Origin of the sequence: Paenibacillus agricola, from assembly GCF_011440305.1 — a bacterium.
Lineage (GTDB): Bacteria > Bacillota > Bacilli > Paenibacillales > NBRC-103111 > Paenibacillus_S > Paenibacillus_S agricola.
The window spans coordinates 169,714-400,399 of record NZ_JAAOIW010000005.1; the positions used below are offsets into that span (position 1 = coordinate 169,714).

211 protein-coding genes, 1 tRNA gene, 4 pseudogenes and 1 riboswitch (2 of these 217 running past the window's edge) are annotated in these 230,686 nt (G+C 46.1%); of the genes and pseudogenes, 65 read left to right on the forward strand and 151 right to left on the reverse strand.

Going from position 1 to position 230,686, the window contains the following annotated elements:
* From pepF to G9U52_RS15760, 3 genes are all read left to right on the forward strand, one after another.
* Nucleotides 1-1,090 carry the 3' portion of an oligoendopeptidase F gene (gene pepF / locus G9U52_RS15750; RefSeq protein ID WP_166151168.1) on the forward strand. 698 nt of this gene lie to the left of the window's left edge, so only the last 1,090 of its 1,788 coding nucleotides appear in the window; the start codon falls outside the window, past its left edge; it ends in the stop codon at nt 1,088-1,090.
* Between the two features lie 182 nt (nt 1,091-1,272).
* Nucleotides 1,273-1,614 carry a LapA family protein gene (locus tag G9U52_RS15755; RefSeq protein WP_166151170.1) on the forward strand — a complete coding sequence of 114 codons (342 nt, stop codon included), beginning with the start codon at nt 1,273-1,275 and terminating at the stop codon, nt 1,612-1,614.
* Nucleotides 1,615-1,801: 187 nt separating this feature from the next.
* The gene (locus G9U52_RS15760; RefSeq protein WP_166151172.1) at nt 1,802-4,342 is read left to right on the forward strand and encodes a beta-propeller domain-containing protein; all 2,541 of its coding nucleotides are present in this window, start codon (nt 1,802-1,804) and stop codon (nt 4,340-4,342) included.
* Nucleotides 4,343-4,649: 307 nt separating this feature from the next.
* On the opposite strand, the gene G9U52_RS15765 is transcribed toward G9U52_RS15760, so the two are convergent.
* Nucleotides 4,650-5,504, reverse strand: coding sequence for a DUF92 domain-containing protein (locus G9U52_RS15765; protein ID WP_166151174.1), 855 nt, complete (start codon nt 5,502-5,504; stop codon nt 4,650-4,652).
* A 119-nt stretch (nt 5,505-5,623) separates the two neighbouring features.
* On the opposite strand from G9U52_RS15765, the gene G9U52_RS15770 reads away from it, so the two are divergent.
* The gene (locus tag G9U52_RS15770) at nt 5,624-6,820 is read left to right on the forward strand and encodes an HD domain-containing phosphohydrolase (RefSeq protein WP_166151176.1); all 1,197 of its coding nucleotides are present in this window, start codon (nt 5,624-5,626) and stop codon (nt 6,818-6,820) included.
* Nucleotides 6,821-6,864: 44 nt separating this feature from the next.
* Here G9U52_RS15770 and G9U52_RS15775 read toward each other — a convergent pair whose 3' ends face one another.
* Nucleotides 6,865-7,491, reverse strand: coding sequence for a fumarylacetoacetate hydrolase family protein (locus tag G9U52_RS15775; RefSeq protein ID WP_166151178.1), 627 nt, complete (start codon nt 7,489-7,491; stop codon nt 6,865-6,867).
* 232 nt (nt 7,492-7,723) lie between these two features.
* On the opposite strand from G9U52_RS15775, the gene G9U52_RS15780 reads away from it, so the two are divergent.
* The gene (locus tag G9U52_RS15780) at nt 7,724-7,918 is read left to right on the forward strand and encodes a hypothetical protein (RefSeq protein ID WP_207953012.1); all 195 of its coding nucleotides are present in this window, start codon (nt 7,724-7,726) and stop codon (nt 7,916-7,918) included.
* A gap of 11 nt (nt 7,919-7,929) precedes the next feature.
* On the opposite strand, the gene G9U52_RS15785 is transcribed toward G9U52_RS15780, so the two are convergent.
* Nucleotides 7,930-8,079: an aspartyl-phosphate phosphatase Spo0E family protein gene (locus tag G9U52_RS15785; RefSeq protein ID WP_207953013.1), complete on the reverse strand. Its 150-nt coding sequence runs from the start codon at nt 8,077-8,079 to the stop codon at nt 7,930-7,932.
* 290 nt (nt 8,080-8,369) lie between these two features.
* Here G9U52_RS15785 and G9U52_RS15790 point away from each other — a divergent pair, with 290 nt between their 5' ends.
* Nucleotides 8,370-9,269, forward strand: a complete 900-nt coding sequence (locus G9U52_RS15790) for a peptidylprolyl isomerase (RefSeq protein WP_166151181.1) — start codon at nt 8,370-8,372, stop codon at nt 9,267-9,269.
* Between the two features lie 217 nt (nt 9,270-9,486).
* Complete coding sequence (locus G9U52_RS15795; protein WP_166151183.1) at nt 9,487-10,410, forward strand: AEC family transporter; 924 nt, start codon at nt 9,487-9,489, stop codon at nt 10,408-10,410.
* A 12-nt stretch (nt 10,411-10,422) separates the two neighbouring features.
* Here the strand turns inward: G9U52_RS15795 and G9U52_RS15800 are convergent, their stop codons facing one another.
* Nucleotides 10,423-11,307 (reverse strand): AraC family transcriptional regulator, encoded by an 885-nt coding sequence (locus G9U52_RS15800; protein WP_166151185.1) that lies wholly within the window; start codon nt 11,305-11,307, stop codon nt 10,423-10,425.
* A 231-nt stretch (nt 11,308-11,538) separates the two neighbouring features.
* Between G9U52_RS15800 and G9U52_RS15805 the strand changes: the two genes are divergently transcribed.
* Nucleotides 11,539-13,743, forward strand: a complete 2,205-nt coding sequence (locus tag G9U52_RS15805; protein WP_166151188.1) for a family 78 glycoside hydrolase catalytic domain — start codon at nt 11,539-11,541, stop codon at nt 13,741-13,743.
* A 158-nt stretch (nt 13,744-13,901) separates the two neighbouring features.
* Nucleotides 13,902-14,903 carry an LLM class flavin-dependent oxidoreductase gene (locus G9U52_RS15810; protein WP_166151190.1) on the forward strand — a complete coding sequence of 334 codons (1,002 nt, stop codon included), beginning with the start codon at nt 13,902-13,904 and terminating at the stop codon, nt 14,901-14,903.
* Nucleotides 14,904-15,042: 139 nt separating this feature from the next.
* On the opposite strand, the gene G9U52_RS15815 is transcribed toward G9U52_RS15810, so the two are convergent.
* A complete protein-coding gene (locus tag G9U52_RS15815) occupies nt 15,043-16,464 on the reverse strand; it encodes a CapA family protein (protein WP_243767365.1) in 1,422 nt (473 codons plus the stop codon).
* 483 nt (nt 16,465-16,947) lie between these two features.
* Between G9U52_RS15815 and G9U52_RS15820 the strand changes: the two genes are divergently transcribed.
* Together G9U52_RS15820 and G9U52_RS15825 are read left to right on the forward strand one after the other, a co-directional pair.
* Nucleotides 16,948-17,703: a metallophosphoesterase family protein gene (locus G9U52_RS15820; RefSeq protein WP_166151193.1), complete on the forward strand. Its 756-nt coding sequence runs from the start codon at nt 16,948-16,950 to the stop codon at nt 17,701-17,703.
* Nucleotides 17,704-17,738: 35 nt separating this feature from the next.
* On the forward strand, nt 17,739-18,962 hold the full coding sequence (locus G9U52_RS15825) for an MFS transporter (protein WP_166151195.1): 1,224 nt from the start codon (nt 17,739-17,741) through the stop codon (nt 18,960-18,962).
* A gap of 39 nt (nt 18,963-19,001) precedes the next feature.
* Here G9U52_RS15825 and G9U52_RS15830 read toward each other — a convergent pair whose 3' ends face one another.
* Nucleotides 19,002-19,637 carry an O-methyltransferase gene (locus G9U52_RS15830; protein ID WP_166151198.1) on the reverse strand — a complete coding sequence of 212 codons (636 nt, stop codon included), beginning with the start codon at nt 19,635-19,637 and terminating at the stop codon, nt 19,002-19,004.
* A 117-nt stretch (nt 19,638-19,754) separates the two neighbouring features.
* On the opposite strand from G9U52_RS15830, the gene G9U52_RS15835 reads away from it, so the two are divergent.
* Together G9U52_RS15835 and G9U52_RS15840 are read left to right on the forward strand one after the other, a co-directional pair.
* Nucleotides 19,755-20,933, forward strand: coding sequence for a THUMP domain-containing class I SAM-dependent RNA methyltransferase (locus G9U52_RS15835; protein WP_166151200.1), 1,179 nt, complete (start codon nt 19,755-19,757; stop codon nt 20,931-20,933).
* A 24-nt stretch (nt 20,934-20,957) separates the two neighbouring features.
* A complete protein-coding gene (locus G9U52_RS15840) occupies nt 20,958-22,304 on the forward strand; it encodes a TrkH family potassium uptake protein (protein WP_446430481.1) in 1,347 nt (448 codons plus the stop codon).
* Between the two features lie 173 nt (nt 22,305-22,477).
* Here G9U52_RS15840 and G9U52_RS15845 read toward each other — a convergent pair whose 3' ends face one another.
* From G9U52_RS15845 to G9U52_RS15935, 19 genes are all read right to left on the reverse strand, one after another.
* Nucleotides 22,478-23,392, reverse strand: coding sequence for an exopolyphosphatase (locus G9U52_RS15845; protein ID WP_166151236.1), 915 nt, complete (start codon nt 23,390-23,392; stop codon nt 22,478-22,480).
* Nucleotides 23,393-23,479: 87 nt separating this feature from the next.
* Nucleotides 23,480-23,776: a hypothetical protein gene (locus G9U52_RS15850; RefSeq protein WP_166151238.1), complete on the reverse strand. Its 297-nt coding sequence runs from the start codon at nt 23,774-23,776 to the stop codon at nt 23,480-23,482.
* A gap of 163 nt (nt 23,777-23,939) precedes the next feature.
* Nucleotides 23,940-24,036, reverse strand: a riboswitch (cyclic di-GMP riboswitch).
* Nucleotides 24,037-24,202: 166 nt separating this feature from the next.
* Nucleotides 24,203-24,424 carry a YuzB family protein gene (locus G9U52_RS15855; protein WP_166151240.1) on the reverse strand — a complete coding sequence of 74 codons (222 nt, stop codon included), beginning with the start codon at nt 24,422-24,424 and terminating at the stop codon, nt 24,203-24,205.
* Nucleotides 24,425-24,459: 35 nt separating this feature from the next.
* Nucleotides 24,460-24,762, reverse strand: a complete 303-nt coding sequence (locus tag G9U52_RS15860) for an iron-sulfur cluster assembly accessory protein (RefSeq protein ID WP_166151242.1) — start codon at nt 24,760-24,762, stop codon at nt 24,460-24,462.
* A 114-nt stretch (nt 24,763-24,876) separates the two neighbouring features.
* The gene (locus tag G9U52_RS15865) at nt 24,877-25,443 is read right to left on the reverse strand and encodes a PilZ domain-containing protein (protein WP_166151244.1); all 567 of its coding nucleotides are present in this window, start codon (nt 25,441-25,443) and stop codon (nt 24,877-24,879) included.
* Between the two features lie 76 nt (nt 25,444-25,519).
* Complete coding sequence (locus G9U52_RS15870; RefSeq protein ID WP_166151246.1) at nt 25,520-27,421, reverse strand: heparinase II/III domain-containing protein; 1,902 nt, start codon at nt 27,419-27,421, stop codon at nt 25,520-25,522.
* Between the two features lie 132 nt (nt 27,422-27,553).
* Complete coding sequence (locus G9U52_RS15875) at nt 27,554-27,835, reverse strand: alpha/beta-type small acid-soluble spore protein (RefSeq protein WP_166151247.1); 282 nt, start codon at nt 27,833-27,835, stop codon at nt 27,554-27,556.
* 169 nt (nt 27,836-28,004) lie between these two features.
* The gene (locus G9U52_RS15880; RefSeq protein ID WP_166151249.1) at nt 28,005-28,700 is read right to left on the reverse strand and encodes a PIG-L deacetylase family protein; all 696 of its coding nucleotides are present in this window, start codon (nt 28,698-28,700) and stop codon (nt 28,005-28,007) included.
* Nucleotides 28,700-29,842 (reverse strand): MFS transporter, encoded by a 1,143-nt coding sequence (locus tag G9U52_RS15885; RefSeq protein ID WP_166151251.1) that lies wholly within the window; start codon nt 29,840-29,842, stop codon nt 28,700-28,702. Before G9U52_RS15885 ends, G9U52_RS15880 begins: the two co-directional genes overlap by 1 nt.
* Before the next feature lie 130 nt (nt 29,843-29,972).
* Nucleotides 29,973-31,088, reverse strand: a complete 1,116-nt coding sequence (locus tag G9U52_RS15890) for a response regulator (RefSeq protein ID WP_166151253.1) — start codon at nt 31,086-31,088, stop codon at nt 29,973-29,975.
* Nucleotides 31,088-32,818, reverse strand: a complete 1,731-nt coding sequence (locus G9U52_RS15895) for a sensor histidine kinase (protein ID WP_166151255.1) — start codon at nt 32,816-32,818, stop codon at nt 31,088-31,090. Before G9U52_RS15895 ends, G9U52_RS15890 begins: the two co-directional genes overlap by 1 nt.
* A 212-nt stretch (nt 32,819-33,030) precedes the next feature.
* Nucleotides 33,031-35,559, reverse strand: coding sequence for a beta-mannosidase (locus tag G9U52_RS15900; protein WP_166151257.1), 2,529 nt, complete (start codon nt 35,557-35,559; stop codon nt 33,031-33,033).
* A 97-nt stretch (nt 35,560-35,656) separates the two neighbouring features.
* A complete protein-coding gene (locus G9U52_RS15905; protein WP_166151259.1) occupies nt 35,657-37,219 on the reverse strand; it encodes a helix-turn-helix domain-containing protein in 1,563 nt (520 codons plus the stop codon).
* Nucleotides 37,197-38,978 (reverse strand): cache domain-containing sensor histidine kinase, encoded by a 1,782-nt coding sequence (locus G9U52_RS15910; protein ID WP_166151261.1) that lies wholly within the window; start codon nt 38,976-38,978, stop codon nt 37,197-37,199. Before G9U52_RS15910 ends, G9U52_RS15905 begins: the two co-directional genes overlap by 23 nt.
* Nucleotides 38,979-39,017: 39 nt before the next feature.
* Complete coding sequence (locus tag G9U52_RS15915; RefSeq protein WP_166151262.1) at nt 39,018-39,896, reverse strand: carbohydrate ABC transporter permease; 879 nt, start codon at nt 39,894-39,896, stop codon at nt 39,018-39,020.
* 17 nt (nt 39,897-39,913) lie between these two features.
* Nucleotides 39,914-40,789: a carbohydrate ABC transporter permease gene (locus G9U52_RS15920; RefSeq protein ID WP_166151263.1), complete on the reverse strand. Its 876-nt coding sequence runs from the start codon at nt 40,787-40,789 to the stop codon at nt 39,914-39,916.
* Nucleotides 40,790-40,887: 98 nt separating this feature from the next.
* Nucleotides 40,888-42,216 carry an extracellular solute-binding protein gene (locus G9U52_RS15925; RefSeq protein WP_166151264.1) on the reverse strand — a complete coding sequence of 443 codons (1,329 nt, stop codon included), beginning with the start codon at nt 42,214-42,216 and terminating at the stop codon, nt 40,888-40,890.
* Nucleotides 42,217-42,440: 224 nt separating this feature from the next.
* Nucleotides 42,441-43,613, reverse strand: coding sequence for an SGNH/GDSL hydrolase family protein (locus G9U52_RS15930; protein ID WP_166151265.1), 1,173 nt, complete (start codon nt 43,611-43,613; stop codon nt 42,441-42,443).
* Nucleotides 43,614-43,621: 8 nt separating this feature from the next.
* Nucleotides 43,622-44,671, reverse strand: coding sequence for an alpha/beta hydrolase (locus G9U52_RS15935; protein ID WP_166151266.1), 1,050 nt, complete (start codon nt 44,669-44,671; stop codon nt 43,622-43,624).
* A 555-nt stretch (nt 44,672-45,226) separates the two neighbouring features.
* Between G9U52_RS15935 and cysK the strand changes: the two genes are divergently transcribed.
* Both cysK and G9U52_RS15945 read left to right on the forward strand, forming a co-directional pair.
* Nucleotides 45,227-46,156 carry a cysteine synthase A gene (gene cysK / locus G9U52_RS15940; RefSeq protein WP_166151267.1) on the forward strand — a complete coding sequence of 310 codons (930 nt, stop codon included), beginning with the start codon at nt 45,227-45,229 and terminating at the stop codon, nt 46,154-46,156.
* 85 nt (nt 46,157-46,241) lie between these two features.
* Nucleotides 46,242-46,790 carry a GNAT family N-acetyltransferase gene (locus tag G9U52_RS15945; RefSeq protein ID WP_166151268.1) on the forward strand — a complete coding sequence of 183 codons (549 nt, stop codon included), beginning with the start codon at nt 46,242-46,244 and terminating at the stop codon, nt 46,788-46,790.
* Here G9U52_RS15945 and G9U52_RS15950 read toward each other — a convergent pair.
* The 7 genes from G9U52_RS15950 to G9U52_RS15980 form a co-directional block, all read right to left on the reverse strand.
* On the reverse strand, nt 46,778-48,520 hold the full coding sequence (locus G9U52_RS15950) for a response regulator (protein ID WP_207953014.1): 1,743 nt from the start codon (nt 48,518-48,520) through the stop codon (nt 46,778-46,780). The genes G9U52_RS15945 and G9U52_RS15950 overlap by 13 nt on opposite strands.
* The gene (locus G9U52_RS15955; protein WP_166151270.1) at nt 48,517-49,845 is read right to left on the reverse strand and encodes an ABC transporter substrate-binding protein; all 1,329 of its coding nucleotides are present in this window, start codon (nt 49,843-49,845) and stop codon (nt 48,517-48,519) included. The genes G9U52_RS15950 and G9U52_RS15955 overlap by 4 nt, the downstream gene beginning before the upstream one ends.
* A complete protein-coding gene (locus G9U52_RS15960) occupies nt 49,842-51,620 on the reverse strand; it encodes a cache domain-containing sensor histidine kinase (protein ID WP_166151272.1) in 1,779 nt (592 codons plus the stop codon). The genes G9U52_RS15955 and G9U52_RS15960 overlap by 4 nt, the downstream gene beginning before the upstream one ends.
* Before the next feature lie 85 nt (nt 51,621-51,705).
* Nucleotides 51,706-52,548, reverse strand: a complete 843-nt coding sequence (locus G9U52_RS15965; protein WP_166151274.1) for a carbohydrate ABC transporter permease — start codon at nt 52,546-52,548, stop codon at nt 51,706-51,708.
* Complete coding sequence (locus G9U52_RS15970) at nt 52,548-53,486, reverse strand: carbohydrate ABC transporter permease (protein WP_166151276.1); 939 nt, start codon at nt 53,484-53,486, stop codon at nt 52,548-52,550. The genes G9U52_RS15965 and G9U52_RS15970 overlap by 1 nt, the downstream gene beginning before the upstream one ends.
* A gap of 85 nt (nt 53,487-53,571) precedes the next feature.
* Complete coding sequence (locus G9U52_RS15975) at nt 53,572-54,897, reverse strand: ABC transporter substrate-binding protein (protein WP_166151278.1); 1,326 nt, start codon at nt 54,895-54,897, stop codon at nt 53,572-53,574.
* Between the two features lie 184 nt (nt 54,898-55,081).
* The gene (locus G9U52_RS15980) at nt 55,082-55,597 is read right to left on the reverse strand and encodes a DinB family protein (RefSeq protein WP_166151280.1); all 516 of its coding nucleotides are present in this window, start codon (nt 55,595-55,597) and stop codon (nt 55,082-55,084) included.
* A 159-nt stretch (nt 55,598-55,756) separates the two neighbouring features.
* On the opposite strand from G9U52_RS15980, the gene G9U52_RS15985 reads away from it, so the two are divergent.
* Nucleotides 55,757-56,257 carry a GNAT family N-acetyltransferase gene (locus G9U52_RS15985; RefSeq protein WP_166151282.1) on the forward strand — a complete coding sequence of 167 codons (501 nt, stop codon included), beginning with the start codon at nt 55,757-55,759 and terminating at the stop codon, nt 56,255-56,257.
* 4 nt (nt 56,258-56,261) lie between these two features.
* Here G9U52_RS15985 and G9U52_RS15990 read toward each other — a convergent pair whose 3' ends face one another.
* The 4 genes from G9U52_RS15990 to G9U52_RS16005 all read right to left on the reverse strand — a co-directional run bounded on the left by G9U52_RS15990 (nt 56,262) and on the right by G9U52_RS16005 (nt 59,583).
* Nucleotides 56,262-57,224, reverse strand: a complete 963-nt coding sequence (locus tag G9U52_RS15990) for a helix-turn-helix transcriptional regulator (protein WP_166151284.1) — start codon at nt 57,222-57,224, stop codon at nt 56,262-56,264.
* Nucleotides 57,225-57,448: 224 nt separating this feature from the next.
* A complete protein-coding gene (locus G9U52_RS15995; protein ID WP_166151286.1) occupies nt 57,449-58,459 on the reverse strand; it encodes an LLM class flavin-dependent oxidoreductase in 1,011 nt (336 codons plus the stop codon).
* A 74-nt stretch (nt 58,460-58,533) separates the two neighbouring features.
* Nucleotides 58,534-59,115 (reverse strand): thioredoxin family protein, encoded by a 582-nt coding sequence (locus tag G9U52_RS16000; protein WP_166151288.1) that lies wholly within the window; start codon nt 59,113-59,115, stop codon nt 58,534-58,536.
* A gap of 45 nt (nt 59,116-59,160) precedes the next feature.
* A complete protein-coding gene (locus G9U52_RS16005) occupies nt 59,161-59,583 on the reverse strand; it encodes a VOC family protein (protein WP_166151290.1) in 423 nt (140 codons plus the stop codon).
* A 179-nt stretch (nt 59,584-59,762) separates the two neighbouring features.
* On the opposite strand from G9U52_RS16005, the gene G9U52_RS16010 reads away from it, so the two are divergent.
* Nucleotides 59,763-60,182: a glyoxalase superfamily protein gene (locus G9U52_RS16010; RefSeq protein ID WP_166151292.1), complete on the forward strand. Its 420-nt coding sequence runs from the start codon at nt 59,763-59,765 to the stop codon at nt 60,180-60,182.
* Here G9U52_RS16010 and G9U52_RS16015 read toward each other — a convergent pair.
* Complete coding sequence (locus G9U52_RS16015) at nt 60,179-61,051, reverse strand: NAD-dependent epimerase/dehydratase family protein (RefSeq protein ID WP_166151294.1); 873 nt, start codon at nt 61,049-61,051, stop codon at nt 60,179-60,181. The genes G9U52_RS16010 and G9U52_RS16015 overlap by 4 nt on opposite strands.
* Nucleotides 61,052-61,223: 172 nt before the next feature.
* On the opposite strand from G9U52_RS16015, the gene G9U52_RS16020 reads away from it, so the two are divergent.
* Together G9U52_RS16020 and ytvI are read left to right on the forward strand one after the other, a co-directional pair.
* A complete protein-coding gene (locus tag G9U52_RS16020; RefSeq protein WP_166151296.1) occupies nt 61,224-61,592 on the forward strand; it encodes a winged helix-turn-helix transcriptional regulator in 369 nt (122 codons plus the stop codon).
* A gap of 26 nt (nt 61,593-61,618) precedes the next feature.
* Nucleotides 61,619-62,698: a sporulation integral membrane protein YtvI gene (gene ytvI, locus G9U52_RS16025; protein WP_166151299.1), complete on the forward strand. Its 1,080-nt coding sequence runs from the start codon at nt 61,619-61,621 to the stop codon at nt 62,696-62,698.
* 98 nt (nt 62,699-62,796) lie between these two features.
* Here ytvI and G9U52_RS16030 read toward each other — a convergent pair whose 3' ends face one another.
* From G9U52_RS16030 to G9U52_RS16060, 7 genes are all read right to left on the reverse strand, one after another.
* Nucleotides 62,797-63,642 (reverse strand): MBL fold metallo-hydrolase, encoded by an 846-nt coding sequence (locus G9U52_RS16030; protein ID WP_166151301.1) that lies wholly within the window; start codon nt 63,640-63,642, stop codon nt 62,797-62,799.
* Between the two features lie 80 nt (nt 63,643-63,722).
* The gene (locus G9U52_RS16035) at nt 63,723-63,956 is read right to left on the reverse strand and encodes a hypothetical protein (RefSeq protein WP_166151303.1); all 234 of its coding nucleotides are present in this window, start codon (nt 63,954-63,956) and stop codon (nt 63,723-63,725) included.
* Between the two features lie 107 nt (nt 63,957-64,063).
* Complete coding sequence (locus tag G9U52_RS16040) at nt 64,064-64,945, reverse strand: M14 family metallopeptidase (RefSeq protein ID WP_243767366.1); 882 nt, start codon at nt 64,943-64,945, stop codon at nt 64,064-64,066.
* A gap of 93 nt (nt 64,946-65,038) precedes the next feature.
* Nucleotides 65,039-65,860, reverse strand: coding sequence for a glutamate racemase (racE, locus tag G9U52_RS16045; protein ID WP_166151307.1), 822 nt, complete (start codon nt 65,858-65,860; stop codon nt 65,039-65,041).
* A gap of 114 nt (nt 65,861-65,974) precedes the next feature.
* Nucleotides 65,975-67,096 carry a polysaccharide deacetylase family protein gene (locus G9U52_RS16050; protein WP_243767367.1) on the reverse strand — a complete coding sequence of 374 codons (1,122 nt, stop codon included), beginning with the start codon at nt 67,094-67,096 and terminating at the stop codon, nt 65,975-65,977.
* Between the two features lie 168 nt (nt 67,097-67,264).
* Nucleotides 67,265-68,563, reverse strand: coding sequence for an alpha-glucosidase/alpha-galactosidase (locus tag G9U52_RS16055; RefSeq protein WP_166151309.1), 1,299 nt, complete (start codon nt 68,561-68,563; stop codon nt 67,265-67,267).
* Between the two features lie 129 nt (nt 68,564-68,692).
* The gene (locus tag G9U52_RS16060) at nt 68,693-69,124 is read right to left on the reverse strand and encodes a disulfide oxidoreductase (RefSeq protein WP_166151311.1); all 432 of its coding nucleotides are present in this window, start codon (nt 69,122-69,124) and stop codon (nt 68,693-68,695) included.
* 113 nt (nt 69,125-69,237) lie between these two features.
* Between G9U52_RS16060 and G9U52_RS16065 the strand changes: the two genes are divergently transcribed.
* From G9U52_RS16065 to G9U52_RS16105, 9 genes are all read left to right on the forward strand, one after another.
* Nucleotides 69,238-70,092 carry an AraC family transcriptional regulator gene (locus G9U52_RS16065; protein ID WP_243767368.1) on the forward strand — a complete coding sequence of 285 codons (855 nt, stop codon included), beginning with the start codon at nt 69,238-69,240 and terminating at the stop codon, nt 70,090-70,092.
* Between the two features lie 157 nt (nt 70,093-70,249).
* Nucleotides 70,250-70,909, forward strand: a complete 660-nt coding sequence (locus tag G9U52_RS16070; RefSeq protein WP_166151834.1) for a helix-turn-helix domain-containing protein — start codon at nt 70,250-70,252, stop codon at nt 70,907-70,909.
* Nucleotides 70,906-71,490 (forward strand): CPBP family intramembrane glutamic endopeptidase, encoded by a 585-nt coding sequence (locus G9U52_RS41385; protein ID WP_166151315.1) that lies wholly within the window; start codon nt 70,906-70,908, stop codon nt 71,488-71,490. The genes G9U52_RS16070 and G9U52_RS41385 overlap by 4 nt, the downstream gene beginning before the upstream one ends.
* Before the next feature lie 182 nt (nt 71,491-71,672).
* A complete protein-coding gene (locus G9U52_RS16080; protein WP_166151317.1) occupies nt 71,673-72,365 on the forward strand; it encodes a hypothetical protein in 693 nt (230 codons plus the stop codon).
* Complete coding sequence (locus G9U52_RS16085; protein WP_166151319.1) at nt 72,362-72,919, forward strand: accessory gene regulator B family protein; 558 nt, start codon at nt 72,362-72,364, stop codon at nt 72,917-72,919. Before G9U52_RS16080 ends, G9U52_RS16085 begins: the two co-directional genes overlap by 4 nt.
* On the forward strand, nt 72,916-73,038 hold the full coding sequence (locus G9U52_RS16090) for a cyclic lactone autoinducer peptide (protein ID WP_166151321.1): 123 nt from the start codon (nt 72,916-72,918) through the stop codon (nt 73,036-73,038). Before G9U52_RS16085 ends, G9U52_RS16090 begins: the two co-directional genes overlap by 4 nt.
* 78 nt (nt 73,039-73,116) lie before the next feature.
* Complete coding sequence (locus G9U52_RS16095; RefSeq protein ID WP_166151323.1) at nt 73,117-74,925, forward strand: EAL domain-containing protein; 1,809 nt, start codon at nt 73,117-73,119, stop codon at nt 74,923-74,925.
* A 95-nt stretch (nt 74,926-75,020) separates the two neighbouring features.
* On the forward strand, nt 75,021-76,163 hold the full coding sequence (locus tag G9U52_RS16100) for a phosphodiester glycosidase family protein (protein ID WP_166151325.1): 1,143 nt from the start codon (nt 75,021-75,023) through the stop codon (nt 76,161-76,163).
* A gap of 56 nt (nt 76,164-76,219) precedes the next feature.
* Nucleotides 76,220-76,861 (forward strand): bifunctional 4-hydroxy-2-oxoglutarate aldolase/2-dehydro-3-deoxy-phosphogluconate aldolase, encoded by a 642-nt coding sequence (locus tag G9U52_RS16105; RefSeq protein WP_166151328.1) that lies wholly within the window; start codon nt 76,220-76,222, stop codon nt 76,859-76,861.
* Nucleotides 76,862-76,951: 90 nt separating this feature from the next.
* Here G9U52_RS16105 and G9U52_RS16110 read toward each other — a convergent pair whose 3' ends face one another.
* The 3 genes from G9U52_RS16110 to thiD all read right to left on the reverse strand — a co-directional run bounded on the left by G9U52_RS16110 (nt 76,952) and on the right by thiD (nt 79,105).
* Nucleotides 76,952-77,581, reverse strand: a complete 630-nt coding sequence (locus G9U52_RS16110) for a helix-turn-helix transcriptional regulator (RefSeq protein ID WP_166151330.1) — start codon at nt 77,579-77,581, stop codon at nt 76,952-76,954.
* A gap of 127 nt (nt 77,582-77,708) precedes the next feature.
* The gene (locus G9U52_RS16115) at nt 77,709-78,146 is read right to left on the reverse strand and encodes a DUF86 domain-containing protein (RefSeq protein WP_166151333.1); all 438 of its coding nucleotides are present in this window, start codon (nt 78,144-78,146) and stop codon (nt 77,709-77,711) included.
* Between the two features lie 110 nt (nt 78,147-78,256).
* Nucleotides 78,257-79,105: a bifunctional hydroxymethylpyrimidine kinase/phosphomethylpyrimidine kinase gene (gene thiD, locus G9U52_RS16120; protein ID WP_311764876.1), complete on the reverse strand. Its 849-nt coding sequence runs from the start codon at nt 79,103-79,105 to the stop codon at nt 78,257-78,259.
* 174 nt (nt 79,106-79,279) lie between these two features.
* Between thiD and G9U52_RS16125 the strand changes: the two genes are divergently transcribed.
* The 3 genes from G9U52_RS16125 (at nt 79,280) to G9U52_RS16135 (ending at nt 81,438) form a co-directional block, all read left to right on the forward strand.
* Complete coding sequence (locus tag G9U52_RS16125) at nt 79,280-79,939, forward strand: thiamine phosphate synthase (RefSeq protein WP_243767369.1); 660 nt, start codon at nt 79,280-79,282, stop codon at nt 79,937-79,939.
* Nucleotides 79,936-81,048: a glycine oxidase ThiO gene (gene thiO, locus G9U52_RS16130; protein WP_166151337.1), complete on the forward strand. Its 1,113-nt coding sequence runs from the start codon at nt 79,936-79,938 to the stop codon at nt 81,046-81,048. The genes G9U52_RS16125 and thiO overlap by 4 nt, the downstream gene beginning before the upstream one ends.
* 120 nt (nt 81,049-81,168) lie before the next feature.
* Entirely contained in the window at nt 81,169-81,438 is a 270-nt protein-coding gene (locus G9U52_RS16135) for a hypothetical protein (protein ID WP_243767370.1), read from the forward strand.
* A gap of 166 nt (nt 81,439-81,604) precedes the next feature.
* Here the strand turns inward: G9U52_RS16135 and G9U52_RS16140 are convergent, their stop codons facing one another.
* Nucleotides 81,605-81,886 carry a hypothetical protein gene (locus tag G9U52_RS16140; RefSeq protein ID WP_166151339.1) on the reverse strand — a complete coding sequence of 94 codons (282 nt, stop codon included), beginning with the start codon at nt 81,884-81,886 and terminating at the stop codon, nt 81,605-81,607.
* Between the two features lie 200 nt (nt 81,887-82,086).
* On the opposite strand from G9U52_RS16140, the gene brfA reads away from it, so the two are divergent.
* The 3 genes from brfA to G9U52_RS41695 all read left to right on the forward strand — a co-directional run bounded on the left by brfA (nt 82,087) and on the right by G9U52_RS41695 (nt 86,030).
* A complete protein-coding gene (gene brfA / locus G9U52_RS16145) occupies nt 82,087-82,308 on the forward strand; it encodes a ribosome rescue factor BrfA (RefSeq protein WP_166150829.1) in 222 nt (73 codons plus the stop codon).
* A gap of 132 nt (nt 82,309-82,440) precedes the next feature.
* Nucleotides 82,441-85,227 carry a CHASE3 domain-containing protein gene (locus G9U52_RS16150; RefSeq protein ID WP_166151341.1) on the forward strand — a complete coding sequence of 929 codons (2,787 nt, stop codon included), beginning with the start codon at nt 82,441-82,443 and terminating at the stop codon, nt 85,225-85,227.
* A gap of 587 nt (nt 85,228-85,814) precedes the next feature.
* Nucleotides 85,815-86,030, forward strand: a complete 216-nt coding sequence (locus G9U52_RS41695; protein WP_166151343.1) for a GrpB family protein — start codon at nt 85,815-85,817, stop codon at nt 86,028-86,030.
* Here the strand turns inward: G9U52_RS41695 and G9U52_RS16160 are convergent.
* From G9U52_RS16160 to G9U52_RS16190, 7 genes are all read right to left on the reverse strand, one after another.
* Nucleotides 85,990-87,117 (reverse strand): NADH-dependent flavin oxidoreductase, encoded by a 1,128-nt coding sequence (locus tag G9U52_RS16160; protein WP_166151346.1) that lies wholly within the window; start codon nt 87,115-87,117, stop codon nt 85,990-85,992. The two genes, G9U52_RS41695 and G9U52_RS16160, sit on opposite strands and share 41 nt — an antisense overlap.
* A 79-nt stretch (nt 87,118-87,196) precedes the next feature.
* Nucleotides 87,197-87,760 (reverse strand): TetR/AcrR family transcriptional regulator, encoded by a 564-nt coding sequence (locus G9U52_RS16165; RefSeq protein ID WP_166151348.1) that lies wholly within the window; start codon nt 87,758-87,760, stop codon nt 87,197-87,199.
* 468 nt (nt 87,761-88,228) lie between these two features.
* Entirely contained in the window at nt 88,229-89,008 is a 780-nt protein-coding gene (locus G9U52_RS16170) for a sugar phosphate isomerase/epimerase family protein (RefSeq protein WP_166151350.1), read from the reverse strand.
* A 145-nt stretch (nt 89,009-89,153) separates the two neighbouring features.
* Nucleotides 89,154-90,203 (reverse strand): cation diffusion facilitator family transporter, encoded by a 1,050-nt coding sequence (locus G9U52_RS16175; protein WP_166151352.1) that lies wholly within the window; start codon nt 90,201-90,203, stop codon nt 89,154-89,156.
* 180 nt (nt 90,204-90,383) lie between these two features.
* Complete coding sequence (gene fdhD / locus G9U52_RS16180) at nt 90,384-91,235, reverse strand: formate dehydrogenase accessory sulfurtransferase FdhD (RefSeq protein ID WP_166151354.1); 852 nt, start codon at nt 91,233-91,235, stop codon at nt 90,384-90,386.
* 8 nt (nt 91,236-91,243) lie between these two features.
* Nucleotides 91,244-93,595, reverse strand: a complete 2,352-nt coding sequence (locus G9U52_RS16185; RefSeq protein WP_166151356.1) for an FdhF/YdeP family oxidoreductase — start codon at nt 93,593-93,595, stop codon at nt 91,244-91,246.
* 206 nt (nt 93,596-93,801) lie between these two features.
* Nucleotides 93,802-94,158 (reverse strand): Na-translocating system protein MpsC family protein, encoded by a 357-nt coding sequence (locus G9U52_RS16190; RefSeq protein WP_166151359.1) that lies wholly within the window; start codon nt 94,156-94,158, stop codon nt 93,802-93,804.
* Nucleotides 94,159-94,370: 212 nt separating this feature from the next.
* Between G9U52_RS16190 and G9U52_RS16195 the strand changes: the two genes are divergently transcribed.
* Nucleotides 94,371-95,390, forward strand: a complete 1,020-nt coding sequence (locus tag G9U52_RS16195) for a LacI family DNA-binding transcriptional regulator (protein ID WP_166151361.1) — start codon at nt 94,371-94,373, stop codon at nt 95,388-95,390.
* Nucleotides 95,391-95,432: 42 nt separating this feature from the next.
* Here the strand turns inward: G9U52_RS16195 and G9U52_RS16200 are convergent, their stop codons facing one another.
* From G9U52_RS16200 to G9U52_RS16210, 3 genes are all read right to left on the reverse strand, one after another.
* Nucleotides 95,433-96,380, reverse strand: coding sequence for a dihydrodipicolinate synthase family protein (locus G9U52_RS16200; protein WP_166151363.1), 948 nt, complete (start codon nt 96,378-96,380; stop codon nt 95,433-95,435).
* 254 nt (nt 96,381-96,634) lie between these two features.
* Entirely contained in the window at nt 96,635-97,624 is a 990-nt protein-coding gene (locus G9U52_RS16205; RefSeq protein WP_243767372.1) for an aldo/keto reductase, read from the reverse strand.
* Between the two features lie 34 nt (nt 97,625-97,658).
* Nucleotides 97,659-98,405 carry a TetR/AcrR family transcriptional regulator gene (locus tag G9U52_RS16210; RefSeq protein ID WP_166151365.1) on the reverse strand — a complete coding sequence of 249 codons (747 nt, stop codon included), beginning with the start codon at nt 98,403-98,405 and terminating at the stop codon, nt 97,659-97,661.
* Nucleotides 98,406-98,587: 182 nt separating this feature from the next.
* On the opposite strand from G9U52_RS16210, the gene G9U52_RS39275 reads away from it, so the two are divergent.
* From G9U52_RS39275 to G9U52_RS16225, 3 genes are all read left to right on the forward strand, one after another.
* Nucleotides 98,588-99,466 carry a LysM peptidoglycan-binding domain-containing protein gene (locus G9U52_RS39275; RefSeq protein WP_207953016.1) on the forward strand — a complete coding sequence of 293 codons (879 nt, stop codon included), beginning with the start codon at nt 98,588-98,590 and terminating at the stop codon, nt 99,464-99,466.
* Between the two features lie 61 nt (nt 99,467-99,527).
* Nucleotides 99,528-99,719 (forward strand): hypothetical protein, encoded by a 192-nt coding sequence (locus G9U52_RS16220; protein ID WP_166150831.1) that lies wholly within the window; start codon nt 99,528-99,530, stop codon nt 99,717-99,719.
* Between the two features lie 169 nt (nt 99,720-99,888).
* Nucleotides 99,889-101,589, forward strand: a complete 1,701-nt coding sequence (locus G9U52_RS16225; RefSeq protein WP_166151842.1) for an alpha-keto acid decarboxylase family protein — start codon at nt 99,889-99,891, stop codon at nt 101,587-101,589.
* 173 nt (nt 101,590-101,762) lie between these two features.
* Here G9U52_RS16225 and G9U52_RS16230 read toward each other — a convergent pair.
* Nucleotides 101,763-101,835, reverse strand: a tRNA-Ala gene (locus tag G9U52_RS16230).
* Nucleotides 101,836-101,971: 136 nt separating this feature from the next.
* Nucleotides 101,972-102,454, reverse strand: a complete 483-nt coding sequence (gene nrdR, locus G9U52_RS16235; RefSeq protein WP_166151367.1) for a transcriptional regulator NrdR — start codon at nt 102,452-102,454, stop codon at nt 101,972-101,974.
* Between the two features lie 124 nt (nt 102,455-102,578).
* On the opposite strand from nrdR, the gene G9U52_RS16240 reads away from it, so the two are divergent.
* Complete coding sequence (locus G9U52_RS16240) at nt 102,579-102,803, forward strand: alpha/beta-type small acid-soluble spore protein (protein ID WP_076229044.1); 225 nt, start codon at nt 102,579-102,581, stop codon at nt 102,801-102,803.
* Nucleotides 102,804-102,841: 38 nt separating this feature from the next.
* Here G9U52_RS16240 and G9U52_RS16245 read toward each other — a convergent pair whose 3' ends face one another.
* From G9U52_RS16245 to polA, 5 genes are all read right to left on the reverse strand, one after another.
* Nucleotides 102,842-103,459, reverse strand: a complete 618-nt coding sequence (locus G9U52_RS16245) for a lytic transglycosylase domain-containing protein (protein WP_166151369.1) — start codon at nt 103,457-103,459, stop codon at nt 102,842-102,844.
* Nucleotides 103,456-104,052: a dephospho-CoA kinase gene (gene coaE, locus G9U52_RS16250; protein ID WP_166151371.1), complete on the reverse strand. Its 597-nt coding sequence runs from the start codon at nt 104,050-104,052 to the stop codon at nt 103,456-103,458. The genes G9U52_RS16245 and coaE overlap by 4 nt, the downstream gene beginning before the upstream one ends.
* A gap of 80 nt (nt 104,053-104,132) precedes the next feature.
* Nucleotides 104,133-104,828, reverse strand: coding sequence for a sporulation membrane protein YtaF (gene ytaF, locus G9U52_RS16255; RefSeq protein WP_166151373.1), 696 nt, complete (start codon nt 104,826-104,828; stop codon nt 104,133-104,135).
* 72 nt (nt 104,829-104,900) lie between these two features.
* Nucleotides 104,901-105,749 carry a DNA-formamidopyrimidine glycosylase gene (gene mutM, locus G9U52_RS16260; protein WP_166151375.1) on the reverse strand — a complete coding sequence of 283 codons (849 nt, stop codon included), beginning with the start codon at nt 105,747-105,749 and terminating at the stop codon, nt 104,901-104,903.
* A gap of 18 nt (nt 105,750-105,767) precedes the next feature.
* A complete protein-coding gene (gene polA, locus G9U52_RS16265) occupies nt 105,768-108,434 on the reverse strand; it encodes a DNA polymerase I (protein ID WP_166151377.1) in 2,667 nt (888 codons plus the stop codon).
* A gap of 160 nt (nt 108,435-108,594) precedes the next feature.
* Here polA and G9U52_RS16270 point away from each other — a divergent pair, with 160 nt between their 5' ends.
* Nucleotides 108,595-109,350, forward strand: a complete 756-nt coding sequence (locus tag G9U52_RS16270; RefSeq protein ID WP_166151379.1) for an HAD family hydrolase — start codon at nt 108,595-108,597, stop codon at nt 109,348-109,350.
* A 7-nt stretch (nt 109,351-109,357) separates the two neighbouring features.
* On the opposite strand, the gene G9U52_RS16275 is transcribed toward G9U52_RS16270, so the two are convergent.
* The 6 genes from G9U52_RS16275 to G9U52_RS16300 form a co-directional block, all read right to left on the reverse strand.
* Entirely contained in the window at nt 109,358-111,145 is a 1,788-nt protein-coding gene (locus tag G9U52_RS16275) for a bifunctional diguanylate cyclase/phosphodiesterase (protein ID WP_166151381.1), read from the reverse strand.
* On the reverse strand, nt 111,145-111,804 hold the full coding sequence (gene phoU, locus G9U52_RS16280) for a phosphate signaling complex protein PhoU (RefSeq protein ID WP_166151383.1): 660 nt from the start codon (nt 111,802-111,804) through the stop codon (nt 111,145-111,147). The genes G9U52_RS16275 and phoU overlap by 1 nt, the downstream gene beginning before the upstream one ends.
* A gap of 12 nt (nt 111,805-111,816) precedes the next feature.
* Nucleotides 111,817-112,569 carry a phosphate ABC transporter ATP-binding protein PstB gene (pstB, locus tag G9U52_RS16285; RefSeq protein ID WP_166151385.1) on the reverse strand — a complete coding sequence of 251 codons (753 nt, stop codon included), beginning with the start codon at nt 112,567-112,569 and terminating at the stop codon, nt 111,817-111,819.
* 24 nt (nt 112,570-112,593) lie between these two features.
* Nucleotides 112,594-113,463, reverse strand: coding sequence for a phosphate ABC transporter permease PstA (gene pstA, locus G9U52_RS16290; protein ID WP_166151386.1), 870 nt, complete (start codon nt 113,461-113,463; stop codon nt 112,594-112,596).
* Entirely contained in the window at nt 113,463-114,377 is a 915-nt protein-coding gene (gene pstC, locus G9U52_RS16295) for a phosphate ABC transporter permease subunit PstC (RefSeq protein WP_166151387.1), read from the reverse strand. The genes pstA and pstC overlap by 1 nt, the downstream gene beginning before the upstream one ends.
* Nucleotides 114,378-114,504: 127 nt before the next feature.
* A complete protein-coding gene (locus tag G9U52_RS16300) occupies nt 114,505-115,515 on the reverse strand; it encodes a PstS family phosphate ABC transporter substrate-binding protein (RefSeq protein WP_166151388.1) in 1,011 nt (336 codons plus the stop codon).
* A 450-nt stretch (nt 115,516-115,965) separates the two neighbouring features.
* On the opposite strand from G9U52_RS16300, the gene G9U52_RS16305 reads away from it, so the two are divergent.
* Entirely contained in the window at nt 115,966-117,978 is a 2,013-nt protein-coding gene (locus G9U52_RS16305) for a methyl-accepting chemotaxis protein (protein WP_166151389.1), read from the forward strand.
* Nucleotides 117,979-118,052: 74 nt separating this feature from the next.
* Here the strand turns inward: G9U52_RS16305 and G9U52_RS16310 are convergent, their stop codons facing one another.
* Together G9U52_RS16310 and G9U52_RS16315 are read right to left on the reverse strand one after the other, a co-directional pair.
* Nucleotides 118,053-119,339 carry a voltage-gated chloride channel family protein gene (locus tag G9U52_RS16310; protein ID WP_166151390.1) on the reverse strand — a complete coding sequence of 429 codons (1,287 nt, stop codon included), beginning with the start codon at nt 119,337-119,339 and terminating at the stop codon, nt 118,053-118,055.
* 74 nt (nt 119,340-119,413) lie between these two features.
* Nucleotides 119,414-120,616: an MFS transporter gene (locus G9U52_RS16315; protein ID WP_166151391.1), complete on the reverse strand. Its 1,203-nt coding sequence runs from the start codon at nt 120,614-120,616 to the stop codon at nt 119,414-119,416.
* Nucleotides 120,617-120,909: 293 nt separating this feature from the next.
* On the opposite strand from G9U52_RS16315, the gene G9U52_RS16320 reads away from it, so the two are divergent.
* Nucleotides 120,910-121,128 carry a hypothetical protein gene (locus G9U52_RS16320; RefSeq protein WP_166151392.1) on the forward strand — a complete coding sequence of 73 codons (219 nt, stop codon included), beginning with the start codon at nt 120,910-120,912 and terminating at the stop codon, nt 121,126-121,128.
* Here the strand turns inward: G9U52_RS16320 and G9U52_RS16325 are convergent.
* The 11 genes from G9U52_RS16325 to G9U52_RS16375 all read right to left on the reverse strand — a co-directional run bounded on the left by G9U52_RS16325 (nt 121,125) and on the right by G9U52_RS16375 (nt 136,433).
* Nucleotides 121,125-121,682 carry an SLOG family protein gene (locus G9U52_RS16325; protein WP_166151393.1) on the reverse strand — a complete coding sequence of 186 codons (558 nt, stop codon included), beginning with the start codon at nt 121,680-121,682 and terminating at the stop codon, nt 121,125-121,127. The two genes, G9U52_RS16320 and G9U52_RS16325, sit on opposite strands and share 4 nt — an antisense overlap.
* A 262-nt stretch (nt 121,683-121,944) precedes the next feature.
* Nucleotides 121,945-122,883 (reverse strand): U32 family peptidase, encoded by a 939-nt coding sequence (locus G9U52_RS16330; protein WP_166151394.1) that lies wholly within the window; start codon nt 122,881-122,883, stop codon nt 121,945-121,947.
* Nucleotides 122,884-122,924: 41 nt separating this feature from the next.
* A complete protein-coding gene (locus G9U52_RS16335; RefSeq protein WP_166151395.1) occupies nt 122,925-125,084 on the reverse strand; it encodes a dihydroxy-acid dehydratase domain-containing protein in 2,160 nt (719 codons plus the stop codon).
* Nucleotides 125,084-125,788 (reverse strand): FadR/GntR family transcriptional regulator, encoded by a 705-nt coding sequence (locus tag G9U52_RS16340; protein ID WP_166151396.1) that lies wholly within the window; start codon nt 125,786-125,788, stop codon nt 125,084-125,086. Before G9U52_RS16340 ends, G9U52_RS16335 begins: the two co-directional genes overlap by 1 nt.
* A 420-nt stretch (nt 125,789-126,208) precedes the next feature.
* Nucleotides 126,209-127,651, reverse strand: a complete 1,443-nt coding sequence (locus G9U52_RS16345; RefSeq protein WP_243767373.1) for an FAD-dependent oxidoreductase — start codon at nt 127,649-127,651, stop codon at nt 126,209-126,211.
* Nucleotides 127,652-127,821: 170 nt separating this feature from the next.
* Nucleotides 127,822-129,375 carry an extracellular solute-binding protein gene (locus tag G9U52_RS16350; RefSeq protein ID WP_243767374.1) on the reverse strand — a complete coding sequence of 518 codons (1,554 nt, stop codon included), beginning with the start codon at nt 129,373-129,375 and terminating at the stop codon, nt 127,822-127,824.
* Nucleotides 129,376-129,521: 146 nt separating this feature from the next.
* Complete coding sequence (locus tag G9U52_RS16355) at nt 129,522-130,397, reverse strand: carbohydrate ABC transporter permease (RefSeq protein WP_166151398.1); 876 nt, start codon at nt 130,395-130,397, stop codon at nt 129,522-129,524.
* Between the two features lie 11 nt (nt 130,398-130,408).
* A complete protein-coding gene (locus tag G9U52_RS16360) occupies nt 130,409-131,365 on the reverse strand; it encodes an ABC transporter permease (RefSeq protein ID WP_166151848.1) in 957 nt (318 codons plus the stop codon).
* Nucleotides 131,366-131,461: 96 nt separating this feature from the next.
* Nucleotides 131,462-133,294 carry a sensor histidine kinase gene (locus G9U52_RS16365; RefSeq protein ID WP_166151400.1) on the reverse strand — a complete coding sequence of 611 codons (1,833 nt, stop codon included), beginning with the start codon at nt 133,292-133,294 and terminating at the stop codon, nt 131,462-131,464.
* A 16-nt stretch (nt 133,295-133,310) separates the two neighbouring features.
* On the reverse strand, nt 133,311-134,930 hold the full coding sequence (locus G9U52_RS16370; protein WP_166151402.1) for a response regulator: 1,620 nt from the start codon (nt 134,928-134,930) through the stop codon (nt 133,311-133,313).
* A 243-nt stretch (nt 134,931-135,173) separates the two neighbouring features.
* Nucleotides 135,174-136,433, reverse strand: coding sequence for an FAD-dependent oxidoreductase (locus G9U52_RS16375; RefSeq protein WP_166151404.1), 1,260 nt, complete (start codon nt 136,431-136,433; stop codon nt 135,174-135,176).
* Nucleotides 136,434-136,607: 174 nt separating this feature from the next.
* Between G9U52_RS16375 and G9U52_RS16380 the strand changes: the two genes are divergently transcribed.
* Nucleotides 136,608-137,660 carry a LacI family DNA-binding transcriptional regulator gene (locus G9U52_RS16380; RefSeq protein WP_166151406.1) on the forward strand — a complete coding sequence of 351 codons (1,053 nt, stop codon included), beginning with the start codon at nt 136,608-136,610 and terminating at the stop codon, nt 137,658-137,660.
* Nucleotides 137,661-137,863: 203 nt separating this feature from the next.
* On the opposite strand, the gene G9U52_RS16385 is transcribed toward G9U52_RS16380, so the two are convergent.
* The 3 genes from G9U52_RS16385 to G9U52_RS16395 all read right to left on the reverse strand — a co-directional run bounded on the left by G9U52_RS16385 (nt 137,864) and on the right by G9U52_RS16395 (nt 140,900).
* On the reverse strand, nt 137,864-138,661 hold the full coding sequence (locus tag G9U52_RS16385; protein ID WP_166151408.1) for a polysaccharide deacetylase family protein: 798 nt from the start codon (nt 138,659-138,661) through the stop codon (nt 137,864-137,866).
* A gap of 211 nt (nt 138,662-138,872) precedes the next feature.
* Nucleotides 138,873-139,820, reverse strand: a complete 948-nt coding sequence (trxB, locus tag G9U52_RS16390) for a thioredoxin-disulfide reductase (protein WP_166151410.1) — start codon at nt 139,818-139,820, stop codon at nt 138,873-138,875.
* Nucleotides 139,821-140,105: 285 nt separating this feature from the next.
* A complete protein-coding gene (locus G9U52_RS16395) occupies nt 140,106-140,900 on the reverse strand; it encodes a helix-turn-helix domain-containing protein (RefSeq protein WP_166151412.1) in 795 nt (264 codons plus the stop codon).
* 320 nt (nt 140,901-141,220) lie between these two features.
* Between G9U52_RS16395 and G9U52_RS16400 the strand changes: the two genes are divergently transcribed.
* Complete coding sequence (locus G9U52_RS16400; protein ID WP_166151414.1) at nt 141,221-142,285, forward strand: Gfo/Idh/MocA family protein; 1,065 nt, start codon at nt 141,221-141,223, stop codon at nt 142,283-142,285.
* Between the two features lie 161 nt (nt 142,286-142,446).
* Here G9U52_RS16400 and G9U52_RS16405 read toward each other — a convergent pair whose 3' ends face one another.
* The gene (locus G9U52_RS16405) at nt 142,447-143,187 is read right to left on the reverse strand and encodes an SDR family NAD(P)-dependent oxidoreductase (RefSeq protein ID WP_243767375.1); all 741 of its coding nucleotides are present in this window, start codon (nt 143,185-143,187) and stop codon (nt 142,447-142,449) included.
* A gap of 465 nt (nt 143,188-143,652) precedes the next feature.
* Here G9U52_RS16405 and greA point away from each other — a divergent pair, with 465 nt between their 5' ends.
* On the forward strand, nt 143,653-144,129 hold the full coding sequence (gene greA, locus G9U52_RS16410) for a transcription elongation factor GreA (protein WP_166151416.1): 477 nt from the start codon (nt 143,653-143,655) through the stop codon (nt 144,127-144,129).
* Between the two features lie 42 nt (nt 144,130-144,171).
* On the opposite strand, the gene G9U52_RS16415 is transcribed toward greA, so the two are convergent.
* From G9U52_RS16415 to G9U52_RS16435, 6 genes are all read right to left on the reverse strand, one after another.
* Nucleotides 144,172-145,215, reverse strand: coding sequence for a metallophosphoesterase family protein (locus G9U52_RS16415; RefSeq protein ID WP_166151418.1), 1,044 nt, complete (start codon nt 145,213-145,215; stop codon nt 144,172-144,174).
* Nucleotides 145,216-145,303: 88 nt separating this feature from the next.
* Entirely contained in the window at nt 145,304-145,450 is a 147-nt protein-coding gene (locus tag G9U52_RS16420) for a hypothetical protein (protein WP_166151420.1), read from the reverse strand.
* Nucleotides 145,451-145,504: 54 nt separating this feature from the next.
* Nucleotides 145,505-145,939: a nucleoside hydrolase gene (locus tag G9U52_RS40035; RefSeq protein ID WP_243767376.1), complete on the reverse strand. Its 435-nt coding sequence runs from the start codon at nt 145,937-145,939 to the stop codon at nt 145,505-145,507.
* On the reverse strand, nt 145,890-146,471 hold the full coding sequence (locus tag G9U52_RS40040) for a nucleoside hydrolase (RefSeq protein ID WP_243767377.1): 582 nt from the start codon (nt 146,469-146,471) through the stop codon (nt 145,890-145,892). The genes G9U52_RS40035 and G9U52_RS40040 overlap by 50 nt, the downstream gene beginning before the upstream one ends.
* A 19-nt stretch (nt 146,472-146,490) precedes the next feature.
* Nucleotides 146,491-147,885, reverse strand: coding sequence for a sulfatase family protein (locus tag G9U52_RS16430; RefSeq protein ID WP_166151422.1), 1,395 nt, complete (start codon nt 147,883-147,885; stop codon nt 146,491-146,493).
* Nucleotides 147,886-148,392 (reverse strand): type 2 periplasmic-binding domain-containing protein, encoded by a 507-nt coding sequence (locus G9U52_RS16435; protein ID WP_166151424.1) that lies wholly within the window; start codon nt 148,390-148,392, stop codon nt 147,886-147,888.
* A gap of 72 nt (nt 148,393-148,464) precedes the next feature.
* Here G9U52_RS16435 and G9U52_RS40915 point away from each other — a divergent pair, with 72 nt between their 5' ends.
* Nucleotides 148,465-148,587 carry a hypothetical protein gene (locus tag G9U52_RS40915; RefSeq protein WP_279538652.1) on the forward strand — a complete coding sequence of 41 codons (123 nt, stop codon included), beginning with the start codon at nt 148,465-148,467 and terminating at the stop codon, nt 148,585-148,587.
* Nucleotides 148,588-148,646: 59 nt separating this feature from the next.
* Here G9U52_RS40915 and G9U52_RS16445 read toward each other — a convergent pair whose 3' ends face one another.
* The 4 genes from G9U52_RS16445 to G9U52_RS16460 form a co-directional block, all read right to left on the reverse strand.
* Complete coding sequence (locus G9U52_RS16445; protein WP_166151428.1) at nt 148,647-149,897, reverse strand: Gfo/Idh/MocA family oxidoreductase; 1,251 nt, start codon at nt 149,895-149,897, stop codon at nt 148,647-148,649.
* A 199-nt stretch (nt 149,898-150,096) separates the two neighbouring features.
* Nucleotides 150,097-151,017 (reverse strand): NAD-dependent epimerase/dehydratase family protein, encoded by a 921-nt coding sequence (locus G9U52_RS16450; RefSeq protein WP_166151429.1) that lies wholly within the window; start codon nt 151,015-151,017, stop codon nt 150,097-150,099.
* Between the two features lie 254 nt (nt 151,018-151,271).
* Nucleotides 151,272-152,393, reverse strand: a complete 1,122-nt coding sequence (locus tag G9U52_RS16455; protein ID WP_207953017.1) for an ROK family protein — start codon at nt 152,391-152,393, stop codon at nt 151,272-151,274.
* 266 nt (nt 152,394-152,659) lie between these two features.
* Complete coding sequence (locus G9U52_RS16460) at nt 152,660-152,989, reverse strand: DUF3892 domain-containing protein (RefSeq protein ID WP_166151431.1); 330 nt, start codon at nt 152,987-152,989, stop codon at nt 152,660-152,662.
* Nucleotides 152,990-153,135: 146 nt separating this feature from the next.
* On the opposite strand from G9U52_RS16460, the gene G9U52_RS16465 reads away from it, so the two are divergent.
* Together G9U52_RS16465 and G9U52_RS16470 are read left to right on the forward strand one after the other, a co-directional pair.
* The gene (locus G9U52_RS16465) at nt 153,136-153,564 is read left to right on the forward strand and encodes a VOC family protein (protein ID WP_166151432.1); all 429 of its coding nucleotides are present in this window, start codon (nt 153,136-153,138) and stop codon (nt 153,562-153,564) included.
* A 167-nt stretch (nt 153,565-153,731) separates the two neighbouring features.
* The gene (locus G9U52_RS16470) at nt 153,732-155,114 is read left to right on the forward strand and encodes a Glu/Leu/Phe/Val family dehydrogenase (protein WP_166151433.1); all 1,383 of its coding nucleotides are present in this window, start codon (nt 153,732-153,734) and stop codon (nt 155,112-155,114) included.
* A 20-nt stretch (nt 155,115-155,134) separates the two neighbouring features.
* On the opposite strand, the gene G9U52_RS16475 is transcribed toward G9U52_RS16470, so the two are convergent.
* Together G9U52_RS16475 and G9U52_RS16480 are read right to left on the reverse strand one after the other, a co-directional pair.
* Nucleotides 155,135-155,905: a thioredoxin-like domain-containing protein gene (locus tag G9U52_RS16475; RefSeq protein ID WP_166151434.1), complete on the reverse strand. Its 771-nt coding sequence runs from the start codon at nt 155,903-155,905 to the stop codon at nt 155,135-155,137.
* A 290-nt stretch (nt 155,906-156,195) separates the two neighbouring features.
* Nucleotides 156,196-157,188, reverse strand: coding sequence for a glycoside hydrolase family 130 protein (locus G9U52_RS16480; RefSeq protein ID WP_166151435.1), 993 nt, complete (start codon nt 157,186-157,188; stop codon nt 156,196-156,198).
* Nucleotides 157,189-157,304: 116 nt separating this feature from the next.
* On the opposite strand from G9U52_RS16480, the gene G9U52_RS16485 reads away from it, so the two are divergent.
* The 6 genes from G9U52_RS16485 to G9U52_RS16510 all read left to right on the forward strand — a co-directional run bounded on the left by G9U52_RS16485 (nt 157,305) and on the right by G9U52_RS16510 (nt 163,461).
* Nucleotides 157,305-158,180, forward strand: a complete 876-nt coding sequence (locus tag G9U52_RS16485; protein WP_166151437.1) for an AraC family transcriptional regulator — start codon at nt 157,305-157,307, stop codon at nt 158,178-158,180.
* Nucleotides 158,181-158,330: 150 nt separating this feature from the next.
* Nucleotides 158,331-158,987 (forward strand): helix-turn-helix transcriptional regulator, encoded by a 657-nt coding sequence (locus G9U52_RS16490; RefSeq protein WP_166151439.1) that lies wholly within the window; start codon nt 158,331-158,333, stop codon nt 158,985-158,987.
* A 1-nt stretch (nt 158,988) separates the two neighbouring features.
* A complete protein-coding gene (locus G9U52_RS16495; RefSeq protein ID WP_166151441.1) occupies nt 158,989-160,122 on the forward strand; it encodes an alanine racemase in 1,134 nt (377 codons plus the stop codon).
* 31 nt (nt 160,123-160,153) lie between these two features.
* Entirely contained in the window at nt 160,154-161,758 is a 1,605-nt protein-coding gene (locus tag G9U52_RS16500; protein ID WP_166151443.1) for an N-acyl-D-amino-acid deacylase family protein, read from the forward strand.
* 31 nt (nt 161,759-161,789) lie between these two features.
* A complete protein-coding gene (locus G9U52_RS16505; RefSeq protein ID WP_166151445.1) occupies nt 161,790-162,254 on the forward strand; it encodes a RidA family protein in 465 nt (154 codons plus the stop codon).
* Nucleotides 162,255-162,315: 61 nt separating this feature from the next.
* The gene (locus G9U52_RS16510) at nt 162,316-163,461 is read left to right on the forward strand and encodes a GNAT family N-acetyltransferase (RefSeq protein WP_166151447.1); all 1,146 of its coding nucleotides are present in this window, start codon (nt 162,316-162,318) and stop codon (nt 163,459-163,461) included.
* A 206-nt stretch (nt 163,462-163,667) separates the two neighbouring features.
* Here the strand turns inward: G9U52_RS16510 and G9U52_RS16515 are convergent, their stop codons facing one another.
* The 10 genes from G9U52_RS16515 to G9U52_RS16560 form a co-directional block, all read right to left on the reverse strand.
* On the reverse strand, nt 163,668-164,504 hold the full coding sequence (locus tag G9U52_RS16515) for a sugar phosphate isomerase/epimerase family protein (RefSeq protein ID WP_166151449.1): 837 nt from the start codon (nt 164,502-164,504) through the stop codon (nt 163,668-163,670).
* A gap of 36 nt (nt 164,505-164,540) precedes the next feature.
* Complete coding sequence (locus G9U52_RS16520) at nt 164,541-165,608, reverse strand: Gfo/Idh/MocA family protein (RefSeq protein ID WP_166151451.1); 1,068 nt, start codon at nt 165,606-165,608, stop codon at nt 164,541-164,543.
* A gap of 48 nt (nt 165,609-165,656) precedes the next feature.
* Nucleotides 165,657-167,279, reverse strand: coding sequence for a response regulator transcription factor (locus G9U52_RS16525; RefSeq protein ID WP_166151453.1), 1,623 nt, complete (start codon nt 167,277-167,279; stop codon nt 165,657-165,659).
* Nucleotides 167,276-169,066 (reverse strand): sensor histidine kinase, encoded by a 1,791-nt coding sequence (locus G9U52_RS16530; RefSeq protein ID WP_166151455.1) that lies wholly within the window; start codon nt 169,064-169,066, stop codon nt 167,276-167,278. The genes G9U52_RS16525 and G9U52_RS16530 overlap by 4 nt, the downstream gene beginning before the upstream one ends.
* An 82-nt stretch (nt 169,067-169,148) precedes the next feature.
* Complete coding sequence (locus G9U52_RS16535) at nt 169,149-169,976, reverse strand: carbohydrate ABC transporter permease (protein WP_166151457.1); 828 nt, start codon at nt 169,974-169,976, stop codon at nt 169,149-169,151.
* Nucleotides 169,977-170,009: 33 nt separating this feature from the next.
* The gene (locus tag G9U52_RS16540; RefSeq protein ID WP_166151459.1) at nt 170,010-170,882 is read right to left on the reverse strand and encodes a carbohydrate ABC transporter permease; all 873 of its coding nucleotides are present in this window, start codon (nt 170,880-170,882) and stop codon (nt 170,010-170,012) included.
* 24 nt (nt 170,883-170,906) lie between these two features.
* Nucleotides 170,907-171,776 carry a sugar phosphate isomerase/epimerase family protein gene (locus G9U52_RS16545; protein WP_166151461.1) on the reverse strand — a complete coding sequence of 290 codons (870 nt, stop codon included), beginning with the start codon at nt 171,774-171,776 and terminating at the stop codon, nt 170,907-170,909.
* A gap of 52 nt (nt 171,777-171,828) precedes the next feature.
* On the reverse strand, nt 171,829-173,145 hold the full coding sequence (locus tag G9U52_RS16550) for an ABC transporter substrate-binding protein (RefSeq protein ID WP_166151463.1): 1,317 nt from the start codon (nt 173,143-173,145) through the stop codon (nt 171,829-171,831).
* Between the two features lie 196 nt (nt 173,146-173,341).
* Entirely contained in the window at nt 173,342-174,952 is a 1,611-nt protein-coding gene (locus tag G9U52_RS16555; protein ID WP_166151465.1) for a gamma-glutamyltransferase family protein, read from the reverse strand.
* A 197-nt stretch (nt 174,953-175,149) separates the two neighbouring features.
* Nucleotides 175,150-175,869, reverse strand: coding sequence for a GDSL-type esterase/lipase family protein (locus G9U52_RS16560; RefSeq protein ID WP_166151467.1), 720 nt, complete (start codon nt 175,867-175,869; stop codon nt 175,150-175,152).
* Nucleotides 175,870-175,988: 119 nt separating this feature from the next.
* Here G9U52_RS16560 and G9U52_RS16565 point away from each other — a divergent pair, with 119 nt between their 5' ends.
* Both G9U52_RS16565 and G9U52_RS41390 read left to right on the forward strand, forming a co-directional pair.
* Nucleotides 175,989-176,621 (forward strand): DUF2238 domain-containing protein, encoded by a 633-nt coding sequence (locus G9U52_RS16565; protein ID WP_166151469.1) that lies wholly within the window; start codon nt 175,989-175,991, stop codon nt 176,619-176,621.
* Nucleotides 176,618-176,845 carry a hypothetical protein gene (locus G9U52_RS41390; RefSeq protein WP_207953019.1) on the forward strand — a complete coding sequence of 76 codons (228 nt, stop codon included), beginning with the start codon at nt 176,618-176,620 and terminating at the stop codon, nt 176,843-176,845. Before G9U52_RS16565 ends, G9U52_RS41390 begins: the two co-directional genes overlap by 4 nt.
* A gap of 156 nt (nt 176,846-177,001) precedes the next feature.
* Here the strand turns inward: G9U52_RS41390 and G9U52_RS16570 are convergent, their stop codons facing one another.
* The 8 genes and pseudogenes from G9U52_RS16570 to G9U52_RS16605 all read right to left on the reverse strand — a co-directional run bounded on the left by G9U52_RS16570 (nt 177,002) and on the right by G9U52_RS16605 (nt 185,267).
* Complete coding sequence (locus tag G9U52_RS16570) at nt 177,002-177,382, reverse strand: methyl-accepting chemotaxis protein (RefSeq protein WP_166151471.1); 381 nt, start codon at nt 177,380-177,382, stop codon at nt 177,002-177,004.
* A 100-nt stretch (nt 177,383-177,482) separates the two neighbouring features.
* A complete protein-coding gene (locus G9U52_RS16575; RefSeq protein WP_166151473.1) occupies nt 177,483-178,265 on the reverse strand; it encodes a class I SAM-dependent methyltransferase in 783 nt (260 codons plus the stop codon).
* Nucleotides 178,266-178,500: 235 nt separating this feature from the next.
* Nucleotides 178,501-180,026 (reverse strand): annotated as a pseudogene (locus tag G9U52_RS16580) (MFS transporter).
* A 319-nt stretch (nt 180,027-180,345) separates the two neighbouring features.
* Nucleotides 180,346-181,107, reverse strand: a complete 762-nt coding sequence (locus tag G9U52_RS16585; protein ID WP_166151475.1) for an SDR family oxidoreductase — start codon at nt 181,105-181,107, stop codon at nt 180,346-180,348.
* A gap of 18 nt (nt 181,108-181,125) precedes the next feature.
* A complete protein-coding gene (locus G9U52_RS16590; protein ID WP_243767379.1) occupies nt 181,126-182,145 on the reverse strand; it encodes a zinc-dependent alcohol dehydrogenase in 1,020 nt (339 codons plus the stop codon).
* A 72-nt stretch (nt 182,146-182,217) separates the two neighbouring features.
* Nucleotides 182,218-182,892, reverse strand: coding sequence for a GntR family transcriptional regulator (locus G9U52_RS16595; RefSeq protein ID WP_166151477.1), 675 nt, complete (start codon nt 182,890-182,892; stop codon nt 182,218-182,220).
* 117 nt (nt 182,893-183,009) lie between these two features.
* Entirely contained in the window at nt 183,010-183,993 is a 984-nt protein-coding gene (locus G9U52_RS16600; protein ID WP_166151479.1) for an aldo/keto reductase, read from the reverse strand.
* Nucleotides 183,994-184,175: 182 nt separating this feature from the next.
* Nucleotides 184,176-185,267: an FUSC family protein gene (locus G9U52_RS16605; protein ID WP_166151481.1), complete on the reverse strand. Its 1,092-nt coding sequence runs from the start codon at nt 185,265-185,267 to the stop codon at nt 184,176-184,178.
* Between the two features lie 571 nt (nt 185,268-185,838).
* Here G9U52_RS16605 and G9U52_RS16610 point away from each other — a divergent pair.
* On the forward strand, nt 185,839-186,156 hold the full coding sequence (locus G9U52_RS16610) for an ArsR/SmtB family transcription factor (RefSeq protein WP_512699208.1): 318 nt from the start codon (nt 185,839-185,841) through the stop codon (nt 186,154-186,156).
* A gap of 30 nt (nt 186,157-186,186) precedes the next feature.
* Nucleotides 186,187-186,528, forward strand: a complete 342-nt coding sequence (locus tag G9U52_RS16615; RefSeq protein ID WP_166151485.1) for an SRPBCC family protein — start codon at nt 186,187-186,189, stop codon at nt 186,526-186,528.
* A gap of 172 nt (nt 186,529-186,700) precedes the next feature.
* Here G9U52_RS16615 and G9U52_RS16620 read toward each other — a convergent pair whose 3' ends face one another.
* Both G9U52_RS16620 and G9U52_RS16625 read right to left on the reverse strand, forming a co-directional pair.
* Nucleotides 186,701-187,237 carry an AAA family ATPase gene (locus G9U52_RS16620; protein ID WP_375790255.1) on the reverse strand — a complete coding sequence of 179 codons (537 nt, stop codon included), beginning with the start codon at nt 187,235-187,237 and terminating at the stop codon, nt 186,701-186,703.
* Nucleotides 187,238-187,523: 286 nt separating this feature from the next.
* Nucleotides 187,524-187,994, reverse strand: coding sequence for a GNAT family N-acetyltransferase (locus G9U52_RS16625; RefSeq protein WP_166151487.1), 471 nt, complete (start codon nt 187,992-187,994; stop codon nt 187,524-187,526).
* 291 nt (nt 187,995-188,285) lie between these two features.
* Between G9U52_RS16625 and G9U52_RS16630 the strand changes: the two are divergent.
* Both G9U52_RS16630 and G9U52_RS16635 read left to right on the forward strand, forming a co-directional pair.
* Nucleotides 188,286-188,746, forward strand: a pseudogene (locus tag G9U52_RS16630) (IS110 family transposase); the annotation flags it as partial.
* A 341-nt stretch (nt 188,747-189,087) separates the two neighbouring features.
* Nucleotides 189,088-189,306, forward strand: a complete 219-nt coding sequence (locus G9U52_RS16635; protein WP_166151489.1) for a hypothetical protein — start codon at nt 189,088-189,090, stop codon at nt 189,304-189,306.
* A 121-nt stretch (nt 189,307-189,427) separates the two neighbouring features.
* Here the strand turns inward: G9U52_RS16635 and G9U52_RS16640 are convergent, their stop codons facing one another.
* From G9U52_RS16640 to G9U52_RS16650, 3 genes are all read right to left on the reverse strand, one after another.
* A complete protein-coding gene (locus tag G9U52_RS16640) occupies nt 189,428-190,195 on the reverse strand; it encodes a nucleotidyltransferase domain-containing protein (protein ID WP_166151491.1) in 768 nt (255 codons plus the stop codon).
* A gap of 243 nt (nt 190,196-190,438) precedes the next feature.
* Nucleotides 190,439-190,822, reverse strand: coding sequence for a hypothetical protein (locus G9U52_RS16645; RefSeq protein WP_166151493.1), 384 nt, complete (start codon nt 190,820-190,822; stop codon nt 190,439-190,441).
* A gap of 420 nt (nt 190,823-191,242) precedes the next feature.
* Nucleotides 191,243-191,497 carry a hypothetical protein gene (locus G9U52_RS16650; RefSeq protein ID WP_166151495.1) on the reverse strand — a complete coding sequence of 85 codons (255 nt, stop codon included), beginning with the start codon at nt 191,495-191,497 and terminating at the stop codon, nt 191,243-191,245.
* A 119-nt stretch (nt 191,498-191,616) separates the two neighbouring features.
* On the opposite strand from G9U52_RS16650, the pseudogene G9U52_RS42090 reads away from it, so the two are divergent.
* A pseudogene (locus G9U52_RS42090) lies at nt 191,617-192,453 on the forward strand (IS110 family transposase); the annotation flags it as partial.
* Here the strand turns inward: G9U52_RS42090 and G9U52_RS16660 are convergent.
* The 21 genes and pseudogenes from G9U52_RS16660 to G9U52_RS16760 form a co-directional block, all read right to left on the reverse strand.
* The gene (locus G9U52_RS16660; RefSeq protein WP_166151497.1) at nt 192,450-192,938 is read right to left on the reverse strand and encodes an anthrone oxygenase family protein; all 489 of its coding nucleotides are present in this window, start codon (nt 192,936-192,938) and stop codon (nt 192,450-192,452) included. The pseudogene G9U52_RS42090 and the gene G9U52_RS16660 overlap by 4 nt on opposite strands.
* Entirely contained in the window at nt 192,935-193,798 is an 864-nt protein-coding gene (locus G9U52_RS16665) for a Rossmann-fold NAD(P)-binding domain-containing protein (protein WP_166151499.1), read from the reverse strand. Before G9U52_RS16665 ends, G9U52_RS16660 begins: the two co-directional genes overlap by 4 nt.
* A 95-nt stretch (nt 193,799-193,893) precedes the next feature.
* Nucleotides 193,894-194,322: a MarR family winged helix-turn-helix transcriptional regulator gene (locus tag G9U52_RS16670; RefSeq protein WP_166151501.1), complete on the reverse strand. Its 429-nt coding sequence runs from the start codon at nt 194,320-194,322 to the stop codon at nt 193,894-193,896.
* A 407-nt stretch (nt 194,323-194,729) separates the two neighbouring features.
* A complete protein-coding gene (locus tag G9U52_RS16675) occupies nt 194,730-195,728 on the reverse strand; it encodes a type I glyceraldehyde-3-phosphate dehydrogenase (RefSeq protein WP_166151503.1) in 999 nt (332 codons plus the stop codon).
* A 188-nt stretch (nt 195,729-195,916) separates the two neighbouring features.
* Nucleotides 195,917-196,123: pseudogene (locus G9U52_RS16680) on the reverse strand (transposase zinc-binding domain-containing protein); the annotation flags it as partial.
* 109 nt (nt 196,124-196,232) lie between these two features.
* Nucleotides 196,233-197,639, reverse strand: coding sequence for a DHA2 family efflux MFS transporter permease subunit (locus tag G9U52_RS16685; protein WP_166151857.1), 1,407 nt, complete (start codon nt 197,637-197,639; stop codon nt 196,233-196,235).
* A gap of 445 nt (nt 197,640-198,084) precedes the next feature.
* A complete protein-coding gene (locus G9U52_RS16690) occupies nt 198,085-198,765 on the reverse strand; it encodes a protein kinase family protein (protein WP_166151505.1) in 681 nt (226 codons plus the stop codon).
* Between the two features lie 854 nt (nt 198,766-199,619).
* Entirely contained in the window at nt 199,620-200,798 is a 1,179-nt protein-coding gene (locus tag G9U52_RS16695) for an MFS transporter (protein WP_166151507.1), read from the reverse strand.
* 449 nt (nt 200,799-201,247) lie between these two features.
* Nucleotides 201,248-203,548 carry a carbohydrate-binding family 6 protein gene (locus G9U52_RS16700; RefSeq protein WP_166151509.1) on the reverse strand — a complete coding sequence of 767 codons (2,301 nt, stop codon included), beginning with the start codon at nt 203,546-203,548 and terminating at the stop codon, nt 201,248-201,250.
* 194 nt (nt 203,549-203,742) lie between these two features.
* Nucleotides 203,743-205,845 (reverse strand): beta-galactosidase, encoded by a 2,103-nt coding sequence (locus G9U52_RS16705; RefSeq protein WP_166151511.1) that lies wholly within the window; start codon nt 205,843-205,845, stop codon nt 203,743-203,745.
* A 33-nt stretch (nt 205,846-205,878) separates the two neighbouring features.
* Complete coding sequence (locus tag G9U52_RS16710; RefSeq protein ID WP_166151513.1) at nt 205,879-207,396, reverse strand: extracellular solute-binding protein; 1,518 nt, start codon at nt 207,394-207,396, stop codon at nt 205,879-205,881.
* A gap of 64 nt (nt 207,397-207,460) precedes the next feature.
* Complete coding sequence (locus G9U52_RS16715) at nt 207,461-208,345, reverse strand: carbohydrate ABC transporter permease (protein WP_166151515.1); 885 nt, start codon at nt 208,343-208,345, stop codon at nt 207,461-207,463.
* Nucleotides 208,346-208,364: 19 nt separating this feature from the next.
* On the reverse strand, nt 208,365-209,255 hold the full coding sequence (locus G9U52_RS16720; protein ID WP_243767401.1) for an ABC transporter permease: 891 nt from the start codon (nt 209,253-209,255) through the stop codon (nt 208,365-208,367).
* 306 nt (nt 209,256-209,561) lie between these two features.
* Nucleotides 209,562-211,910, reverse strand: coding sequence for a helix-turn-helix domain-containing protein (locus G9U52_RS16725; protein WP_166151519.1), 2,349 nt, complete (start codon nt 211,908-211,910; stop codon nt 209,562-209,564).
* A gap of 560 nt (nt 211,911-212,470) precedes the next feature.
* Nucleotides 212,471-213,265 carry an SDR family NAD(P)-dependent oxidoreductase gene (locus G9U52_RS16730; RefSeq protein ID WP_166151521.1) on the reverse strand — a complete coding sequence of 265 codons (795 nt, stop codon included), beginning with the start codon at nt 213,263-213,265 and terminating at the stop codon, nt 212,471-212,473.
* 165 nt (nt 213,266-213,430) lie between these two features.
* Nucleotides 213,431-214,438, reverse strand: coding sequence for a helix-turn-helix transcriptional regulator (locus tag G9U52_RS16735; RefSeq protein ID WP_166151523.1), 1,008 nt, complete (start codon nt 214,436-214,438; stop codon nt 213,431-213,433).
* A 222-nt stretch (nt 214,439-214,660) separates the two neighbouring features.
* Nucleotides 214,661-215,620, reverse strand: coding sequence for an ABC transporter ATP-binding protein (locus G9U52_RS16740; protein ID WP_166151525.1), 960 nt, complete (start codon nt 215,618-215,620; stop codon nt 214,661-214,663).
* Nucleotides 215,617-216,642: an ABC transporter ATP-binding protein gene (locus G9U52_RS16745; RefSeq protein WP_166151527.1), complete on the reverse strand. Its 1,026-nt coding sequence runs from the start codon at nt 216,640-216,642 to the stop codon at nt 215,617-215,619. Before G9U52_RS16745 ends, G9U52_RS16740 begins: the two co-directional genes overlap by 4 nt.
* A 33-nt stretch (nt 216,643-216,675) precedes the next feature.
* A complete protein-coding gene (locus tag G9U52_RS16750) occupies nt 216,676-217,590 on the reverse strand; it encodes an ABC transporter permease (RefSeq protein ID WP_166151529.1) in 915 nt (304 codons plus the stop codon).
* Nucleotides 217,590-218,525, reverse strand: a complete 936-nt coding sequence (locus G9U52_RS16755) for an ABC transporter permease (protein WP_166151531.1) — start codon at nt 218,523-218,525, stop codon at nt 217,590-217,592. Before G9U52_RS16755 ends, G9U52_RS16750 begins: the two co-directional genes overlap by 1 nt.
* A gap of 121 nt (nt 218,526-218,646) precedes the next feature.
* Nucleotides 218,647-220,302 carry a peptide ABC transporter substrate-binding protein gene (locus tag G9U52_RS16760; protein ID WP_166151533.1) on the reverse strand — a complete coding sequence of 552 codons (1,656 nt, stop codon included), beginning with the start codon at nt 220,300-220,302 and terminating at the stop codon, nt 218,647-218,649.
* 334 nt (nt 220,303-220,636) lie between these two features.
* On the opposite strand from G9U52_RS16760, the gene G9U52_RS16765 reads away from it, so the two are divergent.
* Genes G9U52_RS16765 through G9U52_RS16780 form a run of 4 tightly spaced genes read left to right on the forward strand, consistent with a single transcriptional unit; the run spans nt 220,637 to nt 224,552 of the window.
* Nucleotides 220,637-222,052, forward strand: a complete 1,416-nt coding sequence (locus tag G9U52_RS16765; protein WP_166151535.1) for a spore germination protein — start codon at nt 220,637-220,639, stop codon at nt 222,050-222,052.
* Between the two features lie 7 nt (nt 222,053-222,059).
* Nucleotides 222,060-223,241 carry a Ger(x)C family spore germination protein gene (locus G9U52_RS16770; RefSeq protein WP_166151537.1) on the forward strand — a complete coding sequence of 394 codons (1,182 nt, stop codon included), beginning with the start codon at nt 222,060-222,062 and terminating at the stop codon, nt 223,239-223,241.
* Nucleotides 223,242-223,254: 13 nt separating this feature from the next.
* Nucleotides 223,255-224,340, forward strand: a complete 1,086-nt coding sequence (locus G9U52_RS16775) for a GerAB/ArcD/ProY family transporter (RefSeq protein WP_166151539.1) — start codon at nt 223,255-223,257, stop codon at nt 224,338-224,340.
* Complete coding sequence (locus G9U52_RS16780) at nt 224,340-224,552, forward strand: hypothetical protein (RefSeq protein WP_166151541.1); 213 nt, start codon at nt 224,340-224,342, stop codon at nt 224,550-224,552. The genes G9U52_RS16775 and G9U52_RS16780 overlap by 1 nt, the downstream gene beginning before the upstream one ends.
* Nucleotides 224,553-224,704: 152 nt before the next feature.
* On the opposite strand, the gene G9U52_RS16785 is transcribed toward G9U52_RS16780, so the two are convergent.
* From G9U52_RS16785 to G9U52_RS16815, 7 genes are all read right to left on the reverse strand, one after another.
* On the reverse strand, nt 224,705-225,583 hold the full coding sequence (locus G9U52_RS16785) for an SHOCT domain-containing protein (protein WP_166151543.1): 879 nt from the start codon (nt 225,581-225,583) through the stop codon (nt 224,705-224,707).
* Nucleotides 225,584-226,058: 475 nt separating this feature from the next.
* Complete coding sequence (locus G9U52_RS16790; protein WP_166151545.1) at nt 226,059-226,559, reverse strand: VOC family protein; 501 nt, start codon at nt 226,557-226,559, stop codon at nt 226,059-226,061.
* A 53-nt stretch (nt 226,560-226,612) separates the two neighbouring features.
* Nucleotides 226,613-227,023 carry a VOC family protein gene (locus G9U52_RS16795; protein ID WP_166151547.1) on the reverse strand — a complete coding sequence of 137 codons (411 nt, stop codon included), beginning with the start codon at nt 227,021-227,023 and terminating at the stop codon, nt 226,613-226,615.
* Between the two features lie 95 nt (nt 227,024-227,118).
* Nucleotides 227,119-227,958, reverse strand: a complete 840-nt coding sequence (locus tag G9U52_RS16800; RefSeq protein ID WP_166151549.1) for a carbohydrate ABC transporter permease — start codon at nt 227,956-227,958, stop codon at nt 227,119-227,121.
* A gap of 2 nt (nt 227,959-227,960) precedes the next feature.
* Entirely contained in the window at nt 227,961-228,845 is an 885-nt protein-coding gene (locus tag G9U52_RS16805; RefSeq protein ID WP_166151551.1) for a carbohydrate ABC transporter permease, read from the reverse strand.
* A 73-nt stretch (nt 228,846-228,918) separates the two neighbouring features.
* Nucleotides 228,919-230,187 carry an ABC transporter substrate-binding protein gene (locus tag G9U52_RS16810; protein WP_166151553.1) on the reverse strand — a complete coding sequence of 423 codons (1,269 nt, stop codon included), beginning with the start codon at nt 230,185-230,187 and terminating at the stop codon, nt 228,919-228,921.
* Between the two features lie 148 nt (nt 230,188-230,335).
* On the reverse strand, nt 230,336-230,686 hold the final stretch of the coding sequence (locus tag G9U52_RS16815; RefSeq protein WP_166151555.1) for an SDR family oxidoreductase. It continues 351 nt past the right edge of the window; only the last 351 of its 702 coding nucleotides appear in the window; its start codon lies off the right edge, out of view — the gene reads right to left on this strand; it ends in the stop codon at nt 230,336-230,338.

Below are 230,686 nucleotides of genomic sequence, written 5' to 3' on the forward strand. Positions count from 1 at the left end.
GGCGAATATTTCCAAGGATATTTTTTATTCCAAGGTTCGCAAATATCCGTCAGCCCTAGAAGCTTCTTTATACGGCGATAATATTGATAAAGAGGTTTACACCAACCTCATCGATACGATTCATGAGTCCTTGCCCTTGATGCACCGTTATATGGAGCTTCGCAGAAAGCTGCTTAAGGTCGATGAGCTTCATATGTATGACCTGTTCGCCCCGCTTGTGGATGAATACAAGATGGAAATCACTTACGAACAAGCCCAAAAGATGGTTTCTGAAAGCTTAAAGCCGCTTGGCGAGGATTATTTGAATATTTTGCAAAAGGGTTTTAACGACCATTGGATCGATATTTATGAAAACGAAGGCAAGCGCAGTGGAGCCTACAGCTGGGGAGCTTATGGCACGCATCCGTATGTGCTGCTGAACCATAAAGATAATTTGAATAGCATGTTCACGCTCACTCATGAGATGGGCCATGCGATTCACTCCTATTTATCGGATGAAAATCAAGAGTATCGTTTTGCCCAATATACGATTTTCTTGGCTGAAGTGGCTTCTACTTTGAATGAAGCGCTGCTTATGAACTATATGCTAAAAAAAGCAACCGACCCTAAGGAAAAAATGTACCTGTTGACCTACTACATGGATCAATTCAGGACTACCGTGTTCCGCCAAACCATGTTCGCCGAATTCGAGAAAATTACACATGAAAAGGCAGAGCAAGGCGAAGCGCTTACGCCTCAGGAGCTTAGCAAAATCTATTACGACCTCAACCTGCAATATTACGGCAAGGATATGGTTGTGGACCAGGATATTGAAGTAGAATGGGCACGTATTCCCCATTTCTATAACAGCTTTTATGTATACAAATATGCGACCGGGTTCTCCGCGGCAACCAGCTTTGCCAAGCAAATTCTCGATGAAGGCCAGCCTGCTGTGGATCGTTATCTGGGCTTCCTGAAAAGTGGCGGCAGTGATTACTCCATTAATATCCTGCAGCGCGCTGGTGTGGATATGTCTACACCTGAGCCGATTAAACAGGCAATGGACGTATTTAAAGGCTTATTAGAGCAAATGGAGCAGTTAACAAAGTAAAAAGAATGTAAGCATTCAAGCAAGCATAGATTGAAGAAAGCGACAAGCTTTGGCAATAGGCTGCAAACATCTTCCCATGTTCGCAGCCTTGTTGCTTATATGGACGAAGCCAGTTGCTCCGCAAACTTTAAAGCAGATGCTTTCGAAGACAGTTTGCTCCGCAAACTTTAAGGGGGATAGCAATGAAGACGCAATGGATTTTTATTAGCACTTTATTTTTCGGCTTGCTTACCGCTATTTTTGCTGCTATCAATGTCGAGCCTGTACAGGTTCATCTGCTTTTTGTTGATATGCAGTTGCCTTTGATCGTTATTATTTTGAGCTCTACTTTGCTTGGAGGCTTAATTATTGGCTCCATTGGCATGAGCAAGCAATACAAATTAAAGAAAACGATTAAGCAGCTTGAAAAACAGCTGAATGAAGCCCAAATGTCGCATGCCATGCCGCAAACGATGGTGCCGGCTGCTACGGCCTCTCCAGACTTCCCAGCTTCAGACCCTCCTTCTACCTCGAATTTGTCATAGGTGCTTTTGTGCAGAAGGCAATTGAATATTAGGGCTTCACTTAAAAGGATTGATTACGGCCGTTCCTATGCAAAGGACGGTTTTTTGTTGTGTAATTTATTTCTGCAATCTGGAACATATTGGCTATCTCCTTCGTTAGAAGATTGAGCAAGCCATTGAACGAAATTGATTGGGGGAGGAATTCAAGATGAAAAAAGCTTTGACTTTGGTATGTTTATTGGCATTTACTGTTTTTTCGTTTGGTGCTTCCGCACCATCCGCCGCGACGGAGACCGGCTCCGATATCGGACTCAGTGTAAATGGACAAACCGTTACCTTCAGCTCCATGCCTTTATTGATCGATAACACGCTGATGGTTCCTTTACGCGATTTATCGGAATCTTTGGGCGTAGCCGTTGATTGGGATGGCACTGCCCAATCCACCAAGGCCTCTAAAGGCGATCGCAAAATTACGTTAACGATCGATAGTGTTCAAGCCTCACGGGGAGATGCAGCAGTCAAGCTGGAAGCAGCCCCGCGTTTGCAAGACAGCAAGTTATTCGTGCCTCTTCGGTTTTTTAGCGAGTCCTTTGATTTCAATGTCTATTGGGACGGCATGAATAAGTCGGTTGCCATCGTGGATGCTGACAAAAGCTTGCCTACCGTAGGCTCGTTGCAGAACCTGCAAGAGCTGTTCAAGGAATACGCAACGACGGGTGGTGGTGGCGGTGGCTCCGTAGTTGATGATAGCACAGTAAAACTCAAGAGCGGCATTACCGTAACTGACCAATCCGCGATGAAAGAAAGTGCATCCGCAAGCGCACCTTCAGCAGCGGCAGCTCCGGCTAGCACAGCAGCATCCAGCCCAACAGCTGCAAGCCCTGGATACTCGGGCACCAACGTGCAGGTTGAAGGTGTCGATGAGGCTGACATCATTAAAACAGATGGCGGTTATATTTATCAGGTGAACCGCAACCGGATCATTATTGCCGCAGCATATCCTGCTGACCAATTGAAGGTAACTCAAACTTTAACCTTCGAAGACACCAATTTTCGGGCCAAAGAGCTTTATATCGACGATAACCATATGGTTGTAATAGGAACCACATCCTATAGAAATTCGGATAAGGTTGTTCCGATGGATAAACAGGTTGCTCCTAGCCCGCAGCCTTCATCGGCTACAGCTTCACCGGCAATGTCTCCTTCTGTGATGCCCATACCGCCTGAAAGTACAAGAATCGCTGTTATGCCAATCGTGGTTTCCAAGCAAACGACCAAAGCGATCGTTTATGAGCTTGGCGATCGCACGCAAGTAAAAAAGCTGCGCGAAGTCGAGCTTGATGGCAATTATGTCTCCTCCCGCAAGGTTGGGGCCTCCCTTTACCTAGTGTCCAATAAAGGATTTAATGTGTATCCGATGCTGCGTGGCGACGTGACACAGGCAGATAAAGAAGCTGCGATGATAGGCGCTATGCCATCCTATAAAGACTCAGCAGCGGGCGACGCCTTCACCAGTATCGGCTTTGAGGATATCCGCTACTTCCCGAATTCGGTGCAGCCGAATTATTTGATAATCGCCGGCTTCAACATTAATCAGCCGGAGCAAAAGGTTCATGTATCCAGCTATCTCGGCTCCGGCCAACAAGTGTATGCCTCGCAAGGTCATTTGTATGTTACTACCAATGAATATTCACCGATTGTCAACCAGCCTACTGAGGAGCCAGCAGGAGCGAACCTGAAGATGCGGATCATGACAATTTCAGGTGAAACGAACAGTGTTATTTATAAATTCGCGATGGACCAAGGAACCATTCGTTATACGGGGCGCGGTAAAGTGCCTGGTCGAACCATCAACCAGTTCGCAATGGATGAGCATAATGGCAACTTCCGCATAGCCACTACAACTGGCTTCGTAGGTGGAAGCGATGATTTCACCTCAAAAAACCATATGTATGTGTTAAACGAAGCGATGAGTGTTGTTGGCCAAATTGACGATATCGCCCCAGGTGAGCAGATTTATTCGGTTCGTTATGCTGGCAACCGCGCTTATATGGTTACCTTCAAAACCGTCGATCCGCTGTTTGTTATCGACCTGCAGGAGCCACAGGCTCCAAAAATTTTGGGCAAGCTGAAAATCCCTGGCTACAGCAACTACTTGCACCCTTATGATGAAAACCATTTGATTGGCTTCGGTAAAGATGCAGTCGAGGTGTCAAGCGGTAGCAGCGCTAATGGTGTCCAACAAACCAGCGCTTATTACCAGGGCATGAAGATGGCCATGTTCGATGTTAGCGATGTTACGAACCCGAAGGAGCTATTCGCTGAAAGCATTGGCGACCGTGGAACCGATTCTGAGCTGCTGCGTAACCATAAAGCGCTGCTCTTCTCTAAAGAAAAAAATATGCTCGCATTCCCTGTTACTTTAATGGAAACGAAAACCTCCCAAAGCTCCAATTCAAGTTCAAGCACTAAAGCTCCAGCAAACAGTGTGACCAGCTACGGTACTTTCACTTTCCAAGGCGCCTTTGTCTACAATGTCGATTTAGTTAATGGGTTTAAGCTTAAAGGCAAGATCACCCATTTATCGGAAACGGATTACTTGAAATCCGGACAGGTGGCTTACAATGGAAATAGCTTTGTAAAGCGTATTCTCTACATCGGGAATACCCTTTACACGGCTTCCGAGCAAGTATTAAAGGCAACAGATATCACGTCGATGAACGATTTAAAATCGATCACTTTACCTTAAGACGATTTTCCCATTATAAAAAGAAACCCCGCTTCCTCCCTCCTGCATCACATGCAGCTGGTGTGGAATACGGGTTTCTTTTTTTTGACACAAATAGCCCAGTTTCTCAATTCCTGCTTATTGTACAATAACAATAGTATAAAAAAGGAGGGTATTTCTGTGGTTACTGGGATTTTGGTTGGAGCTTTTATTATTATTGCCGGCATGCTGGGCTTATTAATTTGGGTACTAAGTAAAGCCTATTCACATAAACACGAGTAACACCAGATGATACGCTTTTGACTACACGCGGATTGACCACTTGCTTTTATATAAATAACTGGATGAAGGCTAAGCTTACGCCCCCGCCCACCAAGGAGCTTAATAAATTGACAGCATCGTTCGTCATGAATGATGCTCCACGAATACGAACCGCTTGCTGGTCCTGGCAATGGCGGTTTTTCTCGATTTCCTTGCCGCATACCGGACAGCGATACATCACCTGCCATACCGCTCCCAGCCAAGAATCGGACAAAGAGCCTGCCATACCGGCAAAAGCACCCATCAGCAGCATGCCTGCAAACCCCATTACAGCGGTTACCGTAACCGAACCAGCATATACCACTGATCCACCTTCCGGCGCTCCCCAGTACGTAAAGAGCCATCCTGCACCCCCTATAGCCATGCCGCCACATAAAGATGCCGTAAGGCCCATGCGCGTTATACCTCCAGAGGTACCAGCAGGCACCCTGCGTCCACTTACGATGGAGCGTGGCTCAGCCCTGCTTAAGCCACCAATTTCCGTTGCCCACGTATCTGCATTTACCGCAGCCATAATACCTATATAGGCAACCCACCAAAGGGGATCCGGCCATAGGCTATTTCCTATACACAGCAATACACCTATTCCCCCGTTAGCTGCTACCTGTCCGGCATCTCTCCGGCCTGATTTGGCATAGCTGCTCTCCACATCCGCTTTGCGCTTATGCTTCCATTTGGTTAAGAGTGAGGATGAAATAAAAAATAACAGTAACGTTCCATACCACGGCAAGCCGCCGAGCGCATACAATACGCTTCCGACAATAATGGCTGCGATTGCTCCTGAGTTAGATAGCGACCTTTTGCGCCATGCCGCTGCTGCAATGATTGCGCTACATACCAAACCGATGATCCAACTAGCCATTATTAAGCTCCTTCTCGCGATTTCGACCTATTTCTACAATAACTTATTTACAGAACTATATCATTATAATATGATTTTAATAGTTGGAAACATGTAATTCCCCCAAAGGAGGAAATCCCGTGCAGGAAGCTCATCAGTTTGGGACACCCAAGCTCAAGAAGGATCTCGAACCGGAACAATTGCTTCGGGTCATCTTTGAGTATGCAGCAAAAATCGCTAATGAGCGAAGATTAGACCATTTGATTATGCTAATGGCCGATATGGGACGGGAAATGATCGTTTCGGATCGCTGCACAGTTTGGCTGCTGGATAAACAACGAAATGAGTTGTATTCTACCGTAGCACATGGCGTTCCTCCACTCAGACTGCCCAGTGATGCTGGATTGGTTGGCTATTCCATTACCAACGGAATTCCGATTTTTATAGATGATGCCTACGAAAATATTGAGCTCAAGGATGTATTGGAAAGCGGCGCCATTGCGATGGATCTCAAAACGGGCTACCGTACCAAAGCGCTGATGGTCATCCCCTTCCGAAATAATGAAGGAGAAATTATGGGGGCGTATCAAGCTGTCAATAAGCTGACGGAACAGGAGCAATTTTCGCAAAAGGATTTGGAGCATCTGACATTGGCTGCATCTTATGCGGGTAAGTCGCTGGAATCTGCGCTTTTGTCCAACGAAATTGAAGAAACGCAGAAGGAAATTATTTTTACAATGGGTGAGATCGGTGAAAGCCGCTCCAAGGAAACCGGCAATCATGTGAAACGGGTAGCCGAATATTCCTATTTGATTGCGATTGGATTAGGCATGGAGCAAGAAGAAGCCGATCTGCTGAAAATCGCCTCGCCGATGCATGATATTGGCAAGGTAGCTATCCCCGACTCCGTATTGAAGAAGCCAGGCAAATTAACCGACGAAGAATTCGATATTATGAAATCACATACGGATATTGGCTACGGACTATTGAAAAATTCAACCCGGCGCATCTTGAAAACAGCGGCTATTGTCGCGCACCAGCACCATGAAAAATGGAACGGGCATGGCTATCCCCAGAAGCTAAAGGGCGACGACATCCATATATATGGACGCATCACGGCAATAGCAGATGTGTTCGATGCTTTAGGCAGTGAGAGGGTATACAAGCAGGCCTGGGAATTGGACCGTATTCTTAACCTGTTCAAGGAGGAACGTGGCGAGCATTTTGACCCGCAGGTTGTGGATGCTTTTATGAAGCAATTACCGACGATCTTGAAGATTCGTGAGCAATACTCGGATGTGGCACTAGCTGAAAAGGACAAAGGAGGAACCGCCTAGCGGTCCTCCTTTTTATTTGGTGCATATTAGGCTTAAGGGATGAATTAAGATAAAGCGGTTGTAAACTCTCCGACGGTTTCTGTTCCCCATATTAACTCAAACTTATCTCCGGCATGAACGGCTCCCACCCCTGCAGGTGTGCCTGTATAAATAATATCACCTTTGCCTAATCCATAATGCTTGCCGATATAATCTACAATGACCTGCAGGTCAAAAATCATGTCGTTAATGTTGCCGCGCTGCGCTTCCTTGCCATTAATATTGAGGGCAAATTCCGTATTGCGGATCGCTTCGTAGCCATTAAACGGACGAAATACCGTCAACGCCGCAGAATTCAAAAAGCCTTTGGCAGGCAGCCAGGGCTGGCCTTTTTTCTTAATGACCGACTGCACGTCGCGTAAAGTAAAATCAATCCCAAGCGACATCGTATCGATCAAATGGTCAACCTTCATGCCCGGCTTGTAATTGCTCCCCACATGTAGCACAAGCTCTGCCTCGAAATGCACTTCTCCACGATCTCCCGGAAGTTCTATCGTTTGCCCATGGATTGGAACGAGAGCGTGAGTCGGTTTAATGAAGATCATCGGTTCTTCGGGGATATCATTTCCTAGCTCAGCGGCATGCAGGCCATAATTGCGCCCAACACAATAAATGTTATGAATCAATTCCATATTAACACGTCCTTTGCTGACTTTTCGACATATGCTCACGTCTCACATTATAAGATACCGCGCGACAATACTCAAATAATTCCTTGTATATAGGATAGAATGCAACGCTAGGAGGAAATAAATGGGTAATGGCGAAGTTATTATTACATACATAAGATAATACATAAGCTGCGAATCATTTCACCATTTCTACAGTCTTAATTATTGGAGAACAAGGAAGGCGGAGTAACCTATGATTATTGATCGTTATCCATTGTTGAACGAAGCAAACCGCACAATGTGTGTATTTGAGAAAGACGGAAAATTTTACGGTCATATTCTTAAAGATGCTACGGAGAAAGTGCCTGCCAAGATCGTCTTTGAAACTGTAAAATTCGACTCGCTGGAAGCGTTTAAATTAGAGTACCCGCCCGCATTAAGCCCTTAAGAAATTATAATCTAATAGTGGGATCGCTTTTTTAACCTCTGATAAAAAACGATATACCTGTCCAATTTTTGACTGAGTGTCACTACTTTTTCATTGGTCAATTGCCCTTGATCTAGTGCTTCTTGAACCATTTGATTACGCAATGTTTCAATTTTATCCATTAGAATTAGTTCCATTCAAAAATTATCTCCATTCCTATGCTCAATAAGCCGACAAAAAGCATTATAATACAGAAATTTTGCAAATGTTGTAATAACCTGTCGACAGCTTTGTGTCAAGAATTTGAACAACATTATAGCTTCCAGCACCATATTTGCAAAAGGTCGGTTTTTTTTCATCCAAATTAAGTATTCATTTAATTTTCAGGTTCTATTCATCTGAATTTCAATTTTCGCGTCCATAATGGGTTCCAGAACGTCAAATCTTACAGGACACGAAGGGAGAAATAATAATGAATACACAGGTTACAAATCGTAAGTGGATAGTGGTATCTGCTTTCTTGATGATATGCCTTATCGCTTATATCATATGGTTTCCACCAGGTCAGAAAAACGGCGAAACGGTCGCAAAGGTCAATGGTGTCAGTCTGAGCACCAATCAGCTTTATGATGTTATGCTTGCCAGCAGCGGGGAGCAGATGCTTGATACGATGATTACTGACGAGCTAATCAAACAGGAAAGTGAAAAGACAGGGATTCAAATTACAGAAACTGATATTAATGATCAAATTGCAATAATCAAAAGCTCATTTCCTTCAGAAGAGGAATTTCAACAAGCGCTCTCCCAATATGGGATGACTTTGGATAATTTGAAGAATAGCATCAAAAGCGACGTTTTGCTAAACAAAATTATGAAGCCTCAAATCACGATTTCCGATGATGATATTAAAACATATTATGATGGCAACCTTGAAGCCCTGAAGATTCCGGAACAGGTAAAAGCCTCCCGAATATCGGTCGCTACCAAGGAAGAAGCAGATGCAATCGTGGCGGATCTGAAAAATGGTGCCGATTTTGCAGCCATAGCACAAGCGAAATCATTGGATACTGAAAGCAAGGACAAGGGAGGCGATCTGGGTTATGTGATGCGCGGTAGTATGGAACCAGTTTTTGAAGATGCTGTATTTGCCTTAAAGGCTGGTCAAATAAGCGATGCGGTACAGACCGACAGTGGGTATGACATTATAACCGTAGCAGATCATAAAGATGCCTATACGCCATCGTTAGAGGAGAAAAAAGAAGAGATTACTAAAAAGCTGTCAGATGAAAAAGCAGTAGAGCTATCAGCAACATGGCTGGAGCAAAAGAAATCGGAAGCAACCGTGGAGAAATTCCTGAACATTAATGCATGATGTTAATTTAACCAGTATCCTTAGTCCTTTATCAACAGGGCTAAGGATATTTTTATTGATCACAAAACTGTCCGTTACTTCGACCAAACCAGTCCTTTACCAGCAAAGCTTTGTTGATACAATATACCTATTACATATATAGGAATTATATCTTAGACAGCCCCAAGCTCGAAGCGTACACTAAAAGCACATTATCAAGCTGAAGGGATTCCTGCATATGCTGCAATCGTTTATTTCAACTATATATCAAGTATTCCTTCCGATCTCGTTGCCCGTAATCGGCGGGATGCTGCTGAGGCGGTATCGCGGGATTGATACGAAGCCGATATCTACGCTTTCGCTTTATGTGCTCAGCCCTGCTCTGATCTTCGATACCTTGACCAAAGCGCAGCTGTCCTTTGACGATGTTTATAAAACGTTCGCGTTTAGCCTGATCAATCTGCTGCTGTTGTGGGGGGCGGCAAGTGTGCTGGGCCGGACGCTGAAGCTTCAATCTGCCGAGCGGGCAGGCCTGACGATGGTGGCCACGTTCACGAACAGCGTAAACTACGGGCTGCCGCTGGTCTTGCTTGCTTTTGGACAGCTTGGGCTAGAGAAAGCCTCTGTCTATGTAATCGGGCAAATGTTTATTGTAAACACGGTTGGTGTGTATTTTGCGGCTAGATCCCATTTTTCCGTGAAGCAGGCGATCAGATCGATCCTAACCCTTCCATCTATATATGCAGCGGCATTGGCTATTCTTGCTCGAGTGCTGCAGATTACGGTTCCAAGCGGTTTAAACAAAGGTATTGCTATGATGGCAAGCGCTTACGCTCCAGTCGTTTTAGTCGTCTTGGGTGCCCAAATGATGAACGCCCAGTCAGCAAAATGGAAGCCTGGACTACAAAAAGCACTCTGGACAGGCATCTCGATCCGGCTGCTGCTTGCCCCCCTGCTGGCCTTACTTATCTTAAACGTGTTGCAGATTGATGGGATTTTATTCTCGGTGCTGCTCATCCTCGCTTCCATGCCTGCCGCGGTCAATGCCGTTATGCTGGCAGAGCAATTCGACGCATCCCCCCAATTCGTCGCCCGCTGCATCCTTTGGACAACGCTTGCCTCTTTTCTCATCCTGCCTGTGATTATCGCTTTTATTCAGTAAAAAAGGGGGCAACTACGGGCTGCTGCGATATTTTTTGCGAAACTCTCTGGGGGGCATCCCGATAAACTGCTTAAACAGTTTATTGTAATAGCTGAGGTCACCCACACCTACAAGCTCCGCGACGCGTATGATTTGCTCATCGGTTTCCCGCAACCATTTTAATGAAGCATGAATACGAACCTCATTGCGGTATTCCGTAAAGGTTTTGCCGATCGTTTGCTTAAATTTGCTCGTAAAGCTGGTTTTACTCATCCCGCACATCTGGCACACATCCTCCAAGTGAAACGGCTCCGCATAATGAAACGCCAAAAATTCACATAGCTCCCGAATCGAGGCGTCATCAGGGCGAAACTGGAGCTGCACCAAACGTTCATCGTAACAGCGGCTCAACCACACCAGCAATTCAATCAGCAGCGCTTTTATCGAAATCCGGTAACCAAGCGCCTTGCGGTCAAATTCCTCGATAATCCGCTCCAAACGTAGCTGCACTTCCTTTGCTTCCAGAAATGATAATTTGAGATGGGATTCAAAATCCGTTTTTTGCCTGAGAAAAGGCTCCACATAAAAAAAATTCACAAAAGATGACACTTTTGATAACGCTTGCAGCTCCGCATCCAAAAAGGAAGGAACAAAAAGGATATTATAAACCTTTAACGGAGCGCTGCCGATCACCCGATAATCATGCTCCACACCTGGCGGAATAACGAAAATATCCCCTTTTGAAACAGGAAAGGAATGTCCTTTATAAAGATGCTCGCCACGGCCGTCAGCTACATAAACAAGCTCTATAAAATCATGCGTATGAGGGGTCAGCGGCCTCTCAGGCAATGTTGGATAAGGGAAAGCCGCGAAAGGAAACGCCTCGCTCTCCAAGTATTTTTCCTTTGGGTACAGCATTATGTAGGATACGCTCCCCTCTAATCTACTGATCCTTATTTTAGATGAGCGGCTCCTTCATCACAAGACTTACTTTTACCTCAATTCTAGCCTGAACGCTACAGCGGCGGAATATTGTCCAAGTATTTCGGTTATTATGCCAAGTAATATCCCCTCCCATTTCTTAAGATGAAGTAGAATGAGGCCAAACGAAGAATCTCAATATTTTGAAAATAGTAAAGGAGCACGAATATGGAAAAGCAATGGGTAGCCAACTGGATTATGGATGACGCGTTTAAAGGCCTGGAGCCGATCAATTTGTTCCATAAGGAAATGGAGCCTAAACAATTCGAGCACAAGGAAGATCTGAAAAACTTACATATGCTGGCCAGAAAATCTTTTGTGCTCAGCGGTGGCATCACGGATGCCTTTTTGGATATTTCAGCAGACGATTACTATAAAGTTTACATTAATGGCAAGTTCGTAGGACAAGGACCCGCCCAAGGCAATTACTTTCATTATTTTTATAACCGGTTTGAAATTTCAGCATTTTTGCAAGCGGGCGAGAACACTATCGCTGTTCATGTTTATTACCAGGGCTTAATTTGCCGGGCCTACAATAGCGCAGATTACCGTCAGGGCTTAATAGCTGAGATTAGCGTGGATGGACAAGTGGTGGAAAAAACCGACCAGCATTGGAAGGTAATGCGTAACGGCGCCTATAGCAGTGCCGGAATTATTGGCTATGATACGCAATACCTCGAAAATATCGATAATCGCCTCCAACCAAAAGGCTGGAAGCTTATTGGCTATAATGACCACGCATGGACTCCTGCAACGGTTCATACGACAGATGACCACGAGCTTTTGCTGCAGCCAACTCCACCGCTTCAGGTGTACACGATTCAACCGAAAATGATCCAAACGCTTGCGGACGGCGGATACTTGCTTGATTTTGGCGGGGAATTGACCGGACAGTTCCAAATGAGGGCTCAAGGCAAGCCGGGACAGGTGATCGAAATTCGTTGCGGCGAAGAGCTGCAGGATGACGGGCGGGTTCGTTATGAAATGAGGTGCAATTGCACCTACCAGGAAAAATGGACCTTGAGCGGTGCTGAGGATGAGCTTGAGTTTTATGATTATAAGGCTTTTCGTTATGTGGAGGTGATTCCGGAGCCTAGCATAGAGCTGGGGCTGGAGTTGACGCTGGAGCTGGATACAAGCAGCTTTGCGGCCATTGTAAGGCATTATCCATTAGACCCGGCTATCAGCCAATTCAATTCCTCCGATTCGATGCTGAATTCGATTTGGGAGATTTGCAAAAATGGGGTGCAGTTTGGCTCCCAGGAAAACTATGTGGACTGCCCCTCCAGGGAAAAAGGGCAATACTTAGGTGATAATACGATCATTACACATGCCCATGCTTATGCATCTGGGGACTTACGATTGTTCCGCAAGTCACTGGTAGATTTTGCTTTGCTGTCCTCGCGGGTATGCTCCGGCATTATGGCAGTTGCTCCAGGACACTTTATGCAGGAAATCGCTGATTTTTCCTTCCAATGGCCGATACAGCTGCTGGAATATTACAAACAAAGCGGGGATGAAGCATTTCTACGTGAGATGGCTCCAGTTGCTGAACAGATGCTACAGCATTTTGTGCAGTACCAACGCGAAGATGGCCTGCTTGCCCATGTAGCCGGTAAATGGAATCTCGTTGACTGGCCTGAGGGCATGCGGGATGGCTATGATTTCCCACTAACCAGACCCGTAGGTGAAGGCTGTCATAATGTGGTGAACGCTTTTTATTATGGTGCACGGATAGCCGTCGCCGAGATCCGCGAAATTCTTAAGCTTGAAGGCGAAAGCAGGGCTTCGCTGGACAGCTTGAAAAGCTCGTTCCGCCAAGTTTTCCTGGATGAACAAACGAAGCTATTTGTTGATGCCGAAGGCTCAGAGCATTCCTCGCTGCATGGCAATGCGCTAGCATTATTGTTTGGCTTAGTTGAGCGGGCGGAGCGCGATTATGTCGTTGATTTTTTGCGGCAAAAACGTTTAAGCTGCGGGGTATATATGTCTTATTTTCTTTTAAAAGGCTTGGCCGCCGCTGGCGAGCATACCCTTGTTTACGACCTGATCCGCTCAGAGGATCTGCATTCTTGGGGCAATATGGTTAAAGAAGGAGCGACAACCTGCTTTGAAGCGTGGTCGAAGAAGTTGAAATGGAATACCAGCCTATGCCATCCGTGGGCAAGTGCACCGATCCCGCTAATGATCGAGGAGATTATCGGGCTAAAGCCCGCTGTGCCGGGCTGGAAGCAGGTATCCTTTCATCCGCGGCTGCCGGATTCCTTGGATTGGCTGGAGCTTTGCTTCGAGGTGCCTACCGGAACGATTCGGTTCGAATACCGGGACGGGCAAACGACGCTGATGTTACCGGAAGGGGTAACGCTTGTTTGACGAGCATGAGCCGCGAGGTGCGGTGTAAGTGTGAGTATGCGGTGTGCGTCACAGTGTAAGGTATGACGCTTGATGCCGGTCGCACCCCCCGTTGCGCAGCATGTGTGCTTTGACCTTAACGATGAAGTTTGTTACAGTCGTTGTAAGAGGTGATCGTTATGCTAAAGCTTGGAATATTGGATCAATCCCACATCAGTGAAGGACGGACAGCGGCAGATGCTTTACGAGAAACGACCCAGATGGCGCAAGAGGCTGATAAGCTCGGATACTCGCGATATTGGGTATCCGAGCACCATGCCTCCAAAGCGCTTGCACATTCCAGCCCGGAGGTGCTGATCGCCCATCTTGCCGCTTCAACCAAGCGGATAAGATTAGGCTCGGGTGGCATCATGCTGCCCCATTACAGCGCATATAAAGTAGCGGAAAACTTCCGTCTGCTTGAAGCGCTCCATCCGGGACGGATTGACCTTGGGTTGGGCCGTGCCCCTGGTGGCATGCCGCTTGCAACCCGAGCCCTGCAGGAGAACAAGTTTGTTGATATTAACCAATATCCTCAGCAAGTGAGGGATATCACAGCTTATTTGTACGAAACGATGCCTGACGAGCATCCTTTCGCTTATTTAAAGGCGTCGCCCTCGATCTCAACGGCACCGGAGCTGTGGCTTCTAGGCTCTAGCGATGAAAGCGCAAAAATTGCCGCCAAGCATGGAGCTGCTTTTGCGTTTGCACAGTTTTTTGGGGTACCCGGCGGCGAAGACGCGATCCGTTATTATCGGGAGCACTTCCAGCCCTCGATCTTAAATGAGCAGCCGCAAGCAATTGCGGCAGTGCTTGCGATTTGTGCTGACACCGAGGAAGAGGCCAATATACTGGCTACCAGCACGGACTTGTTTTTTCTGCGGCTGGAGCTTGGGCTCCAGCTGGATTCATTTCCATCGGTTGAAACCGCGATGGACTATCCTTATACGGAAGCTGACCTGCTGCGAATCCGCGGACGCCGCCAGCGCCGAATTGTCGGGTCTCCCGACCAGGTGAAGGAGAAGCTGCTTGAAATTAGCGAGCTATACCAAACCGATGAATTGCTCGTGGTCACCCCTACTCATAACTTCGATGCGCGTATTCATTCGTACAGGCTTATTGCGAAGGCCTTCGGTTTGTAAAACTAATTTACTACTAATAAGAAGATAAGGGAAACAGCTGAGTAGGATGCGGATTTAGTTGACAAAAATAGAGGAAAAGGCGATTTAACTCGCCTCTTCCTCTATTTTGATTTTCTGAATAGTCCAGCTTTTGTTACTCTTATTGCTGTTGCTGTTTTTGCTGCTGCGTTGATGGTTTTGGCTGTGTCGTTGTCGATTCAGGCTTCTCCTTTGAGGTTGAAGGCTTAACAGGCTGGGTTGCAGCTCCATCCCCTGCTTTTTTCTCCGCTGGCTTATTCGTGGTGGCTGCGGGCGCTTTGACCGCGGGCACCTCGGATACAGGCTGCTTAGCTGGAGCCGAAAGCACCTTGCCATCCTTATCAACGAGTGCATTAAAGGATATCCTTGTCATTCTGTCCATCAGCTTCGTGCCCTCCGCTTCCGGCATGCGAACTGGCTGGGCACCTTTGGTTAGCACAGGCAGCATCTGCAAGTCACACTTACGCTCCTTCGTGCATACGGCATCTAGCACCATCGTCTCCCAGGTAGCCGGCTCTGCATTTGTAGTAAATATGAAATTTCCCAGGCTGTAGGCAATCCACTTGCCTTTGTACTGCTCAAAGCCCTGTAATACATGTGGATGGCTGGCAACAACCAGATCGGCACCTTGGTCAATATATTTATGGGCAAGGTCCGTCTGCTCCTTAGCGGGTACATCCTGCCTTTCAATACCCCAGTGGGCGATGACTACAACCAGATCAGCTTCTTCGCGTGCTTTGGTGATTGCTTCCAAAGGCAGCTTCGTTGTATAGGTTTCAGCTACACCCGGCTTTTGCTTGCCAGCAAACCAGCTAGTATCGGGTACATTTCGGCTGAAGCCAAGAAATGCGACCTTGATCCCATTTTTCTCCATAATGACAGGCTTGTAGGCCTCATCGATGTTGTTGCCGGTTCCTACCCTTTTAATATCCACTTTATCTATTGCTTCCATCGTATCTCGCAATGCTTCAACTCCAAAATCCAAAATATGGTTATTGGCCGTGTTCACGAGATCTATACCTGCATCCTTGAGAGCCGGCAGCGCTGCCGCTGATGAACGATATACGTACTCTTTAGTTTGCGCAGCTCCCCTCGTTGAGATCGGTGTTTCTAGATTGGCGACTGTAATATCGGCTTTATCCAAATACTCCTTCATATACCGGTATGGATAATCCCAGCCATTTTTTTTCAAAAGCTCTTCGACATTGCCGGCAAACATCACATCTCCGACAAAAGTAAGCTTGATGTTCGGAATCACACTGCCATTGTTGGCGGCAGCACTTCCGTTTAGCGATACGGCATTCCCATTTCCAGCCACTTGACTACTGCCTGCTGGGCTATTCGTGCCCACAGCACTCGACCCATCACCTGTAGCTGCTCCTGCATCGGCTCCTGAGGCATTAACTCCTACTGCTCCGTTAGCTCCTGAAGTAGCTCCGGGCTTGTCTATACTCCCTTTAGCCGTATTTCCGGCTACTCCCTCCTGAGCGATAACAGCTGCTGGCGGAATAGTGGAGGCTTTCTCCTCGTCTTTTCCAAACAACCAAAATAATAAATAACTAAATGAAGCTATCGTAAGAAAACCTAATATGCCGAGTGTGATCCATGTATTTCGTCTAATTTTATTAACGTCACGATGTTTGATAGCTCGAGATTCTATAATGACCTTCTCCTTTATGTAGTTGGTTCGGTGCTCTTACAATTACAAATACCCTGCTAGTATACCAAATTTATGAGCTAGAAGCATGAATCAAAACTCACAAAAAAACTCATACAAATAACAGTTGCCAAAGTTAACCAACATTTGCTATTATATCGTTTCTCTCATTTCAACGCTACATCTCACCCTCAAACAGTAACTCAATAGTTAATTTGTTATTCTAATCGGTTCGACTCGGTTCAACTTTTATCAGAGACGCTTCACACTTGTGTGTCTCTTTTCATTTAAAAGGCTTATAATGGAAGTCGTAAAGCTATAAGCTTACATGTCCAGCTTTGCTAGGCAAACTAGAAGGAGTGATCCTACTTGGCAAAAATAGCCGTTATCTCCGATATCCACGGAAACCTCACAGCCTTAGAGGCTGTTAAAAAAGATATCCGCAAACGGCGAATCACTAGAATAATTAGCTTGGGTGATATCATCGGGAGAGGTCCACAGCCTGCGGAGTGTGTAGATCTTATACGTGAAATCTGCGAGGTCTCACTGCTGGGTAATTGGGAACATAAAATCAATCTGCCTGCTGACAATGAGGCGGTTCGGTGGCAGCAAGAACGCCTAGGTGCTGAAAGGCTGCAATACTTGGAGGAGCTGCCCTTTTCTTTCGATCTGCAAATGAGCGGCAAATGGCTCCGTTTCCTACACGCGTCTCCTCAAAGCGTATACCATCGCGTTAACCGCAGTGCTTCCAAGAAAGAAAAGCGGCAAATGTTCGAGCATACAGAAAAAACCTGGCTATCGCTTAAACCTTATGCAGACAAAAATATAGATGCAGTGGGCTATGGTGATATTCATGTCCCCTATGTACAAATGCTCAAAAACAAGGACAAGCAAGGGCTATTGCTTTTTAATACAGGAAGTGTTGGTGCGCCTTATGATGGCATTGCGCAAGCAAGCTATGTGATTCTTGAAGGAAAGCCTGATAGCAGCTTGCCGAGTGCATTCTCAGTTGCTATGGTTCGGGTACCCTACGATGTAGAAAAATTAATTCAGATTGCCGAGCAGATGAACCTGCCCAATCTTGAACGTTTTTGTTTAGAGATGCGCAGTGGATTGGAACAATAAGCTCTATAAATGTGATAGAAAAGAGGAGAACGGTTGTGGCTCGTTGGAAAATCAATTTGATCGTCCTAAGTATTGGGCAATTTCTGGTTATGAGCGCAATGACGATGGTCATGCCCTTTTTGCCTTTATACATTCAGGAATTAGGTGTGACCGACCCCCATCAAGTCGCTTTATGGGCCGGCTTTATATTTGCTGGTAATTTTGTTACGGCGTTTTTTTTCCAGCCGCTGTGGGGGAGGCTCTCCGACAGGTATGGCCGCAAGGTCATGCTGCTGCGTTCAGCCTTTGGTATGGCGGTCATTATGACGCTTATGGGCTTCGCCCAAAGTCCCTTACAATTGCTGTTACTCCGTATATTAAACGGAGTCATCTCCGGCTTTGCGCCTGCTGCTGTTGCCTTGGTTTCCACCAATACACCACCTGAGAAAAAAGGCTTTGCCATGGGCATCCTGCAATCCGGTGGGATCGCAGGCTCTATCCTCGGACCGTTTATTGGCGGGCTAATGGCCGAATGGCTGGGCTTCCGCTCGATTTTTTATGTGACGGGAACACTCCTGTTCCTCGCTTCTATGGTTGCCTTATTTCTCGTACATGAGAAATTTGACCTTGCTGCGGCTAAAGCAAAGACGAATATTACGATCGTCCAAGGCTTTCGCGTATTGATGAAGGTAAAGGAGCTGCCCGCCTTATACGGTGTAACCTTTGTCATGCAATTTTCCATGCTGGCGGCGATGCCCTTAATCCCGCTCTTTGTCCAGGATCTGCATGGCAAAGGTGAGATGCTTGCTTTTTATGCCGGGCTTGTCGGCTCGGTAACCGGGTTATCGAATCTGTTTGCTTCCCCTTTGCTGGGCAGGCTAAGCGACCGGATCGGACCGGTTAGAATCCTCGCCGTGTGCTTGATCGGCGCGGGTTTATGCTATATTCCGCAAGCGCTGGTGACGAATATATGGCAGCTATTGGCTGTACGCTTTATGCTGGGCCTGTTTATGGGCGGCATGCTTCCATCTGTGCAAACCTTGATCAGCAACTTCACGCCAAAAGGCATGGAAAGCCGTGCCTACGGGTTTAATTCAAGCGCTCTGAGCCTCGGCAATATGATGGGACCGATTACGGGCGGGGCTTTATCCGGGGTGATTGGCATACGCGGTATTTTCATTATGTCCTGTATGATGCTGTTGGCCAACGCGTTATGGGTTCGCAAAACATTAATAAATAAGGCGCCCAGCCCCGAACCCGAAGCCGAACGCCGAACCTGAGCCCAAGCCGAAATCAAGCCCAAACCTAACGTAAAAATCCTAACGGACTCTCGCAATCGCCAGGCCGTCATAAGCCGGCAATATCACGCCCTCCAGACGCGGATCGCTTGCCATACTGGCATTAAACTGGCGCATCTTGGTTACAGCGTTGCCTTGCTGCTTCTCATCCATCGCACGGCCATGCATCAGCGCATTGTCGCCTAGGATGATCGCTCCCGGATTAGCGAGCCGGATCGCGAACTCCAAATAATTCGGATAATTCCCTTTATCCGCATCAATGAAGAAGGCATCGAATTTCTGTCCTTCGTCCTCCAGCTGCTGTAAATGAGGCAGCGCTTCTCCGATTCGGTATTCGACCTTATCCCCTAAGCCTGCATTGATCAAATGCTGGTGGGCTACATCGGCGTATTCCTGCTTGAGCTCAAGCGATATAAGCTTGCCTCCGTCCCCCAAGCCGCGAGTCAAGCAAATGCCGCTATAGCCGCCCAGCGCCCCTATTTCCAATATCCGCTTAGCTCCGGTCATTTTAACAAGAAGCGTCAACAGCTTCCCATAGCCGGGCGCGATGGAAATCTCGGGCATATTGCGGCTGCGAATGCCTGCTTTGACCTGCTCCAATTGCTCATCACGTGTTAATAAAGACTCTACATACTGCTCAGCCGAGGGCTGTGTCATATTCTCATTCCTCCATAACATTGTATAAACGAGCCATTTCACCTATAATATCAGAAAGTATACGTTTTATATGTATTGTATGGCTTTTCCAATAATACTTCAACTGGAGTGTGCAAGATGTCAGAAATACAATTAATAGCAACCTGCCCGATGGGCTTAGAGGCTATTTTAGCTCGCGAAATACGGGATTTGGGATACGAAAAAGCAACTGTAGAAAACGGCAGAGTTACTTTTGTAGGCGATGAGCTCGCCATATGCCGCGCCAACCTATGGCTAAGAACCGCTGACCGGGTGCTGATCAAGATGGGGCAATTCGAGGCGAAGACGTTTGATGAGTTATTTGAAGGCACCAAAGCCTTGCCATGGTCGGACTGGATACCCGAGGATGCCGAATTCCCTGCTGAGGGGCGCTCCTACAAGTCTCAGCTTACAAGCGTGCCTGCCTGCCAAGGCATCGTGAAAAAAGCGGTTGTCGAAAGCCTGAAGCAAAGCTACCATCGCGAATGGTTTGATGAAACAGGCCCACGCTATGTGATGGAGGTTTCCCTTCTTAACGACATCGCAACGCTGACGATTGACACCACAGGCGCAAGCCTGCATAAACGCGGCTACCGCAAGATGCTGGGCGTCGATGCGCCGCTGAAGGAAACGATGGCCGCGGCCATCGTCCTGCTCAGCCGCTGGCGGGTCGACCGCCCGCTGTACGACCCGTTCTGCGGGTCGGGGACGATCCCGATCGAGGCTGCGATGATCGGGTGGAACATCGCGCCCGGCCAGCGGCGTTCCTTCGCCGCCGAGGCGTGGCCGAGCGTGCCCGCGTCCCTCTGGGACGAGGCACGGGACGAAGCTTATGATCTCGTGCGGGACGATGTGCCGCTTGAGATCATCGGTTCCGACATCGATAGCGGAGTCATCGATGTCGCACTGGCCGCCGCCAAGGCGGCAGGGCTCGCGCGTGAGCTGCGCTTTCAGGTGCTGCCTGTGGCGAGGGCACAGCCGAAGGGTGACTACGGCTGCGTCATTACCAACCCGCCCTATGGCGAGCGTTTGGGCGACAAAAACGAGGTCGATAAGGTATTGCGCGACCTCGGCATCATGACCTTGCACCTGCCGACATGGTCCAGCTTTATTCTGAATCCGAATAAGCAGGTCGAGCATTACATGGGCAGGCCAGCCGATAAGAAACGCAAGCTGTACAATGGCCGAATCGAATGCAACCTGTTCCAATACTTTGCACCAGGCGGCCTTTACGGCCCAAGACGGGAAAACAAAGGACAAGATAGCCCTGATGCTTAACATCAGGGATTTTTTCGTGAGGTGATTGTGTTGAACTTCCCATGGAAGCCCATTAGGCTAAATCCGCAGCAAACGCTCGCTTTGGGCTTTGCTGTGATCATTTTTCTTGGCTCCTTCCTGCTTTGGCTGCCTATTTCTTCAGTGGAAGGACGAACCCTAAGCTATATCGATGCTTTATTTACAGCAACCTCTGCAACCTGTGTGACCGGGCTTATTGTTGTTGATACAGGCACCCACTTTACGTATTTTGGGCAAATCGTGCTGTTGTTCATGATGCAGCTGGGCGGTCTCGGATTTATGACAATGACCACCTGGTTTGCCATTGTAGTCAGGAAACGGATTTCCCTGCGCGAGAAGCTTGTTCTTAAGGAATCGTTAAACCAAACCAACATTGAAGGCATCGTACGTTTGATCAAAAATGTCATTATATACTCTTTAATTGTTGAAAGCATAGCCGCTGTATGCTTTACGATCCGATGGTCCTTTGAAATGCCCTTTGGCAAAGCCGTTTATTTCGGCGTGTTTCATGCTGTTTCCTTGTTTAATAATGCGGGTTTTGAGCTATTCGGCGGCTTTCGCAATATGACCCTTTATGTCGATGATATTTTTATCAATGTGGTTTCGATGGTGCTGGTTATTCTTGGAGGCTTGGGCTTTATCGTGCTCTCTGAATTAATCGATTATTCGAAAACACGCCGTCTATCGCTGCATAGCAAAATTGTTTTGTCCCTGACAGCTTTTTTAACCGTCCTGGGTGCCGTTGTTATTTTTATATTTGAGTATACCAATATGCATACATTTGGCGCTTTAAGCTTGCCGGATAAAATACTGGCAGCCTTTTTCCAATCGGTCAGCTTGCGCTCGTCGGGCACCAATACCGTCGATATTGCTGGGCTGCGGCAAGCGACACAGTTTTTCATGATCGTGCTTATGTTTATTGGCGCGGCTCCCGGGTCTACAGGCGGGGGAATCAAAATTACGACCTTTGCCATTCTGATTGGTGCTGTGCTAGCAATGCTGCGCAGAAAAGAGGATGTCGTGTTATTTCGCTTTCGTCTCGGTCAAGAGTACACACATCGGGCGATCACCGTTACCTTAATGTCCTTGCTGCTGATTTTTATCGTGACGATGCTGTTATTGGCCACGCAAGAGCATTCCTTTTTAATGATTTTATTCGAGGCTGCCTCCGCCTTTGGAACGGTTGGGCTCAGTATGGGGCTTACCCTGCAGCTGACCATTACTGGCAAAATCGTAATTATCCTGATGATGTTTATCGGGAGGCTGGGACCTGTTACAATGGCCTATGCCCTGCAGCCTAAAAATAAAAAGGAGCTCTTTCATTACCCAGAAGGCAAAATGATTATTGGCTGAAGAGAGGATCGAGATTGTGTGTTGGCAAGGATCTGTTAAGGGGTTCCAGCCGTGGTTAGTCAAAGAACCTCCTTATCCACGATTGAAGTGGGTGGGGAGGTTCTTTTTTACAGCGCATTCCGTTCAAAGTAGGAGGACTAACGTTCATCGCCTCATTGCGCCATGGGCTTCCATTACCCGTTTTGCTTCATCGTTTCCACAAGCTCATGCAATACTTTGCCTGCATCATCATAAGGCACTTGGCAGGTTCCAGCCGCTTTATGTCCGCCGCCGCCATTTTGTAGCATTAACGCGCCTACATTGGTTTGTGAGGTGCGGTTAATAATGCTGTGTCCGCATGCGAATACACAGTTTTGCTTGTTTCGTCCGTCAACGATCCAGATGGAGATGTTTTGCTCTGGATATAACGCGTACACCATAAAACGATTGCCTGGGTAAATGGTTTCGACATTGCGCAGATCCGTGACAATCACATTGCCATCTGCATATGTATGTTGTTTAAGCATCGCTTTATAGTCAGCATCCAGCTCGAAATAACGTTTTGTCCGTTCCACAACATCCGGCAGCACCATAATTTCATCTACTGTCATTGTTGCACAATGGTCGACCAAATCCTCCATTAGCTGATAATTACTGATGGAATAATCGCGGTAACGCCCTAGTCCGGTACGGGCATCCATAATAAAGGATAATAAGTCCCAGCCTTTAGGATTTAAAATATCATCTGCGGAAAATTGGGCAGCGTCAGCTTTATCTACGCCTTCCATAATGTTATCGATATCTCCAAACCTTTCCTTGCCTCCGTAATAATCATAGACTACACGGGCAGCGCTCGGGGCAATTCGTGTTTCGCCTTTAAATTCAATATTGGGACCTGTACGCTCAAGCTCACTGGAATGGTGGTCAAACCATAAGCCGCAGCCGGGTACATAAGGAACATTTGCCAAAATATCATTTCCGCCCACTTCAATTAATCCATCTTGCATATCCTTCGGATGTACAAATTTCATTTCATCAATCATGCCAAGTTTTTTAAATAACATCGCACATACCAAACCGTCAAAATCCGAGCGTGTAATTAAGCGCATTGCTGATCCCCCTAAATAGTTCTGTTGAACTATACATGTTCTATTTCATATTATAAACAATCATAGGATCACAGACAATAGCGCATTTTAAGCAAAACGCCTCTCGCTCGTACGGCAGCTCAAATAATGGTATAGGCTTACGAATAGTTCGTTATCCGGTTCACAACGAATTGACAATTTCACTTCACCACGCCAGTAAAACGTAATCAAGATCCCGCTTTTCCCCATGACCATCTCTACATCCCAGCATGGAGTTTTCAGTTCAAATACTTCGCGGTTAATAAACATTTTGGGTCCATCACTTGATAAATAAATGCCGATCATATCTGTACCTACCTTGGAGTAAAATCCTTTTTTCATCATCATATTCCGATCTTCCTTCATTCCCCACTCCACCCCTTAAGTCTACTCACGTCTATTTGATAAATAAATCTATTAGAAAAGCATCGGGCCGAAGATTGCTCGACAAAAATACTTTCGTGTTTATAACAAAAATAGACCCCTGATCATCCGGCCAGGAGTCGCAGTTTATGCGCATCACAGTACCTTCGGCAACTGGCTGGCGGAGTACATCATACAAGCATGCACCGGAGGCCCCTATAGCTTTGCGTCACAAGCTTTCGCTTGCTTTGCTATTATCGAGACATGAGCAACAAAAATTCGACAACTTCAGCATATAAGATAGAAGCATCTTAATAAATGAATCTAAAGACTCAATTAGTCAAAGAATACGGGTATAAAGAACTATTTTGTAAAAATTTATCAAAAAATAGAGCATTTTGCTTTTAGCAAAATGCTCTATTTAGGTCTTTATTTCACATATTTTTTTGCTTTTTCTATAGCTTCGTCCTCAGTAGCCCCTGTCACATAACGTCCATTAATATAAATGAAGGCAAACCGTGAGCAAGGTCCACAATAAGACTTACAAGCTACCTTAATGTCAGCCTCGGGCGCTAGCTTCTGAAGCTTAGAAACGGCTGTTTTCATTTTCATGTGCTTGCATTTATCACAGACGCGAATATCATTCGCCATAACTTCCCTACCCTCTCGTTTCCCAGCAGCGACAGTTAATGGTCGCCGTGGTTGCCTTTGCCTGGGTTCGTTACCGCAAACCCTTCCTCAGGTGTATAAAAATAATCGATACGAATGCCATCCAGTAAAGGCTCGTCCTTTTTCAAGATGACATCGATTCCTTTATCAGTGCTTACGACTATATCATCGTCAGTCGGCTTATCCATCCCCATACCGTAATGGGCATGGTCACCATGGCTATGTGTAATATAAATGCGAACCTTCAACTCTTTATCTTCTTCCTTCTCTAGCTCTGCCAGTAGTACTTTGGCTGCATTACGCGAAATCTTGCAATTCATTGATCTGCCAACTCCCTAATATGCTTTTCTCCCTATTGTAAAGAAACGTTCACGGGAAATCAACCCATAAAGAAGCAGCGACCTATAATTACCCTTTCATCTAGTTACCTCTGGCTACATTCGCCTTGAAAATATGAACTCATAGAGCATACGCACATTCGTAGTACTCATAAATTGGATGCTCGCTCCATAACGGACCGACTCGCTTTGCCCTGCATGATTATTCACAATGATGTCGCATAAAATAGGCAACTGCTCCGATTGCAGGATGAGTCTAGAGGCCCACTCTAGTTTGATTTCATCGCCGCTCTCCACCGAAAAGCTAAAGCCTCTATGGCTCACATCGTGAACCCTAACATGAATAATCCTCTCTAAAAGCCCTGTAGATTCTAAGGTTTCCTGGATGACAACAGCAGGGAAATCGACCTTGAGCCTCGGAAAATTTCTGCGATCATTGAAATAATCAACCGGCAGCAAAGGGATAAACAAACCAATTTCACCTGGCTTTACAACAATGACCTTCGCTTCAATCTGTTTGCCTTTATACAAAGCAAGTATATATTCCGTAGTTTTAACCTGGTGCTCCTCTTCAATCTGGACAAGCATAAGCTCATCTTTAAATTCAATAACTTTGCCCTTTAAGTCATGGTTCTGGTTAATTAATGTAATATTTTCTAACATGCAATCGCCCTCTACCTTCCGCAAAAATTGCTTTTTCTATAACTTATTCGATACCAGAATCCAAAAACCCCCCTGATCAGACAAAGTTTACAGCAATTTTTACGGAAGTGCGCATTCTTATTTGCGGGTTTCGAGCGGAAAGCTGGATAGCGTACAAAGAGCTGCGCTGCGGATCTCCTGCAACAAAATCCTCTTTATGAAGAGTACAGCTTAATTGTTCATCGTCGTAGTACAGCTCAGCACGCTCTGCAGCTGGACTTTGTAATCTAATAACTCCCGGCGAAATTAACGTGGGCTGCAGAAAAGAAACAAAGCGCTCTGTAACCGAAGTAGGCTGCTCCTTAAATACATATTCATCTTCAAGCACCAGAGAGCCTTTAGCTTTATCAAACCGGAACAAGCGTTGCAATTTCAGCAAATTAGCAGAATCATACGCTTGCGATAAATCCAGCACCATCTCGTCTTGCTCTTCGGAAAGCCATGCAGCGCAATGTGTTGCCCTAAAATGTTCACCTGCCTGCTGCAGCTTGCCTTCAATAATAGGCACCGAATGCCCTAACGAGCTATTGCTCAGGATATCATAACGCTGGTCGCCAAAATATTGCTTGGTATATACCCCTGCGCCTGGATCTACAAATAAAGGCTGGGCTCCGGCATGCACAATAAAGCTGCCCAAATCATTATGGTTATGCGGCTCGTTATTTGTTCCTCCTTTTGCTGAAAAGGCAATCCGTTTGGGTCCCTCCGAGGTATGAACCGTAGTCCGGCTAACGATAATCTCGGCTTCATTTAAGTAATACGAATGGTCCTGCAGCGCCTCGCCTTGTAAGGAAGGGTCGCTCCAAACCAGATTTCGGATCACATGCATCCACCGAAAACAACTGTCGCCAAGAATGTCGCCAAGAAATTGTGCATCCGGGATTTCCATTTCATCAAAGTACTTTTTCAAGCGGTGCGTTAAGCCCGCCATATAGTTGGAGGTTAATGGACAATCCGAATAGCTGATTACAAAGTTTTCGTTCAAGTAGCTTTTTTGCTGAAACAGCGCAATTTGCTTTACATGGTCCTGGCGCATCAAATCGACTTGCCCGGCAGTCCGTTCCTTTAAGAGCTCGGCAAAAGCGGTATAAAAACCAAAACCATAATTCCAATAAATAACGCCTTCCAAGCATGCACCGTCACCCGGAAATCCGTCTAGAAAGGAATCCATACTCTCCATCGCACGGTGAAGCAGTGGAGCGAGCATTTGGTCATCCTGTATGCAGTACATCGCAGCCGCTCCAATGGAACCCGCGCAGACTGCTGCCCAATTCATCTCGCTCGTTTCCCACTCGGAGGCAGGGGAAAGGGACGCATAGCTATCTAGCACCCGTTCCTTCACTTCCTTAATAGCCCTGTGAACGACCAGCTTGGACAAGCGCGCTTTTAACAAATAAGTAATTTCACTTAAATAAAATGCCGTTTCCGCCGAAAATAAATCCAACTCAGCGCGGTGCTCTGCATAACGTGCCGGAATCATTGGGGAAGAGCCGATCGTGTCCCCTTTGGCTCGTTCGCGATTTAATTCATCAATAACACTAAGGCTGTTACCATGCAAGTGGGCAGGCAAGCACCATGTATACTCCTCACAAATCGCCCAAATGATATCCTCAAGCGCCTCGATATACTTGGGGTTCTCATCGACCATCGCAAGCACAGCAAATACATCAAGGCGGCGCCTATGTTCAAAATAACCCTCTTGATAACGACTGCGTTCCCCTGAAGTATCAAATTGCTTATATAAGCTATAAGGAAGCACTTGAATCGGTTCTTGCAGCAATTGCTCACCCAAAGCCCGAAATTCCGATAGCTGGTCCGCATAATAAGTAGAGCTGGCAATTTGCTGCCATTTCTCATTGCTGCAAGCATCCGCAAAGAGGCTACCTTGTCCTTCCTTCGTACCATATTGCAAGGCTCGCAGCAGCTCTTTCATTTTCATTAAGCAACGCCTCTTTCTTATTCTCTGAATGCTCCGAAATTACAGACTTCTATGCGTATCATTATGCAAAAAATACATCGAGCCGTCAATTCAAAAAAAGGAAGCAGCCTCTGCTGCCTCCCCTTAAAAAATCTATTGCTTCTCAATCAGCTTCTGCTGCGCCATCCGTACCATTTCGCGTACCATCGTTCCGCCAATCTGCCCACCAATTTTACCCGCTTGCTCCGTTGACAAATGTCCGTTGCGTCCAGTTGTCAGCGGTATTCCCAAAGATTGGGCTACCTCATACTTAACATTTTCCGGCTCGTTCATATTAACAGTGTAGCCCTTTCGCCGCATAACCTCACCCTTGAATTGCTCTATGCCTTGTGCAGCTTGCGGTACGATCAGATTTCTTCCTCTTCGCCTAGCCATACTAACAGCTCCTTCTATATTGGTATTATCTATAGAATGGGCTAAGCAAGCTTTTCCTATGCCGTGCATTTTAAAACTAACCAACCAAGATGGCAAAAAGTCCGATAACGTAGGTTATCAGACATGAACAGAGCTTTCTTTTATCCAGCAATCCTATACGGGGTGGTAGTTACATTTTAATGAAGCATTTATAAGCAGCTTGTTCTTGATCCCATTCATGCGCCAGTACAAAGGACTCGTATCTTCTATCCTCAGGGAAAACTACCAAGTCGCCAAAATACCGATGAATAGCCAATATTTGTGATTGATGTGCGCGAAGCGCTGCTGCTTTCATTGCCCATTGTGGCTCTGTATCCAAGATAAAAGAAGGCTGTTGCCCTTCATTAAGTAAAGCAGCCGTCATAAAATAATACAGCTTACGCACAGTAGGACACTTTCCGCTTAATACGGCGGCGGTGGCCATTCGTGAAATTGCGATATGGTCGGGGTGGAAATTGCCTCCATCCTCCGGGAAGGTGAAAATAGCCTCCAGCTGATGCTTGTTAATAAACTCAATAATGGCATCAACAAAACCAACCGGCTCCACCTCCTGCAGCTTACCATCCGGATAGCCGAGGTGCTCAACAGCAGCTAAACCAAGGATAGCAGCCGCCTGCTCCATCTCCTTAACCCTCACAGCCGCTAGCTGCTCGTTCGTCAGATGGCTAACATCGCCATTTTTTTTGCCGGCATCCCCTTTAGTCGCAAGCAGCAACACAGGTGCCTCTCCTTGATCGGCTAATTGTCGGATCAAGCAGGCGCTAAGAAATGTTTCATCATCCGGATGTGCATAAATAAAACCTGCTTTTTGTATGGCTATATCCATTAAGAGTTCTCCTTTTCTTTTTCCTTCGACCTTGTAAGAATCGCACCCCCGATTAAAAAAGCACCACTCACATAAAAAACTGACAAGATTCCCGCCCATGAGCCGACCAATCCAAAAAATAAAGGGGCTACCGTTTGTGATAATCGGTTGGATGCCAGACGTAGACCCAAAACCTCTCCAGTCCTTGATTTGGGCGATGCGTTATAGGTCGTTGTCATCGATAGCGGCTGCCCGCAGCCTAATCCAAAACCCATGCATGCACTTAATAACGTGTACACATAGATATTACCGGCTATGGGGATGAACAAGAACGACAAACCAGCAGTTATGATCGATACCATTAAAATGCGGTCACGGCCAAGAGAGACCGTCAGCCTTCCCAGAAAAAACCTTACCGCCATCATCGCCAAGCCTTGTATGGCAATAATCCAGCCAATGCTGGACGCGGAAATACCGGCTTGCGAAGCGAATAAGGGGAAGTAGGCGACAAAAATATCTCGCGAATACAGCACTAATGCGCTAGTAGCAAGCGCCCTTCGCAGATCGGGGATTTTCAAAAGGCTAAGGGAGCTGGAGCCTTCTTCCTTGATGTTTTTTTCCTTTTTCTGCTTAATAATTGGAATCAGAATAGCTACAACCGCGGGTAACAGCCCGACAAAAGATGCCGCAAAAAACGCATGCGAATAAGAGAAATGATCCGCCAAATAACCGCCGGCAATTGGACCAATAAAGCTGCCAGAAGCCACAACCATACTGAACATACTAAAAAAATGGTCGCGGGTTTCGCGGGTCGCCGAGTTGCCCAATACATTCTGTAATGAAATTTGCACAAGCACATGTGAAATACCGATTAATGCCTGCGAAATATAGAGGGATAGCAAAGACGGAAACAGGAACGGGATGATCGATCCCAGCATCGTTCCAAATGTGCCCAGCAGCACGGGAAGCCTGTCTCCCATCCGATCTGCAAATCGCCCTGCATGGATCGCCAGCATCAAGGGAACGATCGCATAGGTTGCGGTAAGCATCCCAATATCGAATGTATTGGCGCCTAGGCCAGTGGCATATAACGTGGTGATAGGCCTTGTCATATTGACCATCGTGTGAAATCCAAAGGCTATCAGGATGACTATTTTCAGCATAATTTTTCCCCACTTCCTCCAAAGCTTATTCTAACCGAAGTCATATTTTCCAGCAAAACATTTTTGTCTCTACATGGTCTGTTTTAGTGATAAGCGACAAAAAACACCCCCTCAATATATGAGAAGGTGATCACTGATATTGTTCATATAGCTGCTGAATAATCGGCGAAGGCTGCAAGCCGAGTTCTTGTAGCAGCAATTGTGTATAGTGCTCATAATAGTTATGGAGGGACTGTCGATCTCCCATGGCTCCGAGTATATTCAGCAGCAGCAGATTTGACTCTTCTTCAAATTCATTACGGGATACAATTCTTCTCGCAATTTGTGCTGCTTCTCTAAATCGCTTACGAGCTAGAAACCAGCTCGCCAGACGCTTGGCAAAGGAATCGTATATGATCGCTAACCGCTCACGTTCCACAATTACCCACACATAAGTTTTATCTTCGAACAGCTGGCCGGTAAACCTTTTCTCCAACGCAATAGCCGCCGCCTCATTTACTGCGTTAATTTCGGATAATTCCTCCACAGCCCGCTCAAATTGAATAAAATCGGCATTTATCTGATCCAAATCAACACGGTATTGTTCTTGCCCTGAAATAACCGTATCCTCGAATCCATGTAGTGACAACACTTTCCTAAGCTGATAGACCGCCGTATTGAGATACACTTCCGCATTCTTAAGAGACATCTCCGGGAAAATGTCCTCCAAAATTCGGGTTTTGGCTACACTTCGACTTCGATTAACGAGCAAATATGCAAAGAGCTCCATACTTTTTTTGGAAATCCATTTTATGACACCCGTTTGCTCGCTGCTCGCCTCGAAGCAACCCAGTCCCCGAACCGTCAGTCGATTAGGTGTGAGGGCACCTGCATCACCAGAAGAAGCGCTATTTCTGCTAACCGCTCGATTGATAGTCTGGGCCAGGCGCTTTCTGGAAATCGGCTTAACCATGTAGTCGAGTGGATATACGTCGTAAGCTTGAATCGCGAATTCTGCATGGGAGGTTGTAAACACGATGTCAAGTCCAGCACGAATCGAACGCAAGCTGCGAGCCAGCTCTAAACCATCGTCCTCAGCGATCTGGATGTCCAGGAAGGCGAGGTCCACGTCCCTGACCCGAACGAAGTCTAGCGCCTCTGCCGCATTCTGGAAGCTTCCAACAAGCTCCACGCCTTCTATCCTGGACAGCAGCCGCTTCATAGCCAATAGCATGGCTGGCTCATCATCAACTAGGAGAACTTTCATCACTCTGTTCCGCCTCTCATGGTGAAGTGAAATACGCTTCCTTGCCCTGCTTTACTTTCCCCCCATAAACTTCCGCCGCTTAGTTGTACGAACTGCCGGCTTACGAGCAGCCCGAGTCCAGCCCCCTTCTCTCCCAAGGTGCCTGCCATTGAGTTGAGCTGCTTCTCTTCAAATAGCTGACGAACCTGCTCCTCTTCCATACCCACTCCGTTATCACGGATGGAAACGACCACCATGTCCCCCGATAACTGGGCATGTATATGGACGGAACCCCCCAGTCCAGTAAATTTGATGGCGTTGGTTAACAAATTACGAATAATTAATCCAAGCGCTTCCCGGTCAGCATACACACGAGTGCCTAAGGCAATCGTATTATTCACGCTTATATGTTTGGCCTCACTTTTAATATGCAGCAAATGACAACAATCCTCAACAACCTCAGACAGCTCCAGTGACTGTGGACGAAGCACCATGTCTTCCCGCTGGCTGCGAAACCACTCTAACAAATTAGTAGCCATTCCGAGTGTATTACGAATCTGGCCACCTAACATCTCAATGACTTCCAGATGGTCCTTACTGAAACTGTCTCTATCTTCTTCCAGCAACTCAATTAGTTGAAACTGCAACGCCAGTGGACTACGAATATCATGCGACACGATTGTAAACAGTTGATCCTTCAACTGGCCCAGGTGGGCAATCTGCTCCAGATGCCGTTGCTTCTCCGTAATATCAAAAATAAGAGAAATGCTGCCCTGTCCCTGCTTACCCAGTATATGTAACGGATATACGTTCACATTGTAGACTTTTCTTTCTCCATCCAGCCAAGCGTCAATCTCCACACGTCCCTGTTCCATTGACTTGCATAACTTATGCCACTCCGGCCAAGATGCCAATAATTCGGTTATACTCCGACCATAAATAGATGGATATCCTATCTCTGAAAACCACTGGGAGGCTTGTTTATTGCTGTCGATAATCTTTCCTGAAGCATTCGCTATCACAATACTTTCCTGAAGTGTATCGAGCACAATATTCCTAGCAATCGGAATCGTAGCGAAAAACTTAATCCGCAGTATAATCACAAGCATTAACATACCTGTAAACCCACAGTAAACCGACAACGGAAGCAACCAGGTCGACCATTCGGGTTTCACAGATTTCATTATCTCAAAAACAAGCGGCAATGAGGACAGACCCAGAACCCACATTCCCGGCTTACGAAAATCGGTACGGATATTGCGTACATACTGAAATAGAAAATAGATACATACAGCCAGACTACTATAACAAATGACAATGAACGTGGTGGAATAGACGGTTCTCGTCGTTACTAAATGGCCGTTATAGAGCTCGATCGTGCGATAGGTCAAATGAAGTTCAGGATCGAACCACATAAGCAGCGACCAGAGCGCGATCACCACGAACAACATGATCTTCCATCGCGCCCTTACTATCTTGCCACTACCGATCAATTCATGTACGGACAAAATGAAGAAAGGCACTATAAAATTAAGCGCCGTATACTGAACATTGCGAAAAATCAGCTTCTCCATTAATAAATAGCTGCTTTTCTCCAGAATGACCGCGCTTGAGTAAATAATCCTGCACACGATCACGCCGATAAAATAACTTACTCCACGTTCTTTTCTAAACCTGTATATAAAGAAAAATATGATGCCCGTCATGATCAGTGAAGCAATCATAAAGACAAGTTCTACGGTGGAATTCATCAGGCAGACCCTTTATGTTTGACATAAAAATAATTGAGCTCTTCGTATCTCTCAATATAGTATACGAAACCATAGATTGCAAGATATGTCATTTCAGATTTCGACAATAAAACCTAAAAAAAACTGGCCCGTGATGTCATTGAGAATGACGTTCAGGCCAGCCGGAATCTATGCTTTATAGCGTTGTTTGGGAGTGTTTTTTCACATAATGATTACTCAGCCGTGTCCGGAAACACATCATTTAATGCTGACACCCTCAACTCGGCTAACGCTACCTTCTTGCCCAGCGGGTCGCTGATCCGCACCGTCGCTTGCTCACCCGGCAGCAAATCGAAGAAGTTGTCGCTAAAGCGGATATTGCCTTGCGGCAGATCCAGCTTCACCATCCGCGCCAGCGAGCCCTGCGCCGTAATCGTGACGGACTGCTCATCGGCGTCCACCTCGACCTGCAAGGCTGTTGCAGGCATGCGTAGGTCCTTTTGGTCGCGTAGGTAGTAGAGGTTGTCCGGGGCTTCCCAGCCTACGGCTGTAAGCCTGACAACGACCTCTTCCGCCGCTCTGCCCTGTAGCACCTCGGCCTCGGTCAAGCTACCTAGCTTAATAGCACCATTGCTCGGCACTTCCGCAGCCAATAATGTTGTATATATTTCATTGCCGGTGAAATCATAGACGGTAAGCTTCACTTCGCCTCTGTACGATTCCACACGGTCATTAACGACCCATACATCCAGCGATTGCCCCGGCTCATGATCGATAGAGAGCAGCAGCGGATGGTAAAATTTCTTCGCGTAATAGAACGATGCCTTCGGCAGCAGCTCGTAATCGATCAGCGACCAGCTTGTCCCTGGCCAGCTATCATTATGCTGCCATACCAATGAGCCGCTAATCCGCTGCTTATTGCGGCGGTAATGCTCGATGCCGTATTTGAGGCCTTCGGCTTGCGTCAGCATCGAGAAGTTCATGTATTCCTCGATATTTTGCGGAATGCCGGTATAGCCCTCCATCAAGAGGATGCCCTTCTGGTGGTTCGTGTCCTTGTTTCGGTAAGCCATTTCGACGCTGCCCCAATAAAATTGCCCAGCCGGAATATTTTTCTCTAGCGTGTAACGGTTCGCGGAAGCATGCATGCCGAATTCACTGCTGAACAGGGTGAAGTCTTTTTTATAATTTTTGAACGTTACGCCTTCAATACTGTAATCGAGCAGCGGAACATCGCCGAATTTACGCGGATAAACGGAGCCATGCCACACCTGCCAGTTATGACGGTCCCCCACATCAGGATCATTGGCATCGTTGCCGCCATAAGGTGATGAAGGCCAGTAGGCGCGGCTTGTATCGAACTGCTCCAGCACCTCAGGAATCAGCTCGTGGTAAATCTTTTCTCCATAGAAAGGACTTGTAATATCGCCGGCAGCCGACTTCATATCATAGAGCCAATCGATTTCATTATTGCCGCACCATAGCGCCAGGGAAGCATAATTACGCAATCTTTTGACTGCATAAACGACTTCGTCGCGCACATTATTCATAAAGTTCCGGTTAAATTCAGGGAACAACGCATTGGCAAAAGCAAAATCCTGCCATACCAGCACACCGCGGCGGTCGCATTCCTCATAAAATACATCCTTCTCATAAATCCCGCCCGCCCAAACACGCAGCATATTCATATTGGAATCGACAGAAAGGGCAATCAGGTCGCGGTATCGCTGGTCCGGAATCGCACCGATAAAGTTATCGGCAGGAATCCAGTTCGAGCCTTTGGCAAACAGCTTCACGCCATTAATCACAAAAGCAAACGAATGCTGATCTTGCGCATCCTTTAGTTGCAGTTCAATCGTCCGGATTCCAAACGGCTTGCGATAAGTATCGACCTGCTCGTCATTGGCTATCAGCGTAACCTCAATCTCATACAAATAAGGCTCGCCCAAATCATGAGTCCACCATAGCTGTGGCGAAAGTACCACCATTTCAACCGAGCCTGTCAGGTTGTCGATTGGCAGCTGCTCGGATTCAATGATTAGCCCGTCCTTGGAGAGCAGCTTCACTTCGCATACCAGATCCTGATCCTTGGCAAAGGAGGTGACTTGCAGATCAATGTTGATGACAGCTTCGGATTCATCCACCGATACCGTGTGGGCGAAAACCGATTCCAGCTTGGCCATCCGGTGGCTTTCCAGCCTGACTTTGCCCCAAATACCGACGGTCACCATCCGCGGACCCCAATCCCAGCCAAAATTCATTGCCGCTTTACGCAGCCATGGACGCTCCTTCGTATAAGAGGACCATTGAAACTGCTCCTTGTCACGGTTGTGCAAATATAAAGGGTCGAATTTCACGGCGATGCTGTTTTTACCATTATTCACAATTTTCGTCACATCGAACGTGTGAGCCATCAGCATATTGTCGGTCGTCCCGATTTCCAGCCCATTTACATAAATCGTCGCAAAGGTGTCCAAGCCTTCGAACACCAGCTCATGCTTATGCCCGCTGCCTTCTTGCTTCACAAAATCGAATTGTGTCCGGTACCACCATTCTTTTTGCTCAATCCAGAGGCTTTTCGCGTCATTATGTCCGAAATACGGATTCTCTATAATATTTCTTTCGATAAGTGCCGAATGCACATCTCCGGGCACCTGCGCTGTAATCCAAAAACGATCATCCAGGTAAGCCGAAGCCACCTCCATTGGGCGCTTTTGCCCCACATCAAAATGCTGAATTCTCCAAACGCCTGTCAACTCCATGTATGTCCCTCTTCTCTCATCATTCATCCAACTTCTCTCATTATTCATCCAACACAGCTTGTGTATCTATTCGGGTTAGCTGACGATGGTCTGTTCGTTAGGATGATCCTGCCGCTTCGCGGAATTCACTTGGTGTTTTTCCCGTATACTTTTTAAAAATTTGGCTGAAATATTTGACATCCTCATAACCAACCGCATAAGCGACCTCGCTGATTTTTGCCGGTGAGATCGTCAATATTTCCATTGCTCGTTGAATTTTTTGCTTAGTGACGTAATCGCCAAAGGTGACGCCCACTTCTTTTTTGAAAACCTCGCTTAAATGGTTCGGATGCAAATGCACATGCTTGGCCACCTGCTGAAGCCCTACATCGCTGCCCAAATGCTCCTCAATATAAGCCATCGCCTTTTGCGCATGCGTCGCCTGTCCCTCGCCCAACCGGTTATGATACAGCTTCATCACCGCATATAAATGCTGAAACAACGTATCCTTAGGCGTGACGGTGAGCTTGAGCTGCACATGCGCAGGGCGGTCGTCCACCACACTTTCGCGTCCAGTAGCTGCCACTACCCGCTCCAGCCAGCGATGTGCCGAAATAGCGACGGAATGGAGCAAAGCCTCCAGCGATTCGATGGTCACCTCGGGATCCTCCATCTGCACCTGGATAAACCGCTGCACCCAGCTTTTGAGCGCTACCGTATCATCCTCCAGCAAAATCGAGGAAAGCTCGATTTCTTCATCATGCGTACTGAACGTTTTACCGCCCTTTCTTTTCCCAATATCCTCATATTTCCATATACTCTCGTTGATAAGCAATTTATAACCAAATGCTTCGCTCGCTGCTGCATAGGATTCATGGAGTTGATCAGGCTGCTGCACGGCCGTACCAAAGGCGGCAAAAAGCTTGCACTTTAGCAAGCGCTCCACCTTCTGGAAAATAAACCGCAAATGCGACATCCCGTTCTCGCTGCTGCTACCCAGCCGAATGGCTGCGACAATCCGCTTCTTTTCCAACAGGGATTCACAGTTCATCAAATCCTGCAGCATATTGTCCACGGCAAAAAGCAGCAAAGAAGATGAGGAGGGTGACTCCTCCCAGCCTTCCGCTGACACAATAAATATTTGCAAATCACCGCCTGCTGCTTCGTGCTCCCCGAATAATGCCGGGAAATAGGTGGCAAGCAGAGGCATATCGAATTTCTCGGCCTCACCGTCCGTAATTAGCCGCTCGAACATCCGGTTGCGTGCCTCTTTATATTTAAAATGATCCTGGCTATGCGCCGCCCATTTCTCTTCAATTCGTTGCCTGGCCTTCAGCACGGTTTTGATGATTTCCTCCGGCCTGCTTGTTTTCAACAAATAATCACTGACGCCTTGGCGAATGGCCTGCTGGGTGTACATAAAATCATCATAGCCCGAGAGCACAATAACCTCAAGATCTGGCAGAATACGAATTGCTTCCTCAGCCAGCTGTAGCCCGGTCTTCCCTGTCATCCGAATATCAGTCAATAGTATGTTAGGGCGCTCCAGCGGGATTCGCCCAATTGCTTCCTCTGCCGACGCGGCAGGCTCCAGCAGCTCCATGCCCAGCTCATCCCACTTGATAACCTTCGCTAATCCTGTTCTAATAATAACCTCGTCATCCACGATCATGATTCTCATGTTGGCCCTCCAAAATAGGAATGGAGAATGAGACTCGGGTACCGGCATTAGGCCTGCTTTCGATGATTAAGCCGGCATCATTGCCATAATGAAGCTGCAGCCGTTCATTTACATTTCTCAAGCCGTAATTAGCGTCGGTTGTATACTGCTCACCGCCTTGTGGGTTCAAGTTTCTTCGGATTGCCTGTAATTGCTCATTTGTCATCCCTACTCCATCATCCAGTACGAGAAAGCTTATTCGGCTTGCTTTTTGCTCTACGTACACCGTTATCATCCCCTTTCCCTCTTTTTTCTGGATCCCGTGAATCATTGCATTCTCTACCAGCGGCTGAAGCAACAGTTTGAGCATGTACTTGTCCTGCAGGTCGGGGTCCACAACCATATCCAAATCAAATTTATCTGGGTAGCGAATCGATTGCACTTGTGTGTAATTTTTGATATGAGCCAATTCCTGATGGACAGGGCAAAATTCATTTCCCTTGTTTAGGCTAAATCGCAAAAAATCACTTAAGGAGCCCACCATATCGGCAATTCGCTTTTCATCATTCATTAAAGCAATCCAGTGAATCGAAGATAACGTATTATATAGAAAATGCGGATTAATTTGGGCTTGAAGTGCCCTCATATCCGCTTCCTTCTTATGCGCTTCGTTACGAATCACTTGCACCTTAAGTTTCTCAATGTGATTGCCCAGCATATTATAGCTCTCCCCCAGCTTGCCGATCTCATCGGATGAAGCTACGGAATACAACGGCAGCGGCTCTTCTGGATTCACTTTTGTTAATAATCTTGTCAACACGCGTAATGGGTTGGTAACCCGCTGGATCAGGAATAAGATCAAGCCTACTGTAGCAATGATGGAAACAGCAACCGCCACACCTGTTAGCAACAATATATAGCGGTTCTGCGCACTATACAAGTCAAAGGGAATAACACCTACAAGCTTCCATTTTACAATAGGCTCACGAAAATAGAGAATCGTTTTTTTTGTTGCCCCTTCACCATGGTTCATAACGCCGAATAAATCCGGCTTCATCGCAGCCAGCATACCCGGAAGCAGCGAATCGAAGGGCTGGGAGAGCCAGCCTTTATTCGTCGCCGAGAGCACGATGCCTTGCTCGTTAAGCAGCGCGACCTCGCCTTGCCCCTCACCCAACTTGGGCTCCGACCAATATTTCGAAATCGCCTTTTCATCAATCGAAATCGTCAGCCAGCCCAAATTACGATAGTTATCCACGCTGCGTAGAGGGCGAATAAACGAGATTACATTTTGCTTCCCTGCATAATTTTCCACCGTATATAAGGTAGTCCACAATTTCCCTGACACTTCACGAATATTAATCATCTTGTCCAGATCGGACTGGTACAGATTCGTTGTCGATAAAGGAGGATTCGAGTTGGCCGGAACAATCGTAATATTGGAAATATATTCCTTTGATGCAATTAGGTTGGTCATAAAGCTGAGAATGCGTGTCTGGTTGCCCACATCCTCTTCAAGTGCATTCACATATTGCTGGATATTGCTCTGCCCGATCATAAAGATGGACATATTCTCAACATCCTTAATAATAAAACGAAGATTTGCGTCCATCTGGCGCAGGGTGTCGATGCCCGCTTGCTCCGTCTTTTCCTCGGTGATCTTGGAGGAGATAACGAAAGCAAACCCGCCAAGAAACAATAGCGGGATTAACGAAATAACCAGCATCATAAGTGTCAGCTTGCGCCGTAAAGATTGTCCCATCCATCGCCAAACTGACATCGAATATAGCCCCCTGCAACCTACATGATTCTTTTTTTCTTAACCTTTTACCGCCCCTGCCGTCATGCCTTTCATCACCTGCTCCTGGAACAGCAGATACACAAGAATGGTCGGGATTACCGCGATCGTCATCGCCGCCAAGGTCAGGCTGTAATCTGTTTGAAAGCCATCTGCGAATGTCGCAATGCTCAGCGGGAGCGTTTTTAAAGTCGATTTACTAATAAACACAAGCGCGAAGGAAAAGTCATTCCAAAAATGCAAGAAGCTTAAAATCGTCACTGTGGAAAGCGCAGGCGTCGAGATCGGCAGCATAATTCGCAAAAACACGCCCCATAAGCCCGTTCCATCGATAAACGCCGCTTCTTCAATTTCTTTAGGAACAGAAGATAAGTAGGCGACAAGCACGAAGATTGCAGTAGGCAAGGCAAAGGCTGTATAAGGCAATATTAACGCCCAGTACGTATTTAACAGCGACAGCTGCTTCATTAGAATAAACAAGGGTACTAAGGTGCTATGAATCGGGATCAGCATTCCAACAACGAAAAACCCAAGAATCCAGCCTTTAAATCTGAACTGCAGCCTTGCTAATATAAAAGATGCTAACGCAGATACGAATAAAGTAATAATTAAGGAAGCCATCGAAACGATGACGGAATTGACGAAAGCCGTGCCCATTTTCGAGGTTTGCCAAGCTTTGACGAAATTATCGAACTGCCAAGTCAAGGGTAGACCAAAGGGCCGATTAAGAAATTCAGCATTGGTTTTAAAGGCGCTGATGAACAGCCAGAACAAAGGGTATAACGTTAAAATACCATAAACGGCCATGAGAGTCCAAAATATCGCGCTTCTTAATTTTTTGGCGGAGAAACGTGCTTTACGTGATGAGGCTTGTGAATATGGCGCTACTGTGTTGTCCATGTTAAACACTCCTTTCCTTAAGCTTTAGATTTTCTGCTGGTCAACCATTGGCTAGTCCCAATAAAGATCAAGCTTAGCAGGATGATCGAGGTTGAAATAGCGCTCCCGTATCCATACCGATAGGAGGAGAAGGTCGAGTTATACATATAAGTGGCGAGAAGCTCTGTCGCATGGGCAGGACCACCTTTGGTCATAACGTAAACCAAGTCGAAGGATTTTAAGCTGCCTGAAATACATAAAACAATCGCTACCTGGATCGTTGTCCAAATCATCGGAAGCGTGACCGATATGATTTTGCGGGCACCTGACGCGCCATCAATTTGAGCGGCATCATGGATTTCACCGGGAATATTTTGCAAGGCCGAGATGAAAATAATTAAATACAAACCAACAAAGCTCCAGGTAAGCGGTGGAATGAGCGAGTAGATGGCGATATTGCTATCGGACAACCATTGCAGCTTCCAGCTTGCAAGCCCGAGGTAGTCAAGCAGAAAGTTAAGGATACCGATTTGCGGGTGATAAATGTATTGCCAGATCATCCCGATCACGACCGAGGACATGACCATTGGCATAAAAACCGCGGAACGCAAAAAACGCTGCAGCGCATTATTTTTGAACAGCACAATGGCTAGAATCAAAGCAAGCGGCAGTTGCCCAAACACAGAAGCGAGCACGAAAATCACATTATTTTTTAAAGCACGCCAAAATATCGTATCATGGATGACCTCAACATAGTTTTTCAGACCGATGTATTTGGCTTCGCCAATCCCTTTCCAATCAAAAAATCCGTAATAAGCCGACCAAATCACGGGCACAAAAACGAACAAGGTGTAAATCAATATCGATGGGAGCAGGCCCATTACGATAAACCGCTTTGCATTCAGCGTATTCATCTCATTCACTTCCTTTCCAAATAATTAGCCCTCCGCGTGGGAGGGCTGGTAACTAAAACGTTGTAGGTTGTTGTTATGCATGATTGATTGCTGATTGCTTATTTGCCGAGAGCGCCAGCTTGTGCATCTTGCACTTTTTTGGCAACAGATTCTGGGCTACCACCCATTAGCAAATCTTGTAGACCATTATTAATCACTTCAACTGCCGCCGAGCTCAATTTGGAATCATAAACGGGGCTAATTTTAACATTTTTCATCAGCTCATTCAGCTCCACGAACAAAGGATTTGCTTTGCTTTTATCTACATCGATTTTGTAGCTAACTAGCGTACTGCTGTCGAGCGTTGCTTTCTGTCCCTCAGGACCTGACAAAGCATAGAACAACTCCATAGCCGCAGCTTTATTGGCACCCGTTAGCTTTTTGCTTACGCCAAGGCCTGTACCTACTACACCCGCAGTGGACTGGGCTTCACCTTTACCACCATCAATTGCTGGCAATATAGCGATATGTGTAGTATCCAAAACCTCTTTAGGTGCATTGTTGACCAGATTGGCTGCTGCCCATCCGCCATCCATGAACATTGCGGCTTTGCCTTGGAAATACAGTTGCATCATTTGGTTCTCATCAATGCCGTTAAAGCCATCCTGGAACGCTTTGGATTTGCCCAAATCCTGAAGCACCGTTAGTGCTTTAATAAATTCAGGATCTGTAAATTTCGCGCCATTTTGGGCGGAAGCCTTCAAGAACCAGTCCGTCCCTGTCACACGGTCTGCGATCGTACTGAAAATGGTAGATTGCGCAACCCAGTTCGCTTTATTGCCTAATGCCATAGGAATGACATTGTTTTTGTTAAAGGTATCAATCGCTGCTTTCAGCTCGTCCCAGGTTTTGGGTGCCTTCACATTATATTTATCAAAAATCGCTTGGTTGTAATAAATAAATGAGCTTGGCGCCAAATTCATCGGTACGGAGTAAATGTTTCCATCAACTGTATAGCCATCCAATGCGTTAGGAATAAAGTTGTTCTTCCATTCCGGCTTGCTGTCCAAAAACTCGTTAACCGGCTGAAGCAGCTTGCCACTCACGAATTCCTTAGTCATCGCATCCGGCCACATAACGAACAGATCCGGCATTTCATCTGCAGCAGCTACAGTCCGTAAACGGGTTTTCAAGCCGTCTGTTGGCAGTCCTTCTGCTTCCAGCTCAATTTCGGGATGCTGGGCTTTAAAATCTTCAATAATTTTGCGCATTGCGATCCCTTTAGCATCCTGGCCTGTCCAGTTATGCCAAATCGTAACCTTTGCTTTATCTGTACTTGCCCCACCAGCCGCAGCGCCGTTACTGTCTGTTGCTTGTCCTCCGGCACAGCCTGCAAGCAGGGACGTGGAAACTAATGTAGTTAGTGCTAATTTGGAAACCTTTTTCATGATTTTTACTCTCCCCTTTCATTTCTATTGTTTATTCTACAAGTATCTTAACCACTCTGTAAGGGGAATATGATCAGCAGCAGGGTAGAATAAGATCAGATTCAGGTGCCTAGCGGTGCGGAGCCAAATAGAGACTAGGGTACTGGCTTTCAGCAGTTCCTGACAAAAAAAATCTTCACTCCCTCCAATAAGGTGGGATTAAAGATTCACTTTTCCTTAACATTTTACGGAACAATCGCTTTAAACCATTTTCCCAACAGCTGGCAAATATCGCTCAGCTTATTCTCCTTTTTCATTTCGGGTTCGCTTAATGCCGAATTCCTGTTTTGCCCCTGTAAATAGGGCTGAAGGATTGGAGCCAACCGGTTCGCAACGTTTAGGTGACCCCTATCCGAGGGATGCACACCATCCAAATAGTCTGGTGATGGAAAGGCGCGCAGCCAGCCTGTTGTGTCGATATAATGAAGCTTGGCATCCCCGGCCACAATCCGGCTGTTGACAGCGGCTAATGTAGGCTCAGCTTGGTAGCCCCCAAAAGTACGGAGCACAAAAATTGAAGCTAAAGGATACTTTTCGCGAATTTCGGCTAAAAAATCCGTGTATGTGCTTTGAAAATCTGCATTGGACACATGAAAGGTGGAGTCGTTGGTTCCAAGATTAATAACGACAGCAGAAGGCTGCCGCTTCTCCAATTTGTTGAAATTCCACTCTGGCGAATCAGAATAAGCTACCGTTTTCAATTTGAAAAATTGCTTACTCATCCCGATCAAGTTCGTGCTATAACAGGCAATTTGATCCACCAAACAAATACCTGTATAAGCGATTTGAGTATGCTCGGCATTTAATTGCTCGGCTGTCAGCCAAGCATAGGAAGACAGGGCAACATCTGTTGTTTCATAGCCTACCGTGATGGAGTCTCCTATAAACTCAATCAATGGATCATGGATGGTAGGAGCCTGGGTTGCCGCCCCGCTATCCAAGATAAGACCTTTAAGTGGGATCACATCCCCTATATCTCTAGAGGCAACTGTTAAAGTGTGGCTGCCTGAAGTAAGAGGTAATGGTGTCAGATTGACCACCCCACTTGCTTTGGGGTACAGGTTGTAGCTACCATTGTCAATTTTCACATAGATGTTAACAGGAGCGGCTAATTGGAGTTGGGCGGTGGTTCCGGTAAATCCCACTTTGAAATAAGCACCAGGCCAATAGCTATTGAAAACGGGTTTTGTTTTTTCCCATCTTCCAAAATATTGGATATGGGGATCGGTAGGTGAGACTACCGTAGCTTCCGTGGCTTTCGTAGCATAAGTGTAAGGTGCAAAAGACCCTAGAAGAGCAAATAAAATCCCCAACATTCCAATCCCTAGTACAAGCTTCCTGATCCTCGAAAACCACATCGCTTTGATCAACCTCCTAGCAGCTTACTTGCACGACTTCCCTCAACTTGAGCCTCATTTGCTTCAACTCGATTCACATCTATATGATATCCCTGCTTTTTATCTAAGCCAGTCTCATCAAGCTGCACTTGACCTATCTGTCTGTCCAGCCATTGCACCATATCGCTCGTTACCTGCTCACGATTGGTTTCATTCAGCATCTCATGCCTTCCACCTGGGTAGAGCTTAAAATCAACATGCTCCAGACCTAGCCTGTTATACATGCCCAATAGCTGGCGAACGCCCTTACCCATTTGTCCGACGGGATCACGGTCTCCTCCAAATATAAGGACTGGCTGCTTTTTCGAGATTTGGTCCATATGCTGTGGGCGATGAATATCGAGAAGGCCACGGAAAAAATCCCTAAAAAATCCTGCCGTAAAGATGCCGCCACAATACGGATCCGCTATGTAGAGATCCACCTCCGCCTCATCGCGGCTGATCCAGTCACTGACCGTTCGCGTAGGCTTAAAAGCTTTATTATAGCTGCCAAAAGTCAGCAGCATAAGCAGCGGGCTCCGGTGATCAATGCCTCTCCATGATACCAACATGCTGGCAATCAGAATTCCCACCCGCAGCATAGGTGATTGCTTTCCATTGGTTCCAGAAAGGATAACCCCTTCCACCTTACTGCTATACTTGTACATATATTGCTGCGTTAGGAAGGAACCCATACTATGCCCCAATAAATAAATGGGTATGCCCGGATGGCTCGCTGCTATCTGGTCAGTTAATTGAGCCATTGTATCGGTCATTTTATTGAAGGCATCTGAGCCTGTTTTCCCGACCTGCTCAGGAGCTCCAGCCGTCAAGCCATGACCCCTGTGGTCATTGGCATAGACTTCATAGCCAGCTCTTATCAACACCTTGGCCAACCGTTCATAACGGCCCGCGTGCTCCCCCATCCCATGGGCAATTTGGATAATCGCCCGGGGCTTCTGCTGCTGCATTGAGCGCCAATGATACACGAATATATCCAACTGATCGGCATCTAAAAAAGTGAATGTTTCTGTATCCATAAGCTGCCCTCCTAAGAGTTTTCGTAGAAAACTTACTTCGTAAGCTTCCCAGAATGATCCACATTAACCCCATAAACAACATTACAATGTCCAAAATCTATCCTTTCCATTCCAGACGGCTTGACTCTTGCGACGACCACTTCCAGCTTTGTTTAGTTTACAATAAAAAAGCCCTTAATCCCATCTCTGGAAAAAGGCTTTGTTGGTTAGCAGTTGGCATAAAAGCTCTCAGTTATATAGCTCCCTCACCAGAAGTATCAAGCATATCCATACAGGTATGCTCAGTAAAACCCCCATAAAAATCCCCTTAAATGATCTTACTGCATCATCCATAGAGCCACCTCCGCTGGTTACAAAGCCATACCCTCACAGTACCATCTATCTAATTAAAATGTGCTCGATTCCTGTAGGATAAATATCGTTTTTATTGTCGAACCTTTAAAGTGATCTTCTATCAAAATTACTGATTTGTCATAAAGCGGCGATCATGATACCGTTAATAACATATTATATGCATAGGAAAATAAGGATTTAAACAATTGGAGGCTTGGATCCATGACTCATATCGCAAAAAGCTTAACCGATCTTATTGGCAATACGCCGCTGCTCGAGCTTGTCAATTACAATACACATAATCAACTCGAAGCCAGCATTATCGCTAAGCTGGAATACCTTAACCCTGCAGGCAGCGTTAAGGATCGAATCGGGCATGCGATGATCAAAGCTGCCGAGGAGCAAGGGCTGCTTGGTCCGGACTCGGTTATCATTGAGGCAACCAGCGGCAATGCCGGAATTGCCTTGGCTTTTGTTGCCGCTGCCAAGGGCTATAGGCTCATTATTGCGTTGCCGGAGACATTCAGCTTGGAGCGCAGAAATCTGCTGCAAGCGCTTGGTGCCGAATTAGTGCTGACTCCGGGCTCGGAGGGGATGCCGGGCGCAATGAGAAAAGCCGTGGAGCTTGCGGCAGAGATTCCCGGCTCCTTCATGCCACAACAATTCGATAATCCAGCCAATCCGGAGATTCATCGGCAAACGACAGCAGCAGAGATATGGCGGGATACCGATGGTGCAGTCGATATTTTCGTCTGCGGTGTAGGGACGGGAGGAACGGTTACTGGCGTTGGCGAGGTTCTCAAGCAAAGAAAACCATCGGTTCAAATCGTGGCCGTGGAGCCATTTGACTCCCCTGTCCTCTCGGGAGGCAACCGCGGTGTGCATAAGCTGCAAGGGCTTGGAGCCGGCTTTGTACCCTCCATTTATAATCAAGCGATAGTCGACGAAATTTATCAAGTGAAAAGCGAAGAGGCATTTGAAGCCGCAAGATTAGTCGCCCGGACGGAAGGCTTGGTCGTAGGCATTTCTTCTGGAGCCGCCCTGTTCGCTGCAACCCAGCTCGCCAAACGTATTGAGAATAAAGGCAAAAGCATCATCGTTTTGCTCCCAGATTCTGGAGAGCGCTATTTATCCACGAATCTTTTTGGGTAAAAGATATCGGAGCCTTAAGACGGCTCCTCGCAAGCTTTTGCAATATCTGATAGGATGAATAAAAAATCATGCTGGAGGCATAAGGATGGAATTTTATACAACCGACAAATGGGACGAGGATATTTGGACACAAGCCGGTTCCATATACAGGCAAGCCTTTGAGGCAAGCGCCAGCAAAACCGAAGCGATCATTCGCCGGGTCATTCAAAGAAAGCTCGGCCACCTCCATTTTGCCAAGGAAGGTTCAGATATGACCGCCATGGCATTGACAGGAAAGCTTGAGGGTATCGATGCATTGGTCATTGATTACATAGCCGTGCGCGAGGATCGGCGCAGCCAAGGCACTGGGCAATTATTTTTGGACTATATCCTAAGCTGGGCGAGGAATAGCGAGCACTGTGACGGAGTCGTTGTTGAAATTGAATATGAGGATAGCCCGTTTTATCAGAAAAGGGTTCACTTTTGGCAGCAATCCGACTTTTTACTTACGAGCTACGTCCACACCTATAAATGGGTGCCGGAAAAATACCAAGCCATGTATTTGATTATCGAGCAAAGCGCCCAAATCCCCACAGAGGGGGAGTTGTTGTTTGAGCATATCACCGAATTTCACGAAAAGGCTTACAGGCGCTGATCGGCACCATTGTGGTTTTTAGAGCGGTAATCAGAGGGTGTCATTCCCAGCAGCTTACGAAAAACTTGGGTAAAATATTTGGCATCCTGATAGCCGACCAAGGGGGCGACTTGGTACACCTTAACATCGGTGTTGCGCAGAATGGAGCATGCCCGCTCCATTCTCAGCTTCGTTACGTACTCCAGGAAAGTCACACCACTCTCCTTCTTGAAGAGTACGCAAAAATGGCTGCAGCTAAGGCCCGTAAATTCAGATACCTCATCAATGCTTAAATCATGATGAAAACGGCTTGCAATATAATCGATCGCTTTGTGGATCGACCTGAGCTCATCCTCTCGGGCGGTAACACGTGTAGAGCGTGCTGTGTGCTCAAATAAGGTATCCCTCATCAGCCATTCCAGCTCTTCGAGTGTGCCGCAGAGAGGAATATGCGAAATGAGCTCTTTCAATTCAGCTAAGGGCTCCGCGCTAATGTCGTTTAACCGCCGGGAAATGCCTACAGCCAGCTCAATCATCATTGCAGCCGCATCCTCTTGCTGCTTCCCCTTGCTTCGCAGCTCGTTAATCAGCTCTTCGAGCAATTGTGCAGTTTGGCTGCGGTCAAAGCCGGCCAGCGCCTCTGTCAAGCGCTGCTCCCAATGCAGCAGCGAGCCTGCTGGTTGTGGCACCGCTGGCCGCGCTCCGGCTTGTGCCATATTTCCAGCAGCGGTATCTTCGTGAGCCCATGAAGATACCGCTGTTGCACCGGCCTCATCCGTATATACCCGTTCACGCCCTCCTGCGAACCGGGCCTGTAATGCTTGCTGTGCGCTGCGATAACAAGCAAACAGTGCATCCAAGCCGGCATGCTGCTGGCTAATGCCGACAGAGCAGGACAGCTTGGTGCAGGACTTTACCAGTGAAATAATTTCGTAGGCTGTGTGTTCGGCCTGCTGTACGCTTGCATGCAGCAGCAGCACCCACTCCCCGCTTCGGAATGGGAATACCGTTACCGCCCCGTGTTGCTCACCATATTCATTCAAGACATTTCCCACTGCAAAAAACCACAGCTTACGGTCCTCCCGACTCCAGCGATTGACCTCCAAGGTATCATCAAAGCCAACCACAAGCATCACATAGGGATGCTCTAAATCCCAGCCCTGCAGCCAATAAGTCGGATTGTACGGCTTATCGTTACCTTCGAGCATGCTGCTGATCATCCGTTCACGGAGCAGGCTCGACAAGGCTTGGGCCGAGCGCGTCAGGTAATCCTGCTGCAATTGCCGCACCGCCTCTTGATCCAGCTTCTTGCGGGCTTCATGCATCACCGCCTCCAGCTCTTCGTGGTCAACTGGCTTAAGCAGATAGTCTGATGCACCATAACGGAGCGCCTCTCTGGCGTATTCGAATTCACCATATCCGCTTAGCAGCACAAAAATCAAGGAAGGCTCTTGGTACAAAGCCTCCTTCATCATGGAAATACCATCCATCACAGGCATTCGAATATCACTAATGACGATGTCGGGTTTCAGGTCCTGGATAAGCTGTAAACCATTTTTCCCATTTGCAGCTTCTCCAACAATAACCATTTGCAGCTCCTCCCATGGCAGAGCTACCTTTAAGCTGCGCAATATAATGGGCTCATCATCCACAAGGACAACTCGATAAATTCTTGACAAAGCGACACCCCCATAGTCAAGCTCTGAATATTGTATGGCACCGCTTATATAGGTTCCGATGTACTTTTTCATTTCCCTACAAGCAGGTAGTACCGCTGAAGCTCTAGCTCCAGCCTTTGCAGGGCTTCCCCAGCCGTCAGGCTGCCAGCTATCAATTGCTCAGCAACCTGAAAGAAGGGCTCCTGTAAGGCAGGGGGAAGCGCATTATCATAAGGGACGAAGACAGCAGGAGAAGCCTCCAGCAAATCAACGATCTGCTTAAACACTGGACCGGTACGTTCATAATCAATAGCAATTTTCATAGCTGGCAGCCTGTAGCTTTCGTAAACGATCCGTCGCTGCACATCTGGGGAATAAATCGCGCCCAGCAGCTCTAATGCAGCTTTGCGGCGCTCCCCCTCCAGATTAGCCGACAGACCAAGCCCGAAGGTATAGCCACTGGCTAAACCCTGCGAGCCTTCCTTAGGCTCTGACAGAACCGGAAAATTAAAAACACCTACATTTTCCGCGAAGCCGGGCTTGGCCTGCTCGCCCTGGAAAATATTCAGCTCCCAGCTGCCGTTTAAGAACATACCGGCTTTTCCATCCAGAAATAGCTGCTCCGCGTATGCGATACTCCTAGTTTCCGAAAAACTGGGGAATGGCTTCAGGCTGCTGAACTCTAGAAACCGTTGGGTTGCTTGCTCATATTCAGCCTGCATAAAGCTTCCATTCCCTTTGACAATGCGTTCAATAGGCGCAGAGCCCGCAAACCGCTGTAGAAAGTAATGGTAATGCATCGCTCCCGGCCAACGCTCTTGGTTACCCAGTGCAAAAGGAACAAGATCCGCAGCCTTTAGCTTTACAATAACCTGGACGAGCTGCTCCCAATTCGTGGGTACAGATAGTCCCAGATCTGCGAACAGCTGCTTATTGTAATAGACCGGCTCGGCAAAGCCTTCAATCGGCAGCCCATAGATTCCGTTGCCAAATTTCCATAAGCTTAGATCGTAAAAGCTATTGGACATTCCATGCTCCCGCAAGAAATCGGTTACATCCAGAAGCCGTTCTGCCCGCACGTAGGGCTCGATCTCAGCACCGCTGAACAGGACGAATATATCGGGTGGATTGCCTGTAACCATCTCACTTTTCAGCCTATGCTCGCGGTGTACGGTCTGGTCAAGCCCTTCAAAATCAACGCGGATATTCGGATGCTCCAGCTCAAATTGTTTAATTACCTCAGTTACAATTTTCAGCATATTGGCGTTATGTGCTTGTGTCCAAACATGACGAAAGCTGAGCTTAATCTTTTCAGCCGCTGGAGACGGTGCTTCTTGAGTACAACTGCTTATAGTAAGCATGCATATGAATAAGACTGCACATCCACCAAGCCTCCATAGGGCTGTAAGCCTGCTCATAAACCCACTCTCCCTTGGCTAGCTTGCCCGTCATCAAGAATACGTGGCATCCGAATCCTTACAATGGTTCCTTCCCCGTTCGTTCCACAAACCATAATACCGTAGCTGGCACCAAATCGAATCCTTAACCGGTCATGGACATTTTTCATCCCTACACCTCGATGCTTGGCCTTGTCCATATGGGGCTGCCTGCCAGCGAACAGCTCCTCCAGCCTTTGGGGCTCGATGCCAAGCCCGTTATCTGCTACCTCAACAACAAGGTCATTGCCGACCTCCATAACACGAATACGAATAATCCCTTTATCCTGTAGAGGCTCGATGCCATGGTACAAAGCATTTTCGACAATTGGCTGTACAATCAGCTTCAAAGTTAAGTGCCGCTTCCAAACCTCAGGAAGCTCCATCTCATAAGCAAGCTTGTCACCAAATCGGCAGGTTTGGATAAATAAATAATGCTTAACATGCTCAAGCTCTGTTGCAATCGGAACCAATTCCTGTGTTTCGCTAATGCTGATACGCAGCAGCTTGCCAAGAGAAATGACAAGCCTGCTGATTTCCTTATTTCCTTGAAGCACAGCCATAGAATTAATCGTTTCCAACGAATTATAAATAAAGTGCGGATTAATTTGCGCCACCAACGCCTGCATCTCCGCTTCTTTCTTGCGCTGCTGCTCTTCCTCGACCCGCCTAATCAGTTCCTGAATTTGCCTGCTCATTTTGTTAAAGCCACGAACCAGTAAGCCCGATTCATCCCGGTATACCTCCCTGCCCAGATAAATCTCGGTAAATTTGCCGGCTTCAGCCAATCGCAGCGCTTTCACGACTGAAATTATCGAATGGACCAGCTTGCGAATAAATAGCGCATCAAATAGCAGGACACTAAGCAAGGCGAAGACCAATAAGCCAAGCGCCAGATTACGTATTCCTACCGTTTCTGCATACATGACATGAAGGGGTGTCAGCGCTACCAAATACCAGCCGTTGGTTTGCGAAGGATAATAGGTAATAAAGGTTTGCTCGCCTTCATATTTGTCAATATAAGTGCGACGCTCCTCCTTTTGGTCTAAAAAAGGAAAGGCAATAGGTTCGCCCAGATGCTTACCTGATTTGCTGAATAGCACCATACCCTGGCGGTTGACGACCATCATCTCGCCCTCTTTAATAGTACCCGCCTCCCAGAATACATGGTCGACTGCATCCGTCTTCACCGTCAGCACCAAGGTGCCGATATTCTCCAGTGAATTATAGTCCTTGATCATACGCACATGGGTAAGCTGTTGATTGGAGGCTGCTTCGTTCTCGAAAGGCCCCAGCCACAAAGGGCGCCCCTTTAATGCCGTCATTCGCGGGTACCAGGGCTGCTCCTTTAGCTTTTCATAAGTTGGGGCAGGCTGTACGGTTGAGCTATGGATCAGCTCGGACTGGTTATATAAGGTTAATGATGTTATTTTCGGATGGGATAATAGCAGATTATTAAGCTCCGTTAACAGCTGGCGGTTCGCAGCCCCTTCGCCTTCACGAAAATCCACTGGGCTCTTCCGCTTTAAAAATTGCTGGATAACCGGCTGGATGATGCTCAAATCGGATATAACATTCATTTCATTCAAGGCATATTGAATTCTACGATCTGTTTCCAGCAGGCTATTGGCATAAAAATTTTCGGTTTGCTTTTCAATAGCCCCGGAAAACAGTCTGTAAGTCATACTACCCATCAAAATAATCGGAATACAAACAAGCAAAATCACGCCTAGCATGATTTTATGGCGCAGCGACATCAGTCAGCCTCCAGAGTTATAACATACACTACTTACACATTCTCACTTAAGAGGGGATTATCCTGCTGCGCTGCGCAAGAAACGATTAGCTTTTTACAGCCCCTGAGGTCAAACCGGTTATAAACCAGCGGCTAAAAAGCGAAAAAACGATTAATAAAGGCAAGGTAGCAAAAAATGTAGCGGACATGATCATCCCATAATCAATCGAATCGTTGCGGCTAAAAAGCTGCTGTAGCGCAATTTGAATGGTGAAATTCTCATTATTCTTCAATACAACCAACGGCCAGAAAAAATCATTCCACGTATTCAAAAAGGTGAAAATGCCGAGCGTTGCCAGTGCGGGTACAATGATCGGCAGCACAATCCGCGCATACGTATTGAAATAGCTGCTGCCATCTATGCGGCTTGCTTCCAGCAGCTCTTGATGAATACTGGCCGTAATGTATTGGCGCATCCAGAATATCCCGAATGCTGACACCATGCCTGGGACAATAATCGCTTTATAGGAATCAATCCAGGAAAGCTTCGCCATTAAAATGTAGTTCGGCAGCACGCTTAGCTGCTGGGGCACAAGCAAGGTACCCAGCACCAAAAGAAACAATAGCTTCTTCCCGGGAAATTCAAATTTAGCAAACGCAAAGCCGGCTAAAGAGCAGAAGAACAGCACGGATACCGTCGTCAAGCCGGAGACGATAAAGGAGTTCCATAAGGCTCGAAAAAATATAATTTTCTCTAGTGCATGCGAGAAATTGACGATGAGTTCCGTACCCGGCATGATAGCTGGAGGTATTTGATAAACAGCGTCCCTAGTTCGAGTGGCAATGACGAGCATCCAATAAAATGGGTAAGCTGAAGCAAACGCTCCCGCAGCTAACAAGAAATAAATACAAATACGGGAAAATCCCCCCTGCTTTTCTCCTACCGGCATTACGCTTCCCCTCCCATCCGTTTAGATAGCCATGTATTAATCATCGAGAAGATGATCGTAAACAAGAATAGAATAACAGCACTAGCTGCCGCAGTACCGAAGAATGAGTTACGGAAAGCTTCCGTGTACAAATAAATAACCATCGTAATTCCCTCAGAGCGGGTTGAGCCTGAGCCACCCTGACTTAAGAAAACAAAAGGCTCGGTAAACAATTGAATACTGCCAATGGTCGAGATTAGCACCGCAAACAGAATAAATGGCTTTAACAGCGGTATCGTAATAAACGTAAAAAGCTGGCGGCGATTAGCCCCGTCGATACGTGCCGCTTCGTATAAATCTCCTGGAATGCTTTGCAGTCCCGCCAGAAAAATAATCGCATTGTACCCAGTCCAACGCCAGATGACCATCGTCGCGACCGCTATTTTTAATGGCCAATTTTGTACGTTCCATGCGTACGGTCCCAGATCAAGCAAGGAGATCAAGTAGTTGGCCATGCCTTTATTGGCAAAGGCCGCACTGAAAATCATCGTAACCGCTACAATCGAGGTGATATTAGGCAAGAAATAAATCGCCCTTAGCAGCTTTGTACCCCGGATGAACGCTGAATTCAGTCCTACAGCGAGGATAAGCGCCACAATTAATTGCGGGATTGTCCCCATGCCGCCCATTATAAAAGTGTTGCTGACCGATGTCCAAAATGTGGGATCTGTCAGCACGAGCTCAAAATTTTTCAGCCCGACGAACTTCATATCGCCCATACCATTCCACTTGTACATGGATAAATAGAAGGTGAAAAATATCGGGTAAACGCCAAACACTGCAAATAATAAGAAAAACGGCGCTATAAATAAATAAGCTGCCAAGCGGCTTCTTCGCCGCTCGGTGAGCCAAGGACGCACGGTTGGTGCGTCCTTAAAAGCAACAGCATTGCTGTTCATGGTCTCAACTCCTTAGAGTTTCCGCAGGAAACTTTCTTCGTAAGCATCTTCTTGAGTTTCCGTAGGAAACTTTCTTCGTAAGCATCTAGCTGCGTTTGTTCAGTTCTTTTATCTTCTTTATTGCTCCATCCCATTCGGCTTGCGGATCGGTGCCTTTTTGCTGCACATTCATAAGAGCTTCCTTCATAATGCTATCTGTTGCATCATGCAATTTACCATAACGAATCGGCTTCACACTCTTGGCTGCTTTGGCAAACTCCACTGAGGTAGCTTGGTTGTTAAAATAAGGATCCTTTAGATCTTTAAATCTGGCATCGTCGTAAACCGCAGGAATGGATGGCATTAATCCATTAGAGATATATGATTTTAATTGACCTTCCTTGCTGTCCATCCAGGCTATAAACTCATAGGCTTCTTTGGTATTCTTTGATTCCTTCGGAATGCTCAGGAATGACCCTCCCCAGTTGCCGGCACCTTCGGGCATTTGCGTAATCATCCATTTGCCTGACGCATCCTTCGCATTCCCTTTGATTGTGCCGTTCATCCATGCCGGAGCCAGCATGACAGCAAACCCGCCGTCATTGGTTTCTTTAGACCATTCGGGAGTCCACAACACGTTCTTGCCCACCCAGCCTTCTTTGATGCCTTTGACCGTAAAATCGTAAGCCTTTTTAATTTGCGGGTTTGTATCACCAATGAACTCCTCATTCTTGTTATAGAAGATCTCATTGCCTTGGTCACGTAAGCCGTTAAATAAAAGCCCAGGCATATCTACAAAGGTTTTACCTGTTTTTTGTTTGAATTTGGCAGCCGTTTCGGCGAATTTATCCCATGTAGCAATTTCCTTGTAGAACTCATCTGGCTTGCTGGCGATTCCCGCTTGCTCCAGCAAATCGGTACGATAATAAACAACAGTCGGACCGATATCTGTTGGAAGACCTAGCTGGAACTTGCCATCCGCAGAAGAACCCTGCTGCCATTTCCAGTCCACATAATTGGTTTTAATCGTTCCTGCACCCAGATCATTCAAATTATTGAATTTATCCTTAGCTTCCATAAATTTCTCCAAGAAGGCAATTTCAAGCATAAAAATATCCGGGGCTCCCTTGTTAGCGGATAACGCGGTCAGCATGTTGTTGTGATGTGCTGTTTGATCAGCCGTGTTCTGAATTTTGATCGTGACATTTGGCTTGATGGTTTTGTACTCCTCAGCAAGCTTCTCATAACCATTGGTTCCAAGTGACCAGAAGATAAGCTCAACCGGCTTGTCTGTTTTAGCCTCGGTTTTTGTTTCACCCGCCGTTGCCTTTGCAGGCTCTGTAGCAGGCGAGGCAGTACTGCTGCAAGCCGCCATAGAAGCAGCAAGCAATAGAGCAGTTCCTGCGGTAGACCATTTTTTAATAGCATTCATTTTGAATAATCCCCTTTCAATCCTATAATCTTCTTCACCTCTTCATCGTAAGGGTTACGCGCTTTTTTGCCGAGGTGGTAATCCTTCGATCTTAGGTTGAAATAAGCATGAACTCCACAGCACGAAAAAAAAGCCCTTATATGAATACAAGGACTTCAACTTTATTATCTTTTCACTTGTTTGCTCAAGCTTCTGCACGCTGTGCAAATAAATAAAATATATAATCCGTTGGCACGCCAGCATGACCAAGCTGCCTTAGCATCGCCGTAATATTCCCACGATGGTACGTTCCATGGTTAACCACATGCTGTACCAATTGTGAAAGCTTAGTTTCCAGCTTGCCATACTGTGGATGCTCACAAACCATAAGCTTGTCCATATCCTCCTGCTGACCAAAAAAAGCGTGGTACTGCTCCGTTAATTCCAGGTACATTACTTCCATATCCGTGAGGCTTCTGTCTTTGGTTAGTTGTTGGAGTGGTCCCAGAATAGCTACGACCTCGTCAAACTTTTTATTTTGCATAACGCTCAGCCAGGTGACGTCCATTAAATAAATATGCGCCAATACGGTAGAAATGGAGGGAAAAATGCTCTCCACTTTTGCCGTATATACATCTGCTGGCAAAGCCTTCAAATGTTCAATAAAAGCGCTATTAGCCCAAACGTGATAGTGGTACAATTGCAATGCATGATGCTTCATAGAAATCCACCCTTTCAATTTTTTGTTATTGGATATAAAGCATTGTAAAATTGTTTGATATGAGGAGTATACCTCCTGTTGACTGACAATAATGGTCAGTGAAGGAAGAGTGGTGCAGATAACATCCATAAAAGTAAACAGGAACGAGGCGGAGAACCTATGGAAGGCTTGGCATTTATCCAAATAACTGAGGATCGGCTCCAAGAAATATTGGACGTTTATAATTATTTTGTTCTTAACACCACGGTTTCTTTCGATTTAGAACCGATAACCTTGGAGCAGCTAAAAACCTCGGTCATGAACAAAAACCCCCGATTTCAATCGTTCGCTATCTTAGAAGCCGATGAATTGAAGGGGTATGTGCTGGTCACACAGCATAAAGCCAAACCAGCCTATGACGTAACTGGTGAGATTACGATCTACTTGAATCCGGCCTATGTAAACCAAGGGATTGGCAGTAAAGCTCTTCACTTTATTGAGGACATCGCCCGCAAGGCTGGATTTCATAGCTTGGTTGCGACGATTTGTACGGAGAATGAGCGAAGTATTTATTTATTCAAAAAGCATGGCTATTCCCAATGCGCTTATTTAAAGGAAGTCGGATATAAGTTTAATAGATGGCTGGACATCGTTGTTCTTCAAAAAATATTGGCAAACTGATGGGCTAGCTTTGATAATAGTCCAGCAAATCAGCAGCGATCTTGGCCAATCTTTCTTTGAGCTGCGGCGGCTCCAACACTTTAATGGATTTGCCATAGGTAAGGAGAAAGTGGGCGGCATGGGTTTGCACAGCTTGCTCGGTCAGCTTAAAATGCACTTGGCAATCGGAGCGTTCCACCAGCATTTGGCCCAGCAGCCAATGGGTACATAAATCGTTGATTGCCTGCGGCTTACCTTCGATTCGTACGGATACCAGCTTTTCTTGGAGGTTAGGATCTGGCAATAGCGTTCTAAGAAAAAAACGGCTTGCCGAAAACTGTGGCGGCCTTTGAAAAACATCCGCCGTGCGTGACAAGGAGCCAATGCGATCCACCCGAAAGCTGCGAATTTCCGCGCGCAAATAACAATAGCCTACAACGTACCATTTGCCCAGCCAATTGACGAGCCCATAGGGATCTAGCTCACGGGCTTTAAAGCTGGTATCGTTGCCTGTTCGGTACTCCATCCTGAGACGGTATCCATGGGCAACCGATACCTCCAGCTCTTGAAGGAGCGGCTGCAACGCCGGATCAACGATCGAGCCAATGACATCAAATCCAACCTCATGGCGCTCAATTGCGCTTAATTGGGCTGCGTTCGTAAATAATTTCAGCTTGTCAATGGCTCGATTCAAATCATCCCCAAACGGATACCCTGCCTGCTGCGCAAACATCGCTGCTTGGATCAGGGCCTTTTGTTCGTGGGAATCGAATAGGAGTGGAGCTTCGGTAAACGCATGAAGCAAGCTATAGCCTCCATTATGCCCCGAATCCGCAATAATTGGCACACCACTTGCACACAACGCATCTATATACCGGTATACAGATCGGATATGAATCTCGAGCGTCTCGGCTAGCTGTTTGGCCGTTATCCGTTGCCCTGTTTTCAGCAGCCATAATATAGCGAGCATATGGTCGGATTTGGACATGTCCGGGATCTTCCTTTCCAAGCTATTATTGATGGGCTAAGATGATGAGGAGCCGCAAAGCTTTGCTAAAATGGAAGCCTATTGCCAAGAAAAAGGACAGACGCGCGGCTTTAATACATCGGGAAATCTATCTGAACGATCCACGCAAAACGGAATTAGCGAAGCTAAAAACGGTTTTAAGATTCCTGTGAAAAGCCTTTAGCCATGGTCTCAGGAATGAGAACTCACAAGCAAGCCCCAGCTACCCATTCGTAACCACGAAGCCGTTTCTCATAATCCGGTACAGGGGAAACGAGCAGAAACTCGTCCACACCATACAGCTCCCGAAGCTGCTCCAGCTTTCTTCGGATTTGATCGGGTGTGCCAACAAGCATTCTCCGGCTTGGCGTTGGGGGCTCGAGCTCTGCCTGAGCTTTCGACGCTGCATCTGGCGAGCCCACACCTGCCAGAGCTGCATTTGCTGTAGTGCCGCCCGGCTTGTCCGCTTCGGGCTGGAACCATCCAGCCGTCTGCGATGCCAGCCGCTTCGCCTCAGCCTCCGACTCCGCGCACACGATGCTTACAGCCACAATCGCCTGTGGCTCTGGCATGAGCCGTGACGGGCGAAATTGCTGGCGATACGCGCTCAGCATCTCTGCTCCATCGTTGTCGCTCATAAACTGACCAAACACATAACCCGTCCCAAATTCCGCGGCGTAGGATGCACTCTTTTGGTTCGTGCCTAGCATCCACACAGCCAGCGGCTGCGGGGGAACCGGCCTGGCTACCACAGGCTCGCCATCTTGCCGATACTCGCCTGCCAACAATTCCATTAATGCCTTCAGCGCATCAGGTAAATGCCGCAGGCTCTCCAGGAAATTGCCACTCAAAGCGATCGTGGCATGAGCAGAGCCTCCTGGCGCCCTGCCAATTCCTAGGTCAATCCGCCCCGGATAAAGGCTCGCCAAGAGATGAAAGGATTCTGCCACCTTGAGTGGCTTATAATGCGGCAGCAAGAGGGCACCGGAGCCAAGCCGAATCTGGCTCGTCTGGGCGCCGATATGGGCGAGCAGCACTTCAGGTGAAGTGCAAGCCAAGCCTAACATATCGTGGTGCTCAGCTACCCAATAGCGGTGGTAGCCCAGCTCCTCTGCCCTGCGGGCCAGCCGAAGTGCCTGCTGGAGTGCATAATGGGCATCCGCATCACCAAATACAGGAGCCAGATCCAAGACGCTTAGCTTCAAGTTCCGCTTCATATGAACCCTCCTTTTTCAGCTAATTTTAACAAAAGAGCCCCCCGATTGGGAAGCCCTATACGCTTAAGCTATGGTTAAACCAAATCGCAAGCCTCCGCAGGCATCCAATGGGCGTCTTCGCCATCCCATTTCACATTGCAGCCAATCGGATTCGTGAGTGAAACGGCTAAAGGCTGGCCGGCCAAATGCTGCTCTAGCGCATCTGCTAAATTGTTCACGGTAATTTTCCTGGCATCCCGCGGATTATCGACACCACGCCCCGTGTAAATGAGCTTGCGGCTTTCATCGAACACATAAAAATGCGGAGTCCTAAGCGCACCATAAGCACGGGCAACATCCTGCGTATCGTCCACCAAGTAAACCCATGGGAACTGCTGCTTGCCCATCTCTTCGACCATGTGCTCGTAGGAATCGTCCGGATGCGTGTTTACGCTGTTGGAATTGATACCGACAAAACGCACACCTTTTTCCTTATAACGTGTTGCCGTTTCTCTAGTAACTTCATTGGAGCCGAGGACAAATGGGCAATGATTGCAGGTAAAAAATACAACGAGCACCTTAGCTTCTTCAAAATCGTTTAACGAATACTTCTTCCCATCGGTTGCCTTAAGTGTAAAATCCGGTGCTTGGCTGCCTAATGACAAAGTAAAGGACATGAATAATCCGCCTCTTTTCGTTACTATTTTTGTAGATGAAAGAGCTTAAAGCTGATCGTTACCAAAGCCTTGGAAAAACTCAATAATTTCCCCATCCGGTCCTTTGACAAAAGCAATTTTCGCCGGGTAGGAAGGGTCCCTGCCGAGTGTAGCATCCTTCGGGTTAATCGTCACTGTAGCTCCCGCGGCTACTGCAGATTCAACTGCTGTAACCACATTGTTCGTACGGAACGCTACATGGAAGAAAGCGCCTTCATGCTTATGCTCGATGGAGCCGCCAGCAAAGATTTCCATGTAATTGCCATCTCCGGAGTCTAACAAAACTATACGCTTATCGCCTTCACCCCAGGACGTTTTTACCGTAAAGCCAAGACCTTCCGTATAAAATTTAACACTAGCATCAAAGTCATACACACGAAGCGCAAGATGATGAAAGCCACCGCCACCGAGTTTTTCATTGGTACCCATACCATTTTGCCTCCTTCTCGCTAGTAAATACTCATAACCATTCCTACATAAGTATATCAGATGAAGCGGTATTAGGAAATTTTATGCAGGTCTGTTTCTGTTCCGCAACAAGCAATCGCCATCCCATTAGTAGTATACTATAGACAAGAAAAAAATAACCAATAATGGGAGGGATTTCTATGTCTATACCCGAGACAACAGTTAACCTACAAGCCATTACTCCAATTTTGCGTATTTTCGATGTGAAGAAAGCCACTGAATTTTATGTAGATTTCCTTGAATTCCACTTGGATTGGGAGCATAAATTTGCTGCAGATATGCCGCTTTATATGCAGATTTCTTGTGATGCTTGCGTGATTCATCTGTCTGAGCATCACGGTGATTGCTCTCCCGGAGCAGCTCTAAGAATTAAAACCGAGCATATTAAAGCGCTCCATACCCGGCTGATAGGCAAAGCCTATACATTTGCGAAGCCCGGGCTGGAGGCCACTCCATGGAACACCTTGGAGCTGCAGGTCACGGATCCATTTGGCAACCGCATTATTTATTTCGAGCCATTGACCGAGGAAGCCTCCTCAGGCGTAATCGCTGCAGGTTAAGGCTGGTCCATAAAATAAATCTGTTGCTGCCAACCAAGCACCTCTTTGATGCGAGCATTGGATAGCAGGCTTGTCCGGTCGTCCAATGCTGAGCGAATATCGGTGACCCCAGATAAGTGGGCTTCTATAAGCTCGCTAGTACTGCGGTCTGAAGAAGTATCGTCAGCTGCCAATATGAGTGCTTGGGCACCTAAGCCATCCTTTTCAATAGCTAGACGGCAGGCAACTGCAACATCACGGGCATCGATGTAGGACCATAGGATACGCTTGCGGCCTGCGGTATCAGCAAACTGGGCACGGATCGCTGCATAGCTCTCCGGCACGAGAATATTGCCCAAGCGGAAGGATATCACTTGCATGCCTGTGCGCCGGTTGAAGGCTTCAGCCGTCACTTCATTCACGACCTTGGACAAGCCGTAGCTGTCCTCAGGCAATTGTGGATGGGCTTCATCTACCGGCAAATATTGCGGGGCAAAATAGTCATTGGCAAATACCATGCCATAAGACGATTCGCTAGAAGCGAGCACAACCTTCTGGATACCGAGGTTCGCTGCCGCTTCCAATATATTATACGTATTCATTACATTATTGCGGAAGCACACATCGTTGGGATGGGTATAAGCCTGCGGAATCGCGGCAAAGTGCACAATCCCGACGGCTTCCTGCCGATTTCGCCCACTAAAAGGCGCTAGCGCATTATGAACCTGCCCCAAATCGTTCAAATCCACAATAATCGTGCGGCATAAGGGCTCTTCAGGCAGCTTCCAATCCAGATTGATTACCTCATAATCCTGTTCTACAAAATGCTTGACCAGCCACACACCGGCCTTGCCACTGCCTCCGGTTATAATAATTCGTTTTTTACTCACCTGTCGCACTCCTTCCAAGTTTTCCAACTGCGGCCCCAGCTTGAAAGCCGCTATTGCTATTTTATCCTTAGTTCTTTACTATGGATAGTAGTGAATTTTTGTTCATATTATTACAGAAAATATACTTAATAACCTTAAGGTTACTAAGTAATATTCAGGAAGGATGATCCTCATGTCTCTATTAGACAATGAAACTAGCAAAAATACGACTCCCACTAGCAATTATATCCCTAAACAGCCCATTTATATCGAATGCTCGATTGAACGAACATTAGATGCTATAGGCGGCAAATGGTCGTTTCTTGTGCTTCGTGAATTGTTCGGCGGAACCAAACGCTTTGGTGTCCTCCAGAAGAAAATTAATGGAGTCAGCCCTAAATCATTGACCGAAACCTTAAGGCATCTTGAGGAGCAAGGGGTCTTGGAGCGAACAGCTTATGCCACCGTACCTGTCACCGTAGAATATACACTAACTCCCAAAGGCCATGACCTCCACCAAATATTAAAAGAAATGAAGCTTTGGTCTGCCAAGTGGTCTTAATATTCTCGTTATGATGAGGTGCTCGCATGCTTGCTTATTACAGGAAATATTGGAAAACAGTATTTGACATCGCTTTACTGGCATTAACGGTATACTTATTTATGTTATTGTTCAGCTATCTGTACCAGATTGCAACCCCGATCTTCCTAGCCTTTATTATCTACTTAATTATTGAGCCTTTGGCTCGCTTTTTACATAGGCGTGGTTTAAGCAAAAGCATTGCTTCAGCCATTTCAACGGGCATATTCGTGCTCGTCATTCTCGGAGCTTTAGTTGGAATTGGTGTCATCTTCACCAGCCAAATTTGGAGCCTTAAGGCCAACCTGCCGCAGTATTCGGCAATTCTGCAGGAGCAGCTTTTATTAAAAACAGATTTTCTGCGCCATAGGCTGGATGCATTACCCGATGATGTGATCCAGAAAATGAGCGAATATTCCACAGAAATTACTGAGAGAGCCTCCCTGCTTGCCGGGCAATTTCTGAATTGGACCTTCACGATGCTGACCAGCTTCTCGACATTTGTCGTGAACTTCGTCATTGCGATTATTCTCGCTTACTTTTTAAGCATCGAGATTGAATCTTGGAAAAGAATGGCTCGGGAGAAAACGCCCAAAACGTTCAAGTCTGCCTTCACCTTTCTGAGAGAAAATGTATTACTTGGCATCGTTGGCTACTTAAAGGCGCAATCGAAGCTAATCACCTTAACGTTTATCGTGATTTTCATTGCCTTGCTCGTATTAAGGGTAGATAATGCGTTCTCCATAGCGCTGCTTTCCGCCATATTCGACGTGCTTCCCTTGCTGGGTGTTTCCACTTTATTTATTCCCTGGATTATTTATTTATTTATCGTCGGCAAAACGACTTTGGCCATTTGGCTTTGTGTACTACTTGCCGTTGTTATTATGGTTCGGCAAATTATGGAGCCAAAAATTACCGGAGATTCCCTCGGTGTCTCTGCCTTTACGATGCTATCCTTCATGATGATTTCCTTATCCCTATTCGGCGTGGCCGGCTTAATTTTATCACCGATCCTCATTATTACGATTAAAGCCTTGTATGAGCAAGGCCACCTGCAGCGCTGGATTCGCTGGCCGGAAGGCGAGTAAGGCTCCCTACTAGGACAAAATTAAAGAGGCTATTCCCTCAGTCATTTGACTTAAGGGACAGCCTCTTATTTGATTCTTGATGAGCCTGCAGACAGCACCTATTGCTCACGTTCCGTCAAATAGAGAAATCGTTCTCCAGGCACGAGCACTTTGAATTTCATGGACGGGTAATACCTGCCCAAATAATCGACGAAATAGGCCGGGTTTTCAGTGTTGCCTTTAAACATATCATAATGCATCGGGATGACCATTTCCGCCCCAATCTCGGCCGCCATATCTGCCGCTTCACGGAATGTCATATTACCGTATATTTGCTTACGCAGCCGCCGCCAATCATGGCCGTTAATCGGCATGCAGGCAAGCTCAATGTGATGTGGTTTAAGCGCATCCTCCAGCTCTTGGTCAGCCAGTGCATCCCCTGCATGATAGAAAATCAGCCCATCCAGGTTAAATACATAGCCTAGGAAAAAATGGTTCCCATCCGCATCTGTTATGTACTTTTCATGCTTGCAGGCAACCGGTGTAAAGCTGATTCCTTGTGTAAGCTCACAGCTTACGCCTGCCTTGGCGGCAATAATCCGCTCCTCGCCGATGCCTGCGTCCAGCATCAACTGGACATGGGGAGCCGGACAAACAAATAAGGCCTGCGGCGAATGAATCGACAGATCTTTTAATGTAAACGGATCCAAATGGTCGGAGTGGTGGTGGGTAATGACCACATAATCGGCATTATAAATTTCCTCCGGCTTAATTGGCGGTTCGAAGGAGCGGCTCGGTGATGCCGACAGGTAGGGGTCAAAATAAATAAGCTTGCCCTGCTTTTTCACGACCAGGCTTTCCTGCCCTAATTGCCAAATGGCAACACCATCCTTAGGTACCTCCGTAGTATCCATCTGCTTCAGCAATTGCTTGCCTGTTTTGCCAATTACGATTTTATCATTCATATCCTTCATCCCCCTTTTAAAGCTTGATTTTGTCGTGTGAGCCCGTTTGTGAACCCGTATATAAGCCAGATATGACTCTATTAGATATGATACTTTTTTTCAACACGGTTGGTAAAGAAATTCATCAGTAATAAAGAGATCGCTATGTCATCCACTGGCATAAAAGGAAGCAGGTCCGGAGCTACCCAGTAAACAAGTGCTGGTATAACAAATAGCAGCTTTTCCCTAAGCGGTACCTTCCCTGAAAATAGTAGCGGAATAATTTTTTTGAATACATGTCCCCAATTTCGAAAAGAAAGCAGTCGTCTCCACATGCTGTCGTCCCCCTTTGTATAACTAGGCTGCCAGCTCTTCATCCGTCGCTAGCCTTACTCACCTTTATAGTGCACTATACGCAGGAATGGAATGTACGTTGCAGGAATTAAGTTCGGAGGGCCTCCACCATAATAGCGGCTGCTTTGGGATAAATCTGATCAAATTCCAAATATGGAAGCGGATTGCTGCCTGAGCCTAATTCCACAGTAAATCCGGGCCTGCGAAACTCTTGGATGAACCAGTCCTTGTAGCCCGCATCGCTGCCTGTCAGCTTAATCGCCCGATACCCGCTAACCTCTGCCAGACGCTCGGCAATGCGCTCCGATATAGCTGGCTCTAGGCCATTGTAATTCCAATAAATTTCTTCCCCTTGCGTATGGAAGGCGATAACCAAGGAGAAGTCGCGCTCCCGCGTAAATTTCACCATCGCTATAGCCTCCTGCTCCGTCTCAGGTGCTATGCCTGTGTAATCCCTGGGGCCAGGATTCGTTACTTGCCGACGGTCTCTTTCCATTTCCCAGTTTGCTGGAAATTGATCGTTCAGGTCTACGCCGCGTATATTGGCTTTCCAGCCTGAAAAATCCGCCGACCCACCATTCCATTGCATGAGCCTTCCCTCCATCCCCTTCGGAGGTTTGTCCAGAATAAGCTCCACACCGTCCGGATTGACCATCGGTACGACCCATAATGAGCTTTGATAATAAAGCTCCCTTGCATCTACTCCATACAATAGCTTTCCATGGCTGTAAGCGTCTGCATATTCCTTGATGAATTGAATAAGCATCGGTGTTGTGATCCACTCATTGGCATGGAAGGCTCCATTAAAATGGATTTCTTTAGCCCCCCTGCCTATCCGCAAATAAGGAATTTCCCTGCCGCATACCGTGTTGCCTATGGAACCCGTGTCGATATACGGGTACAACTTGCATAACTGCTGGATATCGACCATTAACCCTGTGTAATTGAGGCCCCCACCAAATACATTCATCCCATGATCCTCCTTCATTAAAAACGAATGATAGAAAAGAACGCTAAAACAATAGAAACGATTCGAAAGCCTAAGGCTCCCGAACCGTTTTGTCTAAAGGATGGATGACGTACGCCATACGATAGGCTTGACGTCAATAGGCTCATTTAGCCAGTTCTGCGCTATTTTCTTAAACATCACTGGATCTCCACTGCAAAAAAATTGATGCACTGGCAGCTCAATTGCGAGTTTATAGGGGGCAGCCAGCATGTTATGGTGTGACAAAATGGCGCTAATTTCTCTTGCTGTTTCATCAGCGGAATTAATTAAAGCTACATGGGGACCCATCACTTTGGATATCGGCTTTGCTAGAAATGGATAATGGGTACAACCAAGTATTAAGCAATCCATAGGCACGGACTTAAGTGCTTGCAACGAATGTTCTACGATTCTTGAGGTTTGCTCCGTATCAAATAAGCCTTGTTCTACTAACGGCACTAACAACGGGCAAGCTTGGCTAACCACCTGAACATGGGGTGATATTCGAGAAAGCGCCAGCTCGTAGGCTTTGCTTTTGATCGTGCCTTCGGTTCCTATGACTCCGATCCTTCCACTTTGGGTCAACTTCATCGCCGCACGAGCCCCCGAATGAATAACGCCCACCACAGGGATTGATAGGCGTCCACGTATTTCATCAAGGGCAACAGCCGTAGCTGTATTGCAAGCGATAACGATCATCTTGGGGTTATATTGCATCAAATAATCAACGATCTGATGGGTAAATTGAATCACCTCAGAGGAAGACCGGGTGCCGTAGGGCGCTCGGGCCGTATCGCCAAAATAACAGATTTGCTCCTGAGGGAGCTGTCGCATGACTTCGCGGGCTACAGTAAGCCCGCCTACCCCGGAATCCAATATGGCTATCGCTTGCTGCACAAAGTTTCGCTTCCTTTTGTATATGAATAGACACGACATACTCATCTATAAAGTATGTCGCACAAATAGAAAACGTACCGAGTGTTGCCAACTTCCGCGAATAGCTTAGGATTTTCACCTGCCTGGAGGCTGGATATCCGTCAACAAGGCAAGCTCATACCCTGCGTCGCGGATGCCTTTAATAATGCGGTCCAGCGCTTCAATATTTTCGGGCGACCCCTGATGGATCAAAACAATATTACCATCATGCAGATTACCCATAATATCATTATAGGGATCCTCCGCGCCATTTGCGCGCGGCACCCAATCCTTCATTGCCGTTGACCAGAATACGGAGGAATATCCCATATCCGAGACTAGGTTTAATAAATGCATATTATAACGCCCGTAAGGAAACCGGAAGTAGGGCTGAATCTCCTTGCCTGTTACTTCCCGGTATAGCGACTCATAATCTTGAATTTCCTTGATGACCTGTTCATCGGTTTGCAGGTTCATATCAGTGTGTGTCATCGTATGATTGGCAACCAAATGCCCATCGGCAACCAAGGTACGCACAAAATCAGGGTTCTTTTTCACATTATAGCCAGCAATAAAAAAGTTGGCCTTAGCGTTATTATCCTTTAACGATTTGACCAGAAGCTCCGTATCACCCATCGGGCCTCCCGTATCAATCGTCAAGTATACCTTTTTGCCGGTACCGACCCATAAGGCCTTCATATTATCCGTGTACTGTCTCGTTTCATTGGGGAAATTCGGTACATATCCCTTCGGCTGCTTCATATAGTACCAGGAATAAGCTTTGAATTCATCGGTAATAGGGAGGCGCGGACCACCGCCTGATGGTTTATACGTTGCCGATGAGGCGGTAGCCTTAGCTGCTGGGCCTCCATAGCCAGCTTCGCCTGGGCTGCCTGCGGCAGGGGCGCTTGGCTTCGGCTCAGCCGTAGGCTCAACCGGCAGTTCTTCAGCGGTGCCCGAGACCGAAGCCGGGGTCTCCTGCGGCGATATCGCTGGCGTTTGCTCCGCAGGTGCAGGTTCTGGCGCTGGTGGAACCGGAGCTGGTGACAGCTTTGTTTCCTTTGAAACCTCAGCTTCGGAGCTTTTGGGCTTCATGGTTTCAGCTTGGATCTGGCTGGCTTCATTGGAGCCCGCCGTATTGGAGCATGCAGCTAATATGGCTGTACAGAGGACTAGCATCAGCGTAACGGTGCCCGATGTGCTTCTAAGGTTCATCATGATGGTTAGCTCCATTTCATAGGTTTATGTCTTCTCCCATCATAACATTCATAAGTAAGGGCATAAAGCAGTTTATTACAAGCAAAAAAGCCCCAACCGGCACAACCCGGAAGGAGCTTTTATATAGTTTCAACACAGGCTTAACTAATCTTGGATCAACAATGATGTTTATACAAATTTCGGTATCCAGTCTCCGTGTGCTTCGATCATATCATCGCACATGGCAACGATATCATCAATTGACAGCTCAGCTGAAGTATGAGGGTCAAGCATAGCCGCGTGATAGATATGCTCTTTCTTGCCTGTGATCGCTGCTTCCAAAGTCAACAATTGCGTGTTGATATTGGTGCGGTTTAATGCAGCTAATTGAGGAGGCAAATCGCCTACATAGGTAGGTGTAACGCCATTGGCATCAACCAAGCAAGGCACTTCTACGCAGGCTTCTTTAGGAAGGTTCGTAATCAGCCCAGTGTTCATCACATTGCCGCCGATTTTGAACGGTATATTCGTTTCCATCGCTTCTAGCATGAAAGAAGCATATTCTTTGGAGCGGGTATGCTCCAAATTCTTGTTGTTTACGAGCTCCTCGCGCATCGTTTTCCATTTCTCGATTTGGCGCACGCAGCGGCGTGGGTACTCGTCGAGTGGAATATTGAAGCGTTCGATCAGCTCTGGGTAATTTTTCTTAATAAAGTACGGGTGGTACTCCGCATTGTGCTCGGAGGATTCCGTAACGTAATAGCCGAATCGGAACATCAATTCAAATCGAATCATATCGCCATGTTGTTCCTTCTGCTTTTCACGGGCACGACGTTTAATTTCCGGATACAGATCGACGCCATCCTTCGTTGCTTCAAGTAACCAGCCCATATGGTTAATACCGGCGATTTTAGTCCGAACGCCTTCAGTTTCCATATCCAATGCTTCGAACAGCTTCGGCATGCAGGCTTGCACGCTGTGGCATAATCCGACTGTTTTCACGCCGCCGTAGGTGTTCATTCCATTCGTCAATACCGCCATTGGATTCGTATAATTTAAGAACCATGCATCCGGGCATACCTCGTGGATATCTTTGGCAAAGTCAAGCATTACCGGCAAGGTGCGCAGGTTGCGGAAAATGCCCCCTATTCCCAAGGTATCGGCAATCGTTTGGCGCAAGCCGTATTTTTTAGGGATTTCAAAGTCGGTAATGGTACAAGGATCATAGCCACCAACCTGTATGGCATTGACCACATATTTCGCTCCACGTAATGCTTCCTTGCGATCCGAATACGCTTTCACAACGCATGTGCTGCCAATCGATTGCTTCAGGTTGTTCAGCATGTTTTCGGAATCCTTCAAGCGCTGCATATCAATATCGAACAATGCCAGCTCAAAACCTTGTAATGCAGGTGTCATCATGCAGTCGCCCAAAACGTTTTTGGCGAATACGGCACTGCCTGCTCCTAGAAAAGTAATTTTAGACATTTGGTGATAGCCTCCCAGTTCTATGGATATGGATAAGTTCAAACCTCAATTAGAACTATACGCCAAGAATCTGGGAATGCATATGGAGACAAACCATTTTTATATGGTTAAATGTAGTACGTTTGTTTTTTATCCTTTGCGAACAGCAGCCCACAAGGCAAGCTGGATTACGGTTATTAAAGTAAAGGCAATTAAAGCGAGAAACGGAATCGTGATGAAGCCCATCCAATTAATATAATCCACATCACAAGGTACAGGCCCGCATGCTGTAGCCGCCTCCTTGAACCAGGAAGTCTTTTGCATCAAGTAGTGATAGAGTGAAATCCCCATTCCCCAGACACTTAAGGGAAGTACATAGATAACCTGCATCGTATCCTTGCGTACAGCTGCAATGCCTAGTATAATCACCAGTGGGTACATTAAAATCCTTTGGTACCAACAAAGCTTGCAGGGCAAATAGTGCATAATCTCCGAAAAAAACAAGCTTCCAACCATAGCCACAACCGCTACAATCCAAGACATATGTAGTCCATTTTCTTTTATAAATCGTTTCCAGCCCATCTATCAGCGCTCCTTATGATTATTCCTGCCAGCATATCCCCAACTATTGCATAGGTTCATTATGCTGTATCTGCTTGCCTTTATCAATATGATTCGAGGTGTTCGATTTGACCTTGTTCCACCACAACGTCGCTTTCAATCCACATCCGGGCAAAGGTGAATTGTCGGTATTATTTTCTGGCAAAGCCCAAACCAAGCCACTGCATAAGGTGGGCCCCCAAGTGCTGGATTACTACCTTGTCCATTATATCGTCTCCGGACGCGGAACCTTTCGCTGTATGGGTCAGGACTACCAATTAAAGCAAGGAAACAGCTTTTTTATATTCCCAGGCGATCTGGTTAGCTATGCTTCAGATAGTGAGCAGCCTTGGTGCTATAGATGGATCGGCTTCAAAGGCAACCGTGCAGATGAGTACCTGCATAAGCTAGGCATCACCCAGCACCATCCTGTGAATGTGACTAAGCAGCATCGAAAGATGAATGCTTTATTTCACCAGCTTGAGCATAAGTTGCATGATCGCCAGCCGCATAGTGATATGCAATCCGAAGGTTACCTGCGGCTGATTTTGGCCGAATATGCGCAGGATCTCCATGAAACCTCAGTCCCGGCCAAAGAAGTGCCGGCCATTCAGCAGCAAATTGAGCTAGCCATCCGTTGGTTGACCCTTCAGCATAACCAGCCTATTTCCATTGAGCAAATGGCACAAAGCTTAGGCTACCATCGTACCCATTTATCCAAAATGTTCAAGCAGCATACCGGGATGTCTCCAATGAATTTTTTACTCAAAATTCGGATGGAACGGGCAAGGCTGCTGCTGCAGGAATCACTAACCGTCGATCAAGTAGCCTCTTCTGTGGGGTTTGCCGATGCGCTTTACTTCTCCAAACAATTTAAAAAGTGGTTTGGGCGCTCGCCATCTGAATATCGGCAAGACCAAACCACTAACCCTTATGACTGCAGCGAGTAATCAACAAGCCGACAATAACTGTTTTCATTCTTTAAAGCTTTCCATAAATAAGAGCATATATTCAAGTGTGCCTTGCCCACTAACGACTCAACAATATTTAAAGAAGGGTATTTCATTTATAGGGGGCGTCCTTTACAATAATAAAGAGGTGATAACAATGGGACAAGCTATCCCTGAATTCGGTAAATTTCTGGAGAGCCTGCGCGGCTCTATGTCTTTACGTGAGGCAGCCAAAAAAAGCGGGCTTTCACACGCTTATATACGTGATCTAGAATTAGAAAAAAACCGTTCCACCAACGAAAAGATTACACCTTCGCCCGACACGCTGCAGAAGCTATCCAATGCCTACGGTTATCTGTATAGAGATATGATGATTAAAGCGGGGCATTTGGTGGAGCAAGATTTCTCGTCACCCACCACTGCATTCGATATCGATATTGATTTAACTCAAATCTATTATATAGAAATAGGTATGAAGGAAATCATGTATGGCGACCAGAAATCCAAATTAACGAAAAATGTGGATTCTTTAAAGGATTTCATTCAATTTTTGGACACATTAGAAGATCATGGATTCAAAAAAGTCGACTCCGAAATGTATGTGAACTTCCACCACATCCGTAAGTATGATGAACGTAGCGGGCGATTGTATTTTGACACTGCTGGCACTGGGGTTTCCGTAGCCCTGTCCGCTCTTCGACAGCGTAAACACCATAACCTGATTTTGCGGAAAATAGCCAACAACATTCAGTCCAGCCTTGAATATTCCTATGGTGCTTTACCTAACAGCGCGGTTCCAGGATTTGAGTTAATGTGAGGAAGGAATATATCGGCATTCTCGTTATTTTTTTTCTTTTCGCAGGTCCCGGTCCCTCTGTTTTTTTTCTCAATAAATTTACGGTTACCATTCTTCCCCTCGCTTGCTTCATAGCCATCTTCTATTTATTAAGAAAAGAAATCTTTAATGCCGATTACAATATGATGATTAAGAACACCAATTATAAGCTTGTATTCAACTCCTTGAAATACTGCATATTTGCCCATGCCATTGTTGCCTTGATTTTCAAGCCCGCCACCCTGCTTGCAGATGACCTCTTAACGATGTATCTGATTATGCCGATCAACATCGTTTTGTTTGGCCCTATAATTGAGGAAATCGTTTATCGTAAAATTATTTTTGGTTCGTTAAACCATAAATTTACCTTTCCTATCGCAGCAATAGCTTCCTCTGCAATGTTTGGTATTGCTCATATGAGCTTGAAGCTTTTTTTGGCTTATTTTGTGGTAGGATATATATTGTGTCATTTGTACAAAAAAACCAATACACTTTATGCCCCTATTATCGTGCATACATTACTAAATCTTATTCCTATCCTATTTAAAACTTTAAAAGGATAGGTTTTCCTGTTACGCATAAATGTAAGCGCTCTATTCGACAAAATTCTACTTGTACAATCCTAGGATGTAATATAGAATTAAAATATTATTTAGTAAATATAAATTTTTGCTCTCCCACTTTTAAGTCTAAATACCTATTCTAAATTATACATATTAGGATTAATGTGGAAGGAGAACTGCCCGTGGAGATATCGCTAATTGTCAAATTTATCTTTTCAACTTTAGAGCTCTGTGCAGCTACGGTGCTTGCCCTTTCCTTATTTCGCTTTCCATTGCGTTATAATATTGGAAAAATCATATTAATCTCCGTAACAATGGCATCCTTGGCCTTTTATTTAAGAGAATTCGCCATGCTCAAAAATTATGCCGTATTAAGCATGCTCTCCTCGGAAATGATTTTGATTACTTTGTTGTTTAGCCTACCTATCTATTATTCCTTATTAATAAGTATAGTAGGATTTATGTTAGGTGGAATTATTGAATATGGGGTTATGACCTTGGCGACACTACTGAAGCTAACTAGTGTAGAGATTGCTAGAACTAACTTTATTCATTCTAGCAGCATCTTTATTATTACAGCTTTAGTTATTGTTCTTATAACGGTTTATATCAGATATCGTAAGTTCGGCTTTATGTTTATGATTAACAAGCTTACGATCAGCCAAGCCATTAAAAGATACAATTTCGCCCTTTCCGCCGTCATTGTTGTATTTCTATTAATTATCCAGCTTACTTCCTTGTCCTATAATAATTTATCGATTCATGCTTTTATTCTAATTGGTTTATCGATTGTTTTTATCATTGGTATCTCAATAGCCTATAAGCACAACAAACAATTAATTAAAGAAAAATACGAAAGGTTACAAAACAGATGAATTTTATCGATAAATCAGCAACCTATGTAGCTAACTCGATAAGAACCAACCATCCACAAGCCGCATCTCAAACCGTCTTATTTTACGCTCTTAGTTTGATAATCAACTCCACACTTACGGTTATTACTGTAGTTATAATCGCAAGTTTAACAGGCTATTTGTATGAAGCGGTGGCGGTCATCTTTTTTTATACGCTGCTTCGGTATGTCAGCGGTGGTTCTCATTTGGCGTCATCGCTTGCTTGTTGTATTACTTCATCCGTGATCTTTCTTTTGGCAGCGCATGTAAACTACAATTTCTTTTATACCGGTTTGCTTTTGAATACGGCAGCGATAGCGATATTATTGAAAACGGCCCCTCAAGGCATTGAAAATATAAGCAGGATCGACAAAAAATATTACCCTTTGCTGAAAATATTTTCTGTAATCATTGTTGCATCCAATTACTTCTTCCAGCTTGATTTTCTTTCAACCGCGTTTTTCATACAAGCTTTGCACACCACAAAGCTTTTTGGAAATATCATCCATCAAATTGAAAGGAGGTTTTCATCATGAAAAAATGGATCGCTATTATCGCTAACTCCGCATTGGTCGCTATTGCTGCTGCTTTGGTTACTACAAATTCTTTTTGGGATAACCGCCCTGAAACACCTCTAGAACTTTTGAAAAAATAATAGTAGCACACAAAGTAGGGGTTGCGCTTCGACGCGCGGCCCCTTTTGCCAATCCTTCTTTTATGGAGCTGAGTCTTTATGCAGAAAATTCCCGTTACGCGAGATGGCAAGCGAGGGTCAGAAATATTAATTATTGATTCTAGCGAAGTCGTCAAAATTGATAAGGTTCGTGAACGAGAAATTTTAATCCATACCAAAGAGCATCAATATTTCCTTGACTTCTCTTTTGATAGTTTGGAAGAATGGCTGTTTGAGGATGGTTTTCGACTACTCGATAACACTAATATTGTGAATATGAATCATGTGTCCGAATATGACAATATAAAAGGCATCGTTTATTTAAATAAACGAGACCACAATAGGCCTACAACGGCGTCCACTGCCCGCATTCATAAGGAGCATGTCGAAAATGTAATGCAACTAATCAATACCTCTGACCCAGCTTCTTCTGAGCATAACCCGCAGAAGCATGACCAGATCTTTGAAAAGATTATTAGTGAAACACATGACGGACAATTACTTCGGTCCTACGCAACGATCCGCGCGGTTAATGAGCGTAAGCGAGCCGAGGAAAAAATCGTCCATATGGCTTATCACGATGCTTTAACGAATCTACCCAATCGCCTGCATTTCGACCAGCGCCTCAAAAGCAGCTTTAATGAAGCGGTTAGAACCAACGGGAAGATGGCTATCATTTTTTTTGATCTAGATCGATTTAAAGTCATTAACGATACCTTAGGCCATTATGTGGGTGATATGCTGCTTCAGTCCTTATCCAAAAAGCTTAAAGGTTATGTGAAGGAAAAGGATCTCGTAGCCCGCTTCGGAGGAGACGAGTTTATCATATTGCTTTCCAATATAGCGCACATAGATGAAGCTGCCCAATTTGCCAAGGGTATTCCTGAGTTGCTAAAGGAACCTTTTTTGTTTGAAAACCAAGAGCTGTTCGTCACTGCGAGTATAGGAATAAGTCTTTACCCCCATGATGGTACGGATTCAGAGACTTTGCTGAAAAATGCAGACATTGCCATGTATCGTTCCAAAGAGAAGGGTGGGAATTCATACCATTATTATCATCCAGAAATGAATAAACGATCCTTGCATAGATTAAGCTTAGAGATTAACCTGCGTAAAGCATTAGAGCGCAATGAATTTCAGGTTTACTACCAGCCTTTTGTTGATTTATTGAGCGGGCAAATATTTGGAATGGAAGCCCTTATTCGCTGGTTTCACCCTGAATGGGGACTGGTTTCACCAGCCGACTTTATCCCACTGGCAGAAGAAACCGGGCTTATTATACCCATAGGTAATTGGGTGCTTAAGCAAGCCTGTTTCCAAAATAAAAAATGGCAGGATCTTGGTTATCCTGCGCAAAGAGTGTCCGTAAATATATCAGCTATCCAATTTCATCAGCCGCAATTTGTGCAAATTATCGAAGATACCCTCGAAGAAACCGGTCTGGACCCGAAGCTTCTCTGCCTAGAAATTACAGAGAATGTGGCTATGACGAATGTTCCTTATATTATTGAAACGATGCAAAAGCTGAGATCCATGGGAGTTTTTATATCCATTGATGATTTTGGTACCGGCTACTCCTCCTTCAGCTACCTGAAACGGTTTCGTGTTCATACCCTGAAAATCGACCAATCCTTCATTCGGGATGTTACCTCTGATGATGAAAATGCAGCTATCGTAACTGCCCTGATTGCCATGGCTTCCCAGCTCAAAATCAAATCGCTTGCTGAGGGAGTGGAAACTAAAGAACAGCTTGATTTTTTGATGCTGAAAGGCTGTGACGAGATTCAAGGCTTTATTTTCAGCAAACCCATTCCCGCCAATGAATTTGAATTATTACTTAAAAACAACAAACAGCTATCCCTATTATGAATGATGGAAAAAAGTGAGGTCTCGACTGAAACTTTTTTCTATCTTTTTTCGTTTAAAGGGAGAGGTGCATTCATAGCTTTGAAGGGATAAGGGATATGGCAGCAAATAGTACAAGTAGCACGAAATTAAAAGCAGTCACAGCTACCAAGAAGGCTCTGCCCAAGCCACGACAAACAGCAGGCTCCGTCTTGCTCACATTAATTACGTATACGGTCTTCGTCCTGCTTTTATTTGGGATGATGTTTAGCTTGTGGTTTTTCGTAACCGAATCTGGGAGCAGCCTACGATATATGATGGCCGATACCTTAATTTCTACACAGCACCGCCACTGGGCCAAATATTTAATTGGCGAAAAAGAGCTGGATAAACGTGTGGATCGTTACTGGAAGCAATTCGATGGATTTGCCGAGGTGAAGGACCAAAAGCTGGTACAGGTCAATAAACCCGTAGAGCCTAAAGCTATTATCGAGAAAAAGCCGCTCGTAGAGGTGGAGCCTATTGAAGGCAAAAATTATAAAGGAAAATTGTTGATCGTAAATGATGCCAAAAAGCTTCGGATAGCCGTGCCTGGGAGTGTGGGCAAAGGTGAAAAAGTGTCTTCTATGGTAAAACGTTTAGGTGCTGTAGCTGGCGTAAATGCGGGCGGCTTCATAGACCCGGAATGGAAAGGAAATGGCTTCCAGCCTACTGGACTGGTCATTTCGGGCGGGAAAATCTTCTATAATGATGGCGATTTGAATACGTCTAATCATATTGTCGCGATCGATAAGGATGGACGGATGATCGCGGGAAAGTATAAGCCTAGCGAATTGCTGAAGATGGGTGTTCAGGAAGCTGTTACCTTTGCGCCGCGGTTTATCGTCAACGGGGTCGGCCAAATCAAGAGCCAAGCCGATGGCTGGGGAATCGCTCCCCGTACCTCCATGGCACAAAAGGAGGATGGAACGATCATGTTTGCCATTATTGACGGAAGGCAGCCCGGCCACAGCATTGGAGCCACCCTCTTCGATATCCAACAAATATTTTTGGAGCGTGGAGCTGTTACTGCGGCTAATCTGGATGGAGGCTCCTCAACGGTGCTTGTCCATAATAACCAAATTGTTAACCGTCCTTCAAGTGAATACGGTGAGCGGTATTTGCCAACTGCATGGCTCATATTTGAAGATCCCAAGGCTGTCCAAATCCGCAATATTTGGGAAGGTCTTGACCCTAGCAAGATTGACCCTTCGAAATGGTAGCCGAATTGCTCAAAAGCTGTCATAATAGACTCATAACTTGTAGATGAGGTGTAGATATGAATCGGGAGCAAGGCCTGGAATGGGTTGAACAAACCCGCATTATTGCGATAGTGCGTGGTGTTGAGGAGCAGCATATTACGGAGCTAGCCCAAGCTCTGCTAGACGGTGGCATACGTGCCATGGAAATTACATTGAACACTGCAGGCGCATTGAACATGATTGCAAAGCTCCAGCAGCAGTTTGGAGACCATATGTTTATCGGTGCAGGCACTGTGCTTGATATAGACGACGCGACTAAAGCTATTGAAGCTGGTGCTTCATACTTGGTTACGCCTAATACCGATGAAGAGGTTATTCGGTATGCGGTCCAGCAAGGCATCCCTGTATATCCAGGTGCCATGACACCAACAGAAATCGTTAAGGCCTGGAAAGCTGGCGCAACGGCGGTGAAAATATTCCCGGGAGCTAGCCTTGGACTTGGCTATTTTAAAGAGCTTCAAGGACCGCTTAACCATATCCCTATGCTAGCGGTTGGCGGAGTAAATGAAGAGAACATCCCCCAATTCATGCAAGCAGGCTGCTACGGCTTTGGGATTGGCGGATCGTTGGTGAACCTGCAAGAAATTGCCGCAGGTAATTTCACTTGGATCCGAGATAAGGCAGCAGCATTAACCGCCAGTGTAGGCGTTAAACGTTAAGCAGCATAGGGATTGGCAAATAAATGGGCTTGTTATTACCTGCACGCGTAATACAAAGTATAAAACCATCTCCAGCAAGCGGAGATGGTTTTATTTGTCCTGAATTGTATACGAGCACTTCAAGCCGCCCTTGACTAAACATTCCGTACGCTGCACATTCGCATCAAGCAAGGTTTCGAACATCAGCAGCTCGCAATGGCAGGCATGGTTATACTGGTTAGCCACCTGCGAAATCGGGCAGTTATGCTCGTTTATAATGTAACCCCCTGCTTCAGCAGTATCCCAGCTTGCCATGTACCCATTGGCATTCTGGATGTCTGCCAGTGCTTTGACTCTATCAGCCAGCGGCTTCCCCCGCATTTGCTCCTCGAAGCGACCAATCATTTTATCCTTGCGGCGTTCGAACAGCAGCTGAACCTGAAGCTCACCCGCTTCGGCAGCAAGCTCCCCCAATAAATCCAAGGTTAGATTATGGTAGTTCTTCGGGAATAATTCATCTGCATTTTCCGTCAGGAAATACAAATTCGTAGGCCTTCCCATCGCTTGGCGTACCAGTCTGGAGTCGATCAGGCCATCGCGCTCCAACGTATTCAAATGCCTCCGCACTGCCATCTCTGTAATCCCCAGCTGTTTAGCGATTTCACTAACCGCTAGATTTCCCTGAGTTTTCAGCATGGTTAATATCGTCCTGCGTGTCGACACTTCAAATTCCTGGTTCACTAAGCCTCACCACCTTTTGCGTTTAAGCTACACATTGCCTAAACTATTACAAGTATTGTATATGAAAACCAACCATAAGTAAATTATTATACTAAAAAGTATCAAAAGTTTATTTTCAAAGAATGCTTTACACTAATTCACGGCTTATAAAGGCTGGAACAGCTTCAGCAAAATTAGCCAATGCTTCTGGCAGCTCATGGACCAATGGGTGCAGGATTTGCCTTGGAAAGCTTACAAACTCCTGGGCAAGTGACTTACGCAGCTGTACAAGCTGGCGAAATACAGCTGCTTCCTTGTCCTCGAAGGCATGCTCATCGGCAAGAATATCGATAATATCCTCATAGCTGCTTGCATCCCGTAGCATAAAGGCATCAATTAACAGATTGCCCACATCGGTCACCGTTTCAATAGATAGGTGCAGTGTTCTTTCTTGCGCCAGCTGCAGCAGCAGCTGCTCGGAGAGTGGTGCCACTTCGCAGGCTCTTACCAGGCTTTCGCAAGCTTCAATAAGTGTGGGAATAAACGCCAGCCGCTTATTAATTTGTTCATGATTTACATAATACATGGGGCATTATCTCCGTTTCTTGTTTCTCCATTTAGACCATAACATAATAGCTGGAAAGCTAGCTATCAATAAAAAAATTAATAAGACTGCCTGCATCAAATATTCATAGCTCATAATTGCCCTTGCTCCTTCGCTGCCCCGCCCAATTGGGAGAGGTTATGCTTCTCGCGCCAATACGCCCAATGGTTGGTAGGCCCGTGTCCATTGCCAATGCCCAACTCATGCTGGATGGCCAATGTAATAAATTGCTTCGCCGTATGCACAGCCTCAATCAGGCTTTTGCCTTTGGCTAGCTCCGCTGTGATCGCTGCCGCAAATGTACAGCCCGTCCCATGGGTATGGCGTGTTGGATAACGCTCCGAGGTCATCAGGTGAAACTGCTTGCCATCATACAGAACATCGGTGGGGTCACCGGTGCGATGTCCGCCTTTAACTATAGCCGCCCTTGCCCCAAATTGCTCAACCATTCGCACAGCCGCTTCCTTCATCGATTCTAATGACGAAATTTCCATGCCGAGAATCACCTCGGCTTCCGGAATATTCGGCGTGACTAGCGCCGCTAAAGGTAATAACCGCCGGCGTAGTGCATCCTGCGCACTAGCCGCCAGCAGATTAGCACCACCTTTAGCAATCATCACAGGATCGATAACCAGCTTTTCCAGCTTATATTTGCTGACCAGATCCGCCACCAATTCAATAACCTCAGGCTGTGACAGCATCCCCGTCTTTAACGCATCCACCCCAATATCAGTGAGAACTGCCTCAATCTGGCGCTCGATTCCTTCAAGGGGGATATCATAAATCCCATGGACACCTAGCGTATTTTGCGCAGTTACCGCCGTAATGGCGGACATCCCATAAACCTCCAGCATTTGGAACGTTTTCAGGTCGGCTTGAATGCCGGCTCCCCCTCCACTGTCTGATCCAGCAATGGTCAGCGCTTTGTATACTTGTTCCACATCCATCGTCTCCTTTCGCATGTGTTTATATTCCTCGTTTGTATTCCTATTGTAAAGTGTATAGGTCTGCTTTCCTAGCGTCAAGTCATTAGCTTTGTGTTCATTTTATAACAACTTGCCCAAACGCTTTGACGGTCTGCAAACGCTGCGTTATGATATTCCTAAATCATTTTATTGTTAAAGGACGTGCAATCGATCAATAGGCATGAGCTTCATATGTTAACAACAGGCCAACAAAAGCTTACTGAGGTGGCGCATATTGCCGCTGCTTGTCCAACAGCGCTTGTCGATGTTCTCCATATTCGTGAGAAGCAGCATGGAGCACGTGAAATTACAGATTGGTATGCACAACTCCAGCCTTTATTCCCCAGCTCCGCGATTTATGTAAACGATCGGCTTGACGCCGCGTTAGCTATGCAAGCGCCTGGTGTACAGCTAGGCTACCATAGCCTTAGCGTCCGCTTAAGCCGCCTAATTCTGCCCGCGGCTGTTCGGATTGGCTGCTCCGTCCATTCTGCTGCCGAGGCCGTGGAAGCTGCTGGGCAAGGAGCGGATTACGTGATGTACGGCCACGTGTACGAATCCGGCTCTAAGCCGGGCTTGGCTCCGCGAGGGATCGCAGCATTGGCTGCAGTCGTGGAGGCCTGCCCGATTCCGGTCATCGCCATTGGCGGCATAACGCTGGAGCGGGTCGATGAAGTCTTATCGACGGGCTGCAGCGGCATTGCCTTGTTATCGGCAATCTTGCTGCATCCAGAACCGGCACAGCAAATCATACGTTATCGTGAAGCCTTAAATCAAACCCAATACAAGCCAAGGAGAGGTTATCATTGACTAGCCGTGCTACATCAGCAATCATAGTCGGTGGCGGAATTATCGGCTGCTCGATTGCCTGGGAGCTTGCCCGCAGCGGAATCCGCTGCACGATCATCGATAAAGGAGCATTAAACCAAGAGGCTTCCACAGCCGCTGCAGGCATGCTTGGTGCCCAAGTAGAGACGCACCAGCCTGGTGCCTTTTACGAGCTTTGCCGTTTAAGCCAACGGCTATACCGGGACTGGAGCGATGAGGTGCACCGGATTAGCGGCATCTCTATGCAATACATCGAAGGAGGCATCCTGCGGGCCGCGTTCGATCAAGAGGATGAGCAGGAGTTGCTAGGCCGACTGCCTTGGATCCAGAACGCCGAATGGCTGAGTGCGGCAGATATGCTCGCCTTGGAAAGCGGCCTATCTCCACATATCCGCGGCGGACTGCGCTTAGCCCAAGACCACCAGGTTCACCCTGTTCATCTGGCTGAAGCGCTGCAAGCAGCCTTACGTAAGCTAGGCTGCGCCATACGCGAATGGACCCCTGTCCATAGCCTTATTGAACGGCAGGGCCGCATCGAAGGCGTACGTACCGCTGAAGGTGTTTTATTCGCCGACCATGTCATTGTAAGCGCCGGTGCATGGGGCTCTGCTTTAACCGAGCCTTTTGGTATAGAGCTTCCCTTATTCCCGGTCAAAGGGCAATGCATATCGGTAAGGACCGAAACGCCGGCGATCCACAGCACCGTGTTTACGAAAAGCTGCTATATCGTGCCTAAGCTTGATGGCAGCCTGACGATCGGCGCTACGCAGGAAGAAGCGGGCTTTAATAAGCAATGCCATATTTCCTCCATTAGCGAGCTGCACGCCAAGGCGACCGAATTGGTTCCTCAATTGGCAAAGGCTGAATTTATTCGTACCTGGGCCGGCTTACGCCCAGGCACTCGGGATGGAATGCCGATTATGGGCTACTTAACGCAATTACCCGGACTGGTATTGGCGATGGGCCATTACCGTAATGGCATCCTGCTAGCGCCAGCGACCGGCAGGCTTATCAGGCAATTGCTGCTTAATGAGCGGGCTGACCTGGATCTGGCACCTTTTTCACCAGATCGCCCTTTACAGCTTGTTTAATCTTGTGAACAATTGGCGTACTAGAAGGACTTCGCTCATCTAACAGCGAATGCCTATAACTGCAGATACATGCAATGATGATAGATTTATGATGGAATAATCATTCAGGAGGAACACCGTATGGCTGGCATGAGCGAGACACAAGCCAATAAATGGCGTAAAACTAGAACGATCGGTAAAGGCAAATATATGCTGTTCTTCGGGATACTGCCTTGGGGAATCGGATTAGCCGGATTATTCACCGGGTTGGAATGGTTAACCCAACAAACCTTTACCCCATCTTGGCTATATATACGATTAGCGGTATTCCTTGTTGTTGGTTTTTTCATATCCAGTGTACGTTGGCATGCACTCGAACAGAAATTCCATACTTATTCAACGGACAAATAAGCCATAGATGAATTCCTTATGGCTTCTTTCCGCCTTAACTCCTCCCTCCTACAAGGGCAGGAGTTTTTCACCTTTTTATGCAAAATCCAAATAGCCTGATGCCACGAACAGCTCAGGCCGGTAGGAATCTATTAGATGAGCCGCGCGGCATATGCATATCGTGCCTTCAGGTTGATTTCTTTTTCATGATAAATAAAGCAAATAACAATAACACTTCAATATTCACAAAAGCTATGACAAAACCAACCAAACCAAATGTACGTGCGAAGCCTGTAAATAACGAAGCCCACCAGAAGGCTGCAGCCGCAAAAATAAGGAGATCGAGAGCAGACGAAGCCCCGAAGGATAAGAACAGCTTTTGCGTCCGCCACATCAGCCCTACACCCAAAGCATTCGTCACTACAAAGGCGACACCCATAATTAACCAATAATAAAAATCGTAGGACAACAGACTCACTCCTGAAAGGCCTAAATGTAGGGAACGACCTGATCTAAGGTTACCAAAACAAGCTGGCTAACACAACCAATTGCAGCTATTGTTGCGAAATTGTCACGGGTTGACAGGCCCTTTGAATGCATAGAGATTTATTGTATACTTAACAGGTACCATCTCAACCTGGAACCAATTGAAAATTAGGAGGTGCCTATATGGCACATAGCAAAGCCAAGAAAGTGCGCAAGCGCTTAGAGCGCCAAGGCAAATTGAACCCCGAGTATAACCGATTAAGCTGGAATGGAATAGACCCTTCCCTGCGTTTGACACCAACCCTGACCGAACGAAAAGAAAGGCTGCAGCATAAGCATAAATGGAACCATTCCCTGCCTGGCAGCGAAGGTTCCATTTTTATTTTCACCCCCTGGGTAAGCTGAAATTTCTTTTATACTCCTGATTTTTATGTTACATTTAGATCTGGAATTTTGCTAGTAAAACAGCATTAAAGCGTTATGAACGCTTATATAATTCCATAAATTCCATATCTTTTTTTCGGGAGGGAATCTGCTTTGTTCAGCCAAGTACGGTTTAATCTTAGAACTAAAATCATCTTGGGCTATGTGATCGTTATTATTGGACTCAGTATTTCCATCCTCTTAATTAATGAACGGGTCATTACCATGAAGAAGGATAGGGAATATATAACGAACCACGATTTGCAAGTCCATAACCTAAGCAACGAAATCGAAAAAAATATATTGGATATGGAAGATGGCAAACGGGGCTATCTGATTACGGGTAACGCAAGATATTTGGCTCCTTATAATAGTGGCTATGCCATTTGGAAAGAAAACTATGTGAATCTTTACCAGCTCATAGCAGATAATCCTGATCAGCAAAAAAATCTCGACAGTATCAAGGGTAATATTGAGAAATGGATTATTGAAGCCGCTGAGCCGGTTTTAGCGCTAAAAAGAGAAAATAATCCAGAAGGAATTATCGAATTTTTCAAAACCGACCCAGGCAAGCCTTATATGGATCAAATGCGAGCGCAATTCCAGCAATTTCGTAACACGGAGCTGGCTTTAACTGAGAACCGTAGCCTGGCCCTTATACGTGACAATGAAATTTTGCTTCATATACTAAATCTGGTCTGGTTCCTGATTTCAGCAGTTACTATAGTTATAGCACTCATCACCTCCAAGTCTATCGTTGGCACCATTCAGGCTGTTACCAGCTCCATAAGAAGCATCGTCACTTCTCAAGGCGATTTAACCATGAGAGTAAAAGTAAATTCGAAGGATGAGATCGGCGACTTGGCATTGGTTACAAATGAGCTGCTAATGAATCTGGAAGAGCAAAATTGGGTGAAATCCCATATCACCGAGATGGCTACAACGTTTCAAGGTGTCACAGACCTGCGTCTGCTTACACAGTCCTTCATCAATAAAGTAGCTGGCTTGGTCGAGGCGCAATATGGAGTCGTTTATTTGCGTAAATTATCCGATAAAAACGATTATTTAATCAAATACGCCTCCTTTGCCGGCCCAGCTGAAGAGGTTGGGGTACAAAAATTTCGTATGGGTGAAGGCTTAGTGGGACAATGCGCTACAGAAAACCGGATTATTATTGTGAACCATGTACCTAATGACTACATCAAGGTTACTTCCGGCTTGGGCCAAACCTCTCCTAAGCAAATTATCGTGGCTCCCATTATGTTCGAGAATAGCGTACTTGCTGTGATGGAGCTTGCCACCTTAAATAACTTTACGCCGCTTCAGCAGCAGATCCTTAGCCAAATTGTCGAACCATTCGGAACTACGCTCCATAACGCGCAAAGACGTACCGAAATTGAAAATTTATACAATGAATCGCAAACGATGGCTGAAGAGCTTCAAGTACAGACCGAGGAGCTCCAGACCCAAGCAGAGGAAATGCAAACCCAGACTGAGGAGCTTCGCTCAACCAATGAGAGTCTGGAAGAGCAAAACCTTTTCGTTGAACAAAAATCGCATGAAGTGGAACGGGCTAAAGAAGAGCTTGAACAATATGCGGAGCAATTAAAGCAAAGCTCCCAATACAAATCAGAGTTTCTTGCTAATATGTCCCATGAGCTGCGCACACCGCTTAATAGCTTACTTATTTTGTCCCAATTTTTAGTGGAAAATTCGAACGGAACCTTAACTTCTGACGAACAGGAATATGCACGTATTATTAATAGCTCCGGCAATGATCTGCTGGCTTTAATTAATGATATCCTTGACCTTTCCAAAGTCGAAGCCGGCAAGCTGGATATTGAAATTGGTGCCGTAAACCTGACTGAGCTTCCTCAAGTGATGGAACGCATTTTCACACCATTAGCTGAGCAAAAAAATCTGCAATTCCGGATCATTCAGCATCCCGACCTGCCTTATTTAATTTTCTCTGATGAGCAGCGGCTGCAGCAAATTTTGAAAAATCTGTTATCCAATGCGTTTAAATTTACGGAGAGCGGAATCGTTACCCTCTCCATCCGTAAAGCAGATCCGCTGGAAGCCAATATTGCCCTTCCTCATGCGGGCACTGGAGACGTTATCGCCTTCTCGATCAGCGATACGGGCATAGGGATTCCAGCGAATAAACGCCGCCTCATCTTCGAAGCGTTCCAACAAGCGGATGGTAAAACCGAGCGCAAATATGGAGGTACGGGGCTTGGCTTGTCCATCTCACGCGAGTTTTCCAGCTTGCTTGGAGGGAGCATTACGCTTGAAAGCGAGGAAGGCAAAGGTAGTACCTTCACGCTCTTTATTCCCTGCTTGCAAAGCTCCACTTCCACGGAACTGGTTAGCACCTATTCAGAATCGTCCGCTACCATCGTAAGCAGCTTTGAATTAGCGGAGCCTAGCTTTACTCATTCTGCTACCTTGGATGCGATGAACATCGAAGCTGCCCAATCCGAGCAGAAACGGCTAAATGAGTTGCCGTCAAGCCGGAATATTTTCCAAGGTAAACAGGTGCTTGTAGTTGATGATGATGTACGCAATATATATGCATTGACCAAAGCACTTGAGAATCAAGGCATGCAAGTAATCGCTGCACACAATGGTCGCAAATGTTTAGATGTACTGAAGCTGCACACTGATGTGGATATCATCCTTATGGATATTATGATGCCCGAAATGGATGGCTACCAAACCATGAGGCATATTCGCCAAAGCGCAGCATACAATGAGCTTCCGATCGTTGCCCTTACAGCCAAAGCGATGAAATACGACCGTGAAAAATGTCTAGATGCAGGCGCTTCTGATTACATTAGCAAGCCGATCGACTTGGAGCAATTATTTTCCGTTATGCGCGTATGGCTGAGCAAATCTTAAGCTGAGTATTCAAGCAAAATATAGATGGATGCTTGGCACAAATCTTCACAAATCGAAGTATGGGTTGTAGTGTATTTTCAAGTAAGCATGAAGAAAAAGAAGCTTTCGCTAAATAGCGAGGCCACTGAAAAACTAGAGTAATTTGATTGAGTAGCTAAAGTATTTGGGAGCGCAAATTATTTTGTGTAAATGGGTTTTTTACCGACAAACCGTTACATCTAGAGGCTTTGCATGGAGGGGTGGGCATGCAAGGCTAGACTGCCTTATCAATAGGAGTTTACGAGTATCGCTAAGCAAACTCAGCGGCACATTAAATTCATTGAGTTACATGCTCCTCAATCGTTAATTTCATACTATGTTAATGATTCATGGTATGCGTGTAAACCAGTTCCCGACTCGCAGCGTGCTCAATTCGGTCTCCGTTCGAATGATCCGAAACCCCAGGTTTGAAGTCAGAAAATGTAATGGTATCCGGGGATGACTTTAACGATTTAGGACTATTCCAAATGATTGTGGAGGAGCTTGCCGTGCGGCTGCTCCTTTTTTGGTTTATTAAAGTACGTGCAGAATAGTTCTGCATAAAACTTTTGATTCCTTATGACCCTAATTGGTCCGTTTTATTTGCAGAAGAAGCATACAGCATAAAAAATGCAATTTCTGATATCGTTAGTTCAATCGAACATTTCGGTAGCACTTCAGTATATGGGCTGGATGTTGTTATTTTGAGATGGTTATTTTTCGAAAGGTGTTTATTCTTCTTCCTTAATCCACGACCGGGAACCATCCCGGAATATTGGTTATAAATCCCCACAAATGATCGGGAACTACTAATTCTTTTTGAGCTAGTCGGGGAAGTGTCGTTCTAATTTCTTTTTCCTGTCCGCTTTGTACCTTCTCAACCCATTTAGGCTCCATGATCAAGGCATGACCCATTGTTACTAGTGGGATTCCAGTCCCCAGTGCTTTAACGACATCATCCGGTGTGGAAAGACCGCCAACACCGATTACAGGCACGCGATTACCTGCACGCTCCTGAACCATTACTACACGCGACTTAGTGCTGTTGGATTCTTCCCTCCTCGGTTCACCCCAGAAATGATCCACGGAAAGATGGATGTAGTCCAGCTTCTGTTCGGCCAGAACATCCACGAATTGAAGAGTATCTTCCATTGTGATGCCGAGACTTTCTCTTTCCTCCGGAGAAAATCTATACCCAACAACAAACGGTGATTTTGCATGTTTTGTAACCATTTCTTTTACGCGTTTGATGATTTCAAGAGGGAATCTCATTCTCTTTTCTAATGTCCCGCCCCATTGGTCTTCTCTTCTGTTGGAATGCGGAGAGAAAAATTGCTGAATCAAGAAGCCGTTCGCGCCATGAATCTCAACTCCGTCAAATCCGGCTTCAATCACCCTTCGGGTTGCATGGGCAAATTCATGAATAGCATTCTCAATTTCCTCTTCTGTCATTGCCTTTGGGGTAGCAGATCCTTCATGCTCTGCTGCAACTGCGCTTGCACTTAACGGTTGCCCTCCAGACAGCAACGCCGGATTACTTCTACGGCCCGCATGAAAAATCTGGACAAAAGCTTTGGAACCTTGTTCATGAATAGTGTTTGCCAATGTTTTTAGGCCTGGGAGCAGAACGTCATCGTCAACGCCGAAGCCGTTTTCCATCAATTTTCCGTTTTGCGAAACAAGGGCACTGCTGGTAATCACGGCGCCTACACCCTGAGACCGTTCAATATAGTAAGCCAATTCTTCTTCAGTAACTGCTCCGTTAGACTTTGATGCCGCAAGGGTCATAGGCGCCATAATCACCCTGTTTTTTAACTGCACTCCAGATGGAAGCTCGAACGGCTCGAAAATGGATTTGTAATTGTTGTTCATGTTTGTTCCTCTTTTCTTTGAGTTATTTTATATTAAGGACCTTTCGGTCCGGAATAAATAAAAAAAAGTACACTTTCATTTATCTCAAATTCCCTAATATTACAGACACAAAATCCTCAATCCTGTTTTGACTTGTTTGTGCTCGCACCATCACATTTACACCTTGTAAGGAGACAGTTAAAAATCGGGCAAGCTTAAGGGAATCGATTTTAGACTGGATAGAACCATTGATTTTACCGATCTCAATTGCATTAAAAAATGCATTTTCAACATCTTCGAAATCTTTTTCAATCACTTTTTGAAATTCTTTATCATGTGGCGCCAATTCGATAGCTTCATTGGAAGTCATGCAACCATTGCTAACTTTATTAAGGAGGGCCATAAAAAATAATTCGATACCCTGGTATACATTCTCATTGCTCAAATAATTATTGAGTACGGACAGACGCTCCTTGCGATATAAATCAAATGCTCTTGAAAATAAATCATGTTTGTTACCAAAAGTCTCGTATAAACTACTCTTACTAAGTCCAGTAACATGCAGCAAATCATTTAGGGATGCCGATTCATAACCTTTAGTCCAGAATAAAATCATCGCTTTCCTTAATACATCTATTTCATCAAAGTTACGTGGACGAACCATTCGTACCTCACCTCCTTAAAAATAATATACACCATTCCGAACCAATAAGTCCAGAACAAAATAATTAGATATATGTTTTTATCCAATTACACATCGTCTCATCTCATCGTCTTCTCTTCTTCAATAGACTGATGACAAGAAACTGATCCGTTCCCCACCACCAATAATCACACCTCACCGAAACAAAAAACTATAAGCTAAGCAATTCTTGCATGAAAAAACCGGATTCCCTTTACTATACAAGGGAATCCGGTTTTCGTGTAAGCACAGATCTTCAACTAACCTACCCGTTTGTTGAGCAAGGCCCAAGGCAACCTCGTCATGGACTTCATAAGGTGGATGCGTGAATGCTGTGTTATCTGATGGGTACCTTCGAAGTGATACTTAAAAGAACTTATACAAAAAATAATCCTTTATCCCCACCGAAGTAAGCCGGGACACTTAAAGGTCTACGCTGCAGCTATTGTATTACTTAACGCCTTGTGCAGCCCACTGCGATTTCATAAACTCTAAGGAAGCCGGAAGCTCCTTGTCGCGGTCATTTAATGTACATTCTGCTGAAACCATTCCGTTATAACCGGCAGCCTTTAATTGGGCTACAAAGCTTTCATAAGGGTATTGTCCAGTACCAGGCGCCAGACGCCCTGTATCTGCTACATGGATATGGGAAAGCCAATCTTTATTAGCAACAATCGTATCCAAAGGCTCCGATTCCTCATCCATATGGTAGAAATCAGCCAGCACGCGGATTGCAGGATCATTGATTTGTTTGGCAAAATATACGCCTTCCGATACACTTGTAATGATATTGGATTCCTTCGTGTTCAAAGGCTCAATAGCTAGGACAAGATTTGTACCTTTTAGTTCACCAGCAATGATGTTCAACAAGCTAAGTATTTGCTCTTCAGCACGAGCGCGCTCCCAACCCTCAGGAATACTGCGTGATCTTCCGCTGCCAAACACAAAGATAGACGAGCCCGCTTGAACCATCGTTTCAACCGCTCTGGCCAAATATTTTCTAACAATTTCTTCGTTGACTTCAGGCCCTACCACTTTAATATCTCCTGGAAATAATACATTCCACGCCTTTACAGGAATTGCACTGTTTACATACAAAGGTAGCGCTTTCTTGAAGGCCACATCATCCAAAGTCAATAAGGGAGCAACTGCACATTCGATATAATCATAACCGTATTTTTGAAGCTCTTCAGCATGTTCAATGGGCATGCACCATCCAAATGTAGTCATTATTATACCTCCTTAGGGTATTTAATAAGGGTAGCGATGGAATCGTGATCGCCTATGAACCATATTACAGTAAATCCATCATCGTTTCCGAACCTTTATTGCTAGTATTTCGCCATAATCGACTTATCTTGTCCCACCTAAACGGCTAAACCTTTAATGGTTGATGGAAATTTAGCGAGGTTTCAATCTGGACGGTACTATGCTGGATATGAAAATCATGCTCCAGCAGCTGGATCGCTTTTTGTAATAGGGCTTGCCCATCCACCTGGTCCTCGATCAAGAGGTGGCAGCTTAATGAATCCATCCCCGATGTAATCGTCCAAATATGAAGGTCATGAATTTCAATGACTCCTTCAATTGATTCCAAGGCTTGCTTCACTTCATTCTGGTTAATAGAGGCCGGTGTTCCCTCCATCAAAATATGAACGGTGTGCTGGATCAGGCTCCAAGCGCTTTTGAGAATGAGGAGCGAGACCGCTACACTTATAATGGCATCCGCCATATACCACGAGAATAGCAGCATCAGCAGGCCTGCCACGATCGCTCCAATCGAGCCCAATGCATCTCCCAAAATATGAAGGTAGGCGCTCCGCAAATTGAGGTTGTTTTTTACGTCCCCTTTGCGCATTAATGACCATGCACTTAGCAAATTAGCCAACAAGCCGATGCAAGCAATCCACATCATGGTACCGCTAGCTACAACGGGAGGATCCACAAAACGATGGAATGCCTCCCACATGATGAACAAAGCAATGGCAAACAATGTAACACCATTAAAACATGCCGCCAAAATCTCAAAACGATAAAAACCATAGGTTTTGCGGGGCGATGCCGGCTTCAATGCGAAACGAATCGCTATTAAGCTTAGCAGCAGCGAGACCGCATCACTTAGCATGTGCCCAGAGTCTGAGAGCAACGCCAGGCTGTTCGTGACAATGCCACCAAAAAATTCAAGCAGCATAATGCCAGTAGTTATGATCAGGGCTATGAGCAGCCCTTTTTGGCTGCCATCTCCATGATGATGGTGGTGGTGGCCATGGCTATGGTCATGGGAGTGACCGCTGTGGGAGTGGTCATGGGAGTCACTGCTGCGGGAATCGCCATGCGTGTGGCCGCTGTTCTTTAGGGCGTCGCCCTGAGCTTCATGTGAGCAGTCTCCCTGATTACTATTGCCATTATGATTGTGCTTGTGCATAGGCTAATGCTCCTTCGCTCACGGAATGGGATAAATAAGATAATATAACATATGAACGATTGCTCATATGTTATATTATGACTCCTGCCCTATCCATTGTCAATAGTTTCCTATTCCAATTGAACGATTTAGAAGTTAGCCTCTATTATACGCTTTACCATTCATAATATTGCATATGCTCTAGCTTTCGAGCTCCAGCCGCTCTGCGTGTGTGTACACATTAAAAGAATCTCCACGGATAAAGCCTATAACAGCAATGCCCAGATCATGGGCAAGCTCCAGCGCTAATCCCGTTGGAGCAGATTTAGAGAGCAGGATGCCTACGCCGATTTTTGCCACCTTGAGCAGCACTTCAGACGAGACCCGGCCGCTGAATGCAATAACCTTGCCTTGCAAAGGTATGCGGTGCCGGATGCATTGTCCGTAGATTTTATCCAATGCATTATGCCTGCCGATATCGGAGCGGATTAACATAGGCAGCGGATCGCTGCTGTCGACCGTACACAATGCAGCATTGTGCACGCCACCTGTGTTATGGAATTCAGCGGAAGCCTGCTGCAGGTCCCTCATTAATTCCAAACAACGTTGCGCGCTAATTCGCGTTCGCAATGGGATAGTTTTGGCGGTCCTTGCATCGTTATGAAAATAAAACTGCCGGCTTTTACCACAACAGGAGCCAATCAAACGTTTATTGTACCATTCCTTGCTTGTGCTTTGCTTGATTGTCAATTCGACCTCAGCAAAGCCGCGCCCTACATCCAGCTTAAAGCTGCGTATATCCTCCATGACCCGAATCATTCCCTCTGATGCAAGAAAGCCGAGTACCATATCCTCTAAATCGGAAGGGCTGCATACAATTGTGGCAAACTCGTCTCCATCAACCCTAATGGTGAGAGGATATTCAGCAGCCACCTCGTCAGCTTGTGGCTGCAGCTGGCCCCCTGCATACTTGAGTATATGCCAGGTTGCTGTGGCGGCTGGCTCGGCTCCGTCTCTATAGTCGGCTTGGTCTGCTTTTTCGATGCTTTCCATCCTGTCCATCACCCCATCTCCGTTTCCAGCTCCGTAATGCGTTTTTCGACATACTTCGTATCTTTGAACGCATGGAATGTTTCTGCTTTCTCCACAACCGCTGCTGTATTGTATTCAGGAATCCCTGCCTGCGGTTCATAAACACCTTTGGGAATCAAGCTATTACCCTCAGGCCAATGCACCTCGATATTGCCTCGCCCGATCAGTACTGGCTTCGCCCTTCCATGGAGCAACCCATATTGGTTATAAACGACAATCGCATCGCCCTCTTTCAGCCTGAGATCATCGGCGTCCTCCTGGCTCATCAGTACATCATAGCGGTCTGCTCCATTAAACGGATCGGTCTCGCTATAAATCATCGAGTTGAATTGCTTGCCACGGCGTGTCGTCACACGGAAATGCCCTTCAGGCTTTCGAAGCTCCGGCTGCTCGATAGGAATCAGGTTGCCCCGTCCATCTTCAGTTGGACATATGCCATCCTCACATAGCCAAGCACCACCCCATTGAAATACATCGCCACGCTCCGACAAGTCCTGGATACCGTTATAATTAGCCGCAGCCTCGGCAATTTCCTTGCGAATATCAGCCGCATTCTCGAAACCAACGCGCGCCTTATATGCAGGGTTTACCTTCGCTGCAAGCTCGGCGTAGATCGACCACTCCGCTCGTGCCTCACCAACGCGAGGCCCCCTAATTTCCGGCGAATAATAAACCATTCGCTCCGTAGAAGTCGAAGTCCCTCCGCCCGGCTGCTCATAACGGGTCATCGCCGGCAGCACAATGACGGCCTCCCGCGCATCCGCAAGCGTGGAGGTGTTGAGCACAATATCCTGATGGACACGGATGTCGACATTTTCCAGGCAGCCTCTGACAAAATCAGGATCCGGCATCGTCTCCAGAAAGTTGCCGCCTGATGTATAGAACAGCTTCAGCTTGCGCTCATGCTCATCAGGCAGCATCGAGTTTTCCAGCGATACACCGACAATATCCCCTTGCCAGCGCGGCAGCTTGAAGCCCCATAGCTGCTCCATACGCTCTATGCCCTTTGTGTTAAACTCGCCGCCGGGCAGACTGAACGGATCTGCACCCATCTCGCCAGAGCCCTGCACGCCGCTATGACCGCGGATCGGCATCAAGCCGCAATGCTCGCGCCCCAGAAACCCACGCAGCAGCGCCAAATTAGCGACCTGCGAAATATTGTCCGTCCCGAAGCGATGCTGGGTCAGCCCCATGCTCCAGACGAAAACCGCCGATTTGGCTGAAGCCAGCAAACATGCGAATTCCAGCATCCGTTCACGACTAAGCCCCGAGGATTGCTCCAGCAAAACCCAATCCTGCTCCATGACATGGGCCTTGAGCTCCTCGTAGCCATTCGTATGGGCTTGCACGAAGTTATGGTCAATCGCAGACCCTTTTTTCTGCTCCTCCATTTCAAACCAATGCTTCATGACTCCGTTCATAAAAGCAATATCCCCACCAATATGAACGCCATAGAAATCATCGGCGAGCCTGGTTCCAAATAAGGCCGATTCGGGAATCGAAGGAATCCAATATTGATCCATCGACGGTTCATGGTAAGGGTTAATGACGATGATTTTCGTGCCTTTACGCTTCGCGGCATACATATATTTCGTCGATACCGGCTGATTGTTTGCTGCAACACTCCCCCAGAAAACCAGCACATCCGTGCCAATCCAATCCTTATAATTACAGCTGGAAGCACCGATGCCGACTGACCGCTTTAGTGCGGTTTTTGAAGGGGAATGGCAAATCCGAGAAGCATTATCGATATGGTTCGTGCCCAGCAGACGGGCTACCTTCGCGGCAGCGTAATAAGATTCATTCGTGATGCCGCGTGCGGTCAGGTAAAAAGCAAGCTGCAAAGGATCAATCGCCCGAATTTTCGCGGCAATCGTATCCAGCGCCTCATCCCAGGACAGCCTCGAAAAATGCGTTTCTCCGGGACGGCGTATAAGCGGGTACGGAATGCGTCCAAGCTTGCGGAGTGCTGTACTGTCCATCTTGCGCAGCTCCCCTATATCCTGGTGCAGCACCTCAGGCTGAATCTCCGGCATCGTATTCAAGCGCAGCACATTAAGGCGAGTCGTACAGACGTGAGGTCCCTCCAACGTCTGGTCGTATAAGCCAGATACCCCTAGAGCACAACCATCGCAAACACCTTGGGTCAAGATACGGTAAGCATAGGGCAGTTGGTCACGATTTTCCCAAGCGATCTTCAAGGTTTCCTTAATATGATGAGGCTTTACTTTGCCCAACCCAAATGGTGCCTTGCTCACCCATAGCTTAGGATCCAAGCTTTTAGGCAGGCCAATCGGCCCTGTGTGTTTAGTAGTTCCCATGTTAACATCTCCTTGGTTTATCAAATAATATAGAAAAAGCCACAACAGCCAACCCTCATTTTTGTCGTAGCAAAAAAGGATCGTCAGTTGTGGCTGTTAGTCTTGAGCAGGTTCGCTGCCAAGTGCCAACGGCACATGTATGCAATTGTGGCTTCAATATTGTAGCTTCATTGGAGAAGATTCAATGTTTAGTTACCGGAAACGAATTACCGAAATTTATTTTCAATATTTTGGTCAAACACGAAAATCGACATGCCAAAATCCTTTTCTATATCGATATCCACGAATAGCTCCACAAACTTGGCATCTAATAGCTGCTCCATTTCGACCGGTGGATGATTGACATACATATCCTTCACCATCTCAGTGCGAGCGGTTCGCAGAATCTGCTTGCCGTCTACACCCGAAGCAATAAACTTTTCTACGGGAGACAGATTGCCTTCCATTTCACATATCGCCCATTGCTTGCAAAAGGTAGTGCGAATCTCCCTGGGTCCCTTGCCCATATGTCGTTTGCGATACGCTTTCACTAAATTGCTGAACTCCGCTTCCACCTTATTCATGTAGGGGATCCCTCTTTTTTTGGTTCTATAGATTAAATTTTAACATGGAGCCGAAAGGAGCACAATCCTTTTAAAAATAAAGAAACATAAAGAAATCGTCACTATCAGCGATTTAAGCTATAATAAATTTGGAAGAGCGCATGCATTTCGTTTTGGCAACATGCAGTTTAAACGTGTATACAAACAAGATCCTATAAATAGAGGTGTACAAGTTGTCCAGTATTAAAGATATTGCCAAGCTAGCACAAGTATCCCCAGGGACGGCCTCGCTTGTTTTAAACGGCAAGGGAACTGCCCTTCGTATATCTACGGCTACACAACAACGAATTTTGGAGGCTGCCCGCGCTTTGGACTACAGCCCCAATATCTCCGCTCGACGCCTGCGTAGCGGCGGGGAAACGGTAGCACCAATTATTGCTTTATTTTGGACCATTGATACTAGGGCATCGCTAATCGGCAGATACCTAAAGGGCGTCCAGGACATCATTTACGCGCAGGAAACCGAATATGAGCTACTCATTCAACCGTATGTCGGTGGGCGGCTAAAAGACGTCAAAAGCTTGGTGACAGGCACCCGCTTTAACGGAGCTATCATCGCCAATGCAACAGCTGCAGATGAAGCCTATCTTCAATCCGCGCCTGTTAAGGTTCCAGCCGTCCTATATCAGCGTTATTCAGACAAATTCGGTACGATCAATGTAGATAATTATCATACGGGGCAAGAGGTCGCACGCCTGTTTGCAAGCAGGGGGCATAGCTTGACAGGGCTGGTTATACCCAAGGTGTCTTCACGTGCGATCCATGACCGGAAAAAAGGTTTCCTCGATCAGGCTTCGGCAGTTGGACTGCCTGTGGCAGCCGCTCATATAGCAGAAGGCGAATTTTCAGAAGAGGGTGGCTACCAAGCAACCCGGGTTCTGCTACAAGCCGAGGTCAAGCCTAGTGCCCTGTTCGTGCTGAGCGACCAAATGGCCGTGGGTGCTTTGGCTGCGTTGCGTGAGGCCGGCTTGCGGGTACCCGAGGATATCGAGCTTGTCGGCCATGATGATAACGAAATTGCGCGTTTCACAGTGCCGCCTTTGACAACGATCCATTTTCCGGTAGAGGAGATGGCCCAGGCCTGCATAAAGCTTTTAATCGACGTCATGCATCATCAAGTGGCGACTCCTACATCAACTATGTTCAAGCCGCATTTTGTGTTCAGACAATCATGTGGCGACTTTAAGAAATAAAAAAGCAGAACCCGTTTCTATGGTTCTGCTTTTTTATTTTGGTTAATTTTGCAAAGCTTCAGGCGTTTTTAGCATAATGCTTGCCAGTTGGTCGAGTCCCCTTAATTGCTGCATAATCAGACGGTCTTTGGCATCAAACAGATTGGCGTCTTTAACCCGGCATTGCAGCGTAAATCCGAGCCCTTGCTCCTGCAAATAATATTTGGCATTTACCGGATACAATTGATGCTCCACCATCGAGGATATGCCTATATAATTTTGCAGCATTGCCGCTTGCTCGGGGTCGCTTTGCCAATTATTCAGCAGCCATGCATAAAGCTCGGGATGGAAATTGGCCATAATTCCACTGAAGCCAGCCGCTCCAATTTTCAAGGATTCCAATAGGGTTGCTGAATTGGCATTGAATATTTTAAGCGGACTTCCGCTTACCGCCTGCAGCTTAGCTTGAATTTGCTCCAAATTGCAGCATGTATCTTTGAGGAAAAGGAACCTGCCTGTAGACGCGCACCAAGCCAAAAGCTCAGGCGACATTAAACGCTTGTACGGATAAGGGCATTCATAGATGCCAAAGGAAATATCGGGCACTGCTGCTAAAATAGCTTCGGCATTTTGTTTCCAAATATCGTCGGATTCATCTTGGGCGGCCAGACGGTTACTCACCATCACAAAAGCTTCAATGCCTACTGCGGATATCTCTTTAATCTCTTCGATTTGCCCTTCGAGGGAATCGGACACATGCCCAGAAGCAATAACAGGCACACGGCCGGCCGCATGCTTCTTCACAAATGTGGTTAGCTCCACTCTTTCTTCGAGCGACAGCATAAACATTTCACTTGACTGGCATACCGCGAATAGCCCATGCACACCCCGGTCAATATACCAATCAATCAGATTTCCCAACGCTTTGTAATCGATTTCATTTGCTTCGGTAAATGGAGTGACCATCGTAGGCCATACACCATCAACGATCGAGTTTTTAAGTGATAACATCCAAACACGCTTCTCTCTTTTAGGTTTGCTAAAACGTTATTCCTAATTTGATTATATTTTCATTCCAGATGGCTGTCAATCAAATTAAATGAAATGCAGGGCGCGCACAATCAAGCATGACCGAATACGAAAGAGCATTTTATCAGTTGTTGGCGCGGGCAAAGTCCGATGTTGAAATTAAACAGTAAAAAGACAGCAAGGGCTCGTAAATCGAGTCGCTTGCTGTCTTTTTATCATTTGTTACGCTTTACATCTTATTTCAATACCTGATGAGAAATCATGCTGATATGATCGATCTCACTATCTGTTAAAGAAAACTTCATTGCTTTCACATTTTCCTCAGCGTGGTGAACCTTTGATGCGCCCGGAATGGCAAACACCGTCTCGCCATTGGCATGAATCATCCAGTTGAGCGCTATTTGTGTCGGCGAAGCGTCGTATTTCAGTGCCAGCTGCTCCAGCATATCTACAAGTGGCTTCGACTTTTGCAGCCCTGAGGTGCGAAATGCCGATGCCCATTTACGCGGTCCTGTAATGGACTTCACTAGAGCAGGGTCCTTATGGAACTTCCCGCTTAATATCCCTTGCTCTAACGGCGAATACGCAATGATGGCAATGCCCAGCTCTTTGGCTGTGTCCAAAATTCCATTTCGCTCAATCCTGCGATCCAGCAAGCTGTATTTCACTTGATTGGATGCCAAACGCAGCCCATGCTCCTGCAACACGCGATCCGCTTCGCGCATTTTTTGTGCAGAAAAGTTACTAACACCTACATGCTTGATCTTCCCCTGCTTAACCAGCTCCGCCATCGCATTCATCTCACTAGCTACCGATGAGAAGGAATACGGCTGGTGCACCTGATAAAGGTGAATCGTCCGATGATCCAATAAACGGAGACGCTCATCAATTGTGGCTTTAATACTGGCGGCAGTACGGAATACAGGCCACCATTTTGTCGCAATATAAGCATGATCTGCCGCGGGGCTGCCGATTTCTTTTAAAGCATTAGCCAGTATTTGCTCCGACTGCCCACCGCCGTATATTTCAGCAGTATCAAACCAATTCATTCCGCCTTGCAGGCTGGTCTGGACAATCTTAAGCACATCCTCGCGACGAAGCACCGGCCAAAATTTGCCGACCATACCTTTTCCATTGCTGAACTGCCAGCAGCCAAGCCCGAGTGGGGTGAGCATCAAATTCGAGTTCCCCAGCTTCCTTAGTTCAATAGCGGCTTCCAGAACCATAATCCTTCACCTGTTCCTGTCCGATTTATGGCAGCTATTCTATGATAATTCGACTGCCATTCAACAATTCTTCGAAATCTTCTTTTAAAGCTTCCTCTACCTTCTCCACAACCCCTCTGTAATCACAATCCCCTGATATCGGGTGCCAGCGGTAGCCATCAAGCAGTCTGGAGGCAGATTCCAAATGCGCATACATAAAAGCTCTATAGCTTTCTGGAGTTTTGCAGCTTCCATACATCATCGTGATCATGCCAAAGCTAAAAGCCTGATTGGCAAGTGCCACCATATCCGCGCTAATTCCCACGGGTAGCTTTAAGTCGCCTTGGTCTACTGCTTCTTGGATAAGCGCCAACAGCAGCTTTTGGAGGTCCAGCTGTAATTGTTCCAGCTTCACCTTTCGCGAAGCCGAGATTTTCCCTTGCATAGCCGCAGTGTTCGGCGCCATCAAACGCGCAGATTCATGAAAGTAACGGTAGTCAAACAAGCTATGCGCTACATGAATACCTAACTGCCTGTCTCTGGTCGTCAAAGGAAGATCGATTACTTTTTGAAATAAACGAAACAAGATTAGAAACTTTTCATAATAGATCCCCGTTAACAAATCCTCCTTGCACCCAAAATGCTTGTAGACTGTGCCTTTCGAATATTCGGAGCTTGCGACAAGCTTATCCATATTCAGTTCCGCTTCTCCATCCTTACTCAAAATCTGGTCAGCTAAACGAATAAGAAGCTGTTCCCGTTCCTCAAACTCCCGCTGTTTCCTATTGTGCGTAATCTTCAAGGTGATAGATACCTACTTCGCTTAATTTAATGATCAATACGTCATATAATGACGATCCGTCAATTATATAATAAAGAGGTTCGATTATGCAACCTTCTAAAAAATGATGAACCTGAGTCGGCTCCATGACATACAATACATGGTCAAATGCCTATATAATAAAAAATTGGAGGGTAACCTATATGGATCGTGCTTACGGATACGGAGGTTTTGGACAGTTTGGCGCCCCTTTTAACCCTTATTTTTTCCCGCGTCGCAGATTTGTTCCCTTTTTCTTTCTTTCCCCTTTTTTCTTTCCGTTTTTTAGGGGAGAAGAGGATCGGGATGGAACCTATTTTGCTAAGCACCAATGCATGCATGGGGATACTATGGGAGCGCTGGCCCAGCAGTATAATGTTCCCCAACCGATTCTTGAGGCGATGAACCCGCACATCCAGAATCCTAAAGCGTTAGAACCAGGAAGCATTACTTATATACCGCGGATGGATAAGATGTATTGCCACAGAATGTATATTGAGCAAGAAGGGCAGGAGCATCAAGGAGCTACCCCTTCCCCACAGCACTCGCACCACTCTCATTATCCACAGCATTCACAGCAACCGACCATGACGGATTTTAGAAACCCAGCTAAGAATCCTAATGCTGCTTTTACCCAGCCGGTTTATCCATATGCGCATATCCCGCAATATCCAGGTGTCTATCCTTCCGGAGCAGGATCGCAGGGTGGGCATGGCTTAGGTGTCCATGCGGGAGGTTATATAGGCGGCCATGATATGGGTGTTCATGCTGGCGGACATCTGGGCGGCTATGGAGTAGGCGTTCATGCTGGCGGGCATCTGGACGGCCATGGTGTTGGCGTTCAAACTGGCGGACATCTGGGCAGCCATGATCTAGGTGTCCATGCTGGCGGCAAATTCGATAGCCACGGTGTGGATCTTCATACAGGTGGTCATATAGACCAATATGCGGCAGGTGTGAATACGGGCATTCACCTTGACAAAAACGGCTTGAACGTTCAAGCCGGTGGGCAGCTCGACGGTCCTGATAAGAAAATGACATAAATCGCATGGTTTTTGCGCAGCATATACATGTACAACATATATGCATTGGGAGGGATTTGGAATGGAGAACAAAAAGCACCAAGGCAATTATTTAGGTACAACGAATATGTCTGCGGAAAATCAAGATATGGCTTTCGTCAACGATACATTGGAAAATGCCAAGAACAAAACCCCAGTCAATATTATGAAAGATGATATCAACAAAGACTTCGAGCTTACAAAACAAAAACCGCTGGATGTGGATGATATTTAAAGGTTGCCCTATCCTAAAAGCAAAAGAACCTCCTAATCCACTATTTCAGTGGGGAGGTTCTTTTGGGCATTCGCAGCAAAGCCTTATTTGAACAGCAGCTTATGCTTAACGAGAATGGGATGAACAATCCATTCTACTGATTATATGAGGAGAGATTTTATTGGCTACTATGGTACAGATATTACCACCTCAGATGCAGTCAGCAAAAAAAACGCTGGGCCAGTATTTGTTCGATTGTCTGAAACAAGAGGGAATAACCGAAATCTTTGGCGTGCCCGGCGACTATAATTTCTCTCTGCTCGATACGCTTGAGAAATACGAAGGCATCCAATTTATTAATGGACGAAACGAGTTAAATTCCGGCTACGCTGCAGACAGTTATGCCCGTATCAAAGGAATAGGGGCGCTAATCACCACCTTTGGCGTTGGGGAAATGAGCGCTTGCAATGCGATTGCTGGCGCCTACAGCGAAGAAATCCCTCTGATTCATATAGTCGGTTCCCCCAAATCGATGGATCAGCAGGCACACAAGCTCATGCATCACACCTTGATGGATGGGGATTATGATATATTTCGCAAGGTATATGAGCATATCACCAGCTACACAGCAATCTTGACGCCAGAAAATGCAGAGATGGAAATTCCGGCAGCAATCCGAATGGCAAAGCAGAAGAAAAAACCGGTATACTTAGTCGTTGCAATTGACCTTGTTATGAAACCTGTTATACCACACAACGAAATGATGGCAGAACCGACCAAGACGAACGAAAATTCTCTGCAGGCAGCAACGACCCATGTAAGGCAACTGTTAGGGCAGAAGCGAAATGCAGTCATTATGACGGATATGAAGGTGCTCCGATACGGACTCGAAACCGCCGTACAGAAGCTGGCCGAACAACTGAACGTACCTGTGGCATCTATGATGCAAGGAAAGGGCGCCTTTGACGAGAGCCATCCTCAATATATCGGCATGTATGGCGGCGCCTTTGCCAGCGGGGATGTACGTAGAATTGTTGAAAACGCCGATTGTATCATTGCGGTTGGCCTTCTATGGTCAGACAGTAACACTGCCGCTTTTACTGCAAAGCTGAACCCTCTAACCATAGTGGACATTCAGCCCAATTCAGTTAAGATCGGTGATGCAACTTATTCGAGCATTAGGGCTGAAGATATGTTGAACGCGCTCCAGACCATCGGATATAAGGAAACGCAGCAGATCCCTGCCGCCAGTTTTCCGTACGACACAGTTATAGGCAAGCCGGAGCAGCTGATTGGCGCTACTTCGTATTATCCCCGTTTCCAGCGGATGCTTAAAAATAATGACATTGTAGTTGTGGAAACGGGTACGTTTGTCTATGGAATGTCGCAAATTAGATTGCCAAAAGGAGCAACTTACATCGCTCAAGCGGGGTGGCAGAGTATCGGCTATGCGACCCCGGCCGCATTCGGCGCGTGTATTGCTGCTGCAAACCGACGAGTTTTGCTATTTACCGGCGATGGCTCCCTGCAATTGACTGCTCAGGAAATCAGTTCAATGCTGGAAAATGGATGCAAACCCATCATTTTCGTGCTCAACAACAAAGTCTACGCCATTGAAAAATACTTAAATGTAAAAACTGTTAATCAGAAATATAACCAGGTTCCTCATTGGAAATATACCAAGCTAGTCGAGGCTTTTGGCGGTCAGGCGTTCACTGCGGAAGTGCGGACTAACCATGAACTGGAGGATGCAATAGCTCAAGCGGAGATTCAAAACGCAAATAAGCTGTGCATCATTGAGATGCTTGTACACGATCCGATGGATGCGCCTGATTATCTTCACAAGATGCGCAGTTACTTGGAGGATCAGGAAAAACGAATGCATGAATGAACCTGCTTTAATATTCACTGGATTGGGCGTTCACAGTGATCCGAGTTTCGAAGAATTAACCTTTATATTGGGAAGACAATAAATAGTAAGGGCTAGAGCAAATGAAGCTCCCCCTAAATCTTTGCATTTTAAAAACAAAAAACGGCATCTCTGCCGTTTCTTAGTTACTCTTATGGAGATTAGCGGGATCGAACCGCTGACCTCTTGCATGCCATGCAAGCGCTCTCCCAGCTGAGCTAAACCCCCATGATCACTATCTTATACTATGGATGGGAGGCTTGTAGCTTCCCCATGTCCCCAATAAAATTGTTCATTTGGCGACAAAAATGATCATACCACAGAGACTTTCCGTTTGTCAACAACGAGTTGGCTCAGAACTCGATTAGAACCCTTGCTTGTCTTCGCCAACACGATTTTTGGACAAAATTTCGGTTAATTCCCTCATGAACATATTGATATCTTTAAATTGGCGATACACGGAAGCAAAGCGAATATAAGCTACCTCGTCCACTGGATACAACTGCTCCATCACGATCTCGCCAATGTCGCGGCTGTTAACCTCAGCATGGGCGGTATTGCGGATTTGTTTCTCCACCTCAGATACGATCATATCGAGCTGTTCGACAGACACAGGCCGCTTCTCACAGGCTCGGATGAGTCCACGCAGCATCTTCTCGCGGCTGAATTCTTCACGGCTACCATCCTTCTTGATGACGATCAGTGGTGTTTCCTCGATCATTTCGAAGGTAGTAAAGCGTTTCGTGCATTTCTCACATTCTCTGCGGCGTCGGATCGATTTATTCTCATTCGCAGCGCGGGAGTCCAGCACTTTGGTGCCGTGGTAATCACAATACGGACATTTCATCGGGTGTAATTCTCCTCTTTTTTAATGGGGCAGCAAGCCATTCATAATTGCCAGCGAATCCCTGTAATGAAGTTCAGATATAAGCACATAATAGGTTTACCAACTTACAAGGAGGTGAACACATATGGGCGCAGGACAATCTCGTAGCAGCAACGTTCTTGTAGTACCACAAGCAGGCCAAGCTTTAGATCAATTGAAATACGAAGTAGCACAGGAATTGGGTATCTCCATTCCCCAAGACGGTTACTACGGTAACATGGCTACTCGTGACACAGGTGCAATCGGTGGACACATTACACGCAGATTAGTACAAATCGCAGAACAACAGCTTGCTGGTCAATTCAAATAAGGTAAAGTCATTTATAAGCAGGAAGTATGGGACGCCGCTTACTTAGCGGCTTGTCCGATACTTCTTTGCCTTTCAGGAGAAATTCCCCAGTCCTCTGCGTAAAGCTGATCATATTTATTATAATAGTATAAAACACGTTGAAGGTAGTGTCTCGTTTCCCCATACGGAATAGATCCAGCATGCTCCAAAGTTCCGTCCCAAACGTCGGCTTCCAGCCATTCAAATACATTGCCTTGCCCTGCATTATAGCCGGCAATAGCGAGTACAGCATTGCCATTAAATTGCTTGTGCAGCCAGCTTAAGTACCATGACCCCAATTGAATGCTGACCGCTGGATTATGTAGATCTTTCTTAAAACTTGGTGAGAACTTGCCAGCCTCGACAATCCAGTTAGAGGTATCCGGCATAAGCTGCATGAGGCCATAGGCGCCTTTTTTGGATTCAATGTCGTTTACATAATTGGATTCAACCCGAATAATAGCTGCGATTAAAAATGGATCCAGTTCATAGGCCAAAGCGTTTTTTTGAATTTCTTCCTGGTAACGAATTGGATATAAAATTTTGCTGACAGAGCTGCTGGTTAAAAATAAAAAACAGATAAAAGCGAGCAATAGTAGGGCAAACATCCTTTTTTTTCGCCAAAAGCTGACGCTCATAGCAGCCCCCTTTCCTTCAATAGCCTGTCCACCTGACCCTCCGTTTGCGACAAACCTCCCTGATTATCAATCACGATGTCGGCACGTGTTTTTTTAAGCTCGATATCCATTTGCGCATTTAACCGCCGCTCAGCCTGCTCATGGGATAGGCCGTCACGGGCTGTCAGCCTTTCAAGCTGGACGGATCGAGGCACATAGACAACAACAACCGCTTCATACATCGCTTCTAAGCCAGATTCATATAATAAAGGCACATCTACAACGACCAGCTTGTCTGGATGATTATGCTCATAATACTCCATGCGCTCTCGCATCAAAGCACGGATCGAAGGATGCATCAGCCCCTCCAAATCCTGTAAAGCCTGCGGATTGCCAAATACAAGCTCCCCTAGCTTTTTGCGGTTTAGCGTACCATCAGGGAGTAAAACCTCGGAACCAAAACGTTCAGCTACCTTCTGGAGGACAGGGCTGCCGGGCGCCACTACCTCTCTTGCGATCCGGTCAGCATCAATCAGCAGGGCGCCACGCTGCACAAGCATATTGGATACTGTGCTTTTGCCGCTGGCAATCCCTCCGGTTAATCCTATGTTCATGATTAATTCTCCTTAGAGTTTTCGTAGAAAATTTTCTTCGTAAGAGTTTTGCATAGCAAAACTGACTTCTTCGTATGCATCTACAACAATTTCATAATTCCCATAATAATTAAAACAAATCCCGGAAATACCGACAAGCGGCGCATCCATAATAACTCCGAGTATTTATAGCCAATATGCAAGCCTGATGCCAAAAACATGCCGCTTGCCAAGGCAATGACCATCGAAGTCAGCCAAGGTGTAAAGCCGATCAGCGCTGCACCGATCCCTGCACCTAATGCATCCAAAGATAAAGCGATCCCCAATAACAAAGCCTCATAGGGAGAGATATTGCCCGAGCGATCCATATCTGCTACCGAAGGAGTACGCAGGATTTGAATGACCAGCCCAAGCCGCTTTAGCTCAATGTACAAAACCTCTTTGGCACTTGCCACATCTACGCCAGAGGTTACATGATCCCCAGTTTTCGGCGAATCGGTTACTGCCTCCGGGACACCATCATCTGCTTTCTCATGCAGCACCTGATACAGCGCCCAAATACCAATGCCGATCAGAATCGCGCCGCCAATAGCCTTGGCAAATAACGGGTCGACGAATTGGCTGACCCACACGCCCAGCTGCATCGAGGCATAAATAATAATTCCCGAGCAAATGGAGATAATCCCTATCGATAATAATGGTATTCTAATTTTCCTCAAACCATAAGTAACCCCTACGCCAAAACCATCCAAGCTGACGGCAAGCGCCAGAATCATTAAGGGAATGATTGAAAGCATTGTAGCCCCTCCTGACCGTTTTACCCCACTATATGGCGGTTACGGAAGGAAGGTGCGACTTTTAGATGGGCTTTATTTCTTCGCCTTTGCTAGCTTTAAGGGCTGGCATTTCGGACAATGATGCGTACCACGACCGGCTACGACGCTTTTTTCGATAGGTTGTCCACAGGAATAGCAAGGCTCTCCCTTACGGCCGTACATCTTGAATTGGTGCTGGAACATGCCGATCTCGCCTTGTCCATTCACGAATGATTTAATCGACGAGCCACCCGCGGTTATGGCCTCGCCCAGCGTCTTGACGATAGCAGCATGCAGCGCGGCAAGCTCCTTCGCTGTGAGCGAGCTTGCTTCGCGCTCTGGATGGATGCCCGCCAGAAATAACGATTCATCCACATAGATATTCCCGATCCCGACGATATATTCCTGATTCAATAGCAAAGGCTTGATCTTCGTTGATCGATGAGCGATCGCAGCACGAAAGGCTGCCACATGGAAGGTATCCTCCATAGGCTCCAAACCAAGCTTTTTCAGCGGCTGCTCCTCCAGCTCCCTGCCCTTTGGAAACAAATGCATGGTCCCGAATTGGCGTACATCCTTATAACGAAGCTCGCTGCCATCGGTAAAATGAAACACGACATGCGTATGCTTCTCCAGCGGATCCAAAGCATCGTACAGCCCGTACCTGCCTTCCATCCGCAAATGCGAAACAAGCACGTAATCATCCATCATAAATAGCAGAAACTTGCCGCGCCGCTCCACACTTCCAATTGTTTCTCCGGACAGCAGCAAGCAAAACTCGCCAATTTCCTCAGGCTTTATAATAATCCGCTTCAAATGCACGGTTACATGGTCGATTTTTTTGCCAACTACCAATTCATTCAACGTTCGTCTAACGGTTTCTACCTCCGGCAATTCCGGCATGCTGCTCTCACCTCTTGTTTATTTCGCTTCGTACCAGTTGGAGCCTGTATCTACGTCAACCTTAAGCGGCACATCAAGCTGAAGTGCTGCCTCCATGACTTCTTTTACGGTATCCCGCATCACTTGAATCTCATTCTCGGGAACCTCGAACACCAGCTCATCATGCACCTGTAGCAGCATTCTGCTGGCCAATCCATCCTTTTTCATCCGCTCGTCCATCTGCACCATAGCCAGCTTAATCACATCGGCTGCTGTGCCTTGGATCGGGGTATTCATGGCTGTACGTTCCGCAAACGAACGCAGATTAAAGTTGGATGCATTAATTTCAGGCAAATAGCGCCTGCGATTGAGCAAAGTAGTGACATAGCCATCAATACGTGCTTGCTTCACAACATCATCCATAAATCGGCGAACCCCCCCGAATACGGCAAAATATTGCTCAATAAAGGTAGATGCATCTTTACGGGTAATGTTCAAATTCTGGGATAAGCCATAATCACTGATCCCGTATACAATGCCAAAATTGACCGCCTTGGCTTGTCTGCGCATATTGGAATCAACCGCGGACTCCGCCACGCCGAATACGTCCATCGCCGTTTTCGTATGAATATCCATATCATTCAAGAAGGCTTCCATTAGGTTCTTATCCTGGGAAATATGAGCTAGCACACGTAATTCAATCTGCGAATAGTCAGCTGTCAGAATCGACCAGCCGGGCTGAGAAGGCACAAAAAACTTACGAATTTTACGCCCCTCCTCAAGCCGAATCGGGATATTCTGCAAATTGGGGAATTGCGAGCTTAAGCGGCCTGTAGCGGCAATGGTCTGCCTGTAATAGGTATGCACCTTGCCGGTTTCCGGGCGTATTTCCTTGAGTAAGCCTTCTACATAAGTCGATTGCAGCTTGGCCAAGGTACGGTAATGAAGGATATGGCTAATGATCGGGTGGTAAGGCTCCAGCTTTTCCAATACCTCTACGTTTGTGGAATATCCGGTTTTCGTTTTTTTATCGGTCGGCAGCTTAAGCTTGTCGAATAAAACATCACCAAGCTGCTTGGTTGAGTTAATATTAAACTCCATGCCGGCTTCCTCATAGATCGACCTCATGATCTTGTCCAATTGTCCGGCAAGCTCCACACTGTATTGCCTTAGGCCATCGGCATCAACCTTGATCCCTTTATGCTCCATTGCAGCTAATACGCAGGCCAAGGGCAGCTCCAGATCATAAAATAATTGATCCATCCCCTTTTCCTGCAGGTCTTGCTTCATCAATATTAGCAGGCTATGAACCGCATTGGCTTTGCGGCACAGATGATCAGATACGACCTCAATCGCAGGTATTTTGAATTTGGCGCCTTTGCTGAATATATCCTCGTCCGCTTTTAGTGACGGCAGACTATATTTAACCAAAAGCCCATGAAGCGTCAGCGCTGATTCGGTCGGGTCAAGCAAATAGGCGGCTAACAGGACATCAAACGATATGCCGCGCAGCTCGATGCCCTGCCACGATAAGGCAATCTCCGCCTTATGCTGGTCATAGATGGCGATCGACTTGTCCGCCGATTCCAGCCAGGCCTTTACAAGACCGACCTCATGGCTTTGTTCCTTCAGCAGCTCAAAGGGCACGTAATAACAGGCTTTGTCTGTATGCAACGCAAGCCCCAGCACATAACCCACATGGGGGTTCTCGCCGATTACTTCCACATGGATCGACTGCACATCGTCTAGCACGTCCGTTACCTCTGCAAGCTGCTGAAGCCCTTCAATCGCTATCGTCTGGATATCCGCCTGAGGCTCCTGGTTCTGCGATGCCATATCGCTTCCGCTAAGATTCAGCTTTTCCATTAAGGATTTAAACTCCAGCTTATGGAGCATTTCGGCCAAAGCCCGTTTTTCAAAGCCTTTGTAGGCCATATCCTCCCAAGGCGAGTCTAGCGGAACCTCACGGAAAATCGTGGCAAGCTCCTTGCTCATTCGTGCATCATCCGCATGCTCGACGATTTTTTCCTTCATTTTACCCTTTAGCTGGTCGGTATTCGCCAATACGCCTTCAACACTGCCGTATTCCAGCAGCAGCTTGAGCGCAGTCTTTTCCCCAACGCCGGGAATCCCAGGAATATTATCGCTCGCATCGCCCATCAGCCCTTTTAAATCAATAATCTGGTTAGGCGTTAGGCCGTACTTTTCCATAATATAGGGAGGATCATACATTTCTACATCACTGATCCCTTTACGGGTCAGGGCAATCTTCACATGGTTCGATGCCAATTGCAGCATATCCTTGTCGCCACTTACTACAATAACCTCAAAATTGCCCATTTCATCAGCGATCCGCGTTAACGTTCCTATAATATCATCGGCCTCATAGCCGTCTATTTCAAACTGAGATACACCAAATGCTCTGATCAGGTCCTTAAGCACCGGGAATTGCTCGGACAGCTCCGGAGGGGTCTTGGCTCTGCCGCCTTTATAATCCTTATAATTCGTATGTCGAAACGTCACCTTACCTGCATCGAAGGCAACCAGGAAATGGGTCGGCTTTTGTTCTTCCAATAATTTCAGAAGTATCGTGGTAAAGCCATATACAGCATTAGTTTGCAATCCACTGGAATTACTAAGCGGCGGTAAGGCAAAAAATGCACGATACGCAATACTGTTCCCATCAACAATAATCAACTTGGACATAGCTACACCTCATTTTTCATACTACCTCCATGATAGCATAGGACAACACAATATAAAAAGCTTATTGCCACATTCGAAGAGCTTAGGTGTGAGGTAAAGGACTGCTGCATAAACATAGGATATATATGGAAATACCGCTTGACTGAAGGGAGGATCATCGATGGGCAAACCTTATCCCATTCAAGGAAAAAAAGCGATCTGCTTCGATCTGAATGAAACCTTGATTCACCAGGGGATTACCTTTGAGCATGCTTTTCGATCCGTTTGGAACGATTATGCCGGCCGCGGGCTACAAGGCTCAGACAGCAATGCAGATACCATCTGGGAGCAATATCAAGAGCAGTGGCAGCAGCATAGAAAATCGAAGAGCTCTGAGCTTTCGTTCGACCTTTTGCAGGAGCAATGCTTAAAAGATGCCATTGCTATGCAGCAATTGCCTGTACATCAAGGATTTGCTCCCCATTTTTTCCAATTGGTGCGCAAGCAACGCCTTGCCGGAAAAACATTGGCTCCTGGTGTGGAAACGACGCTTCGTGCTTTGTCGCAGAATTACAGGTTAGCTATCATTAGCAACAGCCCCCATAGTGAAGTGGATATTTTATTGGAACGATTTCGATTGAAGTCGTATTTCTCTGAGGAACGAATTTTCACCGCGCACAAGCCATCCGAAAAAAAGCCAGGCTTTCTGATTTTTAAAACAGCGCTGCAAGCCTTGGACCTGATGCCGCGGCAGGCGGTGATGGTCGGTAACTCCTGGAAGCACGATATATGCGGGGCTGCCAAAGCGGGGCTGGATGTTATTTGGCTGAGAAGCCTGCAAGACCGTGGAACAAAAAAAATTTCCCGGCAAAAGCTCGGGAAACGGACGGTGTACCATATTCAAGAGATCAGCCAATTGCTGGAGCTGTTCCATTAACTTAGTTCTAAAAATTGGTGGCTTCCGCCTTATGTATTTCGCTATCGACCTGAGCGGACAGCCCGATGTTGTTGCTGCAGCATACACTGCCGGGGTTGGCTTTGGACAGCTTCTTCAGCGTTGCCGCGGATTGTGAAATTTCTTCAAGCGTTATTTGCCCTTCCATGCCGCATACCACCAAGGACAAGGAGATGGTCACGCCGCTGGTCTCGATCCGGTTCCCTTTACGGTCTACCACATAGGTCCAATCCTCACCTTCATAAAAAGACGGGACACCGAGGTCAAAGCGGCGAATAATTTCATCACAAATGATTTGCGGCTCCTCAGCGGACGTAATCATAATAAAGTCATCGCCACCAATATGCCCAACGAAATCATCCAGCTTCCCGCATACACCAATCGCATGCTGGATCACATCTGCGGTGAATTGGATAAGCTGGTCCCCTTTTTGAAATCCATATTGGTCATTAAACCATTTGAAGTAATCGAGGTCGGCATAGAGCACAGAAAAAGGTTTCTTTTCCATCAAGCGCCGGGTCAGCTCCCGTTGAATTTGCAGGTTGCCCGGCAGCCCTGTCAGGGGGCTTGCTACCTTAGCATTCTCCATACGGGTATTCGTGATGCATTCAAGAATGGAACGGATCGAAGCGGCGCCCGCCATCCGCCCTTCATTCGTAATAATGACGAAGTCATATAAATTCGTATCGCGTGAAGTCGCCAGCTGGGAAACCGTTTCGACCGGCATGTCTTTATCCACGATCAAGGGCTTGGGGTCCATCATTTGGTCGATCGAGCGGTTCCAGAACAAAGAAAAGCCGTATTGCCCGGCCAACTGCTGGAACAAACGCTCCCGCATCATCAGGCCAACAGGCGCTCCATCCGACACAATCACGGCGCCTTGCGCTTTTACGTTGCTTTTAAAAAAATTCGCAACCTCCGAAATCAGCGCTTTGCTATCGAAAATTGGGATGGGCGCGATCACATCGCCAATTGTTAAGGCGCCTGCGCTTGTATCGCGAATCCTCCGGTGCTGCACGATCAATTCGACCCATTGTGGATCAATCTCCGCCTTCTCCAAAGAAGGCATCCCGAGCAAATAGCCCTGCACATAATGGATACCCATCCGGGTGAGCTGCTGCAGCTCTTCCTTAAGCTCAATGCCCTCAGCAATCAGGCTAATATTCAGCTTGTCCGCAAAGGTAACGAACGTTTCGACGATATATTCTTTATTTTTATGCAAGTGGATGTTATTCACAAGCGAACGGTCTATTTTAATAAAATCGGGGTTTAATTCGGCAATAGCCTGCAAGGAAGAATATCCCGCGCCTGCATCATCAATAGCAATCCGGTAGCCTTGAGCACGGTAATGGTCAAGCACCCGTTTCGCTGTAGTGAAATCCTCGATCGAGCTGCGCTCTGTAATTTCAAATACGATATTGCCCGGCTGAAGGCCCCGTTCTTGCAGGAGGTCCAAGGTATTGCCGGGAGCAAAATAAGGATCCTGCAAGATAGCGGCAGAAATATTAATGAATAGCATTTCATTCGTTTGTGTGAAAAATGCACCTTTGATAGCCATTTCTCTAGCGATTTTTTCCAAGCTGTACAAGACGCCAGCCTTCTCGGCATATGGAAACAGTTTCATAGGTGATTGAAATAAGCTGTTCTCAGGCCCGCGCGTCAACGCCTCGTAACCCAGCACGGAGCCATCCTTCAAGGAAACAATCGGTTGATATACCGAATGGATTAATTTGCGCTGCAAAATATCTAGGAATTGTTCCTTGGGATCGGCAATCATTACACGTTCAAATCCTTGCGTTTGCCGGTTACCATATAAATGACGCCTTCACCAATATTCGTGGCATGGTCAGCTACACGCTCCAAATAATGGGCTACGAACATTAAATGGGAGAGCTGGCGGTTACGTGCGACATCCGAGCTCATTAAAGCCATAATTTCCGTCATCAGAGTGCTGAACAGCTTATCGACCACATCATCTTTCTCCGCAAGCGAAGCGGCACGGTGAATGTCCTGCTCCGTATACGCCAGCAAGCTCTCACGCAGCATATCCTTAACCAGCAGCACCATTTGTGGAATATCCTCAAGTGGCTTAACCAGCTCCTCACCGGATAAACGAATCGCTATTTTTCCGATATCCACAGCATGGTCGCCAATTCGCTCCAAATCCGTAGCGATTTTTAGCGCCATCCCGATTAAGCGCAAATCGCTCGCCATAGGCTGTTGCAGCGCAATCAGCCGCAAGCAATGCTCCTCGATTTGCAGCATCATATCATCGATCTCGTCGTCCATATCGACTGTTTCTTTCGCCTTCTTCTCATCCAGCGCCGCTAATGCTTCCACCGCTTGAATAATCAAATTTTCCACAAGCGAACCCATTTTAAGCAAATTATTTTTGAGTTCTTCCAAAGATTGATGAAAATTTATACGGTTATCCACCTAATCCACTCCTTATCCGAATCGTCCTGTAATGTAATCTTCCGTTCTTTGATCTGACGGAGCTGTAAAAATTTTTTCCGTTTGGTCGGATTCTATGACTTCGCCATTGAGGAAAAATGAGGTGTATGCCGAAATCCGAGCGGCTTGCTGCATATTGTGTGTAACAATAATGATCGTGTATCTATCTTTTAATTCTTGGATCAATTCTTCGATTTTCAAGGTAGAGATCGGATCAAGTGCGGAAGTGGGCTCATCCATCAGCAGGATTTCGGGATTAACCGCCAAGGCGCGTGCGATACAAAGCCTTTGCTGCTGGCCACCGGATAACCCATAAGCTGATTTTTTCAAATTGCTGCTAACCTCTGTCCATAACGCAGCTGATTTTAAGCTAGTTTCTACGATATCGTCTAGCTTGGCTTTATCGGTAATGCCATGGATACGCGGTCCATAAGCAACGTTGTCGTAGATCGATTTGGGAAAAGGGTTCGGTTGCTGGAAAACCATCCCGATATTTTTGCGCAGCAATTCCACATTGACATCAGGATCATAAATATTGGTTCCATTAATGATAACTTTGCCATCAATATGAATCCCTTTGATCATGTCGTTCATCCGGTTTAAGGTACGGAGCAAGGTTGATTTGCCACATCCAGAAGGTCCAATAAAAGCCGTAACGGACTTCTCGCTAATGTCCATATTCACTTTTTTTAGAGCCTGAAACTCGGAATAGTATAGATTTAAGCTTTCGATATTTACAATAGACATCCACAAATCCTCCTTTATCTATTTCTACATCTTTCTTTGGTATTTATTCCTTAAATAAATGGCAAAAGCATTCATGCTCAGCAGCATCGCCAGAAGCACGATAATTCCCGCTGCCGCGACATTCGTGAATGCTGCCTGAGGTTGGCTGGCCCAGTTGTAAATCTGGATCGGCATCGCTGTGAACGTATCGAACGGTGACGAAGGCAGGAATGCGATATACGATACCGCACCGATCACGATCAAGGGCGCTGTTTCGCCAATGGCTCGGGATAGCGAGAGGATCGAACCGGTAAGAATACCCGGAATGGCCGAAGGTAATACGACCTTAACGATCGTCTGCCACCGATTTGCACCCAGTGCAAAGGAGGCATTTCTAAGCGAGTTAGGAACCGTCTTAATCGCCTCTTGTGAGGATACGATAATGATCGGCAATACAAGCAGTGTCATCGTTAAAGCTCCGGATAACAGGCTTCGTTCCAGTCCCAACAAACGGACAAACACGGTCAAGCCCAGTAGTCCATATACGATCGATGGAACGCCAGCCAGGTTGGATATATTCGTCTGGATCAGTCTGCTAAACCAGGATTGGTTCGCATACTCCTCCAAATAAATGGCTGTAGCTACGCCAATAATAAAGGTTAGTGGAGCTGTTATGAGCATTAACCAAAGTGTTCCTACGAAAGCCGCTTTAATACCTGCATTTTCTGGGATCCGCGAGGCGAAATTGAAGAAGAAATCAATACTTAACCAGCTTCCACCCTGTACCAATATTTGTATCAATAATAAAGCTAACGCAACAATTCCAAAGCAGGTGGAGAAATAGAATAACCGATGAAAAAGCTTGTTTTTGCTTTTACGCTTGGCAATATGTTTGATTTCAGCTTGATTGTTCATCAGTATTCCTCCCTGAACTTTCTGGAAATGTAGCTAGCCAGAATATTCATGCCTAAAGTTAAAACAAACAAAGTCATACCCACCGAATAGATCGTCAAATACTCTACAGAACCGAACCGGGTATCACCGGAGCTAACAGATACAATGTAAGCAGTCAAGGTTTGCACACTTTCCAGCGGGTTAAATGACATGCTAGGCAAATTCCCAGCAGCCAATGAAACAATCATCGTTTCCCCTACGGCCCGGGATAAGCTTAATACAAATGACGCCATAATTCCTGAGAAAGCGGCGGGTACAACAATTTTAAGCGCTACTTCTAGTTTCGTTGAACCTAAGGCATAGGCTCCATTACGCAAGGTATTAGGAACAGCCACCATTGCATCCTCACTCATCGAGGAGATCATGGGGATAATCATAATCCCTACTACAATACCTGCACTAAGCGCGTTGAAAATTTCTGTCTGCGGGATCAAAAATTGCAGGATTGGTGTTACAAACGTTAAGGCGAAAAATCCGTAAACGATCGTAGGTATACCTGCTAAAATTTCCAGAATCGGCTTGATGATATTCCGAACCCGCGGCGAAGCATATTCACTTAAATAAATCGCACTGCCCAGCCCGATCGGAATGGCAATGATGCTGGCAATAACCGTAATCAGGATCGTACCTGATACTAAGGGCAATATGCCATAAAGCGCCGGTTCAAATAACGGCGTCCATTTGGTACCCGTAATAAAATCCCACAAGGGGATTTGTTTGAAAAACCCGACCGATTCATACAGAAGTATTAAAACAATCCCGATCGTTGTAAATATGGAAATGGCGGCAAAAAAGGCTAATATTTTGGGAATGAGAATATCACTCGAAATAAACTTTTTTTTGCTTTTGAAATTCGCTTTCTGTTCGATAGCCACAGCTACTCCTCCACGCCCAGCATGTTATAGTGTGAGAACCGTGGCCTTACATAGCAACAACATCTATGAAATGCCACGGTTCTATTAATCTTATTCAGTTGCCTTGCGTTGCATTAGGTCGCTGTGCTTACTTAAGGATTTCCAGGTTTTTGTCCAATTGCGCTTGTGGAAGCTTGATGTATTTCACAGCTTCAACTAGCTTAGAGCCATCGGCACTGTTGTAATATTTCAAGAATTCTTTGATATGCGGTAAAGCAATAGATTTTTTAGTTGGATACACATAGATATAACGGGACAATGGTACATAAGTCATTTTTTCAATCGTTTCATGCGATGGTGCAATTGCAGGGGAAGCCGCATCCTTCTTAATGGCAACAGCATTCAGTTTAGCTTCATTTTCTTTGTAATAAGAGAAACCGAAGTAGCCCATTGCAAACTCATCACCTGCTACACCTTTAACCAAAACATTGTCATCTTCGGATGGCGTGTAGTCGCTGCGGGATTCTTTAGCTGTACCATTGATCGCTTCTGTGAAAAATTCGAATGTTCCAGAAGCTGTACCTGGGCCATAAAGCTTGATTTCTTTGTCAGGCCATTCTGGACGAATTTCGTTCCATTTTTTGATTGTGCTATCTTTACCCCATACTTTTTTCAATTCTTCTACTGTCATTTCTTTGGCAAAAGTATTCTTCTTGTTAACTACGACTGTGATACCATCTAAAGCGATCGGCATTTCGATTGCTTCTGTGCTTTGTTTAGTTGTTACGGATTCCAACTCTTCTTTCTTGAATTTACGGGACATATCCGCGATATCAATTTCGCCATCGATCAGCTTCTTCGCGCCGTTACCACTACCGGATTCACCTACAGTAATTTTTACATCTTTATTCTTTTTCATAAACTCCTCAGCAATCGCTTGGGAGATCGGGAATACCGTGGAAGAACCATCAATTTTAATATCACCTTTTAATGCTGTAGCTGGTGTTGTTGCTGGTGCTGGTGCAGCAGCATTACCTGTTGGTGCCGGCGCTGTTGCTGCTGGTGTTTGTGTTGCTGTTTGTCCACAACCTGCAAGCGTAACTGCCAAGATTAGGGAAGACATGACGAAAGTACCTTTACGAGTAAATCCTTTAAACAAAATGACCACTCCTCATATTCTTTTTTATTTGTGCTTACAAATGTCATATTAAGGCTCATTTGTTTTCGCTATTTTGTACATTTGTAAATGGAATGTAAATTCTCGAAAATAGAACAACCGAACAAACTCCCAGCACGGAGATGCTGCGAAAGCAGGATCTTCCTCCCATTACTGTTGCAGCCGACTTCCGGACAGGGCTTAAACTGTTCCTTCAACTATATAATGGAAAAAAGGGATCAAAGCCTATTCCTTGCTCTAAACCAGCATGATCACAAATATTTAACATTGCTTTTACATTAAATAGACACTTCACTAATAACCATCTAGTAGGATAAGACTAATACATAGGTATTAAGACTCTATTGTCTGCGATTCACTGTTACTTTTTCGCGAAACTCGGCGGATGCTGGCAAAGTAAGTTTTCTGTAAAAACTCTAAGGAGGTTCAACCATGCATGAATTAAAAAAGCGAATAAAACAGCTTCAATTATCAATGAAAGCCAAGTTGGTATTAGGCTTTGCTGTAATCCTCATCATTGTTGCAGGCGTATCCACATTTCATCTAAACCAGGTTGATCTTATAAAGCAGCAAAACACATACCAGAATGACCAGCTGGACAAGCAAAAGTTAGCCTTGGAGCTAAAAATCATTGTGAACGAGCTTGATGCTATCAAATCGGGATTTATGATTTCCAAGAAACCAGAGTTAGTTGAACGATATGCAACCTTTCAAGAAGAGTTCTATAAGCTGGTGAAACAAATTGCAGCTACGGCCTCCAATGCAGACGAACGGAAATGGAGTGCAAAGCTGACCAATACCTCTACAGAATATACAGCTACCTTCGCCCAAGCCGTCGCGATCGCGAACAATAAGACACTTAGCCCTATCGAGCTGATCAGCCAATTGGAAAAAACGCATGACCTGTCCCAGGTTCATAAGGAATATATATTTGAGCTTGTCGATAATTTCAATAAAGCATTTACTTCCGATGCAGCCAAAGCTATTGAAGATTCCAACGGATTGCTTAACGATACGGCAAATGTTGCCCTATGGGCGCTTATTGGCGTCATTGTCATTACAATAGGAACAGCTATCATCTTGATCAAATCATTCGTCAAGCCGATTAATAGGCTCCAACAAGCTGTACAATCGATTGCCAATGGAGACTTACGCCACAAAATCAATAGCAAATCCAAGGATGAATTAGGCACATTGAGCAATAGCTTCGACCATATGATCGACCAGGTTCGCAGCATGCTAGCGCATACCCAGACGATTGCTTCCTCCTTATCGGAGCATTCAAAGGGCTTCCAGGACTTCTCTGGATCAACCGCTTCAGCTAATGCAGAGATACTTCGGGCCATCCAAGATATATCGAGCGGCGCCGAGCAGCAAGCCTTGCAGTCTGAGCAAAGCACCCATATTATCGCTGATTTGGAGCAAGAAATTGAGCTGATTTCGGGTTATACCCAAACCGTCCAGCATAAAAGCCGCGAGGCCGCCTTTAACACACATACTGGATCGGCTTCTATGGAGGCCCTAATGCAAGCATCGAAAATATCTGAAAATGTACTGGACAAGGTTTATCAAGCGATGTCCTCCCTGTCCTCCAGCTCCACGCAAATTAATAAAATCGTCAATACGATAAGCGAAATTTCCCAGCAAACCAATGTGCTGGCTTTGAACGCAGCTATTGAGGCCGCACGGGCAGGAGTCCACGGCCGAGGCTTCTCGGTCATTGCTGAAGAAGTCAGGCAGTTATCTACACAAACGAATGAATCATCCAAATCGATCGCGGTCATTATTCGCTCTCTGCTCAAGCAGACGAATGAATTGGAATTGCATATGGACGATGCGCGGGAATCCTTTTTACAACAAAATGGCAAAATGAGCGAAAGCATCGAAGCCTTCCACCAAATCCGCGGCTCTATGGATGCCTTGTCGCTGGATATTAATCAAATTCATGCACAGATTGCATTTGCCCAGCAAAAAAACGAACTGCTAGTCCACTCCGTGCAAATCGTAGCGGCAATTGCCCAAGAAACAGCAGCAGGTGTGCAGGAGGTAAATTCCACTTCCACACTGCAAAACGCAGCGATTCAACAAGTTGCCTCGCAGGCAGATGATATTATGCTGCTTTCGGAGAAGCTTTTCCATGAGGTGAGCAAGTTCCAAATTGGGGATATAAGTATCGAGGAAACCTCCATGGATGAAGAATTGAATAAATCAGACATTAAAAATGAGTGGGTCGAGACCGAGTCAGCTAGTAGCGCTGTAAATGTGGGTATGGATATGGATGCGAGCCGCGAGTCAGATATAGATAAGAATATGAGCGTGGATTTAGATAGGGATGCGAACAGGATTAAGCATGAGCCCAAGCTCGAGATGGAGCTTGAGCCTGATGCTGCAACTGCTGCAACAAAAGAAAAAGAAGAAGAGAAAAAGCTGCAGCCTATCGGTTAACCAACAAAGGTGCTATCCCAACTACAGCTAAGGCTAGTGTTGGGTAGCACCTTCGTTTTTCTGGCCTACGTGCTTTATGGGCTCTTGCCCTTAGGCACACCAAGCTTTTGCGCGCTATATATACCTTTATGTCCGGAGAACAAGTAGCTGACCACTACAGCCAGAAACATATAGATGGCCGCTTCCGAGCCAAATAATTCCATTCCTAATAAGAAGCAAGCAACCGGTGTATTGGCGGCTCCGCCGAATACCGCGATAAGCCCAATCCCCGCCAGAAAAGGAGCAGGTAGCTGTAGCAACGGACCCAGTGCATTGCCTAATGCGGATCCTATGACAAACAAAGGTGTTACCTCTCCGCCCTGAAAGCCCGCTCCCAGCGTTACAGTGGTGAAAATGAGCTTCCACAGAAAAGCGAACGGGGTTACGTCACCATGAAAGGACTCCGCCAGCAAGGGCAAGCCCAATCCCAAGTAATCCCGTGTCCCTACAGCGTAGGTCAGCATAATAATAATACAGCCACCTACAAACGATTTAAGCGCGACATTGCGGATTAGGCGAGTAAAAGCAGCTTTCAGCTTGTGGGTTAATTCACAAAATAAGCGGCTTACCAATCCGAAGATAAGCGCTGCCGCGGCTACCTTTAACAGCACTGCCAAGCCAAGCATAGGAACCTGTCCCATCGAATAATGGACATGCTGGGCTCCCCATGCTGTAGCCACTGCATTCCCAACTAGGCTTGCCAAAAAGCAAGGCAACAAAGCCTCATAGCTAATAACGCCTATGGCAAGCACCTCCAGCCCAAATACCGCTCCAGCCAGCGGTGTTCCAAACACTGAGCCAAAGCCTGCGCTGATCCCGCACATCAACAGAATCTTGCGATTCACAGGGCTGATGCAAATCCGCTGGCCAAGCCATTCCGATAGGCTGCCGCCCATCTGGATTGCTGTCCCTTCACGACCGGCCGAGCCTCCGAACAAATGCGTTAGCACGGTGCCTACTAGCACAAAAGGCGCCATGCGCAACGGGATCGTTTCATGACCGTCGTGGATTTGCTCCAGAATAAGATTGTTGCCTCTGCTGCTGTTGCGCCCATATTTCTCATACATCCAGCTGACGAATGCACCTCCAAAAGGCAATAAAAACAATAACCAAGGAAAGGCATAACGCAGCCCTGTTGCTGAGTCAAGGCTATATAGGAATAGCGCAGAAGCTGAGCCCGTTAATAGCCCAACCGCACTAGCTAGCACTATCCATTGCACGATATATTTGAATAGATTCCACTGAACAACCCGTTCCTGCGCAATCGCCTCATAATAATTTGCCCAGTTCAGACTTGCCGGTATCCTCCACCATTTGTTCATTGACTGTCACTCCCTGCCGCTCTTTCATGCAATCATACCTACCATCCTCTGCAGGTGCAACACTTTACCTTCAATTATTTATCGCTGGCCAACCTTACAGCTTTTTCCTTAAAAAAGCTCATACTGACCGCAACAACAACCGCAACCACCAGACATAGAATCCAGGGCAATAGCGGTATCTCCCGGGCTTGGCCCATATCATAAAACCAGCCGCCTAGGCTTGTACTTAAAGCGCCACCCAACGCCATCGAATAACCATTAAACCCGTAGTAGGAGCCGATCAACCTTGGCGTTGCGAACGTTTGTACAACATCTAACATAAGCGGAGCCGAGATCATCGTGCCTACTGCAAATAACACCGAAGACAGGCACAGCATCAGCACCCCATGGGATAAGCCGATCAGGAATAAAGCGATGCCCATTAGCAAAGCACCCAAGCCAATAAGCACAAATCGGTTTGCAAACCTTTCAAAAAAACGCGTAACAACCAGCTGCAAGCACACCACGGACAAAGAAATCGTGCCATATATATACGCCACACTTGTCGGATCTCCGGTAACCTGAACCGCATGCTTAGGAATAGTCAGGAACAGCTGCATATATAAATAGAAGTAACCGATCAGCACCAAGGTATAAATAACAAAAGGCAAATCCTTCAATATACTTCCGATATCCTGCCAAATAGGATTAGGCGTTACTTCGATCTCAAGCAAGGGCAAGAATATATAAACAAAAACAGCAAGAAAAGCAAATACCAAGCTGGAAAACAGGCCCAAATACAAAAAATGAACCGAGCTCAGCAGGCTGCCCATTAAGGTTGAAACAATGATGCCGATGTTAATAATCATATTTTTTAATGAAAAAAGCTGCTGCCGGTAAGCCACTGGCGCCAATCGTGCAAAAGCAGCCTGCAAGGCAGGTTCGAATAAAGCCCCGCCGAAGCCAGATATAATGGCTGCAGCAAAAAAATGCCAAGGCTGCTCGCTAACCGCAAAGCAAAGGAAACCTACCGCACGCACAGCCAGCCCAAGCACAATCGCTTGCTTGCAGCCGAAACGGTCTGCGACCAGACCCCCTAAAAAGGTCATACCCTGCTGCGAAAATTGTCGGATCCCCAGCATAATTCCCGTTAAAGCCATCGACCACATTAAGCTTCCAGTCAAATATAAGGTCAAATATGGAATAAGCGCATAAAACCCCATATTCATTAAAAACTGGGTCACATATAAAATTTTTATTTCTTTAGGCGCAATTTTCCATAGCTCAATTGCCTGCATATTCAGCCCCCATTTTCATGAAATCCTTAACACGGTCAAAGCGTAATCACAACTACTACCTAGCTGAAGGCGAAATGATGAAGTGCGTTCGCCCAACGGAACATCTGGACTGGACTATGCGGCTGCATCGTTGCTTTTATAGCAGGCTGGGGCATAGACCGTTTGCCTTACCCGTATGGCTATGAGATTGCTTTTTTGATCGGCTTCGCGTTCGCGATTATCGAAACCTGGTACTTTATGAAGCTGCGAATCCCCAGCGAGGCTGAACCAAGGCAGGACTTATTACCTTTTTTGTGGAAGCGCCATCATTTATATTTGCACGGCAGGCGACCTGGCCTATCTATACGAAAATCAAGGTCGATACGCTGCTCGCCACCAATACGATGATTAGCATAGATGTAATTGTCGGAGCACTCGGCGCACTCCTGGGGTTCCGGTTGAAAATAAAGCTTCCAAACCCGCTGAGCAGCGGATCTGGAAGCTTCGCCTTTATTGTTGGATGCCCAACCTAATCATACTGGTTTTGCTCTTCCTCGGCTACACTTTGCAGGTCAAAAGCAGTGATCGTATAGATTGGATAAGCAACACGAGTCCTCTCTGCCTGCGTTATCGCTTGTTCCCTGATGTACTTAGGAGAGCCTTCGGTTTCTTCATCGTACACGAGGATCATCGCATCGGAATTTCGCAGCAAAAATTTGTTTTTCTCTTTAAATTGCCAAGGTCCTTCGTATTTCATCTTGGACACACTGTTCACATAATTAGCATGCTGCAGCATGTGGCTGTAGACTTCTTTTTTGTCGTCGCTCCACTTTTCCTCTTGCTCCAAAAAAGGGGTGATTACTGCCAATTGAAGGTTCGGATATGTCGCCTTTAGCTCGATCAACGCTTCTGCCGCCCACACCTCGATACCCCATTGACCGCTGACAATCACCCATTCAAGACCTTCGTCCATCAAGGCAACCATTTGCTTCGTGATCGCTTTTTTAATGATAGGAATGCCCGGATGCTTATTCGAAAAGATACCCAGCTCCGTTGCCTTATATCCAGTTATGAGTACTCTTTTCATGTAACTAACACTCCTTATCCGCACTGGTGTCGATGCAGTACGGTAGTTGCCGCATATCTAGTAGTGCTAAAAGTACATTTGCCGAGGCAATATGCCTCATATCCATTAATAAAGAAACAACCCCAGCTACGTTAGTTAGGGTTGTTGAAGTCATTTATGAAGGGTAACTCCAACTCTCAGACTATATTTAGTATAACTCAATTGTTTATCATGCACTACAATATTTGATAACCTTCCTTAGTCAGGACATTAATGTCGAGAATTAGGCATGAGGCACAACCGGAATACCCAAGTCTGCCGCACCCAGCTTCGAGGTTACCATCTCAGGAGCATATTGCTGTAAAAGCTGCATGCCCATATGGGCCCTTCTAACGCGCTCACGGCATAAGCTCACATTGATCGCCTCCAAATGCTTACCACTTGGATACACATCCGGATGGTTGCGCAAGCCGAACTTGATGTATACCGGTGATAAGATCCGAATGAACTCCGGTATTTCATAATGGCGGATAAAGCCGCCCAAGCCATCCGGCGCTTCCACATAGAGGTCGAGCGGAATATCAACAGCAGGACGGATCGAAGCCAGCTTAGGCAGTGTAAGCGCCGTCGGCAGATTGTAGGTATCTGCCCCGATATCCTCCATTAGCTTAATCGATACCGGATTGGCAGCCATCATTTGCACCGATACTTTAACTACAAAGTTCGCGTCGATCAAGCCTTGCTTTTTCATCTCCTTGGTCAAGAGCAGCAGCCCTTCATCGGCTACCAATGCGCCACGTACGCCAAGGCGGTTGGCACGCTGCAAATCCTCCATCGCATACACCAACTGGTCGATACCTTCATGCCTAAGTGCAACCACTTTGCCAGCAGGAGTTAACGGCAACGCGCTTATATCCCATGTGCCACGTGGCCCTACGAATAAGCTCAGCTCAACTCCGCGTGCCGCACATAGCTCCACCATCTCCGATATTTCCTCATCGGTCAGCAGCATGATGCCGCTCCCCTGTGAAACGCGGTGGATAATAACCCCGTATTTGTCCGCTTCCTCGAATACCGCTTTTAACGCCTCTGGCCCTTCGACACTAGGGATTTCCACCCGATATTGCGCTCCATCTGGAAACCTTTTGGGGGAATCCGGCAAATCGTAGGCTTCCTTTTCCAAAAAACCTAATGACTTTAACAATGCTCTCGATTTATCCATGCTGGTATATGCTCCTTTGTAATGGTGGATTTTCAATCCGATTAAATTTGAGGCCAAGCCATATCCGCATCCATAGCAACGGCCATAGGGACAACACCGCGTGAAGCGTCCGTACAGTCGCGCATCCGGTTCGATGCTGCGACCATCCGTTGTCTTGTGCGCAGCTTAGCCAGCCTGACGACGCCCAAATTCGCCCGCTCCGTGCGAAGGTCGCCTTGGAACAACAACAATTGACCGGCAGCGAATGCCGCGGAATCGAGCAGGTCGATTCTTTTATTGCGGAACTGCAGGTGCAATAAATCACCCTCCTGCACATAAAGCAAGCCGCCCTCATGGAAAGCCTCCGGTGTGACATGCCCTACTGCAGCACCGAAGGTCACGCCGGAATAGCGGCCATCGCTGATTAAGGTCGTCAAGCGCTTGAGCTGACGCCCCGCATTAATATGCTGCATCGGCGTCATCATCTCCGGCATGCCAAATGCCTCTGGCCCTTGCCCCGCAATAATAACGGCCAGCCTCAGCCATTCCTTACCCACCATCTGTTCGAACAGCTCGTCATAATCCATGCCCTGTAGCTGCTCCTCTGTAATGGCTGCGTTATGGTTGGCCATTTGCTTCATATGCTCAAGCGGGAACAACCTTCTCGCCTTTAAGCCAGCCAACAAATTTACATCAAGCAGATGGTGGTTGGCTTCCTCTTCATTTTCAAAATAAAGCACGAACGCCACCTTATCATCGAATTGATTTAATTGCTTGGTGGGCATCCCGCTAATTTTTACAACCGCATTATTAAAAAAGTTGCTGCTTAGTACATCCACGCCGCTAAAGCTCCGTCTCGGTGTGCTTAAAATGATCCGGTTTTCTTTAACCCCGTCTGCACTCAAGTTCGTTGTATCTGACAATCGCTCCCGCCAGGTTTCACCAGTAACCGTCGGTGCGTCCAAATCCATCGGCACACCATTACGCGTAAGCTCATAGATCAATGTTTCCATACCACGGATCTGCCCCGTACAGCATTGCTGCGCCAAAGCATAAATATCTCGTCCCTCTGTGAGGCTGTAATCGAATAAATCCGGGATGGGATGCGCATTCATGATCGCCTCCAGATCCTTTAGCCGGAAATCATAACCTGCATAAATCATCGCACCTACAATATGCATCATCAGGTTGGTAGAGCCGCCTCCAGCACTATGCAAGCGGATCGTGTTGCCGATATTCGCTCTGACCAGTTCACTTACTCCACATTCAGGACGGGGGATAATCGAAAAAAGCTGTTCAATAGCCTTGTTCACCTGGGCAATGGTTGGCGGCTCCGTCAGCAGCTCCAGCACTGGGCTTACCACCCCAAAACCAGCGGTTATATCGCGTGAGCTGTTGCCTGTTCCATGAAAAGCACAAATGCCGCCGCCGGAATCACAGGTATTGACGGCAAGTCTTTTTTCAAAATACATATGCCGTTCCTCCGTCAAAAGCCCACGCTCAACCGCCCGCTGAAACACGCCCTGAAACGAGGTGTTCGAGGAGCATTGCAGGATGTAGCTGACCGCCTCCCTAATATCAGCCCCGATATCATCATAGCCCGCTTCATCAGCTTGTGCAGCAAGCTCAGCAAGCTCCAGCTTTAAATCATCAGGGATCGTCCCCCCTTTTAAAACATGTGAAGGGCTGAATGTTGCAAATACATGATGCTCCCCACGGTAACGACGTACACGATCCAAGTGGGCAAGCCCACTCAATATGCCAAGCGGCTGTTTATCACAGCCTTGAATAACAAATGCGCCATGGTAGGAATGCGCTTCCATTTGATTGACGACAATCTCTGCGATCGCGTTGCGGCTCTGCAAGGAGTAGGACATTCCGATATTGTTCTGGGCAGTTCCATCACATAAAACAGGCGTACTGAAGTAGAAAGGCACACCTCCTTCGAACCAAATTTTCAAAGCAGCCTTAAACACAGTTTCATGATCAAAAATATGCGCCGGATGGTCGGTAGACCCACCAATAATGGCGATTCTCGGTGCATTATGCTCCAAGCGGTCATAAATGTTCTCCAGTGTCCAATCAGGCTCTCCGCCCTCATAGTAGCCATCCAGCCCACGGCGGGAGCGATCCAGCAGCCCCGCGACGGTAATCGGTTCATTTGCCTTGCCCTGTACATTCCCCTGATAGGAATTTGCTGCATTACGGATCGTTATTTTCATTAAGCCTCTGCACTCCCTTTTAGCTTCATACTATCCTGCTTCACATCCTGCAAATGCGCCTTCATCATTTCACGGGCAAGCGGTGCATTGCGCTGCTCAATCGCAAGTGCAATCAGCATATGAAAATGAGCGGCTCTCTCCGGGCTACCCGATATGCGGGTTGTTTTTCTGCGGCTTTCCAGCAGCAAATCGGAGATCCCCTTCATCACTGTTGCCATCACCTCATTCGAGCAGGCCTCTGCAATATAATCATGAAATGAAATATCCGATGCAAAATAATCCTCGCCTGCCGCCAGGTCATTGATCATTTTGGAGGCAGCCTCTTTGATGTTGCGAATTTGCCCAGGCGACCCTCTTTCCGCAGCCATCGCAGCCATCTCCGGCTCCAGCACACCGCGAAATTCCAGCAAGGAAAACAAGTCTCCGACCGGAAGCCGCGTCAGGTCAAGGGGGCTGTCAAGCGGCCTGTCCTGCTGCCAATAATTCGGGCTGCGCACGAACATGCCGCGACCGTGCTCAATGAGCAGGTAGCCTTTGTTTTCCATAATGCGCAGCGCTTCCCGCACCGTGGACACACCGACCTGCAGCTCCATGGCCAGCGCCGCCAAGGAAGGCAGCTTATCGCCGGCTTTCCATTCCTCTTGATCGATCCGCTTCATCAATTCCGTGAGTACCTTAGTGCTTGCCAGCTCTTTAATCGCCATCACCTACCCACCGCCACTAACTCATATGATATGTATTTAAAGTTATAGTAACACCTGAGGTGTATGAATACAATAAGAAAAACCGTCCGAAAGATCATCGGACGGTCCTTTGATGTACTGACTCCAACCTTTGTGCGTTAGTGATGACATGGGTATGGGGTTCCGGTCGCTGTTGAAGTTCGAATTCCTTGAAATTTTGGCTTCCAGTGGTTGGAACACGAGCTTCAAAGGCGAACGCTATCGCTCCTCCACCCCACACCCATGTCCTCTTTCATTCTTTTGGTGCTGCCTCCCACTTCTTATTCCCAAGCTTATCTTCAAGTTAATAACCTGCGAAACGATGATCGTTTCACACGCTAAGAGGGACGATCGATCTTGGATCGGATTGGCAAGCAATCTCAGCGTATAGCTCGAACTAAACTAAGAAGTCTCTTCTTCGAATACGATCTCTTTGCTTTCACCAATCCGTTCTTTTCCATTGCCAATCTTGGAGCGATCTCCTAAGTAAGCACCCTGCTCGATTAGACGCTGCTGTAGATCAGGGATATCTACCTGCCGAAAACCAAGACGGCTTTGTAATGCTGTATCAACAGCGATCATCGCCGCAGCTGTGCCCGCTGCTTGCCCCATGGCAAAGCAGTTCGGCATGACGCGGACGGAGCCTTGTACGGGACGGTCACTGGAAACCGATCGACCTGGGACGATCAGGTTCTCGACACCCACAGGCAGCATGCACCTATAGGGGATGCCGTGGGATTCACCGGGGTCGAGGTGTTTGACGATCATCGTGCTTTGGGCGTTGGCCAAATGAATATCGATAAAATAAGAATTACGTGCGATATCGTCCTCAAAGGTGCGCGCGTTAATGAAATCCTCGACGACGAGCTTATAGTCTCCGACGATTCGCCTCGTTTCCCTGATCCCGATCTGGTCGCCCGAATGCACCAAATGTGCCTGCTCAAAGCCAGGGACATATTTATGCAGGAAGCGAAGCTGCCGCTCAATCAGTCTCCGCCCTTCGATGGCAGCGCGAGACAAGTCCTCGGTGTTGGTGCCATCGATGCCAAATATATGGCCAAAGTTAAAGCCCACAACCGATTTGGATATCCAGGCGGTGCCCGAAATTCGTTTGCGTCCATCCGGCAAATCACCATTGCGCATGGCTTCTTGAATAGTTTCAATCAAAGAGGACTTTTGCCCAGTTTCAGCCAGGAAGCGATCATAGCGGTCTTTATCCGCCCCGCAGACGAGAAAGCACATCGTCCCAGGCTGCAACTCCGCTTCGTTGCCGCCTTTATCGAAGGCCACACCTGCCATGGCAGCGATATCCGCGTCACCTGTAGCATCAATATACAGCTTGGCTTGCACAACAGAACGGCCGGTTTTATTAGAAATCACAATCCCTTGGATATGCCCTTCATCCATCAGCACTTGGTCTGCCAAGGTATGGAATAACACATGGGCTCCGCTTTCCAATACCGCATCATCGTAAACCCGCTTCAGAACCTCTACATCAATGGGCACCCAATCTAGGCGATCCTTATACATGCTTAAAAACTCATCACCCGATGCCAGCTTCATCGTTTCCATCAAATCCAGGCCTATGCCGCGTACGACTGGTTTTTCGCCATCGGTGTAAGGGCAAAACGCTGGCACTAATGCTGCTGTCCCCATACCACCCAAGTATCCCCGTTGCTCAATCAGTAGTGTTGATGCACCATTGCGGGAAGCGGCTATTGCAGCCGCTACACCTGCAGCACCTCCCCCTAACACAACGACATCCGGTTGATACGAGATGGGAAGCTCGCGCTCGGGGATCGTCATGGTTTGTTGTTGGCCACTCACGGCTTTTTGGCTACTCATGGTTAGTACCTCCGTATAATTAAATGCATGTTAGTGAAAACATATTTTCGCTTATTCCATAAACTTGCTTACATAGCATTTTCTACCGCTTAGCGCTATGTTCTAAGGCTTCGCCACTGTTTCCAACGCGCGTGGATCCTAGGCGCGCGTCGTTACGCTGTTTCTACTGTCTATTTTTTCGAGGTTGGGTACCAATCATTGATTTCCTTCAAGCTGGCATCTCCACCTGCTGCCTTGTATTTCGTTTGGAAGGCTTCAAGACCTGTAATATTCTCAGCTCCAAAAACCAGCTTAACGGCATAATCGTTGACCATCGTATTGAGCTGTTGGAAATTTTTCGAGTATTCCGGCATAAAAGGAGAAATACCCAACACATCAACTTTTCTCGTATCTGCTGGCTGTTTAATATTCAAAAACTCCCAAGCCTCGAATAAACGCGGATCTTTTCTAACACGCGCCTGCCAATAAGTTGGATAGTTTTTCTCATCGACACCCATCAAGAAATTGTTTGCTTGATTACGCTCGTCTGTGAATATTGGCAGAATCGGCATATAGGAGCCGTCCTTGAACGTATAATGCTTGCCTTCCTCACCAATAGCCATCGTCTTGAATGTATCTTTTTCCAGCTTGGCATTGATCCATTTGATAGCATCCTCAGGATGCTTGGAAGCTTTAGGAATAAAGGTGATCCGGTCAAAGCCAGAGGACGCGGATACTCCATACTTGCCATCTTTGCCTTTTAAAGCCGGGATGTAGTTAATTTTGGCATCTGGCTGCGTCTTCTTAAGGGCATCTGCAATGACAGGCACATCGGCCCAATGTAGAGGCATTACACCTGCACGACCACTGGAAAATTTCTCCTTCATTGTTGCATCTTTATTGACGCCAAACTCCTTATCCAGCAAGCCTTGTTTAAATAAGTCTGTCATGTAATTAATATATTCTTTAAAATTAGGATCCAAAATGCGTGGTACCAGCTTGCCATCAATATCATTGTAATAATTGGTTAATCCGAATGCGCCCGAAATATTGGAGACAAGCGGATCATCACCTTTAATAGTGAAGGGAACATTTTTATCGCCATTGCCGCCAGGATCTTTTTCTTTAAATGCCTTTAAGACCGCTGTCAGCTCATCCAATGTTGTAGGCGCTTTCAAACCAAGCTTGTCTAGCCAATCCTGACGGATCATCAAGCTCGTGCCTGCAAACGAAACGGCTACCGTTGGTACGGCATACAGCTTGCCGTCCACCTTGGCCGCATCCAGCGTAGCCTGTGAAACGGATGCTTTAATATTAGGTCCAAATTTATCAATCAGCGGACCGAGGTCTGTTAAAGCTCCTTTTTTCGCATAATCGGCATAGAGCGCTTTAAATTCGCTGCCGCCCCCTGTCGTAATCGCATCATAAGGCTCTGCCGAGGCTACAAGAATATTCAGTTTGTCCTGCGGCTTGTCTTGCGGGAGCATGTCATACTGCACCTTGTAGCCCGTTTTATCCTCGAGCAGTTTAGCCACAGGATACGTATTGTAATCATCCTTTTGCCAAATTTGTAATGACTTCAGTGCAGGCTTGGCCTCAACCTTAGCGGGAGCCGCTCCGCTTGCTGCTGGAGCTGGGGTTGCCGGAGCTGCAGCTGGAGTTGTTGGATCACTCTTGGTGGAGCAAGCGGTAGCCGTCAGAGTTAGAGCTGCCATCGATACGAGAAGCCATTTCTTTTTATTCATCTTAAAACCCTCCTCAAAGTTTTGCTTGTTTTTGTATGGTGTCTTATTATTATGAATTGTGGTAAACCAGTGGAATGGCTAGAGCTTCCAGCCAAAATTCGACGCCTTGTTCACCACAGTATTCAACTTTATTATACTTTCCGCACTTAACCTTTTACGGAACCGATAAGCACACCTTTAATGAAATACTTTTGCAAAAATGGATAGACCAGCAGGATCGGAACGGTGGAAGCAATTACTGTCGCAGAACGGATGCCCTCAGGAGAAACATTCATCATATCATCGACGCTTTTATTCAATGCCGAAGATGAATCCGCGTCCATTACTATATCCCGTAAATAAAGCTGCAAAGGTTTAAGCGACGGTGTATTGATGTACAGCATAGCATTGAAGAAATCATTCCAATAATATACGGCGTAAAATAAGCCAATCGTAGCCAATACCGGGCCACTTAAAGGAAGTATAATGCGGAACAAAATCGTGTAGGTGCTGGCACCATCCATTTTAGCTGAATCCTCTAAGGCTTCGGGCAGGTTTTCATAGTAGCTTTTGATGACTAGCATATTAAACACACTGATCATCGCTGGGAGAATGAGCGCCCATAAGCTGTTGATCAAGCCCAAATTTTTCATAAGCAGGTAATTCGGAATAATGCCGCCATTGAACATCATCGTAAATATGAAAAGCACCATCACCATGCCAATTCCCGGCAAATGCCGTTTAGATAGCGGATACGCTGTAATGGCTGTCAATAGGATGGAGATTACAGTGCCTACTACCATAACTCCTGCCGAAATAAGAAAGGACTGAATAAATTGGCTGGATGTGATGACATATTCCATCGTGCGCAATTGAAAGCCTACAGGAAATATGCCTACTTTACCCGCTACAACTGCCCATTCCTCACTAACCGATTTCGAAAATACATTCGCAAATGGGAGCAGGGTCGATATCGCCAATAAAATCAGAACGACATAGGAGAAAATATCCAGCGAGATGTCGCCTAAGGTATGTTTTCGCATTGTGAACCCCCCTACCAAATGCTGCGATTGAGCAGTTTTTTACTAAGTGTATTGCCGATAAGTATTAGCACAAATCCGACTACAGAGTTGAAGAGACCGACTGCTGTGCTGAAGCTATAATCCATTTTCCCAAGCCCAATCCGGTATACATAAGTACCAATAACATCACCGGTTTGGTAAACAACAGGGTTGTACATCGTCAATATTTGTTCCGTGCCTGCATCAAGCAGATGGCCGATCCGAAGGATAAACATCAACACAATCGTTGGCAGAATGCCTGGCAAGGTGATGTGGAACATTTGTTTAATGCGCCCGGCACCATCAATCGCTGCTGCTTCATACTGCTCCTGCTCAATCCCGGCAATGGCTGCGATAAAAATAATCGCATTCCAGCCCACTTCCTTCCAGCCTGCCGTAAAGACGACAACCGATCGAAAGAAATCGTTATTCAGTAAAAAGGAAATAGGTGCTAACCCAAACCACTCGATAAGCTGGTTTACAAGCCCTCCGGATGGTGAAAGAATGTTAATAAACAAGCCAGAAATGATAACCCAGGAAAGAAAGTGGGGTAAATAAATGATCGTTTGTACCGTCCGTTTGAAGAACATCCGCCGAATCTCATTAAGCAATAAGGCGACGATGATCGGGATCGGAAACAATAGCACAATTTTGTACATACTAATAATTAACGTGTTCATGAATACTTGAATAAATTCCTCGGAATGCATCAGCTTTTGAAATTGTTGAAGCCCAACCCATGTACTCCCGGAGATGCCTTCAAAAATGTTGAAATCCTGGAACGCAATCAATATCCCATATAATGGCGTATACTTGAATAAAATCAAGAAAGCCAAACCGGGTATCAGTAACATATACATATCGATATTGTTCCGAAACAGCCTCCAACGGCTATCCTCCTTGGGGCGGGTGCCTGCCTTCGGTTTTCGTTGTAATTCTGAAGCATCCATACTCATGCTCGCCTCACCTCCAAGTCCTTATGGTCTTATTATAGGGGGTGAGGCGAAAGCAATGTAGATGGTAATACAATGATTTCTGGTCAAATCCTAGCGAATTGGGATTAAATTAGCTTGGGCTTTCAAGCGAACGGTGACGGTCATGCCTTCATCGGGCTTAGAACGAATAGATAGACCGTAGGGGGCGCCTGAGAAAAGACGGATTCTTTCATTGACATTATTAAGCCCGTAGGAGCTGTCTGTACTGTCGGGGCGTGTGGCGGTCTGGGGCTCTGTTAACAGCTTTCCGGCTGCTTCCTCATCCATTCCGGATCCATCGTCTGTAATCGAGATAACCAATTCATCCGCTTCTCTTCGCGCTTCAATCCGAATCGAGCCGCTTTTGGCTTTGGATTTGCGAATCCCGTGAAGCAGCGCGTTCTCCACAATAGGCTGTAGGGTTAGCTTTGGCATGAAAAACGGATAAATAGCGGGGTCTGCTTCAATCGTAAACGTAAAGCTATGCGGGAACCGGTTTTGCTGGATCTCCAAATATACCTTGGCCAAGTTCAGCTCATCCTCGATGCTCACCAGATCCCTACCTTTATTCAAGCTTAAGCGAAAATATTTGGCCAAGGCATCTATCATCTGGCTGATATCATGTGCCCCCCTGCCTACAGCGATCCAATTGATCGTATCCAGGGTATTGTATAAAAAATGGGGATTAATCTGCGCTTGTAGTGCCCTTAGCTGGGCTTCCCGCTCCTGAACCTTGGCGGTATAGGTCTCCTCGATCAAGCCTTTCACTTTATGGATCATATGGTCAACCCCGCGCTCTAGCAAATTAAAATTGCCTGCTTCCATGTGGTCATCCAGTCGTTCCAGACCTTCGCGATTTATGGTACGGATGACCAACTGCACTCGGCGATTCATACCTCGGATGATAAAAGCCAGCAGCACGAATACTAGCAGCAGGAATAAGATCGAGCCGCCCAATAAAACGGCAAACCAGGAAAATTGGTTCTGCGCATTGGCTTGGAGGGAAATTTCGGCGGCCGGCACCTCCGCTACAAGCCGCCAGTCCGTATTGCGGATCGGCGTGTACATCGCATACTTGGCATCCTTGCCCGAGCCCAGCTTCATAATGCCTTCCTGCGAGGTGGCAAGCGAGGGAAGCTGATCTACAGCTGCGAGTGGTTTGCCGATCAAGGCTGGGTTCGAATGCCAAACCAGCATATCTTCTTTGTTTACGATGTATAACACTCTTTGCTCCGACAATTCAATCTGGCTCATAATGTCGCGGATCGTCTGTTCTTTCATATCAATCACGAGGATACCCGCTAGCCTGTCAAAATATTTGGGTTCCCGCAGCAGCCTGACACTGGACAGTACCAAGACTTCTTCAGCCACGCGATCAATATACGTCTCCTTATAGGCTCCTGTCCAAACCATCGCACCTCCAGCATCCATCACCGCGGGGTACCAGCTACGGCTTTGTATGCTCTTCAGTGGAAAAAAATTAATTTTCTCCCCTGCATACAGTTTGGACTCATCCACGAACAAGCGTATACGGAATACATTTTCGTTCGTCTGGGCAGCATCAATTAAGGAACGAAGATCCTTGACCACATCGATTGGGTAGACGGAATCGGAGTCCGTTAAATATTTATACAAATAGGGATTCAAAAATATAGAATTCGAGGTATCTCGTACCCGATCCATTTGGAATTGCAGATTAATCCCGGCCTGCTTGACGGTTTGCAGCATCGACCTTGTGACTTCTTGCTCAAGAATCGACGAAGATCTCTGGTAATACGTATACAGAAAGAAGCCCGCCGGAAGCAAAATAAGCAGCACATAGACGATCAGCCAATACCGTGCCGCCACAATAGCATGGACAAGCTGCAGCAAGCTTTGTAATGTTTTCGATATAAATCGCTTCACCTCTGTAACACCACCTTTACGTGATCTGGTCCCTGAATGTACTAGGGGTAAAGCCTGTATGTTTTTTGAAAATTTTGCTGAAATGGCTTGGATCCGAATAGCCTACTGCCTCACAAACCTCGTAAAATTTATTTTTGGGATCACGAAGCAGCTCCTTCGCCCGTTCAATCCGTACCTTGGTCAAATATTCGTAGATCGTCTCCCCCGTTTCCTGTTTGAAAATAAGGCTTACGTACGTGGAGCTCAAATACACGCTCTCCGCAATTTCGGCCACGGTTAAATTTTCTGCAAACCGGCTATCCATAACGGAACGTATCCGTTCGATGACATTCCTAGATTTCCCGCTGCGCTTTTCTTGAATTTGCTTGCAAACCTCCAGCAGATGTGCCTCAAGCAACCTGTGCAAATCATCGATCGTTTCTTGGGAGGAAATGCGCTCCCAGAGCTCCGCTTCCTTGTCCTCAAGCTCTCGGCAATGTATATTAAGCTCCAGCATCAGCCGGTTTGAAAGCAGGATCAGCTCCAGCGAAACATTGCGCCCGTATCGGAAGCCGTCCCTGCGATTGCGTGTTAAGCTGTCAAATAACTCGCCAACCGCATGCATCAAAGGCTCAGGATCCGCTGCCTTCAGCGCTGACATAAACCATTCACTTTGTGCAGAATCGAAGCGGTATGCACTCGTTGGGTCCGTTTCCAGGTTATCCATCGTAATAATCCGGTTTTTACCTAGATACCATTTCTGGTCGGCCGCTTCTTTGGCGCGCATATAAGATAATGGCAAGCCCGAAATCTCAGGGGTTCGCTCTCCTACGCCAATGGTCACACTAATTTTTAACCACTGTCGTAAATTTTCGCGAATTTCCTCTGCGAGCAGCAATAATTGGTTTTCCAAGCCTTCTTGCTCCATGCTTCCATACACGATGCCCACATATTCACCACTATGATTCTCGAAAGCATATCCGGCCATATGGTTGTCGATCAGTTCCTGGCAGACGTTCAGCACGGCATACGTAAGTAATTGCTTGTCTCGCTCCGTACGGTTATCAACGACGAGTGCACTGTCATCAATTCGCACAATAATCACCCAATAGGCTGCTTCGAGAGGCAGCTTAATACCTAGAAAATCTAGTTTGCTGTGAATGCGCTCAGGCCGGGCAACGCCGTCCCGGATCACGGACATCAGGAATTTCTCTAACAGCAAAGGCATGCTTTGCGTGAGCTTTACCTGCATATCGGCAACCAGCCCGCGTTTGTGCTGCTCCTCCTGAAGCTCGCCAACGACCCGTTCGACGACCGTACGCAACTCCTGCATATTCACTGGCTTAAAAATATAATCAACCGCGTTAACCTGCAACGCCGATTTCAAATAATCCGCATCGTCGTGGCCGCTGACGAACACAATTTTAATATGCGGATATTTGGCACGGATTTGCGCAGACATCGTGATCCCGTCCATATGCAGCATACGTACATCCGTAAGCACAATATCCGGCTTTACCCGCTCCACGATTTGCAACCCGACATCGCCATCATCGGCTTCATCCACAACCTCGATCCCAAACTCCGCCCAGTTAAAATAGTTACGCAGCCCATTGCGAACGGTCGGTTCGTCATCGACAATAATCAATTTAAACATGAGGTCCTCCTCCAATATTTCGTTTGTTCTATTATACAAGAAAACGCTATAAAGGAAGCGTTTCTGCTTCGGCTCGCCAAAAAGAAGAACCTCCGCCAACTTTGAACGGAAATTCTTCTTTGGGAAGGTGAGATAGCGATTGGCGAGATTTGGTCTAGCCGCTTATAAGACTTGGTGCGAACCGCATTCGAGCTTGCCCCCGGCTGCTTGCAGGACTTCATGCATGCCTCCCAGCTTACCCAGCTACTTGCGGAAAATCACGTTCTGCTCGCTTAGCTTGCCGTGCAGCGCTTCTATTGAAATATCTTTAATTGCGCAGCCGCTGTCCATCGCTATGGCCGCTGCCATCCCTGCCGCTTGCCCCATCGCATAGCAGGTTGGCTGGACGCGCATCGAGGACATCGCCACATGGGTGGCGGAGATGGCCCTGCCCGCTACCTGCAAGTTACTGATCAGCTCCGACACCATGCAGCGATAGGGAATATCATAGCCATCTACCTTGCGCTCATCGGTTGTTTTTTTGCCATCAGGGCTGTGGATATCAATTTCGTAATTCGTTTGCGCTACAACATCAGTGAATCGTTTGCCTCCAACAACGTCATGCTCAGTCAAGGTATACAGCCCTTGAATTTGGTTCGTTTCCCTTACACCAACCTGTCCGGCAACATGAGATAACGTATAGGTTTCGTAGCCGTTTCTTTGCAAATAATACACAATCGAAAATACCTGCCGAAGCGCCTCGGTCTCCGCATAGTTTACATCTGCGATGTTCGCGCCATTGCCTTTGACCCGCGTCATATTGACCAGCAGCATCCCGTCATCGTTTCGCTCCCAGTACAAACGGCGGCCCTGCGGCAAATCCTCGACGCTTTGGTAGTCATAGCAGCCCTCAGGCAGCAGTGGTATGACCGGCTTGCCGGTATTTTGCATCATAAACATCAGCGTCATCGGCTGGGTTAATCCGTCCTCTTCGCGGCCTGAGGTGAACGGCACCCCGGCATCAATCGCAACCCGCCCATCTCCCGTACAATCAATAAACTGCTTGCCCTCAAATGCTTGTAAGCCCTCCCGGGTCGAAGCAATTACTGCTTTTAATCGCCCTTCTTCCTTGACCACGCCAACAAATTCAGTATGGTAGCAGACCTGCACCTGCTCCTTTTCCATTTTTTCATTTAAATAATGCCGAAGCAAAAAAGGTGAAAACTGCGGCGAAACCGATTCATCGTGATGCTGGGGCAAATATTGGGTTAGCACCTCGGAAATCATTTCACGGTAAATCCCCGTTACATTGCCAATTGGCATAAAGACGCTGACATTACCCAAGGTGCCCATGCCGCCGAGCTGTCCCGACCTTTCCAGCAAAATCACCTTTTTCCCGCATCGTGCAGCATTAATCGCCGCCGCCGTGCCCGCAGGTCCCCCACCAATCACAATCACATCTGCAGAAGCATATACGCTGACGCTTCTCTCAAGCTCATAGGTTTGATTTGATTTTGAATTCAATTGAATGGCCTCATTTCATCGATTTTATTTGGTATTTGCTTATAGTGTAAGTGAAATGAAGCTTAACTTTTAGTTTCATTTTTGTTACAGTTTAAGGATGACTTATCGGACTAAGCTGTCATAAGCTGTCAGCCACTTTTTAAACAGCAAAATTTTCAACAGGAAAGGACGCCTATGCGCAGAAAAAAACAAATCACCTTGCACCATGTAGCAGCCGAGCTTGGGCTCACGATCCATACGGTATCCAAAGCACTTCGGGGCCTGCCCGGCATGTCCGAAACGACGAGAAGGGATGTTTTCGCTGCAGCCGAGCGATTAGGTTATAAAACCAAGGAAAAGGAGCTCAGCCTAGGCTATGAAAAAACACCAATGCTCTCCTCCAAACGAAGGCGTTTTTGCATGGTTCTGACGCATGATACTCCTTTTTTCAGAATTCAGCTGCAAGGCATCCAGGATCGATTATTAGAGCTGGGCCATTCGGTTTCGGCCTCCTTTATGCCTAGCTCCATCGATAGCCAACAGCAATTTGAGCAATGGGTCGAGCAAATCGAGCTCCATTATTATGATGGTATTTTCATCCCGGCAACGATCCCCGATCTGCCCGAGCAACTGCTGCTCCAACTGCCTATCCCGAAAGTTCTTATTAACTTTCCACCAGTTCTCGCGAACGTGGACAGTGTGATCTGGGATGTAGTCACAGCTATTCACCAATCTGTAGATTATTTGGCAGCCATGGGGCATCGGCGTATTTTATATATTGGCAATATCCATACATATAGGGGATTTCAGCTGCGTTGGCAAGCGTTTCAGGATGCGATGAACGGGATGGGGATGTCGGCTGAACCGGAGCTGCATCTGACTGAAGACGATCTGGATCACGAGCTTTGGATTTCCAGGCTGCAGGAGAAGCTGCTCCATGGCAATTACACAGCCCTACTGAGCGCGGTCGAAAATAACCTCCCGCGTGTTTTGTATACCGTGCAAGCGATGAATCGGTCGATCCCCGACCATTATTCCTTGATTAGCCTCGAAAATTCAGGAAAAAATCCTTTATTTCCGCAATTATCGCGTCCAACCCTGCTTATTGGAGAAACGGGAAGCCGCGCCGCAGAACGGATGCTTTGGAGAATTGCCAATCCGAACCAGCCTTATGAACATATACGATTGCAGGGCACTTTTTTCAAAGGGGATACAGTTCGAAGCTTGTCAAACCTCCCTACAATCTGAGGGATGCGGAGGATATATAGAGAAGCCGGAAAAGCACTGCCTCTCATCAAAATGATGGAGGAAGTGCTTTTTTGCATTTTCATTAACAAATAGGGATATTGTATTTATTCGGACTCGGACTAAATATTGATAGTTAAGACTCCTCCCCATCAGAGGTAGCTAGTCAACGTCCTGCAGCCCATTGCCAGAGTTTTCTATTTTGTTCACACTTGTAAAGTCGCCCCAGCAGCAATTTCCACTGCCTCGTCCTCCACGCCAACCCATACGGATAATGCCGAAGGGTTATGGACAATCGAGCCGGAAACGGACCACCGCAGCTGCTGTAGCGCCTTCATATAGGCAACAATCTCCGCATTGGTTGCGTACCAGATCTGAGGTTGTCTCCCAACCAACTCGCCAAACTGCTCCATAAGCTCCCAATTAGCATCGTTTTCGAATTCATAGCTGTGGCCCCAAACATAAAGCAAGACCATTCTGGAATATTTCGCTTGATACGCCAAAAATTTCTCACCATGCTCCAGCATCGATTTATGATGGCAGGTTGGGTGCCACTCAAGCCAGTTCTCTGGAAGCTGGAAGCCGCCATGGCTGCGTGTTGTTCTCGCATATTCAATGCCCAAGGCTGGAAGTGTGTGTACTACCTGCTCATTCCAGCTGCCAAATGGATAGGACATCCCTTTGACCGGATAACCGACCAATTCCTCCAAAGCTTGGCGGTCCTCAAGCAGCTCCATAGCAACACGCTCCGGCGGGGTCAGCTCCAGATGGGGATGCGTCACGGTATGTGCTGAAACCTCATGCCCCGCAAACAAAGTCGCCACTTCTTCAGCCGTAATATAACGGTTATTGCCGAGCTTGCCCGAGTTTAAGTGGAAGGCACCTTTTAACCCATAGCGATTCATTATTTCCACCAGCCTGCGGTCATGGTCGCGTCCATCGTCGTAGCTCATTGTAACCGCCTTCATTTTTCCATCAGGAAAACGGTCATAGCGTATTTTCATAAAAATCCCTCTACCTTCTTGGGGCCAGTGCCACATATTTCTCCAATAATATGTCCATCCTACCCTATTCTCCTTTATATGACAATTAAAAGAAAACAGATCGATTGGATCATTCGGATTGAATGAAATACACTTGGCCGTGCAAGAATATAGAGGGAGCTTATTCGATATATTCAGCTTCATTACATGAATCGGTACGGTTCAAAAAAGCTTAACCTACTATAGCAACAGTCTGGTGCTCGACTGCATCCAGAAAGCGCTCAGCATCAAGGGCTGCCATACACCCAGTTCCAGCGGCACTGATCGCTTGGCGATATTTGTGGTCCTGGACGTCGCCGCAAGCGAATACGCCTGGTATTGTAGTTTCAGTGGTTCCCGGAGTTACCAGCAGGTAGCCTTGTTCATCCACAGGCAGCTGGCCGTCGAGGAACTTGGTGTTAGGAGTATGCCCGATCGCGATAAAAATACCGTCGGTTTCGATCACTTCATCCTCGTTAGTCAGGTTGTTTCTGACCTTCAAGCCCGTAACACCCCGATCATTAGTAAGCACCTCTAACGGATTGCGATCCAGGCTCCAGCTAATTTTCGGATTTTGGCGTGCTCGGTCCTGCATGATTTTGGAAGCCCGCAGCTCGCTGCGCCTGTTGACCACAACAACCTCGGAGGCAAAACGGGTCAAAAAGTGGGCTTCCTCCATAGCCGAGTCGCCGCCACCGACGACGATGATCTTTTTGTTGCGGAAAAAGAAGCCATCGCATGTAGCGCATGTGCTGACGCCTCGCCCGACATTTTCACGCTCACCAGGAATGCCCAAATATTTGGCCGAAGCCCCTGTCGAAACAACGATCGTTTCAGCAATAATGTCCTCATGCCCTTCAATCGAAATCCGAAATGGGCGTTTGGAGAAATCCACATTCGTTACCCAGCCTGTCCGGAATTCAGCGCCAAAGCGCTCTGCCTGCTTGCGCATATTGTCCATAAGCTCAGGTCCCATAATCCCATCTGGGAACCCAGGGAAATTTTCAACCTCGGTTGTTGTAGTTAGCTGGCCGCCCGGCTCCGGTCCCTCTATAATGAGTGGCTCCAGATTGGCTCTTGCCAAATATATGGCTGCTGTCAGGCCGGCTGGCCCTGTTCCAATAATGACGGATTTGTACATAGTAAGCTCTCCTCTTGTTTACGATTAGGGTCGTTTATTGACTTCTTTTAAGATTGGTTTTATCTTATCAAAAATCAAACCCGGCATCATGAAGGAATGGTGAACTTAACATGAAGATCTGATGAAGGAATTAAACCTCCAGCATAATCTGCTTCCCATCAATGTGGACTGGATAGGTTTTGAGCTGCTGCTTTTAATATTGCATACCGCCTTGCCTGTATCCAGCTCAAATTCCCAGTGATGCCATGGACAGCGCAGTACCTTCCTACTTGATATCCACAAGCATTATTGCGGACGAAGCTGCCGCTTATACTCGCTGGGCGACACTCCGTATCGTAAACGGAAAGAACGGTTGAAATGCGTGTAATTGGCAAAGCCGCATAGGAAAGCCACCTCCTGCAACGTCGAACCGCCAATTAGCATCCGCTCTTTGGCTATCGAAAGACGGACCTCGATCGCATAATCCATTACCGATTGATTAAACGTCTCCTTGAATAGCTGCGAGGCTCGCGATATGCTAAGGCCAACAGACATCGAAACATCTCCAAGGGTGATTGATTCGGTTGCATGCTTCTCTATGAATGTTTTGATTTGGTAAGATATGGAGCGCTCATAAATGTTAAAGCTCTCGCCGCCAGCGATCAGCCGCTTCAAGTGCAGCAGCATGCTTTGGGCTAAATATCCAAGGATATCTGGATTGAAATCCTTCACTCTTCGCTTCTCATAAACCAGATGCTTCCAAATAGAGATGAGCATTTCATCAATACCTACATTCAGCTTGATGTCTTGTTGGTAATCCTCCCACCACAGCTGAATCCAGGCTTCAGCCGGGTCTACACTAAGGAAATAATCGCCGCTAGGCGGTGGCTCGTTTTTACCAAGGCGGATAATAAGCTCATAGGTATCACCTGGCTTGCAGAGTAAAACATCTCCAGGACGGATCAAATACAAAATGCCATTCACAATGGCTTGGCAGAAGCCCTCTGTCTGTAGCCGTACCAGATAATATTTCAGCCCATGGGCTTGATTGGAATGAAACGGACGAGTATGTGTAGAATGTCCAACAGTTACGATTCTCATGGCTGGTCACCTGAACCTGTCTTTAATATGTCTATAGGCGTAAGATACATCAATCTAGTGAAACCGATACCATTCATTTTATTTGATCATAATCTACATGTAAAGCCATGCTATTGGACGATTAATGATAATAAGATAAGTGAATAAAATCGTAAGATAAGTAAAGGACATCGAGACTGAATAAATGTATACTAAATTTCGTCAAATCATTGATTGACTTACTATAAGCAACTCTATCTGCAAACAATTCACATGTAATCAGCCATTGGCAACACGTTAAAGACATACATACTTATCACAATTAGGAGGAATAGAGCATTATGGCAAACAAATTAAGATTAGGTATTGTAGGGGTTGGAAATATTTTCAAAGCTTCTCATGTGTTGCCTTTGCAAGCACATCCCGAGGTAGAAATCGTTGCGGTTTGCGATATCAATTTGGAACGGGCAGAGCAAATTGCTGCGGAGTACGGCATTGAATCCGCTTATGCGGACTACCGTGAGCTGCTGAAGCGGGACGATATCGATGTGATCGACATTTGCACGTCGAACTACTTCCATTCGGAGGTGGCCATCGCAGCCTTGAAGGCAGGCAAGCATGTATTCTGCGAAAAGCCGGATGCGATCAATCCCGAGGAAGCGCAAAAGATGGCTGATGCCGCACAAGCCAGCGGCAAGGTGCTGATGACGATGAGAAATAACCGTTTCACACCAGCGTCCAGCTATTTGAAGCGCTATATTGATGAGGGTCATATGGGCGAGGTTTATACGGGCCGTTGCGGCTGGGTTCGCCGTAGAGGCATTCCGGGCAAGGGCGGCTGGTTCACAACAAAGGAGCTCTCCGGCGGCGGCTCGTTGATCGACTTAGGCGTGCATTTTATCGATTTGGCAGTTTGGCTAATGGGCAATCCTAAGCCTGTTGCCGTAAGCGGCGCTACCTACACCAAATTTGCTAACAATGAAATTTCCAACTCTGTTCATAGCCGCTTTGGCGAGAAAAAAGAAGGCGGCACCTTTGACGTTGAGGATCTGGCGATCGGCTTTATTCGTTTTGAAAATGGGGCTTCGCTGCAAATTGAGTTCAGTTGGGCTTCCAATATTCAGGAGGATGCGAACTTCGTCGAGCTTCGCGGCACCAAAGCAGGCTGCAATTTACGAAAAGGCGAGCTGCAAATCTTTTCCGAAACTGCCGGACAGCTTACGAATATTACCCCGATCCTAAAAAAAGACGCACCTCCCGGACACACCGAGCATCTTAAGCATTTTATCGAGGTTGTCCAAAAGCGGGCTGAACCGATCAATCTGCCGGAGCATGGCGTGGATATGATCAAAATTTTATCCACCATTTATAAATCTGCGGAAACCGGCAGAGAGGTTGTTCTATAGAATTACAATTGTATGCACTGGCATTTGAAATTGTATCGTATTAGAACTACAAGAGGCTGTACTTTAGTCAGTTTATGACTTCTGGGACAGCCTCTTTCTTTTGTACAATTGGGAAGCAAGTACATGGAAAGTTTTCAAATTTTTCTAGTCAGCATGCCGATTTATTCCAAATAAATCATTTTCCGAGTCATGCCACCATCAATAGTTAGATTGATTCCAGTTACAAAATCATTGTCTGGAGCCGTCAAATACAGGCAGGCACGAGCAATATCCTCCGGTTTCCCGACTCGTCCGGCAGGATGCTGCTGGTGATCTGCGAGCCCTAGGGCATTATAATCGCCTGTTTCTATCCATCCGGGGCTGATCGCATTCACCTGGATGCCATCCTTACCCAATGAAATGGCAAGCGCATGCGTTAAAGCAATAATCCCGCCCTTCGATGCAGCATAAGCTTCTGTATTCGGCTCCGACATCTCCGCACGAGTAGAAGCCATATTAATAATCGAACCTTTGCCTGTCTTCCTCATCACTTTGGCAGCCTCCCTGGAGCATAGAAAGGTTGCCCGCAAGTTCGTATCGATTACATAATCCCAATCGTCGATATCCAGCTCATAGGGCGATTTGGAGCGTCCAAGCCCTGCATTGTTGATAAGAATATCAATATGTCCAAATTGATCTGCAACCGCTTGGATAGCAGGGGCAATGGCGTGGCTATCGCTGAGGTCAAGCACTCTCCCGTAGGCCTCTTCGTAGCCTGCTTCCTCGATCAACCGTTGTGTCTCCCGCAGCTTCTGCTCATCCTTGTCAAAAAGAGCGACCTTTGCGGCTTCAGACGCATAGCTCATCGCAAGTGTCCGCCCGATCCCTCCCCCAGCACCAGTAATAATAACAACTTTGTTCATATATGCGCTCATCATCATGATCCCTCTTTTCGGTTACAGGTATAGTAAAGATTAACTGTCTAGGTATTTCGGCCAATGTAAGCCAAGCACCTTGTTGGTTTGCATATATTTGGCAACATCCGCCCTAGGATTCCTTTCCCTTCGGAAATTAAATTACTATTCTCCTCAATGGTCCGCTCCTTTAATGTTTGCTTTGTATTTGTATAGGTATCCGTAATGATAATGGAGGAAACAATTGAAATAATAGTGGAAATCAGGAGGATGGCAACCCATTTATGAGGGATACTTTTTTCAAAAAAATCCATGTTGTCGCCCCGTTTACTCAAATAGATCGAATGCCCGATTTAGCACATGAAGGCTGTATTTAAAAAAATAATTATTTTTAGAGGAGAAAATAGTGAAAATAGTGTAAAATGCAAGAGCGAACCGTAAATTTGCAATCATATAACCTAAGGAGATGCACATATGGCTAAAAACGAAATTATTTTAACCGCAGAAGGGCTACTTAAGCTGGAGCAAGAGCTGGAGGAGCTTAAAACCGTCACACGCAAAGAAGTAGCCGCGCGTATTAAAACCGCAATCAGCTACGGGGATTTAAAAGAAAATAGTGAATACCATGCCGCCAAAAATGATCAGGCCTTTATGGAAGGAAGAATCCTGACCATTGAAAGAATGCTAAAAGTAGCTACCGTTATCGAAACGGCAGATACCAAAACCGTCCATGTTGGCTCGATAGTTATCCTTAATGATGTGGAGTTTGCCGAAAAAGTACAATATCGGGTTGTAGGTCCCTCCGAAGCCGACATTCCTGAGAACAAAATCTCGTATATGAGCCCCCTTGGAAGCTCGCTGATGGGCAAATCGGTTGGTGATATTATTAAGGTCGATGCACCCATGGGCATTATCCAATATGAGCTGCTTGAAATCAAATCAACGGAATAACCGGATTCCATGGTAGTGCGTTACTTCGATTTGTTAGGCTAGTCAGGCTTCTGCTTTATTGCCTAAGCTAACTTTATAATGGGCTTGCTCGATCCAGCTGCGATCCGAAAATTCGCGTCCACGAACCACGACTTCATTGGGATATATCTGCACATACATGCCTTGGGCTACATCATTATTCCCTGCGCTTCGTGTTTTACCCACTGAGGCGTTGTTGAACCAGTGAAACGAGTTCTCTTGATTATAATGACTCTCTGTTGCAAAGTTACGATGCGTATGCCCCGACAGTACAAACACATTACGGTACGGTTTAAGAATGGCACGGAATTCTCTCGCTCTAATCATTTGATGTGGTCTTCCGTCCATATCTGGAGCAGGCAGCGGCTGATGAATGAACACGAAAGCAGGTTTTCCTTCCTCATGCTGCTTCATGATGTTCTCCAGCCAAGCTAGCTGTGCATCGGAATACCAAGCGCCTTCCCCCACCTCTGGCTTATCACCGACATAAACCTCCTGGGACATGATGATCATATGGGAATCACCTGCCCAGAAGTCCATATATGGATGGTCCTTATAGCCAAAAAACTTCATAAACCGCTCTTTGGCCATGGTATCGGTCTTGCCATTAGGCATCGTTTCCCTGGCAAAATCCCCATTTTTATCGATCCATATATCATAATAATCATGATTGCCCATATTTGCATAAAGCGGAGGCAGCTTATAACCGCTTAATACTTGACGCAGCAGCTTATAGTCGGTTTCCCGTCCCATATCCGTAAGATCCCCACCTAAGACAATAAATTCTACAGGTGATTCAAAATTGCTGACATCCTTCAGCGCGGCATGCAGTTTATCCGTCATAATGGCGATCCCATCCGAAATATGAAGATCGCTCAACAGGAAAAAGGATAATAAAGGTTTATTCGATAACTCGTCTTCTGTCAGTGACTCCAATGCTGCTATAGGCGTGGGCACACCCTGCATCGGATGGCTGGGTTCAAGCCATTGCTTCCAAACCAAACCTCCACCTGCGAGCACAGCTAGCGATGCCAGCATTCTTTTAATAAATTGTCTTCTTGAAATCATAAGATCACCACCTGCTTCATTAAACCGAATGATAGCCAAAGTATAGCATATATTCGACGCCTGCAAAATGGTCCTCGGTTCCCAGCAATTATAGAGCAGCCAAGCCTAGTACATCCGCCGCGCTTAGTGCGTAATTGTATATCCATATCCGTAAATCATCGAGCTGATGGCAAGCGGTGTTATTGTTATTGTGCCGATCATCCTGATCTTCGCTTTGATTCAAGGGTTTCGCCATAATTAACTCCTCTTACATTTTCTATGGACATCCGGCCCAAACGCGATTTTAACGTTATCCCAGATTATCTCCACGCTTGTTCTGTTCTCCTAAAATCATCTCAAGCAGCCGGAAAAATGTATCCATAAATCGCTTGGCATCCACTTGTACGCATACAAGCGTATTGGGTCCTGATGGAGAGGTCCTATTCAAATCCTCTACAGTTCTGCCGTCTGCATCCTTATCCAAATCCACTTTTACATACATAGGCAGCGTCAGAACCAGCGTTGGATCCAAGGCTACAGCAACCGCCAGCGGATCATGAAGCGCACAGCCGTCCAGATAAGGATGATATACCTGGTACACATTCAAATAAAATTCGGTGAAGTTGGCGAACAAAGTACTAAGCTCGGTTCCCTTGCCCCGCCATCTAAGCATATCGTCGCGGGTCAATAAGGTCTTACGGGTTACATCCAGCCCAACCAAGATAATGGGCAGCTCCGATTCCAATACTAGACTTGCCGCCTTCCGCATCGACAATGATATTAGCCTCGGCAAATTTCGTTACATTACCGGGAGACATCACCGCCCCGCCCATAATGACGACTCGGCCTACCAAGGCGATGATCGAAGGGTCCTTCAGCATGGCTAGAGCTAGATTCGTGACAGGACCTGTGGTGACGATGGTCAGCTTCTTGCCAAATCGGTGTACCTGTTCGATGATAAAATCGACAGCATGCATTTCACTTAGCGCAGGCTCGGTCACTTCGCCTAACGTTTCCCCCAGCCCATCCTTGCCATGGAAGATCCCGCTAAATTCCACCGGCCTGGAGAGTGGCTGGACGGCTCCACGATAGGCTGGAGTATCCACTCCCATCATTCTTAGCAGCTCGCAGGTATTGCGAAACGCATTATCGAGTGGGGTATTGCCATAAGTAACAGTGATGCCCAATAGCTCAATTTCTGGTGATGCCACCGCATAGGCAATGGCCAAGGCGTCATCGATTCCTGTGTCTACATCCAGTATCATTTTCATTGTCATATTGATTTCATCCCCTTCTTTAATCTGCACCTTCTGCCATTCGCTCGGCGATTCGTTTTTTTAATTTTTCCACTATAGGCTCATAGTTGGGGTCACCCGCTAAATTGATCTGTTCGCAAGGATCATTGTGTACATTAAATAGCAGATAAGCTTCTGCTTCACGATTCAGCACAATTTTCCACCATTCCGTTAGCAGCATCGTTTCCTGATTGATTTCCGATAAAGCATCCGTTCTATGCACAAGCGCAGGATTGTCCATAACCGCACATAAGGAACGGGCATTCTGTGAGTATAGCAGGCTCCCCCCGCTGAGCTCAACTAAGGTTGCACCTACATCCATCAGCTCCACCACTGTCTCTAATAGGGAGCCAGCCTGGGATGATGTTCTCGTTGCAGGAGTTCGCACAATAAGCGGAACCTGGGCCGAGCTTTTTAAAAAATTCGATTTATACAGCAGTCCAAAATCTCCATTCATCTCGCCATGGTCAGAGGTAAACACGATCACAGTGTTATCCAGCTCCCCACGTTTCTCAAGTACCCCCAACACTTCGCCGATCTGGTCGTCGATCAAAGAAATATTACCGGCATAATTCGCACGCAAGAGAGCGATCTCTTGCTCATCCATCAGCGGCGCATACTCCGGCTTGGCCATCATCTCATCGAGCATACCCTGCGGGCGCTGCATACTCCCAGTCAGCTTGGCAATCGCTTTGGGCATTTGCTTGGGGTTATATGAGCTTGCATAAGGTTCGGGAGTGTCCCAAGGCTCATGCGGCCCACCGAAGCTAAGCATACAGCACCAGGGGCGCTCATCCTCGTATGCGGTCAAATATTGCTTTGCTTTTTGCGCTACATAGATATCGGCATATAACGCAAGCGGAAGCGGAGAAGGCCTTGCCACATAGGGCTTATTGGCATAGCGCTCTTCATAATCTTCGATGTAGGACTGCCACAGGCCCTGCCGCTCCCATTCATCTGTCATATCGCTTCTAGCTTCCATGCTGGCACGCGGACCTGCTATTTCATGGACATCTTCAAAGCCATAGGCCCGCATTAAATATTCCCTGTCACGCAGATCACCCTGATAACGATGGTGATGGCTTTTGCCGAACAGGCTGGTTCGGTAGCCCGCCGCCTGGACATCCTGCATCCATGTGCGGCTATTTTCCGGTAGATCGTAGCCGCGAATATTCGTCCAAACACCCGTTTGATGCGGGTACAAGCCTGTAGCGAGTGCGGTGCGTGCTGGAAGGCATAAAGGAGAATTCGTCACACATTGTGTAAAGGTGATCCCTTCTCCAGCAAGACGGTTGAGATGAGGCGTCCTCGTCCAATTGCCTATACATTCGATACCATCCCAGCGGAACTGGTCGGCCATAATAAAGAGCAGATTTGGTTTTATTGTAGACTCCATCTATTTTAACAACCCCAAATCCTTCAATTCCTGTGTACGTATTTCCTGCACCTTAGTAAACTGATAACGCTCGTTCAGCGTCTTGACGTATTCATCCCATTTGCTGAAATCCTCTTTGCCATAAATGAATTTCAAGGAGGCTTCCTTCACATACTTATCTCCGTCATAGCTGAATGGAAGTGTACTATAAAAGTAGCTCACGATTTGATTGCCTTTACTTCTTTCTGCATTCATCTTTTCGAAGGATTCATATTCACTTTTCGTCGCTTGCAGCTTGATCACATCATGATTATTCGGTACGCCCCCCATTGTATATGGAGTCATATAATCATTTTGGTCTTTCGCTAATTGCGGAAGCAGCCCGGTGATCTTGCCATTTTCCGATTTATGATGAATGCCCTCAGCTCCAAAATCAAGGAATTGGCCTCCCAAGCCACCCGAGTAACCATCCTTATACATATAATTAAGCAGCTTTACGATTCGTTCTGCTTTCCCTGGCTCACTCAACGCATTGCCGGCATTGTGTATGCCATGACCTCCAGCAATGTGGAATCATCCATGTGTGATGGCAAATGGCTAATGCGGGATCGCAAAGTATTAGCGCTGGACGAGCATGCCCTGTTGCTTGAAGTACAAACCCGCGCGCAGGCGCTGCTTGGACGGACCGGCATTATCCTTCCGCAGCGGTTCCCGATGCATTAAGTGCGTCGTTTCGCAAACCTCTTGCAGAGAGATTGCAGTCCTAGATGGATTGGAGCCACTCACACTTGAATGACACTAACCCAGGTTCCCGACTTGGCGCTCTGGACAATAGCCTCATTAATAAGCATGATCTGGTAGCCCTCTTTAAAGCTGGCTACGGAGTCGGGGATCCCCACTTGATTGGAGATAGACCCGTAAAATTGATGCATCATATTTTTCAAGCTGTCTGCCCAGCCTTCGACATGGCCGCTAGGGTAATGTACGAAAGGAATCGCTTGCTTTTTCACAAGATTGGAATCCCTCATCACCGTTTCTCCCGGTTTGTCCCGATAACCAAGCGTTAGCTTACAGGGCTCCTCTTGCTCCCATGCTCCCGATGCAATAGAGCCATCCAAGCTGATTCCAAGCGCGTTTTTTTTGCCAGCCGATACTTGAGAAACCGTCAATACACCCCGAGCCCCATTATTAAACTTCACAAGCACCGCGCAATAATCTTCATTTTTAATATCAATAAGCTCTAAAGCTTCCCCTTGATTCAAAACAGTAGTTGATGAAGCCGTCGATTGAGCACTGGTTGGAGCGTTTGAGAAAGCACTCAATGGAGTGCTGGGTTGGGCATTCAATGAAGCATTCAATGCATCACTCGATGAATGGCTGCTATTCGTCGGTTTAAACCTCTGAGGAATCACAATCGCGGAATCAGCCAAAACCTCCGTAATCCGCAAGCCTGTCACATACTGCACAAGGTCATACAGATGGGAACCGATATCGCTGATCGCTCGCGTTTCTCCTCCATACATAGGCTCCATACGCCAGTTATAGTCCGTTTGATAAAACAGCCAATCCTGCAAATAATGCCCCTGCACGATTCTTATATCCCCAAGATCGTGATCCGTTACCATGCTTTTCAAATGCTGGACCATCGGAAATTGCCTATACACAAAGTTAACGGCTGTAGCAAGCTGCTTTTCCTCTGCCAATAGGTATAGCTCCTTCGCCTCCTCACTTGTGAGCGTCATCGGCTTCTCGCTAAGCAGATGCTTTCCATGAAGCAAAGCCTGCTTATTCATCTCAAAATGCATATGATTAGGCGTACAGTTATGAATAACTTCAATTTCTTCATCGTTTAATAAATCTATATAATTCCCGTATGCTTTAGGCACATGAAGCTCGCGCGCGTATTGGTCTGCCGTTGCTTGCGTGCTTTGTCCAATGGCGACAACCTCTACATAACCCAATCTTCGGATCGCTTCAATATGGGCCTTACCGATCAGCCCTGCTCCGAGCACCGCTGCTTTTATTTTACGCATGATCTCTCACCTCACTTATAACTATAATAAACCTACTTATATTTTTCAATACTATAAGTACGTTTTACAAAAATATATATTTCGGGTTAGTCAAAATTATGCATAGATGCGAAAAAGACATGCTTGCTCCCTTGTATAGCTAGGAACATACATGCCTCTTACTCTTATCTCCTTTGGATAAACATCTGAGCTGATCGGATTACTGACTAAACAGCTGCTGCTCCATCCATTCGATCGTTTCATGAATGGCAGTCTGTAATTTATATTGGGGAATATAGCCTGTCTTCTTCTGCAAAAGACTTGTGTCATATAGTCGATGGCGAGTATGATGCTTGACATTAGGTTTCTCTTGGATCAAAGCAGCGCGCGACATGGACTCGAAAACCAAGGGTACAGACAAATAATCGGCAATGATCCTGTAATAATCCTCAGCTGTTACGGCATCTGGTCCTGTACAATGGAATATTTCACCGAAGCTTGCGCCTTGACCGGCAATATGTACTATACAAGCCCCAATTTCCCGATTCCATACGGGTTGGATTAACATCTGACCTTCGGCAACTAGTACCAGTCCCTCGCCCTGCCTGATTTTATGGAGCAGTCCCGCATCTCTCCCTTGGGCTTGATCACACCCTAATGAACGTCCAGCCCCCAATATATGAGGCGGCCTTAGGACAGTGACTGGAAATCCATACTCATGCCATGCATCAAGTAGAAGTTTTTCGCAATCTAACTTTCCACTGGAGTAAGTCAATTCCTCTTGGGTTGGATGCTGCTCAGTTATTGGGTATCGAGTTCCATGAATTGCTGCATATACATAATCGGTGCTGATCAGAATGTAATGGGCAGCCCTGTCTCGAAAGCAGTTCAATGCATGCTCAGCATCCATCTGGTTATAGGCAGCACAGTCAACGACAAGATCAAACTTCCGGTTATTAAGTGCACTTTCCATAGCTCCTGGAATGGAGCGATCGGCTTGAATAAATTCAGCTTTCTTAGAATGGTTGGGTTTATTTCCCCTGCCTAATGAGCTAACCTCCCAGCCCCCCTTGATTAATTCTTCAACAATTGCGCATCCCAAGAATCCTGTGCCACCAATAACTAGTGCTTGCTTTCCCACAAAATCTTCCTCCTTAGGTAACATATAAGAATATTATACACACTAATATTACAACATAAGGATCTTAAGCAAATATATTTATTAATTATTAATTCCTCATTTTATACGATCTTTGCCTCGTTTTAAAAATCCTTGCAAGTTGTTGAGGTAACACCCTGATGGTTCTCCGTTGGAATTTAATAGTACTAAACAGAAAAAAAACCTCTCGCATTGGAGGCAATTGCCTATTCCAAATTGAAAGGTTAAGTACAAGCTTAAAGAAAACAGCTCACATCATCATTAGTTGCTTGGGTAATCAGCTCATCAATCGTCATAAAAGCCCCACCGACAAGACCCGCTTTATGATCCAATATGGATTTATTGATAGCCAAGTTTCGAGTCGCGAGCGGCAAGGATCGCTGATAAACGCTTTGTCTAAGTGCAGCCAGGAACAAATCGCCAAATTCGGAAACCCTCCCGCCAACCGCCACCAGCGCCGGATTGGAGAAATTGACGATGGAGGCAATGACCCGTCCGATCAATAGCCCACTGTCACGCACCAGCTCCACTGAAGCAGGGTCCAGCTTGAGGATACCATTTCCGATATCTTCCAGCGTAAGCTTGCCTTGATCCTCAAGCTGCTTTAGCAAATAGCCACTTTTACCTGACAATGCCATGTCCATCCCTTTGGCGACGATTGCTTTGCCACCTGCTTCAGCCTCCAGGCACCCCCGGTTTCCGCACCAGCATACCGAATCACTGCCAATATCAAAATGCCCAATATCCCCGGCACTTCCCGTTGCCCCCCGGTATAGCTTGCCGTCGTAAATAACACCTGAGCCAATACCCGTGCCTACCTTCATATAAATAAGGTTATCCACCTCAAAATTCAAGCCTTTTGCATGCTCACCCAACGCCATAATATTCACATCATTATCTACATAACAGGAACAATCATAATGCCTCGCCCAAAACTCCCTGATTGGATAACGGTCCCAGCCCGGCATAATAGGCGGAGCGATAGGCATCCCCATTTCAAAATCAACGGGCCCTGGTATCCCGATACCGATTCCTTTGACCGTTTCCTTGCCAAGCTCAAGCTCGGATAATAGCTGCTCGGATAACCGATAAATATGGTCCAATACATGCTCGGGACCATCCCCGATAGAAATAGCTGAGGTTGTTACGCCAATAATTTCACAATTAAAATCGGTATAAGCAACCTGCACGGATGTGGTTCCTAATTCGATCGATAAAATAAGGCCATACTTTTCATTACATGTATATTGTTTAGGCTTTCTGCCGCCACTAGAAGCGCCGATATGGGACACCTTAATCAATTGCTGCTCAAGCAATCGTTCTACATGAACAGAAACAGCCGACAACGAAACAGCCATCTCATTAGCGAGTTCAGCCTTCGACAGTGGGAACTTGGCCCTCCGAATTTTTTGGAGAACTTGTGCTGCTAGAGTTAGCACTGGAGCCACCACTTTCTACTAATGTTATTGAGAACTTATAACAGATTATTATATCGCTTTTACTAGTATTAATCAAACCATATAGCCTGTTAAGAGCTTTCTGAACCTATTGAAGAAACCGTCAGGGATTATCCTGACGGCTCTTTATTGTGCTGGCTCCGCGGTGTGCTCGTAAGCTAGGACACTTAAAACGTCGGTAAATTATCCAAATTGTTTTGTGGAGTACCATCCGGCTCGCTTCGCAAAATTTCACGGCCGTAGCGTTCGAATACATCCACATTGGCCAAAGCACCCGCTTTTGCTTCATTCAAGGCTGCCACATAATCCAGCTTACGCCCTGTGGACGTTTGAAATGCTATGATATTGCCGTCGTCGTTTTTACGCACAGCCACAATCGACTCTTTGCCATCTGTCGCGGCGGCTTGTATCTGATTCTGTGCTGCCTGCATTTCACCCTGCTGCTTGTAGTCCTGATAAATCTGTTCGAAATTAGGATTCGTTTGATCCTGATCCATCTTCATCACCTCGTTCAATAGAATACCCAGAAGCATCCAAATTTATGGTCAATTGGCGTATATTTATTTATTAATAGATGAATGCTACAATGTACCTTATCAAGCACAAGTAAACACAACCTATTAAAAACTAAGGAGTGAATCCGATGGCTGTTGATGTTTATATCAATTTTAATGGGAATTGCCGGGAAGCCGTATCCTTTTATGCACAGGTTTTCGGAGCCGAACCTCCCCAATTGATGACATTTGGAGATACCCCTCCAGACCCCAGCTATCCGCTTCCAGAGGAAGCCAAAAAACTAATCATGCACACACGCCTCAACATTAATGGAAGTAATGTCATGTTTTCTGATGTTTTTCCTGGTATGCCTTTTATCGAAGGAAACAATATCACGCTGGCGATCACTAACAAGAGCATAGATGAAATTAAAGCTTTGTTTAATAAAATGAAAGAAGGCGGCAAAGTAGGTATGGAGCTTCAAGAAACCTTTTGGAGCAAATGCTATGGCAGCTTAACAGATAAATTTGGCATTGGATGGCAGTTTAGCCATGAAAGTGAACAAGCCCAAATGTAACACAGTCTCTATTCTAAATAAAAAGGATATAAAGCTTCTCTTCTAAAGAAAAGCCTTGTATCCTTTTTGTATATTCAAAAACTGGCGTTTTTTGGATTACTTTTCACACTATGTTAAGATGAAGCAGTCCTATTTATATGTTACATACAAACAGGAGGTTTATGTTTATGTCCAGTCAAACCGGAGCCATCGTTGAGCAATCCCTGCAAACCTTGTTGGGGGATCCATCCTTCCTGACCCATCTACAGGGCGAGGTTAGAGAGCAAGCTTTTGTTTCCTTAAATGCCATTCTCTCGACACCCAATAAAGCACATAAAGCATTTTTACGTATTCCTATGGATAATGGCAATGTTGTCCGCATTCCAGCCTATCGCATTCAACATAACGACACACTGGGACCCTATAAAGGCGGCATCCGTTTCCATGAATCCGTCAATGAAGAGGAGGTTACGAATCTCGCAGCTCTTATGACATTGAAAAATGCGCTGCATGAAGTTCCTTTCGGAGGCGGAAAAGGTGGAGTAGTTATCAATCCTCGCAATTACAGCGTGAAGGAGCTTTATCTCATCTGCAAAAAATATGTACAATATTTCAGTGATGTGATCGGTCCCGATAAAGATATCCCTGCACCTGATATGGGGACGGGTGAGCGTGAAATGGATTGGATGATGGCCGAATACAAGAGCATCCACCCCGGAATGCCCTATCTCGGGAGCTTCACAGGTAAAAGTGTTATCAATGGCGGTTCGCTTGGCCGCAGAGAAGCAACGGGCAAAGGTGTGTACTTCACCTTCCGTTATATGATCCATGATTTTCTTAATGAATTAAGCGATTTGCTTGTCGATAAAACCAATAACCCTTATGCACAAACTGCACTAGCCCATATGAATCGCCCCTTAACCATTGCCGTTCAAGGCTTTGGTAATGTAGGTGCCGTTGCTGCACTGGAAGCCTACAAATGCACCTATTTGCACAACAAAGTAGTAGCGGTAAGTGACCGGAATGTGACGCTCTACCATCCTGAGGGCCTGCCGATTCCGTTGCTGATTGAATTTGCGGCTCTGCACGGCGGCGACCTGCCTACCACTGAGGCTGAGCTGGCCGAGCAGGGTGTGACCGCACAAATATTGGGACGTGAGGACGTGCTTTATTTGCAGGTAGACGTCTTAATTTTAGCTGCATTGGAGGAGCAAATCCATCAGCAAAATGTCGAGCTCATTAAAGCCCGGATCATTATAGAAGGCGCCAATGCTCCGATAACCGCTGAAGCGGACCAAATCTTAATGGATAACGGTGTGATCATTATCCCGGATATATTGGCCAACGCAGGTGGTGTGATCGTCTCTTACCTCGAGTGGCTGCAAGGACGTGAAACGCAATTTTATGAGGAGGAGCAGGTATTTAACCAGCTTTACAATAAAATGCAGGGAACCCTGCGTACGGTATTGCCGTTATTTTTTAAGGAACCTGTCTCCTTGCGCCAAACTTGCTACAATCACGCCGTTATGAAGCTTTCAACAGTATTGTATCGCCAGGGCAAGCTTTACTAGACCCTTAGTCATATCAGCATTTACATGGTTCCGCCACCTCTGCGAATCTCTGCTGGAATATCCTCTGGGCCCTTATTAATAAATTGATAAATAAATGTGCCCATTTTTTGCTCATCGAAGGTGGGCAGCTCCAAGGTTTTCGTCCAAGCTGTAAGCACAATTTCATTGCTGGACACTACATCTCCATAAGGTACCGCCAAAATGCCTGAGCCTGCTTTTTTATAATGAGTAAGCTCAGTAATTTTGTCGATTATTTCCGGCTTTGCATTCGGGTGGTAATAAATAATAATATCGCCATGCTCCAAGTTGTGCACCAATTTCTCGATAGCCGGCTTCTCTTTGTAAAAACCGAATTTCAAATCATGCGGGCTGTGGGTGCCGGAGGTAGGAATTTTCATTTCGTATTGGACCGGAGCATCCGAATGGCCTCCCCCGTAATCCTTATCATCGGTCACTTGAATCGCAGCTTGGTGATTCAAATTTTCGATATTCGTTTTGCTAATATTAGCTTGAATGAAAAAGCTTAAGATAACGACTATTCCGGCACTTAGTAAAAAATGTGAAGCTCTAGCTGCCCATTTGCTTTTCATTTTCAAGGCGTTTTTCTGTTCTTTTTTTAAGCCCCTTGTTTCGGTCTTATTTAATGTAGACGCGTAAACATAACCGATTATTGAACATATAAGAATAACTATTCCTATAACTAACAGGATCGTACTGGCGCTCATACTCATGCTGCTTCCATGCTGCATATCCATACTTGTGCTGCCTGCGTCTTGCATATTCATATCCATACCCGTTCCTCCAGTTACACTACATATTGTAGTGTTGATGTATAAAAAAAGTGGCTCTATCTCACTCACATAAGACAGGCCGGCTAAAGCTGACCACTTGCACTATATATTGTAGTGTATTTGATTTCTAATATCAAGTGTATAAATAAGCAATAGATTCGTATTTTTCAAAAGAAAAGCACCGCGGGTCCCAGTTGAACAAGGGTTATCCAGAGGTGCTTATAGTCCATATTTTGGGGGAGGCAATGCCAGCCTTTTTTATGAAGATATCCGAATCGGCGGGATTATCCTCACGACAAGCAAAGCCGGATCAAGTCATCAACATCGGCTGTTGCGAGGCATTCCACCGTATCGGCTGCACCATAATACAGCTTCACCTCGCCGGAGTCCTCCAGAATCATTCCTCCTGGAAAAATAACATCGCTGCGGAATCCATCGGTTTCGTAAGGAGCCTCTGGGGCAAGCAACGGCTCCTTGTACATCCCGATCACCTTGCGCGGGTTATCCAGATCAAGCAGCATGATGCCGGCGCAATACCTTTTGATCCAGGATGCTTCCCAGCCGTTTTTGCCGCGGCTTGAATCAATGTCCACCGCATGAAAGGTGGTCAACCAGCCTTGTTTGGTTTTAATCGGCGGTGCCGCGGGTCCGATCTTGTCATTCGCATAAGGCACCTGCTCAACCGCAAGCACAAGGTCTGAATCTCCCCAGTAACGAAGGTCGGGAGATTCAGATAGCCACATATCGAACTGGTCTCTTCCCCGGCTGTATACGGTAAAAGGCCGCTCCAGCCGCACATAATTCCCGTTGATCCTCTCCGGGAACAGCACCATGTTACGGTTATCCGGGATGCTCATGCTCAGCACCTTGAAGCTGGAGAAATCCTCCGTGACCGCAATCCCTCCGCGAACTCCATGCTTCGTATCCACGGCAAAGCACATGTAAACCTTGCCCTCAAGCACCGTTAGCCGCGGGTCGTACACACGGATAATTTCTTCATCATTCCACTCCCAGCATGGAAGCGGCTGAACATCCCAGTGAATCCCGTCATTACTGTAAGCGAGACCAAGATTGGTTGTGCTGCCGGGCAGCATCTGCTTGGTACCCATATCCGCGTAATCGTTGCGAAAGACCATGATATATTTGCCTTCAAACTTCGTAACCCCTGCATTGAAAACGAGTGAAGGGGAATAAGGCACATCCTTGGGTGCAAGCACCGGATTGGCAGGATGGCGGTGAATAACTGTGCTGGAGCGCAGAGCTCCAATTAAGGGTATGGACATCTTCGATCTTCCTCTCATCATGGCTTATTATTGTTACGCTTTCATGATAGGATAGAAGGACTTGATGTTCATGCCAAAACGCGGCTTCCATATCTCAAATTTTCGGAGGAGGAGTTATGACTTTTTTCCCGATCTACAAACAGATTACCGATTACCCGGCGATTGACCGCCTTTTTCCGATCCATATCTCCATCAACCATGTAGAGGAGAAGTTCCCGGCGCACCGCCATGACTTCCTTGAATGCTCATTCGTGCTATCCGGCTACGGCTGCGAGTACATCAACGGCCATGCCCATGATATGCGACCTGGCACGTTTACGTTTCTGCTGCCGTACCAGGTGCATGAGCTTCGCACGGCTTCAGTCGAGCCACTTGTGCTGTATAACTGCATGTTCGACATGAACCTGCTGACAGGCACCTTTGGCGAGGAGGCTTGGGAGCTGCTGTGGCAGGATGGGGATATTCCGCCCTTCCTCCATACGGCCGGAGAAACCACAGAATACTGCCGGCGGCTATGGGAAGGATTGTTTGCCGAATATACGCAAACCCAGCTCCCTTGGCGGCAGTCCTTAATCCGCGCAAGGCTGCTGGAGCTGCTGGCGGGCTTTGACCGCGAACGCCGCCTCCTGATGCCAGCACCAGCTATCCCTTTCGCCAAAGCCAGCAGGCCGTCGCTTAATGTTTGGCCGATCATCCGCTATGTACATCAGCATTATTTGGAGGATTTATCCTTGATGAGCCTTGCTGAAGCATTTGGGCATAGCCCTTCACGAATTACCGAATGCATCAGGGACCAGGTAGGTGTTACCTTCCTCCACTTCCTGCACGAAGTCAGAGTTCGCCACGCCTGCAGCCTGCTGCTCACCACAGACCATGCCGTCACCGACATCGGCTATGAAGTCGGATTTCAGTCGTTCAAAACATTTTCGCGCATTTTCCGCGAACAGAAAGGCACGACACCAACCGCCTACCGCCGCAATGGTGGGTTGTGAGATACACGACATATAAAACAAACTTTTATTCATGCAAACTAAATTTATGTTTGTTTTTATTTTTATTTGTGTTATCATTTTTTCAGGAGTTACTTTTACACAAGTTAGGGTTACATAAGCACTTTTATCTAGAGGAGACCGTGATGAACGATGGAGTCTATTCGTGAAGATTTTGAATTCTTTAGCGAAATTATTAAGGGCATCGCCGCTCAATTCGGAAACCAATGTGAGGTCGTGCTTCATGATTTGACTGGGGACTATGCAAGCACCATTATCGCGATTGAGAACGGTCATGTAACAGGTCGAAAAATTGGCGATCCCGGCACAAATCTAGGACTGGAGATTCTAAGAGGCAGCCATGTTAACGGCAATCGCTTCAATTACCTTACGCAAACGAAAGACGGCCGTATCCTTCGCTCTACTTCCATCTATAAGAAAAATCCGGCAGGCATTACGATTGCCGCCATATGCATCAATTATGATGTGACCGAGCTAATGCTGGCTAAGCGAACGCTTGATTCATTAACGACAGGTGGCCAGCAGCTAGATATTAAGGAATCATTCGTCAGCAATGTTAGCGACCTACTCGATGCGCTGCTTCAGGAAGCTCAGGAGCAGGTTGGCAAACCGGTGGCCGTGATGGCGAAAGAAGACAAGATGAGAATGATTCAACTGCTTGACCAGAAAGGCGCCTTCTTGGTCAAGAAAAGCGGCGAGAAAATATGCAGCTACTTGAACATCTCCAAGTACACGTTATACAGCTATTTGGAAGAAAGCAAATCTCAAGCTGAAAGGACTGAGGAATAATATGACGGAGGCAGCAAGTCAATCCATCGTTAAGACTCAACCGGAAACTCCCTGCATCATCATTGACAAGGCCATAATGGAGCGCAATATCCGTAATATGGCAGAGGTTGCCCGCAATAATCAGGTTCAGCTTCGTCCCCACGCCAAAACACACAAGTTGCCTTGGGTAGCCCACCAGCAGCTGCAAGCCGGAGCCGTGGGCATAACCGTGGCCAAGGTTTCAGAGGCAGAGGTTATGGTAGAGCATGGAGTCACGAATATTTTTATCGCTTATCCCCTTGTGACGAAAGATAAAATCGAACGCGCCATCCGCTTAAGCAAGCAAATTACGTTGATTGCCGCCGTGGATAGTTTAGAAGGCGCTGAGCGAATGAATGAAGCTGCCGGCCGCAGCGGGCATAAGCTTCAGGTGAGGCTGGAAATTGATACGGGACTACGCCGGACTGGCGTACTATACGATCAAGCACCTGAGCTGGCGACCCGTATCCATAGCCTGGAGCATTTGCATTTGACTGGTATTTATACGTTCCGCGGAGCGATCTATAAGCAGAAGCCCACGCTTGACTTACAGATAGCTGGCGAAGATGAAGGCCAAATCATGGCCGATTTGGCTGAGCGTCTGCGCGCGAGTGGCATTCCTATCCTTGATGTGAGCGTAGGCTCCACTCCAACAGGCATGTATGCCGCAGCAGTCAAAGGCGTTACCGAAATCCGTCCGGGAACCTATGTGTATCAAGATCGCATGCAGGCTCAACTGGGCGTTTGCAGCCTGGACGATTGCGCAGGCAGCGTATGGGTTACGGTCGTAAGCCGACCTTCCGCGGATTTGGCAGTTATCGACGGCGGCAGCAAAACGTTCGCCACCGATGTACAGCCAAACACCCAGCCGCTTATGCTTCAAGGCTTTGGCCATATTGAAGGCTTGGACGATGCCGTGTTAGAGCGGCTTTCCGAGGAGCACGGCATGCTGCGGCTAGGCCCAAGCTCGCAGCATGTCAACCCACAGATCGGTAGCCGGCTTCGAATCATTCCTAACCATATATGCAGCACCGTTAATCTGCATAATAAAGTTTTTTTCACGAATGGCACAGAATTCGAGGAGATGGCTGTTTTAGGGCGCGGCATGCTGGAATAGCTATAGAATCCATTTCGAAGGAGTCGTTATTATGCTTGATCTCATATTGAAAAATGGTCGCATTGTTGATGGTACGGGCAATCCATGGTTTCTAGGCGATGTGGGAATTAAGGATGGACTCATTACATCTGTTGGAAGACTCGATCAGGAGGCACACAGCACCATTGATGTCCATCGGCAGGTTATTTCTCCGGGATTTATCGATGGACATTGCCATTCCGATCTGATGATTCTGGATCATCCCCACAGCGAAATCAAAATTCGGCAAGGCGTAACAACTGAGGTTGTTGGCAATTGTGGGCTTGCACCTGCCCCTTTCTTCAAGCAGCATGCCGACTTGCTGCAAAGCTATGTACAGCCCGTGCTTGGGAAGACAACATGGGAATGGCCGTGGGAAACTGTTGCCCAGTATATGGATACGCTCGAGCGCTCCAGCCCCTCCGAGAATATCGCTACCTATGTAGCACATGGCGCATTAAGGATTGCCGTGATGGGGTTCGCCAAACGCGATGCTACAACCCTCGAGCTGCAGGTCATGAAGCAGCTTCTCGAGGAAGGGCTTAAAGCAGGTGCAATCGGCTTCTCCATCGGGCTGCTCTACGCTCCCGGCAGCTATACCTCCAAGGAGGAAATAGCCGAGCTCTGCTCCATTTTGCCGAAGTATAATGGGCTATTCTCGACTCATATTCGCGGTGAAGGCAATAACCTGCTCCCATCCGTTTCAGAGGTCATCTGGATTGCCGAGAAAACCGGTGTTTCGCTACACATCAGTCATTTGAAGGCGGCTGGCAAACGAAATTGGGGTAAGGTCATGGAAGCCATGGAAATGATTGAGCAAGCACGTGCACGTGGGCTTGATGTTACCTGCGACGTTTATCCTTACAGTGCCGGTTCCACTACATTAACAACCGTACTTCCGCCATGGTCTCTCGAAGGCGGCATTGATTGCGCATTGGAGCTATGCAAAGACGCCGGTTCACGCAAACGTATCCGGGAGGAGCTGGAGCGTGAGCATGAGGATTGGGATAATCTGGTCTGCTCCACGGGCTGGCAAAGCATTTACATATCGGCTGTTCATACCGAAACGAACCGTGTTCTCGAAGGAAAGCATCTTGCAGAGATTAGCGAGATGAGAGGCCAGCACCCTGTAGACTGTATGCTCGACTTGCTGCTTGAAGAGGCGGGTCGAATATCCATTGTCTATTTCCACATGGCTGACGAGGATGTCAAGCAAGTAGTAGGTTACGAACGGTCGTTAATCGCTTCGGACAGCTTAACATGTGAGACTGGCAAGCCTCACCCGCGACTCTATGGCACTTTTCCAAGAGTATTCGCCAAATATGTGCGCGACGAACGGGTATTGACTCTGGAGCAAGCGGTTCGCAAGCTTACTTCCTTCCCCGCGCAGCGCTTCAAGCTAGGCAAACGTGGATTGATCGTCCCCGGATATGCAGCCGATCTGGCGGTATTCGATCCCGAGACTATCCAGGATCATGCTACTTTTGATAATCCGAGGCAGTATCCAGAGGGTCTCACACAGGTTATCGTAGGTGGTAAACCAACATTTGCTCGAGAGCAGCATACACACGCAAGAGCCGGGCAATTAATAAGGGCTCAACATTGCTGCAGTCATTAATAAAACTAACTATTCATGGAGGTTCATTCCTATGTCAAAAGTAGAACAAAGATTACAAGAGCTTGGTATCGTGCTGCCCCCTTCACCAGAACCACGGTTTACTTATATCCCTTGCAACCAAACCGGCAATCTCATTTATTTATCCGGCCAGGACTGCCGTATTAATGGAGAATTAATGTACGAGGGCAAGCTGGGAACGGAGCTTACCATTGAACAAGGTCAAGAAGCAGCCCGCCAGACGATCATTAACTGTCTAGCTGTGATGAAAGGATACCTTGGCGACTTGGACCGAGTTGTCAAAATTGTCAAAATGCTCGCATTCGTGAACAGCGCACCCGGCTTTGCCGACCAGCCTTATGTCATCAATGGAGCCTCCAATTTGCTCGTAGAGGTGTTCGGTGATAACGGCAGACATGCCCGATCCGCTATCGGAACCAGTGAGCTGCCTTTTCATACACCAGTAGAGATAGAGATTATTGCAGAGATACGCGACTAACTATATAGGACTTAACGGACAATGAAGCTCATAGGATGAATCTAAAAGGGGCGATTGTGAAATGGAAATTCGATTAGTCAAAAATGATGAACTGAGCCAGGCTGTTAGATTGGCCGATGACATCTTCCGCACAACAGGACAAAGCTCAATGGGCAAGAGCTTCCCGTTACTTTTCCAACCTGGAATCAGCCATTCTTATGGGGCATTTGAAGACGGGATGCTCGTTTCCTTCATGGGGCTTGTCCCATCTATCATGCAAGTTGGCAAAGCAAAGCTCCATGTATTTTCTATGGGTGCAGTGTGCACGCATCCGAACTATCGCGGTCAAGGCATCGCGGGTCAATTGCTCGACCGCTGCAAGCTGCATGCCGATGAAGCCGGTGCCTCTCTGCTTTTCATCTCGGGAGACCGATCGTTGTATACCCGTGTTCATTGTTATCCATTCGGTCAAACGGAGCGATTCACGCTGGATGCGGAAAGCGCCGCTCGTCTTAAAATTACGGCGATGGCATTAGATGACGGCAGCATTGGAGGCTCCAGCCCTCTTATCCTGCGCTCTTTAGAGGCTAAGGATATGTTCGCGCTTCATGCCGCAGCAGCAGCCCGCGAGGTCAAGTATGAACAGAGTATGAGCGATCTTGCCCAGCTCATTGATGCGGAAGCTTATGCCAGCTGCCTGAGATTGTCGCACCAGACGTTAGTCGGTGCACGTCTAACAGGAAGCGTCGAATCATTCGCTGTAATTGCAGTCCCGGATCCAACTCACTCTACGGACAGCAAACCACCGACAATCATCGAATCGGCTGGACCAGCAGCTCAAGTCGGGATTCTGCTAGCCGACGCCGTTGAACGTTGGAATCTACCATTGCTAGAGATTCCAGTAGGCTGGCACCAGCAGCAGCTAATCCAACTGCTGCAGAAGGCTGCTGTACCTTCGGTTACAAAAGCGAACAGCGGCACCGTCTACGTCGTGAACCCGCAGCGGGTTTTTGATCAGGCTGCCGTGAATAGTTTGTATGAAGGGCAGCTTCATTGTTCCACTCAGATGGATGGTTCATATCGCCTTGAAGCCGGAGAAACCACAATTACCATGACTCCTTCCGAATTGGTTTCGCTATTCTTCGATCCTGCCTCTTCCCACAGGACAAGGATACCGGAGTGGTCGACTATTCCGCTTCCTTATACAAACGGACTTTATTACATTTAATCATCGATTAGGGCGGGATACATTCTATCCTTCGAACATCAGCATTTCTCGTTAAGTATTTACTGATCCATACGAAAGAGTAGGCCTGCAATCCCGGCCTACTCTTTACGTTCATCTCTTACTTGCAATATAAAGAGAGAGACATTCAGCCACCCGAATGCCTCTCTCTTATTCAAACAAATAATTTATTTTCAATGGGTATTTGGTTACCTATCCAGTAAGCTCTTTAAATTCTCGATAGACTGGATGGAACCTGCCTTCTGCTCTTCGTTACCTTCAAATTCAATGGTCAACCAGCCGTTATAACGATTCTCCTTAAGGCGACCCAGAAGGTATGGCAAATCCACGTTTCCTTCGCCTATAATGGTACCCGCATATGTATCACCCGATAGGGAAGTATAGGTTTCACCCGGAAAGCCTTCCTCCACCTTTATAAAATCCTTGCAGTGAACATGCGCAATCTCTAATTGTAATTGATTAAAGGCATCATTAGGATTCTCGTCGACAAGCATGAAATTCCCCATATCGAACGTGCTCCGCAGCGCCTGAGAATCCACTTCCCGAATGATCGAGCTAACCTGCTCAGCCTTTCCTGCAAAGAGTCCATGGTTCTCCAGACAAAGCACCGTATTCTTACTGCCTGCATAGTCGGCGGCCGTTTTGAGTCCCTCAATGATCCAGCGCCTTGCCTCTTCAAACGCGACTCCCTCCTGCTGATTGCCGGAAAATACACGAATAGCCTTGGCACCGAATCTAGTGGCGATATCCACGGACTCGATTATTTGTTGTAATTGATCCTGTCGATTGACTGCGTCAGGTAGAGCAAAGTTATTACTAGCTCCAACGCACGCCACTTCCAGTCCCTCTTGCTGTAGCGCTAGTTCAACCTGCCCAATATCGGTTTCTGGATTCCAGAAGCGATGCAGAAGTTCAACACCGTCCGCTTTCGTCTGCCTGCCGACAAAATGTATGAAATCTGCATTCGTCCATGATTTATCATAAAAATATTTGTGGCAGCTCCATACGCTTAAGCTCGTTTTCATCGTTATGCTCAGCCTCCATTTATCTCAGCCTATTTGTTAATTTCCATCAAAACGAATTTCTTTCCCTGTTCTAGCGGATTCATAGACAGCACATAAGATCTTCATGATTTCCACACCGTCTTCCACTGGACTAAGCGTAACGTCCGTACCGAGACAACAACGAACAAAATGATTGATCTCATTCTGGAATCCCGCAACAAAATCAAACGTAAGTGTATCTGCTTGCGGTAGAAGATTCAACATGATATCGTGTTTTTCCGTCGCGATTTGCAGCTCTGGCTCCACTTGGGCACCACCTTTGGTCCCATAGATACTTATCGTGTTATCATTCTTGATGCCATGCAGCGTAAAGCTGACATCCACCATAATAGAAGCACCGTTCTCAAAACAAATCAGCGCATTGGCAAGGTCCTCCACATCGTTTTTGGTGGCATCATAATCAGCGGCCTGATAAAAGGATAAATGCTCCACATTCGCCCGGTTACCCAGCTTATTATAAGTATTGCCTTTCACCGATTGGACTTTGGGCTTGCCCATTAAGTACCAGCACAAATCGATCACATGGACGCCTAGATCGATAAGCGGTCCACCTCCTGAGCGGTTAGTATCAGCAAACCAACCGCCGGGGTTGCCTAGTCGGCGGAGGTAGCTGGCTTTGGCGTAATAGATGTCGCCAAGATCGCCCGCATCAATAAATTTGCGCAATATTTGCGTCGTATTTCCATAACGCCTGACAAACCCGACCTGAAACACCTTATTGCTACCTTCAACGGCAGCCTGGACTTCGAGTGCCTGCTCAACGGTTTGACAAAGTGGTTTTTCACAAAGAACATGTTTGCCGGCTGCCACAGAAGCAATACTGAATTCAGCATGCGAGTTATTCCATGTACAGATGCTTACAGCTTCTATCTCGGCGTTTGCCAGAAAATCTTGGATGTTAGCATACACATGGGGAATTCCATATTTGGCTGCTTTTTCCTCCGCTCGTCCTATATTCATATCGCAAATCGCATAAAGCTCAACTTCCTTGTTGTTAGCATAGGCGTCCAAATGTAAGGTTGAAATGCTACCTGCTCCAATAATACCAATTTTCAACTTTTTCATATCTAATTCCTCCAGGTTTGTGATTGCCAACTTTCCATTCTATGGCTCTTAGCGCTTATATGCTGCCGTTGGTCTGAGTGACACTGACGGCGCTTGTGCAAGCTTCCGAAATTGGGTAGGTGTGATCCCCGTATAGGCTTTGAAAATCGAACAAAAATATTTATATTCCCGATACCCAACTTTCTCGGCTATTTCAAATACACGCTCCTCCGTTTCAATTAGGCTGGCTTTGGCATGGTCAATGCGGACTTCATTCAAATATTCGGCAAAGCCCTTGCCAAAATTTTGTTTGAAGATGATGCTGAAATAATTCGGAGTAATTTTGAGCCAGGCAGCTACCTCTGATGCTTTCAAGTCCGTGGTATGCCGGGAATCGATGTATGTTTTGACCCTTTCAGCAATCCAATGATCTTTGCCTTCAAGCGAAGAATGAATGATCGCAAACATCGACCACAGCTCACGGCGAAGCAATGATTCCATTGCCCGACTGGAGTTATGTACCAGCAAATCGATTTTTTGCGCGTTGAATAAATCAGCATGCCCCAACAAATCGATCCCATTGGTTCGTAGTTTATGTTGAAGAATAATGCTCAATTCCTTGATTGCTTGTAAAATTTCCTTCAGCACACAACCCTTATCGTGGAAATCCTGTACGATCCTTCCAATAATATCATCCAATTCCTCATAGCTTCCGTAAAAAAGCACATGCAGCAGTTGTTTCTCCAGCTCTGACGGGGCAAACGACAGATGGCTCTGATGGATCTTCCTGGATACACGCTCCTCCTCATAAAACATAACGGTGCGCAAATCGGAAATCGGCTTTTCTTGCAAAACAGAGACAGCTTCTATATAAGCGGGATAAGCCTGCTCCAAGTTAGCATATATAGCGGAGATACCGAAATTCAGATGCGGGACATCCGGCACAAAGACCTTTGCTTCCAGCAGAGCTGCCTCCAAATCCAGGTTACTTACTTGGCAGGCTCCCCTGCACAAACAAATCAGCAAATTCGGATGATGAAAGTAGGCTACGACCTCTTCATAGCAGCCCTTTAATGTGGCGGTGACCGCCTCTTCCCATTGGTTTCGAAGCGACCGTCGCAGGTCATCCGGCGTGCTATAAGCCCAACCTGCGTAATCCTCAAGTTGACTTGCTATAAGCCTAAAGGATTGAACACCATCTGCTATAAGGAACGGGATATCCCCCCCCTCTTGCACAGTTCCTTCCCCTTGGATGAGCTCAGTCAACCACTTTAATCGGCGCTCTTGCTCGTTCCTATGCTTCTTCTCAGCCTCCTGCATGATTTCCTGGCCTATTCTTTGCACCATGGTCATTAGCTCATCAATGTTTACCGGCTTAAGCAAATAATCCTCGATTCCAAGCCGAAGGGCTCGCCGGGCATATTCGAAATCATCATAACCACTAAGAATGATGATACGAATTTGCGGCTGCTTCTCCTTCAGCTTTTTGGCTAATTCAAGTCCGTCCATCCCTTCCATATGAATGTCCGTCAAAATCAAATCAATCGGCTCATCAGCTACGAACTGCAAAGCCTCTATGCCGTCATAGGCTTCACCTGCCACTTCCACACCTATCGTCTCCCAAGGTATCGTCAGTCTTAACCCTTGGCAAATAATCGGCTCGTCATCTACGATCAGCATTCTGATGGTCATGCTTCTTCCTCCTGTCCATTCATCCATAGAGGTATTCTTAGCCTTACGCATGCTCCAGCTTCCATCTGATCATCGGGCAGCTCGACACCATAGCCGCTTCCGTAAACCAGTAATGTCCGCTCATGTATATTGCAGATAGCATGTTCCATCAAAGCTGGATCGTCGATCCTTTCGTTAAGCGCCTGACGGATCTGTTGAATTTTATCTTTGGCAAATCCGATCCCTGAATCCATAACATCTATAGTCAAATCTTGCCCGTCCCGATAGCAGCGCACATCAATCCTGCCGCCCCCTCGCTTGAAGCCGTGCTTGATGCTGTTTTCAACAAACGGCTGGATCACCTTTTTCAACAAGACCGTGTCCTCAAGTGATGCTTCCATAAACAGGCTAAATTGCAGCTTACTGCCCATCCGCTTTTGCTGTAAATTCAGGTAAGCCCTAACAAAATCCATTTCGCCAGCTAATGTCGTAAAACGCTTCTCACTATTGAGGCCCATACGAAAAAATCGGGATAACGTCTCAATCAACTGGCTCGTTTCAGGCGCCTTTTCCAGTCTGGCTGTCCAGCGGATCATATCTAACGTGTTATATAGAAAATGCGGATCCATCTGACTTTGCAGTATTCTCAGCTCAGATTCCTTTTGCCGAATCTCCAGCTTGTACTTTTTGTCAATCAGATCCTTCATCGTTATGACCATATTATTAAATTGTCTGCCAAGCTCCCCAACCTCATCATGTGAGCGAATTTCCACCTGTGCGGAAAAATCGCCCTGCTTCAGCCGGTGCGTCTCTTTTCTCAATGCGAGTATGGGGCGAATAATCGCCAGCTCAAAGCCAGCTAATGCAAACAAACCAAATATTAGAATGACGAACATTAATATTTGCAGTGAGGCTTTAATCGCATTGGTTTTTTCGACAATTGTCTTGTCCTTAATCATTGCAACAATATTCCATCCGGTCGATTTCATATGCTGGTTGAAAATAACATAAGAAATGCCTTCCTCCCTTAAGGAGAATACTTTGTTCGAGGGCTTTGAAATTCCCTTCATCAACGCATGATTCGGATAGAGTTGGCCAATCAGATTCTCATTTTGGTGAAGCTGTACATTGCCGTCGGAACGAACAATAAATATGGAGCCTTGCTCCTTAATTACTGCATTGGACAATAAGTCCGTTATTTCCGACTGATCCAAACGTATAATGACCTCACCAACGGGTCGCGAAGGATTTTCGAAGGAGTTAATGACTCTGATCATCGAGACAACTCGCTTACTGCCTGTCCAACCGCTCTCCAGTGGGTAAGAATCCGTCCAGACGATTCGACCCTTATTTGCTTTCGCCTGGTCGGTCCATTTGGTTTCCAATCCTTTTACAGGCTCGCCGATTTGCAGCTCATTACCACCTATTCCCTGCAGGGATATCGATTTAATATATGGCTTCGACATGGTTTGGAACGCAATAAACCCTTCAATGGCCGCCTTATCTTTATTGATTTGTTCTCTGTTATCGGGTGAAGCTGGAGTTTCCATGAAATTCCGGAAATTATCCTGATAAATCATGTAATTCGATATATCCTCAACTGCCTTGATCTTTTCAGTCAGATTCAACTCGATGGTATTCAGGTTGGTTTCCATAGAGTCTATGAACTGCTGTCTTAATATAGCGTCAAACCAGCTTAGTATCACATAACCAACAAGCAAAGAGGGAAGCGTGACCAACAGAAAAAAAATCGCGATTGATTTCCTTCTCAAGCTGAAATTCAATAAACCGGTTCCGTTCGTCTTCATATCGATCCCCCCTTGACCTTAATGCTCCTCCTCTTACTTTAAAGGAAAGCCGGGTCGTATGGAAGCCTACAAATATTGACGATTACCCTTTGACTGCTCCTGCAGTCATACCTTGTATCAATTGCTTCTCCATTGCCAGGTAAAAGGCGATCAGCGGAAGAAGTGCCATGGTCAATGCAGCCATCTGTAGAGTTTGGAATCGAGTCTCTGTACCTGCAAAATTAGCCAATCCCAAAGGCAGTGTTTTCAAGGCAGCTTTATTAATCAGGACAAGCGCGAATAAAAATTCATTCCAATTGTATATGAAATTAATAATAATGACGGTTGCTAGTGCAGGACGGGTCATCGGGAGGATGATCGACCAGAATATTCGGTATAAACCGGCCCCATCCATAACGGCTGACTCTTCAACATCTTTTGGGAAGCCCCTCATGAAGCCCGCGAGGATAAAAATAGTAATCGAGAGGTGAAAGGCCGTATAAGGAAGCACCAATGAAAGGTGTGTATTCAGCAGCCCGATATTTTTCATTAGAATAAAGATAGGAACGAGTGTTGCATGAATCGGGATGGTCATGCCCACGATGAACAATCCAAATAACCAGCCACGTATCCGAAATTCAAATCTTGATAAGAAATAGGAGGTCAGTGCTCCAAGCAGTACTGTCAGTATAATGGAGGCAGCTGTCACTAGCACGCTATTCCAGAAATAGGTACCCAGATGGGCAACCTTCCAAGCTTCTGCATAGTTGCTGAAATTCCAAACCTTGGGTAAGCCCAAGGGATTGGTGGCATAGTCTCCCTCGGTCTTAAAGGAGCCGATGACCATCCACAGGATTGGAATAATATTAATTACGGATAATACCGCCAATAGCAGGTGAATAAACGTTTTTTTGCCAAATGATGTTTGCATAGCTCTTCGCTCCTCCTTTGCAGCGTTCCTTAATTATTCGTTTCCACGGGTAATCAATTTGGCAACATAAATCGCAATCAGGCTGAATATCAGAATCAGTATGGAAACCGCGCTTCCAAGCCCGAAGCTCATATTCGAGAATGCATTCGTATACATATAAATGCTCATGACCTCGGTATTATGTGCCGGACCTCCGGCAGTCATTACATAGATCAGGTCAAATACACGGAAGCTGTTGCTGATCGAGAAGATGAGGGTCACCCAGATGGTTTCCTTTAGCATCGGGAGCGTAATATACCAGAAGCGCGTCCATCCTTTCGCCCCATCCATGAGTGCGGCCTCTTTAACTTCTTCAGAAATATTTTGCAAGCCGGCAAGAAAGATTACCATGTAGAATCCATAGTTTTGCCAGAGGTAGGTAATACTTACCGATAACATCCCCCATCGCGGGCTACCCAGCCAGTTCTGCTTCCAAGCATCTAAACCTAAGAGGCCAAATATTTGATTAACCAGCCCAGATTCCATACCATAAACCATGTTCCACACCAGGGAAACGATGACTGCCGAGATAATAACCGGCAAGAATAAAACAGAGCGATATAGTTTAAGACCTCTCATAGATCGATTTAACAGCAGCGCGAAAAACAACCCCAATGGCAATTGCCCTACTATTCCACTTACCATCATGAAAATGTTGTTTTGAAATCCTTTCCAAAATATGCCGTCCTTCAAAATAGAAACATAATTGTCCAAGCCTATGAAGGTCATAGCGGACAAGCCGTTCCAATCAAAGAATGAGTAATAGAATGACATCGCAACGGGCACCAATGCAATACCGATATAAATAATCAAGGCGGGCAGCATTCCGACAAATATAGTTATTCCCATCCGCTTCGTTACATTCATATTTAGCCTTCCTTCGCTCTAAATTTAATGAGAGGGATACCGAGGAAGGGAAGGCATTGCTCCCCGACCTCCGGCAGGAGGAAACGCCTCCAGCATTGGAACTTTCCCCTCTACTTGTGCCAATACTCTTTTCATGGAGCCAAGTGCCCATTCAAGTTCCGTATATGAGTTCAGAGGAGCGTTATACTCCACGGCCCAATACCCCGTGTATCCGATGTTCGTCAGCAGTCTGACCGTTTCCTCAGCTTGCGAGGAAACAAGCGTGCGGGCATCTAAATGAGTGTGGTTAACATAAGGAGCGACCATGAGATCTCCCTGATTATTGCCTTCGTTCCAACGTCCGATATGTAGCAGAATGCCGTAACCAGGATGGTCTATTTCTTCCGCGACCAACTTCATCCAGTAAGGATTCAATGATGCTCCCGTATGATTCTCCGGACCAACCGTGAATCCCAAGTCCAAAGCCAGCTGAGCATATTCCTGGTAGCACCGGACTGTGTAATCAAACTGTTCCTCCGTCATGATACCTGGACCTCGGTTCGTATCTATACGAACCGACTTTGCTCCAAGTATATCTGCAGCCCTTAAATGGGCCAGTGCATTTCGATGTAATTGCTCTCTTACTTCGGGATCCGGGTCCCATACATGGGCCCGGTCCACTGCAAAATTGGCAACGGTCAGCTGTTTCTCATCAAGCGCCTTTCTGATTTTTCTCAGGTAGTCGTCACCTGCTAAAGTCCAGATGGGTACATTACGGTCACAGAAAAAGCCGTTCCACAAATCCACTGCATCGAGCCCATAGCGGTATTTGACCGTTTCGAGATATCCGAAGATGTCCATTTCGCCATCGCTTAACAGCTGATTAAAGGAAAATCCTCCGATTGAGGCTCTCACTGCCATTCCTCCTTACAGTCTTCTTGATGCATTACGTGCCTTCTGCTGATTATTATTTTTTCACTTTATCCATCGCAGCTTGCATATCTTGAGCGATTTGCTCGGGTGTTTTTTGACCCATAGTAATAGCTTGGAGGCCATTCTCGATCACGTCCTTAACGGTTGGAGGCATGACACTGTCAAATACTAGTGCATCACCAGTTTTAGTCAACTCTAGCATTTCCTTCAAATATTTACTGGTGTCTGCCGGCATGTCCCCTTTCGCCGGGACGACAATTCCTTTGCTCATCAAATTCTGGTACAGCTCTGGTGCGTAGAAATACTTCAGGAATGTAAAGGCGGCTTCTTTCTTGGCTCCACTCAATTCCTTACTCAGCCCGATACCGTACTGAACGACTCCCGCGCTTTTGCCAGCTGTTCCTTTCCCTCCTTCAACAGATGGGAAAAGGGCAATACCTATGTTATCTCCGCCTTCAGGATTACTAATCCTGAATTTGGTATCGATCGTTGAGCTTGTCATTGTAATAGCAGCCTTCTTCTGCAGGAAGTAATCCTGTTGCTGAACTTCATCCATCGTGTTCAGATCGGCGTTGAACGCCCCCAATTTGGTCAGCTCGTCAAAAATGCTCAGTGCTTTAATAAATTCGGGATCTGTAAACTTGGCTTGACCCTGCTTCACCTTGGTCAGGAAGTCCGTTCCGGCTACCCGATCCTCAACTGCTGAGAGAACTGTGGATTGGAGTGGCCATCTATTCTTATTACCGATTCCAATAGGAACCACATCAGTTGCCTTCAGCTTTTTCACCAAATCAAGAAGCTCGGCGTAGGTCTTCGGAAATTGGTTATAGCCAACCTTCGCTAGCATATCCTTGTGGTAATAAACAATATCAACAAAGGTCATTTTCGTCGGAATCGCATACTGCTTACCATCTACTTTATATCCAGCTAATGCCTGGGCGGGTAAAACATCTTTCCATGTGTCCATGATCTCATCCAAAGGCATGAGCACCTTGGCATCGATATACGGATCCATTTCTATTCCCGGAAACAGGATGAACATATCAGGCATACTATTGCCCGCTGCTTCCGTACGCAGCTTGGTTCGGTATTGTGCTGAGGGGATATCCTGCGCCTCAATCTTGATCCCTGGATTCAATTCCATAAACTTCTGAATCCGTTCCTTATACAGCTGGTTGTCCACATTTGGACTTGACCAGTTATATTCCATGGTAAGGGTTACCGGTTCCTTAGCTGCCGCACCTGGTGCTGAGCTTGCTTGCGGGGTGTCGCTATTCCCGCAAGCTGTGGCAGTAACGAGAGCGGCAGAGGCAACAACGAGCAGTGATTTTTGGATGAAAGATTTTTTCATATAATCCCCTCAATTCATGTTATTTAATTTAACATTCACCTTACAACAATATTATATATTGGTGTTAGCTGTTAGGGGTATACCAGCCAATTAATATAACATCCAAATTTTTAATGCACTTATAATAAGCTTAATAATCCATCTTTTTGATAGCGATACCGATATGGGCAGACATGGCAGCAACCAAATCCGCCAATCACCATGCAGCCACTTCACCGTCCGCCCTAGGTTCCGTTCCGCCTGCCAACACTCCGGTAACGGCATTTCTCCAAATAATCTGCCCCCGCCCGAACATCCCTGAATCCAGCGCCCTTAATACGATATGGCCTTGTCTTGCCAAAGCCTGAGCGATATGATCCGGAAACTGCGGCTCCACTTCAATCGTTTTTTCTTTAATCCATCGCCATCTGGGCGCATCCAGAGCAGCCTGTGGATTCAGATGAAAGTCAATTGTATTCATCACAAGCTGTACATGCGCTTGAGGCTGTATCGATCCGCACATTACACCGAAGGGACCGACCGCCATACCGTCCTTCGTAATAAATCCGGGAATAATCGTATGGCGTGTTTGTTTACTGGGCTCAAGGACATTATCATGCTCAGGGTCTAGCGAAAATCCCGCTCCCCTATTTTGCATGCAAATACCAGTTCCAGGAATGACAACTCCGGAGCCAAAGTCACCAGAATGACTTTGGATAAATGACACCATATTCCCCTCTTCGTCGGCTGTCGCCAAATACACGGTTCCGCCCTTGGGTGGCTCCCCTGCCATAGGCAGCAAAGCTTTTGCGCCAATTAATTCCCTTCTTTCCCGAGCGTAATCATCGGAAAGCATTTGCTCGACAGTTACCTTCATCTTTCTGGCATCCGTAATATATTTCAATCCGTCTACATACGCCAGCTTTACGGCCTCAATTTGTTTATGGTAAGTAGCTACTGTATCTTTGGCGTCAAAATCCATACCTTTTAATATATTCAGCGCTAGAAGGGCGATCAAGCCTTGACCGTTTGGAGGGATTTCCCAGACATCATAACCTCTGTAATTGACACGAATCGGATCTACCCATGCTGGCTTGTATGCTCCCAGGTCCTCCTTTCTCAAGAAACCCCCGTGCTTTCGAAAAAAGGCATCTATCTGTTCCGCCAGCTCGCCACGGTAAAATGATTCCGCATTCGTTTCTGCGATCGAACGCAGGGTACGGGCATGATCTCCCGAACGCCATATTTCTCCGGCATAAGGAGCTCGCCCTAACGGTGCAAAGGTCTCCATCCAGGGATCATACAGATCGCTGTTTAATGCACGAATAGCCTTGTAGCCGTCCATCCAATATTTACTGATGGTTGGCGATACCGGAAAGCCGTGCTCCGCATAATCGATAGCGGGCTGCAGCACTTCCGCAAGGGGGAGTCTGCCGAATCGCTCAGACATAGCCGCCCAAGCCGCCGGTGTTCCTGGAACTGTTACCGGTACCATACCGTAAGTAGGCATGGCGCTGTGTCCTTCACTCCGAACTTTGTCTACAGAAATCGAAGCTGGTGAAGGTCCGCTGGAATTAAGGCCATGCAGCTTTCCATCGACCCATACTAGGGCGAAACAATCGCCACCGATACTATTGGAATTCGGTTCAACGACAGTTAAGCAAGCGGCCGTCGCTATTGCGGCATCAATCGCATTCCCGCCCTTTTTTAGAATATGGAGTCCCGCTTGTGCGGCTAAGGGCTGTGTTGTCGTAACCATACCCTTTCTTGCGTAAGTTACCATTCTTTGAGAAGGGTATGGATTAAATAACGAATCATAATTCATCATGGGTAATCTCTCCTTGTTAATCAAAATAAATAACAAACCAAATAGAAATGATGGCTGTCGTTTGATGTTAATTATTATGCCATTACTTAAAGCCTGTCAATGGGTTTCCAAAGAATGCCAGCTGCCGCGGCATCTGATCGGTAATTAGTGGCATTCAACCTAAAGTATACCATTATCAAGTTTGTGGCTTGCCATGACTATGTAATGAACTTAGCAAGAGCTTTTTTCCACGTAGAGTACCCTTCACCATTAAGATGGAGGCCATCTTTCGTGTAATTTTTATTTAAGCTATCCCCATCCAACATTACTGAGTATAAATCAATATAAGTAAGGTTATATTTCATAGCTATCGTTTGTAGATTTGAATTTACTTTCTTCACGTCTTGATTATTTAATCTGTTACCGTATAAATCTGCGTTAATAGGTAGACAGCTTTCGAGATACAGCTCGGTACCGGGAGATTCCTTCAGGATTTTCTTAACTATTTTTTCGTTATTGTCCGTTATTGAACCCACACTCTTTCCATTGCCTAAATCATTAATACCGACCATCAAAAATATTTTCGAAGCTTTAATATCGATAATATGATCTAGTCGTTTTAAAATACCACTTGTTGTATCTCCGCTGATCCCCCGATTTAATATCCACTCTTTCCCAAACTCTTCGTGCCACTCGTTATATTCAGTTAAGCTATCCCCCAGAAAGACAATACTATTTTCGTGCACCGGCAATAACTCGAATAAGCTCTTTCGATGAGAGTAACTAGTGGTCTCCCCCTCTTCCTGGGTGCCCTCGATTATGGAAGTCCCCTTATTTGCCAACATCGAGAAACCGCTAGATTTCGAATGGATACCCATTAATATAAGGTTTGCTACAAGTGATACGACTAGAAGCCATTTGATTTTCCAGCTCAACATAATCCAGCTCCTATACTATTTATATTTTATTGTATTCTTTGAATTATTTTCAAATAAAGCCCCATACTTAATTAAGAACAAGAGTAGTGTGAACTTAGGTCCAAATGGAGGTAGATTGCATGGTTCGTCTTATTAAATTGTTACAAAACGGGTGGTTGCAGGTAATCATATTGATATTTATTTCCTTTTGGTGCTATATGGCTATCTCCCCATCCGATCGCAAACTATGGTTGTTGGAAAATATACTTACAATTTTATTGTTTATTTGCCTTTGCTTTACCTATAAAAAATTTCAATTTTCAAATTCAGCTTATGCCTTGATTTTTGTGTTTTTATGTCTCCATACATATGCCGCTCATTATACATACCAAGGAACTCCCATAGATGCGTGGTTAAAAACAACCTATCACACTCAGCGAGGTTATTTTGATCGATTCGTTCATTTTGCGTTCGGATTTCTGGGTGTTTATCCTGTACGTGAGGTTTTAACTCGATTCACCGTCATACGCGGTTTTTGGTCATTTACAGCTCCAATAGCATACATTCTCAGCCTTAGCGCAATTTTTGAAATTATTGAAATGCTGGTGGCTGCTTTAGCTGGACAAATAGGCCAGGAATATGTCGGACTCCAAGGAGACATGTTTGACTCTGAGAAAGATATGGGTCTTGCATTCGCGGGTGCTGTAATAACTAGCATCATTCTTGTAATGATGGCCCGCAAAAAAAGAAAGAAGGCACTCTCATCTCGATGAGGCTGGCAATAAAGCGAATCGTAGCCGAAATTTTCAAATGTGGTCGTGTCGATAAAATCCCCTGTTTAGGGCTGGTTTATTCCAACACGAAGAAGGCTTTTTCGGAAGCAGAGCACTTAAAGCATAGTTTGGGCCAAAGAGTTGGCCGCTTTCGGTTTGCAACATCGATTTTCGTCCTGCCGGGTTTTGGAGTTACTAGTACTTGGGACAATCTGGAGGAATAACTGGGAGAGCTTAAATAACGGTGTGATGAACGGATATATAAGCAAGACCGCAAGCTTTGAAGCCAGCGGTCTTTTGTTTCTTTGATTATGGAAATCAAGCACTCTATTTACAGTGTATATTTGCCGACGGTAGTTTGAAGCTGCTGAGACATCAAGCTAAGTTCCTGATAGCTCTCCAGAATTCCCCTCATTTCCGTACGTAGCTGGCTGGTTTTGACCTGATACCTCTTCGGTACGGGATAAGGATACCTTGGCAATCATAAGTAGATCCTCCACCGATGCACTCACCTGCTGGGTGCTTGCTGACATTTGCTGTGAAGTAGCTGAGACATCAAACAGCTGCTTGTTTATCTCACGAACGAAATGAGTAATCGTTTCAAAAGAAGCTCCAGATTCATGGATAATCCGCACGCCTTCTTGTACATTATGCGCAACTTTGTCCATCTGTAAGGGAATAACCGCAGATGCAACGGCATCAAGTATCGCCGTGTTTTTGCGGATGGAGCTGTAATTCTCCTTGTAATTGTTGTACAGCAAATAACCGAAAGAAGCACCTTATGATGGTATGAGCCTACATAGCGATGCTTTATCGATACCTAATTCTATTTGACTACCTAACCCTAAAGTCATATGAAAGTTAAGAGATACGTACCGCTTGAAAATAAACAGCTTCTCCCTTAAAGCTTGAGAGTCCGCCTGATTCATCGGTTCGAATCGAGAAAAAATCCTGCAGCTCCTTCGAGGCTTGCAATAGCTTGGTTTCCAACAGAGCTATTTCGTCCTCTGGAAGCCCCGACCGCTCACACCAGTCTTGAAACTGGAACGGCTTAGGGTAACAAACGATCGTCTCCATACGAAAACCTATGCTTTCCAAAAGGTTGATCCATTCCGACTTTTTCCAAGCCCGGACGTGGCTCGGGTCTCTTTGCTTTTCTATCTGGTTGTAGAATTGATCGAATCGTTCGATTTCGGGAGAAACATTGTCAATAAGCAGTAGCTTGCCACCTGGTTTGACGACTCGGAAGGCTGCAGCAACAAAAGCTGGAATATTCGGAAAATGATGAGCCGCAATCCTGCAAGTAACGAGATCAAAAGAAGCGTCGGGAAAAGGCAGCTCTTCTGCATCCCCTCTAACAAAGTCGACGTTGGAATGGCCGTTACCACGAATAAATTCGGCAGCAGTCATTAGCATTTCTTCGGTCAAATCATAGGCGGTCACACGATGAACCAAAGGGGCGAGGGCGTTCGCTACGTGCCCGCCACCCGTTGCTATGTCAAGCACATCCATAGTTGTATTGGCCATAGAGGATGAGACAAGTAATGACAAATCTTCGCCTTTGGCATGGCCAGTGCTTGTGACATATTTCCCGGCGTTTTTAGCAAACTGCTGCTGTACTTGGTTTTTGATCGAGTCTTCCATGGTAATTCCCTCCCTATTTCGAAATCAGTGCTTTGCCTAATAAATATTTCATTAGATGAAACATTGTATCATTTAATGAAATTCATTTCAATTTTACCATACATTTTTTAAGCTGTACATATGATTTACTACTACTCCCATACAAAAAATCCTCCTCACGCTCAAGGAAGAATATGAGGAATTATGCAGCTAATATGAGCGAAAAGGCGCGCCGAGGAAATCCGGCACGCCTTTTTCATTTAGCGAGCAAAGGTTTTTTTGACTTTTTGACTTTTTCTTCTTCTAGCTGGTCTACCTGGCTATCATTGGATGTGCGCAACGGAATTTCCTTTAAGAAGAAGGCGAACACTAATCCAATAGCGACTAAAATAGCACCAATTATGAAAACAGTTGAGAGCGTTTGGCTTAATACAGAACGCAGCATATCAATCATTTGTGTGACCAAAGGCTGTACCTCAGCCGGTAGCATCGTTGGTAATTTCTCCAATAAGGGCTGGTTCAACAGTAATTTGGGGTCCAATAAATCGGTCAATTGTCCAGCAATTTGGGGATCAAGCTTTGATAAGTCAACACCCGCTCCAGAAGCCGTCGCTTTTTGCATATTGCTTGCCATCACCGAGTTCATAACCGATCCAAATAAGGCAATCCCTATCGTTCCCCCCAAGTTTCGGAATAGCGTAGAAGTTGCAGTAGCGACGCCAAGCTGAGATGACGGCACTGCATTTTGCACAGTCAGGGTAAATACGGGCATACTTAGTCCAAGCCCGATGCCAAACACAGTCATACTGGCTACAGCAAATGCCACACTGTCCATATAGGCCATCATAATCATGCTGGTAATCATCGCGGCTAGCCCAATAAGTGCAAAGCGCTTATATTTCCCTGACTTGGATATCCATCGCCCTGCCAAGGTGCTTAGAATAATCATCGCAATCGACATCGGCATATTCACAAAGCCCGATTGCGTAGGCGTTAACCCTTCTACACCTTGAACAAAGAACGGCAAATACATCATGGCTCCCAGCATGCCAGCATTTATCATAAAACCTACTATAATTGAGATGGTTATTGTACTGTTTTTGAATAAAGACAGCGGTAAAACAGGATTTCCCACTTTCCTTTCGATAACTATTAAACTGATAATGCCAATTAGTGTAGCGGCAAAGAGACCTAGTATTTCGACTGAATCCCAGGCGTATTTATTTCCTGCCCATGAGAAGCCCAGCAGTAAAGCGACGATGGTAGCCGAAAGAACAAGGGATCCCCAGTAATCGATCGACTTCGAGGCGTTGCGTGCCGTTTTGGGAAACATAAACCAGATCATAAAAAAAGCAATAATACCAAGCGGGAGAAAAATCCAAAATAGCCATTTCCAATCCATATGGTCAATCATAATCCCGCCAAGTGTTGGACCAAGAATACTGGAGAAACCAAAAATGGACATCATAATCCCAGTCCATTTGGCTCTTTCACGCGGAGCAAACAAATCTCCTACTGCAGTAACCGTCGCAGACATTAAAATACCGGCTCCGATGCCTTGGATAGCTCGGTAAATGATCATTTGGAAGATATCGGTTGATAATCCCGTTAAAAAGGATCCAACCATAAAGATAATGATACCTCCAAGCAAAATGGCTTCCTTCCATACATATCTGATAACTTTCCGACCAAGACGGTTGCAATCGTAGACATCAGCATGTATATGGTCATTACCCAAGAGTAATATTCTATGCCCCCAAGCAAAGCAATAATTCGGGGCATCGCTGAGCTTACAATCGTTTGGTTGATAGCCGCAAAAAACATCGCAGCCATAAGGGCGATCATGATAGTAACTTTTTGTTTGTGCGTTAAATGATCCATAGCACACCCCTTTCTGCTGAGTTCATGTATTTATATTATTGGTTCATGTTAAAAACCATTGCAATTAGCTAAAAAGCCCTCATGAGTTTATCCCAATGAGGACTATGTTCTCCCACGTTGCGCCGGCTTATACGGCTATGGTAACCATCTGTTTCTGACTACGGCAGAGCACAAAAAAGGCCAACCACAACAGCATGGTTGACCTTCTGTGAGTAATGGCTTAACGACCTAACCAACCTCCATCTACTGCGAGCATATGGCCATGAACATAATTCGAGGCCTCTGAAGCCAAGTAAACAACGGCTCCCTTAAAATCATCAGGGTTGCCCCATCGCTCTGCTGGAATCCGGTTTAGAATTTGCACGCTTCGGACAGGATCATCCATTAAGGCTGTATTCATATCCGTAGCAATATAGCCAGGAACGATGGCATTCACATTCACATGATGGCGAGCCCATTCATTCGCTAATGCTTTGGTCAGTTGGGCAACCCCACCCTTGGCAGCGGCATAAGCAGGAACTGTAATCCCCCCTTGAAAGGAGAGCAAAGAAGCGGTATTAATAATTTTCCCTTTCCCTCTCGGTACCATATAACGTCCTGCCTGCTGGCATAGAAGCCATACTACCTTCAAATTGATTTGCAAAACATCATCCCAATCGGATTCCAGAAAGTCAACAGAAGGCGAACGGCGCTGGATGCCGGCATTGTTGACCATTATGTCGAGAGCTCCAAATTGTGTTACCACATTCGGGATAGCGGATTTTACTTGTTCGGTGTTTTCCAAATCGCAGGCAATGATCGAACACTTTACTCCCATACGCTCAATTTCTTCCTTTAGCTCTGTTTGCTCGGGAGATCGCTGAAGTAAAGCAATGTCAGCACCAGCCTCTGCTAACGCCAACGCCATAGAGCGTCCAATTCCTCGGGTAGCTCCTGTTATAGCAGCCGTTTTGCCTTCTAAACTAAATAGTTGGGTTCCCATATCTTCTCTCCTCTTCTATTAGGGATGGAAAAGCACCTTTATTGAAACATCGGGATTTTCCATAAAATGAAAGCCTTCCGCAAGCTGTTCAAGTGGCAGTTCATGCGAAATAAGCGAGGATACATCAATCTCCCCATTGTGCATAAGCTGAATTGCCTTGGAGAAATCGCCCTTGCTGTAGCAGCGTGTTGTCGTTAAAGAAATTTCTCTAAAGTGCATCGCCGCCAAATCAATTGCAGGCGCTTGTTTAAATACGCTTACAACGACGATTTGCCCTTGCGTTTTGACAGTTTCAATCATTTGCTTGGCCGTGGCCTGGCTCCCCGCTACCTCAAAAACAACTTCTGCACCATTACCAGCAGTCCGTTTCATCACCTCTTCAGTGATGTTAACCTCTTTGGCATTAAAGGCAATAAGCCCTAGCTGTTCTGCCTTTTGTAGGCGATAGGGGCTAAGATCGGAGATCATCACCTGGCTGGCACCTGCCTGTTTAGCAACCATGCCAACCAACAGGCCAATAGGGCCGGCACCTAAAACCATCACACTATCCCCAGCCTTAAGATTCGACCTGCGAACCGTATGAACTGCTACGGCTACAGGCTCAGCAAGAGCTGCATGAGCATCCGACAGTCCATCGGGAATCTGGTGAAGCCTGTCTAGAGGCACTGCCACATATTCAGCAAAGCCACCATGCTTATCGATTCCAAGCAGCTTTAAGGTTTTGCATACATGGGTTTCTCCCGCTAGGCAGGCTTCACATTTGCCGCAGCTCAGTGTAGGTTCTATAACGACACGGCTGCCAACAATAAAAGAGGATTCACCATTTATTCTCTCGATGACTCCGGAAAACTCATGGCCCATCGCGAGCGGCGCTTTGGCTCTCGGATGCTTTCCCGAATAAATCATCATATCGGTTCCGCAAATACCTGCATAAGCCACCTTAACCAGCGCTTCGCCCGGCTGTAGATCCGGTATATCAATTTGACCTACCGTTACCTGTTTTTCAGCTATATATAATCCAGCCTTCATTAAAGTCATTATAGTTTGCTCCTCATCTTGTACACTTGTCGACAACTTGATTATATGTATTTGCACACCCCCTGTAAATACTTATTGAAATAAACTTTCGTCCAACGTTTTTTTTGTATCCAAAAAGTGCTCCCGAACAATTCTATTTATATAGGAATGGTCACGCGAAACCAAAGCATCCACGATCAGCTTGTGCCGATTAATGAGAGGCTGAATGGCTGGCTTATTATTGAAAAAACGTCGCTCGGTTGCCACCAACAAGGTTGTCAGCACCACATAACGTATATGGTTCCACATATGTAAAATTCGTGTATGTTGGGCGCTTCTAATAATGGTTTCGTGAAACAACAAATCATAGTAGGCGAATTGTACAGGCTCATCATGATTTGCAGCCAATTTCATTTTATCAATAATGTGTTGTAGTTCTTTTATTTTCAGCTCATTATAAGTATCTGACAATGTCTGAATGGCAAATTCTTCAATTAAAAAACGGACATCATTCAGCTCCTTCATATCCTTTAAATTAAGTCCGATCACTACAGCACCCATCCGCTCCATACGAATTAAACCTTCATTCGATAGTGTCTTGAGTGCATCCCGGATGGGTGAGCGACTCGTACCGAATTCAGCGGCCAATTGATTTTCCGTTATTACTGTCTCCGGAGAAATCGTTCCATTAATAATGCGTAAACGAAGCTCACAAGAAATTTTCTCGCCAAGTGAATCCCCATGTAGCCATATCGCAGGAAATTGCATATCCTTCACCTCATCTTATTTACTCGTTAGATCCACAAACATTATTATACACCAACTGGATTCATTAGAGACTAACCAAGAAAAAAGCTTGATCTCATGAGACCAAGCGTCTGCTTATTATCTAATTCCACCCAGAACTGGATGTGGGACATAGGGTTCTTCAAGGCTTGCGATTTCTTCAGTTGTTAGCTTAATTGAAAGAGCGGCTACCGCATCATCTAGATGATGCATCTTGGTCGCCCCGATAATCGGTGCGGTAACAGGTCCTTTTTGCAGGACCCAGGCAAGCGCCACCTGCGCACGTGGTAAATCGCGCTTTGCTGCAACCTCTGCCACTCGTTCCACCACACTGCGATCCGCTTCTGCCGTAAGCGAATATAGTTTTTTAGCAAATTCATCCGTTTCCGAGCGCGCAGTCGTTTCCTCCCAGTCGCGCGTCAGCCGCCCTCTAGCTAGCGGGCTCCAAGGGATCACGCCAATTCTCTCCGCTTGACATAATGGCAGCATCTCACGCTCCTCTTCACGATATAGCAGATTCAAGTAATTTTGCATCGATACAAACCGCGTCCATCCATGCTGCTCAGCCACATGCAGCGCTTTTAGAAACTGCCAAGCATACATAGAAGAAGCACCAATATATCTTGCTTTCCCTGATTTGACCACATCGTGCAAGGCTTCCATGGTTTCTTCAATAGGTGTATGGGGATCCCAACGGTGAATTTGATACAGATCCACATAATCTGTACCTAATCGCAGGAGGCTATGGTCAATTTCACTCATAATTGCTTTTCGAGAAAGCCCTGAACCATTAGGACCCGGTCTCATAGCTCCATGAACCTTCGTAGCGATAACCACCTCATCGCGTTTAGCAAAGTCCTTCAGCGCTTTGCCCACAATTTCTTCACTCGATCCATTCGAATAGACATTCGCTGTATCGAAAAAGTTAATACCAAGTTCAAGAGCTTTTTTAATGAAGGGGCGGCTCTCCTCTTCATTAAGCGCCCATTGGTGTCCGCCACGTTCTGCCATACCGTAACTCATGCAACCTAGACAAAGACGAGATACATCCATACCTGTGTTACCCAGTTTTATATATTCCATCTCATTATCCTTCTTTCTTCTAGTAGGATATCATACTGAAAAATACATATGGTTTTATTATATAACATGTTAGCAATGTATTTCGATCTGTTTTTTATGCTTTTTCAAATAATACTTTGTTATCCTTAGAAATAAATAGAGTTCCGCTCAAAAAGTTTCTTTATGACTATCAACAATAGTCTTCAATTTCGTTTGCCACGTGGGTCATGCTTTACACCTCCGTTATAATTTTCCACATCATTAGTTCGAAGCTCCGAGGACGAACAGTCCTGCCCCCCAAGGTTATGCCCGAAATCATCCAATAGCTGGCTGGCTTCTACCTCCAGTGCATACTGGTAATGCTGCTCCGTCAGGCTGGGGATAGCGGCGAGCTCTACCTGCTGCCGCGGTGCCTGCAAGCCATCCCGATCGACCACTTGCCGCCACCAATCATCGATCTGGGCAGCGAACTGTGCAAATCGAAGTGTCCACTGCACTTGGTCTTTCGCGGTAAGTCCTCTGTCCGCAACCAATGCGAGCAGAATCCGCTGCAATTCCCTACTGTGGAGGTAACCTTTCTCCACAATCTGAAGCAATTTCTGATACTGTTCAAGTCGAGAATGTCGTCGCCGAACAAAAGGGCTGTACTTCAACGCTAACGTTGCTAGCTCCATCTGAACAGAGGCTTGTTTAATATCCTCACAGAGTTGATCCGTCGTACGCCAAATCAGCTTTCCGGCAGGCAGCGTGGCCCCCTCCTCCACCCATTTTGACAGGTTGTCATAATGTTGAACAAGCCCAGTTGATGCTGTTTCCAATGCTTCAGCAAATCGTTTTGTATAATCCGGCGGTGCAATTAACAAATTCACTGCCGTGGCGACTGCGGCGCCTATTATGGTTTCTAGAATTCGGTCGATACCGTAGAAATTGCTGTCAGACCCGATGATGAATACTAATAACGTACTGATCCCTGTTTGAGTGACTGTATATTCAGGCAGCCTGAATCCCCTTGCTACACTGAGCGCAATTAGCAGTATGATCCCGATACTCCACGATGACGGAATGGCTACAAGGGAGAACGCACTTGCCAGCAGGACACCAATGATGATACCTAAAACACGTTGGAACCCTTTCGTTAGAGACTTCTCCACTGTAGCTTGCATGCATAATACCGCCGCAAGAGGTGCAAAGAAGGGATGGTCCGCACCTAATTGTACGGCGATTTCCCAAGCAGCCGTTGCTGCTAAAGTAGTCTTCCATACACGGCGACCCGGTATGATTTGGCCCCAACCCAATGTTGATCCCTCCCCACACAATGTATCTTTCATCGTATAGCATTGGCTTGTCAGGCTGAAACTATCAATGTTTCCTAGTAGTAGAAGTCACCTTACGAATCAAATGCAATATAATCGGCTGTGAGTCCTACTCAAATAGCATCTGATGCCTAGAAGGAAATCCGTCAAGCTAACCCGGCTTGGTCCTATAAGCCCACAGCCGGTCTTTAAAGAGGTTATAGGTATGGATAAGAGCATCTTTCCCGCCTTCTACATTTACCGCCAGCTCAAACCGAACTACAAAACGAGGGTCTAAGAAACTGAGATACGCTCTGTACCTCACCGTCTTATACGGGTTAAAAGAGTATAATGCCATGTCTGATTAATTTAAGAGAAAAATGTTGACAAGATGTTGATGTCAGCTGGTTTTAGCTGAAAGTGTGTACGTGGACGCTTGCGCGTTAATAAAACGTCTGGAAGATAAAATGGCATCGGTCACTGAACCGGTGCCTAGTGATGAAGGAGATGATTATACCGAGAGACCATCACTTAACGAGGTGAGCGACATGTCAAGGAGAATCTGGGCATGGACATGACGACGCTGGGCGCTTTGGCCGAACCCAATCGTATGGATATCGTCGAACTCTTGCGCGACGGCTCCCTGACTGTGGGGGAAATCGCCGTCCGGCTGGGGCTTCACCAGCCCCAAGCCTCGAAGCATTTGAAGGTGCTTACCGACAACGGGATTTTGGAAGTGAAGGCCCAAGCCAATCGTCGGATCTACAAGCTCCGGCCCGAGCCCTTCCAAGCGCTGGATGCTTGGCTGAACTCCTTCCGGCGCGTCATGCAAGAAAGGTTCGACAATCTGGACGAGTACTTGCGGGAACTGCAGAACAAGGAAAAAACATAGGATAATTCAAATGGATGAGGAGGAATACAAATGTCCAACAACGGAATGGTTTCGAGAGTAGAGAATGATCGGGTGCTGGTGCTGGTGCGCGTTTTCTATGCGCCGCGCGATCTCGTGTTCAAGATGTTTAAGGAGCCGGAGAAGATCATCTACACCGATTACTTCTCAGATGCCGAAGACAATACGAACGAGACCATGCCGTCAACCGATATCACGATGGAATTCATCGATTTAGGCGACAAGACGAAGCTGATCAGCTATGCTGAATATGCGTCAGCGGAAGCCCTCAAGACCGTCATGGACATGGGCATGCTGGAGGGCGCCACCGAAACTTGGGACCGTCTGAAAGAGCTTATGAACGCGGTCATATAAGGAAATATGAGGACAGCCGCCTGGCTTATATTGCCGGTGGCTGTTTTATTTTGGCGTTTTTTGAAACCCGAGGTCCAATAGGGATACAGCTTTCCGACAGCATGAAAAAAACGGTCCCTTTCACTACAAGGGAATCCGGTTTTCGTAATCACGCAGCTAGAGCGAAGTTCAACTAACGTGCCCGTTCGTTGAATGAGCTTATAATTTCGATTGTATCTTTTAGTGTTATAGACCTAGAAGAATATTGTTCCAACTTATTTATAACCTTCGGTTTAATTCGACTTTCAAAATTTTTATTCCAGATAAACATGTTCCTGAATATTTCAAGAGTCGGTTTATAGTTTGATTTTTCTAATCTGAGTAACTGTAAGATAAATCTTTTGATAATTCGATACTTTCGTTTCGAATTATCAGTATCCAAAAATATAATTAAATCAGCATTATTAAAACTTTGGAACATCCATTCATTATAATGAGCACCCTCTATAATCCAAGTATTTGAAAGAATAATTGTGCTCAACAGTTGATCTCTTTCTTCCTCAGTTCTTTTAATGTCTCTCGGTTTATGTCTCTTCCAAACAACATTATCCAATTCGTAATGTGGAATACACAGTTTATTGGATAGATTTCTGGCTAATGTTGTTTTACCGCTCCCAACGGAACCTATAATATGTATTTTTCTTGGAGCCAATTTGTCCAATTCAACCATTAAAACTACCCTCCACTTAGATTTTTAATAATGCATTATTCCAACTTTTCCCAAAAACTTTGTTAGCATTAGCTCAACGCCAGGTAACATATGTACAAATCCTCCTATTTTTTACACATTTATTTTATCACACTGGAAGTTTATTCCACTATACTGCCTGTTACTTCAATAAACAGGGAGCAGCGCCACGTCGGTCTCCTCCCTGTTATGGTTGAATTATCGTATCCGTTAGTTGAGCTATAAAAAAAGGCTGCCGAAGCAACCGCTGTTCCACTATCGTTCCCAGTTAGTCTAGAATTTTCACCAACTGAACTGTCCCACTCTGCCATAGCTCAGTAAATTCCTTTTCGATTTTAAATCCATGCTTTTCATAGAATTGAACAGTTTGCTGATATAATGGCTTCGAACTTGGCGGCACCGTTAAAACAACAATTTTATTAAAGCCCATCTTCTTTACGTGTTCAAACAAATGCAATAACAGTTTGGAACCGATACCCTTGCGATGGTATCTCGGGTCAGTACCCATTAATGAGATAGAAATTGATCCTTCTGAACAAGTAAAGACTAAAAAAGATGTAACTTGTCCATCACTCTCAGCGCACAGTAAATCTTGAAACATTAAATCTTTACATGTTTCTGCAGCAACGTCTTCTGTAAACCAAATACCAGTCAATGAATTTATTAATTGATTGATCTTTTGTGTAATGGGGTCACCAAATCTATTAGGTCTCTCATAAAGATTTATTGAAAGGTTCATCTTTTGAGATCCCCTCTTCTCAAATTCGTAATATTCTCTTGTAACATTGTAGCACATACCAAGAATTGATTCATTGCGTTAAACTGCCCGTTCGTATTAGTTTGGAGGATTAAGGTACCGGGTCGAACGTACCTGCCCGTGGGACTGGATCCCGAGCGCTATAATGTTCACCCCTACTTGTCATGACCATGATTGAGGTTGGGACGGAGATCCCGTATAACAAGCGATGCTATGGAGCGACAAAAAGAACCCATAGGGGCTACCGGTAAATCTATATGGAGGAGAGATGAGATGAATCCAGTTATCGGTCTAGACATTTCTAAAGGAGAGAGCCATGGACAAGCCTTTTTAGAGCGCGGTAAACCGTACAGAGGGACATTTCAATTCGAACATACCCGTGATGGGCTGGCGAAGCTCCTTCAAACTATCCACGATGTAGAGCATGCGTCTGGACAACGTCCTTTGCTTGTTCTAGAAGCAACTGGGCATTACCAAAGTCCGGTGGTTCAGTTCTTGGAGGAACATCATTATCTGTACATTGTCATTAATCCACTTATCTCCAATCGGCTTAGAAAGTCCAGCCTCCGTAAGTGAAGACGGATGCTGCTGATGCTTATCTGCTGGGAGAGCTATACTACAAAGAAGAGTTTGAACCCTTTAAGAAAAGGGGAGTGCAACTGCTTAATCTACGTTATCTGACGAGACAATATGAGTCTCTTTCAAAGATGTGTGTGCGTATCTACCTGAACTTCGTACCTCACGACCTGTTAGCCATGACTCACGCAGGAGTATTGGCGGGATGGTTTTGGGATACATGGTTCCGTCATTCCCATCCTCGGTTGTATAGTTAGGATTACTTGATTGTAATCCCCTGCCTTTCACGCTCTAAGGCGCTTATGGCAGAACTTGTCGTACTGTCCCGTTAGCTCAACAACATTTTGTCTACATATTGCTTACCCACAATGGTTTGTCCTCACTAATTAATTGTGGAGTTAGTTCTCTAGGCCGTATACGGCAAAGGGTAATCTTTTTTTGTAGTATTTGATTACTTCATCGGTTGAATCGGATTGCTCTTCAAGGTGTCTTCCACTTCTTGGTAGCCATCAGGGTAGGCAAAGTTATAGCGTGCCGGAAGTGCGAAAACGTATTTGTCATTGCGCGTCAGTTCGCTTGGGCCGATAGGCGCTGCGCCGATGAAGAATTTATCCTGCTGAAGCTCGTTCCATTGGTCGACAGTAAAGACGAGAATAGGGATATCCTGTCTAGGCTGTTCAGCGGTCCATTCGGGATGGCGGATGCTGAGTTGTTTTAATTAGAGTCGCTGCTTATAGTTGTGAGGCTTGCCGAACACCTAATGCAGTGACGTCCAACGGGCTTAGGGGGCTGGATGTGGTCACTCGCTTCTCAGAGTGACCCGGAGCGTCAATATGGTGTTAGCCGAAGGAAGTTCTGGAAGCTGCCATTGCATTTAAGGCGTTCTCAAAATAGCTATATACTTCATCTGCAATTCCCAGAAACTCTTCAACAAGTACATTACTATCCAAGTAACAAGCATACAGATAATCAACTAAAGCGGAGTCAATCTCACAATAGTTTAATATGGCATTCTTCATCTTAATAATGTCATCTTGCCATACACCTGTATCTTTTAAAACCAAAGAGTATAATGCACGAATTAATCTCTTAGAGTAACCTTTAATATATCTAGTTTTCATTGTGTTATCACTAGCATTAGAAAGTAAACTATGTATACGATCTACTTCCTCCTTGGTCTCTGTATTTAAGTCTAAAATGAACTCTGGAGAAATAATTATCGGTGGTACTTTTTCACCAACGTCATGACCATATATGCAAACACAAATTATCTTTACCCAAAAACCCCACTCATTTGGTTTACTTAATACATCGTCAATCGAGCAAATTATCGTATCAATCTTAGTTACTACTGGATATTCTTCCAAAAGCCTGTCTTTAATATTTGACAATCTTTCGTAATCAATATCTTTGGGATTTACACATACAATAGTAAAGTCTGCATCAGACTTAAAAGGTTTAGCAGTTCCTTTTGGAATCGAGCCACACATATAAATGCTATGAATCTTACCTTTAAATTCGGTAAGTATATTATCTATATACTTATCAACAAAATCCTTATATTCACTTTGTATTACAATTCTATTTATAACTTTTTCTAATATCATATAGACTCCTCCTAAACTAAGAACTTCTTTCGGCTAACGTCTTTTTTGCGAATTTCGTAAATTCGTCATGACTTAAATTATTCGCGAAATCATTCAACTATCCTGCCAGTTAGCTGAGCGAAGGGGCTACCGTACCTGTTAGCTTAATGATCATTCCTGCATATTAGATCTTCAAAAATAACGATTTCTTTGTCTAACTGTTTCGATAGTGAACTTGTTTCAATTAAATCAAAATGTTATCAACTATTCGATGGCTACAGTTATACTTGTAATAAGCAGCAACAAAGATACAGGTGCCCAAATTCTTCTTTCCCATTTGCTCCTTGTAATAAAGTTCAGTGTAGTAGCAATCACAGAAAAAATAACAACAAACCAGATAGCCGATTTTGTAAATGAATACCAATTAGGAAATATGAAACCTGATTTACTTAGTACTATTGAAGCTAGTAATGCCAGAATGATGACCTGAAATAAAGAGGCCAAACGCATAACTGGTGGATATTTACCGGGAAACTTCCCGCCCATTGCATAACTTCCCCAAGGCATTCCTGCCACTAACGCAAATTGAAAAAGAATTACAATTCCGATTAAAGCAGAGAATATTATTGCTGATATCCATACATACATTTCTACACCTTCTTATTAATTTTGATACTTTCTTACATCTAGCGGGTTCGTATTTATTTTTTTCTAATGTTTTATTTGCCAATTTCTAAAAAAGTAGTATCAAGCTGTATTACGAATATTGATCTCTATATTACCATATTACTGGATAAATTCCCTCTTGCAACAATTCAAGTTCGACGCCGCGCCGAATTTGTGTGAGCATCTTCTTGGTTCTGCGAATACCGTAATCCGGCCGATCCGCAGGGATGACTCTGTCAAAAAGTACCGAAAAACGCATGGAGATTCGCTACCTGAGCTCCCAAGCTGTATGCGACATCAGGGGCCGACAAGTCCTCCTTTGTCATATTGCGTCCCTCGATCCAGCGGAGCAGCGCGCAATGTGCCCATCTAATTCGATCTCGAGTTGTCTAGACAGGATTGCTACAGGCGCCTGTACAGCGAGGTCCGTCCACGAGTAATCGCCTCCAACAGCCTCAACTCGGATTCAACTCCTTGTCTTGAATGTTGTATGCCGGCCATATTCACGGTTATCGGATCGTGCACGCGAAGAAGATAGGCGTTGCCGTTTAACCTATCGATCACTTTATACGTCCGATTTTCATTGTTCCTGATCAGCGAGGCTTCAGGACGGGCGATGCCATACTGGAGCAGAAGCTCTGCGATCTTATCGTCCATGATGCCCCCCTATTTTAATAATCGTTTATGTGGCCATCTATTGCCGAGTTCATGTATTCAGCGCGGGCTTTTTGTGATTGCATGTTATTGAATCGCTGCAAACTTTAAGAACTGACATAGATGTGAAAGATGCAGAATGGATTGCCCAACTTCTTCGTCATGGGCTACTAAAGGCGAGCTTCATACCAAACCGTAACCAAAGGGAACTGCGAGAACTCGTTCGTTATCGCCGAAGCATCATTGAAGAACGAGCTAGGCAACATAATCGAATTCAAAAAGTGCTAGAAGGAGCAAACATCAAGCTTGGCTCTGTCGTGTCAGATATTATGGGTGTCTCGTCTAAGGACATGCTTCACGCCATCTCAGATGGTGAAGAAGATCCAGTGAAATTAGCAAGCTTCGCTCGGCGAACTATGAAAAAGAAAAAAGAAGAACTCGAACTCGCTCTTCGAGGTTATGTTAATCCTCATCAACGCATGATGCTTAAAACCATTTTATCCCACATTGAATTCCTTCCAAGTGCGGCTCACTTGTGTTCTTGGGCAGCACTTGTACCTGGACATAATGAGAGCGCAGGCAAAAGGAAGGAAGTCTTCTAAAGGAAAGAAAGGAAACAAATATTTAAAATCTTCATTAACAGAAGCCGCACATTCCGTAGGTGCCTCCAAAAACTATCTTGGTGCTATGTATAGGCGAACATTAGCACGAAAAGGTAGGAAAAGAGCAGCTATTGTAGTGGCCCAGCTATGCTAAGAATCGCTTATTATCTGCTGACAAAAAAAATGTATGTAGACTTAGGTGAAGATTACTTTGATCAACAAAAACTTGGAGCTATTGTACGGAACTCAGTTCGAAGACTTGAAAGCCCTGTTTCTTATAGGTGTCCCACCGAACCCTTTCTTTCACCATTATTGACTGCCTCGTTATCTGGCCGAACAACCACGGACAATGACTAGCCCAACTGTCGGAACGCAATGATAAACGATGTTAGTGCTGCAAGGGTCGCGACGGTCCGCACGTGGTTCCAGGCCGTCCAACTGGTGATGTAACGACGCCATAGATCGGCGCCTTCGGCACTGTTTGGATCCACGGCGGCCAGCATGTCGTTTAGCGGCACATTGAATACGAGAGTCACCAGAATGGAGCCGACGATATAGATCAGGCTGCCGGCAAGCAAATATATCGCACCGGCTTCGCCCCACCTAAAGAATGAGGTGATCGACAGAATGACACATGCCAAGGCCGTTCCAGCAAATACCAAACCAAACAATGGATTGAGTATAGCGACATTGATGGACTGCATGGCTGCAATGCCTTGTGCCGACGGGAGTCGGGCGAGGGCAGTCATCACGAATACTGAAAAGGCAAAGAATAGTCCGGCAACCACTCCCGAGCCGATAGCCGAGAAAAAGGTCAAGCTATTAAGCAAGCGTTCGATCATCTCGAACCTCCCCAAACACCGGAAGTGGCTGCATCTCGTGCGTAGTCGGCAAAACCCCGGGGCTCCCGGCCCAGGGCGCGCTGAACACCGTCTGTCAGGTGGGAGTTGCGACCGTCCAGGACCTTAGTAAACAGGTCAGTCAGCAGCTCCAAGAACTCGGCCGGTACGTCCTGTTGTGCCAGTACAGACGTGAACTGCTCTGCGGAGACTTGCACGTAGCGGACTTCCCTGCAGCTCGCCTTGGCAATTTCTTCGGTCGCTTCAGCGAAAGTGAGTGCACGCGGACCGGTCAACTCGTAGAGCTGGCCGACATGTCTGTCCTCAGTCAAAGCCGCGACTGCGACATCTGCGATGTCCTCAGCATCGATAAACGGCTCCGCTACGTCCGCTGCCGGGAGAGCAACCGTACCGCTGAGCACCGACCCGAGAAGGAAGTTTTCGCTAAAATTTTGGCAGAACCAACTCGCCCGTAGGATCGTCCATTCAGCGCCCGAGTCCTGCAATGCTCTCTCGCTAAGTTGAGCCTCTTCTTCGCCTCGGCCGGACAACAGCACCAGCCGCTTGATCCCGTTTTTCACCGCCAGTTTGGCGAAAGCACCGATCGCTGCAGCTGCACCTGGCACCGCTAGGTCAGGGTAATACGTTATATACACCGCGCCCACGTTCTGCAATGACGATTCCCAGGTGGATTGGTTCTCCCAATTAAAGGACGGTTCGCCCGATCGGGAACCGATCCGTATTGGTAGGCCACGCGCTGTCAGCCGCTCTGCCATACGGCGACCGGTCTTGCCCGTCCCGCCAAGAATCAAAATTGGCTTCTTATCCTCTACAACTACCTTCTTACCTGCATCATTGTTCATATGATCTCTCCTTTTGGTAATCTCATTTTATTTACATTGACTAATCCAATATTTGTTTGCGCAAGCAAGTGTTAGTCTAAATTAAGAATGCTTTGTCATTCAATATTTTCTAATTGATCACTCACTTCATATAGGTGAAGTGATAGTTCATCACCTTCCTTTACTCCCAATAATACATTGTACCGGTTACGAAGGTTATTCCAGCACTCGTTGATCGTCTCCTCCAATGCTTTACCTTTACCCGTGGCGAAAATAAGCGATAACCGCCCTTCCACACGGCTAGTAATCAGTCCTTTGATGACAAGCTTCTCAATAAGACGGGTCACTGTTGAAGGTTGAAGATGGAGAATTTCACCTAACTCTTTCTGTGATATCCCTTCCTTTTCAAAAACAGCCATCATTAAAAAAGCAGAAGTTGGTGACAAACCACTTGCGGCAAACTCATCTTCTGCCATTTTGGTAATTACTCTACCCAGTCGATTCGCCGTGAAGTACAGGCATTCTTTTAAATAGGTCCCCAGCATTGTTCATAACCTCATTTCAGAAAAAATATTGCTTGCGCATACAAATATAATACATTTCCAATTTAATGTAAAGTCTGTATTTCTCTTTTGCCTCTAACCACGCTAAACTGCCGTTACTTCAAAGGCAAAATAGACCGCCAGTGGCGGTCTGCCTCATTCAGCTATCGTACCCGTTCGCTTAACGCCGAGCAGTTACATATGTATAAAACCGCTTATTTTGTGAAGAATCAAAAGGAGCTGCAGCGGCAGCTCCTTTATCGTTTGTATGCACTTGTTATAGGTTGACAAGAACATGGCCTATTGTAGATCAAGAACTTGACCCCTTCGATAAAACGGCAGATCCAAAAGAATGTGAAAAAAAGTGCCGACCGAACACGAACCAATGGATTCGCATCCGGTTAGCATTCTTATTTATTAACGAGAAAGGCGGCAACTTCCGCCAATCGTGAAGCATATCCCCATTCGTTATCGTACCAGGTAGCGACAGATAGGATTTCTCCTTGTAATTGAGTCAAAGGGAGATCCACGATTGAGGAATGGGGGTCTCCTACAATTCGAGCAGACGTCCATGCGCCTTCCAAAACATCCAGCACTCCCTTTAACGGTCCCTCTTTCGCGGCGAAGCGGAAGATATCATTGACTTGCTGTACCGTACACGGCTTTTCCGTCAAAAGATTTAATTCAGCAATACTGCCAGTACGAGTTGGAACACGGTATGCCTTTCCAGTAATTTGTAAATCATTCCATATAAATTTGAGTGCCTTTGCTGCTCCGGAGGAAGAAGGAATAATATTTTCCGCTGCTGCCCATGAGTCTCGGCGATCTTTCATAGGTTGATCCGTTAAGGATTGGCTGTTCGTATAAGAATGAATGGTCGAGAATAAACCATATTTAATCCCGAAGTTTTCATTGATTAATTTGACGACGGCAGCCAAGGCATTGGTTGTACAGCTTGCCATGCTAATAATCTTATGCTTGTCCGGATCAAAAGTGTCCATATTTATCCCTTTTAGCAGCACGGCGTCACAATCTTCCAGTGAGCTGCTAGGTCCACTAACTAATACGCGGTGAGCACCTTGTTCCAAATGTACTGAAGCCGCAGCTCGTGTAGAGGATCGACCTGTACAGTCCACTACTAAATCCACGTCCAGGTTCTTCCAATTAGGAACTTCCTTAGTCGAATTGATATACTGGATTTCACGGCCACCTATCACCATCAGTCCATCATCTCCACTGACGTCTTCGTGCCAGCGGTTATAATTCGTATCTACTTCAAACAGAGCAGCAAGCGTAGCTTCGTCTCTTATATCTGAAATAGATGCGGGTACGAATAGCTGCTTTTGTAAAGCGACTCTTAACAACTGCCGACCAATTCGTCCAAATCCATATATTCCTATTTTTCCCATAGTTGCCCCCATTGCAAAAGTAATTGGTCTATAGCTGATAAACTCACGCAGTAGTATTCCCAATTTAAAGTTTTTAAATCGAGTAGATTAATTCTGTAAAATCGTTGTGATCAGCGACCGCTTTGAAATTCATCGCATCAAATCCGAAATTTAAACACTATGCCCAAGCTCTTTCAAAGCTCATGTAATCCTTTACAACGATACGGAATAAGCCGTAGGTCGTGACATCCTTCACAGACCAGCAGCTTGAAGCCATTTCGAGGATTTCCGCATTTGCGGAACTTCTCTACTTCCTTCCGACCATTGGGACGAAGTTTATCCTTGTGTTTTTTTACAAATTCATCCCAATGTCCTCGCTCGTTAAAGAAAATACGTTTCAGAATGTTCGTCTCCATACCTCTGCCTTACCAAAAACAAAAACAGAGTGGTAGTCCTGCTCCCACCCCGAAAATTTATAATTCTATAATGCGAAAAAAGGGAGCCCGCGGGCTCCCTCTTGGAAAATTAATGCATAGGACTCATTGCCGCACGTTTGACGACAACGCGGCGGATAAAGAACGCTATGACCAGACCGATAATCGTCACGATCATCGCGAAAAAGAATACGTTCTGCGAGCCTAATGTCATCGCGTTCGCCATCTCGGTCAGCTCGTTCGGCGCTGGGGAATTGTGCAAGTACTTTTCCATGCCTTTTGTAAGGATGCTAATTGCTACCGCCGTGCCAATTGCGCCTGCGACCTGCTGCAGCGTGTTCATGACCGCTGTGCCGTGCGGATACAGCTCTGGTGGCAACTGGTTCAGGCCGTTCGTCTGCGATGGCATCCAAACCATGGAGATGCCGACCATTAGGCCGATATGCAAGGTGACGATCAAAGTGATTGAAGATGCCAAGGTAATCCCGGAGAAAAACCATAACATAACCGCGACGATGAAGAGGCCGGGAATGACGAGCCACTTTGGTCCATACTTGTCGAACAAGCGCCCCATCTGCGGTGACAGAATGCCATTCAGCGCGCTACCGGGCAGCAACATGAGCCCAGCAGCGAATGCGGACAGACTCATGCCATTCTGCAGATACATCGGCAGAATAATCATGCTCGACAAGATGATCATCATACATGACAATACCATAAGCAACCCCACGATAAACATCGGGTACTTGAAAACACGCAAGTTCATCATCGGCTCGCGCATAAATATCTGCCGCAACACGAACAACACGAGTGCTACCAACCCGATGACAATTGATGCGACCACAACCGTGCTGGCCCAGCCAGCTTCACCTTCGCCTGCCTTACTGAACCCGAATACAACGCCTCCGAAGCCGATCGTGGACAATACGATAGACAACAGATCGATGCGGGGCTTACTGAGTTCATTAACGTTTTCCAAATACTTTAGCCCCACCAACAACCCTATAACCAAAAACGGTAGCGAGAGCCAGAAGATGTAGTGCCATGTTAAATATTCGATCACGAGACCCGCCACAGTGGGGCCGGTCGCTGGAGCGAACATGATGACGAGACCGACAAAGCCCATCGCAGCCCCGCGCTTCTCCGGTGGATAGACAATGAGGATCGTATTGAACATGAGCGGAATTAACAAGCCCATGCCAACCGCCTGCAGAACGCGAGCTACCATTAACATTTCGAAATTGAATGCTAACGCCGCGATCAACGTTCCGATGATTGAACTCGCAAGTGAGACGATGAATAATTGCCTTGTTGTAAACCATTGCATCAGTAGCCCCGTCATCGGCATCAGAATACCGAGCGTCAGCAGGAACCCCGTCGTTAACCACTGCGCGGTCGCGGCTGAAATTTGGAACACGTCCATTAAATTACTGATCGCGATGTTGAGCGCCGTCTCACTGAACATGCCGACGAAGCCACAGATGAGCAGCGATGCCATGATGGCCCGCGTATTGTATTGCTTCACTATCGATTCCACTTCCTTCTCCGAATAATCTCTATTTGTAAGCGATCCAGTATTTCGCTCACTAACTGTTACGATAATAGTAACAGTTATTCTTGTCAATACCCTGAACATATTTTATTTGTAAATCATAGAGTTTATCTAGTTGTTTTCAAAAAATACCAACCCGCCAATCGTATAAAACGATCTGCCAACGAGCTTTGTACATCTGTGCAATTTGTTCCGCGGTGACTTGCATCAAGTCCGGAACGACTCGTATTTCTCGACCCTCAAAGTCCTGGAACGATCACCACGCGGTGGCGTTTTTCAGTTCGATACTGTGACCTTCCAAGCTGGCAAGTGATATCACGAACAACGGCATTCTTATCATTACCCTCAACAAAAATCTGTCCATTAAAGGAAATAATTCCAATCCCCGAGTTTATTTGCGTTCGCCAAAGAAAAGACGACTCACCCGTTTAGAGAAATCTTCAATACCGAAGCTTGCCGAATCCATCCGGTTATACCAATTCGTTATCGTTTCCAAAATCCATAAAGGTACCTGTACGCCGCAAATCAGGGGATAGAAGTGCTTATACGTCCAAACCAAATGTTCCCACCGATTATCGTTTCCTTCTTTGACGTACTCAGAAACATCAAGAACTTTCCCTCGTCCCTCTTGCAAAAGAACGTTTTTCAGATGAATATCCCTAGGGTTCAGCCCCTGACTACGTACAAACTCACGAGCCTCCTCAACGTCTTGGATCGCTTGTTCCGGAACAGGAACACCTTGCAGAATACAATCATACAAGGTAACTCCTTGTTCGAAGCTTAATACCAAATAATTAGGTCCGGCTCCATAACATTGGGGGAAATATTGCGATCCTTTTAAGCGTTCATATATTCCCGCCTCCACTTCCTTTTTCTCTAATGCCTTAGCGGAATACACTTTAAAGGCGTAATTAGGGGTACTCGGGTAATAAAAGACCGCGGCATCCGTTCCGATACCAATACAGCGCAATTCATCTGCAAACCGGATGACAGAAACAGGCCTATTGTTATCATGACCAACAACCTCAACTTCCCTCAATGCTTCCTCCGCCAGCTTCCAAAGCGTAATCACGACCACCTTCTCCTTGTTGGTTATCAACTTTATAATAGCATTTAACAAGACGTAACCTAAAACCGGTTAACAAACTTTTGCTGGTCACATCAGCAAAGAACAACACTAGCAAGGGAGCCGACCTCAATCGGAATAGCTACGACAGGTTGACTCATCAACCTTCTCAACATTAACATGTCCTGCGGAGGGCAAAGATCGAGAAAGGTAGGTCCATATATGAATAATCGCTTGCGGATCGTCTGCCAGTTTGTTCGATATATCCCAGCTTACCAGCTTACCAGCTAACTACTGCAGCACGACATCGCACGGGTAACCCTGATACATCTTTAGGGAGTCGTATAATGGCTTTAAGGGTTATTTCTTCATTGTCTAATTAACCGGGGTTGGTTCATCCTTGGGATAAGGACTTTGATTGTTTTATCCAGTCTAGGAAAATTCCCCTTACCTTAATCCCAAGCGTTTGTGATTATGCAGTTTTCCTCAATCGGAGAAGCTAAAGGTATGAGCTGGAGGACGCAGATGATGCATGATGAGTGATTAAAGGGACAGTCAACCACAAAATGGATGCCCCTATAAGAGTTGTTTTAAGAGGTACGCTAATAATACCATAAAAAATCAGAAATTTCTTTTGAATTGATAAGTTTGAGGATGTTGAATTCTTGATATAACTTGCTAAGGAAGCTTATTCGACGAGGACAACCTTTGAGTTAGAATTCAAAGACTGGTACCTCCACCTAGTTCTGTCCTTGCCCCAACCTATATCCTGCCATAATTCTTGAAGAAGAGTAATCGGATAAAAGTAAAAACCCGATAAGTACCAAGAATATGATCCGATAGCTTATTTAGAAGCTACGTCAACTTGTTTTGAATGAAGAGGATTGGTGTTCTGAGGGCAATTCTTTGTTTTTCAACAAACGTATCACAAAGAAAGTGAACAGCAACAAGGAAAACCCTACTGACACTGCGCTGACCCCGAACATTACTTGGTAGTTCGTGTACTGGGAGACCCAGCCTAGCATGATCGCACCTAGCCCGATGCCAAGGTCATTAGCAGTCGATATAGTGGCGTTGGCAACCCCTTTACGGTCCGAATGGGCCAGACGTATGGCTGCCGCTTGAAGAGCCGGCTGCGCGGAACCGAAGCCGATACCATATAGAAACGCCGATACTAGCACGCCGATCAAACCGGTCGAGAGGCTCAAGACAACCAAAGCACAAATCGTAATCGCGAGAGACGGTACAATGACAAACATCTCTCCGAACCGATCAGAAAGTTTTCCCGAAATGGGACGACTGAGCGCAAGTGTTGCAGCAAAGGCCAGAAAGAACGCGCCGGAATTGACCTGGATCGAGTCAGCGAACAGCGGAACAAAGGTGGTAATGCCGCCATAAGCGATAAACAGAAAAAAGACCGATGCCGCAAGGGGTAAGACCGATTTTTCGAACAATTCGATTTTTCTTGCACCCGTTTGTGGCCGGAAAGGCATTTTTGTACCAAGCGTCAGGAGCAATGCTGCCCCAGAGAGGACGACGGCGAATAAAAACAGAGCGCTGAACGATAGGTTCTGTGTAACCCAGATGCCGAACATCGGGCCGATTGCCATTGCCAGGGTCATGGACGTGCTAAACCAACCCATGCCTTCTCCGCGTCGTGCCGGTGGGATTATATCCGTAATCGCCGTGAGCATGGAGGTTGAGGTAACAGCCCAACTCATCCCGTGCAAAATTCTGAGCCCCATCAAAACGACGATTCCACCGACCCAATTATACATATACATCGACAAGATAAAAAGAAGCAGCCCCCAGACGATAAACGGTCGCCTGCCGAACCGGTCTAGCAGCCCGCCGACTAGCGGCCGGAACATAACGGACGACAGCATAAACGCACCCATCGCCAGACCGACCTGCGATTCGTTGCCGCCCATCTGTTTGATGAACGACGGCAACGTCGGATACAGCATATAAAATGCGTTAAATAGGAATAGGTTTCCTATAGTCATGAGAATAAACGGCTTCGTCCATAGGCGTTCCACGGTTCTTTCCTCCTTCATACACTCTACCTATCTGCAGTCTTCTGCCGTATAATCCTGTTGCGATGACAATTTCCTCAAATCCGGGATATATCCAAGCCTGTATTTCCAAGTTTCACATATTCCATCCCGTCTGTATACTCCTTTTTTCTTATCCTATAAAGTAGTTTACTTTTTAGAGTTATAATAATTCTTGGTCTTGGCAGAGCAACTGGGGACCTTGCTAGATCGAAATGTGTAATCGACATGTAGCTCAAGCACCTTATTGGTACTTGAGCTTTTCGTTTAATTAACATCTGTAGTTTTTTTGTTTATAAATTAACAAATGCAGTTGATATCCTGTCCGCAGCGGACCCTACATGGTTCGGGTTGGCTGCATAGTTTTGCCAATAATAGATATGGCTTTTTTGATATTTACAACACAACCAACCCGATTTATAGAGCGTATATCATCACCCTTCGAGAACCTCGGCTAACCAAATGTCCCTATCCACCTGAGCTTGTAATTGAGTCACATCGACGATAATAGCACCTTGGCGAGTCAAATACTGCGGGATATATTGATTCGTTGTTATAGCGGCAAACCTTTTCCAGCAAACTGAAGCCTGCCGCAGATATCCCACCGAATTATCTTGATAACCCGAAGCTGCGCTTTTTTGATACAAACATAATTCCACAGCACCCATAATTTTCAATGCATAGTATTGACCTAAATAAGACAGGGCCTCCAGATCTCCAAGCAAGAGACGCAGCTCTTTTCCGGTCACTCCGCCAATCCCCATGAGTAATTGTTGGGTTCGAAAAGCATAAGCTTGCAGGTCTTGCGCAACCTGTATGGGTGTAATTCCCGTCTGAGCCTTCTGCTCCAGCAAATGGTCGCAATAAGCGGGAATGCTCATCATACCGCTCCCGTCCATTGGCGCATCCTCGATAAAATGCTGGACCGAATGGAAGCCTTTGGCTCTCTGTGGATGGCTGTAGCACGCCTCTGGATACCATTGGAAATCCAAGCTATTGCCTTGCCAATGGAATGTAGTAACCGTTGGGATAATCTTGGAGGCGGATGCCCAAGCCTCGAATAAAAGCTGCGGCGGCACTTCCGGGTAATGGAATGCCAGCTGCTTCTGGAAAAGCTGATCCGGTAAAGTTGGATCATAGGACAACCTACCCCAAATCGAGAAGCTGTACCATAGCTTCTTTATGATCAATTGCCGTGGACTTTCCGGCTCCGTGCTAACGAATTCGCGACCCCAGATGAGCCCATCCGGTCCCATAAGGAAACCAGCAAGCTGGTCCGCAGGAGGCATATTGAGAATATATTGCCTGGCAAACTCGGGATTGCCCCAGCGGAAATAATAAAAATCATCGTCCCGAACGGTCAGCCACGTTTTGTCCCTATTGGGTAGATCATGAATAAAGCCTTCTTTATGTATAAATGGCGGATTAACCGATGCATACATATGGGCAAGCGAATATTTGTAACTGTAACTGAACGTATCGGAATAAGCCTCGAAGGCATTATCAATAGTTGCTAACGAAGTCTCATGGGCTCGATGAATAAAGTGGACGTGACGTTCTGGCTGCTTTCTTTTGACATCTAAAACTGCTTCTCCATACGTACGCCACAGCCACTCCTCATCGGAGTAAGGTGATCCCAAATGCTGCATGTTTTCCCCTGCTGTGACACCGATGCCTGCAAGCAACGGATAGGTTTCCAGCAAGGAACGGACACTTGCCCGGAAGTAATCAATGGTCGTTTCATTATTTTGCTCATTGTTGATTCCGTAACCGTTTCCTTCTGTACCATAGGTAAAAATATTCCACGTAATGATATAAACCTCGATGCCTCTATCCTGGGCGTATTGCATCACATCACGCCAGAAAGCAATCTTTTCTGCCATCGTCATCTCTTTAAGCGTAACCAAATGATTCAGAGTGTCAGCGGTTGACATATCTAACCCTCGCAGAGTTGCCTGAAAAGCTGCCGTTGTTTTTTTGACGTCTTGAAGGGCAACATCCGGGTATTCTGGAACTTGTACCATCGATGGAAAAGGATGCAGATTCCACAGCGATAGCGTATTGAACCGGTGTAGTGCCATCTCATCCAGATACTCCTCCCAAAATGGCTTGCTCCACATCTCGTTGATGTTATGCTGGGCTGAATCTCCGTTATCCGAGTAGCTCGGTGTGCGCGCATCAAGCGGTATATTAAATTTAATGCCTCTCTTGGCGATGAATGGATTTTTATGATGATTGCGAATATGCCGCAGTGGAGTCCCTGTGCGAAGCGCTTCTGCCACATCCAGCCCTCCATACATGGCTCCAACCACGTCGGCTCCAATCACCCAGCACACAATTTCTTCGGTACCGTTACCAGCGTTATATACTTTGCTATTGTCTTGTTCATTCCGTGTGCTACTGCCTAAGCGATTTCCCGTGCTATAATGGCCATACTGCATCCTTATGGCATAACCCTGCGGAGCCAAAAACGGAAGTGATCCCACATCCTCCTGCAGGGCATCCTCAGTAGTCAGTATGATGCGAATCGTTTCGGAGGCTCCAGACAAGGACGGACTGGATAATGACGCTCCCGACGTACTGGATGTGTCAGACAAATCTTCGGACCGGGATAAGTCTTCGGATCCAGCCTGCTTAACTTCGATGTTGGAAAACTTCAATGCTTGTTTCAATTGTTCAGCAGCAAAAGTAATTGGCGCTATAGTCCCGTCATAGCTGAGGACAGCATACTTCATTTCTATCACCTCTTCAATAATATGAAAAAGATCGTACTACTGAAGCCATCAATGGGTTAGGCAGTACGATCTTTTTTTTGTAACAGATCCCAAATCCAGTGCGGTTGCTTTCGTAAATGCGTTATTCTGTAGCCTCACCCGACTTGCCAAAATTGTTGCACGGATTCATAAATGATTGGAATAGTATTTAAAAGCTAACATTGCAGACGGAATATCAATGCGTCTCTAGCCGGTACTGTTACTCTTAATCCATCCGTACTTGCCTCCGCAGCCGCCCATAAGGCATCACCGAGTGCTACTTGCCCATAGCTTGAAGCAAACTGCAGGTGGGCTTCTTGGATTTCTCTTGTGGGATTTATAATCCACACAAACTTGTCTTCATCCCCTTCGTGAATCCGGACTTGCAAGGCAGTGTTGGACGTCACTACATGCTGCTCATTGCCGGCCCACCGGAAAACATCGGCAAAGAAGCGACGGTTTTCCTCATTCTCATGGCGGTAATATCCCTCAGACGGAAATGTTCCAATCAGCAGCGTGCGGCCTGACCCGTAATGGTGCTCGACAGCGGCAAGCCGTCCGTCGTCGTATCTCCCCCGTTCAATACCCCCGGCAAGCCGGTAAGTTTGCAAGTATCCGCCGCCCTTTAAAGGCAAGCCGTCGATCTGCAGGCTGATCCGGTCGCCAATGTCCGGCGTGAATTCGACGTCCTCTTCAATCGCGCCAAACACATGGTGTAATCCCAGATTGGGCTGAACCGTCCCAACTCTTCCCCGGTCGCCGAAGTAGCCCGCGCAGCCTTCACTTATCATGGTACCGCCTTGCTCCACCCATTTTGCCAGCTGCTCCGCCTGCTCTGATGTAAACATGATTGGGTACGGGAAATAGAGTACCTTGTACTTATTGATATCCTCGATGTGCACCCAATCCGCCTGAATGTTATTGTCGAAAAATCCCCGGTAAGCTCCCCACATTGAATCCCTGTACAGCGTAAGCTTTCCTTCGTGATTTAGTAAATAATCGAATTGCTGTACCTCGGGAATGACAAGAATTCCGATATCCCCTTGCACCGGATTTGCCTGAAACAGCTTCTCCTGGGCCTGCTCATTGGCCCAGAGAGCGACCGAGCTGGCCATATTGGATCTATCCGTACGATTGCCGTCCATTCCGTAAGCTCCGAAGGCTCCGAATAAAGGACCATCCAGCAGCGGTCTCCAACGTGGATTAAGCAGGCCTTTGGCTCCCCCAGCAAACGAGATCATATTCCAGACCCGGATGTCCTCTGGCTCGGTTATCCGACCATCCTCTTTCTCCCGACCTATCACCTGCGGCTGGAGCCACAGCGGCCCTCCCTGAAATTCTGCATGCCAGAACGGTTTCCCACGGGAAGCAGAACGTGTCAAATCAACAGCATGCCACTGCTTCCATGGCTGGTTCCCCTTACGTGAGGCAACCCAGGTAAAGCCATACAGCTCTACCTTCGAGGCGGCTAGCCAATCGTCGCAGCCGGATGAGGCCATGCCGATAATCGCACTTGCCACGCCATGCGCGCTGATCAGGTTAACAGGATCAATGCTGCGTATGGTGTCAATTCGCCACTGCATTTGCGCGTAATAATTGTCCCGCTTGAACTGTAACCAGTCGATGCATTCTGGATAAGGCGCGATCTGCAAAGGAGGCTGTACCTGTTCCCAATCAGTATAGCTGTAGCGATGCCAAGCTTTGCCCAGATTGGACACGGTGCCATATTTACTTTCTAACCACAATCTGAATTTGGCCTTAGTATGCTCGCAGTAACATACCGTCGGAGAGTAATTGCACTCGTTCCATACATCGTACCCCCGTGTAGCCGGATGATCCTTATATCGGGTGGCCAGCGCCTTCAGGAAGTCTCCGGCCGCTTCCTTAACCTCATCGCAGTCAAGACACAGCACACCTGAACCACCGTACCCTCCCGTCGTGCTACTGCCACCCATTGAAGAGGTCACTTTAGATCCGTTCGCATTTATTTGTATCGCATTCGCATAACGGTGTACAGCCCATTCGGGTACAGAGTGGATAATCTCAGCAATAATTGTCTGAATGCCGTTCTCTGCCGCCAGATCCATTTGTCGGTCATAGTCCTCCCAGTCGTAATGCCCTGGAGATGTCTCGATGGATCCCCACATAAACCAGTGGCGGAATATATTCATACCGTCTTCTTTCGCTACCTTGTAATCTCGTTCCCAATCCTCGGCCGGCGGATTCGACTTACGGAAATACACAGCACCATACGGCACTTGAAGCTTCATTTTGGACATCGCAGAACTACTCCTTCATATTTGAGAATGGCATTACTTTTGAAAAAAATCTTTGTACGCTTGGGCAAACTCTTTAAACGCCTGCTTCAAGTCCGGTAAATTGGTAATTTTCTCGACATACTGCTTATACTCTTCCACCGAAATTTGTCCAACGATCATCCTGTTCGACATCGTTTTCCATTCACTCTCGTAAGTCGGCCAAACCTCAACCCATTTATTAGAGATAATAACACTGAAGGGGTTCATGGTACCTGATTTCTCGTAATCCTTCGTCTCATTAATTTTTGCATCATTGTACTCTTTGGGAGCGGATCGGCTGACGATCTTGCCCCATTTGGAATCCTTATAAGACAATACACTTAATCCAATCGTCGAGGCAGTCACTTCCTTGCTGCCCAACTCAGTAATTTGCGATTGGCCGTTGACCGTAGTAAAGTGTACGCCTTCTACCCCGTAATAAACCATATCCGTTAATTCCTTGGATGCGGTCTTGTTGAAATATTCAAGAATCCGTTTCACTTTCTCTTCCGGCACCTTCTTGGAAATATAGATACCGCCGCCATTGCCAGTCGTTAGGTCGACTGTTGTGCCGTTTGGTCCTTTCAATGGGGACAGATTCAACAGTTTGGCACCGGGCTGCAGCTTGTTGAGCGCCTTCTCCCAGTCGAAATCCCACCAGATATCACGCACATAGGAAACCGCCTGGCCGGTCGTAAACAGCTCAATTGCCTGTGTATCTTTAATGGCCGTAAATTCCTTCGCCATCAAACCATCCGCATACTGCTTGCGCAGCCATTCCAGATAAGAGGTGTACTGGGGGGTCAAGCGATAGTCGACCAGGCCACCTTCGGCATTATAGAAAGGCTTATTGACGCCAAATGCCGGCTGGTAGTGCGCTCCTGGAATTCCGACACTAAGTATCCCAATCGTATCCTTCTTGCCATTGCCGTCCGGATCGCTGTCGGCGATTTTTTTAATCGCAGCTGTATACTCATCCAATGTTGTAGGAACAGGTATGTTAAGCTTGTCGAGCCAATCCTTGCGGATTTTGATCCCGTTTCCGAGATTCGGCCTGGATCGCGGCAGCCCAAAGATTTTTTTGTCCACGGTGACATACTTGAACGCGTCCGGGTGGAGGTTGTTTTTAAAATTAGGATATTGGCTGAGGTCGCCTAATAATGCGGTCAAATCCCAAAAGGCACCGCCACGGATAGCGTTGATCAAAGTTGGATTGGTAGCATTGGTATCGATCAAAATTTCCGGAATATTCCCCGATGAGTAAACCAGATTGATCTTGGTGGCATAATCGCCGGAAGGAATCCACTCCACATTCAATTTTGTATTCGTTGCTTTTTGAAATTCCGTCCACAGCTTGTTATTCATATCGAGCGGCTCCGAATAAAGCGGTGCTATGAATTTCAGCTCCAGCGGCCCTGTGTCGACAGCGGCAGTCGAATTAGCCGGAGCACTGCCCCCTGATGAGCAAGCCGAGAGAAGCAAGGTTAAAACCGTTGCTCCACCTAAAGATGAAGACCATTTCTTGTTGTTCATCGTCCATACCCCCTTGAAAAGTTGTTACTGAATGGCATTTCAAATCGCTGTCCGTTACATAACGCTATCCCTTGATTGAACCAAGCATGACACCCTGGGCAAAATATTTTTGCAGCCACGGATAAATAATAATGATCGGAAGCATCGATAGCACGATCGTCGCCATCTTGATCGTCTCCTGTGGAATTGCTGCCTTATCGCCTGCTGAGCCTGCATCCGGCCCGAAGCCGATGGCGTCAGAATCAATGATCATGGTCTTAATTAATACCTGTAGCGTCCACTTTTTGGAATCAGACAGGTAGATCATCGCATTAAAATACGTGTTCCAGTGCGCTACCGCGAAGAAAAGCGAGAACGCCGCAAGTGCTGGCATTGAAAGCGGCAGGACAATTCTCATAAACACGCCAAGATCGTTGCAGCCGTCGATTTTGGCGGCATCCTCCATCTCAGATGGAAGTGAATCCATAAAACTTTTGACTACGATCAGACTCCAGGCATTGGTAATACTCGGCAGGATCAGCGCCCAATACGAGTTCAGCATACCCAGCTCCTTAACGAGCAGATAGTTAGGCACGAGTCCCGGATTAAATACCAGCGTAACAATTACACAGCCTAATATGAGATTACGCCCTGGAAACCATTTTTTCGTCAAACCATAGGCCATCGTGAATGTAAAAACCAGATTGAATGCGGTTCCAACAATGGTTACCCATACCGTGCTTTTCAGGGCATTTATGAAATTATCGTTTCCGAGCACAAATTTATAGGAAGCGAACGACCACTGTTCAGGTACCAGATAAAATTTCAGGGGGACGTATACCTCGGGATCGGTTAGGGAAACGCTGACCACATATAAGAACGGGAACAAACATACCAAAGAAATAAAGGCCAGAAGCGTGTAATTAACCCAATCTACCGGAGTTAGATGTTTTTGGTGAACAAAGCTCAAGATGCTCCCTCCTTTCTCGTCAATAAATTCCCTCGTGCCCGAGCTTCTTCACTACATAGTTGGAGAGGAGCACCAGCACCAGACCGACCACGCCTTTAAACATACCTACCGTGACGCCCACACTGACCTTACCTTGAATGATTCCTTGTGTAAAAGAGTAAGTATCAAATACCTCTGCCACCGATGTCACAAGCGGGTTCATCATAAGCAGCACCTGTTCGAAGCCAACGTCAGCCATATGTCCCAAACGCAAAATAAGTAAAATGATAATGGTCGGACGGATCGCAGGTAAAGTGATATGCCAAATTTGCCGAAACCTTCCAGCTCCGTCCACTACAGCAGCCTCATACCGCTGCGGGTCGACACCGGCTATAGCCGCCAGGAAAATAATCGTTCCCCATCCTACATCCTTCCAAATATTTTGCAGCGTCAGTAACGCCCAGAAATAATTCGGATTGGTTAATACGGCAACGGGCTCCATACCGATTGCTACCAGCACCTTATTGACGATCCCGACATTCGTGGAGAAGATAAAGAACGTAAAGCTCACCACCACCACCCATGATAAAAAATGCGGCAGATATACGATCGATTGATGTAGCCTTTTCAACACTCCGTGACGCACTTCATTAAGCATGATTGCCAGCAGAATCGGTATAGGGAAAAAGAAGACCAAACTAAAAATGTTTATCAGCAGCGTATTCCTGAGCATGACATAAAACTGGGGACTCGAAAATAACGTTGAAAAATGCTTGAAGCCTACCCAATCGCTACCCCAAAAACCTTTGTAGGGGCTGTAATCCTGAAAAGACAGCAGCAGTCCCCACATCGGCACAAATTTGAATAAAAGAAAAAATATAAAACCCGGCATGACCAGTAAGTAAATGAAGCGGTATTTAACGAGCTTCATAAAAAATGATTGTTTACTTACACGTTTTACAGCTGATACGGTAAGCTGTGTTTCGATCCTACTCACCTCCCTTTGTTCAAGACCTTCCACAAATTCATTTTTCATTCGATGGAACTACGCTTGGTCCATGTGTCCAGTCCCCTTTCTCCTGCTTTATCTTTGGCGGTTCTAACCACATTGTATGTACCAGTCAACAGGCAAGAAAGAGTCAGATTTATACAAAATAGCCAATCTTCAGTTTATTCAGTCCATCACAAAATCTGTCATGTCCTTGCCCAGCGCGGACCATCCGCTTGAAAGGCTGATCTAACGGTGATTTGCCCTAAACATGCTCGGCGACATACCCACATGTTTCTGAAAGTGACGTTTCATATTTCTTTCCGAATAACCGATTGCTGCTGCAACATCTCCTACGTTTAGACCCGTATCCAGCAATAGACGTTTCACTTCCTCCATCTTGCATTCGATGACGTATTCCAGAAAATTGATTCCTGTCTCTTTCTTGAACAATCGACTCAGGTAGGATGGACTTAACCCGATAAACTCGGCGCATTGGACCAAAGAGACATCGGAAGAACAATTCTCTTTGATGTAATGGCTCACCTGTCCGATGGCATTCTTGCCGAAGGCGTTCCGGTGGTTTTCCGACATCCAGCGGTACATCGGGAACATAACATCCGTGAACCATTCGCAAATATCCCGGGACGTTTGCTTGCTCTTTAATTGATTGAACCAATTGCTTTCGAGCAACTCCAGGATATTGCCTCCCTGCTCCTCCAGGGAAGAAATTACCGCAGACAGCAACAAAAAATAGCTTTGATATACCGAATTGTAGGAGTGCGTCGTCCTCAGTACCTCGGAAAACTTGTGCAGCGCTTGTTCTGCCTCCTGAAGCTCGCCCTTTATTAATGAATCGACAATCGCATTTTCTAGATCCTTCGGGTAGCGGTGGTGCGTCTGCTTCCAATTGTTCTCCAGCTCTTCAATGAACAATACAGGCTCCATTTCATTAAATACCCTGAACAGTAAAGCGGACTCTGCCTCTCTATAGGAGACCGACATATCGGCGATATGCGTATAGAACCGGCCGATCCCCACCGAGACGTTGAGCTTGAGCACCTGCTCCAAAGTTTCATGGACAGTTCGGGCGAATTGCACCGTCAGCTCCAGCATCTTCGGATGCATAAAATCTTGAGGAAATTGCAGCAGTGCCGCGACATGGCCGTGCAGTGAAACAACGTATCCGGTTATGTGCTTGTGGGTATCAAGAAGCTCTTGCATCACATTTGTAATGGCGTATGTCAGAACAGGCTTATCCTTCAGCATAAATCTCGTTTCATGTTCAAGATTTTGAAGCTCTACGACTATCATTACATGCATAGCCTGGATCTGTATGCCATATATCCGGCAGTCGCTCATCAGGGACTCGTTACGCAGGTATTCGCCCTCTAGTAGTTGCTGCAAGCACCGTTCACGCAAAGTCGGTTCAATTTTATCAATATATTGGGTGAACTTTTCCGTTTCCCGGCTTAAATGATCGAAACATTCGCGGATAAACTCAAACTCGTTGTCCTTCTTTGAAATTAGCTCCGAATTAAAGCGGTTGCCGTATTTTAGCAACTGCTCAATCGGGCTGTAGATTCGCTTTGAGCTGAAATAGGTAAGCATAAGACCGATTGCAATGACGAACAGCAATACAAGGATCGTGCTAATTCGGATCCATGTGAGCCGTTCCGTAATCATTTCCTCGGGAATAATGGAAATATAGATTCGACCGAACGCATTCTTCGTATACGATATGGAAGCCGGACGACCGTCCAGCCCCGGTGCAACTATATTTCCTTTGCTCTGGCCTGAGCTGGAAATATAGTCCACCGTTTGTGAACGGATCTGATTTCCGAAAACTTCCTTCTGCCCATAGGAGAATAAATGCAGTTGATTCTGCTCATCAATCATAATGAATTCCTGCCGCTGCCCCTTCGTGGAAGTATCCCTGAACAAGTACCGGTTGATCGCAGCTGCCTCCATATGAAATACAAGCAGACCTTGCCCCAAGCCCATACCGGATCCGTTCAGTGGAAGCTTACGAACAAAGCTTATAAGTCCCTTATTAGAACTGTCGGGGGTGTTGGTGTTATACCAGCGTGTACGTTCTGAACCAGCCATATGCCATTCTATTTCACTTCGCATTGGAAACAAACGGATCGGCATGGCCCCGTAATAATTCGACAGCACAATATCTGGCTCGTCCTGGTTATAATAATAAACTTCGCTGACTAGACCATTGCTGTTCTTTTTTATATTAATGTCCGATAAGATTTCCAAGTGCTCCTCGAATGGATTCTCACTCTGTCCACCGGAAAGATTCTTCTGTTTCATAATGGGATTCATGGCCAGATCGTGCGAGCTTTGTTCAATGACCTGCAGGAACAGCTCAACCTGATCCTTAACAGATGTGAGTGCTGCTTGGCTTTCGCTAAAAATCTGCTGCTCCAGCTGATGCTTCGATATCTGGTAATAGATCGTGCTGGCAAGTAAGACTGGTATGCAAACGGTAATACATCCGGTCCATACGAGCAATTTTCTGTAGGAGCCTCGATTGCCCCGAGCTTGCGGCGTCAGAAATCGGATTACTCTTCCTATGGTTGGAATCATAATTTCCTCCACGGTGTCTTTTATTTTGATTTTACTATTTGTCCAACTGGCATATAAGGGACAAAATTTGCACTAGCATTGCGTTTAACCTAGCCTCAAACCCTGTATATGTTAAATAGTACCTGAATCCGTGATAGCTATTGCGCCCAACGTATGAAGGCGCTACCAAGACGTAGCGAGCCCGGCAACATATCGCAGCTTTTCCAATACACTCTTCAAGGTTCTCGTCCTCCTGCACGTTGGCACTCCACCATTATATTCCAATGTATTCCATATTTTACTGCTGCCAGCTGTACTTGTATAGAGAAAACATTTTTTCATTTTATCAGACAATTATATTATTTATTCAAGCTGTGGTATTTCTTACAAAATGAAACCTAGCGGTAACCCTTCGAGTATTAAGGCTATCGTATCCGTTCAATGCACGAATGCATGTATATTGATTTAAAGGTTTATATGCAAAAAAATCCTTTACCCTAGGGGAACCTTGAATGGCTTGAGCCGTTCAAGGTTTCTTTTTAGGCGAGGATTTGCGGGTCTACTTTGAAATAAAAAAATCGTTAAAAAATAGTCGGTACCATGCCCCCATCCATACGGATTGGAGAACCTTTAAATGCGGATGCATAAGGACTACATACAAATGTAGCTAGTCTACCTATTTCAATAGGCTTGATAAATCGCTGTATTTCAGATTGAGGTAGGTTTGTAGCCATAAATTCTTTCTCTTTTTCTGAAAAAGTCATATTTTCATTAGGGTACATACCCTCAATTATTTGATATACATTTTCAGAGAGTGTTGGTCCTGGCATGATCGTATTGACGGTAACTTCTGTTCCTCTTGTTAATTTAGATAAGCTTTTTGACAATGATAATAGCATTGATTTGGTCATACAATACTGAGGCATTTGTCCTGAAGGCATAATTGCTTCTTCACTCGCAATAAAGATAATGCGACCATAATCATTTTTCAACATTTTAGGTAAATAAAATTTAGATAATCCATTTGCAGCAAGAACATTAGTACGGAAGTATCTTTCCCATACTTCATCGTCAACGTCCTCATATCGCATAATTTCATAAATACCCATATTGTTAACTAAAATATCAATATTGGGGTATTTTTCAAATAAAGCTTCTCTTTGCTCCATATCCACAATATCGGCTGTAGCATTTTGAGGAGAGGTTGCCGGGAAATCTGACTTTATTTCATTTACAGTTCGTTCTACCTCTTCATCATTTCGTCCATTAATGAGTACATTAACACCTTCCTTGGCAAGTTCAATGGCAATTGCTTTACCTATACCTTTCGTTGATCCTGTAACTAAAGCTGTTTTATTGTTTAATCCCATATCCATGATACATTTCTCCTTTTAATTCACATTTTTAAAACAGTCTTGTGCTCCGGATAGGGATTATATTACCTTGTATAGATTGTTCAGTAACTAGCATATTGCGCCAAAGTTCTTGTTTAACACGCCAAATGATAAAACTCAGTAAATACTAGCTCTCTGTAGAATTGGTTAGGTACCTAAATGTTCAGTACGCCAATTTGAAGGAGTATCACCTTCCCAAAGGCGGAAGGCGCGGTAGAACGAGTTCTGGTCTTCATATCCAATCAAGAAAGCCACTTCTTTTATATCAAGCGAGGGGTCTGCCAAGTACTCTCGTGCCTGCTCATGTCTAGCTTGTATCAACAGACGCTTGAAGCCCGTTTTTTCGTCAGTAAGCCGGCGCTGCAAGGTACGATCGCTCATACCCAACTCCTTCGCGACAGCCTGAATGTCAGGGCGCCCTCCTGTGAGGCTACGTTTCATGATCCATTTGACCATCTCGGTAATTGAACGGCTGCGCTGCTGTTCATCCAACGATCGGTCCAGAACGGGAGTCAGGATCTCCAGCAACTCTTCGTTATACGAGACAAAGGGGCGGTCCAGATCTCTTCGATGTAGGGTCAACCGGTTACATTTGGCACCAATCCGGATTGGACAGCCGAAGTAAGCTTCAAGGGCCTGTACATCGCCCATTGTGTGCGAAAATTCGACGAGCTGCGCCGTCAAAGGCTGACCTGTACCCCGGCGCCCAAGCTCCAGAAGAAATGCCAGCGTGATACCAACCAGCATCGGCGGACCGGGTTGCTCGGTATACAACCATTCCAGTTCGATTGTACAGTGCTCGCCCTCCTCGGTGATACGTAGGCTTTCGGGGGGACACAGTTGTTTGTACCGAGCCATTCGGTTTAGAGCGTCGCGGTAGTCACGAGCGTGGTAAGTCGCTAAGACGGTCGGTGGGTACTTCGCTGTTTCAAAGACGGTCGCAAGCTTGATGATTCCTTTGGCAGTGTCACCAATGAGATCGGAATAAGCCTGCCAGATCGCGAAATATTGGGCGGTGGTGACTACTGGTTCAGTAATAATAGTGAGCGGCAGTTGTGCTTTGCGAGCTACGTCATGGGCGGCAATCCCTAATTGACGTAATCCTGCCCAAAATCCTGGCGGGATTTTAATACGGTCAGAGGTATGAGACTTCATACATATGGGCCTCCTTTAGTTGCTTCATTTTCATAAGTTTTGGTTGTTGTGATAGCAGAAAGCGACATCTTACTTGCCAATTACGCTGAATCTTAAGTACACATTAACGGAAAAGAACCTTAAACTCCACTTTCGCAGTGGTTTCTAAGGTTCTTTTGCATAAGCGGCAGAATTGAATCTCTGGGGTCAATTCATTTGGAAAAGCCTTTTTGTCCGCAAACTTTAATTATATAAATGACAAGCCGTATAGTGACCGGGAACAATTTCCTTGAATGCGGGCATCGTAACCGCACACTCCGTCATAGCATGCGGACAGCGTGTCCTGAAAGGACAACCGCTAGGTGGATCCAGCGGGCTCGGGATTTCACCCTTCAAAATAATGCGTTCGCGGGACCTCTCGACATGCGGATCAGGAATCGGAATTGCCGACAAAAGTGACTGGGTGTACGGGTGCAGCGGATTGGCATACAGAGCATCTGACGTCGTTACCTCGATCAGCTTGCCCAGATACATCACACCGATCCTGTCCGAAATATGCTTGACCATTGCCAAATCATGGGCGATAAACAGGTAGGTTAAATTACGCTCTTTTTGCAGCCGCTTGAACAGATTGACGACCTGTGCCTGCACGGAAACGTCCAAAGCCGAGATCGGCTCATCGGCAATAATGAACTGCGGCTCGATAGCAAGCGCCCTTGCAATCCCGATCCGCTGCCGCTGGCCGCCTGAGAATTCATGAGGAAACCGATTGGCATGCTCTTCATTCAGGCCCACGTCCTGGAGCAGCTGCACCACCCGTTCTCTCCGCTTGGCCCCTCTGTATAGATGATTGATATCCATGCCTTCTGCAATGATATTGCCAACTGTCATCCGTGGATTCAGCGATGCATACGGATCTTGAAATACCATCTGCATCTGGCTGCGGAACTGCTGCAAATTACGGCCGCGCAGCTTGTGAACCTCCTGACCGTTGAACAGAATATCTCCGCTTGTAGCTTCATACAAACGAATAATTGTGCGTCCCGCCGTCGATTTACCGCAGCCTGATTCTCCTACCAATCCGAATGTTTCACCGCGTTGTATCGCAAAACTGAGGTTATCGACAGCCTTTAAAACCTTGCCGCCTCCCATGTTAAAATGCTTTTTCAAATTGCGGACTTCCAGCAATGGAGTGCTGTTCATTGCGTTACACCTCCAGCTTCAATAGGCCGATCCACACGCGGCGCATCAGGATGCAGCAGCCAGCAGGCTGCGGAATGGCTGTCCGATACACTCCTGTGCTCGGGGTCGGTTTCTATGCATACCTTCATCGCGTAGGGACATCTCGCAGCGAATGCGCAGCCCGGTGGAGGCGCGAACAGATCCGGCGGAGTTCCCGGGATCGGTACCAGTTCACTATCAGCCGGTTGATCCAATCGCGGTATGGAACGCAGCAACCCCCACGTATAAGGATGCTGCGGATTGTAGAACAATTCATCGACCGTTCCCTGCTCGACTACCTTGCCGGCGTACATCACAAGAACACGCTGCGCCATCTCGGCCACAACACCGAGATCATGTGTAATAAGGATGATGGACGCTTCCGTTTGCTCGGCCAGGTTTTTCATCAGGTCAATAATTTGCGCCTGTATCGTCACATCCAGTGCTGTTGTAGGCTCATCTGCGATCAGCAGCTTCGGACTGCAGGCAAGGGCGATCGCAATCATCACACGCTGCCGCATGCCCCCCGAAAATTCATGTGGATACTGCTGCATTCGCCCTTCCGGATTCGAGATACCAACAAGCGTCAGAATGTCTACGGCCCGCCGGTTGGCTTCCGTAACGCTGACTTTTTTATGCTTTATGATACCTTCGGTAATTTGCTTGCCTATCGTCATCGTCGGATTCAAGGAAGTCATCGGGTCCTGAAAGATCATCCCGATTTCCGAACCGCGAATAGCTTCCATTTGGTGATTCGTACAGGTCGTAATCTCGGTCGTACCGTTAAATCGAATCGAACCTTCCTTGATTACACTGGGAGGCGACGGAATTAGTCTCATGATCGATTGCGCCGTTACCGACTTGCCGCAGCCGGATTCTCCTACGATCGCCAGTACTTCCCCTTTGTTCAGCTCAAAGGAAACACCGCGTACCGCTTGGACCTCACCGGCATACGTTTGGAACGAAACCTTCAGGTTGTGTACCTTCAATATGTTGTCTTTCATGGTGGTATCCTCCTGAATGTGTGACATCCTGCATCATTTGCGCATTTTGGGATCCAAAGCGTCACGCAGGCCATCGCCGAGCAGATTAAAGCTCATGAGAATGAGACTGAACAGGACGGTTGGGAAAATAACTCGATGCGGATACAGTCGAATCGAATTCGCTCCATCCGACAATAAAGCGCCCAATGAAGCGAGCGGAACCCGTATGCCCAAGCCGATAAAACTTAGAAATGCCTCAACGAAAATAGCCGAAGGAACAATAAACGTAATCTGTACAATAATAAGCCCAAGCGCATTCGGAACCAGATGCTTCATAATAATTCTTGCTCCTCCGGCGCCGAGCGTTCTTGCTGCCAGAACGTACTCCTGCTCTTTCAACGTCAGCACCTGTCCGCGGACGAGCCGCGCCATCGGCACCCAGCCGGTAATGGCATAGGCAATAATGATCGTTTGGAAGCCGGGACCAATAACTACGATTAACAGAATGGAAATTAACAGAAAAGGAATCGAATAAATAATTTCAATAACTCTTTGCATCATATCGTCGACGCGACCGCCATAATACGCAGAGATCCCTCCATAGAGAACCCCAAACACCAGATCCAGCAGTGCCGCAGTAACCCCGATTGCTAAGGAAATACGGATTCCCCACCAAACTCGAACCCATAGATCCCGGCCAAAATCATCCGTTCCAAACCAATGGACAAGAGAAGGCTTTTGATTTTTAACGTCATAATTTTGTGTTGCGTAATCGAAATGGGACAATAGAGGACCGGCAATAGACAGTACCGCCAGGGTAATCAGCGTAATCAAGCCGAACATCGCTAGCTTATTTTTTTTAAGACGTCGCCACGCGTCCTGCCAATAAGACATTGCCGGCCTTACGATAGCTTCACGACCAATCTGCTCACTGACCAGAGGCTCAAACAGTTCCTTGCGTATGTCCATTATTTGCTGCCCCCCTGAGTCAGTCGAATACGAGGATCGACAAATCCGTATATAATATCCGTAACAAATAGAACTGCCACCAACAAAAAGGAATAGAAAATAGTCAAACCGGTTATCATTGTATAATCATTTGAATAAATCGACTGCACAAAATGCTTTCCAAGCCCCGGCACAACAAAAATTTGTTCCACGACCAGCGTTCCCGTAATCAGATTAACGAATACCGGTCCCAGCACCGTCACCACCGGCAGGATCGCGTTGCGAAGGGTGTGGCGGATCACGATCGTACGCTGCGGCAGACCTTTGGCCTTAGCGGTTTTCACATAATCCAGACTCAAAACATCGAGCATGGATGTCCGCATCAGGCGGGCCAATATGGCAATCGTTCCGAACGACAACGCGATAGCGGGGAGCACGCGGCTGGAAGGACCTGTCCACATGCCGGTCGGCAGCCAGCCGAGCTTCACCCCGATGAAATAGGACAGCAGCGGCCCAAGCACAAAGGAAGGAATCGAAATACCTATAATCGCTGTGAACATGGCTCCAATATCCAGACCCTTGTTATGATTTAAGGAAGCGATAACGCCTAATATAAGGCCGACAACAATGGCGATCACTAGCGCCCACAAACCCAGCTCGAGTGAGGCAGGAAATCCCTGGGCAATAATATCCGTAACCTTGCGGGTCGGAAATGCGTAGGAAACCCCCAGATCACCGTGTATTACATTGTTCATATATGTTAAATACTGTTCCCACACCGGCTTATCCAGGCCATATTGGGCGTACAGCAATGCCTTCTGCTCCGCGGTCAGTTTGAGCGACTCTTCACCAAAAGGATCACCCGGCAAGTTTTTCATCAACACGAACGTAAACGTGACGATCACCCACAGGGTGATCACCATATAAATTAAACGCCTACCTATATAGCGCAGCATGTTTCCAGACCTCCTTAGTGCACAACTAACCACGCAAGCATCAATTGATGAGAGGGCCGTTCCGAGGATCGTCGGAATGGCCCCTTACCGAGCATACAGGTCAACCTGCCTTGTCACTTGTTTATTTAATCGAAACCCACTTCAGTTCCCATTCTTTAGACATGGCCGGTAAAATCAGTCCGTCCACATTTACGCGCTTCGCATAAGGTCTCGTTCTGAAATATAACGGAGCGAGCGGTGCATCGGTCATGAGCAGCTTCTCGGCATCAACCAGCATCTTGGAACGCTTAGCAAGATCGAGCTCCTTGTCCGCTCCTTTTACGAGATCATCATAGGCCTTACTGCTGTATTCCATATAATTAAAGGAGCTATTGTCAGACAACCACATATCGAGGAAGGTCATCGGATCATTGTAATCCGCGCCCCACAACCCGATCAGCGCTTCAAAGTTGTATTCCTGCATATTTTTCACGCGTAGTGCAAATGGCAGCGTTTCGCCTGTCACATCCACTCCCAGATTTTGCTTCCACTGGGCTTGAATAAATTCAATTGTTTTTTTCGATGTTTCCGTATCGTCCGATGTTAACTTAAACTTCGGCAGTGCTGTCATATTCAACTCTTTCAAGCCATCGGCCAGCAGTTCTTTCGCTTTAGCGGCGTCGAACTTCGGCTGTGTATCTCCCGCAGCTTTACGGAACTCGACTTTGTTTCCGTCCAGCACCGTACCCGGTACAAGTCCCGTGGACGGAATGGAAGAGCCGCCCAGCACCACATCGTTAAGCGCTTTGCGATCTATTGCCATTCCAAGAGCCTGGCGCACCTTAGCATTAGCAAATGCGGGAACCTTCTTATTTTGCAGCATGACATAGGCGGTCACGAATTCCTTTTTAAGCGTCAACTCCGGTTTGCCCTGGTACATCTGGAACTGATCGCCCTTCAATTCGGTCAAATCAACCTGATTCGTATCAAACATGTTCAAGGACGTATTCGGGTCTTTTACAATATTTACAGTTACTTTACTTAGCTTTACATTGGCTGCATCCCAATACTTGTCGTTTTTGACCATTACAAGCTGCTGCTCGTGATCCCATTTCTCCAGCTTAAACGGTCCTGCGCCGATCACTTTGTCGGCATCCGCACCGTACTTGTCTCCCTGTGTTTTGACGAATTCTGGCTTTTGTGGAAAAAAAGTAGGCATAGAGAGTTGGTCAGTGAAGAAAGCTACCGGACGTTCTAAAGTAATTTCGAGTGTTTTATCATCCTTGGCTTTCACACCCAAAGCTGCTTTTTTGGCCTCCAGCTCTTCCGGCTTAGCCTTGTTCATATCAGCCCCGCCTTTAATCCAAGCCAGCATCGTCGCATATTTCGCTTTTGTTACCGGATCCAGCGTCCGTTTATAGGCATACTCGAAATCTGCTGCCGTCAGCGCCGACCCGTCAGCCCAAGTCAAGCCGTCACGCAGTGTGATCGTATAGACCAGACCGTCAGCAGAAATTTGCGGCATGTCCTTGGCCAGAGCGGGTGTCGGTTTTCCTTCAGCATCCAACCGGTACAAGCCCTCATTAATCGCATTTAAAATCGTAAAGGTCGGATTCGTTGTTGCAATCGAGCTGTCCAGTGCCGGCGGCTCCGCGGAAAGGTTAATTCTGAACTCCTGAGCCAGAGCCGCCTCCCCCGACTCCCCCGTTTGCCCCTGGTTATCTTTCGTACAGCCCGCAATTACCGAACCTGCAAGCAATGCAGCCATCACTGTTGCTACTAGCTTATTCTTTTTCATAAATCGCCCTCCCAAAGCTATGATATGTATATTTTTGGAAACATTTTCAACTAATTTATTTATAATAGGCTATTTAACACCATATAATATCGTTATCAAAAATAAACTATACAACCTATGGTCAATTAAATCCAGTTCAACAATTTTCCAGTTCGCGCTCCCACAACTCGATAAAGTAAGAAAAACCGTCAGGGAAAGATCCCTGACGCCATGATTTGGTTTATTATGCATTGTTGTCCTCCTTTTATTCAAACCAAGTGTAGAAATACCTTCTGAATAATAGGGGAAATCTTGGGAACCCTAATGCATGCTGGAAAAGGAGCGGTGTTATCGAATGAAACTTATGGAAGTATTTGAACAGTCTATAAAAAAAACATTGGAACAACAACCGGACTTCAATTTCCATCGGGTTCACATTGACAGCGACATTATGGTGATTTGCTCGTATCTGGACACGATAGTCGACAAAGAACAGATCCAGAAATTGATATTGCTTCCTCTTATGGATATCCGTTTGGATAAAGAAAAAACACATCAAGAAAAGCTGGCACTTATTCGTGATAAGCTCTCAGGAGTATCCTATTCTACGGAATCAACCCCTGGGAAATGGGTTTCTAACATCATGGATGGCCGTTGTGTTCTTCTTATCGAGAACGATAATCAGGGATATATGCTGGATGTTTCCAAATTTAAACATAGAGGTATTGAGGAGCCAAAATCTGAGAAGATCGTTCGCGGTCCTGGAGAAGGCTTTACTGAGGATATCATGACAAACATCTCACTCGTTCGAGGCCGAATTAAATCTCCACAGCTTGTTTTCGAACCTTTCGAAATTGGCCAAACAACAAGAACAAAAGTAATGATGGCGTATATCAACGGCAAGGCGTCAGAGGCACGCATCCAAACTTATCGTGATCGGTTGAGAACCATACAGACCGACGCTATATTTGAAAGTGCAAATATTGAAGAGTGGATTGAGGAAAAAGAATTAACCCCCTTTCCCAGAATGATCAATACAGAACGTCCTGACGTCGTCAGCGCTCACTTAGTTGAGGGGAAAATCGTGATCCTAACCGATGGCACACCTTATTGTCTCATCGTCCCCGTTACTTTTTTTCAGTTTTTTGTAAGTGCGGAAGACTACTATCAGAGATCTCTTATTTCCACGCTTTTACGTTGGCAGCGGTTTTTATCGTTCCTGGTGTCGGTTTACACGCCAAGCATATATATTACTCTGACTAACTACAGACAAGAGATGATTCCTTCGGGGCTGTTAATCAATTTGGCGGCACAAAGGGAAGGTGTTCCTTTCCCTGCATTTGTAGAAGCGGCGATCATGCTTTTCATGTTTGAATTATTGCGGGAGGCCGGGATCCGCATGCCAACTGTTACAGGTCAAGCTATTTCCATTGTGGGGGCTGTCGTACTTGGCCAAGCGGCAGTTGAAGCCGGATTGGTTTCGGCAGCAATGGTTATTGTTGTCGGCATCACGGCAATTGCGAATTTTGTCTCACCCTCATTTAGTTTTGGAATGGCTCAAAGGATTCTTCAATTCTTATTTATGGCTTTAGCCGTATGTCTTGATTTATACGGTATTTTCTGCGGTACTCTTTTGTTGATTGTACACTTAGTGTCTCTTAAGACATCAGGAGAGCCTTATTTCTCACCTTTAGCACCACTCCAACCCAATCGCTTTAAGGATACATTAATCCGAGTACCTTGGTATAAAATGAAGCGTCCAAAGAGGTGATTTGACTATGAAGCGGTTTATTCGAATTGGGTTAGTATCGCTTGTGATTGCCTTCAGTTTATTATTGAATGGATGCGGTGATTTAAATGAAATTAATGAGTTAGCCATCGTTGATATGATCGGAGTTGATCAGGAAGAAGATGGAACTTACATGGCCTACTACCAGGTGGTAAACCCAAACGGTGTAGCTGGTTCAAAAAGCGGAGGCACTCGTTCACCGATCTACACGTATGAGTTCAAAGGGAAGACATGGGCCGAATTCACGGACACCGCTACAAAAACGATACCTAGACGGCTATTTATCAGTCATTTTCAGGCTTATATTGTTTCGGAACGCCTAGCCAAAAAAGGATTGGGTGATTTGATGAACTTCTTGGAAAATGACCCCAGCCGTCGAATGGCGACTTCCGTTTTTATTACAAAAAATCCAGTTCGGGACGTTATGAATACTTATGTCCCACTTGAAATGAATCCAGGCAAAGAACTTCGCAGTATTCAGCAGCTTCAGATCGAGGTGACTGGAAAAGCCGATAAAGATTCTCAGTTCAATGCAATCATTAAAAATTACAAAACCTCGCAGCTTACTTTTGTATCGAATATTTCGTTGTCCGGTCTTGAGCCATTTTCCACTACCAAACGTTTTGAAACGATTGAAGGAAATCGAGGTAATTTCCAATATACGGGTGTATCCATTATCAAACAAGGTCGATGGTTAGGCGAACTGAAAGCCACACAAATAGCTCCTCTTTTATTCATACTTGGCAAAAATAAATCATTGATGGAAAGTCTAGTGTTGGGTAAGAATGAATCCGCTCAGGTGCAGCTGGACGAAAAGCCCAAAATAGAAAACAAACTTGTCATCAACGGCCAAGACACATCTCTTCATATTACCATCAAGCCAAAGCTGAAATTAATCGCTATTAATCAAAAAGAAAGACTTGATTCTACAACCTTGCATCGTTTGGAAAAAATGTTCGATAAACAAATGACAGATCATGCGAAGGATCTGCTTAATATTGGCAGGCAGCATGATTGGGACTTGCTTGGAGTGGAAGAACAGATTAATCACAAATCAGGAAAAGCGTGGGCACCGCTAAAAGCTGATTCGAATAGTTGGAAGAACACGGAGGTTACCATTGACATTCACTCAACCATTGTAAAAATGGGAGTGTTACTAACCCCATACTAAGGAGGAGGGTGAGATGGAAAATGTACTATTATCGGTAAGACAGTTTAGATTGCTTATCGTCTTTTCTACGATGAGTACTGCTTTCTTTTTGCTTCCCACAGTTCTCATTACCAACGCTAAACAACACGCTTGGTTGGTGCCCCTCTGGACTGGAATAGTAGGAATAGGTAGTTCACTTTTGTGGGTTTACTTGGCAACGAAGTATCCCAAATTAAATTTGATCCAAATCTGCAGAAGTGTAACGGGTAAATATGTTGGGACAGTGATTGGCTTACTATTAATCTTCCAAATGGTACTCTTATGTGCATGGATACTCAATAATCTGGATGATTTTATGGCAACTACTATGCTGCCACATACGGACGAATGGATATTCGGTGCTTGCTTCCTCGTCATTGCAGTTTACAGCACAATTAAAGGGATCGAGTCGATTGCCAGAACAACAGAGTTTTTGGCACCTATCCTTATAATTGCATTTATTGGAATCTTCTTGCTCGTGATGAAAAATTGGGACGGGACCCATCTAACTCCTCTACTGGAGTTTGATTGGGATGGAATATTTCGCAAATCAAGCTTTATGATTGCATTCCCCTACATGGACGCCTTTTCTTTTATCATGATATTTCCGTATGTCAAAGCAAAGCCGGGTTTCATATATCTGCAAGGAGCATCCATAGCCACATTATTCCTGTCAACCATAACTTTTATTTTGATCGGAGTTCTTGGGGTGTCACGTGCTTCTCACCTTACGTTCCCTTTATTCAGCATGGCCCAGGAATTGTTGGTAAGCCCGTTCCTTGAACATTTGGAAGCTATCATCTCCCTCCAATGGCTAATCCTCGTGTTTATCAAACTGGCTCTAACCTTTTACTGCGTGGTAATAGGACTTGTGCATACCTTCAACCTTAATAATCGGGGGATGCTTTCACTTCCATTGGCGATCATCATGTTGGGGCTTTCTCAAAGCATGCATCAGAATATTATCGAAAATATGGAGTGGGTGGAAAAATATATACTGCTGAACCATTCTTTTTTTGCCGTGTGCATTCCAGCTCTGCTAATTATAATCCACTTCACCATTCGAAGGAGACGCGTATAATGTGGCCCCTTGGACTAAGTCTAGTGTTGGTAATTGCATTGTTCATCCATTATGTAAATAAGCAAAGACCAACAAGGGAATTGATTATATATTCATTGCTGTCCTTGATTGGGATTACACAGCTTGTTCTGCTTATTTTTGAAAAGCCTATCCGGGTGACGGTAATTATCGCATCCATCATTGACCTGTTGTTCAATACTGCTTCAGCGTAAAATCTTTTTCAACGACTTTCTCTATTTTTATTTCTATTTCTACTTCTTTGGCACTAGCATTATCAACTAGCGGTGGCTGTGCAGAAAATTACTTGCATTATACAACAAATTACCAAGTCGCTATTATAAAAAATTCCACGGAATGGATGGATTTAGTTGAGCAACTTTTTCTTGTGATCTTCAAATTCCTCTTTTGTAATTAATTCGTCTTTTAACAAATCACCTAACTTCCTTAACTCATCTGCAACTGAACTACTCGTAGCATTCCTAGAAGATGCATTATCAATAGAACTAACTATCTCATTGTGCTTCATTTTATCCTCCTCCTCATCAGCCCTACGAATTAATACTTTTAATAAGCTATGCCATCTTTCCGCGTCTTTTCTTGCATTTTGATATGCTATGGACTTTATATCAAATCCAATAATGGCTTGGACAGGCTCCAAGAAAGATATATACCAAGTGGGGTGATTGATATCATCTACAACGATTTTCATTTCTAGTTTATTTACCTTTTGAGAAATGGTTTGTGTTGCACCTGACGCTCCAACTAATGCTCCAATTCCTCCTGCTAATAATCCCCCTATCGCGGCACCAGCTAATTGACTTGATCGAGAAGTTGAAGAAATGGAGGTTCCATTTTCTTGTATTTCAGAATGTAATATGTCCTTGTATAAATATAGAATTGAATTTAAAACGAACGTTTCATTTATCCTCTTTCCGTTGGTAAATACAAAGCACACTTTCTGCTTACTATTGTCTAGAGCAATGGCTAGCAAATGATCTTCACTTATAAATATTTCGGTAGGAGTAAAATCTTTTGCCTCGGATATTTTTTTCCTTACCTGTGAAGCTTCATTAACCTTATAATCTTCTTTTTCCTTTTCCATACTTTTTAGTGAATAATACAATCCAATCAGTCCACATACCAATGCTACCAATGCCACCCATCCAAGTATTGGTGAGATAATAAAACAGGTTGAAACTACAAAAATAACAACTATGAAGGCTACAAATAATAAACAACCCATTATTAATCTCCCCAATCGTCTAAGTAAGAAGGATAAAAACAAACATTTAGAAATTATATGGCTTACCACAAAAAATATGACGGACTTATCGACATTATTCAATTCAAACCAATCTCAAGCCGCGCTTCATAAAAACACCACTCTCCCTTAGGTATTTCTCCCCATCTTCAACAGTTACGCAACATTCCTCGAAGGAAATAATTCTTGTTACTTCAACTACTTTCCCCTAAATTCTTACTTCAACCTGACAGCTTGTTTGTAGGCATTCATTTAAGTGCTTATCTGTTAAGATTAATCTTTTCACTTGAAACCCTCACTAGACATAATAAAAGCACACGTAAATTATAGGTATTAAAACCTAAAATTCACGTGTGCTTCTCGCTCCCCCACCGCAAATCGCTGTCGGGAAGCAACATTTCCGGTCTTTATTACAGTGTCATCCAGACCTTTACGTGAGGGTCGGATTCATTTCCCATTATTTTTTATCAATCTCTTTAAATTCGATTGTTGTGCCTAATTTGGAAGCCGAATCAAAATAAGCATAACGTTCCTTGCCCTTTTCCTGTTTAAAGAAAGCCGGCATTCCCTTGCTTTCCATCAATTGAATATGTTCCTCAAAACCATCGATGTGAAAAGTCATAAAGTGGATGCCTGGACCGTGCTTTTCTCTAAATTCCGTCCATGGACTAGCTTCGTCATAAGGTTCGATCAATTCCAGATAGATCGGTTCCAATGGAATAATAGCCGTTCTGCAGCGCGCTTTCCTATATTCGCCTCTGTGCCACACAAAAGGGGTGTTACCACCTTCCGGTGCAGGCGCTGCTTGGGAGGACTCAGACTCAGGCGATCTCGGTTTGGGCGCTCTCATCTTGGCGGGATCGAGCTTGAACAGTTCCACATAATACTGGAACGCTTCCTCCAGATTGTCCACGACGACACCTAGCTTGATGATTTGGTTATTTGATATTTGTTCCAAGTCAAACACTCCCTTAATTTAAAAATCCCCATGGGGTAAAGTACTGGAAGGCATCAGGATTTGGCTTGCGGTGATTCAGGGTCAAGCTGCATAAATTCAATCCGGTTGCCATCGGGGTCTCTGACCCAGCACTGCCAGTTCAAATCCGCGCCCATCTTAGGCTCAACATCCAAAGTAAGCCCTTTACTCTTTAAATGATTGGCAATTTCATGGATATCATTAACTTCCAAGCACAGGTGGTTATAGCCCTTTGTGACTTTGGTGTCGTTGTCGACTCCTTGTACGCCATTATAAAAAAGCTCAATGAATTGTAAATTAAGAACCTTGAGATAAACAATCCATGGCTCATTTTTGGCATTTTTCAATTCGAAGCAATTTTTAAATCCAAGGATATCACAATAAAATTCCAACGATTTTTCCATATCCACTACATTGTAAGCCGTATGACCGATTCCTTTAAACATATGAACTACCTCCGTTTAATTGTTTTTTGTTTTAGGTTTTTTTTGTCAAAGCAATGATAACTTATACGGCACTCACCTCCAATAATGTGAGAATCTTACCCCTTAACTGAACCGTCAGAGAGCCCTTGAACAAAATACTTATTGCAGAGTAGGAAAATGATCAGAACAGGCACTGAAACTAGCATGGATGCACCCATCATGGCCCCCCAATCGACAACAAATTCTCCGCTGAAATGAGTGATGCCAATAGGCAAGGTTCGCACGGTATCGGAATTTGTTAAAATTAAAGCGAACAGAAACTCTTCCCATATATGCAGGAATGCATACACCGTTACAGCAATCAGCCCGGGTGAAGATACAGGCAAGATGATCCGGAACAATGCGCCAACCGTTGTCGTTCCATCAATTTTGGCCGCTTCTTCTAGTTCCCTCGGTACCGTCTTGAAAAACGAAGTGAGCATAATAACTGACATCGGGATCGTCAAAGCCACATTGGCAATGATCAAGCCAATATAGGAATCTACAAAACCTATTTTGGTGAAAGTCATATAAATGGGCATAACAATGACAACGCCCGGCATCATTTGGCCGTACAATAAACCGGAAGAGAGCTTCTTGGAACCCTTGAACTTGTATCTGGAAAACCCATAACCAGCTAAGATAGCAATGAATAATGTTAGTAAAGTTGCGCTCCCGGTTACGACTATGCTATTTAAGAACGCACGAGGAATGCCGCTTTCAAATATCACCTTATGATAGTTTGTCCACGTAGGGTTTTGAACCATAATACTTGGCGGTACTGTAAAATTTTCATTCATCGGTTTGATCGAAGTAACAAACATCCATAGTGCCGGGAACAAGCCAAAGATGATAAGCCCGATAAGAAATAGGTAGCTCAGGATGGCTTTGCCCACATTGCTTTTTTTGTGTTTCATGCTTAGCCATCCTCCCCCTTCATTAACAACTTCATATACACAAAGCTTAGAACCGCTGTAATGATAAATAACACGGTACTGGCAGCTGCTGCAATTCCAAAATTGTAATTTTGAAAGCCTGCTTTATAAATAAACAGGGAAAGAATCTCTGTTTGGTGGGCCGGGCCGCCTTCTGTCAACACGAACACAAAAGTAAACGCATTTAACGTCCAAATGGTGAGCAGCAAAATGACCGACATACAAGTGGAAGAAATATGAGGGATGGTAACCGCTCTAAATTGCCTCCATCCTGTTGCTCCGTCTACATTGGACGCATCTTTCAATTCCTTCGGGACCGATTGCAAAGCAGCCTCGATCATGATCATCACAAGAGGATACATCTTCCAAACATTGACGAGAATCGCGGAAAATAATGCGGTATGCTCATCGGATACCCAGTTGATACTGGTGGTTATGATTCCGAGTGATTTCAATATATGATTGATAATTCCAAAATCCGCATGATACAACCATTTCCAAACATTTACGCTAATAATGCTGGGAATAACCCAAGGAACCATCAGCAGGATCCGGATCAGAGTTTTCCATTTGATAAAATCCTGGTTGATGACAACAGCCGCCGCAAATCCGAACAGAAACTGAAAGACAACACTGCCAATTGTCCATAAAAACGTAACATAAAGTGATAAGAGAAAATCGGGGTTTTTAAACAATTCCACATACTGCGAAACCCCGACGAATGTCCAGCTGTCCGAGTAGATATCACTCTTATTAAAGCTTAATACAATCGTATAAATCAGGGGAAAGATCATGATAAGAGCAATGATCAATACGGCAGGTAATACGAACATCAGACCCGGATTACGGATATTTTTTAAAGCTTGCATGTAGGCGGCCTCCTTAAACCCATCCCGCTTGGAGGATTCCATCCTCTAAGCGGGATGGGTATGATCATCCAAACTATTTTTTTGCTAAAAGATCATCGATTTCTTTTGAGGCGTTTTTCATTGCTTCCTCTGGTGTGATTTTACCTGATAGGGAGCTTTGAATTTGGTTAAAAACAATTTGTTTAACTTGAGTCAACTGAGGAATCTGCGGCAAGGGTTGAGCAAAGGCAAGTGCATCAACAAACGGTTTAGTTTGTGGATCCTGGTACTTCGGATCAGTGGCAGCCGATTTTCTTGCCGAAAATGTGATACTGAACTTTTTGGAAATTTCCGGTGTTGCCAAGAAATTAATGAATTTCCATGCAGCATCAGGGTTTTTGCTGGAATTTGTGATAGACACTCCCCAGCCGCTGAGGATCGTTTTACGTGTTTGATCGGCTGGAACCATCCCAATCGCTAAATCAATGCTTGCATTGGCTTGTTTAATCGGCGCCACATCATAAGCACCCGACATGTACATAGCAATCTTGCTATTGGAGAACAAATTCCGATTTGCGATATTATCGTTTTGCAAAATGCTGGTTGGCGTCACTTTATGTTTAGTAGAGAGCTCCACATAAAGTTTGGCCATCTCGATGGCTGCAGGTTCATTTAGCATCGACTTGGTGTTGTCCGCATTAAGTATGCTTCCGCCATTGGATTGGATCATGTTAAATAATTGAGTTGTCAAGTTGCCAAAATTCGTCCCGACCAAGCCAATTCCGAAAACATCGCCTTTCGTTATTTTTTGCGCGCTCTCAAGCACCTGTTTCCAATTTTGTGGTGCCTTGGAAGCATCAATACCCGCGTCTGCAAATAACTTTTTGTTGTACAACAGACCATGAGTTTCCGTACGGTAAGGAAGTGTGTAAATTTTATTATCCACTTTAGCGGATTTGATGGAGCCTTCAAAGAAATCGTTCAAATCAACTTTATCGGTTTGAATATAACTATCCAAAGGCAGCAGGGAGCCTAAAGTAGCATAAGGAGTCACCCAATCCAAATTGATATTAATGACATCTGGACCACTTTTCTGTTTGAGGGCTATCAAATATTTATCGGACATACCGTTATCCGGGTTATATTGGGCGTTAATTTTGATGTTTGGATATTTGCTTTCAAACTCTTTGATTACATCGGGAGTAATGGCTTCATTCCAAGCAGCGTCCCAAAAAGTCAATTCAACCTTTTTGTCAGCGCTTCCAACACTGCCAGATTTAGCGCTATCTCCACAACCGGCCAGAAGTGCTCCCACCATGCTAATAGCTACTGCCGTCATACCTAGCTTTTTCAATTTTGACATTTCTTTTTCCCCCTTACAATGAGTAGATATCTTTGTTAAATATGAAATGCATGCATTCTCAAACATGGGCAGTAAATTTGATTCACTATATCTGTATCACTCCTTTCAAGGCTAACGCCTCAGCTATACACTGGTTATTTATGCGGGATTAAAGCGGCATTGGTTTGCCGAGATGGTTAATGAAAGCTATTTTACTTGTGATTGCCAGCTTTTTTTCAATGATATTAAAAATCCCCGCAGCTGAAACCGACGGTTCACCTGGCGCCTCCTCTCCGCCCATATCCGTTTTCACCCAACCGGGATGTATGGCATATACGGAAATCCCTTTATCCTGAACGTAATGCTTCAGCCTCTCCGAGAACATGTTTAACGCTGTCTTGGACATGCTGTAGGGATAGTTCGTACTGAACGCATTAACGATTGTGCCAGCCTCCGATGAAATATTGATGATCACCGGGTCGTTCGCTGCATAAATAAGTGGCAAGAAATGCTTGACTAC

Excerpts from the sequence above, each read along its gene's own strand:
- G9U52_RS15755 (WP_166151170.1), top strand. The coding sequence starts at position 1,273 with ATGAAGACGCAATGGATTTTTATTAGCACTTTATTTTTCGGCTTGCTT.
- G9U52_RS15760 (WP_166151172.1), top strand. The coding sequence starts at position 1,802 with ATGAAAAAAGCTTTGACTTTGGTATGTTTATTGGCATTTACTGTTTTT.
- G9U52_RS15765 (WP_166151174.1), bottom strand. The coding sequence starts at position 5,504 with ATGGCTAGTTGGATCATCGGTTTGGTATGTAGCGCAATCATTGCAGCA.
- G9U52_RS15775 (WP_166151178.1), bottom strand. The coding sequence starts at position 7,491 with ATGGAATTGATTCATAACATTTATTGTGTTGGGCGCAATTATGGCCTG.
- G9U52_RS15780 (WP_207953012.1), top strand. The coding sequence starts at position 7,724 with ATGATTATTGATCGTTATCCATTGTTGAACGAAGCAAACCGCACAATG.
- G9U52_RS15785 (WP_207953013.1), bottom strand. The coding sequence starts at position 8,079 with ATGGATAAAATTGAAACATTGCGTAATCAAATGGTTCAAGAAGCACTA.
- G9U52_RS15790 (WP_166151181.1), top strand. The coding sequence starts at position 8,370 with ATGAATACACAGGTTACAAATCGTAAGTGGATAGTGGTATCTGCTTTC.
- G9U52_RS15795 (WP_166151183.1), top strand. The coding sequence starts at position 9,487 with ATGCTGCAATCGTTTATTTCAACTATATATCAAGTATTCCTTCCGATC.
- G9U52_RS15800 (WP_166151185.1), bottom strand. The coding sequence starts at position 11,307 with ATGCTGTACCCAAAGGAAAAATACTTGGAGAGCGAGGCGTTTCCTTTC.
- G9U52_RS15805 (WP_166151188.1), top strand. The coding sequence starts at position 11,539 with ATGGAAAAGCAATGGGTAGCCAACTGGATTATGGATGACGCGTTTAAA.
- G9U52_RS15810 (WP_166151190.1), top strand. The coding sequence starts at position 13,902 with ATGCTAAAGCTTGGAATATTGGATCAATCCCACATCAGTGAAGGACGG.
- G9U52_RS15830 (WP_166151198.1), bottom strand. The coding sequence starts at position 19,637 with ATGACACAGCCCTCGGCTGAGCAGTATGTAGAGTCTTTATTAACACGT.
- G9U52_RS15835 (WP_166151200.1), top strand. The coding sequence starts at position 19,755 with ATGTCAGAAATACAATTAATAGCAACCTGCCCGATGGGCTTAGAGGCT.
- G9U52_RS15845 (WP_166151236.1), bottom strand. The coding sequence starts at position 23,392 with ATGCGCTTAATTACACGCTCGGATTTTGACGGTTTGGTATGTGCGATG.
- G9U52_RS15850 (WP_166151238.1), bottom strand. The coding sequence starts at position 23,776 with ATGAAGGAAGATCGGAATATGATGATGAAAAAAGGATTTTACTCCAAG.
- G9U52_RS15855 (WP_166151240.1), bottom strand. The coding sequence starts at position 24,424 with ATGGCGAATGATATTCGCGTCTGTGATAAATGCAAGCACATGAAAATG.
- G9U52_RS15860 (WP_166151242.1), bottom strand. The coding sequence starts at position 24,762 with ATGAATTGCAAGATTTCGCGTAATGCAGCCAAAGTACTACTGGCAGAG.
- G9U52_RS15865 (WP_166151244.1), bottom strand. The coding sequence starts at position 25,443 with ATGTTAGAAAATATTACATTAATTAACCAGAACCATGACTTAAAGGGC.
- G9U52_RS15870 (WP_166151246.1), bottom strand. The coding sequence starts at position 27,421 with ATGAAAATGAAAGAGCTGCTGCGAGCCTTGCAATATGGTACGAAGGAA.
- G9U52_RS15875 (WP_166151247.1), bottom strand. The coding sequence starts at position 27,835 with ATGGCTAGGCGAAGAGGAAGAAATCTGATCGTACCGCAAGCTGCACAA.
- G9U52_RS15880 (WP_166151249.1), bottom strand. The coding sequence starts at position 28,700 with ATGGATATAGCCATACAAAAAGCAGGTTTTATTTATGCACATCCGGAT.
- G9U52_RS15885 (WP_166151251.1), bottom strand. The coding sequence starts at position 29,842 with ATGCTGAAAATAGTCATCCTGATAGCCTTTGGATTTCACACGATGGTC.
- G9U52_RS15890 (WP_166151253.1), bottom strand. The coding sequence starts at position 31,088 with ATGAAAGTTCTCCTAGTTGATGATGAGCCAGCCATGCTATTGGCTATG.
- G9U52_RS15895 (WP_166151255.1), bottom strand. The coding sequence starts at position 32,818 with ATGAATTCCACCGTAGAACTTGTCTTTATGATTGCTTCACTGATCATG.
- G9U52_RS15900 (WP_166151257.1), bottom strand. The coding sequence starts at position 35,559 with ATGGAGTTGACAGGCGTTTGGAGAATTCAGCATTTTGATGTGGGGCAA.
- G9U52_RS15905 (WP_166151259.1), bottom strand. The coding sequence starts at position 37,219 with ATGAGAATCATGATCGTGGATGACGAGGTTATTATTAGAACAGGATTA.
- G9U52_RS15910 (WP_166151261.1), bottom strand. The coding sequence starts at position 38,978 with ATGTCAGTTTGGCGATGGATGGGACAATCTTTACGGCGCAAGCTGACA.
- G9U52_RS15915 (WP_166151262.1), bottom strand. The coding sequence starts at position 39,896 with ATGGACAACACAGTAGCGCCATATTCACAAGCCTCATCACGTAAAGCA.
- G9U52_RS15920 (WP_166151263.1), bottom strand. The coding sequence starts at position 40,789 with ATGAATACGCTGAATGCAAAGCGGTTTATCGTAATGGGCCTGCTCCCA.
- G9U52_RS15925 (WP_166151264.1), bottom strand. The coding sequence starts at position 42,216 with ATGAAAAAGGTTTCCAAATTAGCACTAACTACATTAGTTTCCACGTCC.
- G9U52_RS15930 (WP_166151265.1), bottom strand. The coding sequence starts at position 43,613 with ATGTGGTTTTCGAGGATCAGGAAGCTTGTACTAGGGATTGGAATGTTG.
- G9U52_RS15935 (WP_166151266.1), bottom strand. The coding sequence starts at position 44,671 with ATGGATACAGAAACATTCACTTTTTTAGATGCCGATCAGTTGGATATA.
- cysK (WP_166151267.1), top strand. The coding sequence starts at position 45,227 with ATGACTCATATCGCAAAAAGCTTAACCGATCTTATTGGCAATACGCCG.
- G9U52_RS15945 (WP_166151268.1), top strand. The coding sequence starts at position 46,242 with ATGGAATTTTATACAACCGACAAATGGGACGAGGATATTTGGACACAA.
- G9U52_RS15950 (WP_207953014.1), bottom strand. The coding sequence starts at position 48,520 with ATGAAAAAGTACATCGGAACCTATATAAGCGGTGCCATACAATATTCA.
- G9U52_RS15955 (WP_166151270.1), bottom strand. The coding sequence starts at position 49,845 with ATGAGCAGGCTTACAGCCCTATGGAGGCTTGGTGGATGTGCAGTCTTA.
- G9U52_RS15960 (WP_166151272.1), bottom strand. The coding sequence starts at position 51,620 with ATGTCGCTGCGCCATAAAATCATGCTAGGCGTGATTTTGCTTGTTTGT.
- G9U52_RS15965 (WP_166151274.1), bottom strand. The coding sequence starts at position 52,548 with ATGCCGGTAGGAGAAAAGCAGGGGGGATTTTCCCGTATTTGTATTTAT.
- G9U52_RS15970 (WP_166151276.1), bottom strand. The coding sequence starts at position 53,486 with ATGAACAGCAATGCTGTTGCTTTTAAGGACGCACCAACCGTGCGTCCT.
- G9U52_RS15975 (WP_166151278.1), bottom strand. The coding sequence starts at position 54,897 with ATGAATGCTATTAAAAAATGGTCTACCGCAGGAACTGCTCTATTGCTT.
- G9U52_RS15980 (WP_166151280.1), bottom strand. The coding sequence starts at position 55,597 with ATGAAGCATCATGCATTGCAATTGTACCACTATCACGTTTGGGCTAAT.
- G9U52_RS15985 (WP_166151282.1), top strand. The coding sequence starts at position 55,757 with ATGGAAGGCTTGGCATTTATCCAAATAACTGAGGATCGGCTCCAAGAA.
- G9U52_RS15990 (WP_166151284.1), bottom strand. The coding sequence starts at position 57,224 with ATGTCCAAATCCGACCATATGCTCGCTATATTATGGCTGCTGAAAACA.
- G9U52_RS15995 (WP_166151286.1), bottom strand. The coding sequence starts at position 58,459 with ATGAAGCGGAACTTGAAGCTAAGCGTCTTGGATCTGGCTCCTGTATTT.
- G9U52_RS16000 (WP_166151288.1), bottom strand. The coding sequence starts at position 59,115 with ATGTCCTTTACTTTGTCATTAGGCAGCCAAGCACCGGATTTTACACTT.
- G9U52_RS16005 (WP_166151290.1), bottom strand. The coding sequence starts at position 59,583 with ATGGGTACCAATGAAAAACTCGGTGGCGGTGGCTTTCATCATCTTGCG.
- G9U52_RS16010 (WP_166151292.1), top strand. The coding sequence starts at position 59,763 with ATGTCTATACCCGAGACAACAGTTAACCTACAAGCCATTACTCCAATT.
- G9U52_RS16020 (WP_166151296.1), top strand. The coding sequence starts at position 61,224 with ATGTCTCTATTAGACAATGAAACTAGCAAAAATACGACTCCCACTAGC.
- ytvI (WP_166151299.1), top strand. The coding sequence starts at position 61,619 with ATGCTTGCTTATTACAGGAAATATTGGAAAACAGTATTTGACATCGCT.
- G9U52_RS16030 (WP_166151301.1), bottom strand. The coding sequence starts at position 63,642 with ATGAATGATAAAATCGTAATTGGCAAAACAGGCAAGCAATTGCTGAAG.
- G9U52_RS16035 (WP_166151303.1), bottom strand. The coding sequence starts at position 63,956 with ATGTGGAGACGACTGCTTTCTTTTCGAAATTGGGGACATGTATTCAAA.
- G9U52_RS16040 (WP_243767366.1), bottom strand. The coding sequence starts at position 64,945 with ATGAATGTATTTGGTGGGGGCCTCAATTACACAGGGTTAATGGTCGAT.
- G9U52_RS16050 (WP_243767367.1), bottom strand. The coding sequence starts at position 67,096 with ATGATGAACCTTAGAAGCACATCGGGCACCGTTACGCTGATGCTAGTC.
- G9U52_RS16055 (WP_166151309.1), bottom strand. The coding sequence starts at position 68,563 with ATGTCTAAAATTACTTTTCTAGGAGCAGGCAGTGCCGTATTCGCCAAA.
- G9U52_RS16060 (WP_166151311.1), bottom strand. The coding sequence starts at position 69,124 with ATGGGCTGGAAACGATTTATAAAAGAAAATGGACTACATATGTCTTGG.
- G9U52_RS16070 (WP_166151834.1), top strand. The coding sequence starts at position 70,250 with ATGGGACAAGCTATCCCTGAATTCGGTAAATTTCTGGAGAGCCTGCGC.
- G9U52_RS16085 (WP_166151319.1), top strand. The coding sequence starts at position 72,362 with ATGAATTTTATCGATAAATCAGCAACCTATGTAGCTAACTCGATAAGA.
- G9U52_RS16090 (WP_166151321.1), top strand. The coding sequence starts at position 72,916 with ATGAAAAAATGGATCGCTATTATCGCTAACTCCGCATTGGTCGCTATT.
- G9U52_RS16095 (WP_166151323.1), top strand. The coding sequence starts at position 73,117 with ATGCAGAAAATTCCCGTTACGCGAGATGGCAAGCGAGGGTCAGAAATA.
- G9U52_RS16100 (WP_166151325.1), top strand. The coding sequence starts at position 75,021 with ATGGCAGCAAATAGTACAAGTAGCACGAAATTAAAAGCAGTCACAGCT.
- G9U52_RS16105 (WP_166151328.1), top strand. The coding sequence starts at position 76,220 with ATGAATCGGGAGCAAGGCCTGGAATGGGTTGAACAAACCCGCATTATT.
- G9U52_RS16115 (WP_166151333.1), bottom strand. The coding sequence starts at position 78,146 with ATGTATTATGTAAATCATGAACAAATTAATAAGCGGCTGGCGTTTATT.
- G9U52_RS16135 (WP_243767370.1), top strand. The coding sequence starts at position 81,169 with ATGGCTGGCATGAGCGAGACACAAGCCAATAAATGGCGTAAAACTAGA.
- brfA (WP_166150829.1), top strand. The coding sequence starts at position 82,087 with ATGGCACATAGCAAAGCCAAGAAAGTGCGCAAGCGCTTAGAGCGCCAA.
- G9U52_RS16160 (WP_166151346.1), bottom strand. The coding sequence starts at position 87,117 with ATGAACAACAATTACAAATCCATTTTCGAGCCGTTCGAGCTTCCATCT.
- G9U52_RS16165 (WP_166151348.1), bottom strand. The coding sequence starts at position 87,760 with ATGGTTCGTCCACGTAACTTTGATGAAATAGATGTATTAAGGAAAGCG.
- G9U52_RS16170 (WP_166151350.1), bottom strand. The coding sequence starts at position 89,008 with ATGACTACATTTGGATGGTGCATGCCCATTGAACATGCTGAAGAGCTT.
- G9U52_RS16175 (WP_166151352.1), bottom strand. The coding sequence starts at position 90,203 with ATGCACAAGCACAATCATAATGGCAATAGTAATCAGGGAGACTGCTCA.
- fdhD (WP_166151354.1), bottom strand. The coding sequence starts at position 91,235 with ATGGAAAGCATCGAAAAAGCAGACCAAGCCGACTATAGAGACGGAGCC.
- G9U52_RS16185 (WP_166151356.1), bottom strand. The coding sequence starts at position 93,595 with ATGGGAACTACTAAACACACAGGGCCGATTGGCCTGCCTAAAAGCTTG.
- G9U52_RS16190 (WP_166151359.1), bottom strand. The coding sequence starts at position 94,158 with ATGAATAAGGTGGAAGCGGAGTTCAGCAATTTAGTGAAAGCGTATCGC.
- G9U52_RS16200 (WP_166151363.1), bottom strand. The coding sequence starts at position 96,380 with ATGTTATCACTTAAAAACTCGATCGTTGATGGTGTATGGCCTACGATG.
- G9U52_RS16205 (WP_243767372.1), bottom strand. The coding sequence starts at position 97,624 with ATGGTTCTGGAAGCCGCTATTGAACTAAGGAAGCTGGGGAACTCGAAT.
- G9U52_RS39275 (WP_207953016.1), top strand. The coding sequence starts at position 98,588 with ATGGATCGTGCTTACGGATACGGAGGTTTTGGACAGTTTGGCGCCCCT.
- G9U52_RS16220 (WP_166150831.1), top strand. The coding sequence starts at position 99,528 with ATGGAGAACAAAAAGCACCAAGGCAATTATTTAGGTACAACGAATATG.
- G9U52_RS16225 (WP_166151842.1), top strand. The coding sequence starts at position 99,889 with ATGGTACAGATATTACCACCTCAGATGCAGTCAGCAAAAAAAACGCTG.
- nrdR (WP_166151367.1), bottom strand. The coding sequence starts at position 102,454 with ATGAAATGTCCGTATTGTGATTACCACGGCACCAAAGTGCTGGACTCC.
- G9U52_RS16240 (WP_076229044.1), top strand. The coding sequence starts at position 102,579 with ATGGGCGCAGGACAATCTCGTAGCAGCAACGTTCTTGTAGTACCACAA.
- G9U52_RS16245 (WP_166151369.1), bottom strand. The coding sequence starts at position 103,459 with ATGAGCGTCAGCTTTTGGCGAAAAAAAAGGATGTTTGCCCTACTATTG.
- coaE (WP_166151371.1), bottom strand. The coding sequence starts at position 104,052 with ATGAACATAGGATTAACCGGAGGGATTGCCAGCGGCAAAAGCACAGTA.
- ytaF (WP_166151373.1), bottom strand. The coding sequence starts at position 104,828 with ATGCTTTCAATCATTCCCTTAATGATTCTGGCGCTTGCCGTCAGCTTG.
- mutM (WP_166151375.1), bottom strand. The coding sequence starts at position 105,749 with ATGCCGGAATTGCCGGAGGTAGAAACCGTTAGACGAACGTTGAATGAA.
- polA (WP_166151377.1), bottom strand. The coding sequence starts at position 108,434 with ATGTCCAAGTTGATTATTGTTGATGGGAACAGTATTGCGTATCGTGCA.
- G9U52_RS16270 (WP_166151379.1), top strand. The coding sequence starts at position 108,595 with ATGGGCAAACCTTATCCCATTCAAGGAAAAAAAGCGATCTGCTTCGAT.
- G9U52_RS16275 (WP_166151381.1), bottom strand. The coding sequence starts at position 111,145 with ATGATTGCCGATCCCAAGGAACAATTCCTAGATATTTTGCAGCGCAAA.
- pstB (WP_166151385.1), bottom strand. The coding sequence starts at position 112,569 with ATGTCTATTGTAAATATCGAAAGCTTAAATCTATACTATTCCGAGTTT.
- pstA (WP_166151386.1), bottom strand. The coding sequence starts at position 113,463 with ATGAACAATCAAGCTGAAATCAAACATATTGCCAAGCGTAAAAGCAAA.
- G9U52_RS16305 (WP_166151389.1), top strand. The coding sequence starts at position 115,966 with ATGCATGAATTAAAAAAGCGAATAAAACAGCTTCAATTATCAATGAAA.
- G9U52_RS16310 (WP_166151390.1), bottom strand. The coding sequence starts at position 119,339 with ATGAACAAATGGTGGAGGATACCGGCAAGTCTGAACTGGGCAAATTAT.
- G9U52_RS16315 (WP_166151391.1), bottom strand. The coding sequence starts at position 120,616 with ATGCAGGCAATTGAGCTATGGAAAATTGCGCCTAAAGAAATAAAAATT.
- G9U52_RS16325 (WP_166151393.1), bottom strand. The coding sequence starts at position 121,682 with ATGAAAAGAGTACTCATAACTGGATATAAGGCAACGGAGCTGGGTATC.
- G9U52_RS16330 (WP_166151394.1), bottom strand. The coding sequence starts at position 122,883 with ATGGATAAATCGAGAGCATTGTTAAAGTCATTAGGTTTTTTGGAAAAG.
- G9U52_RS16335 (WP_166151395.1), bottom strand. The coding sequence starts at position 125,084 with ATGAAAATAACGATCCGTAATGCAGCAAATTCCTATCAGGGGAATGTA.
- G9U52_RS16340 (WP_166151396.1), bottom strand. The coding sequence starts at position 125,788 with ATGGCGATTAAAGAGCTGGCAAGCACTAAGGTACTCACGGAATTGATG.
- G9U52_RS16345 (WP_243767373.1), bottom strand. The coding sequence starts at position 127,651 with ATGAGTAGCCAAAAAGCCGTGAGTGGCCAACAACAAACCATGACGATC.
- G9U52_RS16350 (WP_243767374.1), bottom strand. The coding sequence starts at position 129,375 with ATGAATAAAAAGAAATGGCTTCTCGTATCGATGGCAGCTCTAACTCTG.
- G9U52_RS16355 (WP_166151398.1), bottom strand. The coding sequence starts at position 130,397 with ATGCGAAAACATACCTTAGGCGACATCTCGCTGGATATTTTCTCCTAT.
- G9U52_RS16360 (WP_166151848.1), bottom strand. The coding sequence starts at position 131,365 with ATGGATGCTTCAGAATTACAACGAAAACCGAAGGCAGGCACCCGCCCC.
- G9U52_RS16370 (WP_166151402.1), bottom strand. The coding sequence starts at position 134,930 with ATGTTTAAATTGATTATTGTCGATGACGAACCGACCGTTCGCAATGGG.
- G9U52_RS16380 (WP_166151406.1), top strand. The coding sequence starts at position 136,608 with ATGCGCAGAAAAAAACAAATCACCTTGCACCATGTAGCAGCCGAGCTT.
- G9U52_RS16385 (WP_166151408.1), bottom strand. The coding sequence starts at position 138,661 with ATGAAAATACGCTATGACCGTTTTCCTGATGGAAAAATGAAGGCGGTT.
- trxB (WP_166151410.1), bottom strand. The coding sequence starts at position 139,820 with ATGTACAAATCCGTCATTATTGGAACAGGGCCAGCCGGCCTGACAGCA.
- G9U52_RS16395 (WP_166151412.1), bottom strand. The coding sequence starts at position 140,900 with ATGAGAATCGTAACTGTTGGACATTCTACACATACTCGTCCGTTTCAT.
- G9U52_RS16400 (WP_166151414.1), top strand. The coding sequence starts at position 141,221 with ATGGCAAACAAATTAAGATTAGGTATTGTAGGGGTTGGAAATATTTTC.
- G9U52_RS16405 (WP_243767375.1), bottom strand. The coding sequence starts at position 143,187 with ATGAACAAAGTTGTTATTATTACTGGTGCTGGGGGAGGGATCGGGCGG.
- greA (WP_166151416.1), top strand. The coding sequence starts at position 143,653 with ATGGCTAAAAACGAAATTATTTTAACCGCAGAAGGGCTACTTAAGCTG.
- G9U52_RS16415 (WP_166151418.1), bottom strand. The coding sequence starts at position 145,215 with ATGATTTCAAGAAGACAATTTATTAAAAGAATGCTGGCATCGCTAGCT.
- G9U52_RS16420 (WP_166151420.1), bottom strand. The coding sequence starts at position 145,450 with ATGGCGAAACCCTTGAATCAAAGCGAAGATCAGGATGATCGGCACAAT.
- G9U52_RS40040 (WP_243767377.1), bottom strand. The coding sequence starts at position 146,471 with ATGACAATGAAAATGATACTGGATGTAGACACAGGAATCGATGACGCC.
- G9U52_RS16430 (WP_166151422.1), bottom strand. The coding sequence starts at position 147,885 with ATGGAGTCTACAATAAAACCAAATCTGCTCTTTATTATGGCCGACCAG.
- G9U52_RS40915 (WP_279538652.1), top strand. The coding sequence starts at position 148,465 with ATGCGGGATCGCAAAGTATTAGCGCTGGACGAGCATGCCCTGTTGCTT.
- G9U52_RS16445 (WP_166151428.1), bottom strand. The coding sequence starts at position 149,897 with ATGCGTAAAATAAAAGCAGCGGTGCTCGGAGCAGGGCTGATCGGTAAG.
- G9U52_RS16455 (WP_207953017.1), bottom strand. The coding sequence starts at position 152,393 with ATGGCTGTTTCGTTGTCGGCTGTTTCTGTTCATGTAGAACGATTGCTT.
- G9U52_RS16460 (WP_166151431.1), bottom strand. The coding sequence starts at position 152,989 with ATGGATCAGGATCAAACGAATCCTAATTTCGAACAGATTTATCAGGAC.
- G9U52_RS16465 (WP_166151432.1), top strand. The coding sequence starts at position 153,136 with ATGGCTGTTGATGTTTATATCAATTTTAATGGGAATTGCCGGGAAGCC.
- G9U52_RS16470 (WP_166151433.1), top strand. The coding sequence starts at position 153,732 with ATGTCCAGTCAAACCGGAGCCATCGTTGAGCAATCCCTGCAAACCTTG.
- G9U52_RS16475 (WP_166151434.1), bottom strand. The coding sequence starts at position 155,905 with ATGGATATGAATATGCAAGACGCAGGCAGCACAAGTATGGATATGCAG.
- G9U52_RS16480 (WP_166151435.1), bottom strand. The coding sequence starts at position 157,188 with ATGTCCATACCCTTAATTGGAGCTCTGCGCTCCAGCACAGTTATTCAC.
- G9U52_RS16485 (WP_166151437.1), top strand. The coding sequence starts at position 157,305 with ATGACTTTTTTCCCGATCTACAAACAGATTACCGATTACCCGGCGATT.
- G9U52_RS16490 (WP_166151439.1), top strand. The coding sequence starts at position 158,331 with ATGGAGTCTATTCGTGAAGATTTTGAATTCTTTAGCGAAATTATTAAG.
- G9U52_RS16495 (WP_166151441.1), top strand. The coding sequence starts at position 158,989 with ATGACGGAGGCAGCAAGTCAATCCATCGTTAAGACTCAACCGGAAACT.
- G9U52_RS16500 (WP_166151443.1), top strand. The coding sequence starts at position 160,154 with ATGCTTGATCTCATATTGAAAAATGGTCGCATTGTTGATGGTACGGGC.
- G9U52_RS16505 (WP_166151445.1), top strand. The coding sequence starts at position 161,790 with ATGTCAAAAGTAGAACAAAGATTACAAGAGCTTGGTATCGTGCTGCCC.
- G9U52_RS16510 (WP_166151447.1), top strand. The coding sequence starts at position 162,316 with ATGGAAATTCGATTAGTCAAAAATGATGAACTGAGCCAGGCTGTTAGA.
- G9U52_RS16515 (WP_166151449.1), bottom strand. The coding sequence starts at position 164,504 with ATGAAAACGAGCTTAAGCGTATGGAGCTGCCACAAATATTTTTATGAT.
- G9U52_RS16520 (WP_166151451.1), bottom strand. The coding sequence starts at position 165,608 with ATGAAAAAGTTGAAAATTGGTATTATTGGAGCAGGTAGCATTTCAACC.
- G9U52_RS16525 (WP_166151453.1), bottom strand. The coding sequence starts at position 167,279 with ATGACCATCAGAATGCTGATCGTAGATGACGAGCCGATTATTTGCCAA.
- G9U52_RS16530 (WP_166151455.1), bottom strand. The coding sequence starts at position 169,066 with ATGAAGACGAACGGAACCGGTTTATTGAATTTCAGCTTGAGAAGGAAA.
- G9U52_RS16535 (WP_166151457.1), bottom strand. The coding sequence starts at position 169,976 with ATGCAAACATCATTTGGCAAAAAAACGTTTATTCACCTGCTATTGGCG.
- G9U52_RS16540 (WP_166151459.1), bottom strand. The coding sequence starts at position 170,882 with ATGAATGTAACGAAGCGGATGGGAATAACTATATTTGTCGGAATGCTG.
- G9U52_RS16550 (WP_166151463.1), bottom strand. The coding sequence starts at position 173,145 with ATGAAAAAATCTTTCATCCAAAAATCACTGCTCGTTGTTGCCTCTGCC.
- G9U52_RS16555 (WP_166151465.1), bottom strand. The coding sequence starts at position 174,952 with ATGATGAATTATGATTCGTTATTTAATCCATACCCTTCTCAAAGAATG.
- G9U52_RS16560 (WP_166151467.1), bottom strand. The coding sequence starts at position 175,869 with ATGTTGAGCTGGAAAATCAAATGGCTTCTAGTCGTATCACTTGTAGCA.
- G9U52_RS16565 (WP_166151469.1), top strand. The coding sequence starts at position 175,989 with ATGGTTCGTCTTATTAAATTGTTACAAAACGGGTGGTTGCAGGTAATC.
- G9U52_RS41390 (WP_207953019.1), top strand. The coding sequence starts at position 176,618 with ATGAGGCTGGCAATAAAGCGAATCGTAGCCGAAATTTTCAAATGTGGT.
- G9U52_RS16575 (WP_166151473.1), bottom strand. The coding sequence starts at position 178,265 with ATGGAAGACTCGATCAAAAACCAAGTACAGCAGCAGTTTGCTAAAAAC.
- G9U52_RS16585 (WP_166151475.1), bottom strand. The coding sequence starts at position 181,107 with ATGGGAACCCAACTATTTAGTTTAGAAGGCAAAACGGCTGCTATAACA.
- G9U52_RS16590 (WP_243767379.1), bottom strand. The coding sequence starts at position 182,145 with ATGACTTTAATGAAGGCTGGATTATATATAGCTGAAAAACAGGTAACG.
- G9U52_RS16595 (WP_166151477.1), bottom strand. The coding sequence starts at position 182,892 with ATGCAATTTCCTGCGATATGGCTACATGGGGATTCACTTGGCGAGAAA.
- G9U52_RS16600 (WP_166151479.1), bottom strand. The coding sequence starts at position 183,993 with ATGGAATATATAAAACTGGGTAACACAGGTATGGATGTATCTCGTCTT.
- G9U52_RS16610 (WP_512699208.1), top strand. The coding sequence starts at position 185,839 with ATGACGACGCTGGGCGCTTTGGCCGAACCCAATCGTATGGATATCGTC.
- G9U52_RS16615 (WP_166151485.1), top strand. The coding sequence starts at position 186,187 with ATGTCCAACAACGGAATGGTTTCGAGAGTAGAGAATGATCGGGTGCTG.
- G9U52_RS16620 (WP_375790255.1), bottom strand. The coding sequence starts at position 187,237 with ATGGTTGAATTGGACAAATTGGCTCCAAGAAAAATACATATTATAGGT.
- G9U52_RS16625 (WP_166151487.1), bottom strand. The coding sequence starts at position 187,994 with ATGAACCTTTCAATAAATCTTTATGAGAGACCTAATAGATTTGGTGAC.
- G9U52_RS16640 (WP_166151491.1), bottom strand. The coding sequence starts at position 190,195 with ATGATATTAGAAAAAGTTATAAATAGAATTGTAATACAAAGTGAATAT.
- G9U52_RS16645 (WP_166151493.1), bottom strand. The coding sequence starts at position 190,822 with ATGTATGTATGGATATCAGCAATAATATTCTCTGCTTTAATCGGAATT.
- G9U52_RS16650 (WP_166151495.1), bottom strand. The coding sequence starts at position 191,497 with ATGGACGATAAGATCGCAGAGCTTCTGCTCCAGTATGGCATCGCCCGT.
- G9U52_RS16660 (WP_166151497.1), bottom strand. The coding sequence starts at position 192,938 with ATGATCGAACGCTTGCTTAATAGCTTGACCTTTTTCTCGGCTATCGGC.
- G9U52_RS16665 (WP_166151499.1), bottom strand. The coding sequence starts at position 193,798 with ATGAACAATGATGCAGGTAAGAAGGTAGTTGTAGAGGATAAGAAGCCA.
- G9U52_RS16670 (WP_166151501.1), bottom strand. The coding sequence starts at position 194,322 with ATGCTGGGGACCTATTTAAAAGAATGCCTGTACTTCACGGCGAATCGA.
- G9U52_RS16675 (WP_166151503.1), bottom strand. The coding sequence starts at position 195,728 with ATGGGAAAAATAGGAATATATGGATTTGGACGAATTGGTCGGCAGTTG.
- G9U52_RS16685 (WP_166151857.1), bottom strand. The coding sequence starts at position 197,639 with ATGGCATCGCTGCTCATCTGTGGCTTCGTCGGCATGTTCAGTGAGACG.
- G9U52_RS16700 (WP_166151509.1), bottom strand. The coding sequence starts at position 203,548 with ATGAAGTATGCTGTCCTCAGCTATGACGGGACTATAGCGCCAATTACT.
- G9U52_RS16705 (WP_166151511.1), bottom strand. The coding sequence starts at position 205,845 with ATGTCCAAAATGAAGCTTCAAGTGCCGTATGGTGCTGTGTATTTCCGT.
- G9U52_RS16710 (WP_166151513.1), bottom strand. The coding sequence starts at position 207,396 with ATGAACAACAAGAAATGGTCTTCATCTTTAGGTGGAGCAACGGTTTTA.
- G9U52_RS16720 (WP_243767401.1), bottom strand. The coding sequence starts at position 209,255 with ATGAAGCTCGTTAAATACCGCTTCATTTACTTACTGGTCATGCCGGGT.
- G9U52_RS16725 (WP_166151519.1), bottom strand. The coding sequence starts at position 211,910 with ATGATTCCAACCATAGGAAGAGTAATCCGATTTCTGACGCCGCAAGCT.
- G9U52_RS16730 (WP_166151521.1), bottom strand. The coding sequence starts at position 213,265 with ATGGATATGGGATTAAACAATAAAACAGCTTTAGTTACAGGATCAACG.
- G9U52_RS16735 (WP_166151523.1), bottom strand. The coding sequence starts at position 214,438 with ATGAAGTCTCATACCTCTGACCGTATTAAAATCCCGCCAGGATTTTGG.
- G9U52_RS16740 (WP_166151525.1), bottom strand. The coding sequence starts at position 215,620 with ATGAACAGCACTCCATTGCTGGAAGTCCGCAATTTGAAAAAGCATTTT.
- G9U52_RS16745 (WP_166151527.1), bottom strand. The coding sequence starts at position 216,642 with ATGAAAGACAACATATTGAAGGTACACAACCTGAAGGTTTCGTTCCAA.
- G9U52_RS16750 (WP_166151529.1), bottom strand. The coding sequence starts at position 217,590 with ATGGACATACGCAAGGAACTGTTTGAGCCTCTGGTCAGTGAGCAGATT.
- G9U52_RS16755 (WP_166151531.1), bottom strand. The coding sequence starts at position 218,525 with ATGCTGCGCTATATAGGTAGGCGTTTAATTTATATGGTGATCACCCTG.
- G9U52_RS16760 (WP_166151533.1), bottom strand. The coding sequence starts at position 220,302 with ATGAAAAAGAATAAGCTAGTAGCAACAGTGATGGCTGCATTGCTTGCA.
- G9U52_RS16765 (WP_166151535.1), top strand. The coding sequence starts at position 220,637 with ATGAAACTTATGGAAGTATTTGAACAGTCTATAAAAAAAACATTGGAA.
- G9U52_RS16770 (WP_166151537.1), top strand. The coding sequence starts at position 222,060 with ATGAAGCGGTTTATTCGAATTGGGTTAGTATCGCTTGTGATTGCCTTC.
- G9U52_RS16775 (WP_166151539.1), top strand. The coding sequence starts at position 223,255 with ATGGAAAATGTACTATTATCGGTAAGACAGTTTAGATTGCTTATCGTC.
- G9U52_RS16780 (WP_166151541.1), top strand. The coding sequence starts at position 224,340 with ATGTGGCCCCTTGGACTAAGTCTAGTGTTGGTAATTGCATTGTTCATC.
- G9U52_RS16785 (WP_166151543.1), bottom strand. The coding sequence starts at position 225,583 with ATGGGTTGTTTATTATTTGTAGCCTTCATAGTTGTTATTTTTGTAGTT.
- G9U52_RS16795 (WP_166151547.1), bottom strand. The coding sequence starts at position 227,023 with ATGTTTAAAGGAATCGGTCATACGGCTTACAATGTAGTGGATATGGAA.
- G9U52_RS16800 (WP_166151549.1), bottom strand. The coding sequence starts at position 227,958 with ATGAAACACAAAAAAAGCAATGTGGGCAAAGCCATCCTGAGCTACCTA.
- G9U52_RS16805 (WP_166151551.1), bottom strand. The coding sequence starts at position 228,845 with ATGCAAGCTTTAAAAAATATCCGTAATCCGGGTCTGATGTTCGTATTA.
- G9U52_RS16810 (WP_166151553.1), bottom strand. The coding sequence starts at position 230,187 with ATGTCAAAATTGAAAAAGCTAGGTATGACGGCAGTAGCTATTAGCATG.